This is a genomic window from Marinobacter sp. MA, assembly GCF_048298425.1.
In the GTDB taxonomy this organism is placed as follows: domain Bacteria; phylum Pseudomonadota; class Gammaproteobacteria; order Pseudomonadales; family Oleiphilaceae; genus Marinobacter; species Marinobacter salsuginis.
Map to the genome: position 1 here is coordinate 2,583,823 of NZ_CP103058.1, position 230,686 is coordinate 2,814,508.

General features: G+C 57.7%; 196 protein-coding genes, 6 tRNA genes and 4 pseudogenes (2 of these 206 running past the window's edge). 63 read left to right on the forward strand and 143 right to left on the reverse strand.

From position 1 onward, the window contains the following. Positions 1 to 946, reverse strand: partial view of a hypothetical protein gene (locus tag NUW46_RS12015; protein ID WP_418140198.1) — the 5' portion only. It extends 1,745 nt beyond the left edge of the window; 946 of the gene's 2,691 nt are visible here — the first part of the coding sequence; its start codon is at positions 944 to 946; the stop codon falls past the left edge of the window. Positions 947 to 1,116: 170 nt separating this feature from the next. Here NUW46_RS12015 and NUW46_RS12020 point away from each other — a divergent pair, with 170 nt between their 5' ends. Genes NUW46_RS12020 through NUW46_RS12030 form a run of 3 tightly spaced genes read left to right on the forward strand, consistent with a single transcriptional unit; the run spans position 1,117 to position 6,421 of the window. Beyond that, complete coding sequence (locus NUW46_RS12020) at positions 1,117 to 2,352, forward strand: hypothetical protein (protein ID WP_305967178.1); 1,236 nt, start codon at positions 1,117 to 1,119, stop codon at positions 2,350 to 2,352. 31 nt (positions 2,353 to 2,383) lie between these two features. Next, positions 2,384 to 4,849, forward strand: coding sequence for a LamG domain-containing protein (locus NUW46_RS12025; protein ID WP_305967177.1), 2,466 nt, complete (start codon positions 2,384 to 2,386; stop codon positions 4,847 to 4,849). Between the two features lie 12 nt (positions 4,850 to 4,861). Continuing rightward, a complete protein-coding gene (locus NUW46_RS12030) occupies positions 4,862 to 6,421 on the forward strand; it encodes a general secretion pathway protein GspF (protein WP_069183325.1) in 1,560 nt (519 codons plus the stop codon). 22 nt (positions 6,422 to 6,443) lie between these two features. Here the strand turns inward: NUW46_RS12030 and NUW46_RS12035 are convergent, their stop codons facing one another. After that, a complete protein-coding gene (locus tag NUW46_RS12035) occupies positions 6,444 to 7,457 on the reverse strand; it encodes an FAD:protein FMN transferase (RefSeq protein WP_305967176.1) in 1,014 nt (337 codons plus the stop codon). 217 nt (positions 7,458 to 7,674) lie between these two features. Here NUW46_RS12035 and NUW46_RS12040 point away from each other — a divergent pair, with 217 nt between their 5' ends. Continuing rightward, on the forward strand, positions 7,675 to 9,288 hold the full coding sequence (locus NUW46_RS12040; protein WP_209396982.1) for an alpha-glucosidase family protein: 1,614 nt from the start codon (positions 7,675 to 7,677) through the stop codon (positions 9,286 to 9,288). A gap of 31 nt (positions 9,289 to 9,319) precedes the next feature. Further along, positions 9,320 to 10,435: a maltose/maltodextrin ABC transporter ATP-binding protein MalK gene (gene malK / locus NUW46_RS12045; RefSeq protein ID WP_418140199.1), complete on the forward strand. Its 1,116-nt coding sequence runs from the start codon at positions 9,320 to 9,322 to the stop codon at positions 10,433 to 10,435. A gap of 194 nt (positions 10,436 to 10,629) precedes the next feature. Here the strand turns inward: malK and malG are convergent, their stop codons facing one another. From malG to malE, 3 genes and pseudogenes are all read right to left on the reverse strand, one after another. Next, the gene (gene malG / locus NUW46_RS12050; RefSeq protein ID WP_069183322.1) at positions 10,630 to 11,520 is read right to left on the reverse strand and encodes a maltose ABC transporter permease MalG; all 891 of its coding nucleotides are present in this window, start codon (positions 11,518 to 11,520) and stop codon (positions 10,630 to 10,632) included. Between the two features lie 10 nt (positions 11,521 to 11,530). Then, a pseudogene (gene malF / locus NUW46_RS12055) lies at positions 11,531 to 13,026 on the reverse strand (maltose ABC transporter permease MalF). 161 nt (positions 13,027 to 13,187) lie between these two features. Then, complete coding sequence (gene malE / locus NUW46_RS12060; protein ID WP_418140200.1) at positions 13,188 to 14,387, reverse strand: maltose/maltodextrin ABC transporter substrate-binding protein MalE; 1,200 nt, start codon at positions 14,385 to 14,387, stop codon at positions 13,188 to 13,190. Positions 14,388 to 14,648: 261 nt separating this feature from the next. Here malE and NUW46_RS12065 point away from each other — a divergent pair, with 261 nt between their 5' ends. The 3 genes from NUW46_RS12065 (at position 14,649) to NUW46_RS12075 (ending at position 18,786) form a co-directional block, all read left to right on the forward strand. Then, a complete protein-coding gene (locus NUW46_RS12065) occupies positions 14,649 to 16,472 on the forward strand; it encodes an alpha-amylase (RefSeq protein WP_418140201.1) in 1,824 nt (607 codons plus the stop codon). A 7-nt stretch (positions 16,473 to 16,479) separates the two neighbouring features. Further along, entirely contained in the window at positions 16,480 to 17,358 is an 879-nt protein-coding gene (locus NUW46_RS12070; protein WP_418140202.1) for an aldo/keto reductase, read from the forward strand. Between the two features lie 177 nt (positions 17,359 to 17,535). Continuing rightward, positions 17,536 to 18,786: a substrate-binding protein gene (locus NUW46_RS12075; protein ID WP_418140203.1), complete on the forward strand. Its 1,251-nt coding sequence runs from the start codon at positions 17,536 to 17,538 to the stop codon at positions 18,784 to 18,786. Positions 18,787 to 18,811: 25 nt separating this feature from the next. Here NUW46_RS12075 and NUW46_RS12080 read toward each other — a convergent pair whose 3' ends face one another. The 10 genes from NUW46_RS12080 to NUW46_RS12125 all read right to left on the reverse strand — a co-directional run bounded on the left by NUW46_RS12080 (position 18,812) and on the right by NUW46_RS12125 (position 31,106). Further along, a complete protein-coding gene (locus NUW46_RS12080) occupies positions 18,812 to 20,443 on the reverse strand; it encodes an NADP-dependent glyceraldehyde-3-phosphate dehydrogenase (protein ID WP_418142034.1) in 1,632 nt (543 codons plus the stop codon). A gap of 17 nt (positions 20,444 to 20,460) precedes the next feature. Next, complete coding sequence (gene tpiA, locus NUW46_RS12085; RefSeq protein WP_222464736.1) at positions 20,461 to 21,267, reverse strand: triose-phosphate isomerase; 807 nt, start codon at positions 21,265 to 21,267, stop codon at positions 20,461 to 20,463. Positions 21,268 to 21,290: 23 nt separating this feature from the next. After that, positions 21,291 to 22,592 (reverse strand): phosphopyruvate hydratase, encoded by a 1,302-nt coding sequence (eno, locus tag NUW46_RS12090; RefSeq protein WP_222464737.1) that lies wholly within the window; start codon positions 22,590 to 22,592, stop codon positions 21,291 to 21,293. A gap of 165 nt (positions 22,593 to 22,757) precedes the next feature. Next, positions 22,758 to 24,764 (reverse strand): methyl-accepting chemotaxis protein, encoded by a 2,007-nt coding sequence (locus NUW46_RS12095; RefSeq protein ID WP_418140204.1) that lies wholly within the window; start codon positions 24,762 to 24,764, stop codon positions 22,758 to 22,760. Positions 24,765 to 24,978: 214 nt separating this feature from the next. Continuing rightward, complete coding sequence (locus NUW46_RS12100; RefSeq protein WP_136632142.1) at positions 24,979 to 26,721, reverse strand: extracellular solute-binding protein; 1,743 nt, start codon at positions 26,719 to 26,721, stop codon at positions 24,979 to 24,981. A gap of 220 nt (positions 26,722 to 26,941) precedes the next feature. After that, positions 26,942 to 27,217 (reverse strand): DUF2160 domain-containing protein, encoded by a 276-nt coding sequence (locus NUW46_RS12105; RefSeq protein ID WP_053112336.1) that lies wholly within the window; start codon positions 27,215 to 27,217, stop codon positions 26,942 to 26,944. Positions 27,218 to 27,228: 11 nt separating this feature from the next. Further along, positions 27,229 to 28,035 (reverse strand): carbohydrate ABC transporter permease, encoded by an 807-nt coding sequence (locus NUW46_RS12110; RefSeq protein WP_053112339.1) that lies wholly within the window; start codon positions 28,033 to 28,035, stop codon positions 27,229 to 27,231. A gap of 10 nt (positions 28,036 to 28,045) precedes the next feature. Next, on the reverse strand, positions 28,046 to 28,912 hold the full coding sequence (locus NUW46_RS12115) for a carbohydrate ABC transporter permease (RefSeq protein ID WP_053112341.1): 867 nt from the start codon (positions 28,910 to 28,912) through the stop codon (positions 28,046 to 28,048). After that, on the reverse strand, positions 28,912 to 30,012 hold the full coding sequence (locus NUW46_RS12120) for an ABC transporter ATP-binding protein (protein WP_418140205.1): 1,101 nt from the start codon (positions 30,010 to 30,012) through the stop codon (positions 28,912 to 28,914). Before NUW46_RS12120 ends, NUW46_RS12115 begins: the two co-directional genes overlap by 1 nt. Continuing rightward, a complete protein-coding gene (locus NUW46_RS12125) occupies positions 30,012 to 31,106 on the reverse strand; it encodes an ABC transporter ATP-binding protein (protein ID WP_053112345.1) in 1,095 nt (364 codons plus the stop codon). Before NUW46_RS12125 ends, NUW46_RS12120 begins: the two co-directional genes overlap by 1 nt. 333 nt (positions 31,107 to 31,439) lie before the next feature. Here NUW46_RS12125 and NUW46_RS12130 point away from each other — a divergent pair, with 333 nt between their 5' ends. Further along, positions 31,440 to 33,320, forward strand: a complete 1,881-nt coding sequence (locus NUW46_RS12130) for a sigma-54-dependent Fis family transcriptional regulator (protein WP_418140206.1) — start codon at positions 31,440 to 31,442, stop codon at positions 33,318 to 33,320. A gap of 25 nt (positions 33,321 to 33,345) precedes the next feature. Here the strand turns inward: NUW46_RS12130 and glpK are convergent, their stop codons facing one another. Then, positions 33,346 to 34,818 carry a glycerol kinase GlpK gene (gene glpK / locus NUW46_RS12135; protein ID WP_418140207.1) on the reverse strand — a complete coding sequence of 491 codons (1,473 nt, stop codon included), beginning with the start codon at positions 34,816 to 34,818 and terminating at the stop codon, positions 33,346 to 33,348. Between the two features lie 203 nt (positions 34,819 to 35,021). On the opposite strand from glpK, the gene NUW46_RS12140 reads away from it, so the two are divergent. Together NUW46_RS12140 and glpD are read left to right on the forward strand one after the other, a co-directional pair. Further along, the gene (locus tag NUW46_RS12140; protein WP_053112348.1) at positions 35,022 to 35,780 is read left to right on the forward strand and encodes a DeoR/GlpR family transcriptional regulator; all 759 of its coding nucleotides are present in this window, start codon (positions 35,022 to 35,024) and stop codon (positions 35,778 to 35,780) included. 182 nt (positions 35,781 to 35,962) lie between these two features. Next, the gene (glpD, locus tag NUW46_RS12145) at positions 35,963 to 37,492 is read left to right on the forward strand and encodes a glycerol-3-phosphate dehydrogenase (protein WP_418140208.1); all 1,530 of its coding nucleotides are present in this window, start codon (positions 35,963 to 35,965) and stop codon (positions 37,490 to 37,492) included. Positions 37,493 to 37,653: 161 nt separating this feature from the next. Here the strand turns inward: glpD and NUW46_RS12150 are convergent, their stop codons facing one another. Continuing rightward, the gene (locus NUW46_RS12150; protein ID WP_222464742.1) at positions 37,654 to 38,781 is read right to left on the reverse strand and encodes a porin; all 1,128 of its coding nucleotides are present in this window, start codon (positions 38,779 to 38,781) and stop codon (positions 37,654 to 37,656) included. 369 nt (positions 38,782 to 39,150) lie between these two features. Between NUW46_RS12150 and NUW46_RS12155 the strand changes: the two genes are divergently transcribed. Then, complete coding sequence (locus tag NUW46_RS12155) at positions 39,151 to 40,902, forward strand: ABC transporter substrate-binding protein (RefSeq protein ID WP_418140209.1); 1,752 nt, start codon at positions 39,151 to 39,153, stop codon at positions 40,900 to 40,902. A gap of 6 nt (positions 40,903 to 40,908) precedes the next feature. On the opposite strand, the gene NUW46_RS12160 is transcribed toward NUW46_RS12155, so the two are convergent. Further along, complete coding sequence (locus NUW46_RS12160) at positions 40,909 to 41,517, reverse strand: uracil-DNA glycosylase family protein (protein WP_418140210.1); 609 nt, start codon at positions 41,515 to 41,517, stop codon at positions 40,909 to 40,911. A 92-nt stretch (positions 41,518 to 41,609) separates the two neighbouring features. Between NUW46_RS12160 and NUW46_RS12165 the strand changes: the two genes are divergently transcribed. After that, positions 41,610 to 42,350: a nitroreductase family protein gene (locus tag NUW46_RS12165; protein WP_418140211.1), complete on the forward strand. Its 741-nt coding sequence runs from the start codon at positions 41,610 to 41,612 to the stop codon at positions 42,348 to 42,350. A gap of 21 nt (positions 42,351 to 42,371) precedes the next feature. Here the strand turns inward: NUW46_RS12165 and NUW46_RS12170 are convergent, their stop codons facing one another. Continuing rightward, positions 42,372 to 43,337, reverse strand: coding sequence for a glucokinase (locus NUW46_RS12170; RefSeq protein ID WP_418140212.1), 966 nt, complete (start codon positions 43,335 to 43,337; stop codon positions 42,372 to 42,374). After that, complete coding sequence (gene edd / locus NUW46_RS12175; RefSeq protein WP_418140213.1) at positions 43,334 to 45,154, reverse strand: phosphogluconate dehydratase; 1,821 nt, start codon at positions 45,152 to 45,154, stop codon at positions 43,334 to 43,336. The genes NUW46_RS12170 and edd overlap by 4 nt, the downstream gene beginning before the upstream one ends. Positions 45,155 to 45,323: 169 nt before the next feature. Between edd and gap the strand changes: the two genes are divergently transcribed. Then, positions 45,324 to 46,328, forward strand: coding sequence for a type I glyceraldehyde-3-phosphate dehydrogenase (gene gap / locus NUW46_RS12180; protein ID WP_418140214.1), 1,005 nt, complete (start codon positions 45,324 to 45,326; stop codon positions 46,326 to 46,328). 68 nt (positions 46,329 to 46,396) lie between these two features. Beyond that, entirely contained in the window at positions 46,397 to 47,845 is a 1,449-nt protein-coding gene (pyk, locus tag NUW46_RS12185; RefSeq protein ID WP_418140215.1) for a pyruvate kinase, read from the forward strand. Positions 47,846 to 48,373: 528 nt separating this feature from the next. Here pyk and NUW46_RS12190 read toward each other — a convergent pair. From NUW46_RS12190 to zwf, 3 genes are read right to left on the reverse strand one after another with little or no spacing between them, the layout of a single operon-like run. After that, positions 48,374 to 49,021, reverse strand: coding sequence for a bifunctional 4-hydroxy-2-oxoglutarate aldolase/2-dehydro-3-deoxy-phosphogluconate aldolase (locus tag NUW46_RS12190; RefSeq protein ID WP_069183684.1), 648 nt, complete (start codon positions 49,019 to 49,021; stop codon positions 48,374 to 48,376). Between the two features lie 29 nt (positions 49,022 to 49,050). Beyond that, positions 49,051 to 49,764 (reverse strand): 6-phosphogluconolactonase, encoded by a 714-nt coding sequence (pgl, locus tag NUW46_RS12195; protein WP_418142035.1) that lies wholly within the window; start codon positions 49,762 to 49,764, stop codon positions 49,051 to 49,053. Further along, positions 49,757 to 51,232, reverse strand: a complete 1,476-nt coding sequence (zwf, locus tag NUW46_RS12200; protein ID WP_418140216.1) for a glucose-6-phosphate dehydrogenase — start codon at positions 51,230 to 51,232, stop codon at positions 49,757 to 49,759. The genes pgl and zwf overlap by 8 nt, the downstream gene beginning before the upstream one ends. A 211-nt stretch (positions 51,233 to 51,443) precedes the next feature. Between zwf and NUW46_RS12205 the strand changes: the two genes are divergently transcribed. The 4 genes from NUW46_RS12205 to NUW46_RS12220 all read left to right on the forward strand — a co-directional run bounded on the left by NUW46_RS12205 (position 51,444) and on the right by NUW46_RS12220 (position 57,803). Then, positions 51,444 to 52,316: a MurR/RpiR family transcriptional regulator gene (locus NUW46_RS12205; RefSeq protein ID WP_069183306.1), complete on the forward strand. Its 873-nt coding sequence runs from the start codon at positions 51,444 to 51,446 to the stop codon at positions 52,314 to 52,316. A 275-nt stretch (positions 52,317 to 52,591) separates the two neighbouring features. Beyond that, a complete protein-coding gene (locus tag NUW46_RS12210; protein WP_305967346.1) occupies positions 52,592 to 53,920 on the forward strand; it encodes a carbohydrate porin in 1,329 nt (442 codons plus the stop codon). A 217-nt stretch (positions 53,921 to 54,137) separates the two neighbouring features. Further along, positions 54,138 to 57,302: a pullulanase-type alpha-1,6-glucosidase gene (gene pulA, locus NUW46_RS12215; protein WP_418140217.1), complete on the forward strand. Its 3,165-nt coding sequence runs from the start codon at positions 54,138 to 54,140 to the stop codon at positions 57,300 to 57,302. Positions 57,303 to 57,374: 72 nt separating this feature from the next. Further along, positions 57,375 to 57,803 (forward strand): hypothetical protein, encoded by a 429-nt coding sequence (locus tag NUW46_RS12220; RefSeq protein ID WP_083231773.1) that lies wholly within the window; start codon positions 57,375 to 57,377, stop codon positions 57,801 to 57,803. Between the two features lie 78 nt (positions 57,804 to 57,881). On the opposite strand, the gene NUW46_RS12225 is transcribed toward NUW46_RS12220, so the two are convergent. From NUW46_RS12225 to NUW46_RS12270, 10 genes are all read right to left on the reverse strand, one after another. Continuing rightward, positions 57,882 to 59,726, reverse strand: a complete 1,845-nt coding sequence (locus NUW46_RS12225; RefSeq protein ID WP_305967344.1) for a SurA N-terminal domain-containing protein — start codon at positions 59,724 to 59,726, stop codon at positions 57,882 to 57,884. A gap of 156 nt (positions 59,727 to 59,882) precedes the next feature. Then, the gene (locus NUW46_RS12230; RefSeq protein WP_008174603.1) at positions 59,883 to 60,155 is read right to left on the reverse strand and encodes an HU family DNA-binding protein; all 273 of its coding nucleotides are present in this window, start codon (positions 60,153 to 60,155) and stop codon (positions 59,883 to 59,885) included. Between the two features lie 238 nt (positions 60,156 to 60,393). Beyond that, the gene (lon, locus tag NUW46_RS12235) at positions 60,394 to 62,811 is read right to left on the reverse strand and encodes an endopeptidase La (protein WP_418140218.1); all 2,418 of its coding nucleotides are present in this window, start codon (positions 62,809 to 62,811) and stop codon (positions 60,394 to 60,396) included. A gap of 161 nt (positions 62,812 to 62,972) precedes the next feature. Beyond that, a complete protein-coding gene (gene clpX, locus NUW46_RS12240; RefSeq protein WP_008174598.1) occupies positions 62,973 to 64,256 on the reverse strand; it encodes an ATP-dependent Clp protease ATP-binding subunit ClpX in 1,284 nt (427 codons plus the stop codon). A gap of 76 nt (positions 64,257 to 64,332) precedes the next feature. Further along, positions 64,333 to 64,968, reverse strand: coding sequence for an ATP-dependent Clp endopeptidase proteolytic subunit ClpP (gene clpP / locus NUW46_RS12245; protein ID WP_069183301.1), 636 nt, complete (start codon positions 64,966 to 64,968; stop codon positions 64,333 to 64,335). Positions 64,969 to 65,140: 172 nt separating this feature from the next. Next, positions 65,141 to 66,445: a trigger factor gene (gene tig, locus NUW46_RS12250; protein ID WP_209396949.1), complete on the reverse strand. Its 1,305-nt coding sequence runs from the start codon at positions 66,443 to 66,445 to the stop codon at positions 65,141 to 65,143. A 222-nt stretch (positions 66,446 to 66,667) separates the two neighbouring features. Next, a tRNA-Leu gene (locus NUW46_RS12255) sits at positions 66,668 to 66,752 on the reverse strand. Between the two features lie 79 nt (positions 66,753 to 66,831). Continuing rightward, positions 66,832 to 66,907: transfer RNA gene (locus tag NUW46_RS12260), tRNA-His, on the reverse strand. A gap of 76 nt (positions 66,908 to 66,983) precedes the next feature. Next, positions 66,984 to 67,060: transfer RNA gene (locus NUW46_RS12265), tRNA-Arg, on the reverse strand. 32 nt (positions 67,061 to 67,092) lie between these two features. After that, positions 67,093 to 67,169: transfer RNA gene (locus NUW46_RS12270), tRNA-Pro, on the reverse strand. A 233-nt stretch (positions 67,170 to 67,402) separates the two neighbouring features. Here NUW46_RS12270 and folD point away from each other — a divergent pair. Then, complete coding sequence (gene folD, locus NUW46_RS12275) at positions 67,403 to 68,260, forward strand: bifunctional methylenetetrahydrofolate dehydrogenase/methenyltetrahydrofolate cyclohydrolase FolD (RefSeq protein WP_069183299.1); 858 nt, start codon at positions 67,403 to 67,405, stop codon at positions 68,258 to 68,260. A gap of 83 nt (positions 68,261 to 68,343) precedes the next feature. Here folD and NUW46_RS12280 read toward each other — a convergent pair whose 3' ends face one another. The 3 genes from NUW46_RS12280 to NUW46_RS12290 form a co-directional block, all read right to left on the reverse strand. Next, the gene (locus NUW46_RS12280) at positions 68,344 to 70,524 is read right to left on the reverse strand and encodes a malate synthase G (protein ID WP_153637430.1); all 2,181 of its coding nucleotides are present in this window, start codon (positions 70,522 to 70,524) and stop codon (positions 68,344 to 68,346) included. A 150-nt stretch (positions 70,525 to 70,674) separates the two neighbouring features. After that, positions 70,675 to 72,063 carry a cysteine--tRNA ligase gene (gene cysS / locus NUW46_RS12285; RefSeq protein ID WP_418140219.1) on the reverse strand — a complete coding sequence of 463 codons (1,389 nt, stop codon included), beginning with the start codon at positions 72,061 to 72,063 and terminating at the stop codon, positions 70,675 to 70,677. Continuing rightward, positions 72,060 to 73,739 (reverse strand): glutamine--tRNA ligase/YqeY domain fusion protein, encoded by a 1,680-nt coding sequence (locus NUW46_RS12290; protein ID WP_136631965.1) that lies wholly within the window; start codon positions 73,737 to 73,739, stop codon positions 72,060 to 72,062. The genes cysS and NUW46_RS12290 overlap by 4 nt, the downstream gene beginning before the upstream one ends. 138 nt (positions 73,740 to 73,877) lie before the next feature. On the opposite strand from NUW46_RS12290, the gene NUW46_RS12295 reads away from it, so the two are divergent. Next, complete coding sequence (locus NUW46_RS12295) at positions 73,878 to 74,378, forward strand: peptidylprolyl isomerase (RefSeq protein WP_069183295.1); 501 nt, start codon at positions 73,878 to 73,880, stop codon at positions 74,376 to 74,378. After that, positions 74,375 to 75,100 carry a UDP-2,3-diacylglucosamine diphosphatase gene (locus NUW46_RS12300; RefSeq protein ID WP_418140220.1) on the forward strand — a complete coding sequence of 242 codons (726 nt, stop codon included), beginning with the start codon at positions 74,375 to 74,377 and terminating at the stop codon, positions 75,098 to 75,100. The genes NUW46_RS12295 and NUW46_RS12300 overlap by 4 nt, the downstream gene beginning before the upstream one ends. 39 nt (positions 75,101 to 75,139) lie before the next feature. On the opposite strand, the gene NUW46_RS12305 is transcribed toward NUW46_RS12300, so the two are convergent. The 5 genes and pseudogenes from NUW46_RS12305 to NUW46_RS12325 form a co-directional block, all read right to left on the reverse strand. Next, on the reverse strand, positions 75,140 to 75,850 hold the full coding sequence (locus tag NUW46_RS12305) for an amino acid ABC transporter ATP-binding protein (RefSeq protein WP_227514516.1): 711 nt from the start codon (positions 75,848 to 75,850) through the stop codon (positions 75,140 to 75,142). 98 nt (positions 75,851 to 75,948) lie between these two features. Beyond that, on the reverse strand, positions 75,949 to 77,034 hold the full coding sequence (locus tag NUW46_RS12310; RefSeq protein ID WP_069183293.1) for an amino acid ABC transporter permease: 1,086 nt from the start codon (positions 77,032 to 77,034) through the stop codon (positions 75,949 to 75,951). Then, positions 77,034 to 78,207 (reverse strand): annotated as a pseudogene (locus NUW46_RS12315) (amino acid ABC transporter permease). The gene NUW46_RS12310 and the pseudogene NUW46_RS12315 overlap by 1 nt, the downstream one beginning before the upstream one ends. Before the next feature lie 103 nt (positions 78,208 to 78,310). After that, positions 78,311 to 79,336 (reverse strand): amino acid ABC transporter substrate-binding protein, encoded by a 1,026-nt coding sequence (locus NUW46_RS12320; protein WP_291906986.1) that lies wholly within the window; start codon positions 79,334 to 79,336, stop codon positions 78,311 to 78,313. A gap of 261 nt (positions 79,337 to 79,597) precedes the next feature. Further along, entirely contained in the window at positions 79,598 to 80,461 is an 864-nt protein-coding gene (locus NUW46_RS12325) for a hypothetical protein (protein ID WP_418142036.1), read from the reverse strand. A 251-nt stretch (positions 80,462 to 80,712) separates the two neighbouring features. Here NUW46_RS12325 and NUW46_RS12330 point away from each other — a divergent pair, with 251 nt between their 5' ends. Further along, entirely contained in the window at positions 80,713 to 83,691 is a 2,979-nt protein-coding gene (locus NUW46_RS12330) for a hypothetical protein (protein ID WP_418140221.1), read from the forward strand. A gap of 84 nt (positions 83,692 to 83,775) precedes the next feature. Here NUW46_RS12330 and NUW46_RS12335 read toward each other — a convergent pair whose 3' ends face one another. From NUW46_RS12335 to NUW46_RS12350, 4 genes are all read right to left on the reverse strand, one after another. Further along, positions 83,776 to 84,432 carry an OmpW/AlkL family protein gene (locus NUW46_RS12335; RefSeq protein ID WP_418140222.1) on the reverse strand — a complete coding sequence of 219 codons (657 nt, stop codon included), beginning with the start codon at positions 84,430 to 84,432 and terminating at the stop codon, positions 83,776 to 83,778. A 158-nt stretch (positions 84,433 to 84,590) separates the two neighbouring features. Continuing rightward, positions 84,591 to 84,983: an acyl-CoA thioesterase gene (locus tag NUW46_RS12340; protein WP_305967337.1), complete on the reverse strand. Its 393-nt coding sequence runs from the start codon at positions 84,981 to 84,983 to the stop codon at positions 84,591 to 84,593. 68 nt (positions 84,984 to 85,051) lie between these two features. Next, complete coding sequence (locus tag NUW46_RS12345) at positions 85,052 to 86,632, reverse strand: PQQ-dependent sugar dehydrogenase (RefSeq protein WP_418140223.1); 1,581 nt, start codon at positions 86,630 to 86,632, stop codon at positions 85,052 to 85,054. Between the two features lie 111 nt (positions 86,633 to 86,743). Then, positions 86,744 to 87,514, reverse strand: coding sequence for a ferredoxin--NADP reductase (locus NUW46_RS12350; RefSeq protein WP_069183288.1), 771 nt, complete (start codon positions 87,512 to 87,514; stop codon positions 86,744 to 86,746). 145 nt (positions 87,515 to 87,659) lie between these two features. On the opposite strand from NUW46_RS12350, the gene NUW46_RS12355 reads away from it, so the two are divergent. Continuing rightward, positions 87,660 to 88,544, forward strand: a complete 885-nt coding sequence (locus NUW46_RS12355; RefSeq protein WP_136631971.1) for a LysR family transcriptional regulator — start codon at positions 87,660 to 87,662, stop codon at positions 88,542 to 88,544. Here NUW46_RS12355 and NUW46_RS12360 read toward each other — a convergent pair. Further along, entirely contained in the window at positions 88,536 to 89,144 is a 609-nt protein-coding gene (locus tag NUW46_RS12360) for a tRNA-(ms[2]io[6]A)-hydroxylase (protein ID WP_153633563.1), read from the reverse strand. The genes NUW46_RS12355 and NUW46_RS12360 overlap by 9 nt on opposite strands. 257 nt (positions 89,145 to 89,401) lie before the next feature. Here NUW46_RS12360 and NUW46_RS12365 point away from each other — a divergent pair, with 257 nt between their 5' ends. After that, positions 89,402 to 91,996: a bifunctional aconitate hydratase 2/2-methylisocitrate dehydratase gene (locus tag NUW46_RS12365; RefSeq protein WP_069183680.1), complete on the forward strand. Its 2,595-nt coding sequence runs from the start codon at positions 89,402 to 89,404 to the stop codon at positions 91,994 to 91,996. A gap of 90 nt (positions 91,997 to 92,086) precedes the next feature. On the opposite strand, the gene NUW46_RS12370 is transcribed toward NUW46_RS12365, so the two are convergent. The 13 genes from NUW46_RS12370 to NUW46_RS12430 all read right to left on the reverse strand — a co-directional run bounded on the left by NUW46_RS12370 (position 92,087) and on the right by NUW46_RS12430 (position 103,598). Further along, positions 92,087 to 92,833 carry a sulfite exporter TauE/SafE family protein gene (locus NUW46_RS12370; RefSeq protein ID WP_418140224.1) on the reverse strand — a complete coding sequence of 249 codons (747 nt, stop codon included), beginning with the start codon at positions 92,831 to 92,833 and terminating at the stop codon, positions 92,087 to 92,089. A 126-nt stretch (positions 92,834 to 92,959) separates the two neighbouring features. Continuing rightward, positions 92,960 to 94,450 carry a sodium/proline symporter PutP gene (gene putP, locus NUW46_RS12375; RefSeq protein ID WP_222464765.1) on the reverse strand — a complete coding sequence of 497 codons (1,491 nt, stop codon included), beginning with the start codon at positions 94,448 to 94,450 and terminating at the stop codon, positions 92,960 to 92,962. A gap of 291 nt (positions 94,451 to 94,741) precedes the next feature. Further along, on the reverse strand, positions 94,742 to 95,521 hold the full coding sequence (locus tag NUW46_RS12380; RefSeq protein ID WP_418140225.1) for an AraC family transcriptional regulator: 780 nt from the start codon (positions 95,519 to 95,521) through the stop codon (positions 94,742 to 94,744). Between the two features lie 113 nt (positions 95,522 to 95,634). Further along, positions 95,635 to 96,267 (reverse strand): dTMP kinase, encoded by a 633-nt coding sequence (gene tmk / locus NUW46_RS12385; protein ID WP_418140226.1) that lies wholly within the window; start codon positions 96,265 to 96,267, stop codon positions 95,635 to 95,637. Further along, positions 96,264 to 97,328 (reverse strand): endolytic transglycosylase MltG, encoded by a 1,065-nt coding sequence (gene mltG, locus NUW46_RS12390; RefSeq protein ID WP_305967330.1) that lies wholly within the window; start codon positions 97,326 to 97,328, stop codon positions 96,264 to 96,266. The genes tmk and mltG overlap by 4 nt, the downstream gene beginning before the upstream one ends. Before the next feature lie 5 nt (positions 97,329 to 97,333). Then, positions 97,334 to 98,152, reverse strand: a complete 819-nt coding sequence (pabC, locus tag NUW46_RS12395) for an aminodeoxychorismate lyase (protein WP_305967329.1) — start codon at positions 98,150 to 98,152, stop codon at positions 97,334 to 97,336. An 8-nt stretch (positions 98,153 to 98,160) separates the two neighbouring features. Next, a complete protein-coding gene (gene fabF, locus NUW46_RS12400; protein WP_418140227.1) occupies positions 98,161 to 99,408 on the reverse strand; it encodes a beta-ketoacyl-ACP synthase II in 1,248 nt (415 codons plus the stop codon). A 130-nt stretch (positions 99,409 to 99,538) separates the two neighbouring features. After that, positions 99,539 to 99,772 carry an acyl carrier protein gene (acpP, locus tag NUW46_RS12405; protein WP_008174976.1) on the reverse strand — a complete coding sequence of 78 codons (234 nt, stop codon included), beginning with the start codon at positions 99,770 to 99,772 and terminating at the stop codon, positions 99,539 to 99,541. 134 nt (positions 99,773 to 99,906) lie between these two features. Then, positions 99,907 to 100,650 carry a 3-oxoacyl-ACP reductase FabG gene (gene fabG, locus NUW46_RS12410; protein WP_069183278.1) on the reverse strand — a complete coding sequence of 248 codons (744 nt, stop codon included), beginning with the start codon at positions 100,648 to 100,650 and terminating at the stop codon, positions 99,907 to 99,909. An 18-nt stretch (positions 100,651 to 100,668) separates the two neighbouring features. Next, a complete protein-coding gene (gene fabD / locus NUW46_RS12415) occupies positions 100,669 to 101,607 on the reverse strand; it encodes an ACP S-malonyltransferase (protein ID WP_222464769.1) in 939 nt (312 codons plus the stop codon). A 112-nt stretch (positions 101,608 to 101,719) separates the two neighbouring features. Next, entirely contained in the window at positions 101,720 to 102,721 is a 1,002-nt protein-coding gene (plsX, locus tag NUW46_RS12420; protein WP_366673952.1) for a phosphate acyltransferase PlsX, read from the reverse strand. Between the two features lie 43 nt (positions 102,722 to 102,764). Next, positions 102,765 to 102,944, reverse strand: a complete 180-nt coding sequence (gene rpmF, locus NUW46_RS12425; RefSeq protein WP_008174968.1) for a 50S ribosomal protein L32 — start codon at positions 102,942 to 102,944, stop codon at positions 102,765 to 102,767. A 99-nt stretch (positions 102,945 to 103,043) separates the two neighbouring features. After that, positions 103,044 to 103,598: a YceD family protein gene (locus NUW46_RS12430; protein ID WP_136631979.1), complete on the reverse strand. Its 555-nt coding sequence runs from the start codon at positions 103,596 to 103,598 to the stop codon at positions 103,044 to 103,046. A 137-nt stretch (positions 103,599 to 103,735) separates the two neighbouring features. Between NUW46_RS12430 and NUW46_RS12435 the strand changes: the two genes are divergently transcribed. Further along, positions 103,736 to 104,353, forward strand: coding sequence for a Maf family protein (locus tag NUW46_RS12435; protein WP_222464771.1), 618 nt, complete (start codon positions 103,736 to 103,738; stop codon positions 104,351 to 104,353). Here the strand turns inward: NUW46_RS12435 and NUW46_RS12440 are convergent. From NUW46_RS12440 to rluC, 3 genes are read right to left on the reverse strand one after another with little or no spacing between them, the layout of a single operon-like run. Further along, positions 104,350 to 105,393, reverse strand: coding sequence for a S49 family peptidase (locus NUW46_RS12440; protein ID WP_222464772.1), 1,044 nt, complete (start codon positions 105,391 to 105,393; stop codon positions 104,350 to 104,352). The two genes, NUW46_RS12435 and NUW46_RS12440, sit on opposite strands and share 4 nt — an antisense overlap. A 46-nt stretch (positions 105,394 to 105,439) precedes the next feature. Continuing rightward, positions 105,440 to 106,087, reverse strand: a complete 648-nt coding sequence (locus NUW46_RS12445; protein WP_136631982.1) for an HAD family hydrolase — start codon at positions 106,085 to 106,087, stop codon at positions 105,440 to 105,442. Continuing rightward, complete coding sequence (gene rluC, locus NUW46_RS12450) at positions 106,084 to 107,142, reverse strand: 23S rRNA pseudouridine(955/2504/2580) synthase RluC (RefSeq protein WP_418140228.1); 1,059 nt, start codon at positions 107,140 to 107,142, stop codon at positions 106,084 to 106,086. Before rluC ends, NUW46_RS12445 begins: the two co-directional genes overlap by 4 nt. Before the next feature lie 595 nt (positions 107,143 to 107,737). Between rluC and rne the strand changes: the two genes are divergently transcribed. Both rne and NUW46_RS12460 read left to right on the forward strand, forming a co-directional pair. Further along, complete coding sequence (gene rne / locus NUW46_RS12455) at positions 107,738 to 110,881, forward strand: ribonuclease E (RefSeq protein WP_418140229.1); 3,144 nt, start codon at positions 107,738 to 107,740, stop codon at positions 110,879 to 110,881. 3 nt (positions 110,882 to 110,884) lie between these two features. Then, entirely contained in the window at positions 110,885 to 111,427 is a 543-nt protein-coding gene (locus tag NUW46_RS12460; protein WP_069183270.1) for a YecA family protein, read from the forward strand. On the opposite strand, the gene NUW46_RS12465 is transcribed toward NUW46_RS12460, so the two are convergent. Continuing rightward, entirely contained in the window at positions 111,424 to 112,302 is an 879-nt protein-coding gene (locus NUW46_RS12465; RefSeq protein WP_418140230.1) for a PHP domain-containing protein, read from the reverse strand. The two genes, NUW46_RS12460 and NUW46_RS12465, sit on opposite strands and share 4 nt — an antisense overlap. A 131-nt stretch (positions 112,303 to 112,433) precedes the next feature. Here NUW46_RS12465 and NUW46_RS12470 point away from each other — a divergent pair, with 131 nt between their 5' ends. The 3 genes from NUW46_RS12470 to NUW46_RS12480 all read left to right on the forward strand — a co-directional run bounded on the left by NUW46_RS12470 (position 112,434) and on the right by NUW46_RS12480 (position 113,826). Next, positions 112,434 to 112,733: a YciI family protein gene (locus NUW46_RS12470; RefSeq protein WP_222464776.1), complete on the forward strand. Its 300-nt coding sequence runs from the start codon at positions 112,434 to 112,436 to the stop codon at positions 112,731 to 112,733. A gap of 126 nt (positions 112,734 to 112,859) precedes the next feature. Continuing rightward, positions 112,860 to 113,531 carry a TIGR04211 family SH3 domain-containing protein gene (locus NUW46_RS12475; protein ID WP_069183267.1) on the forward strand — a complete coding sequence of 224 codons (672 nt, stop codon included), beginning with the start codon at positions 112,860 to 112,862 and terminating at the stop codon, positions 113,529 to 113,531. 4 nt (positions 113,532 to 113,535) lie between these two features. Next, complete coding sequence (locus NUW46_RS12480) at positions 113,536 to 113,826, forward strand: PilZ domain-containing protein (RefSeq protein WP_069183266.1); 291 nt, start codon at positions 113,536 to 113,538, stop codon at positions 113,824 to 113,826. Positions 113,827 to 113,877: 51 nt separating this feature from the next. Here the strand turns inward: NUW46_RS12480 and rraA are convergent, their stop codons facing one another. Beyond that, complete coding sequence (rraA, locus tag NUW46_RS12485; RefSeq protein ID WP_209396930.1) at positions 113,878 to 114,357, reverse strand: ribonuclease E activity regulator RraA; 480 nt, start codon at positions 114,355 to 114,357, stop codon at positions 113,878 to 113,880. A gap of 30 nt (positions 114,358 to 114,387) precedes the next feature. After that, a complete protein-coding gene (gene ppsA / locus NUW46_RS12490) occupies positions 114,388 to 116,724 on the reverse strand; it encodes a phosphoenolpyruvate synthase (RefSeq protein WP_370385340.1) in 2,337 nt (778 codons plus the stop codon). Positions 116,725 to 116,940: 216 nt separating this feature from the next. On the opposite strand from ppsA, the gene NUW46_RS12495 reads away from it, so the two are divergent. Further along, the gene (locus NUW46_RS12495; RefSeq protein ID WP_069183263.1) at positions 116,941 to 117,756 is read left to right on the forward strand and encodes a pyruvate, water dikinase regulatory protein; all 816 of its coding nucleotides are present in this window, start codon (positions 116,941 to 116,943) and stop codon (positions 117,754 to 117,756) included. Between the two features lie 118 nt (positions 117,757 to 117,874). Here the strand turns inward: NUW46_RS12495 and NUW46_RS12500 are convergent, their stop codons facing one another. Further along, positions 117,875 to 120,799, reverse strand: coding sequence for an insulinase family protein (locus tag NUW46_RS12500; protein WP_418140231.1), 2,925 nt, complete (start codon positions 120,797 to 120,799; stop codon positions 117,875 to 117,877). Positions 120,800 to 120,898: 99 nt separating this feature from the next. Here NUW46_RS12500 and NUW46_RS12505 point away from each other — a divergent pair, with 99 nt between their 5' ends. The 3 genes from NUW46_RS12505 to NUW46_RS12515 all read left to right on the forward strand — a co-directional run bounded on the left by NUW46_RS12505 (position 120,899) and on the right by NUW46_RS12515 (position 123,942). Further along, positions 120,899 to 121,360 carry a hypothetical protein gene (locus NUW46_RS12505; protein ID WP_069183261.1) on the forward strand — a complete coding sequence of 154 codons (462 nt, stop codon included), beginning with the start codon at positions 120,899 to 120,901 and terminating at the stop codon, positions 121,358 to 121,360. A gap of 115 nt (positions 121,361 to 121,475) precedes the next feature. After that, complete coding sequence (locus NUW46_RS12510; RefSeq protein ID WP_418140232.1) at positions 121,476 to 122,795, forward strand: PEGA domain-containing protein; 1,320 nt, start codon at positions 121,476 to 121,478, stop codon at positions 122,793 to 122,795. Between the two features lie 52 nt (positions 122,796 to 122,847). Beyond that, the gene (locus NUW46_RS12515) at positions 122,848 to 123,942 is read left to right on the forward strand and encodes a response regulator (RefSeq protein WP_418140233.1); all 1,095 of its coding nucleotides are present in this window, start codon (positions 122,848 to 122,850) and stop codon (positions 123,940 to 123,942) included. On the opposite strand, the gene NUW46_RS12520 is transcribed toward NUW46_RS12515, so the two are convergent. Next, positions 123,902 to 124,657, reverse strand: coding sequence for a nucleotidyltransferase family protein (locus tag NUW46_RS12520; RefSeq protein WP_227549576.1), 756 nt, complete (start codon positions 124,655 to 124,657; stop codon positions 123,902 to 123,904). The two genes, NUW46_RS12515 and NUW46_RS12520, sit on opposite strands and share 41 nt — an antisense overlap. Positions 124,658 to 124,678: 21 nt before the next feature. Here NUW46_RS12520 and NUW46_RS12525 point away from each other — a divergent pair, with 21 nt between their 5' ends. Continuing rightward, complete coding sequence (locus tag NUW46_RS12525) at positions 124,679 to 125,530, forward strand: 6-carboxytetrahydropterin synthase (RefSeq protein WP_069183258.1); 852 nt, start codon at positions 124,679 to 124,681, stop codon at positions 125,528 to 125,530. A gap of 123 nt (positions 125,531 to 125,653) precedes the next feature. Here NUW46_RS12525 and NUW46_RS12530 read toward each other — a convergent pair. The 3 genes from NUW46_RS12530 to gltX form a co-directional block, all read right to left on the reverse strand. Beyond that, positions 125,654 to 125,729: transfer RNA gene (locus NUW46_RS12530), tRNA-Glu, on the reverse strand. Between the two features lie 7 nt (positions 125,730 to 125,736). Then, positions 125,737 to 125,812 (reverse strand) — tRNA-Ala (locus NUW46_RS12535). Positions 125,813 to 125,925: 113 nt separating this feature from the next. After that, complete coding sequence (gltX, locus tag NUW46_RS12540; protein ID WP_418140234.1) at positions 125,926 to 127,410, reverse strand: glutamate--tRNA ligase; 1,485 nt, start codon at positions 127,408 to 127,410, stop codon at positions 125,926 to 125,928. 187 nt (positions 127,411 to 127,597) lie between these two features. Between gltX and NUW46_RS12545 the strand changes: the two genes are divergently transcribed. Then, a complete protein-coding gene (locus tag NUW46_RS12545; RefSeq protein ID WP_153637509.1) occupies positions 127,598 to 128,596 on the forward strand; it encodes a zinc ABC transporter substrate-binding protein in 999 nt (332 codons plus the stop codon). On the opposite strand, the gene NUW46_RS12550 is transcribed toward NUW46_RS12545, so the two are convergent. Both NUW46_RS12550 and NUW46_RS12555 read right to left on the reverse strand, forming a co-directional pair. Beyond that, the gene (locus NUW46_RS12550) at positions 128,573 to 129,487 is read right to left on the reverse strand and encodes an AEC family transporter (RefSeq protein WP_418140235.1); all 915 of its coding nucleotides are present in this window, start codon (positions 129,485 to 129,487) and stop codon (positions 128,573 to 128,575) included. The two genes, NUW46_RS12545 and NUW46_RS12550, sit on opposite strands and share 24 nt — an antisense overlap. Positions 129,488 to 129,489: 2 nt before the next feature. Then, positions 129,490 to 130,263, reverse strand: a complete 774-nt coding sequence (locus NUW46_RS12555) for an SDR family oxidoreductase (protein WP_418140236.1) — start codon at positions 130,261 to 130,263, stop codon at positions 129,490 to 129,492. 1,518 nt (positions 130,264 to 131,781) lie between these two features. Here NUW46_RS12555 and NUW46_RS12560 point away from each other — a divergent pair. The 7 genes from NUW46_RS12560 (at position 131,782) to NUW46_RS12590 (ending at position 137,400) form a co-directional block, all read left to right on the forward strand. After that, on the forward strand, positions 131,782 to 132,126 hold the full coding sequence (locus NUW46_RS12560; protein WP_418140237.1) for an STAS-like domain-containing protein: 345 nt from the start codon (positions 131,782 to 131,784) through the stop codon (positions 132,124 to 132,126). Further along, complete coding sequence (locus NUW46_RS12565; RefSeq protein ID WP_418140238.1) at positions 132,116 to 132,592, forward strand: hypothetical protein; 477 nt, start codon at positions 132,116 to 132,118, stop codon at positions 132,590 to 132,592. Before NUW46_RS12560 ends, NUW46_RS12565 begins: the two co-directional genes overlap by 11 nt. 330 nt (positions 132,593 to 132,922) lie before the next feature. Beyond that, positions 132,923 to 133,885, forward strand: coding sequence for a tRNA dihydrouridine(20/20a) synthase DusA (gene dusA, locus NUW46_RS12570; protein ID WP_418140239.1), 963 nt, complete (start codon positions 132,923 to 132,925; stop codon positions 133,883 to 133,885). Positions 133,886 to 134,012: 127 nt separating this feature from the next. Beyond that, positions 134,013 to 134,978 carry a transaldolase gene (gene tal / locus NUW46_RS12575; protein ID WP_222464826.1) on the forward strand — a complete coding sequence of 322 codons (966 nt, stop codon included), beginning with the start codon at positions 134,013 to 134,015 and terminating at the stop codon, positions 134,976 to 134,978. Between the two features lie 42 nt (positions 134,979 to 135,020). Further along, the gene (locus tag NUW46_RS12580) at positions 135,021 to 135,470 is read left to right on the forward strand and encodes a TerB family tellurite resistance protein (RefSeq protein WP_305967312.1); all 450 of its coding nucleotides are present in this window, start codon (positions 135,021 to 135,023) and stop codon (positions 135,468 to 135,470) included. 11 nt (positions 135,471 to 135,481) lie between these two features. Beyond that, positions 135,482 to 136,609: a 3-deoxy-7-phosphoheptulonate synthase gene (locus NUW46_RS12585; protein ID WP_418140240.1), complete on the forward strand. Its 1,128-nt coding sequence runs from the start codon at positions 135,482 to 135,484 to the stop codon at positions 136,607 to 136,609. Continuing rightward, a complete protein-coding gene (locus tag NUW46_RS12590) occupies positions 136,606 to 137,400 on the forward strand; it encodes a glycerophosphodiester phosphodiesterase (protein WP_136629788.1) in 795 nt (264 codons plus the stop codon). The genes NUW46_RS12585 and NUW46_RS12590 overlap by 4 nt, the downstream gene beginning before the upstream one ends. 71 nt (positions 137,401 to 137,471) lie before the next feature. Here the strand turns inward: NUW46_RS12590 and sthA are convergent, their stop codons facing one another. The 10 genes from sthA to NUW46_RS12640 all read right to left on the reverse strand — a co-directional run bounded on the left by sthA (position 137,472) and on the right by NUW46_RS12640 (position 147,861). Then, the gene (gene sthA, locus NUW46_RS12595; RefSeq protein WP_136629789.1) at positions 137,472 to 138,863 is read right to left on the reverse strand and encodes a Si-specific NAD(P)(+) transhydrogenase; all 1,392 of its coding nucleotides are present in this window, start codon (positions 138,861 to 138,863) and stop codon (positions 137,472 to 137,474) included. A 58-nt stretch (positions 138,864 to 138,921) separates the two neighbouring features. Continuing rightward, positions 138,922 to 139,170: a (Na+)-NQR maturation NqrM gene (gene nqrM, locus NUW46_RS12600; protein WP_153633576.1), complete on the reverse strand. Its 249-nt coding sequence runs from the start codon at positions 139,168 to 139,170 to the stop codon at positions 138,922 to 138,924. A gap of 12 nt (positions 139,171 to 139,182) precedes the next feature. After that, positions 139,183 to 140,232, reverse strand: coding sequence for an FAD:protein FMN transferase (locus NUW46_RS12605; RefSeq protein ID WP_418140241.1), 1,050 nt, complete (start codon positions 140,230 to 140,232; stop codon positions 139,183 to 139,185). Between the two features lie 9 nt (positions 140,233 to 140,241). Further along, complete coding sequence (gene nqrF, locus NUW46_RS12610; RefSeq protein ID WP_136629792.1) at positions 140,242 to 141,468, reverse strand: NADH:ubiquinone reductase (Na(+)-transporting) subunit F; 1,227 nt, start codon at positions 141,466 to 141,468, stop codon at positions 140,242 to 140,244. 37 nt (positions 141,469 to 141,505) lie between these two features. Further along, a complete protein-coding gene (gene nqrE / locus NUW46_RS12615) occupies positions 141,506 to 142,114 on the reverse strand; it encodes an NADH:ubiquinone reductase (Na(+)-transporting) subunit E (protein ID WP_104320397.1) in 609 nt (202 codons plus the stop codon). After that, positions 142,114 to 142,779 (reverse strand): NADH:ubiquinone reductase (Na(+)-transporting) subunit D, encoded by a 666-nt coding sequence (locus NUW46_RS12620; protein ID WP_153633578.1) that lies wholly within the window; start codon positions 142,777 to 142,779, stop codon positions 142,114 to 142,116. Before NUW46_RS12620 ends, nqrE begins: the two co-directional genes overlap by 1 nt. A gap of 2 nt (positions 142,780 to 142,781) precedes the next feature. Further along, complete coding sequence (locus NUW46_RS12625) at positions 142,782 to 143,585, reverse strand: Na(+)-translocating NADH-quinone reductase subunit C (protein ID WP_153633579.1); 804 nt, start codon at positions 143,583 to 143,585, stop codon at positions 142,782 to 142,784. Then, the gene (locus NUW46_RS12630) at positions 143,578 to 144,786 is read right to left on the reverse strand and encodes an NADH:ubiquinone reductase (Na(+)-transporting) subunit B (RefSeq protein ID WP_064228852.1); all 1,209 of its coding nucleotides are present in this window, start codon (positions 144,784 to 144,786) and stop codon (positions 143,578 to 143,580) included. The genes NUW46_RS12625 and NUW46_RS12630 overlap by 8 nt, the downstream gene beginning before the upstream one ends. Positions 144,787 to 144,790: 4 nt before the next feature. Then, positions 144,791 to 146,137 carry a Na(+)-translocating NADH-quinone reductase subunit A gene (locus NUW46_RS12635; RefSeq protein ID WP_222464830.1) on the reverse strand — a complete coding sequence of 449 codons (1,347 nt, stop codon included), beginning with the start codon at positions 146,135 to 146,137 and terminating at the stop codon, positions 144,791 to 144,793. Positions 146,138 to 146,406: 269 nt separating this feature from the next. Further along, entirely contained in the window at positions 146,407 to 147,861 is a 1,455-nt protein-coding gene (locus NUW46_RS12640) for a glyceraldehyde-3-phosphate dehydrogenase (RefSeq protein ID WP_418142037.1), read from the reverse strand. Between the two features lie 236 nt (positions 147,862 to 148,097). Between NUW46_RS12640 and mfd the strand changes: the two genes are divergently transcribed. Further along, positions 148,098 to 151,631 (forward strand): transcription-repair coupling factor, encoded by a 3,534-nt coding sequence (gene mfd, locus NUW46_RS12645; protein WP_291906851.1) that lies wholly within the window; start codon positions 148,098 to 148,100, stop codon positions 151,629 to 151,631. 29 nt (positions 151,632 to 151,660) lie between these two features. Further along, positions 151,661 to 152,488, forward strand: coding sequence for a CsiV family protein (locus tag NUW46_RS12650; RefSeq protein ID WP_291906847.1), 828 nt, complete (start codon positions 151,661 to 151,663; stop codon positions 152,486 to 152,488). On the opposite strand, the gene NUW46_RS12655 is transcribed toward NUW46_RS12650, so the two are convergent. Genes NUW46_RS12655 through NUW46_RS12675 form a run of 5 tightly spaced genes read right to left on the reverse strand, consistent with a single transcriptional unit; the run spans position 152,463 to position 156,676 of the window. Next, complete coding sequence (locus NUW46_RS12655; protein WP_418140242.1) at positions 152,463 to 153,251, reverse strand: S-methyl-5'-thioinosine phosphorylase; 789 nt, start codon at positions 153,249 to 153,251, stop codon at positions 152,463 to 152,465. The genes NUW46_RS12650 and NUW46_RS12655 overlap by 26 nt on opposite strands. Next, positions 153,248 to 154,471, reverse strand: coding sequence for a mechanosensitive ion channel family protein (locus NUW46_RS12660; protein ID WP_069183236.1), 1,224 nt, complete (start codon positions 154,469 to 154,471; stop codon positions 153,248 to 153,250). Before NUW46_RS12660 ends, NUW46_RS12655 begins: the two co-directional genes overlap by 4 nt. 24 nt (positions 154,472 to 154,495) lie before the next feature. Continuing rightward, positions 154,496 to 154,990 (reverse strand): L,D-transpeptidase family protein, encoded by a 495-nt coding sequence (locus NUW46_RS12665; RefSeq protein WP_418140243.1) that lies wholly within the window; start codon positions 154,988 to 154,990, stop codon positions 154,496 to 154,498. A gap of 54 nt (positions 154,991 to 155,044) precedes the next feature. Beyond that, the gene (locus NUW46_RS12670) at positions 155,045 to 155,722 is read right to left on the reverse strand and encodes a TetR/AcrR family transcriptional regulator (RefSeq protein WP_069183234.1); all 678 of its coding nucleotides are present in this window, start codon (positions 155,720 to 155,722) and stop codon (positions 155,045 to 155,047) included. A 60-nt stretch (positions 155,723 to 155,782) separates the two neighbouring features. After that, entirely contained in the window at positions 155,783 to 156,676 is an 894-nt protein-coding gene (locus tag NUW46_RS12675) for a hypothetical protein (protein ID WP_418140244.1), read from the reverse strand. A 157-nt stretch (positions 156,677 to 156,833) separates the two neighbouring features. On the opposite strand from NUW46_RS12675, the gene NUW46_RS12680 reads away from it, so the two are divergent. After that, positions 156,834 to 157,454: a riboflavin synthase subunit alpha gene (locus tag NUW46_RS12680; protein ID WP_291906837.1), complete on the forward strand. Its 621-nt coding sequence runs from the start codon at positions 156,834 to 156,836 to the stop codon at positions 157,452 to 157,454. A gap of 13 nt (positions 157,455 to 157,467) precedes the next feature. Here NUW46_RS12680 and NUW46_RS12685 read toward each other — a convergent pair whose 3' ends face one another. From NUW46_RS12685 to NUW46_RS12705, 5 genes are all read right to left on the reverse strand, one after another. Beyond that, positions 157,468 to 158,616, reverse strand: coding sequence for a class I SAM-dependent methyltransferase (locus NUW46_RS12685; RefSeq protein WP_418140245.1), 1,149 nt, complete (start codon positions 158,614 to 158,616; stop codon positions 157,468 to 157,470). Between the two features lie 165 nt (positions 158,617 to 158,781). Further along, positions 158,782 to 159,828 carry a methyltransferase gene (locus tag NUW46_RS12690; RefSeq protein ID WP_418140246.1) on the reverse strand — a complete coding sequence of 349 codons (1,047 nt, stop codon included), beginning with the start codon at positions 159,826 to 159,828 and terminating at the stop codon, positions 158,782 to 158,784. 124 nt (positions 159,829 to 159,952) lie between these two features. Further along, on the reverse strand, positions 159,953 to 160,126 hold the full coding sequence (locus NUW46_RS12695; RefSeq protein ID WP_167352692.1) for a hypothetical protein: 174 nt from the start codon (positions 160,124 to 160,126) through the stop codon (positions 159,953 to 159,955). A gap of 120 nt (positions 160,127 to 160,246) precedes the next feature. Continuing rightward, positions 160,247 to 160,930: a carbonate dehydratase gene (gene can / locus NUW46_RS12700; protein WP_418140247.1), complete on the reverse strand. Its 684-nt coding sequence runs from the start codon at positions 160,928 to 160,930 to the stop codon at positions 160,247 to 160,249. Positions 160,931 to 160,995: 65 nt separating this feature from the next. Next, on the reverse strand, positions 160,996 to 165,882 hold the full coding sequence (locus tag NUW46_RS12705; protein WP_153637157.1) for an NAD-glutamate dehydrogenase: 4,887 nt from the start codon (positions 165,880 to 165,882) through the stop codon (positions 160,996 to 160,998). 163 nt (positions 165,883 to 166,045) lie between these two features. Here NUW46_RS12705 and NUW46_RS12710 point away from each other — a divergent pair, with 163 nt between their 5' ends. Genes NUW46_RS12710 through NUW46_RS12735 form a run of 6 tightly spaced genes read left to right on the forward strand, consistent with a single transcriptional unit; the run spans position 166,046 to position 173,007 of the window. Then, positions 166,046 to 167,008, forward strand: a complete 963-nt coding sequence (locus tag NUW46_RS12710; RefSeq protein ID WP_349342915.1) for a MoxR family ATPase — start codon at positions 166,046 to 166,048, stop codon at positions 167,006 to 167,008. A 37-nt stretch (positions 167,009 to 167,045) separates the two neighbouring features. Further along, positions 167,046 to 167,987: a DUF58 domain-containing protein gene (locus NUW46_RS12715; RefSeq protein ID WP_136629802.1), complete on the forward strand. Its 942-nt coding sequence runs from the start codon at positions 167,046 to 167,048 to the stop codon at positions 167,985 to 167,987. After that, the gene (locus NUW46_RS12720; RefSeq protein WP_291906821.1) at positions 167,984 to 168,454 is read left to right on the forward strand and encodes a DUF4381 domain-containing protein; all 471 of its coding nucleotides are present in this window, start codon (positions 167,984 to 167,986) and stop codon (positions 168,452 to 168,454) included. Before NUW46_RS12715 ends, NUW46_RS12720 begins: the two co-directional genes overlap by 4 nt. Next, positions 168,448 to 169,479, forward strand: a complete 1,032-nt coding sequence (locus tag NUW46_RS12725; RefSeq protein WP_418140248.1) for a vWA domain-containing protein — start codon at positions 168,448 to 168,450, stop codon at positions 169,477 to 169,479. The genes NUW46_RS12720 and NUW46_RS12725 overlap by 7 nt, the downstream gene beginning before the upstream one ends. After that, entirely contained in the window at positions 169,469 to 171,277 is a 1,809-nt protein-coding gene (locus NUW46_RS12730) for a VWA domain-containing protein (RefSeq protein WP_418142038.1), read from the forward strand. The genes NUW46_RS12725 and NUW46_RS12730 overlap by 11 nt, the downstream gene beginning before the upstream one ends. Beyond that, positions 171,271 to 173,007: a BatD family protein gene (locus NUW46_RS12735; protein WP_418140249.1), complete on the forward strand. Its 1,737-nt coding sequence runs from the start codon at positions 171,271 to 171,273 to the stop codon at positions 173,005 to 173,007. Before NUW46_RS12730 ends, NUW46_RS12735 begins: the two co-directional genes overlap by 7 nt. Positions 173,008 to 173,010: 3 nt before the next feature. On the opposite strand, the gene ccmI is transcribed toward NUW46_RS12735, so the two are convergent. The 9 genes from ccmI to ccmA all read right to left on the reverse strand — a co-directional run bounded on the left by ccmI (position 173,011) and on the right by ccmA (position 180,245). Then, a complete protein-coding gene (gene ccmI / locus NUW46_RS12740; RefSeq protein ID WP_069183221.1) occupies positions 173,011 to 174,279 on the reverse strand; it encodes a c-type cytochrome biogenesis protein CcmI in 1,269 nt (422 codons plus the stop codon). A 68-nt stretch (positions 174,280 to 174,347) separates the two neighbouring features. Then, positions 174,348 to 174,821 (reverse strand): cytochrome c-type biogenesis protein, encoded by a 474-nt coding sequence (locus tag NUW46_RS12745; protein ID WP_209396889.1) that lies wholly within the window; start codon positions 174,819 to 174,821, stop codon positions 174,348 to 174,350. Next, positions 174,821 to 175,357 (reverse strand): DsbE family thiol:disulfide interchange protein, encoded by a 537-nt coding sequence (locus tag NUW46_RS12750; protein ID WP_069183219.1) that lies wholly within the window; start codon positions 175,355 to 175,357, stop codon positions 174,821 to 174,823. The genes NUW46_RS12745 and NUW46_RS12750 overlap by 1 nt, the downstream gene beginning before the upstream one ends. Beyond that, positions 175,354 to 177,360, reverse strand: a complete 2,007-nt coding sequence (locus tag NUW46_RS12755; protein WP_153633595.1) for a heme lyase CcmF/NrfE family subunit — start codon at positions 177,358 to 177,360, stop codon at positions 175,354 to 175,356. The genes NUW46_RS12750 and NUW46_RS12755 overlap by 4 nt, the downstream gene beginning before the upstream one ends. A 37-nt stretch (positions 177,361 to 177,397) precedes the next feature. After that, positions 177,398 to 177,868, reverse strand: coding sequence for a cytochrome c maturation protein CcmE (gene ccmE / locus NUW46_RS12760; protein ID WP_069183217.1), 471 nt, complete (start codon positions 177,866 to 177,868; stop codon positions 177,398 to 177,400). Between the two features lie 14 nt (positions 177,869 to 177,882). Beyond that, entirely contained in the window at positions 177,883 to 178,113 is a 231-nt protein-coding gene (ccmD, locus tag NUW46_RS12765) for a heme exporter protein CcmD (RefSeq protein WP_069183216.1), read from the reverse strand. Positions 178,114 to 178,116: 3 nt separating this feature from the next. Further along, positions 178,117 to 178,860, reverse strand: coding sequence for a heme ABC transporter permease CcmC (gene ccmC, locus NUW46_RS12770; RefSeq protein WP_069183215.1), 744 nt, complete (start codon positions 178,858 to 178,860; stop codon positions 178,117 to 178,119). A gap of 31 nt (positions 178,861 to 178,891) precedes the next feature. Then, complete coding sequence (ccmB, locus tag NUW46_RS12775) at positions 178,892 to 179,617, reverse strand: heme exporter protein CcmB (protein WP_418140250.1); 726 nt, start codon at positions 179,615 to 179,617, stop codon at positions 178,892 to 178,894. Further along, entirely contained in the window at positions 179,607 to 180,245 is a 639-nt protein-coding gene (gene ccmA, locus NUW46_RS12780) for a cytochrome c biogenesis heme-transporting ATPase CcmA (RefSeq protein WP_418140251.1), read from the reverse strand. Before ccmA ends, ccmB begins: the two co-directional genes overlap by 11 nt. Before the next feature lie 132 nt (positions 180,246 to 180,377). On the opposite strand from ccmA, the gene NUW46_RS12785 reads away from it, so the two are divergent. Continuing rightward, the gene (locus NUW46_RS12785; RefSeq protein ID WP_418140252.1) at positions 180,378 to 181,760 is read left to right on the forward strand and encodes a flagellar hook-length control protein FliK; all 1,383 of its coding nucleotides are present in this window, start codon (positions 180,378 to 180,380) and stop codon (positions 181,758 to 181,760) included. Next, positions 181,757 to 182,071, forward strand: coding sequence for an EscU/YscU/HrcU family type III secretion system export apparatus switch protein (locus NUW46_RS12790; protein ID WP_418140253.1), 315 nt, complete (start codon positions 181,757 to 181,759; stop codon positions 182,069 to 182,071). Before NUW46_RS12785 ends, NUW46_RS12790 begins: the two co-directional genes overlap by 4 nt. On the opposite strand, the gene NUW46_RS12795 is transcribed toward NUW46_RS12790, so the two are convergent. From NUW46_RS12795 to flhA, 16 genes and pseudogenes are all read right to left on the reverse strand, one after another. Next, positions 182,057 to 183,160, reverse strand: a complete 1,104-nt coding sequence (locus tag NUW46_RS12795; RefSeq protein WP_418140254.1) for an ATP-binding protein — start codon at positions 183,158 to 183,160, stop codon at positions 182,057 to 182,059. The genes NUW46_RS12790 and NUW46_RS12795 overlap by 15 nt on opposite strands. After that, positions 183,157 to 185,439 carry an ATPase, T2SS/T4P/T4SS family gene (locus tag NUW46_RS12800; RefSeq protein ID WP_418140255.1) on the reverse strand — a complete coding sequence of 761 codons (2,283 nt, stop codon included), beginning with the start codon at positions 185,437 to 185,439 and terminating at the stop codon, positions 183,157 to 183,159. Before NUW46_RS12800 ends, NUW46_RS12795 begins: the two co-directional genes overlap by 4 nt. A 26-nt stretch (positions 185,440 to 185,465) precedes the next feature. After that, on the reverse strand, positions 185,466 to 185,858 hold the full coding sequence (locus NUW46_RS12805; RefSeq protein WP_305966830.1) for a DUF2802 domain-containing protein: 393 nt from the start codon (positions 185,856 to 185,858) through the stop codon (positions 185,466 to 185,468). Between the two features lie 67 nt (positions 185,859 to 185,925). After that, on the reverse strand, positions 185,926 to 186,414 hold the full coding sequence (locus NUW46_RS12810; RefSeq protein ID WP_008173094.1) for a chemotaxis protein CheW: 489 nt from the start codon (positions 186,412 to 186,414) through the stop codon (positions 185,926 to 185,928). Positions 186,415 to 186,548: 134 nt separating this feature from the next. Next, positions 186,549 to 187,356: pseudogene (locus tag NUW46_RS12815) on the reverse strand (chemotaxis protein CheW). After that, entirely contained in the window at positions 187,349 to 188,146 is a 798-nt protein-coding gene (locus tag NUW46_RS12820; protein WP_418140256.1) for a ParA family protein, read from the reverse strand. The pseudogene NUW46_RS12815 and the gene NUW46_RS12820 overlap by 8 nt, the downstream one beginning before the upstream one ends. A 197-nt stretch (positions 188,147 to 188,343) precedes the next feature. Further along, complete coding sequence (gene motD / locus NUW46_RS12825) at positions 188,344 to 189,126, reverse strand: flagellar motor protein MotD (protein ID WP_418140257.1); 783 nt, start codon at positions 189,124 to 189,126, stop codon at positions 188,344 to 188,346. An 18-nt stretch (positions 189,127 to 189,144) separates the two neighbouring features. Beyond that, the gene (locus NUW46_RS12830) at positions 189,145 to 189,885 is read right to left on the reverse strand and encodes a flagellar motor protein (RefSeq protein WP_069183205.1); all 741 of its coding nucleotides are present in this window, start codon (positions 189,883 to 189,885) and stop codon (positions 189,145 to 189,147) included. Continuing rightward, complete coding sequence (locus NUW46_RS12835) at positions 189,885 to 191,036, reverse strand: protein-glutamate methylesterase/protein-glutamine glutaminase (RefSeq protein ID WP_418140258.1); 1,152 nt, start codon at positions 191,034 to 191,036, stop codon at positions 189,885 to 189,887. The genes NUW46_RS12830 and NUW46_RS12835 overlap by 1 nt, the downstream gene beginning before the upstream one ends. A gap of 65 nt (positions 191,037 to 191,101) precedes the next feature. Continuing rightward, positions 191,102 to 193,252 (reverse strand): chemotaxis protein CheW, encoded by a 2,151-nt coding sequence (locus tag NUW46_RS12840; RefSeq protein WP_418140259.1) that lies wholly within the window; start codon positions 193,250 to 193,252, stop codon positions 191,102 to 191,104. Between the two features lie 16 nt (positions 193,253 to 193,268). Beyond that, positions 193,269 to 193,969, reverse strand: a pseudogene (locus NUW46_RS12845) (protein phosphatase CheZ). Positions 193,970 to 193,989: 20 nt separating this feature from the next. After that, positions 193,990 to 194,373: a chemotaxis response regulator CheY gene (gene cheY / locus NUW46_RS12850; RefSeq protein ID WP_008173086.1), complete on the reverse strand. Its 384-nt coding sequence runs from the start codon at positions 194,371 to 194,373 to the stop codon at positions 193,990 to 193,992. A gap of 162 nt (positions 194,374 to 194,535) precedes the next feature. After that, positions 194,536 to 195,279 carry an RNA polymerase sigma factor FliA gene (locus tag NUW46_RS12855; RefSeq protein ID WP_069183202.1) on the reverse strand — a complete coding sequence of 248 codons (744 nt, stop codon included), beginning with the start codon at positions 195,277 to 195,279 and terminating at the stop codon, positions 194,536 to 194,538. A 31-nt stretch (positions 195,280 to 195,310) separates the two neighbouring features. Next, positions 195,311 to 196,123 (reverse strand): MinD/ParA family protein, encoded by an 813-nt coding sequence (locus NUW46_RS12860; RefSeq protein ID WP_069183201.1) that lies wholly within the window; start codon positions 196,121 to 196,123, stop codon positions 195,311 to 195,313. A 67-nt stretch (positions 196,124 to 196,190) separates the two neighbouring features. Next, positions 196,191 to 197,501 carry a flagellar biosynthesis protein FlhF gene (flhF, locus tag NUW46_RS12865; RefSeq protein ID WP_418140260.1) on the reverse strand — a complete coding sequence of 437 codons (1,311 nt, stop codon included), beginning with the start codon at positions 197,499 to 197,501 and terminating at the stop codon, positions 196,191 to 196,193. A 60-nt stretch (positions 197,502 to 197,561) separates the two neighbouring features. Further along, the gene (flhA, locus tag NUW46_RS12870; RefSeq protein ID WP_418140261.1) at positions 197,562 to 199,739 is read right to left on the reverse strand and encodes a flagellar biosynthesis protein FlhA; all 2,178 of its coding nucleotides are present in this window, start codon (positions 199,737 to 199,739) and stop codon (positions 197,562 to 197,564) included. Between the two features lie 218 nt (positions 199,740 to 199,957). On the opposite strand from flhA, the gene upp reads away from it, so the two are divergent. From upp to NUW46_RS12885, 3 genes are read left to right on the forward strand one after another with little or no spacing between them, the layout of a single operon-like run. Next, positions 199,958 to 200,596, forward strand: coding sequence for a uracil phosphoribosyltransferase (gene upp, locus NUW46_RS12875; protein WP_069183198.1), 639 nt, complete (start codon positions 199,958 to 199,960; stop codon positions 200,594 to 200,596). Positions 200,597 to 200,598: 2 nt separating this feature from the next. Further along, a complete protein-coding gene (locus NUW46_RS12880; protein WP_069183197.1) occupies positions 200,599 to 201,855 on the forward strand; it encodes a uracil-xanthine permease family protein in 1,257 nt (418 codons plus the stop codon). Next, on the forward strand, positions 201,836 to 202,690 hold the full coding sequence (locus tag NUW46_RS12885) for a class I SAM-dependent methyltransferase (protein ID WP_418140262.1): 855 nt from the start codon (positions 201,836 to 201,838) through the stop codon (positions 202,688 to 202,690). Before NUW46_RS12880 ends, NUW46_RS12885 begins: the two co-directional genes overlap by 20 nt. A gap of 393 nt (positions 202,691 to 203,083) precedes the next feature. Here the strand turns inward: NUW46_RS12885 and flhB are convergent, their stop codons facing one another. The 23 genes from flhB to NUW46_RS13000 all read right to left on the reverse strand — a co-directional run bounded on the left by flhB (position 203,084) and on the right by NUW46_RS13000 (position 224,866). Beyond that, positions 203,084 to 204,220, reverse strand: coding sequence for a flagellar biosynthesis protein FlhB (gene flhB / locus NUW46_RS12890; protein WP_418140263.1), 1,137 nt, complete (start codon positions 204,218 to 204,220; stop codon positions 203,084 to 203,086). A 6-nt stretch (positions 204,221 to 204,226) separates the two neighbouring features. Continuing rightward, entirely contained in the window at positions 204,227 to 205,012 is a 786-nt protein-coding gene (fliR, locus tag NUW46_RS12895; protein ID WP_069183194.1) for a flagellar biosynthetic protein FliR, read from the reverse strand. Positions 205,013 to 205,015: 3 nt separating this feature from the next. After that, positions 205,016 to 205,285: a flagellar biosynthesis protein FliQ gene (fliQ, locus tag NUW46_RS12900; protein ID WP_008173075.1), complete on the reverse strand. Its 270-nt coding sequence runs from the start codon at positions 205,283 to 205,285 to the stop codon at positions 205,016 to 205,018. Between the two features lie 8 nt (positions 205,286 to 205,293). Further along, positions 205,294 to 206,070, reverse strand: a complete 777-nt coding sequence (gene fliP / locus NUW46_RS12905) for a flagellar type III secretion system pore protein FliP (protein ID WP_136631518.1) — start codon at positions 206,068 to 206,070, stop codon at positions 205,294 to 205,296. Between the two features lie 4 nt (positions 206,071 to 206,074). Continuing rightward, positions 206,075 to 206,524, reverse strand: a complete 450-nt coding sequence (gene fliO, locus NUW46_RS12910) for a flagellar biosynthetic protein FliO (protein WP_069183192.1) — start codon at positions 206,522 to 206,524, stop codon at positions 206,075 to 206,077. 1 nt (position 206,525) lies between these two features. Beyond that, positions 206,526 to 207,017, reverse strand: a complete 492-nt coding sequence (gene fliN / locus NUW46_RS12915) for a flagellar motor switch protein FliN (RefSeq protein ID WP_069183191.1) — start codon at positions 207,015 to 207,017, stop codon at positions 206,526 to 206,528. Next, positions 207,010 to 208,008 carry a flagellar motor switch protein FliM gene (gene fliM / locus NUW46_RS12920; protein WP_069183190.1) on the reverse strand — a complete coding sequence of 333 codons (999 nt, stop codon included), beginning with the start codon at positions 208,006 to 208,008 and terminating at the stop codon, positions 207,010 to 207,012. Before fliM ends, fliN begins: the two co-directional genes overlap by 8 nt. Positions 208,009 to 208,044: 36 nt before the next feature. Continuing rightward, positions 208,045 to 208,554, reverse strand: coding sequence for a flagellar basal body-associated FliL family protein (locus tag NUW46_RS12925; RefSeq protein ID WP_418140264.1), 510 nt, complete (start codon positions 208,552 to 208,554; stop codon positions 208,045 to 208,047). Positions 208,555 to 208,718: 164 nt separating this feature from the next. Beyond that, positions 208,719 to 209,906 carry a flagellar hook-length control protein FliK gene (locus tag NUW46_RS12930; RefSeq protein WP_418140265.1) on the reverse strand — a complete coding sequence of 396 codons (1,188 nt, stop codon included), beginning with the start codon at positions 209,904 to 209,906 and terminating at the stop codon, positions 208,719 to 208,721. A gap of 154 nt (positions 209,907 to 210,060) precedes the next feature. Continuing rightward, positions 210,061 to 210,408 carry an Hpt domain-containing protein gene (locus NUW46_RS12935; protein ID WP_069183187.1) on the reverse strand — a complete coding sequence of 116 codons (348 nt, stop codon included), beginning with the start codon at positions 210,406 to 210,408 and terminating at the stop codon, positions 210,061 to 210,063. Further along, positions 210,401 to 212,158, reverse strand: a complete 1,758-nt coding sequence (locus NUW46_RS12940) for a PP2C family protein-serine/threonine phosphatase (RefSeq protein WP_418140266.1) — start codon at positions 212,156 to 212,158, stop codon at positions 210,401 to 210,403. The genes NUW46_RS12935 and NUW46_RS12940 overlap by 8 nt, the downstream gene beginning before the upstream one ends. A gap of 24 nt (positions 212,159 to 212,182) precedes the next feature. Then, complete coding sequence (locus NUW46_RS12945) at positions 212,183 to 212,488, reverse strand: STAS domain-containing protein (RefSeq protein ID WP_418140267.1); 306 nt, start codon at positions 212,486 to 212,488, stop codon at positions 212,183 to 212,185. 122 nt (positions 212,489 to 212,610) lie between these two features. Beyond that, positions 212,611 to 213,054, reverse strand: coding sequence for a flagellar export protein FliJ (fliJ, locus tag NUW46_RS12950; RefSeq protein WP_418140268.1), 444 nt, complete (start codon positions 213,052 to 213,054; stop codon positions 212,611 to 212,613). Continuing rightward, positions 213,054 to 214,445, reverse strand: coding sequence for a flagellar protein export ATPase FliI (gene fliI, locus NUW46_RS12955; protein WP_418142039.1), 1,392 nt, complete (start codon positions 214,443 to 214,445; stop codon positions 213,054 to 213,056). The genes fliJ and fliI overlap by 1 nt, the downstream gene beginning before the upstream one ends. Continuing rightward, positions 214,426 to 215,319 (reverse strand): flagellar assembly protein FliH, encoded by an 894-nt coding sequence (locus NUW46_RS12960; RefSeq protein ID WP_418140270.1) that lies wholly within the window; start codon positions 215,317 to 215,319, stop codon positions 214,426 to 214,428. The genes fliI and NUW46_RS12960 overlap by 20 nt, the downstream gene beginning before the upstream one ends. After that, entirely contained in the window at positions 215,319 to 216,362 is a 1,044-nt protein-coding gene (fliG, locus tag NUW46_RS12965) for a flagellar motor switch protein FliG (RefSeq protein ID WP_069183181.1), read from the reverse strand. Before fliG ends, NUW46_RS12960 begins: the two co-directional genes overlap by 1 nt. After that, complete coding sequence (gene fliF / locus NUW46_RS12970; RefSeq protein WP_418140271.1) at positions 216,355 to 218,058, reverse strand: flagellar basal-body MS-ring/collar protein FliF; 1,704 nt, start codon at positions 218,056 to 218,058, stop codon at positions 216,355 to 216,357. The genes fliG and fliF overlap by 8 nt, the downstream gene beginning before the upstream one ends. Before the next feature lie 15 nt (positions 218,059 to 218,073). Next, positions 218,074 to 218,442, reverse strand: a complete 369-nt coding sequence (gene fliE, locus NUW46_RS12975) for a flagellar hook-basal body complex protein FliE (protein WP_418140272.1) — start codon at positions 218,440 to 218,442, stop codon at positions 218,074 to 218,076. Positions 218,443 to 218,693: 251 nt separating this feature from the next. Continuing rightward, a complete protein-coding gene (locus tag NUW46_RS12980; protein ID WP_418140273.1) occupies positions 218,694 to 220,157 on the reverse strand; it encodes a sigma-54-dependent transcriptional regulator in 1,464 nt (487 codons plus the stop codon). A gap of 12 nt (positions 220,158 to 220,169) precedes the next feature. After that, the gene (locus tag NUW46_RS12985) at positions 220,170 to 221,408 is read right to left on the reverse strand and encodes a sensor histidine kinase (RefSeq protein WP_418140274.1); all 1,239 of its coding nucleotides are present in this window, start codon (positions 221,406 to 221,408) and stop codon (positions 220,170 to 220,172) included. Between the two features lie 230 nt (positions 221,409 to 221,638). Further along, positions 221,639 to 223,090, reverse strand: a complete 1,452-nt coding sequence (locus NUW46_RS12990) for a sigma-54 dependent transcriptional regulator (RefSeq protein WP_069183176.1) — start codon at positions 223,088 to 223,090, stop codon at positions 221,639 to 221,641. 70 nt (positions 223,091 to 223,160) lie between these two features. Further along, positions 223,161 to 223,490 carry an SOS cell division inhibitor gene (locus tag NUW46_RS12995; RefSeq protein WP_418140275.1) on the reverse strand — a complete coding sequence of 110 codons (330 nt, stop codon included), beginning with the start codon at positions 223,488 to 223,490 and terminating at the stop codon, positions 223,161 to 223,163. A gap of 17 nt (positions 223,491 to 223,507) precedes the next feature. Further along, positions 223,508 to 224,866 carry a DUF1329 domain-containing protein gene (locus NUW46_RS13000; RefSeq protein ID WP_305966818.1) on the reverse strand — a complete coding sequence of 453 codons (1,359 nt, stop codon included), beginning with the start codon at positions 224,864 to 224,866 and terminating at the stop codon, positions 223,508 to 223,510. 224 nt (positions 224,867 to 225,090) lie between these two features. On the opposite strand from NUW46_RS13000, the gene NUW46_RS13005 reads away from it, so the two are divergent. Beyond that, complete coding sequence (locus NUW46_RS13005; protein WP_136631535.1) at positions 225,091 to 225,603, forward strand: DUF6586 family protein; 513 nt, start codon at positions 225,091 to 225,093, stop codon at positions 225,601 to 225,603. A gap of 51 nt (positions 225,604 to 225,654) precedes the next feature. Further along, positions 225,655 to 225,915, forward strand: a complete 261-nt coding sequence (locus NUW46_RS13010; RefSeq protein ID WP_008177453.1) for a hypothetical protein — start codon at positions 225,655 to 225,657, stop codon at positions 225,913 to 225,915. Positions 225,916 to 225,919: 4 nt separating this feature from the next. Here the strand turns inward: NUW46_RS13010 and NUW46_RS13015 are convergent, their stop codons facing one another. Together NUW46_RS13015 and lexA are read right to left on the reverse strand one after the other, a co-directional pair. Next, a complete protein-coding gene (locus tag NUW46_RS13015) occupies positions 225,920 to 226,411 on the reverse strand; it encodes a cell division inhibitor SulA (RefSeq protein WP_069183172.1) in 492 nt (163 codons plus the stop codon). 42 nt (positions 226,412 to 226,453) lie between these two features. Beyond that, complete coding sequence (gene lexA / locus NUW46_RS13020; RefSeq protein WP_174805002.1) at positions 226,454 to 227,065, reverse strand: transcriptional repressor LexA; 612 nt, start codon at positions 227,063 to 227,065, stop codon at positions 226,454 to 226,456. A gap of 225 nt (positions 227,066 to 227,290) precedes the next feature. Between lexA and NUW46_RS13025 the strand changes: the two genes are divergently transcribed. From NUW46_RS13025 to NUW46_RS13035, 3 genes are read left to right on the forward strand one after another with little or no spacing between them, the layout of a single operon-like run. Continuing rightward, positions 227,291 to 228,292 (forward strand): amidoligase family protein, encoded by a 1,002-nt coding sequence (locus NUW46_RS13025; RefSeq protein WP_418140276.1) that lies wholly within the window; start codon positions 227,291 to 227,293, stop codon positions 228,290 to 228,292. Then, positions 228,285 to 229,019, forward strand: coding sequence for a gamma-glutamyl-gamma-aminobutyrate hydrolase family protein (locus NUW46_RS13030; protein WP_069183169.1), 735 nt, complete (start codon positions 228,285 to 228,287; stop codon positions 229,017 to 229,019). The genes NUW46_RS13025 and NUW46_RS13030 overlap by 8 nt, the downstream gene beginning before the upstream one ends. Before the next feature lie 31 nt (positions 229,020 to 229,050). Beyond that, on the forward strand, positions 229,051 to 229,755 hold the full coding sequence (locus NUW46_RS13035) for an SIMPL domain-containing protein (protein WP_418140277.1): 705 nt from the start codon (positions 229,051 to 229,053) through the stop codon (positions 229,753 to 229,755). Between the two features lie 2 nt (positions 229,756 to 229,757). Here the strand turns inward: NUW46_RS13035 and NUW46_RS13040 are convergent, their stop codons facing one another. Continuing rightward, positions 229,758 to 230,686 carry the 3' end of a translocation/assembly module TamB domain-containing protein gene (locus tag NUW46_RS13040; protein WP_418142040.1) on the reverse strand. 2,755 nt of this gene lie beyond the right edge of the window, so the window shows 929 of its 3,684 coding nt (coding positions 2,756–3,684); the start codon falls outside the window, past its right edge; its stop codon occupies positions 229,758 to 229,760.

Consider the following 230,686-nt stretch of genomic DNA (forward strand, 5'->3'; position numbering starts at 1 on the left):
ACTTCCGAGGCTGGAGATACTGAATGCCGTTCGCCTCAGGCACGGAATCGTGGGAATGACGACCGTAGAGATAGCTCAACCCGGTGCCATCGGGATTAACGCGATAGAGGTTTACACCGTTGTTTCGGGTCTGGCCGGCATTGTCCCAGCGACTGAACACAATGGTGCCGTCGTCAGCCACCATGGGATCGAGGTCGTGACTCTGGTTAAACGTAATCTGTTCGATGTTCTCGCCATCATCGTCCATCACATGCAGGACAAACGCAGGGCTGTCGCCCTCTTCGTCCAGGCCGGAGTATTGAGGCTTGCCTTCATCGAGCAATACCGCCTTGGAGATCCGCTGACGGGTAGAGGAGAAAACGATTCTGCCATCGGGCAGATAGGCGGGAGCAACATCCTGGCCTGCGCGTGCGGTAACGTCCGAGCCAATGATCCGACGCAGGGTGTCTGCACTAACGTCGTATTCCCAGATATTCCAGGTTGGCTGATCCTCGTCATCGGCGTCCTCGATTTCAGGAGCGCGCATGGCGAACAGCAATCTGGCGCCATCATGGGAGACATGGAGATCTTTAACGTCGTAACGCAACTGGCCGTTGTCATCGAGAAATTCCGGCCCGGCGAACGCTCTGGAAGCAATATCCCGTGTTTCAGCATCGGCCGTCGCACTGGCCTTCAGTAGCAGCCTGGCACCGGGACGGAAGGCCGTAGGGTCTGCGAGGTTGTCCTCCACCAGGGCGCCGGTGTTCTCATCAAAAAGCAGAGCTCGCTCGACATACGCCACCGGGTTCTCGACAACAACCGGATCCGCCTGCTGGCTATCGCTGCTCGAAAGGCAGCCAGAAAGCGCAGTAAACGAGCCAAGCGCGATAGCCAGACGAGCACTGCGACAGATGTTCAGATTGGGTGACTTAATTTCCAACGTGACAAACCCTGTTTCGGATGACATTCCATGACATAAATTAAGTCGGTTCCGATGGCAGGCTCCAAGGGTTTTACGTAACGCAATGTAATAACGTGGCCTACGACTCAAAACGAAGGATATAGCAAGCCGTATACTTTTAACAATTGTCAAAAAGCATTAATGTGCAGATGCTAATGAAAACCGAGGGAAAGGACATGACCGCCCGGAACAGGATCAGAAGCCGTCTCAGTAAGGCTTGCAGTACCGCAGTTCTCGTCGCACTGGTGTCTGGACAGGCAAGCCTTGCTCAGGCCGGCCCCAGAGAACAGGCCAAGCGAATTCACGACCGGATTGCCGGCGTGCCACCTTCCGCCGCTGTCCTCAATGCCATGGAAAGTGACATTGTTTCGGGCAACGCTATCGATGCAGCGTTCACTGCCATGGATGACAGCGCCTTCTATGATGTCACCCTGAAAAACTTTGCAGCTCCCTGGACGAACGAAGCAATGTCAAAGTTCGTACCCCTCAATGACTATATCGCCACGGTGATCGGCCTGGTTCGGGACGGGGAAGACTTCCGCAAAGTCCTTTATGACGATGTTCTGTACATCGGGGATCCTTCCCTGAACCTGCCAAATTACTCCACCACCAACAACAACCATTACGAATCCCTGGAGACCAGCGGAGCCAGCCTCAAGAACAATCTGATAAGCGTGAATCAGTCGACCTACACAGGCCTCCCCCCAGCTGCCACCGCAGGCGTTATTACGTCCAGAGCCTCAGCCCGGGCGTTCTTCAGCGCCGGTACCAACCGTGCCATGTTCCGTTTCACATTGATCAACCACATGTGCAACGACCTTGAGCAGGTAGCGGACGTTACTCTGCCGCCAGATCGCATTCGCCAGGACGTGTCCCGCAGCCCGGGAGGGGACAGCCGGGTATTCCTGAACAACTGCGTTGGCTGCCACAGCGGCATGGACCCGATGGCCCAGGCGTTTGCCTATTACGATTACGAATACGACGCCAATACCGATCCTGATGGCGAGCTGGGCCGCTTGGTCTACAACGCCATGGGCGAAACGGATCCGGAAACCGGCTCCCGGGTTCAGGCCAAGTACCACATCAATTCTGCAACTTTCGAGCAGGGCTATGTAACGCCTGACGACAGCTGGGATAACTACTGGCGCCAGGGCGCCAATCGCCGGCTGGGATGGGATCCCTCGTTGCCGGGTTCCGGCAGCGGTGCCAAGAGCCTGGGCAGGGAATTCGCCCATTCAGACGCCTTTGCAGAGTGCCAGGTCAAGAAGGTGTTCGAGAATGTCTGTCTCCGACCGCCATCAGACAGCGCGGACCGTTCACAGGTAAGCAGTATGGTTGCCAGCTTCGCAAGCCAGGGATATGACCTGAAGCAGGTATTCGCAGAATCCGCTGTGTATTGCATGGGGGAGTGAGGACGCTATGAACACATTTAAAGGAATTTCCATGAGCTCCCTCAAATCGGTCCTTGCTGTCACTGGCCTGGCGCTTCTGCTTTCAGCCTGTGGTGGCGAATCCACGGAGCAGTTGCCAAATACCTCCCAGAATTCCGGTACGGTTACCTACAACGGGCCTGCTCCTGCGACGGATGATGTAGCCAACTTCAAACGCACCGTCTGGGACAACCTGGTTACCCAGGATAAATGCGGCGCGTGCCATGGCTCCAGTGGTCAGGCACCTACGTTCGTCAACGAGCAGGACGTCAACCTTGCCTATGCCCAGGCAAACTCGATTGTTAATCTTTCAGATCCATCCCAGTCCATAATGGTGACCAAGGTGGCCGGTGGCCATAATTGCTGGCTGCAGAGCACTTCGGCGTGTGTGGACATTCTTACCACCTATATTTCCAACTGGGCCGGCGGCTCTGAAGGCTCTGCAAAAACTGTCGAACTCCGCGCTCCGGCCCTCAAAGAGCCGGGTGCCACGGTTGCCCTGCCCAGCGACCCTGGCCTGTTCTCCAGCACCGTATACCCGGTACTCACACAGTATTGCAGTGACTGCCACGGGGACGGAGGTCAGACCCCCTACATCGCCAGTGCCGATGTCACCACCGCCTACGATCAGGCGAAAAGCCGCATTGATCCGATGAACCCGGGCGCATCCCGCCTGGTTGAGCGCCTGCGCTATGACTTCCATAACTGCTGGGACGACAACTGCGAAGCCTCGGCCGATTTGATGGAGCTGAAGATTCTTGAAATGGTCCAGGACCTGAGCGCCCAGCCCGTGGACCCGGCGATGGTAGCGAGCAAGGCACTCAACCTCGAGGCAGACGGCCTGCTTGCCAACTCCGGAGGCCGCTTTGAGGACAACGTGATTGCCCTCTACGAATTCAAGTTTGGCGAAGGCCAGACAGCCTTTGACACCAGCGGCGTATCGCCGGCGCTGGACCTTACCCTCAGCGGAAATGTCGACTGGGTTGGCGGCTGGGGCATCGACCTTGGCCCGGCCGGCGAAAACGAACAGGGCTTTATGGTCCCGGCCGGTAAGGCCCAGGGCAGCACCACTGCGAGTCGCAAGCTCCACACTTTGCTGACCGCCTCTGGTGAATACAGCATCGAAGCTTGGGTCGCCCCGGGAAATATTACTCAGGAAGATGCCCGCATCGTGACCTACTCGGGTTCATCCACCACGCGCAACGTTACCCTGAGCCAGTCGCTCCAGCGTTACGAGGTACTGCACCGCAGCACCACCAGTGACGAAAATACGCCTTTCGCGACCCAGGACGCCGACATGCTTCTGCAGGCAACCCTGCAGCACGTTGTGGTGAACTACACCCCGGCGACCGGGCGTCAGATCTTCGTGAATGGCGTTCCAACCGGCGATGTTGATCCGGACGACGGTGGACTGTTGACAGAATGGGACGACAGCTTCGCCCTGGTGCTGGGCAACGAAACTGATGGCAATTCTCCCTGGCAGGGCGCTATCCGGATGGTTGCCATCCATAATCGTGCGCTGACACCGGAGCAGGTCCAGGCCAACTTCGAAGTCGGTGTGGGCCAGAAGTTCTACCTGTTGTTCGGCGTCTCTCACCTGATCGATGTGCCCGAGAGTTTCATTGTGTTCGAAGTCAGCCAGTTCGACAGTTACGCGTACCGGTTCACCAGTCCTTTCTTCATCAGCCTGGATGACACCGCCGAACCGTCAAACATCGCGCTACGAGGCATGCGACTGGGCATCAATGGCAAAGAAGCGACGGTGGGACAGGCCTGGGCCAACCTGGACGTTGTCCTGGATGCTGACAGTTACGAGCCCGGCACCGGGCAACCGCTCTCTTCTTTGGGCACCATCATTGCGCTGGAAAACGGGCCCGGAAATGACGAGTTTTTCCTGACCTTCGATCAACTGGGAGGTAACAGCTTTGCCCGGTCAGAGCCGTCCCTGCCTCCGCAGCCGGAGCCTGCAGATCTGGAACCGTCATCGGAGATCGGCCTGAAGACCTTTGACGAGATCAACGAGTCCATGTCGCGAATGACCGGTGTTCCCACGACCAATCAGGCCGTATTCAACACGTACACCACCGTAAAGCAGCAATTGCCCACGGTGGAGACTATCCAGGGCTTCCTGTCCTCTCATCAGATGGCGGTTACTCAGATGGCCATTCAGTATTGCGATGCCCTGGTCTCCAATGCGCAGCTTCGGGACCAGATGTTCCCCGGGTTCGATTTCTCCGCCCCGGCCAGCACGGCATTCGACCACGGCGGCAAGAGCCTCGTAACCGGGCCGCTGCTGTCCCGGTTCGTGGGCAGCAACCTGGCATCACAGCCTGGTGATAGCACAATCGAAACTGAGCTCAGTTCGCTCATGGATAGACTGACCAGCTGTGGCGCGGGTTGCGAGCCTGACCGCACAGAAACGGTCGTAAAGGCAAGCTGCGCAGCAGTGCTTGGCAGTGCCACCACCCTGGTTCAGTAGAGGAAGCCGATCATGTTTATACGCAAGTCACGTAAAAAGCCTTTGGCCAACGGCAGCCCACTGCTCCACGACGACCACGGCAAGCCAAGAACACGTCGCGAGTTTATCGCGCAGGGCCTTATGGCAGGCTCGGCAACCGTGTTTGGGGCGTCTTTGTTCAGCCTCTTCGGTAATCCCAGAATGGCGTCCGCAGCGCTCTCTTCCGACCTGGAAACCTTGAAGCAAAGCTGTGGCATAGCGGTTCAGGGGGCAGGCAAGATCCCGTTCATCTGTTTCGACCTGGCAGGCGGCGCCAATATTGCCGGTTCTAACGTGCTGATGGGCAAATCCGGGGGGCAAATGGACTTCCTGAGCACCGCAGGTTACAACAAACTCGGCCTTCCGGGAGACATGCTGCCCAACGATCCAGCATTCGTGAACACCGAGCTGGGCCTTGCTTTCCATTCGGACAGCGGCTTCCTGCGCGGCATCCTGCAGAGCACCAGTGCCGGAACCCGCGCAGCAACTGACGGCGCCATTATTGCGGCTCGCTCGGAAAACGACACTGGCAACAACCCCCACAACCCGATGTATGGTATCCATCGTGCAGGTGCCGACGGCTCCCTGCTCTCTCTGGTGGGTTCCCAAAGCTCTGAATCCGGCGGTAACTCGTTGGCGCCCATGAATCTGATTAATCCGGAGGTTCGCCCCACCAAGATTGACCGGCCGTCAGACGTCACTGGGCTGGTGGACGTGGGCGACCTGATCGGGATTCTGGATCAGCAAGATGCTGTTGCAGTCATGGAGTCTATCCAGCGGATCAGTGACGCCAAGATGAATCAGGTCAACACGAGTATCTCCACGGATGAAGTGGTCAAGGACCTGGTCCGCTGCGGTTACGTAAAGAGCGCCGATCTTGCCGACCGATTCGGCAACCCGGCGGACCTGGATCCGGAGCTGGATCTCGAAATCGTTGGCCCCACAGGCATCTTCAGCCGCGATGAGTTCAACAGCAACCGCGAATTCCGTAAAACTGCCTCTGTCATGAAGCTGGTTCTGAGCGGCTACGCCGGCGCCGGCACGATAACCATGGGCGGCTACGACTATCACACCGGTGAGCGCGGAACGGGCGAACGTCGTGACGAACAGGCCGGCCGGTGTATGGGCGCCTGCCTGGAATACGCTGCTCGGGTGGGCATGCCACTGATGCTTTATGTATTCAGTGACGGTTCGGTGTCGAGCAACGGTCGGATTGATGATTCCATGGACGGTCGTGGCAAGGGCGAATGGACCGGCGACAACCAGCAGACGGCCGCATCTTTCTTCCTCGTTTACAACCCTGCTGGCCGCCCCACTCCGATTCGCAGGCAGATCGGCTTCATGCGTTCTGATGCATCGGTGGAAACCGCTTCCAGCCCCGCGGCCAACAACGTCAACCAGTTGGTGCAGACCGTGTTGCTCAATTACATGGCACTACACGGGGAACAGGCTGACTTTGGCAGTCGTTTCAACGGCCACGGGCTGGGCAACGGCACCTCTCAGGACAGCCTGATAGCCTTCTCGAATGTCGTGAACGGTACAATCGGAAACTAACCGAAACCGCTCGTTCCACCCCCTAGTCGGATTGGGGTGGAACGAGCCCTTCTGACACGTGCATCATGCGCTGGTCATCGATAACAACCACATCGATACCCTTTAAACGCTCGATCATCTCCAGTCCCTTTTGGGGGCCGAGCACGAAGACTGCCGTGGAAAGGCCGTCGGTTGTCAACGCATCCTCGCCAATAATCGTCACGCTCTGGACCCCCTGAACGGATTTGCCGGTTTCGGGAGACAGAATGTGATGGACCCGATCTCCCGCTTCATCCATGAAAAACCGCTCGTAGTCGCCAGAGGTGGACACAGCCACGTCCTGCAGCGGCAGAACCACGGCATTGCGCCCCTCTGAGCGGGGATCCCGGATGCCCACGTACCAGGGGCGGCCCCGCTTGTCTCCGAGTAACCGCATATCGCCTCCGGCACTCAGCCGTGCATGGCGGATACCAGAGCTGACCAGGCGCTCGATCCCCAGATCAACGGCATAGCCCTTGGCAATGCCGCCCAGATCCACCAGGATCCCCTCCTGGCGAAATTCAACGGTTTGCGCACCCTGGTCAAGAATCACATCCCGGAAATTCACCCGGGGCAAGCCAGATTGTAGCTGCTCCTCCGTGGGCTTTTTGCCGGCTCTGAAGTCGTACAGGTAACCGACCGAACCAAAGGTGATGTCGAAGGCGCCATCACTGAGCACCGACACCTCCCGCGCTTTCTCAAGCACCGCGAACAAGTCGTCACTGACGGTTACGGGACCATTGGCGGCGTTGCGGTTCAGTCGGGAAACTTCCGAGTCCTCCCGGTAGCGACTCATCTGCTCATCAACCTGATGAAAAACCGCCAGCACCTCTTCCCCGACCTTCTCCGCCAGGTCCTCATCCTCTGCCCAGAATTCCAGTTCGATGGGCGTCGTCATGGCGGTGTCTGAGAACCGGTGCCATTCGGCGCCGGCCGCGCCCGCAAAGCTAATCAGCCAGAGACAGGATGCCACTGTCAGGACACGCCCTGACCACTCTCGGAATCCTGCACGCATCATTCTGGGTTTTCCATGTGTGTTATCCAATGTTCACCGCCATCGGTGGCTCCCCCTACTACTCCCCCCTCATCCCCCCGTCTACGCCAACAAAAAGTGGCGCAGGAGGATGAATGGAGCGCGAGCCAGCCGCAGTATGAATCAAGTCTATTTGGGTGGAATGCAATTACCACTTTCAACAATAACAACTTCTCACCGCCAGAAGTACAAGCGAGGCTACATGATCAAGAACCCGGACTGGTGGCGTGGCGCCGTCATTTATCAAGTTTATCCGCGAAGTTTCTACGACTCCAACGGCGATGGTATCGGCGACCTGCCGGGGGTAACCGCCAAGCTGGACTATATTGCCAGCCTGAACGTGGACGCTATCTGGCTGTCTCCGTTTTTTACCTCCCCGATGAAAGACTTTGGCTATGATGTCTCGGACTATCGCAATGTGGACCCAATTTTCGGCACGCTTGAGGATTTTGACGAGCTGATCGCCGAGGCCCACAAGCGGGACCTGAAGATCATGATCGATCAGGTACTGAGCCATTCCTCGGACCAGCACCCCTGGTTCGTTGAGAGTCGTGCCAACCGTGACAACCCAAAGGCTGATTGGTACGTATGGGCCGATCCGAAATCCGATGGTACGCCTCCGAACAACTGGTTGTCGGTCTTTGGTGGCTCGGCGTGGGCCTGGGACAGTCGCCGAAAGCAGTATTACCTGCACAACTTCCTGACCAGCCAGCCGGACCTGAACTTCCACAATCCGGAGGTTCAGAAGCAGGTTCTGTCGGACGTTAAATTCTGGCTCGACCGCGGTGTCGACGGGTTCCGCCTGGATGCCATCAACTTCTGCTTCCACGACCCCAAGCTGCGAGACAACCCTGCCAGCAAGGCTGTTGCTGAAGGCTCTATCGGCGTGCGCAAGGAAAACCCCTACGCCTACCAGTTCCACAAGTTCGACAAGACCCAACCGGAAAACATCGATTTCCTGAAGCGTCTTCGTGCGCTGCTGGACCAGTACCCGGGAACTACCACGGTCGGCGAGATCGGCGACGACAATTCCCTTCAGACCATGGCTGATTACACCAGCGGTGGCGACAAACTGCACATGGCCTATTCCTTCGATCTGCTGACAGAGCAGCACGGTGCGGATTTCTTCCACAAGACCGTGAACACCATTGAGGGCAAATTGACCGACGGCTGGCCCTGCTGGGCCATCGGCAACCACGATGTCGCCCGAGTGGCCACTCGCTGGAACGCAACCTCGGAGCAGCAGCTCAAGGCCTACATGGCCATGTTGCTGACCCTGCGCGGCAGTGTCTGTATCTATCAGGGGGAGGAACTGGGTCTGACCGAAGCAGAATTGCGATACGAAGACCTTGTCGACCCGTACGGCATTACCTTCTGGCCGGAATACAAGGGCCGGGATGGTTGCCGCACGCCCATGGTATGGCACCACGAGGAGTCCCACGCGGGATTCTCCGATGCGCGTCCATGGCTGCCGGTTTATGATGATCATTACAACGCAGCTGTCGCTGTCCAGCATGCTGAGGACAATTCCGTACTCGCCGCTTACCGGGCGTTCCTGGGCTGGAGAAAAGACCAACCCATCCTGCTCAAAGGGGATATCGAGTTCAGCAAGAGCCCGAAAAATACCCTGGTTTACACCCGCAGTCTGGGTGATGAAACCGTGATGGTGGCACTGAACCTGAGCGAGACCGCCGTCACCATTCCAATGCCCGGAGCCGGAACGCCCGAACCGGAAACCCCGGATTTCGTGGGCGGCCAGTGGCATGGCAAGGATCTGACACTCGGGCCCTGGGGCATCGACATTGCCCGGCTCTGACATTCAATGACCTAACAAGAAGACAAGAGATATGGCCAGCGTCACTTTACGCAATATCTGCAAGAGCTATGACGAAGTCCAGGTTACCCGAGACGTAAACCTGGACATCAAGGACGGAGAATTCGTGGTCTTTGTCGGGCCTTCGGGCTGCGGCAAGTCCACCCTGCTCCGCATGATCGCAGGTCTGGAGGACATTACCTCCGGCGACATGTACATCGGTAACGACAGGGTCAACAGCCTGCCTCCCAAGGAGCGGGAAGTGGGCATGGTGTTCCAGTCCTATGCCCTGTACCCCCACATGGACGTGGCAGAGAACATGGCATTTGGCCTGAAACTGGCCAAAACCAACAAGACCGAAATCAACCGTCGCGTCCAGGATGCCGCCAATCTGCTGCAACTGAACAAACTCCTTGAGCGCAAGCCCAAGGACCTCTCCGGCGGCCAGCGCCAGCGCGTGGCCATCGGCCGGACCATTGTCCGGGAACCGGAGGTATTCCTGTTTGACGAACCCCTGTCAAACCTTGACGCCTCCCTGCGGGTCCAGATGCGCATCGAAATCTCCCGCCTTCACAAACGCCTGGGCGCCACCATGGTTTACGTGACCCATGACCAGGTAGAGGCCATGACCATGGCAGACAAGATTGTCGCCCTGGACAACGGTTCCATCGCGCAGGTGGGCAAACCCATGGAGCTTTACCACTACCCGGCTACCCGTTTTGTCGCCGGCTTTATCGGCTCACCGAAGATGAACTTCATTGACTGCGCCGTTGCTTCCGCGAGCAGCCAGTCCGTCACCATCGTCATGCCGGGTGACCACCGCCTGGACCTGCCGGTAAACGGTGCCGAGCTCTCCGAGGGCGAATCCGTCACCCTTGGCATTCGCCCGGAACATCTGAGCGAAGATCAGGAAGCCGACATGTATCTGCAAGGTGAAGTGCACGTGGTTGAGCGCCTGGGCTACCAGACCCTGGTGCATCTGGACGTCAATAACGTCGATGGCGTTATCACCATGCGCACCGACGGCTCCAACCCGATTCAGGAAGGCGCCCGAATGACCCTGGGCATGAACGCCAACAAATGCCACCTGTTCCGCCAGGACGGCACCGCCTGCCCCCGTCTCTACCGAGAGCCCTGCATCGACTTCTAACCCACTCTTTGGGGCCACCCGGCCCCTTTCTGTTTCGATCTGTCGTCACCCCTAACGGGGCTACTCTCTGGCCGGTTCCGTCACGTACCGGCCCTTTTTTGTGACAAAAAAGCCCGGTCAGCAGGGGGAATTAACCTGACCGGGTCGCGAAAGCTAACGCTGGAAGACGCTGGGATCGCGTAAAGAGAAGTCGCCTACCCTTTCACACCACCGGCGGTGAGGCCGCCGACAATCCACTTCTGGCAGTACAGGAAGATCACGGTAATCGGCAGACCGGAGAGAACCGCCGCTGCCGCGAAATCGCCCCACAGGTAGTTCTGCTCGTACAGATATTGCTGGGCACCTACCGCCAGGGTCAGCTTATCGGTGTCCACCAGAAGCACCGACGCCATGGGGTACTCCATGATGGTCATGATGAACGCCAGGATGAACACCACCACCAGAATCGGCACCGAAAGTGGCAGCAGGATGTAGCGGAAGGCCTGCCAGGTGGTGGCGCCATCCACGATAGCGGCCTCCTCCAGGGAGCGGTCAATGGAGTCGAAGTAGCCCTTGATGGTCCAGATATGCAACGCCATGCCACCCAGGGAGGCCACGATGACCGCACCGTGGGTATTCAACCCGAGCCAGCTCACGTGATTGCCGATCTGATCGAACAGAGCGTACAAAGCCACCAGGGAAAGCACCGGCGGGAACATCTGGAAAATCAGCATCGATTTCAGGACAAATCCCTTGCCGGCGAAACGCATGCGCGCAAAGGCGTAAGCACTGGTTGTAGAAAGTGCGAGGATCAGCACCGCCGAAACAACAGCGATCTTGATCGAGTTCCACAACCACAGAAGCACCGGAAACGGCGGCTGCGTAGTCACACCATCTTCGCCGGTGTAGGGAATACCAAGCGCCAGATACCAGTGCTCGAGCGAGGGGTTCTCCGGCAGCAGGCTGCCGGATGCAAAGTTACCGCTGCGGAACGAGATGGATATAACCATCAACAGCGGGAACAGAATGATCGCGATGAACGCCAGCATCCCCAGGTGGGATGCCAGCACGCGGTATTTGGTGGAGCGGGGTTCAACCATGGCCATAAGAAGCTCCTTACACCTTGATCTTGGACAGTTTGAGATTGATCAGGGACAACGCGCCCACCACCAGGAAAATTGCAGTGGCAATAGCGGCGGCCAGACCAAAGTTCTGCCCGGAGTCCTGAAACGCAATGCGGTAGGTGTAGCTCACCAGAAGATCGGTGGTACCTGCCGGCGTGCTCGCGCCGATGATGTCCGGGGCGCCCCCGGTCAGCAGTGCAATCAGGACAAAGTTGTTGAAGTTGAATGCGAAGCTGGCAATCAGCAGCGGCATCAGCGGCTTGATGATCAACGGCAGGGTGATATTGAACAGATTGTTCACCGGCCCTGCTCCGTCCATGGCCGAGGCTTCATACAGGTCCCGGGGGATAGCCTGCAGAAGCCCCATGCACAGCAGCATCATATAGGGATAGCCAAGCCAGGTATTCACGATCAGAATCATGGTTCTGGCCAGCGCCGGGTCACTGAACCAGTCCGGACGAATACCGAAAACAGGCCCTCGAGAACCAGGTTGATCTCACCGAAGTTCTGATTGAACAAGCCTTTGAACACCAGAATCGAGATAAAGGCCGGCACCGCATAAGGCAGGATCAGCATGGTGCGGTAAAAGCCCTTGCCCCGAATCTGGTCCCACTGCAGGAGGTTGGCCAGCAGCAGCCCCAGCGCCAGGGTAAAGACAACCGTGGCAACTGCGAACGAAAGCGTCCAGACGAAGATCTCAAAGAATGGCCCGCGTATGGAAGGATCGGTGACCACCTTGAGATAGTTATCCCAGCCGATATTGACCGTCCAGCCAGGCGACAAGGCATTGCCATCGGCGTCCCGGTAGAAGCCGGTTTCCTGGTCCGGGAAATAAGTGACGCCGGTCTGGTTATTGGTCAGGCTCCCATTGTCATGCAGCGTAAACTGGGGATGGATCGCCGCGAATGAACGCAGGCTGGCCTGGCTCAGCTCGCGCCCGTCTTCGGTGATCAGGGTCAGTTCCGAAAGCTCACCCCTGAGCTGGATGATCTCGCGAATGGACAAAGGTTCACCTTGCGGCTTGCCCGACACCGGCAACACGGGTGCCGAGCGCTCGCCCTCATCCAGGTTTACCGGTGTTGAAGTCAGGTTCTGGTGTTCTCCCTCAAGCCAGAACACATAGCCTTCGTCGGTTTTGTATAGCTGGTAGTCGTAGCGAACCGCTTCTGACTGATAGGTCCGGCTCAGGAGGTTTTCCTGCACCTGCTCGAAACTCAGCAGATTGCTGGCACTGTAATTGGTAAAGCCGATACCAACGGTATACATCAGGGGGAAAATGACGAATAGCCCCATGCCGGCGATGGCCGGAAAAATGTAACGGTGCGCGTACAGCTTTTTGCTCACGAACACCGCAACAGCCGACGCGGTGAGCACCAGAAACAGCATAGCGAAGACAAACTCACGCTGGGCGTAGAGTGCCAGAATGAGGTAGAGCGCGGCACCGACCAACGCCGCCAGCGCGCCCCATTTTAGAAATACTCGGGTCATGGAGTGTCTGCTTTCAATACCGGGAGAGGACAGGGTTTCCGTTATCATTGTAGTCAGCCCGTTGATTACCGTCGCACGTCGGCAACGGCGAATGTTCATGCACGTCCAGGCGGCCCGGTGTCGGAGGGAGGAACCCCCTCCGACACCGGTTTACCCTTTGGTTACCGGGTAATTCGCTGTGCTGCCGCGTTCAGGGCATCTTCAACGGACTGGCGCCCTGACGTGATGTTCTGCAGGGCAGGCCCCATGGACGACCAGAAGGCACCCATAGCCGGTACGTTCGGCATGGGTTCACCCAGCTGGGCATTCTCGAAGGTCGCCTTGATATTGGGATCGGAGGAGAGTTCATCCATGAATTCCTTGTTGGCCACAGCACCCAGGGGAACGTCGTTGTTCACCATTTTCAGGCCCTTGACGGAGAGCGCGTAGTTCTCCAGGAATTCAACCGCCAGATCCTTGTTGGGACTGGCAGAGTTCAGGGTCGCGGCCATAACACCCACCATCGGTTTGCTGGGCTGGCCATCCACTGTCGGGATGGTGGTTACACCGAAGTTGATGCCGCTTTTCTCAAGGTTGCCCCAGGCCCAGGGTCCGTTGATCATCATGGCCGTCTCGCCCTTGTTGAAGCTGGACTCCATGGCGCTGTAGTCGGCTCCGCGGGGCATCACGCCCTCCTCGATCAGCCGGGTCAATGCTTTGGCACCTTTGATGGCCCCCTCGGTGTTCACGCCGGTGTCCTTCACATCCACGGAACCATCGGCGTTTTCACCAAAAATGTATCCGCCAGCTGCCGCCAGGATCGGCCAGGTAAAGTAGGTGTTGTTATAGTCCCACAGAATGGCGCGCTTACCGTCTTCCGCCAGCTTTTCGTGAACGGCAGGAATGTCCTCGAAGGCGCTGGGAGGCTCTGCCAACAGATCCTTGTTGTAGATCAGGCCTATAGACTCGACCGCCATCGGGTAGCCGTACATCTTGCCGCCCACCGTGACCGCATCCCAGGTAAAGTCATAGTTGGCGTCAATCACACTCTGGGACGGTTTAATCTCGGAAATGATGCCGCTCTGGGCCCATTCGCCGAAACGGTCGTGGGCCCAGATGAAGATATCCGGGCCATTGCCGGTTGCGGCAGATTGCTGGAACTTGTCGGTGGCGCTGTCCGGGTGGGCGACTTCAACCGGGATACCGGTTTCTTGAGTGAACCAGTCCCCCACTTCCTGCAGGCCGTCATAGCCCTTGTCACCGTTGATCCAGACCAAAAGCTTGCCCTCTTCGATCTCAGCATGGGCCGGCGCGGAGACGCCGAAGGTAGCGGCAACAATGGAGGCTGCGAGAGTGCTGCGGATAAAAGTTCGACGATTCATCAGGTGATTCCTCTGTATGTTCTTGCCTTATTCTTGTTTTCCGGCCATTCACGAGGTTGTCGGGCCGGACTGAACGCAAACTTTCTTTTGCGAGTATTGGCACTGTGTGGCAATTCCCGGTAATAGGCATCACCCCTTATTTCATTCCCCGAGGCGTAGTAGAGGGGAGTAGACGGGCGTAGAAAATTCCTTCTACCACCCCGGGGTGGACTCTGGTTTGATGGCATCCACAAGAATGAAAACCGTAACGGAGTATTTGCCATGAGCCCTCGCGCCAGACACCTGAAACTCTCAGCTTGTATCGCCTCAGCCCTGATGACGGCCGGTTGTGCCTCCGGCCCCGGAAAGCCGGCGGTTGTGGCCGGGCCACCCTCAGCCAATGATACCAATGTCTTTTGCGAAGCCGCGTCAGCCGAAATGACGATTCCAGTCGGTTCCGCATTTCCGGATGGCACTCTCGTCCGGGATTTCTACACTGGCAACACTGCCCGGGTTATCGACGGTGAGGTAACCATGGCGCCCGGTGCCAACGCTGAGGGTCTGGTATTACTGGAATCGGCAGACGCAGAGACGGGCCAGTTCAGCTGGGCGGGTGCAACTGTCTATTTCGCCGTTACAGACCGATTCGCCAACGGCACGACTTCCAATGATCTCAACTACGGCCGTCAACCGGACGGCAAGGACGAAATCGGCACCTTCCATGGCGGAGATTTTGTCGGCCTGACCCGAAAACTGGATTACCTGTCGGAGCTGGGTGTCAGCGCGCTATGGATTACCCCTCCGTTCGAACAGATGCACGGCTGGGTCGGCGGTGGCGACCGGGGCGATTTCCAGCACTACGGCTACCATGGCTATTACGCCCTGGACTTCACCGTCCCGGATGCGAACTTCGGTACCCGGGAGGAATTCCGTACCCTGGTTCAGGAAGCCCATAAGCGAGGCATCCGGGTGGTCATGGATGTGGTCATGAACCATCCGGGCTACAGTACCCTGCAGGATATGCAAACCTTCCGGTTCGGTTCGCTGTTCGAGGGATTCGAAAAGCATCTGCCCGAGCGCTGGGGCAACTGGCAGCCGGAATCCTGGGAAAACTTCCACGCCTACCATGCCCTCATTGATTACGACCATCCGGATTGGCGCAACTGGTGGGGCAAAGACTGGGTCCGGGCTGGAATCGCCGACTATGACACGCCACCGAATGCCTCCGTGGATGCCCAGCGTGGCTCTCTCGCGTTTCTGCCGGATTTCAAGACCGAGGCCGACCAGCCTGTGGATCTTCCGGTTTTTCTGAGGAACAAAGCCAGCTCCAGAAGCCAGCAACTGGACAATGCCTCGGTAAGGGATTACCTGATCACCTGGTTAACCGACTGGGTCCGGGAATTCGGCGTGGACGGCTTCCGGGTGGATACCGCCAAGCATGTAGAGCCGGAGGCCTGGCTGGCGCTCAAACAGGAGGCCCAGGCCGCCCTGGATGATTACCGCAGCCGCAATCCCGACGCCGACCTGCCGGCCGAGGAGTTCTGGATGGTTGCCGAGGTATTCCCCCATTCGGTTCGCAGGACCGCCTATTTTGATGCCGGCTTCGATGCGGTGATCAACTTCGACCTGCAGGAAGAAGCCCGGGCCGGCGCGCAATGCCTGCCCGCCATGGAACCCATCTACAGTGATTACGCCAGCAAACTGCACGGCGATGAAAACTTCAATGTGATGAGCTACATCTCATCCCATGACACCAAACTCTTCAGCCAGATTGCCGGCAATGATCCCGCGCTACAGAGGCGCGCTGCGGCGGCTCTCATGCTTACGCCTGGCGCAGTTCAAGTGTTCTACGGTGATGAGTCCGGCCGTCCATTTGGTGCAACCGGATCGGATCCGCATCAGGGCACCCGCTCAGACATGAACTGGACTGCCATTGAGAATGGCGAGGTGTCCGATATCCTTGAGCACTGGCAGAAGCTGGGGCAGTTCCGCGAGCGTCATCCCGCGATCGGCGCAGGCGAGCACCGTTTGATCAGCCAGCAACCCTATGTATTCTCAAGAACCAACGGCGATGACCGGGTGGTGATTGCGTTCGGGAAAAAGTGACCTGACCATGAGTTATTCGAGATTTCTGGAAGACACCCCTCTTGTTCCCGGCATGATGCGTCTGCTCGACCATGCCGATCTGTGCCAGCCGGCACGGCTGGCAGACTGGATCCAGGGGAGGCTGGATGAAGGACTGACTGTCTTCGATCATGCCGACATCTACGGCGATGGCGAGTGTGAGCGTATTTTCGGCGAGGCACTGATGGCCTCGCCGGAACTGCGTCAGAAAGTACAGGTTATTTCCAAAGCCGGCATTGTGCCTGCCCATCAGGACACCAGCCAGTGGACCACTAAACACTATCGGGCCGAAGCAGACTATTTTTCCGGGGCTATCGACAGGTCTCTCAGCCGGCTGCGGGTTGAGCAAATCCACACGTTCCTGATTCACCGGCCGGATCCGCTGCTGGACGGGGAAACCCTGGCGAGAACCCTGGAGCAGGCCGTCAGCGCCGGCAAGATTCGGCACATTGGGGTATCCAATTTCCTGCCGGAGCAGTGGCGCTGGCTTCAGAAAAATACCCGCCTGCCCCTGGTGTGTAATCAGAGCGAGCTGTCACTCAACCATGCATCACCGTTGTTCGATGGCACCTATGAGGCCCACCTTAGCGATGGCCTGCGCTGGCTTGCCTGGTCACCACTGGCTGGTGGTGCCCTGCCCGGCTCGGTTCCAGAAAGCCTGCTGCAAACCGCCAAAGAAGAAACCGGACTGTGCGCGACGGGGCTGGCCATCGCGTGGTTGCGGCAGCTTCCGGGTGCCCCGATTCCGGTTCTTGGCTCCATGCGTGAGGCGAGAATTGAGGCAGCGCTCAAGGGCGCCCGCACAACTCTCCCCAGACCGCTCTGGTTCGCCCTGCTGGAGGCAATGCGTCAAACCGCGGTGCCCTGAGGGGCATCGTAAAGTTGATAGAAGTCACTGACCTACAATTTGTTACCGAAAATTCCACTTTAGTCCCATTGTTGACTCCATAATCAGCGCTGACACTAGCTCTGCTTAACAAATAATCAAAAAAAGATTCGCAGCCCTCTCCCTCCATTGGCGCTGCAACTCCGGAGGCCAACCTGAATGAAGATCAGAAAAGTACTCTTTTCTGCTTGCCTGCTGTTGCTGGTGAGCTCCACTGTCTATGCCGAAACCCTGAAAATCGGCCTGAACTATCCGCAAACCGGTCGCTACAAGGATCAGGGCCTGCAACAGCGCCTGGGCGCCTTCCTGGCCGTTGACGAAATCAACAAGGCCGGCGGTGTCATGGGTCGCCAGCTGGAGCTGGTGATCAGAAATACCCGTGGCGAACCTGCGCAGGGCGCAAAAAACACCGCAGAGCTTATCGACCGTGAAGGCGTCCAGATGGTGTTCGGCGGCGTGTCCAGCGCCGTTGCCATTGCCTCTGGCAAAGCCGCCCGGGATCGCGACCGGATTTACTTCGGTACCCTCACCTACTCGAACGCCACCACCGGGGCCGAGGGTCACTCACACATGTTCCGGGAGCCCTACAACGCCTGGATGACGGCCAAGGCGCTTAGCCAATACCTCATCACCAATCACGCCAACGACGACTACTTCTACATCACCGCTGACTACACCTGGGGCTGGTCCGTGGAAGAGTCGGTACGCAAATTTTCGGGAACCGAGGACACCCAGCGCCACCAGGGCGTGAAAACGCCTTTCCCCCGAGCACTGATTACCGACTTCCGTGAAGCGCTGGAGCAGGCGGAAGCGAGCGATGCCAAGGTTCTGATGATGGTTCTTTTCGGTGACGACATGGTGCGAGCCCTGAATGTCGCCTATGAAATGGGCCTCACCAAAAAGATGCAGATCGTTGTACCCAATCTCACCCTCGGAATGGCGCGCCAGGTGGGCCCCACCATTATGGAAGGCGTTATCGGCGGCTCGCCCTGGGTATGGAACGCACCCTACGAGCTGAACTACCCGCGAGGCAAGGAATTTGTAGAGGCCTTCTCAGCGCGATATGAAATGCGGCCATCCACCGCTGCGGCCTCTGCCTACAGCATCGTTTACCAATACAAGGATGCTGTGGAGCGTACCGGAACCACCAATACCGCCCGCCTCATACGGGCCCTCGAGGGACACAGATACACGTTCCTGAAGGACGAGCAGTACTGGCGGGACTTCGATCACCAGAATATCCAGACTGTGTACGTGGTGAAAGTGAAACCACGCAACACCATCATCGCTGACGAATACAGTTCCGATTATTTCAGCATCATCGATTCGATGCCCGGCGATCAGGCAGCCCAGACCCGGGAAGAATGGGAAGAGCGGCGCCGGGAGGCTGGTAAGCCCCTCCGGCTCTGAGAGTCCGCGAAGTAAGATCCGGCGATCAGAACAGGTAATCGGTCGTAAGGATCTTCGATTGTCGCCCACGCACGATGCTGGTCACCAGGTCCCTGTTGCTGTCACTGGACTTGGTGGCCACCGTTGTGCGTATCGAGAATACCCTCAGGGCATCCGATACCGACAGCGTGCCCTCCGCAGAATCCTTTCTGCCATTGAATGGCAGGGTGTCCGGCCCCCTCTGGCACTGGGCATTGAGATTGATCCGGCCTACCTGATTGGCAAGCAGATCGATCAACCGTCCCACCATATCGGAATCCGTACCGAAGATACTGAGCTGCTGGCCGTAGCTGGAATCCCGGACATGGTCGATCACTTCCTGTTCATCCGAGAAAGCAACAACAGGAATGACCGGCCCGAACTGCTCCTCATGATAGATGCGCATGTCAGAGGTTACCGGGTATAGCACGGCAGGGTGAAAATACGTGCCGTTCACTTCGCCGCCACCGGGATTGACCACCGATGCGCCTTTGGCGATGGCATCATCCACCAGCTCCCTGAGAAACCCGATCTTGCCCGGCTCGGGCAATGGCGTCAGCGATACGCCCTGCTCCCAGGGCATTCCCGCAGCCAGTTCATTGACACCTTCCGACAGATGGCTGACAAACCGATCTGCAAGGGAATCATGGACAAAAAGCAGTTTCAGGGCGGTACAGCGCTGACCGTTGAAAGACAGCGCGCCGGTGACGCACTCGCTGACGGCGAGCTCGAGATCCGCATCCGGCAACACAATGGCCGGATTGTTGGCGTCAAGGCCCAGCACAGCCTTCAACCGGTGCGGTTTTGGATGCATCTGTTTCAGTGCGGACGCACCCCGGTGAGTGCCAATAAAGGCGAACATGTCCACCTTACCGCTTTTCATCAACGGCCCGACGGTGTCCCTGCCCCTCCCGAAGATGATGTTGATGACTCCAGGCGGAAACGACTTCCGGAATGCGTCGATCAGAGGACCAATCAGGAGCACACCGTATTTGGCGGGTTTGAACACCACGGTGTTGCCCATGATCAACGCCGGAATCAGCGTTGTGAAGGTCTCGTTAAGCGGGTAATTGAACGGCCCCATGCACAGGGCAACGCCCACCGGTAAGCGACGGGTCTGCGCCACAACGCCACCTACGATCTCGAATCTCGATGAACGTCGGTCGAGCACCTTCAGCTCATGGATCGTATCGTTGATGTAGTCACAGGTTCGGTCAAATTCCTTGCAGGCATCTTTACGGGTTTTCCCGATTTCCCACATCAAGAGCTCTACCACGGCCTCCCGATGATTTCGCATCTCCGCGAGGAACTGTTCGACGTGTTCGATTCTGTTGGCTACTGACATGCTGGGCCACTCTCCGTTGCCCTGACCATAGGCCTGCACTGCCGCATCCAGAGCTTCCAGGGCAGCGGTCTCATCCATCAGCGGCGTCCGGCCGATCACCAGAGGCTGAGGTTCGCTCTCGCCATGCCCGATAATGCAGATAGGGCTGCGAACGTCTGCGTAGGGACCGTCCCAACAGCGGAGTTCGCCCCCGACCAGTGTCTCGGCCAATTCCACACCGCCCCCGCGAAATTTTTCAGGTACGTCGCTGTCTTTTGGGAAAAACGTCGTTTGCATCCAGCGTTTTGACTGCATGTGCATGTCCATCTCCATCAATTGGTTTCGCATTCGCCGGCCAGAACGCCGGAAGCCTCGGCCAGGGCACCGGCAATCATTCCGAATTCGTCGGCGTGCAGCGAGGCACCGCCAATCAGGCCGCCATCAACGTCGGCAAGACTGAAAAGCTCGAAGGCGTTAGCCGCCTTGACGCTGCCGCCGTAGATCACGCGAAGATCCTGGCTGATGTCTTCGGATGCCTCAGGTGCGCTCTTCCCAATGAATTGACGGATCTGCTGATGCACCCGGGAAACCTGCTCTGGCGTGGCCGTTTTGCCTGTGCCAATAGCCCACACCGGCTCATAGGCAATAACTCCATTCGCCATGGCGGCAAGGCCAACTTCGTCAATCACCGCCTGAAGCTGCTGTTCAATGATCAGATTGGTGCGTCCAGACTCCCTGTCGTCCAGTGTTTCGCCAACGCACAATACCGGCGTGAGCCCGGCTCCAAGAACCGACCGGTAACGGGCAGCCACCTCCTGATTGCTTTCGCCAAACAGTAACCGGCGCTCAGAGTGCCCCACCAGCACATAGCGACACCCCATCTCCTGCAGCATGGTGGCACTGACTTCGCCGGTGTAGGCGCCGGAGACAAATCCAGACGCATTCTGGGCACCCAGCATAATGCCGGTGTAACCCAGCAGATCCCGCACCTGAAACAGATACGGGTGCGGCGGACACACGGCCAGATCAATGGACTTTCGGAACATCCTCAGCCGGGGCAACACACGAACCATCAGGGCCTGGTTTGCCTGAAGGCTGCCGTTCATCTTCCAGTTTCCAATCAGAATGGGTTTTCTCATGATGTTTCTCCCGAAAAGCAGTCTCAGGTGTCCAGGGCACAACGGATTGCGCCGACACCGGGGTAAAACGCGTGGGCGCCAAGATCCTGCTCAATGCGCAGCAGGCGGTTGTACTTGGCGACCCGGTCGGATCGGCAGAGAGAGCCAGTTTTGATCTGGCCCGACCGTGTGGCCACCGCCAGATCGGATATGAAGGTATCTTCGGTCTCGCCGCTGCGGTGGGAAATCACTGTGGTATAGCCGGCATCCTGGGCCATTCCGATAGCATCCAGAGTTTCTGTAAGAGTCCCGATCTGGTTGAACTTGATCAGTACCGAGTTGGCAATGCCCCTACGGATGCCCTCTGTGATGATTGCGCTGTTGGTCACGAAAAGGTCGTCACCCACCAGTTGCACACGTTCGCCCAATTTCTCGGTCAGCAGTTTCCAGCCGTCCCAGTCGTTTTCGTCCATGCCGTCTTCAATTGAAGCGATGGGATACTTCATGGCCAGGTTGAGCAGGTAATCCGAGAACTCCTCAGAGGTATACTCTTTACCGGCACCCTTGAGGTTGTAACGGCCGTCTTCATAGAATTCAGAAGCGGCACAATCAAGGGCAAGGACCACATCGGATCCAGGCCGGTAACCTGCCTTTTCAACGGCGGACAGAATGAGGTCCAGTGCCTCCTCGCTGGAACGCAGGTTCGGTGCGAAGCCACCTTCATCGCCCACCGCCGTGGACAGCCTGTTTTTCCGTAGAAGCGACCGGAGGGCATGGAAGGTTTCCACCCCCATCCTCAGCGCCTCGCTGTAGCTGGGCGCCCCGACCGGTTGGATCATGAACTCCTGGATATCAACGTTGTTGTCAGCGTGAGCGCCACCATTGATGATGTTCATCATGGGCACTGGCAAGATACTGGGGCCGTTACAGCCATAGAGCTCGGCAAGATACCGGTACAGGGGCTGTTGCCGGTAATTGGCGCCGGCGTTGGCTGTGGCCAGGGACACGGCCAGAATCGCATTGGCACCCAATTCCGCCTTGTTGGGCGTGCCATCCATCTCGCACATGAGGCGATCCATCACGAGCTGATCAAATACCACACGCCCCTCGAGCGCCGGAGCAATCCGTTCGTTAACACACCGAACCGCCTGCAGGACGCCCTTGCCGTTATAGCGGCTGTCATCGCCATCCCGCTTTTCCAGCGCCTCCCGGGTTCCTGTGGACGCGCCGGATGGCACCCGGCCCTGCCCGACCACGCCATTCCGGAGTTCGACGTCCACTTCCACTGTGGGAAATCCGCGGGAATCCAGAATTTCCCGGGCCGTGACTGATTTAATCTGTTCCATAGCGTTGTTCCTGTTCAATCATTTTTGTTTGCGAACTATATTTTTTTGATACCGAACATTAAAACCCATACTAATATTCGTAAACGAACATCATCAAGCGAAAAAGCTCGATCAATCAGACAAATTTGTTATATGGAAACGAAAATTAGTTGGTCCGTGATGGGCTCAGAGGATGCGAAATCTAGCCATCAGTGATTCAATACTGGTCACCGAATCCTCGAGGCGGTCACAGGTCGTGACCAATTCGTCAATACGCTCAAGGCTTTCAGCTACCGAGGCACTGATTTCACTGACCTGGCGCGCCACCGACTGACTGACATTCTCCTGCTCATCCATACCGTGACGAATATGCTCGGCGCCCTGATGGATCCGTCCCACCGCTGAACCAATTCTGCCCGCGCCCTCCGAGACACTGGCCATCAAATCACGCACAGATCCCAGCTGTTCAAAACTGGAGTTCATGGAGATGACTGATTCCGAGGCTTCCTGCTGCAGACCTTCTACGAGATCCCGTATGGTATCGGTGCTCTCAGTGGTTTTCCGGGCCAGCCCACGAACCTCATCTGCAACCACCGCAAAGCCGCGACCAGCATCACCGGCGCGCGCCGATTCGATCGCGGCATTCAGCGCCAACAGATTGGTCTGATTGGCAATATCATCAATGGCTTCGGTAATCCTGCCTATGTCAAAAGATGCCTGCTCAAGTTGCTTCAGTTTTTTTGCAGTCTGCTCCGCCTGGCGGCCCAGGCTTTCAACACAGTCCATGCCGCGCTCGGCTGCAGACAGATTGTCTTCAACCTGCCGGTTTACCTCACCAACGAGGGTATGGGTATCCCGAACCGAACCCGCTACCTCCCTGGCAGACGCCTCCATTTGAGTCATCGCAGCAGCAATAGAACCAAGCTCGTCGGACTCGGTTCGAATCCGTTCGTTAAAATCCCTGGTAAACCTGGCGTTACCCGATGCGATCACGGATATGTCCGATCCAGCCTGTTGCAGGCTTCCAAGAACCGTTGCCATGGCTTCGGACAACCGGTTAACGGAACGCTTCAGGTCGATAAACTCGCCACGCGCCGGAAACTCGAGCGCTCGAGAGTAGTCACCCCCGGCCATTGCAGCCAGATGTTCCTGAGTCGCCTGTAGCGGCCGGCTGATCATCCGCCCAAGCCTGACGGAAGTTGCCAGCGCAATCAGAACCACCAGGGGAAGCAGCCAGTAAACCAGCTGTTCCGAATTCAGCGCAGTTTCATCCAGCGCGAATACCGACGCGCTTGCCCTGTCGGCAACGATTTTTCGCGCTTCATCCAGCTCCGATGCCATTGCCGAAAGCGAAAGGTCTATCTTCCTGGCCAATAAATCCAGTTCAAGCCGGCTCTGGCGGTAGTCTGAATACTGGCTGATGATTCCGGCGTCATCGTTCACCGCGGCAAGAAACCTTTCAACCAATGATGGCAAGCCCTCCAGGCGAGGCACCTCGTTCACCAGGGCGGACATGTCCTGCTCAAACGTGCTGGTATTGAACCGAAGGTTCTCGACGATGGCGTTTAGCTCACTCGGGTTTTCAGTACTCACCATCTGCATGATTAGCAACTCGATGTTTGCGAGGTTTTCCATCACCGTCGTGAACAGGTCGCGAATATAGATATCCTGTCCCGCCGGCTCTGTACCCTCCCTGACCAGGGTTCTTTTCATCTCCCCGTTGTTGGCAAGGAAATCACTTAGCCCGGAATTTACCGAATCCGACACCGAGAGCAGTTGCCTTTTTATGCCCAGGATCGCTTTGACCGAGCGCTGCAACTCAGCCAGCCGGGCATTCGCGGACTCGTTGACCTCAGCCAGCTCCGGGAACATGGCCGTGCTGTCGGAGGCAGCGACGGCATCCAGGCTGTCGGCAAGCTTGCTGAGTGCACCGGAAAGTCTGTCAGACTGGGAGTTCAAAACCTTTTGATCGCCTGCAGCCACCACTTCCACTGAGTATCTTGCGGTTTCTGATCGATGGGCTTCGATTTCCTGAATCGATCCACTGAGTGGAAATACATCCGATGTCAGCCTGTCCGTTGCGCCAGAGAAGGACGACATAATGCTTATGTTGAATGTTCCCCAGCAAACGATAATCAGGCAAAGCAGGCCGAAACCTGCGTACAAACGATGAATTACGGAGATTCTGTTCATTAGATACACCCTTCCCGCCAGATTCTCGCAAAGACGGGCCAAACGGCAGAAAAAGGGCCGGCAGGGTTGACCCCGGGAGGGGCTACCTTGAAATGCTTGAAAGGGGGGGAACTAAAAGCAACCGGCCAAAACCCACCGTGACAACGGTGCTCTGCCTGCCGCAACCAAAGGGTCCTGTTGCGACAGGCATTGCTCTTGAGGGAATCAGCTCGTCTTAGCGGGCTTCTTCCCAGGTTTTCAGCAGCTCATCGTAGGCAACGGTCTTGCCCTGGGGCTTCTCGTTATCCAACTTCGGCTTGGGTGCGCCGGGTTGATCCAGCCAGTATTGCGGATCCCGGGGCTCGTTCAGCTTCGGACCACAAGTGGGTTGAACATTGGCGCGCTCAAGGCGTTCCATAACCCGATCCTGGGCCTGAGCCAGCCCGTCCAGTGCCTCCTGCGGAGTGGCTTCTCCACTGGCAGCCTGGGCAATGTACTGCCACCACAGCTGTGCCAGCTTCGGATAATCCGGCACGTTGGTACCAGTCGGCGACCACTGCACACGGGCGGGGCTGCGGTAGAATTCCACCAGACCGCCGAGTTTCGGTGCCATTTCGGTCATCACCTCGGACTCGATATCAGACTCGCGAATTGGCGTCAGGCCTGCAATGGTTTTCTCCAGGGACACAGTCTTGGAAACGGTAAACTGGGCGTACAGCCATGCCGCCAGACGACGCTTTTCAGGGGTAGAATCCAGGAACGTCCAGGAGCCCACGTCCTGATAGCCAAGCTTCATGCCTTCTTCCCAGTAGGGACCACGTGGTGACGGCGCCATCCGCCATTTGGGCGTGCCATCCTCGTTCACAACTGGCAGACCATCCTTGATCATGCTTGCGGTAAAGGCGGTATACCAGAAGATCTGCTGGGCAACGTTGCCCTGGGCAGGCACCGGGCCGGCCTCGGAGAAAGTCATACCCTGGGCTTCGGGGGGCGCGTACTCACGCAGCCAATCCACGTATTTCTCGGTGGCATACACGGCAGCGGGACCATTGGTTGCACCGCCACGGCTGACACTGGAGCCGACAGGATGACACTCTTCAACCCGGATACCCCATTCGTCTACGGGCAAACCGTTCGGAAGGCCTTTGTCGCCAGCACCGGCCATGGAGAACCACGCATCGGTAAAACGCCAGCCCAGGGACGGGTCCTTCTTGCCGTAGTCCATGTGACCGTACACGCGCTCACCGTCAATTTCCTTCACGTGCACCGAGAAGAACTCGGCAATATCTTCATAGGCAGACCAGTTGACGGGCACACCCAGGTCATAACCGTAGATCTCTTTGAACTGCTTTTGCAGATCTTCACGTTCGAACCAGTCCGCACGGAACCAGTAGAGGTTGGCGAACTGCTGGGAAGGCAACTGGTAGAGCTTGCCGTCAGGCCCGGTGGTAAAATCGAGCCCTATAAAATCGTCAAGATCCAGGGTGGGCAGGGTAAGATCCTTGCCAGCACCATTCATGATGTCTTCAACGGCCACTACCTTGCCATACCGGAAGTGGGTACCGATCAGATCTGAATCGTTCACGTAGCCATCGTAGATGTTCCGTCCCGACTGCATCTGGGTCTGGAGTTTTTCGATGACATCGCCTTCCTGAATCAGCGTATGGGTCAGGTTGATACCGGTAATTTCCGAAAACGCCTTGGCCAGAACATTGGACTCATATTCGTGAGTCGCGATGGTTTCGGAAACCACGTTGATGTCCATGCCGCGGAACTGCTCAGCCGCTTTGGTGAACCACTCCATTTCCTTGAGCTGTTCTTCCTTGGTCAAAGTGGAGTTCTTGAACGCTTCATTCACCCACTTTTCAGCCGCCTCACTGTACTGATCGGCGCTGACATGCAGGCTTAACCCCATGCTGGCAACACCGACGGCGGCGCTCAGCAACAGGGTCCTCGGATATTTATTGTTGTTGAACATATCCAACCTCGTTCGTCTTTTTATGAATGGAACGAAACAGCCGGGTTTCGTTTCCGCACTTATAGCGCTCTGGTCGCTATCCTTTTGCCGGAATCGCCCATGATCGATTCCGATCATTGAAATAAAAATAGTTCGTTTACGAAATCATTACAAGTGTTTTTAGAGAATTTCTAGAGCCGGATGTTCGCAAAAACAACATAACGAACATCCGGTCTCAGACTCATCCCCAGCGCAGCAGCACCAATAGCCAGGCCACCGAAACCGCAAGCGCAACCCATAGCGTGATATCGCTTACAGCCAGGAAAGCCAGGTGTATATACGCTGCCGAGAGCAATCCGATAAACAACCTGTCACCCCGGGTCGTGGCTATCGGCAGAAAGCCCTTCCTTTCGGTACACGGGGAAACAATCTCGTAAACCGTCATCACCGCCAGAATCCCCGCAATCACTGCAAAGAAGATGGCGACAGTCGGTGTCCAGTTCATCCAGGCAATCATAAAACCTCTCCTTACACGCGTCCGAGGGCGAAGCCTTTGGCAACGTGGTTGCGAACGAACCAGATCACCAGCAGGCCGGGAATGATAGTGAGTGAACCGGCAGCCGCCAGAACGCCCCAGTCGATACCGCTCGCCCCTATGGTTCGGGTCATGATCGCCCCGATCGGTTGGGCATCCACGGACGTCAAGGTTCGGGCAAGGAGCAACTCCACCCAGGAGAACATGAAGGCGAAGAATGCCGTGACCCCGATACCGGAACGAATCATCGGCAGGAAGACCTTCACGAAGAATTTGGGAAAGCTGTAGCCATCAATATAGGCCATTTCATCGTATTCGCGCGGCACGCCGGACATGAATCCTTCCAGAATCCACACCGCCAGCGGCACGTTGAACAGGCAGTGCGCCAGGGCCACGGCTATGTGGGTATCGAACAGCCCGATGGACGAATACAACTGGAAGAACGGCAACAGGAAAACCGCTGGCGGTGCCATCCGGTTACTGAGCAGCCAGAAGAACAGGTGCTTGTCCCCGAGGAACTTGTAACGGCTGAAAGCGTAGGCGGCCGGCAGGGCCACCACCAGCGTGATCACCACGTTGATCGAAACATAAATCATCGAGTTGATGTAGCCGCTGTACCAGCTCGGGTCGGTAAAAATTACCGCATAATTGTCCAGGGTGAAATTCTGGGGCCAGAGTGTCAGACCGCCCAGAATTTCCTGGTTGGTCTTGAACGACATGTTCAGCAACCAGTAGATCGGCGTCAGCAGCAGCAGGATAAACAGGGTTATCCCAAAATTTTTCGAACGTGTCTGTCTCATCACATTCTCCTTATTTTTCTTTGTCGGCGTGCGTGATGGCGGTAAAGAAGAGCCAGGAAATCAGCAGCACAATGAGGAAGTAGATCAGCGAGAATGCCGCCGCACGCCCCAGGTCAAACTGCCCTATCGCCATGGTGGTCAGCGTCTGACTGAGGAAGGTCGTCGAACTGCCAGGCCCGCCGCCAGTCAACACGAACGGCTCGATATAGATCATGAAGCTGTCCATGAAGCGCAGCAGCACGGCAATAATCAGCACGCTCTTGAGGCGGGGCAACTGTATGTAGCGGAACACAGCCCACTTCGAAGCCCGATCGATTTCGGCAGCCTGATAGAACGCCTCGGGAATCGCCCGCAGCCCGGAATAGCAGAGGAGCGCCACCAGAGGTGTCCAGTGCCATACGTCCATGAGCAGCACCGTCAACCAGGCATCAAGGGTGTCACCGGTGTAGTTGTAATCGATACCAAGTTGGTTGATGCCCCAACCGAACAGGCCAATGTCACCGCGCGCGAAAATCTGCCAGATAGTGCCGACCACGTTCCAGGGAATCAGCAGGGGAATGGCCAACAGAATCAGACACAGCGATCCCTTGATACCGGATTTGGGCATCATCAAAGCCACCCCGATCCCGAGGGGAATCTGTATCAGCAGGACCGCACCGGAGAAGATGAACTGACGGATCAGGGAGTCCTGCAGACGCTCATCCGTCAATACCTCCTTGAACCATTCGGTGCCCACGAAGAAGGCCTGGCCGGGTCCGAAAATGTCCTGGACCGAATAATTCACCACGGTCATCAGGGGAATCAGTGCCGAGAAGGCAACGAGCAGGAATACTGGCAGCACCAGCCACCAGGCTTTGTTGTTCTGTACCTTTTGCATCACTGTTGCTCCTGTACCAGGAATTCGTCCACATAAAGCTTCAACCATTGCTTCGGGAACGACAGATGAACCCGGCTACCTATCGATGCTGCGAAGTCCTCGCTCTGCCGAACTTTCATATTTTCGCGGTCAAGCTGCACGGTAACGATCTTGTAGGTACCGAGGTCCTCGACATCCAGGACCTCGGCCTCGAAGGTATCGTCTGAAGCCACGGAGGACACCTCCACGAACTCAGGACGTATTCCGATCTTGATGTTGGTGGACCTGGTCCGCTGCAGGACATCAACCTGCCAGGGCTCAAGTGCCACAACCGTGCTTCCGAAACACACGCCACGGTGGCATCTCTGTACCTCGATGAGGTTCATCCCCGGGCTTCCGATAAAGAAACCCACGAACGTGTGGTTGGGCTGCTCGAAGAGCTCGGTAGGGGTGCCAAACTGAACAATCTGTCCGCCGTACATCACGGCAATCTTGTCGGCAAAGGTGGAGGCTTCGAGCTGGTCGTGGGTGACATACACCATGGTAATATCGAACTGCTCGTGAATCTGTTTGAGCTTGCGGCGCAGCTTCCACTTAAGCTGCGGATCAATCACGGTCAGGGGCTCATCAAACAGAATTGCCGACACGTCTTCCCTCACCAGGCCACGGCCCATGGACACCTTCTGCTTCTCGTCCGCGGTCAGGTTCTTTGCCTTCTTGTAGAGCTTGTCCTCGATCTCCAGGACTTCCGCAATCTCATGAACACGGGCCTTGATCTTGGAGGCCGGAACCTTGTTGTTCTTAAGCGGAAACGCCAGGTTGTCGTAAACGGTCATTGAGTCGTAGATGACCGGAAACTGGAAAACCTGGGCAATATTCCTGTCTCGCGGGGAAAGCTCGTTGACACGCTTTCCATCAAACAGGACATCCCCCTCGGAGGGCTGAACAAGCCCGGAGATGATGTTCAGCATGGTGCTTTTTCCGCAACCGGACGGACCCAGCAGTGCGTACGCCCCACCCTTGTGCCAGACATGGTCGAGCTGACGAATGGCATAATCGTCTGGGCCCTGGGGCATATCACTGTAACTGTGGGCGAGTGATTTCAATTGAATTTCGGCCATCAGACAGACCCTCCTGAAACCTGAGACGGTGTGTGCACCAGTTGTTCGTTGTTATCGAACACGAACAGTTTATTGATGGGCAGGTACACCTTTATTGGTGAGCCTGTGTGGTACTGATGCACCCCCATCAACTGCAACACCATTTCGAAATGACTGTTCTCCACATGCATGAAGGTTTCAGAACCACTGATTTCGCTGAGTTCCACCTCCATGGACATTTCCAGATCATCGTCGCTCGTCGGCACAAGACCGATATGGCTGGGTCGGATCCCGAACCAGTAGTCTCCCGGTTGCAGCTTGGCCAGCTCCTGGGTCAGCGCGTGGTGCGAATACTCGTCGAAGGTCACCTCGGTTTCGGATACACGTCCGCGAATCATGTTCATCGGAGGTTCACTGAACAACTGTGCAGCGAGGGTGTTCACGGGCGCGCGGTACACATCCATCACCGGGCCCGTCTGAACAACCTGCCCTTCGTGTAACAATGTGGTTGTGCCACCGAGCGCCAGTGCCTCGTTGGCCTCTGTGGTGGCGTAAACCGCGATACACTGACGCTCGCGGAACAGGTCCCGCAATTCCGCCCTGAGCTCTTCGCGCAGCTTGTAATCGAGGTTGACCAGGGGCTCATCGAACAGCACCAGGGTGGCATCCTTCACCAGCGCCCGGGCCATGGCAGTTCGTTGCTGCTGGCCTCCGGACAGCTCCAGCGGGTAACGCTTGAGCAACGGGTCGATCCGAAGCATCGACGCGGTTTCTTTCACCCTCCGATCAATCTCGGACTCAACCATCTTTGCAAGCCGCAGGGGCGAAGCAATGTTTTCGTAGACAGTCAGGTTGGGGTAGTTGATGAACTGCTGATAGATCATCGAAATATTTCGGCTCTGCACGCTCTGCCCTGTAACGTCCTCACCGTTGTAGATCAGACGGCCGCTATCAGGCTTGTCCAGCCCTGCCATCAGTCGCATCAGTGAGGTCTTGCCGGCCAGTGTCCGGCCGAGCAGAACGTTAAAGGAACCTGCCTCAAAGGTGAGGTTGGCATCCCGGATATAGTCGACACCGTCGACCTCACGGGAGAGATTCTCCAGTGTTAAGGACATAGGCTTTCCTTTTTGTTCTTGTGGAAACGCACTCCTGACCGGTTTGCATCGGCCACGGAAATTCGATTTCGAATCTCCTTACGCAAAGGCTATACCAGCTTGCACTTCTGAGTAGGTAATCTTACTTACTCCATTGTTTTATATACCCTTTTATTTTGCGTGAAATTTCTCAAACGAAAATATAAATGTTCGTTTAGCAATACTTTGTTCAAATTGAACATTGACGTGAACAGGATTTGCACAGATGATTGAGCAGCACGTTTGACGAAGTTGCCCACGTTAGCTGCTCAAGTCGTCTGCCAGAACAACAAACGAACACCTGAGTGACGCCTGATGAGAAAAAACGAATATTCGGATTACCGGAGCGTTATTGCCGATTCCTGGGACCGCTGCATTGCCTGGGGCCTTGATCACGACCATGAGCCAACGCCTCTGGTTCCAGAGTCTGCCAGGCTGGAAGAAATAAACCGCAAATACAGCGAATTGCTCTCGGTAACCGAGGCTGAGGTTCTGCCCTACTACCGGAACGTACTTTCCAACAGCCGCTGCCTCATTCTGCTCGCCGATCAGCACGCCACGGTATTGAACAGCTGGGGCGATGAACGCATTACAGAGACCCGACTGAAACCCTGGTTCCAGACTGGGGCAAACTGGCAGGAGCAGAACTGCGGTACCAACGCCATCGGCACCTCTATTGCTGTCGGTGCCCCCGTTCAGATTCAGCGAAACGAACATTTCCTCAAAACGAACCGGAGCATCATTGGTTCTGCGGCACCAATTTTCGATGCCCACAGGCAGATTGCCGGTGTTCTCAGCGTGTTCAGCGATGCCTACCTGCCCCAGGCCCACACCCTGGGCATGGTCCGCCTGCTTTCCCAATCCGTGGAAAACCGACTCATCAACCGCCAGTTCGGTCCCGATCATTTCCAGATCACCCTGAACACCACGGCGGATAACTTCGACAGCCCCTGGTCCGGGATTCTATTGTGCGATGATTCCGGACGGGTCATCGCCAGTAACCAGCGGGCGGACCAGTTGCTGGGGATCAATACCGTGGGGGCCCGTCTGGAGGAACTTTTCACCGGCCGTCGGAATCACATTCTTGGCCATCCGGAAACCGAAAACCTGCAACTGACCACCCGTAGCAAGGTGCGACTGAGCGCCCGGATCAAGCGCCCTACCCGGGTTGTCGACAACAACGCCGAAAATGGTCCATTACCACTCTCGGACGAGGGCAGGCATTCCGATGAATTTCTGGGTATCGACAAACTCGAGTACGGGGATTCAGCCGTGAAGCGATGTGCGGCACAGAGTCTCAAGGTGCTGCAGCGGGGGCTACCGGTTCTGATCACGGGTGAGACCGGGGTCGGCAAGGAAGTTCTGGTCAAGGCGCTTCATCGGGCATCGCCGCGCAAGGATCAACCGCTGGTGGCGGTTAACTGCGCGGCCATTCCCCCGGAACTGGTCGAATCTGAACTGTTCGGTTACGAAGCAGGCGCCTTCACAGGCGCGCGGGCGCAAGGCTCACTGGGTTTTATCCGAAAGGCCCACAAAGGCATTCTGTTTCTGGACGAAATCGGCGAAATGCCCCTTTCTGCCCAATCAAGGCTGCTACGGGTACTCCAGGAACGGTTGGTTACTCCGGTCGGCTCTACCGACAGCGTCCCTGTTGATATTCTGCTGGTCACGGCGACCAACCGACCACTGGGCTCACGGATCGAAAGCGGTCATTTCAGGGCAGACCTCTATTACCGGATCAACGGGCTATGCGTGGAACTCCCTGCGCTTCGGGACCGCGCCGACAGATTGCTGCTGATACAGACACTCTATTCCCGTTACCGTGATCCGGGGCAATCAGAACAGCTGTCGCCCAAGGTACTCTCGGCCCTGGAAAACCACCCGTGGCCGGGTAACATCCGCCAACTGGTGAACGTGCTGCGGGTGGCTATCGCCATTGCCGACGGGGAGGACGTGCAGGTGTGGCATTTGCCGGAAGACTTCCTTGCTGAATTCGAGACCAGCTCGGGCGGGGAATCCGATCAGAATATCCCGCAGCCATCTGTTCCGGGCATTGAAGCGGAACCTGAAGATACACTCGCCAGAACTCTCAGGGTCTATCAAAAGTGCACAGGCAATGTATCTCAGGCCGCCAGAGAACTGGCAATAAGCCGTAACACGCTATATAAGCGTCTGCGGGAACTTGGGGTTCGATGAAACCCATACCCGCAGAAGCCTGGTGTCATAGCTTTTGAACCGCTTGGAACCAGCCATCATACAGCGCGTCCCGCTTCTCTTTCGTCATGACGGGTTCAAAACTCCGGTCACATCGCCATAGTTCGGAAAGCTCCTCGAGAGAGCCATAGACACCGGCCTTCAGGCCAGCCAGATAGGCAGCGCCCAATGCCGTGGTTTCAACCAGCGACGGACGATCCACGCGGGCACCGAGAATGTCGGCCAGAAACTGAAGTACCCAGTTATTGGCCACCATGCCACCATCAACCCTCAGGTTGACCGGCCGAATCCCGTCTTTTTCCATAGCCTTTTGCAGGTCCTTGGTTTGATAGCAAACAGATTGCAGGCCTGCCGTGACAATCTCCTTGATCCCGGTATCGCGGGTAAGACCGAAGATGGCGCCCCGTGCATTGGGGTCCCAGTACGGCGCACCCAACCCGGTAAAAGCCGGCACCAGATAAACACCGTGGTCGACGGGCGTCCCCTCCGCCAGCGGTTCTGTTTCACAGGCGTCACGAATAAGCTGAAGGCCGTCCCGCAGCCATTGAATGGTGGCCCCGGCGATAAAAATACTGCCTTCGAGGGCGTAGGTAGGCTTGCCATTCACTCTGTATGCCACCGTGGTAAGCAAGCGGTGCTCAGATTGCAGAGCCTTGTCACCGGTATTGAGCATCAGGAAACAACCAGTGCCATAGGTGCTCTTGGCCATGCCAATTCCAAAGCAGGTCTGGCCAAACAAGGCCGCTTGCTGATCGCCGGCCACACCCAGCACAGAGGCACCGTTGAGAGCCCCACCCTCGGTGATCTGCCCGAACTGATCGGCGGAGTCCATTACCTCAGGAAGCAGCGATTCGGGAATATCAAAGAGTTCCAGAAGCTCAGGATCCCATTTCTGGTTGTGGATGTTGAACAGCATCGTACGGCTGGCATTGGTGGCGTCCGTTCTATGCTCGCGACCACCAGTCAACTGCCACAACAAAAAGCTGTCGACGGTACCGAATGCGAGCTCCCCGCGTTCCGCCCGCTCCCTTACTCCGGAGACATTTTCCAGAATCCAGCGAATCTTGGTGGCCGAAAAATAGGGATCAATCAGCAAACCGGTCTTGCTGTTGACCCAGGGTTCGAGGCCCTCGCTTTTCAGGGACTCGCAATAGGAGGCCGTTCGCCGATCCTGCCAGACAATGGCGTTGTAGACGGGCTCTCCGGTTTTGCGATCCCAGACCACTGTGGTCTCGCGTTGGTTGGTGATGCCTACAGCAACCACTTCACCACGATCACCACACTCTTCGGCCATGACGGCGTTGCAAGTTTGCTGAACCGATGACCACAGGTCTTCCGGATTGTGCTCAACCCAGCCACTGGCGGGGAAATGTTGCGGAAACTCTTGCTGGCGGGTGGCGTGTATGTTGCCCTGCAGGTCAAAGAGTATGGCGCGGGAACTGGTAGTCCCCTGATCGATGGAAAGTATGTATTGGCTCATAATGTTCGACCTCGGTTTCTTATTTTTTCGCATTTTTACTTTTTTGAACATAAATGCCAAGCAATTTTCACCTCAAGCGCGCATATCACTAGCCAAACCTTTGAAAAAAGCTGCATAACCCGCTGAAAACTACTAAACTTTGAGACTGTTTTCGGACGCACAGCATTTCGCATGAGAAAAATGACAAAGCGGAGGAGATTTTAATGGCACAGCGTCGCCGACAGGATCTGATTATGGAGCTGATCCAGCAGAACGGATTCGTCACCACAGAACAGCTGGTAGACCAGTTCAAGGTAACGCCCCAGACCATCCGCCGCGATCTGAACGAACTCGCCAAACAGAAAAAGCTCCGCAGGCACCACGGCGGAGCAGGGATTGATTCGAGCACGGTTAATACCGCTTATCAGGCCCGCAAGATCATGGATCTGGAAGCCAAGGAAAGAATCGCCGAGGCGCTGGTAGAGTTGATTCCGGACAATTCCTCCATGTTCATCAATATCGGCACCACCACCGAGACCATCGCCAAGGCCCTGCTGGAAAAAAACAACCTGCAGATCGTTACCAACAACCTCCATGTCGCGTCCATTCTCTCGGCCAAGGAAGATTTCCACGTAATCATTGCGGGCGGCGAGGTCCGCAACCGGGATGGCGGGATTGTCGGCGAAGCCACCCGGGATTTCATCAACCAGTTCAAGATGGACTTCGGCATCATCGGCATAAGCGGCATTCATAACGACGGCTCTCTCCTGGATTTTGATTACCGCGAAGTCCGAGTGGCCCAGGCAATTATTGCCAACTCCAACCAGGTTCTTCTGGCAGCCGACCATTCCAAGTTCGGACGCAATGCCATGGTCCGTCTGGGAAGCATTTCCCAGGCTGATCACGTCTTCACCGACCAGCAACCCCCCGTGGAAATCCGCCAGCTGCTGACCGAACACAACGTACAGCTTCATATCGTCTGATTGTTTTTCGCTTCCCTCCCTATCCGAAAACGTGATCGTCTCCTCCTTTTCGTTTTTTTTCTATTTTTTCCTTTACGAATATAAAAGCCTTTCGCATAATAGTGTCATATCGCATGTTGAACATTGAAAAGTGCGCATGACAACAAAGCGTCTTTTCCATTGGCGTCAGGAGATGACCAACAATGACTTTGGAGCACGAACAGTTTGACGTTATTGTCGTTGGCGGCGGAGTCAACGGCACCGGCATTGCCATGGACGCAGCCGGGAGAGGCCTGAAAGTCCTCCTATGCGAAATGAATGACCTGGCGTCAGCGACGTCATCCAGCAGCAGCAAGCTTATACACGGCGGTCTGCGCTACCTGGAACACTATGAATTCCGACTGGTCCGGGAGGCATTGGCGGAGCGCGAATCGCTACTTCGCAATTCGCCACACATCATGTGGCCAATGCGTTTTCGGTTACCGCACCGACCGCACCTGCGCCCAGCCTGGATGATTCGCACTGGTCTGTTTCTTTACGATCACCTGGCGAAACGGGAAATCCTTCCGGGCTCACGCTCCATCAAGTTCGGTGAGAACGATCCGCTGAAACCGGATATCACCAAGGGATTCGAGTACTCGGACGGCTGGGTCGACGATGCTCGCCTGGTGGTTCTGACTGCGAAAAAAGCACAGCAGTTTGGCGCGAAGATTTGCACCCGCACCAAATGTGTCAAGGCCGAACAGGGCACCCATGAGTGGAAAGTCACCCTGCGTGACATGACCGATGAAACTGAAAGGATGGTATCAGCCAAGGCCATTGTGAATGCTTCTGGCCCCTGGGTAAGCAAGTTATTCGGTGAAACCCTGTCAATGCCAGCGCCGAAAATGATTCGCATGGTCAAAGGTAGCCATATTGTGGTTCCCAGACTTAACAAGGGTACCGAGGCCTACATCCTTCAGAACGAAGACGAGCGGATCGTGTTTGTTATTCCCTACGAGGATGAATTCTCGCTGGTGGGCACCACGGATGTAGATTACGAGGGTGACCCCAAGAAAGCGAAAATTTCGCCAGAAGAAACCGACTATCTGCTGAACATCGTGAACTCACATTTCAAGCGACAGCTTGACCCCTCGGATGTGATCTGGTCTTACTCCGGTGTGCGCCCTCTTATGGACGACGAGCAGGAAAATGCCCAGAAGGCATCTCGGGATTACTCCTTCGAGGTCAATAGTGAGAAAGGCAAGGCGCCACTGATTTCGGTATTCGGTGGCAAGATCACCACCTACCGAAAGCTGGCCGAAGCCGCCACTGACAAACTGTGCCAGTTCTTCCCTGAGGCCGGCGGGCGCTGGACCAAAACCGGAATTCTCCCTGGCGGTGACTTTGCCAACCACGAGGCTCTTGAAGAAAAACTCAGGCGGGACTTTCCCTGGCTCTCCGAGAAGGTGATCAGCCGCTACGTGCGTACCTATGGCACCACCAGCTATGACATTCTCCGGGACTGCCATTCGATGGACGACCTCGGCATTCATTTCGCCGGAACTCTCTACGAGCGGGAAGTCGAGCACCTGATCAAGAACGAATGGGCCATGACGTCGGAGGACATTCTCTGGCGCCGGACCAAACAGGGACTTTACGCCAGCGACTCGGATGTTGAAGGCCTGGAACGTTTTCTGATGAAAGCTGTCCCTACTGATAATCGCAAGACTGCTCTCCACCACAGCGCCTGAAGCTCTCTCAGGCATCTTTGCTCCGGCCGGATAAGCTCCGCCCGGAGCTTTTTTGTTGCGTCCCTTACATTTCCGGAATCTCCTACAACAAAAAAGGTTGAGGAACCAACCTCAACCTTTTGCACCCCTCTTTCGAGGGTACGTTTCACTGCCTATAACAATCAGAACGTCAGCTGCGAACCAAAGATGATCGCATCGTATTCGCCCTGACCATTGCCAGTGCCCAGTGTTGTGTATTCCGCCATCAGGGTCAGGTGGTCTGTCGCCGCATAGCGAGCGAAGAGCATGGTCAGGTCGGTATCATCACCATCGCCGGCGATGAAGTCGTCCTCACCTTCGCCATAACTGACCCCCAGCGTGGTTCTGTTGATCTGGTAAGTAGTTTCAACATACCACTGACTGGCATCTTCTTCGTTCGGATCCAGACGGGCGGCAAACACCCCGTTGCCTGTACCCTGGGTCATGCCGTAGTTGCCGCGAACAGACAGGCCACCAAAAGACACGGAACCGCCGAAGTCGATACCAGACATGGTGTAGTCATCAAAGGTACCGGTCTTGGAGTCCACGTCCTGCGTGAAACCACTGGACCAGATGGAGAAATTGTTGCCCGAATAGACCACGTTCGCTTCGATGCGCGGCATGGTGTACTCGGCATCGGCAATGCCATCCACCTTTGAGGGGCTGAACAAACCGACCTTGAACTGCAGGCCGCCCAGGCTGTTGGAGGTATACATCACACGGGGGGTGAAGTTGGCGTAGAAGTAGCCGTTTCCGATACGCCCGGCCGTTGCTGCTACCTGGTCCGGGCCACCGATCAGGCCGACGCCCAAAGCGCTGCCGTTATCGCCAATGGCAGGAACCCCATAAATACCAAAGCCCTTACCAATGTTCACCTTGCCGAAATCGCCGGCCACGGCAATCTCGGAGACCCGGCTGCGAAAATCGGCGTTGGCATCACCCGGCGCAATATTGGCGTTCATCTGGAAATGGCCGGACACTTCCAGACCATTTTGGGTCGGTGCATAAATGTTGGTTTGCAGTGTTGCCGGGTTGAAACCGGTCGTGATGGTAAACGAATCTTCATCCGTTGGTTGGTCATAATTGCCGAACACCGCAAAGATCGGAATGTGACCATTAAAGCCCGCCTTCCAACCGTTATCAGATTCAAAGGACACCTCCGCCAGAGCTGGCGAGCAGACCCCTGCCGCCAGCAGCAGGGAGGCTGCCAATGGGGCCTTCCGGAAAGAACGGTTGTTGGACGACACAGAGACATTGTTATTTTCGATCATGTTAGCTTCCTGTTTTTGTTAGCGCTGAACTGTCGAAGCCACCTGAAACGCTTTGCCCATGGACATAGCCGCGGCGAAACGCCTGGCGACTGACTTCGTTAACGAACCGCCTGGCTTTCGCATTGCGCCATACCGGTTCGAAACAGAACAAATTTAGCGCTGAAAATTGCAAATGAAAAGTTTATGATCGAAAAAATTTTCGTTTAGAACGCCTTAAGAAGGGTTACGAAAGAAGTTAAAACGTTTAACTTCATGTTTTTATTGTTTTTAAACCACAATTCTCCCAAAATAAAATTTTTCGTTGACGAACTTTCAAGCGAACCATATGATCGTAAATTGTACGAAAAGCAACAAAAACAAGAGGCGATCATGAACAAATACCCGTTACTAGTCGGCCTGATACTACTGGTGAGCCAGCAGGTAATCGCGGGCCCCCTCTTCGACTCACTTCCCAATGAGAAGCGATCGCTTATCCGCACATTGATCCAGGACCACTTCCCGGATTCGACCCTGCCGGAAGACGAACAGGCTGAAGAACTCGCCTGGTTTACCCACGCCGCCGCGGAACTCCAGGGAACATCGATATCGGTTCTCTCCGAACAATTGCCGACCCATGACTACGAGGCAGAGGTACTGGCACCGGCGTTTTCAATGCTGACAGGGATTCCGGTAGTCCAAGACAGGAAGCCCGAAGGCGAGGTGATTCGCCAGATCAACCTTCAGCGCATCATGGCGGCCAAGGGGCGGTACGACGCATTTGTAAATGACTCCGACATGATTGGCACCCATTCCCGCAGCGGCTGGGCTCTGGCGCTGAGCGATTATATGGAAGGTGTAGGGAAGGCATTTACACTGCCGACCCTGGCATTGGAGGATTTCATTGGCCTGGAGTTCGTCACTGGCCCCGACGGCAAGATCTACCAGCTACCCGATCAGCAGTTCGCCAACCTGTACTGGTTCCGTCACGACTGGTTCCAGCGCCCGGAACTGAGGGCCCAATTCAGGGAGCGCTACGGCTATGAGCTTGGCGTGCCCGTCAACTGGTCCGCATATGAAGACATCGCAGAATTTTTCACGGTTCACGTGCAGGAGATTGATGGCGAACGCGTCTACGGGCACATGGACTACGGCAAGCGGGACCCATCTCTGGGATGGCGCTTCACCGATGCCTGGTTCTCCATGGCGGGTGCAGGCGACCAGGGCATTCCCAACGGATTACCGGTCGATGAATGGGGCATTCGTATGGAGGGCTGCCATCCTGTTGGCTCGTCCGTCAGTCGTGGCGGTGCCACTAACAGCCCGGCAGCGGTCTACGCACTGGAAAAATACATCGACTGGTTGCAGCGGTTCGCTCCTCCCGAAGCTGAAGACATGACGTTCTCTGAAGCCGGACCCGTGCCGGCCAGAGGACGGGTTGCCCAGCAGATCTTCTGGTACACGGCCTTCACGTCCGATATGACAAAAGAGGGTTTACCCGTAGTTAACGATGACGGCACCCCGAAATGGCGAATGGCGCCCTCCCCTCGCGGCGCCTACTGGCAGGCGGGTATGAAGCTCGGATATCAGGGCGTGGGCGCCTGGACCATCCCGCGAGCGATGGGGGCGGACCAGCAGAAAGCAGCGTGGCTTTATGCCCAATTCACCGTCTCGCGCACCGTGTCACTCCAGAAGACCCTTTACGGCCTGACACCCATCCGGCTTTCAGACCTGGAATCGTCACAGATGCAGGCAAAAGCGCCAACACTGGGAGGCCTTGTCGAGTTCTACCGGAGCCCAGCGAGAACCGCCTGGTCGCCCACCGGAGTGAACGTGCCAGACTACCCCCGGCTGGCCAAGCTCTGGTGGCCAAACATCGCCGATGCGGTAACGGGGAAAATGACCCCGCAGCAGGCGCTCGATAACCTGGCGGCAGCACAGGACAGAACCTTGTCTATTATCGAACGTAACTTCCTGGCCGGTGATTGTGGTCCTAAAATGGCGGATGAAGAAAAGCTGAAGGGCGAAGAATGGTGGCTCGCCCAACCTGGTGCGCCCAAGCCTCGCCTGAACAATGAGAAACCCCAGGGCAAAACCATCCGTTACGAGGACCTGCTCAGGCAGTGGAACATCGCGGGCAGCTGAGCAGGCTCATCGGGGCTCGGGCTCAAGCAGCTGTGCGACGCGCTTCTGCAGTTCTGGCACCACTTCGCTTTCGAACCAGGGATTTCTGCGCAACCAAAGGTTATTTCTTGGGCTGGGATGAGGCATGGGCAGAATCTCTGGCCAATACTCCTGCCAATGCTCCACATTGGCCGTGACGGATTTGCGGCTGTTGTCCAGATGCCATGCATGGGCGTACTGACCAATAACCAGAGTCAGCCCGATGTGAGGCAGACGATCCAGCAACAGGTTGCGCCAGGCCGGTGCGCACTCCGGCCGCGGCGGAAGATCCCCGGATTTCCCGGTTCCCGGATAGCAAAATCCCATGGGCAGGATGGCGAGCTTTTGCTCGTCGTAAAAGGTATCCCGGGTTATCCCCATCCACTGTCGAAGCCGATCGCCGCTGGGATCGTTGAAGGGCAACCCGGTTTCATGCACCCGCCTGCCCGGCGCCTGCCCGACCACCAGAATGCGGGCACTTTCCGATATCTGGATGACCGGCCTTGGTCCCCGTGGAAGAACGTCCGCACAAATCGTACACGCCCGCACGCGCCGAACCAGTTCGTCGAAGGGAAGCCGGGAAAGATCTTCAGTCATGAGTGTTCCGTCATAAGGGCGATTGCATATACGGGCATTTCCCGTAACGATAGAGGCACAATCACGACACAACAAGTCTCGAAGGACACACCATGAATGCCAAAGCAGGCCCTCTTCCTCTGCCGGAAATTGATGTCGAGGAGTTCCGAAAAGTCGTTCGCACCCGCCGCTCCATCAGGCGCTTCACCGATGAGCCTATTCCGGAGAAGGTGCTTGAGGATTGCCTCGAGCTGGCAACACTTGCCCCAAACTCCAGCAACCTTCAGCCCTGGGAATTTTTCGTGGTTCGTACTCCGGAGCTGAAGGCAAAACTTGCCCACGCCTGTCTTGGCCAGAATGCCGCGAAAACCGCCGCCGCGCTGGTCGTGGTGGTGGCCCGACCGGATAGCTGGCGGGCTCATGCACAACAAGCCCTCACAGACTGGCCGGAAGAAACGCTGCCGCCGATCGTTGAAAAGTACTACCGAAAAATCGCCCCCATCCACTACAACCAGGGCCCCTTCGGGATTCTGGGATTAGCGAAGAAAGCGGCAGGACTTGCCGTGGGAATCACCCGGCCCGTGCCCCGGGGCCCCTACTCAAGCTGCGAGATGAAAATCTGGGCCACCAAATCCACCGCCCTGGCGGCCCAGAACCTGATGCTCGCGCTCCGGGCCCATGGCTATGATTCCTGCCCCATGGAGGGTTTCGACGAGCATAGGGTGAAGAAGTTGCTCAACCTGCCCGGAAAAGGACTGGTGACCATGGTACTGGCCGCCGGCCGCCGGGCGGAAAACGGTGTGTATAACCGCCAGTACCGTTTCGATCAGAGCCAGCTGGTCCACTACCTCTGACCCAGCAAAGGCACTCGGGCATCACACCTCCGGATTGCCCAGTGCCTCGGCCGCTCCCAACAGCCCGGTGTAGGGCTCTGTGACCACATAGACCGGCGTGAACTCCAGCAACGGGCGCATTCTGCCTTTATCCTCAAAGCCGTTCCGGAAGGGACTTTCCAGAAAGAAATCGAGGAAACGGGGCAGGATTCCACCGCAGAGATAAACACCACCGATGCTACCCAGGGTCAGAACCCCATTGCCGGCTACCCGACCGAGGATTTCACAGAAGTGGCGGAGCGTGTGTCGCGCCAGGCTGTCGGTGTTTTCCACCGCAGCCGCGGTGATTTTTTCCGGCGCATCCAGTGGGGCGGCCACGCCCTGGATCTCGGCATGGGCCTGATACAGATTCAGCAGGCCCTGACCACAAAGAATACGCTCTACCGACACCCGCCCAAATCGGGCCTTGAGAATCCGCAGCACCGCCATTTCGGTATCATCGGTGGGGGCGAAATCCACGTGGCCGCCTTCTGTCATCAACGGTACCCAGCCATGCTCAATGGGCACCAGGCCCGAAACACCGAGCCCGGTTCCAGGCCCCATAACCAGTCGGGGGCGACGGCTGTCACCCGGCCCACCACACACAGGCACAAGGTGTTCGTCCGGAACATGGGGAACGCCGAGCGCCATGGCGGTAAAGTCATTGATCACCTTGAACCTGGACCAGCCGAACTGCGCCCGGACCTCTTCGATATCAAAGCGCCAGTGATTGTTGGTCATGCGAACCTGGGTGCCCCGAACCGGTGAGGCAACGGCCAGACAGGCTCCATCCACCTCTGAAACTCCGACCCGGGCCAGGTAATCCCGCACGGCGTCATCGAGATTGGTGTATTCCCCGCAGGGCAGAATCTCGATAGCCCCGGGCTGCACACTGCCCTTCTCTACCAGTGCGAAACGCGCATTGGTGCCGCCGATGTCACCGACCAGTGAGTAATGTGTTGCTGTCATGCCTCATGATTCCAGAAAAAGCTGGCGCCTTCCTCGGGATTGCTGGCCGCACGTCGCATCCAGCCAAACAACTCCCGACCATAGCCGTGATGATACCCGGTCAGGTCCGCCTTTTCAGAGTCCCGGCCGGCGAACTCCTGCTCATCCACGCGGATGGCAAGCACACCGCTTTCGGCATCAAGGCAGACCGTATCGCCATTCTTGACCTTGGCCAGCGGCCCACCGTCCAGCGCCTCCGGATAGACATGGATCGCCGCGGGCACCTTGCCGGACGCACCGGACATACGGCCATCGGTCACCAGGCCCACCTTGAATCCTCGATCCTGCAACACGCCCAGGTAAGGGGTAAGCTTGTGCAGCTCTGGCATGCCATTGCTCTTGGGTCCCTGGAACCGCACGATCACAATGCAATCCCGATCCAGGTCGCCGGCCTCGAAAGCTGCCTTTAGTTCGTTCTGGTCGTTGAACACCACGGCCGGCGCTTCAACTATCCGGTGTTCCGGAGCAACGGCAGAAACCTTGATCACGCCTCGTCCCAGGTTGCCATCAAGCACCCGTAGCCCACCATCGGGTGCAAACGGCTCCGCAACCGGGCTCAGCACATCCGGGCGAAGGCTTTTTTCCGGCGCCGGCTTCCACACCAGCCTCTCATCCTCCAGCTCCGGCATCTCGGTATAGCGCTCAAGGCCATAGCCCACGACCGTGTTCACGTCATTGTTCAGGTACCCGCCGCTCAGCAGCTCCCGGATCAGGAACGGGGTACCTCCCGCCTCGTGAAACGCGTTCACGTCTTCCTGGCCATTGGGGTAGATGCGGGTCATGGAGGGGACTACGGAAGAAAGCTCGGCGTAGTCGTTCCAGTCGATGATGATACCGGCAGCCCGGGCAATGGCGATCCAGTGAATGGTGTGATTGGTGGAGCCACCGGTAACCAGCAGCGCTACCAGCGCATTGACGATGCTCTTCTCATCCACCATATCGCCAAGACCAAGCTCGCCTCCGTGAGGCTTAGACAATTTGATCACCTGCTCGGTTGCGGCACGGGTGAGTTCTTCGCGCAGCGGGGTATTGGGATTTACAAAAGCCGATCCCGGCAAATGCAGCCCCATGACTTCGACCAACAGCTGGTTGCTGTTGGCGGTGCCGTAAAAGGTGCAGGTGCCGGGGCTGTGATAGGACTTGCTCTCGGCCTCCAGCAATTCTTCCTTGCCAACCTTACCCTCGGCGTAAAGCTGTCGAATCCGCTGTTTTTCCTTGTTCGGCAGCCCTGAAGGCATCGGGCCTGCCGGAACCAGAATGGTAGGGAGATAGCCGAAGCTCAGCGAGCCGATCAGCAGGCCTGGAACAATCTTGTCGCAGATGCCCAATAGCATCGTGGCATCAAACATGTTGTGGCTCAGGGCCACGGCCGTACTCATGGCGATGGTGTCCCGGGAAAACAGGCTCAGCTCCATACCCGGCTGGCCCTGGGTTACGCCATCACACATGGCAGGCGTGCCTCCGGCCACCTGGGCTACGGACCCCATCCCCCGGGCCGCCTCCCGAATAACATCGGGGAACTTTTCGTAGGGTTGGTGGGCCGAAAGCATATCGTTATAGGCCGTTACCATGGCCACATTGGCCTTGTTCATGAACTTCAGGGTGTCTTTGTCGCCCTGACTACAGGCCGCAAAACCGTGGGCCAGATTGCCGCAGGACAGAGAACTCCGGTGCGGGGATTGGGCTTTGAGAGCGTTCATGCGGTTCAGGTAATCCTGCCGCGTTGAGCGACTGCGCTCAATAATTCTCTGGGTAACCTTGTCTACGGTCGGGTGCATGGTGGGCTCCATTGCATAATTTATTAGAGTGGTCGTTTTTAGACGTAATTTTACTTTCTTTTTTTAGCATTTCCACCGTTGAATCGTTCATTTATTCTTTTTTTGTTGTTATATTTACTACATTGCCGAGGTTAAACGAACAAAAAACGACCACCCAAGGAGTCAGACGATGACAATCCGTATCGCAATCAACGGTTTTGGCCGCATCGGTCGCAATGTTCTCAGAGCATTGTATGAAAATAACTACCGGAGCCAGCTCCAGGTTGTTGCCATCAACGACCTTGGCGACGCCGAAACCAACGCTCATTTGCTCAAGTATGACAGCGTTCATGGCCGATTTAACGCCGACGTCAGTCACGACGCAGAATCCCTGACCGTTAAAGGGGACCGGATTGCCATTACCGCTCTCCGCAACCCCGAAGAACTGCCCTGGAAAGACCACCGTGTTGATGTCGTTTTCGAGTGTACCGGCCTCTTCACCAAACGCGACAAGGCGGCTGCACACCTGACGGCCGGCGCCCGCAAGGTTATCATCTCGGCACCCAGCCCTGATGCGGATGCCATGGTGGTATACGGCGTGAACCACGAAACACTGACCGCCGACCACGACATCATCTCCAATGCGTCCTGCACCACAAACTGCCTGGCTCCGGTGGTTGAAGCCCTGCACAAGACCATTGGTATCGAGAGTGGCCTGATGACCACCATCCACTCCTACACTAACGATCAGAAGCTGAGCGACGTCTACCATTCCGACCTCTATCGGGCACGCTCAGCCACCCAGTCAATGATCCCAACCAAGACCGGCGCCGCTGCCGCCATTGGCAAGGTCATTCCGGAGTTGGACGGCAAACTCGATGGCCTGGCCGTTCGCGTTCCCACCATCAATGTGTCACTGGTGGATTTCGGCTTCATTGCCAGCCGGGAGACTACCGCAGAGGAAGTCAACGAAGCGGTTAAAGCGGCCGCCGAGCAGAGCCCGGTTCTTGGCTATAATATCGAGAAGCTGGTCAGCGTGGACTTCAATCACAACGCGCTCTCCAGCATCTTTGACGCCAACCACACCCGCGTTCTGGGCCGTCACGTAAAAGTCATGGCCTGGTACGATAATGAATGGGGGTTCTCGAACCGCATGCTGGATAATGCACTCGCCCTGATCAAGGCCGGCCAGTAAAACTGGCCGGCCCAGCTGATTCCGCTACCCTGTTCGAGACCATTTTGAAGAACCAAAGGACACAAACCATGCTCAGGCGTACCAAGATCGTCGCCACCCTCGGCCCCGCCACTGACTCGCCGGAATCCCTCGCAGCTATAATTGCCGCCGGAGTAGACGTTACCCGACTGAACTTTTCCCACGGCAGCGCCGAGGAGCACATCGGGCGAGCCCGCCGTGTCCGCGAAGCGGCTGCAGCCCAGGGCCGGTTCGTCGCGCTGCTCGCCGATCTGCAGGGCCCCAAGCTTCGCATCGCCCGCTTTGCGGAGAACAAGGTCACCCTTCAGGCCGGCCAGACGTTTATCCTCGATGCTGCCATGGACAAGGAGGCCGGTACCGAAGAAAGAGTCGGGATCGATTACGAGCAACTGATCGAAGATGTGGAACCGGGCGACATCCTGGTTCTCGATGACGGTCGCATAGAGATGGAAGTTCAGTCGGTGTGCGACCATAGCATCACCTCGACGGTTCTGATTGGCGGCCCGCTCTCCAATAACAAGGGCCTGAACAAGCGTGGCGGCGGCCTGTCCGCTGAAGCACTGACAGAAAAGGACAAGCAGGACATCGTCACAGCCGCCAAACTCGGTGCCGATTACGTGGCGGTCTCTTTTGTTCGCACCGCCGAGGATATGCACATCGCCCGGCGGCTGCTGAAGGAAGCCGGCTCTGACGCCGGGCTGGTCGCGAAAATCGAACGGGCAGAGCTTGCCGACGATGTGGAAGCCCTGGACGCGGTCATCGAAGCCTCCGATGCCGTGATGGTTGCCCGCGGCGACTTGGCCGTGGAAATCGGAGACGCACAGCTGGTTGGCGTCCAGAAGCACATCATCTCCCGCGCCCGGGTTCTTAACCGCGCGGTGATCACGGCCACGCAGATGATGGAGTCGATGATCACCAGCCCGATGCCAACACGAGCCGAAGTCTCAGACGTTGCCAACGCGGTGATGGACTACACCGACGCGGTGATGCTCTCTGCCGAGACCGCGGTGGGTGATTATCCGAAGGAAGCCGTGGAAGCCATGGTGCGCATCTGCCTGGGTGCCGAGAAGCATCCATCGATGCATCAGTCCAAGCACCGGATTCACGAGAGCATGGAAGCGGTGGACGAGGCCATCGCGCTTTCAGCCATGTACGCCGCCAACCACCTTGAGGGTGTCTCGGCCATCATCTGCATGACCGAAACCGGTGCCACGCCTAGGTTGATGTCCCGCATAAAGTCGAGCCTGCCAATCTTTGCGTTTTCGCGCCATCACTCCACGCAGCATCGGGTCGTTTTGTTCCGGGGCGTTCAGACGGTGCCTTTCGATTCTGCCAAGATCCCGAACGAGCGGACGAATGCGTTGGCCGTGTCGGAGCTGGTAAATCGCGGGGCAGTCAAGGATGGTGATCTGGTGGTGATTACCAAGGGTGATTATGTGAATGCTCAGGGTGGGACCAATACCATGAAGATTGTCCGGGTTGGTTCTGACATTCGCTGATTTTTACTTCCTGATTAGCCCGCTGTCGTCGGTGCACGACCTTGTAGCCTGAGAGTCTTGTGCCGGCGGCAGTGGGGCTCCCCTTTCCAAAAAACGCTACGAGCACATCCATGTGCGCTTGGCTGTGGCCATCCTTGGCCACAGACATTTTTGGAAAGGGGAGCCCCACTCCCTCCTTCAAAGCTTTCAGTTATCTCTGCGTGACAGTTTTTCGATTGCTACGAATGTCATTGTAGTCATGTAGGTCGGATTAGCCGTGGGCGTAATCCGACAAACAGTCTTTAAACCGGGAAACCCACGACGAGTCCGTCGGATTACGCCTGCGGCTAATCCGACCTACGAAATCACGGTGACTAATGGCGTTATCGGAAAGTTTGACAAGCGCTTTGGGGCAGGGCTTCCGGGAATGTCGCTGGCCAGGGACGGCCAGCGCCAAGCGCACATGGATGTGCTCGTAGCGTTTCCCGGAAGCCCTGCCCCAAAATGCGCCCACTCCAAAACTTCCAGTCTGGGAAACCAAGTCGGAAATTAGAGATCAGCAAGACTCCCACGCGCAATCTCGGTAATCTGTGCCCAGTCCTTGGCCGCCACCACATCCGCAGGGGTCAACCAGGTGCCGCCAACGGCCTGGACGTTGCCGAGGGCCAGGTAGTCGGCTGCGGTGTTTCGGCGGATGCCGCCTGTAGGGCAAAAGGTGACATCCGGGAAGGGGCCGCTGAAGGCTTTGAGGGCCGGGATGCCGCCGGCGACTTCGGCGGGGAAGAATTTGAATTCGCGATAGCCGAGGTTATAGCCGACCATCATTTCCGAGATGGTGGCAATGCCCGGCAACAGAGGCGCTTCAGAGGTCACGCCGAATTCCAGGATGGCCTCGGTTACCCCCGGGGTGATCACGAACTGGGCGCCAGCGGCTTCCACCTGCCGATACTGCGCAATGCTGGTCACGGTACCGGCGCCCACCCAGGCGTCCGGGATGGCTTTGCGGACTTCTTCGATGGCTTTGAGGCCGTGTTCGGTGCGCAGGGTGATTTCCAGGACGTTGATGCCGCCATCAACCAGTGCCTGACAAAGCGGCACGGCGTCTTCGAGCTCTTGGATAGCGATAACTGGCACCAGGGGTGAGGATTGCAGTACTGCCCTGACGCGCTCGCGATGGTAGTCGGAAAGTTGATTCATGGTTTTCTCCATAACAAAGGTCGGGCGTTTCAGGGGCTCCAGAACAGCTGGAGGCCAGGCTTGAGGAAAGCTCTGATGGGCATTTCGAGAACCTCGTCCGGTTCTGACAGGGCACGCTCCAGTGTCTGCAGCTTGTCCTCGCCCTTCAGATGCAATGCCTTGAAGCGGGCATCTCTCAGGGGCGGCCAGGTAAGGGTGATGCGCTTTTGGGGTTGCGACGCGGGCGTAGCAGCAGCAACGATGTCCTGACACTCGGTATCCATGGCACCCTTCAGCTCCGGTGCATCCGGGAACAGCGATGCCGTGTGGCCGTCGTTGCCCATGCCGAGAATCAGCACGTCGATGGGCAGGGCCAGATCCGCCAGCTCGGCCTTGACCCGTTCCAGGCTTTCGGCAGGTGTGGCACCGGGCTGTTTGAGCGACAGGAATCGGGCCGACGCCGCCTGGTTCTGCAGCAGATTCTCCCGAACAAGACGGGTGTTGCTGGCGTCATCGCTTTCGTCCACCCAACGCTCATCCGCCAGCAAGACGTCTACCCTGCCCCATTCCAGATTCTTGCTGGAAAGCGCCTTGAAAAATGGCAGCGGCGTGGAGCCGCCGGATACCACCAGGCTCGCCCTGGGCGCTTCTCTCAGGCGGGCAGCCAGAAACTCTGCAACCGCATCCGCAAGATTCAGGGCCACAGCCTCAGGCGTTTCACCTGAACAGTCGCGAACACCCTGGGGCAAGCGCAGATCAGACATCTTCATACCAGCTCCTCCCATCCCGGGTGATCATGGCGATGGAGGCAACCGGCCCCCAGGTTCCAGCGGCATAACGCTTGGGCGGTTCGCCGCTGTCTTTCCAGTTCTGGATAACCTGGTCTACCCAGCGCCAGGCGAACTCCACCTCGTCACGGCGGACAAACAGGTACTGGTTGCCTTTCATCACCTCCCACAGCAGACGCTCGTAGGCGTCCGGAATACGGTCGGTGGCAAAGGTCTCCGAGAATGTCAGCTCCAGCGGGCCCTGGCGCAGGCGCATGCCTTTGTCCAGACCCTGGTCTTTGGTGAGGATCTTCAGAGCCATACCCTCATCGGGCTGCAGTCGGATGATCAGCTTGTTGTTGGCCAGGTGTTTCTGGTCGGGATCAAAGATGTAGTGCGGGGCCGGTTTGAAGTGGATGATTATCTGAGACAGCTTCTCCGGCAGGCGCTTGCCCGTGCGAATGTAAAAAGGCACGCCGGACCAGCGCCAGTTATCGATTTCAGCTTTCAGGGCCACAAAGGTTTCAGTAGCACTGCCCTTGTTCGCACCTTCCTCTTCCAGATAGCCGGGCACCGGTTTGCCATTGCTGGTGCCGGCGGTGTATTGCCCGCGCACCACATAGCTGTCCATCATGTTCGGCGTTATCTGCTTCAACGCCTTGAGCACTTTCACCTTTTCATCCCGGATACTGTCCGCGGACAGATCGGAAGGCGGATCCATGGCAATCAGACACAGCAGCTGCAACAGGTGATTCTGGATCATGTCCCGTATCTGGCCGGCTTTGTCAAAATAGCCCCACCGACCCTCGATGCCCACGCTCTCGGCCACCGTGATTTCCACATGGGATATATGATTCTGGTCCCATTGCGAGGCAAACAGATTGTTGGCAAATCTCAGGGCGATCAGGTTCTGGACGGTTTCCTTGCCCAGGTAATGATCAATCCGGAACAGCTGATTCTCGTTATAGACCTCGCCCAGCTCATCGTTGATCACCTTTGAGGACTCCAGGTCGTGGCCGATCGGCTTCTCTACCACCACCCTGGTCTTCTCGGTACAGCAACTGGCGGAGCGCAAGTTTCGGGCTATAACACCGTACATGGACGGCGGGGTGGCCATGTATACGATGAGCTCATTGTTGGCGTCATCCCGCCAATCGTTGAGCACACCAAAGGCCTCCGGTTCGTTAAAATCCAGAATCTGGTAATCAACCCGTTTCAGAAAGGACTTGGCCGTTTCACCGTCGAACTCTTCCGGCTTTACATGCTGCTTCAGCTTGTCGAACAACTGCTGGCGCACGGTCTCGGTATCCGCCTCCGTGCGGGCAATGGCCAGCACCCGGCTACCGTCGGCCAGGAGGTTGGCTCGCTCCAGCTGGTAAAGCGCCGGAAACAGTTTTCGCTGGGCGAGGTCCCCCAACGCTCCGAATAGCATGAGGTCACAACGGGTATTGATCTTGTTGACCATTGGTTCCTTCTCTCTGGTGGGCAGTCCGTCGCAAAAACTCGACGACCGGACTCAATGTAGTAATTTTAAACAAATAATGACATTCAAAAATCAATATTCCAAGAAAAAACTGCTTTTCGTGATACTTTTACTACCCCAAAACCAGTAAAAAAGCGGTATAATCACCGCGTTTTCAAGACACCGACCGCCCATGATTCAGGGAGTACCATTGATGGCCGCGAACCAGGCGCACCGTGACGACAATCTGCTTGAGGACATCCAGTCCAGGCTGGACAGCCTTAACAAATCCGAGCGCAAAGTGGCCGAGGCCATTCTCCGCGACCCCAGCGCGGCCACCCGTTACAGCATAGCTGCACTGGCCAGAGCCGCCGATGTAAGCGAGCCAACGGTCAACCGCTTCTGCCGGGGTTTCTCTGCCACGGGCTTCCCGGATTTCAAGATCCGCCTCGCCCAGAGCATTGCCACCGGCACCCCTTACATCGGCCAGAATGTGGAGCCGGATGACACCGTTGCCGAATTCGCCGACAAGATCATGCTCAGTACCATTGCCAGCCTGGACAAAGCCCGGCAGGCGCTCGACCCGAAAGCCCTGGCCACCGCGATCGATTACCTGATCCAGGCCAAGCAGATCAATTTCTTTGGCATGGGCGGATCTGCGGCTGTGGCCATGGACGCTCAGCACAAGTTTTTCCGCTTCAATATCCCGGTCATGTCCTACGACGACGCCTTGATGCAACGTATGGTTGCGGCCGGCGCCAACGTCGGTGACGTAATCGTCCTTATTTCCTACACGGGCCGCACCCGGGAAACTGTTGATATCGCGCAACTGGCGCGGGCAAACGGCGCCACTGTGATTGGCATCACCAACCCCGACTCACCCCTGGCGGAAAGCTGCACGGTGGTACTGGGCGTGACCGCTCCGGAGGACACCGAGGTCTACATGCCAATGTCTTCACGCATCATTCACCTCAGCGTTATCGACATCCTGGCAACCGGTGTAACCCTCAAACGCGGCGCGGATTTCCTCGGGCACCTCAAGAAGATCAAGGAAAGCCTCAAACCAACACGCTTTCCGCCGAGCTGAATACAACCAAAAGAAAGATAGCAAAGCGAACAACAGAGGGGCTCCTCCTCCTACGCCCCTCCTCCCCCTGAAAACTCCCCCCCCAAATTCTTCGGGGCGGATGATGTACTACCCCCTAGGTTACAACACTATGAAATCCGGTTTCCCAATGTCTGATTGGCAGAAGCTGCAATCGCGGGAACCGGAAGCCTGATCCGGCCATTGCCAATCCAATCTCGGCATCCGGAGATTCCGCTTCCCTGACATTTAAAAAAGATAAAAAGCACAGGACACAGATGATGCAAAACAAAAAGCGCTTTACCGCAAACAAGCTTCCCCTTGCTGCCGCAATCACCGCCGCAGTCCTGGCAACGCCAGCCGTTGCTGTCGATTTCCACGGCTATGCCCGGGCCGGCGTGTCCACCAATATTGGCAGCGGTGGCGAGCAAACCTGTTTCGGCAGCGGTTCCACCGGCCACTACGTTGGACGTCTGGCCGATGAATGCGACACCTACTCTGAGCTGGCACTGGGTGATGAACTCTTCAGCCAGGACGGCAAAACCTTCCGTTTTGATTCCATGCTGGCCTACAGTGCCAACCGCCAGGGCAACGATTACCAGGCCCTGAACGGTTTCAACAACATCAACAACGTGGATTTTGGCAACCAGGAAACCACGTCGAACAGTTCAGACCCCTACGGCGGTGGTGACATTGCGCTTCGCCAACTCTATGTCTCCGCCAATAACGTGATCGAATCACTGCCCGGCGCCACCCTCTGGGCCGGTAAGCGCTTCTACAAGCGGAAGGATATCCATCAGCTGGACCTGTTCTATGTCAGTAACGCCGGCTACGGTGCCGGTGTCGAAAACATCACTGCAGGCCCCGGCCAGCTCTCACTGGCCTACACCAATTCCGATACCAGCGACGGTGACAATTTTGTTCAGAACAACAAGGTCGACGTGCGCTATTCCTTCCCTCTGGCAGGCGGCAATAACCTGGAGCTGATCGGCATCTACGCCATGGCCGACCTGACAGACGCCCAGAAAGACGCCGGTATTAATGATGAGAACGGCTATTTCTTCACCGCCGAGTTCTCTTCCGGCGTGATGGGCGGTTTCAACAAGTTCGCGGTTCAGTACGGCGCCGATTCCATGGGCTTTGCGCTGGCCGAGAATGCCAGTGGTGGCCGGGTGGACAACGGCAACGTGGCCGGCTACTTCGAATCCAGCTGGCGCGTACTCAACCATGGTGTAATCAAGCTTGGCAAAGGCTGGGATCTGGGCCATTCCGTGGTCTACGAGCAGGCCGAATCGCATGATCCTGCCGCCAAAGACGGCGAGCGTCTGAGCATTGTTGCCCGTCCGATCTACAACTGGTCGCCGGTGATGAGCACCGCAATCGAAGTGGGCTACAGCGACACCGACCGCCCCTGGTTCACCGAATCCCAGGACCTCGGTAAATTCGCCATCGCCCAGCAGTGGCAAGCTGGCCCCGGATACTGGGCGCGCCCGGTAATCCGTGCCTACGCCGCAACCTTCTTTGGTGACGAAGCCGAAGCAGCGCGCGGTGGTGAAGGTGTCGATGGAGATATCCAGATCGGCGCCCAGATCGAAGCCTGGTGGTAAGGCTCTAAAACCCACACTCTCGTTGGACCTCCTCTGGGCCGGCTTTTGCCGGCCCCTTTTTTTGTGTGCTGCCCCCTTTCTACTACCCCGGCACTATTCCATCTACGCCCCGAAAAAATGCCCGCCGAAGGATGTCCTTCCGGCTTTATCAGGCAACTATGAACTTGGCCCAAAAGGGTTCAAAGCCAAACAAAAACAATGGAAAAGAGGATTTCCCATGCCTGAGCAAAGATTGGTTGCGGGCAGCCTTGCACTGGCGTTTTCGCTGGTCCTGGCCGGCTGCAATTCCGGAAGCGACAACCCTGCGCCGGACGACGGCACCGGTAGTGGCAGCCAGACCGATGCCCTCCTGAAGCCGGGCGAAAACGAAGCATTGCTCTACTACAAACGACCTGACGACAACTACAGCGGCTGGGGCCTGCATCTCTGGAACAACCCCGCAGACGGCTGCGACGGCCTTGCCGAAGGCGTTCCCACAGAATGGAGCAGTCCCCGGTTACCGGATGGTGTCAGCGACACCTACGGAGCCTGGTACCTGATCCCGATGCGCGAAGCCGGAGAGTGCATGAACTTCATCATGCACAAAGGTGATGAAAAAGACCTGGGCGGCCTCGACCACCGCTGGCACTTTGGCGCCCTTGGCGATCGCATCTTTACCCTGAGCGGCAGCCAGGAGTTGTCCCAAACCCCGATAGAGGCAGAGGCTGTTACCATCGCCGGAGCCAAGGCTCACTGGCTTGATGAAACCACGGTAGTGATCAAGGACGCAGGCAGCCTGGCCCGGGTTGAACTGAGGCATGACCAGAATGCGCAAATCACCGTTACCGAAAACGAAACGCTTGACGGCGGACAGCCCCTGGCACTCTCGGCAACCTCTCTTGCCCCTGCTCTTGCGGAGAAATTCCCGCACCTGAGTGAATGGCCGGCCTTTGAGGTTCAGGCAGGCAACTCTGACATCAAAGCGGCTCTGAAAGGCCAACTGGTCGCCGCAGGCTTTAACAGCAGCGACGATCTGGTTATGGCCACCGGCGTCCAGATCCCGGGGGTGCTGGACGATCTGTTTGCCTATAACGGAGAGCTGGGTGCCGTGATAAACGGCGCAGACGTGGACTTCGCCGTCTGGGCGCCCACCGCACAGTCATTGCGCCTGCATGTTTTCGACAATTCAGGCACGCTGCTTCCGGGCTATCCCGTCAGCGTGTCTGAGGCCGATGGCGTCTGGACCCACAGCGGCAGTTTTGCGGAACTGGATCGGCAATTCTACCAGTACGAGGTGACTGTCTACCACCCCAGAACGGGCGCCATCGAGACCACGATGGTTTCAGATCCCTACGCGCTCAGCCTCTCAACCAACGGCCAGTATGCCCAGGTTGTGGACCTCGCGAGCAACCACAAACCGGCCGGCTGGGATTCGCTGTCAACGCCAGCCATGCTGGCTCCGGAGGACGTCGTTGTTTATGAGACTCACATTCGTGATTTCAGTGCCACCGATGAAACCCTCGATCCGGCACTGAGAGGCAAATACCGTGCATTCACCGCGCCAGCAGACGGCAGCGTCGACAGTGTCGCGCACCTGAAATCCCTGGCCGATGCCGGCGTCACCCATCTGCATCTGCTCCCAGCTTTCGACATTGCCACCGTCAACGAAGATCCCACCGGGGTTGTCGACATCAACGATGATTTCAGCCGCCTGTGCGATCTGTCCGACGAGGCTGCCAGCGCCTATCAGGCATACTGCGCCAGTGGCAAAACGATTCGTCAGGTGCTGAGTGAATTCGATCCGCTGACTGGGGACGCCCAGGCCCTCTACAACACCTTCCGCGATCTGGACAGCTTCAACTGGGGATACGACCCGGTACATTTCACCGTTCCGGAGGGCAGTTATGCCTCCGATGCAGACGGCACCCAGCGCATTCTGGAGTTTAGGGAAATGGTGCAGGCAGCTACTGCGCTTGGCCTGAACGTGGTCATGGACGTGGTGTACAACCACACCAACTCATCCGGGCTTGCCGAAAATTCTGTCCTGGACAAGCTGGTTCCCGGTTATTACCACCGCCAGAATCCGGAAACCGGAGCGGTCGAACAATCCACCTGCTGTGAGAATACCGCCAGCGAGCACGCCATGATGGAAAAGCTCATGGTGGACTCACTGGTAACCTGGGCCGACCATTACAAGATCTCCGGTTTCCGCTTCGACCTCATGGGCCACCATATGCTCAGTAATATGGAAAAAGCCCTCGCAGCGGTAAAGGCGGTCGATCCTGACACTTACTTTTACGGAGAGGCCTGGAACTTCGGCGAAGTGGCCAACAATGCCCGGGGGCAAAATGCCATCCAGGCGAATATGGCAGGCACCGGCATCGGGTCTTTCAACGACCGGCTTCGGGATGCCGTCCGTGGTGGTGGCCCGTTTGACGGCGGCGATGCCATCCGCGCTAACCAGGGCTTCGGCAACGGCCTCTTCACTTTTCCAAACGACCGCAACACTGGCAGCGACGACGAGAAAAACCGCCTGCTCCAGGTCAGTGACTGGGTGCGCATCGGTATCGCCGGCAGCCTGAAGGATTTCAGCTTTGAAACTGGCAACGGAGAAATCCTGAGCGGCGGCCAGATCGACTACAACGGGCAGAATGCCGGCTACACCGACGATCCCCAGGAAATCATCAACTACGTCTCCAAGCACGACAACCAGACCCTGTGGGACAACAACCAGTACAAGGCGGATTACGCAGCCACGACCATGGAGCGGGCACAAATGCAGGTGGTCAGCCTGGCCGTGCCCATCCTCAGCCAGGGCATCCCCTTCCTGCACATGGGTTCGGAGTTGCTGCGCTCAAAATCCATGGAACGGGACAGCTACGACTCCGGCGACTGGTACAACGAAGTGGACTTCAGTTACCAGAGCTCTGCCTGGAACCGGGGTCTGCCTCGTCAGGACAAGGACGGCTCAAACTGGGATCTGATCACCGAAGTGATTCAGTCAGCAGGCGCGGGTGCGGCGCCTACACCTGAAGCGATTGCCTACACCAACGAACAGGTCCGCGAGCTTCTGACCGTCCGCAGGGACTGCCCGCTGTTCCGCCTACAAACGGCCGAGGCCATCCAGAACCGGTTGCGGTTTCTGAATACCGGCACAGGCCAGATTCCGGGAGTGATCGGTTACAGCCTGCTGGATGACACTAGTAACGGCCTGCCCGACCTCGATGCCGCCAACGATGAGATTGTCGTCGTTATCAACGCTAGTAATAGCACCCAGACCCTGAGCACGGGGCTGAGCGGAACCTTTGCTGTTATGGCGGACACATCACCAACAGAGACTGCGAGCGCATCGGGCGGCGATTTCTCCGTTCCGGCGCTTTCCGTTGGCGTCTTTACCCGCTAAACAGCGGCTGCTCAGACAACGATATGGCCACCGGTTGGCCCGGTGGCTTCTACAAAAAGAAGGAGAATACCCATGAACATGAAACGCCATACTCTCGCGCTCGCTTCCGTCCTGGCCGTCACTGGTTGTGCGACCACCGGAGGTGAGCGGGATTACAGCGAATCCCTCTATCTCAGAGGCCAGTTTGCCTGGTGGGATGCACTGCCCGAATACAAGGTAAAGAAGGTCGACAGCGGACTGTACCGGACTGAAGTGGAACTGAAAGCGGATGGCCAGCCTTACGAGTTCAAGTTTGGCGATGCCAACTGGAGCAGCGGCACAAACTGCGGCTATCTCTCGGAGGCCGACGACAAGGTGGTGGAGCTCGACACGCCGGTAAACGCGAACTGTTCCGCCGTGTTCGAGAACTTCCGCTTTACCCCGCCGGAGTCGGCGGTCTACGGTTTTTTCTTTGACACCTCCGGTGAGGTGCCTCAGGTCTACATCAAGAAGGCCGAATAACAGAAAAGCCCGGGCATAGGCACCGGGCTTTTCGCTTTCTCTGGGCGCCATTAGGCGCCCTCTTTCATGGAGCGGACATCAGGGTCTCTCGACCTCTGCCCGATTCCTCAGGAACTGCTGGTAAGCGGCGTATTCACGCTGGCCTTCAAGCGACGCCAGGAACTCACGGAGCTGGTTCAGCTCGGTGCTTTCTTCGGCCACCTGACCGTCGGTAACCTCGTCCAAAGCGATCACTGCGGCTGAATTCGGCGTCACAGCCTTGCCGTAACGGGCATCGTCGGCAGGACGGGGCAGAGAGAAAACCTGTTGCATGATGGCAGGCCCAACATCCGAGGCGTTCCTGGCAAGACCCTCATAGCTCGCCCACTCTCCAATACCCTCGGGGGTATTGCCAGCTTCAAGCTCAGCGATAATCGTATCGGCCCTTTCGGAGAGCGCTTCACGGGTCTTGCGTTGCTCAAGCGTGGCACGGATCTGATCACGAACCTCGTCCAGCGGCAACTGCTCGGCCTCATGGTACTCACGAACCCGCGCGACAACGGAGACGTTGTCACCCACATCAATCAGCTCGGTATTGTAGCCAGCCTCCAGGACATCCTCGGAGAACAGCTGTCGCACCAGACCGGCATGATCAAACGGGGCCTGGCCACCGTCACGGGTGATGCCCGTGGCCTCTCGCACTTCCAGACCCAGTTCTTCCGCAGGGCCGGCCAGGTCATCGGCTGCATAGGCAGAGTCGGCAAGTTCGGCACGGACTTCCGCAAAACGCTCCCTGGCCTGTTCGCGAGCCAGTTCACGACGGAGTTGCTCTTCCATTTCAGCCAGAGACGGCACCTCGGACTCTCTAACATCTTCCAGACGGATCAGATGGACACCGAAGGACGTACGAACCGGCTCCGAAATCTCCCCTTCCTCAAGGGCAAACAACGCCTCCTCAAAGGCCTCGGCGTAAATACCGCGGCCAGCGTAACCCAGATCGCCGCCGTCCTCCGCAGAGACGGTGTCAATCGAATACTCCCGGGCCAGATCGGCGAAGGATTCACCGGCCGCCAGGCGCTCCTGGATCGTCGCCATGGTTTCGTCTGCTTCACTGCCGTCTTCGATCAGGATGTGCGACGCACGACGCTCCTCGCTCGCCAGATCAGCCGACCGCCGCTCGTAATAGGCCTGAAGCTCCGCATCGTCAATTTCGATGCTCTCGGCGAGGGCACCCTGGGACAAGGTAATATAAGCGGCATCGACCCGCTCCGGCTTCTGGAACGCCCCTGAATTCTCTTCATAGAAGGTTTCGATGTCGGCGTCCGTAACCGAGATGCTATCCGCCACGGAACTGGCGGGAATATCCAGTACCCGGAAGCTCCGGGTCTGATTCTGGATCTGGAGCAGTTGCTCGGCGTTTTCATCGGCAACAAGGCCACTCTGGACGATGCCGGCACGGATCTGGTTAACCACGTACTGCTTGCGCATGGCTTCGCGGAACTCGCCGACACCCATACCCATGTTGCGCACCGTGGAAACGAAACGGTCACGGTTGAACTGTCCATCCACCTGGAACTGAGGCATCTGGGTGATCAAGGCATCGATATCCGCATCATTGAGTTCCAGACCCTGGGCGTTGGCGTCCTGGATCAGGACCTGCTCCTGGATCAGGGAATCCAGTACATCCGTGCGGATCTGATCTTCGTTGAGCATGGAAGGATCGGGGGTTTCCATTCTGGATAGCCGACGCTGACTCTCCATCTGCACCACGCGGAGAAACTCCCGCTCGGTAATATCCTCGCCGTTGACCGTTGCCACCTCTGGCTCGCCAGAGAAGCCGCCAACAATGGCGTCCATTCCCCAGATGGATAGCGACACAATCAGAAGACCAATGATGATCTTGGCAATCGTGCCCTGGGCATTTTCCCGAATATCTTGAAGCATGTTTCTCCCGGATCCCTGTTCAAGGTCGTGCAGTGTTATTCGTTTCAGCGCGCTGTTACGGGCGGACCTAACGTAAAAAGGCGCACCCTGAGTGGAATGCGCCTTGAATTCTTCTTGGGTGGCCCCCTGTGACAGGAGCCACCGGAGAAAGAACCGTTACTTAACGGCGTCTTTCAGGGCCTTGCCTGCTTTGAACCCAGGCACTTTGGAGGCCGGAATCTTGATCTCGGCACCAGTCTGCGGGTTACGACCGGTACGAGCAGCACGCTCTTTAACGGAGAAGGTACCAAAACCGATCAGAGTTACCTGATCGCCTTTTTTCAGGGCACCGGTGATGGAGTTGGTCATTGCATCCAGAGCACGGCCAGCGGCGGCTTTGGAGATATCTGCGGACTCTGCAATTGCATCGATAAGTTCGGACTTGTTCACACTAAACCCCTTCGATTTCAGGTTGAAGATGTTATAGGTTGGTTTGTTTTTTCTCGGACGTTCTCGACTATCGCATAAGCGGTCAGAGAATTCCATTCTTCAGTTTTCTTATTCCTTTCGGCTTTATACCGGCATTCGGAATAGGCACTAACTGCGCGGGAGCCCTTGGTATTGGCTGCTTCACGGCGAAACAGTTATACCAATGGGCTCTCTGGCATGTCAACAACTCATCAAGGCTTTAATGTGTATTTATGCGTTCTGACGCGTCGCCTTCCTCATCACGCGGCTTGCCGGACCCGGTTTCCGGGGAGGAATCCTCAACCCTTGGCTCGGGCGGATACGCCAGCGCAATGTCGAGCACTTCGTCTATCCACTTCACCGGCCGTATCTCCAGTGACTCCTTGATGTTCTCCGGTATCTCTTTGAGATCCCGAACATTTTCATCAGGGATAATCACCGTCTTGATGCCACCCCGGTGTGCTGCAAGAAGCTTTTCCTTCAAGCCGCCGATGGCCAATACACGCCCTCGCAGGGTAATCTCACCGGTCATTGCCACGTCAGCGCGAACCGGAATCTTGGTCAATGAAGAAACCAGGGCTGTGCACATGCCGATACCCGCACTCGGGCCGTCTTTCGGCGTGGCACCTTCCGGCACATGGACGTGCAGATCGTGTTTCTCGTGGAAATCATCGGCAATTCCGAGACCGGGTGCGCGGCTGCGAACCACCGTCAAGGCCGTCTGGATGGACTCCTGCATCACATCGCCCAAAGAACCGGTCTTGACCACCCGGCCCTTGCCCGGTGTGAGCGCACATTCAATGTGCAGCAGTTCGCCGCCCACCTGGGTCCAGGCCAACCCTGTCACCTGACCAATTTCATTCTTTTCTTCGGCCAGGCCGTACTTGAATTTCTTGACCCCGGAGTAGTCTTCAAGCATGTCCTTCGTGAGAGTCACAGACGCCTTATCGCCACTCTCCACGTGGTCACGCACCACCTTGCGGCAGATTTTCGCGATCTCGCGCTCCAGGCCACGCACACCGGCTTCGCGGGTGTAGTAGCGGATCAGGTCGCGCAGGGTATCCTCAGGCAGCTTCAACTCGTCCTTGCGCAGCCCGTTTGCCTTGATCTGCTTGGGCAACAGATACCGCAGCGCAATGTTGACCTTCTCGTCCTCGGTGTATCCGGGGATACGGATGATTTCCATCCGGTCCAGCAGCGCCGGCGGAATGTCCATGGAGTTGGAGGTGCAAACGAACATCACATCGGAGAGGTCGTAATCAACTTCCAGATAGTGATCGTTGAACGTGTGATTCTGCTCCGGATCCAGAACCTCAAGCAGCGCTGATGCCGGGTCACCACGGTGATCCATGCCCATCTTGTCGATTTCATCGAACAGGAACAGCGGGTTTTTCACCCCCACCTTGGACAACTTCTGCAGAAGCTTGCCCGGCAGCGCACCGATGTAGGTTTTCCGGTGACCACGGATTTCAGCTTCATCCCGAACGCCGCCCAGGGCCATGCGGGTGTATTTCCGATTGGTAGCGCGGGCGATGGACTGCCCGAGTGAGGTCTTACCAACACCAGGAGGTCCCACCAGACAGAGCACCGGGCCTTTGACCTTCTTCACACGACTCTGAACCGCCAGGTATTCCAGAATACGCTTCTTGACCTCATCCAGGCCGTAGTGGTCTTTATCGAGGATCTCCCGGGCTTTTTCGATGTCGTGACGGACACGGCTCCGCTTCTTCCAGGGAATGGCCAGCATCCAGTCGATATAACCCCGAACGACGGTTGCCTCCGCAGACATCGGCGACATCATCTTGAGCTTGTTCAGTTCGGTTTCGGTTTTCTTGCGGGCTTCTTCCGGAAGGCCGGCTTCCTCGAGCTTCTGTTCCAGTTCTTCGAAGTCGTTATTGCCTTCGCCCAGGTTACCCATTTCCTTCTGGATAGCCTTCATTTGCTCGTTCAGATAGTACTCGCGCTGGCTGCGCTCCATCTGCTTCTTGACGCGGCCACGGATGCGTTTCTCGACCTCGATCAGATCGATTTCGCCGTCGAGCTTGCCCAGCAGAAGGTCCACACGCTTGCGGATATCCAGCGCTTCCAGGAGCTCCTGTTTTTCAGGAATACGCATTTCCAGATGCGCGGCCATGGTGTCGGCCAGTCGCTCCAGCTCTTCAATACCGGTAAGCGCATTGGAGACTTCGGAGGGCACCTTTTTGGAGAGTTTTACGTACTTTTCAAACTCATCCATCAAAGTCTTTACCAGAACCTCCTGCTCGCGCTCGGGCAAGCCTTCTTCATCCATAAGGACTGCGCCACCGGACAGGAATTCGCCCTCGGTGATGTCGCTGATGGTGGCTCGGGCGTTGCCCTCTACAAGCACTTTGACTGTGCCATCGGGCAGACGGAGCATTTGCAGGACCGTGGCCAGGGTGCCCATCTCGAACACATCCTTGGGGCCAGGTTCATCGGTGGAAGCGTCTTTCTGGGCAACCAGGAGGATTTCCTTGCTTCCTTCCATTGCGGCTTCCAGAGCCTGAATGGATTTTTCTCGGCCCACAAACAGCGGGACCACCATGTGCGGAAACACCACTACGTCACGCAGCGGAAGCAGCGGGTACTCTTGCACGGCATTTTCGGGTATACGGGTCATTGGGAATCCTCTGACGGTATTTCTTTCAGCATATCACCCTTCATTGGGGCGCCCGCAAAAATTGCAATCTTTTTACCAAACGAAACAGGGCAGGAAACTCGGGATACAAAACGCGAAAAGGGGCGTCACCGCCCCTTTTCATTTGAACCACTGAACAACGCTCAGTCTTCAGGCACAGCCTTGGCGTGATCACTGCTCGCGTAGATCTTGAAGGGCTCGGAATCCCCGCTGATTACGCTCTCGTCGATCACCACCTTGGTGACGTCATGCTCCGAGGGAATCTGGTACATGGTATCCAGCAGCGTCGCTTCCATAATGGAACGTAGACCACGGGCACCCGTCTTGCGCTCCATAGCCTTACGGGCAACGGCCCGCAACGCGTCTTCGCGGAAATCGAGCTCGACCCCTTCCATATCAAACAGCTTCTGGTACTGCTTGGTCAGGGAGTTCTTGGGCTCGGTCAGGATCTGCACCAGCGCTTCCTCGTCCAGTTCGTTGAGGGTTGCCACGACCGGCAAACGACCCACGAACTCGGGAATCAGACCGTATTTCACCAGATCCTCAGTTTCCACGTCCTTGATGACGTCGCCCGTGTTCTTGGCATCATCCTGACTGGCGACCGATGCAGAGAAACCAATACTGTTCTTTTCAGTACGCTCGCGAATCACCTTGTCGAGGCCCGCGAAAGCGCCACCGCAGATAAACAGCATGTTGCCAGTATCAACCTGCAGGAATTCCTGCTGCGGATGTTTACGACCACCCTGTGGCGGAACCGACGCAACGGTGCCTTCGATCAGCTTCAGAAGTGCCTGCTGAACACCCTCACCGGAAACATCCCGGGTAATAGACGGGTTGTCTGACTTGCGGGAAATCTTGTCAATCTCATCGATGTAGACAATACCCCGCTGGGCCTTGTCGACATCGTAATCGCACTTCTGCAGCAGCTTCTGGATGATGTTCTCGACATCCTCACCCACGTAACCGGCTTCCGTCAGCGTGGTGGCGTCGGCAATGGTAAAGGGAACATTCAGCATCCGAGCCAGGGTCTCTGCAAGCAGAGTCTTACCACTGCCGGTCGGGCCGATCAGCAGGATGTTGCTCTTGCCGAGCTCTACATCACCCTTGCCCTCGCCGTAACGAAGACGTTTGTAGTGGTTATAGACCGCAACAGACAACACCACCTTGGCCCGGTCCTGACCGATGACGTACTCATCAAGGGTATTGCGGATCTCGGCCGGTGTAGGAAGGCGATCGCTCGGCTCTTCCTGCGCGTTCTCCTGGATCTCTTCCCGGATAATGTCGTTGCACAGGTCGACGCACTCGTCGCAGATGAACACCGAGGGCCCTGCAATGAGCTTTCGGACTTCATGCTGGCTCTTTCCACAAAACGAGCAGTAAAGCAACTTGCCGTTATCGTCGCCCCTGCCGTTTCTTTCATCTGCCATTGAAATACCTCTGATCTCGTTTTGCCGGCGTCACTGCCTGATACGCCGGCCAAGTATGATGCGATTACTTCCAGTATTATTTATTCGGTACGCGCTTATCAAGTATTGAATCAATCAGCCCATACTCTTTTGCCTGGCCCGGATCCATGAAGTTGTCACGGTCGGTATCCTTGGCGATCGTCTCCAGATCCTGCCCGGTATGGTGGGCCAGGATGGAGTTCAGGGTATGCCGGATCTTCAGGATTTCCCGGGTGTGAATCTCGATGTCCGTTGCCTGCCCCTGGTAACCACCCAGCGGCTGATGAATCATCACGCGGGAGTTGGGCAAACAGGCCCGCTTTCCGGCCGCACCGCCGGCGAGCAGGAATGCACCCATGCTCGCAGCCTGACCTACACACAGGGTCGCGACGTCCGGCTTGATGAACTGCATGGTGTCGTAGATGGACATACCCGCAGTGACCGAACCGCCCGGGCTGTTGATATAAAGATGAATGTCCTTGTCCGGATTCTCAGACTCGAGGAACAGGAGCTGGGCCACGATCAGGTTCGCCATGTGGTCCTCTACCGGGCCCACCATGAAGATTACCCGCTCCTTGAGCAAGCGGGAGTAAATGTCGAACGACCGCTCGCCGCGAGCTGTCTGCTCGATAACAATCGGCACCAGTCCTGAATTGGTAACCATTGCGGGACCATCGATTGGTTTCTGCGTCATGATGCGCCTGAACTCCTTATGGACAATGGGTCGTGGACTCGCTCCACGGCAGTTTCAAAAGTATTGCACCCTATACTTTGCCAGCAGCGGCCCCAGATGAAAACAGCCGGACATGCCGGCTGTTCTCTGGGTCGGCCATCGGGACCGGCTTTTGATCCGATCCCGGGCAAAATCAGCGCTGGGGCTGACCGGCCTGAACGGCCTCTTCGTACTTGACCTTCTTCTCTTTGACCTTCGCCTGCTCCAGCACGTGGTCAACAACCGCATCCTCCAGAACGGAAGACTCGATCTGGCTCTTCTGCTCCGGGTTGCTGTTGAAGTGAGCAACAACCTCTTCAGGCTGTTCATACGTAGACGCGATTTCCTGGATCTTTTCGTCTACTTTTGCCGGATCGGCTTTCAGGTCGTTCTTCTTGACCACTTCCTGGAACAGCAGGCCGGTCTTCACGCGACGCTCCGCCTGCTCCTGGAAAATTTCCTTCGGCAGCTGCTGAAAATCAACCTGGCCGCCAAAGCGCTGAACAGCGTCCTGGCGGAGGCGATCGATTTCCTGGTCAACCAGAGCAGACGGAATATCCAGCTCGGTGGTTTCCAGCAGTCCGTCAACCACGTCGTTCTTGACCTTGTTGGAAACCGCCTGCTTGAGCTCACGCTCCATGTTCTTTTTGACTTCTTCGCGGAAGGTCGCTTCGTCTTCAGCATCGATACCGAACTTCTTGAAGAATTCGGTGTCGAGTTCGGGCAACTGCGGCTCTTCGACCTTGTGAATCTTGATCTCGAACTTGGCCGGCTTACCTGCCAGCTCTTCGTTGTGGTAATCCTCCGGGAAGGTCACCTCGATTTCCATGTCTTCGCCGGCCTTTCCACCAACGATGGCTTTCTCAAAGCCCGGAATCATCTGGCCGGAGCCCAGAGTCAGGCGATGGCCTTCAGCGGCGCCGCCTTCAAACTCTTCACCATCGATGAAACCTTTGAAGTCAATGGTCAACACGTCCTTGTTCTTGGACTTGCGCTTGACTTCTTTCATGGTGGCCTGCTGACGACGCAGGTTGTCGATCATGTTGTCGACGTCTTTGTCGGTGATCTCGGAAGTGAGCTTTTCAACGGAGATCTTGCTCAGATCGCCCAGTTCGATTTCGGGCAGCACTTCGAAGATGGCAACGAATTCCAGATCCTTGCCCTCTTCCATCGTCTTGGGCTCAAACTTTGGCCAGCCCGCCGGGTTGATATCCTGCTCCTGCAGTGCCTTGATGTAGTTGTCGCGCATAACCTCGCCAACGATTTCCTGGCGGACGCTGTCACCGAAACGACGCTTGACGACGCTCATGGGCACCTTGCCCGGGCGGAAACCGTTCAGGCGCACGGTACGCGCGGTTTCCTGCAGGCGTTTCTGGACCGCCTGGTCGATTTCCTGGGCGGGCACACCAATCGTCATGCGACGCTCGATGTTGGAGGTCGTTTCAACAGACACTTGCATGGAAGATCCTCAAATTACAGGTTCGGTATGTGAATGAAATTAAACCTAAAAGTCCGATTTCGGGGCGATTCCCAAGAAAGGACCGAAAATTAAAAGCCGGTAGTTTATCATGCTTTGCACCGCCGAGAGAATCACCCTGCAAAGCAGTTTGATGCTGCCCAATCACGGAACCGGCCGAATCTTGAAGACATAAATGGGGACGAACGAAAAAAAAGAAAGGGGTGGTGCGCGAGGAGAGACTCGAACTCTCACGGGTTGCCCCACTGGAACCTAAATCCAGCGCGTCTACCAGTTCCGCCACTCGCGCACAACAGAATGAAGAATGCCCGATGGCCAGACTGCCATCAACCTATTCAACAAACGCGGAATCAACTCTGAAAGAAAAGTGGGGTGGACGAAGGGGTTCGAACCCTCGACCGCAGGAGTCACAATCCTGAGCTCTACCAACTGAGCTACGTCCACCACATCGGGACATGCCTTTTACTTTTCAACTTTGCTGGTTACGGTCGCTCCGGCGCGGACCAAGCCGACGACTTGATGGCGCGCCCGGCAGGACTCGAACCTGCGACCATCCGCTTAGAAGGCGGATGCTCTATCCAGCTGAGCTACGGGCGCTTGACCGTTCGCCCACCTGAACATTCAGAAAATGGTCGGGGTAGAGAGATTCGAACTCCCGACATCCTGCTCCCAAAGCAGGCGCGCTACCAGACTGCGCTATACCCCGTTTGAACTGAACAACAAGTGCCTCAGCAAAGTTGGCGCGCATATTACCGGCGCCGGAGGGTTCCGTCAACACGGATTTCCAAATTCCCCGAAACAACAGTCTCTTCACTGACAAAGTGCGGTGCCGAAAGTTCCTTCGAGCCCGGTCAGGCGCCCGTTCAATTGGAGTTCGCCTGGAAGCATGAGACAATGCCCCACCTCCAATTTACCGATGCCCAACCGACAAGACGAGACATGACCGCCAAACTGATCAACGGAAAAGAGATTGCCGCCGAAGTAAGACAGCAAGTCGCCGCAGGGGTGGAAGCACGAACCCAGCAAGGCCTGAGAGCCCCCGGGCTGGCCGTGGTACTGGTCGGCAACGATCCCGCATCCCATGTATACGTGGGCAACAAACGCAAGGCGTGCGACCAGGCCGGAATTCTCTCCCTCTCATACGATCTGCCGGAAGACACTTCCCAGGAAGCACTTGAGGCGCTGATTGATGAGCTGAATGAAAACCCGACCGTAGATGGAATCCTGGTACAGCTTCCATTGCCGGCTCATCTGGATGCAGACCCGATTCTGGTCAAGATCCGCCCGGACAAAGACGTCGACGGCTTTCACCCGTATAACATCGGCCGCCTGATGCAGCGCAAGCCTACCCTGCGCCCATGCACACCGGCTGGCATTATCACCCTGCTCGACAGCATTGATACGCCTTACAAGGGCCAGCATGCCGTGATTGTCGGCGCTTCCAATATTGTCGGTCGTCCCATGAGCATGGAACTACTGCTAAAGGGTGCCACGACAACGGTTTGTCACCGCTTCACTCCAGATCTTGAGAAGTTTGTCCGGGAAGCCGACATCCTGGTCGCTGCAGTCGGCAAGCCCGGCCTGATCAAGGGCGACTGGGTAAAGCCGGGAGCGACGGTGATTGATGTGGGCATCAACCGGATGGAAGACGGAAAGCTGCATGGCGATGTAGATTTCGCAGCGGCTTCAGAGCGCGCCGCCTACATCACACCGGTTCCCGGTGGCGTCGGGCCGATGACCATTGCCACCCTGCTACAGAATACACTGTATGCCGCGGACGTCCTGCACAAGGACTGAGCCGAGGTGTTGGATTACGGCTCCGCCTAATCCAGCAAGCCACAAAAAACCCCGCCGAGGCGGGGTTTTTTTATGCGTAGCGCTTACTGTCCGTACTTGGCTTTCGCCTTCAGACGGTAGGCGTGCAGCAGCGGCTCGGTGTAGCCGTTGGGCTGCTCGCGGCCCTTGAGAACCAGATCCAGCGCTGCCTGGAAGGCGACACTGTCATCAAAGTTCCCGGCCATCGGGCGGTAGGCCGAATCACCGGCGTTCTGCTTGTCGACCACCGCAGCCATGCGCTTCATGGTTTCCATGATCTGCTCTTCGGAGCAGATACCATGATGCAGCCAGTTGGCCAGCAACTGGGAAGCGATACGCAGCGTGGCGCGGTCTTCCATCAGGCCCACATCATTGATGTCAGGTACCTTGGAGCAGCCAACGCCCTGATCGATCCAGCGAACAACGTAACCGAGGATACCCTGGGCATTGTTGTCCAGTTCCTGCTGGATATCTTCGGCACTCAGGGAGGCCGGATCATCCATTACAGGCACTGTCAGGATGTCCTCCAGTGCTGCACGAGTGCGGCTTTCCAGCTGCTTCTGGACATCAGCCACGTTCACCTGGTGGTAGTGAGTAGCATGCAGCGTGGCCGCCGTGGGAGACGGAACCCAGGCTGTGTTCGCGCCGGCCTTCGGATGGCCGATTTTTGCTTCCAGCATGCCGGCCATCAGGTCAGGCATGGCCCACATGCCCTTACCAATCTGGGCAACACCACGGAAACCGGTTTCCAGGCCAATGTCCACGTTCCACTGCTCGTAGGCGTTGATCCAGGTTGCCTGCTTCATCGGGCCCTTGCGGATAAACGGACCCAATTCCATGGAGGTATGGATCTCGTCACCGGTGCGGTCCAGGAAGCCGGTATTAATGAATACGGCGCGCTCTTTGGCGGCATGGATACAGGCTTTCAGGTTAACCGTGGTACGACGCTCCTCGTCCATAATGCCGACCTTCAGGGTGAAGCGCGGCAGACCAAGCGCATCTTCAACACGGCCGAAGAATTCGTTGGTGAACGCCACCTCTTCCGGTCCGTGCATCTTCGGCTTCACGATGTACATGGAGCCTTTGGTGCTGTTCTGGAACTTGCCATTGCCCTTCATGTCGTGAATGGCGATCAGCGACGTGATCAGACCGTCCATCAGGCCTTCCGGCACTTCGTTGCCGTCCTTCAGCAAGATGGCGGGGTTGGTCATCAGGTGGCCGACGTTACGGATAAACATCAGGCTGCGGCCTTTCAGGCTCAGCTCACTGCCGTCGGCTGCCGTGTAGGTGCGGTCAGCGTTCATCTTGCGGGTCAGCTGCTCGCCGCCTTTCTCGAACGTTTCCTGCAGATCGCCCTTCATCAGGCCCAGCCAGTTGCGGTAAGCCAGTGCCTTGTCGTCAGCGTCCACGGCCGCTACCGAGTCTTCGCAATCCATGATGGTGGTCAGTGCAGACTCCATCAGAACGTCTTTGACGTTGGCGCCGTCGTCTTTGCCAATCGGGTGGCTGGCGTCGATCTGGATTTCGAAGTGCATGCCGTTCTTGACCAGCAGCACGCCGGTGGGCGCGTCGGCAGCACCGGTGTAGCCAACAAAGCCGGCTTCGTCTTTCAGACCGGTGGTCTCACCGTTCTGCAGCTTGACGACCAGCTTGCCACCTTCAACCAGATACTTGGCAGCATCTTTATGGCTGCCTGAGGCCAGCGGCGCGGAGCTGTCGAGCAGGTTACGGGCCCACTCGATAACTTTGGCCCCGCGAACCGGGTTGTAACCACGGCCTTTGTCGGCGCCGCCTTCTTCGGAGATCGCATCGGTACCGTAAAGGGCATCGTACAGGCTACCCCAGCGCGCGTTCGCCGCGTTGAGCGCAAACCGGGCGTTCATGATCGGAACCACCAGCTGCGGGCCGGCCATGGTGGCCACTTCCGGATCCACATTGGAGGTGGAGATCTTGAATTCGGAAGGCTCGTCAACGAGATAACCGATGTCTTTCAGGAAGGACTTGTACTCGGCCATGTCCAGCTTCTGACCCTTGTGATCACGGTTCCAGCTGTCCATTTTTTCCTGGATCGCATCACGCTTGGCCAGCAGCTCGCGGTTGCGTGGCGCCAGCTCGTTCACGATCTTGTCGAATTCTGCCCAGAATTTATCGGCATCGACCCCTGTGCCCGGGATCGCTTCATTGTTCACGAAATCATACAGATTCTTTGCGACCTGAATGCCGCCGATTTGTACGCGTTCTGTCATCGTTGTCTGCCTCAGTGGGTTACGTTTCCCGACTCCCCCTTCATCTTGAGAGGGCATTCTAATTTGAGCGCCGCATTGTAAGGGAAAATCCTTACAAGATCATGCCTGCACGCGCAAAACTGGTCTGACCAACCAGCATCTCCCGGAAATTCAGGCTTTACGCCAGCTCGTCCCCTCTCGGGAATCGTCCAGAATAATACCCTTCTCGAGTAGCTCGTCGCGGATCCGGTCGGCCTCGGCAAAATTCTTCGCCTTTCGGGCATCGGCCCGGGCCTGGATCATCGCTTCAATGTCTGCGGCGCTGAGCTCACCACCGGTGTCCGCCTGGAAAAACGCCTCGGGGTCCTGTTGCAACAGCCCCAGGACACCGCCGAGCCTCACCAGAATCGCCGCACTACGTTTGGCATCCTCTTCGCGACCATCGCGACGGTGCTGGTTGATTTCGTTGGCAACCGCGTGGAGGACAGCAATGGCGCCCGCAGTATTGAAATCATCGTCCATCGCCTCGGCAAACCGCTCATCATGCTCGGATTCCGGCACATCGGCGGCCTTGGCGGGCACGATGCCTCTAAGGGCATGATACAGCCGAGTGAGCGTGCGGCCGGCCTCGGCCAGATTTTCCTCGGAGTAGTCCACCTGGCTGCGGTAATGGCTGGACACCAGGAAGTAACGGACCACTTCCGCCGGGTACTTCTCCATGATCTCGCGGATGGTGAAGAAGTTGCCCAAAGACTTGGACATCTTTTCCTTGTTCACCCGGATGGCGCCCGCGTGCATCCAGGTGTTCACAAAGGTGTGGCCAGTGGCACACTCGGATTGGGCAATCTCGTTCTCGTGGTGCGGGAACAACAGGTCCGGCCCGCCGCCGTGAATGTCAAACGTATCCCCCAGGCAGCATGTGGACATCGCCGAGCACTCAATGTGCCAGCCGGGACGACCATCGCCCCAGGGCGAGGGCCAGCTGACCTCCCCTGCCTTGGCCGCTTTCCACAACGCGAAATCCGCCGGACTGCGTTTGGCTTCCTGCACGTCAACTCGCGCGCCCGCCAGCAGATCCTCCAGTTTTTTCTTGCTGAGCTTGCCGTATTCCTCGAAGGAATCAACGGCAAAATAGACATCACCGTTATCCGCCGCATAGGCGTGGCCACTGGCAATCAGCTTATGGATCATCGCGATGATTTCGTCAATGTACGCAGTCGCCCGGGGCTCTTCGTCCGGAGACAGCACACCAAGACGGGCTTCATCTTCGTGCATCGCCCTGATCATCCGGTCGGTAAGCTCGTTATAGGGCTCACCGTTCTCATCCGCACGGCGCAAGATCTTGTCGTCAATATCGGTGATGTTGCGAACGTAGTTTACGTCATAGCCGCGATGGCGCAGGTAACGGGTAATCACGTCAAAGGCCACCAGCACCCGTGCATGGCCCAGGTGGCAGTAGTCGTAGACGGTCATCCCGCAGACATACATCCGCACCTTGCCCGGCTCAATCGGCCGGAACTCTTCCTTTTGCTGGGTCAGCGTGTTGTAGATGCGGATCACTTGCCCCCCTTACCCCAGGAATCCCTGAGCGTAACCGTGCGGTTGAACACCGGCCGACCGGCAGCCTCGGTATGGGCCTGATCGCAGAAGAAATAGCCTTCCCGCTCGAACTGGTACGGAAGATCCGTACGGGGTGCAGCAAGACTCTTCTCTACCCGTGCACCCTTCAGGACCACCAGTGATTCCGGGTTCAGGTGATCCATCAAATCACCTTCCTTGTCACTGTCCGGGGACTCATGGTTGAACAGGCGGTCGTACAGATTAATGTCCGCCTCCACGCTATCGGTGGCAGACACCCAATGAATCACGCCATTGGGTTTGTAGCCTTCGGGATTGACACCCAAGGTGTTGGGATCGTACTCGCATTTCAGCTCCACGATCTCACCGTTGTCATCACGAACCACTTCGCGGCAGGTCATCACGTAACCGCCCCGCAGACGCACCGCCTGATCCGGCGCCAGCCGCTTCCATTTGCGCGGCGGCTCCATTTCAAAATCTTCCCGATCGATAAAAAGCGTCTGGGTCCAGGGCACTTCCCGCTCGCCCATATCGGGGTCCTGCGGATGAACCGGCAGGATCAGGGTTTCACTCTTGTCGGCCGGGTAATTGGTCAGTGTGACTTTCAGCGGGCGCATGACACACATCGCCCGCGGCGCACGAGTGTTCAGATCTTCGCGAATAGCGTGCTCCAGCATGCCCACATCCACGGTACCGCCAGCCTTATTCACGCCAATCATGTCGCAGAAGGTGCGGATGGACTCCGGCGTATAACCGCGCCGGCGCATGCCCGAAATGGTTGGCATCCGGGGATCGTTCCAGCCATCAACCACGCCCTCATCCACCAGTCGCTTGAGCTTGCGCTTCGAGGTGATGGTGTAATTCAGGTTCAGACGGGCAAACTCGATCTGGCGTGGGTGACAGGGGCCGGAGATGTTATCCAGAACCCAGTCATACAGCGGCCGGTGATCCTCGAATTCCAGGGTGCACAGGGAATGGGTAATCCCCTCCATGGCGTCTGAAATCGGATGCGTGAAGTCATACATCGGGTAGATGCACCATTTGTTACCGGTCTGATGGTGCTCTGCGTAACGGATACGATAAAGAATCGGATCCCGCATGTTGATGTTCGGCGAGGCCATATCGATCTTGGCCCGCAGCACCAGCTCACCGTTCTGGTACTTGCCATCCCGCATGTCGCGGAACATCTGCAGACTCTCTTCCACCGGGCGGTCCCGGTAGGGGCTGTTTCTGCCAGGCTCTTTCAGGCTTCCGCGGTACTCAGCCATTTCGTCGGCTGTCAGGGCGCACACATAGGCCTTGTCCCGGGTAATCAGTTCCTCGGCAAATTCATAGAGAGCATCAAAGTAATCCGAGGCATAACGAACGTCCCCGGCCCACTCGTAGCCAAGCCACTCCACATCCTGTTTGATGGCGTCGATGTATTCCTGGTTTTCCTTTTCCGGGTTGGTGTCGTCAAACCGCAGGTTGCAGTCGCCGGAAAAGGTCTCGGCGATGCCAAAATTCAGGCAGATCGATTTGGCATGACCAATATGCAGGTAACCGTTGGGCTCCGGCGGGAATCGGGTGACCACCTTGCCGGTATGCTCTCCGCTGGCGATGGCGTCTTCGATCAGGCTCTGGATAAAGTTGTGGGCTTTCTTCGACTCGGCGCTCATACAATCTCTGTTAAAAGGGGAGTGAATCTTAAACCGCGTATTATACTCACAAATCCTTGCCGGACTCATGCATAGCAGGAAACTCTTGAGTACAATGGGTCCTGTAACGTACCTAACCTTTCTGAACAGGAAAACCTGATGATTCTGCTGACAACCAACTACGGTGACATCAAGCTGGAACTGGACTATGACAAGGCACCGGAAACCGCCAAGAATTTTGAACAGTACGTTCGCGACGGTTTTTACGATGGCCTTATTTTTCACCGTGTGATCAGCAATTTCATGATTCAGGGCGGAGGCTTCGAGCCCGGCATGACGCCGCGCAAAACCCGCGATTCCATCCAGAACGAAGCCGATAACGGCCTGAGCAACATGCAGGGCACCATCGCCATGGCACGTACCATGGACCCGCATTCCGCTACCGCCCAGTTCTTTATCAACGTTGAGAATAACGGCTTCCTCGACCACACCGCCAAAAACGCGGAAGGCTGGGGCTACTGCGTGTTCGGCAAGGTTGTCGAGGGCATGGACACGGTCAACGCAATCCGCGCGGTCCGCACCACCATGCGAGCGGGCCACCAGGACGTGCCTGCCGATGACGTGGTTATCGAAAAGGCTGAGGTTCTGGAGGACGCGTGACCACGCTGTTTATTTCAGACCTTCACCTTGAGGAATCCCGCCCGGATATTACTGAGGCATTTCTGGGGTTTCTCGACGGGACAGCCAGCGGCGTTGATCAGCTCTATATCCTCGGTGATTTCTTCGAGGCCTGGATCGGCGATGACGAACGCACGCCGCTCCAGGAACAGATTGCTGCTGCCCTGCGCAAACTGAGGGATAGCGGCACCGACATCTTCCTGATGCACGGCAATCGGGATTTTCTGATTGGTGAGGATTTCTGCAAGCGGGCCGGCGCAAGCCTTCTGGACGACCCCACGGTAATCGATCTGCACGGCACCCCTACCCTCCTCATGCATGGCGACAGCCTGTGCACGGCCGATGTGGAGTACCAGAAGTTCCGGGCCAACATGCGCAACCCTCAGTGGCAACAGATGATACTCCAGCGTCCTCTTGAGGACCGCCAGCAGATGGCCCGCCAGCTGCGGGAAATCAGCATGGCGAAAAATCAGGGCAAGGAAGAGTTCATCATGGACGTAACGCCGGAGGAAGTGATCAAGGATATGGAAGCCCACGGTGTCCAGCACATGATTCATGGCCACACCCACCGCCCCGCCGTGCATGAGCTCATTGCCAACGGCTTGCCGGCAAAGCGGATTGTCCTGGGCGACTGGGACAAGAACGTCTGGTGGCTCGAGGCGGAACCTGGCAAAGAGCCAGAGCTGAAGAAACAACCGTTATAAAAAAACCGGGCAAATGCCCGGTTTTTTTTGCCCTTTGCTTCAGTGCGCCAGTATCTGCTGGAGAAACTTCTGGGTCCGAGCTTCCTGCGGGTTTGTAAAAAACTCGTGCGGTGGTGCTTCCTCCACAATCTCACCACCATCCATGAAGATGACCCTGTCGGCCACGGTTTTGGCAAAGCCCATCTCATGGGTTACACAAAGCATCGTCATGCCGCTGCCGGCTAGCTCAATCATGACATCGAGCACTTCCTTGATCATTTCGGGATCCAGCGCCGACGTTGGCTCATCGAACAGCATGATTTTCGGCTTCATGCACAGGGCTCGGGCAATCGCAACCCGCTGTTGCTGGCCGCCGGACAACTGTCCGGGATATTTGAGAGCCTGGTCGGGGATCTTTACCCTCTCCAGATACTCCATGGCCGTCGCTTCCGCCTCTTTACGAGGAATCTTGCGGACCCAAATCGGTGAAAGGCAACAGTTCTCGAGCACGGTCAGGTGAGGGAACAGGTTGAAATGCTGGAATACCATGCCGACTTCCCGGCGAACCGTATCGATCTGGCGCACATCATCCGTCAGCTCAACGTCGTCGACGATGATTTTGCCTTGTTGATGCTCTTCCAGCCGGTTAATGCATCGAATGAATGTCGATTTACCGGAGCCGGACGGCCCGCAGATAACAATTCGTTCGCCCTGGGCCACTGTCAGGTTCAGGTCCTTCAATACGTGAAAATCCCCGTACCACTTGTGCATCCCTTCCACGCGGATGATATCGGGTTTCTTGTCGGTGTCGCCCTGCCCGGAGGACGTCACGTTGGATGTCTGGGTTTGTTCTGTCATTGGATTACCCATCAGGTTTTATGACCGGTGTCGAGTTTGCGTTCAAGGTTCTGACTGTAGCGGGATATGCCGAAGCAAAAGACCCAGAAACAGAAAGCGACAAAGACATAGCCTTCGATCGCAACGTTTTGCCACGCGGGGTCAGTCACAGTGGACTGGACCGTACCAAGCACATCGAAGAGGCCGATAATCAGAACCAGCGTGGTGTCCTTGAACAGTGAAATGAAGGTATTCACGATTCCCGGAATCACCATTTTCAGCGCCTGGGGAAGAATAACGAGCCCCATCTTCCGCCAGTAGCCGAGCCCGAGGGCATCAGCTGCCTCATACTGGCCGCGAGGAATGGCCTGCAGACCGCCCCGGATGACCTCCGCCATGTAAGCAGACTGCCAGAGCGTGATACCAATCAGGGCCCGCGCCAGCTTTTCGAAGTTGACGCCTTCAGGCAGGAATAGCGGCAGCATCACCGAGGCCATGAACAGCACTGTGATCAGGGGCACCGCCCGCCAGACCTCGATGAACACCACGCTCAGACCACGAATGATCGGCATCTCCGAGCGCCGTCCAAGGGCCAGTAGAATGCCAATAGGCAGAGAGGCGAGGATGCCGATGTAGGCGAGAATCAGGGTCAGCATCAGGCCGCCCCATTTTGTGCTCTCGACAACCTCAAGGCCGAACGTGCCGCCAGGTATCAGGAAATACCCGATGATGGGCAAGCCAGTCATGCCGAAAATCCCGAGCCATTTGCGGCCAGGGAACCGCTCGATGAACTGGGGTACAAACGCAATGGCCAGCAGCAAGAACATGGCGTCCACACGCCACTGAAGCTCATCGGGGTAGAACCCGTAAATGAAGAAATTCAGACGCTGACTTATAAACAGCCAACAGGCGCCCGCGCCAGTACAGTCACTCGCATCCTGGCCCTGGAAGTTCGCTTCGAACAGCAACCAGTTCAGCAGGGGGCCGACACTGGTCACCAGCAAATAGCCAACGGCAAGGGTCAGCAAGGCGTTGTACCAGGTTGAGAACAGGTGCTCTCGCATCCACTTGATCGGACTGAGCGCCTTCTTGGGTGGTTTCATGGTTGACTCAGTCATCATCGCTCCTTAATCGCCACAGCCCGGTTGTAGATATTCATGAACAGCGAGATCGAGAGGCTGATCGTGAGATAAACCGCCATGGTGATAGCTACAACCTCGACCGCTTGCCCGGTCTGGTTAAGGGTGGTGCCCATGAAGACTGCAACGAGATCCGGATAGCCGATGGCCGTCGCAAGGGATGAGTTCTTCGCCAGGTTCAGGTACTGACTGGTTAATGGCGGGATGATGACGCGCATGGCCTGCGGTATCACAACCAGGCGCAACGTAAGTCCGTTAGGGAGTCCCAGCGCTTTGGCCGCTTCCGTCTGGCCCTTGCTCACTGACAGGATACCGGACCGGACTATCTCTGCGATAAAACTGGCCGTGTACAGCGACAATGCCACCCACAGGGCGGCAAGCTCAGGAATGATGGTAATACCACCACCAAAATTGAAGCCCCTTAGTGCGGGTACTTCCCATTCGAGCGGGCTGCCTGCGGCGAAGTAGGCAATTGCCGGCAACAGGACCAGTAGTGCAACACCAACCTTGAAGGTGGGAAAGATCTGGCCAGTAGCCAGCTGCCGCTTTTTGGCCCAGATTCGAATGCCAACAACGGCGGCAATGGCGATTGCCAGAGCCCCCCCAGACCAGCCCAAAACCGTCCTGTGCCAGGGGTTCCGGGACATAAAGCCCGCGGTTGTTGAGAAACATGGTACCGCCCACATCGATACTCTGGCGCGGCGAAGGCAAGGCGCCCAGAACGGCGAAATACCAGAAAAAGATCTGCAGCAGTAACGGGATATTCCGGATGACCTCGATGTAAACGAGGGACACCTTGGCAACCAGCCAGTTACTGGACAGACGGGCCACGCCGATGATGAATCCGAGAATCGTTGCAGCAACGATGCCCATTGCGGAGACCAGGAGGGTATTGGTCAGGCCAACCCAGAAGGTTCGGCCATAGGTCATGGTGGCATCGTAAGGGATCAGGCTCATGATGATGCCGAAACCTGCAGTCTCATCAAGAAAGCCGAAACCGGTGCTGATGCCCCGGCTCTCCATGTTGGCGAGCGTGTTTTCTACCAGTGTCCAGCCAGCCCAGAAAACGAGGGCTATGGCGACAACCTGGAAAAAGAGTGAACGTACCCGGGGGTCATACCAGGGCTTGGGCCCCGCAGGTCTTGAATCAATTGTTTGTTTTTTCATGCAATGTTCCGAAAGGCTTCCCTGCAGCTGACTTCATCAGAGATCACCGGAGCGCCGCTTGCGAGGCGCCCCGGTGTGCTTTCAGGTGTTACCGGACTGGCGGGGCATACATGATGCCGCCATCGGTCCACAGGGCGTTGATACCCCGATCCAGACCGAGCGGTGTGTCCGGACCCACATTGCGGTCGTACATTTCGCCATAATTACCGACCAGTTTCACAACCTTGTGACCGAAGTCGTCAGGCAGGCCAAGCTTGGCGCCCATGTCGCCATCCGTACCCAGCAGGCGCTGAATGTTCGGATTATCAGACTTCAGCATGTCGTCAGCATTGGCGCTTGTTACGCCCAGTTCTTCAGCGTTGATCTGCACTGAAAGCACCCACTTGACGATGTTGAACCACTGATCATCGCCCTGACGGACAACGGGGCCAAGAGGCTCTTTGGAGATGGTGTTAGGCAGGATTTTTGCGGCGCTCGGATCCTGAAGCTTGGAGCGCAAAGCTGCCAGCTGGGAACGGTCGGAAGTCAACACGTCACAGCGTCCGGCAGAGAAGCCCTGCACAGTCTGCTCGGAGGTGTCGAATACGATGGGTTTGAATTCCATCCCCTTGGCACGGAAATAATCGGAGAGATTCAGTTCGGTGGTTGTACCGGCCTGGATACAAATCGAAGCTCCGTCGAGCTGGAGCGCATCGTCTACCCCGATATCCTTGTTGATCAGGAAACCCTGGCCGTCGTAGTAGTTAACCCCGGCAAAATTGAGGCCCAGCGAGGCGTCACGGGTCAACGTCCAGGTGGTGTTCCGGGAGAGCATGTCGATTTCACCGGACTGCAGTGCGGTAAAACGCTCTTTGGCAGTGAGCGGCGTAAACTCGACCGCGCTGGCATCCCCGAAGATCGCTGCAGCTACGGCGCGGCAGGTATCAACATCGATACCGGTCCAGTTGCCCTTTTCGTCAGGCTGGGAGAATCCCGGAAGACCTGTGGTAACACCACACTGCAGGTGCCCCTTCTCCTTGACGTTCTCCAGAGTGGTGGCTGCCATGGCCCCAGTAGCCGAGAAGGTACCTACGGCCAGAGCAATCCCCAGGGCAATCGATTTCGTCTTTCTCATTGTCTTTTCTCCGAACATCAGTTGGTTTTTCGAGACGCATGGCCTCAGCAATTTGCGAGCCACACATCTTAAACCCATGATTTGTATTGTTTTTATCCGCCACCAGAGCGTTACAGACAGATCTGGAACCGGGTGGCGCTGTTTTATGCACTGATACAGTGCCCTCACTGCGGCCCCATGCGCCGAAAAAAGGCAGCTTTGAGGGCCGTGCCCCTTAAAAGTAGAACAAGGTTCGGTAAATGAACTAGTTTTTCTGCAAAATTATTCGGATATTTTCAAGACGGGGGGCTCTTTGTAGGTCTCGAGGCGCCTCAGCCACCCTGGCAACCAGCGTTCCCTTTCAATCGGGTCCTCTGCATTTTCAGCACGTCGTGTGAGGACCGTGGCGGCCGCTTCCCGAAATTGCTCAAGGGCACTTCGGTCAGATGGGCCAGACATTTCCAATAGCACCTGTAGCAGGCCCCAGCCCTGGTTGTTATAGCGTTCCGTCAGTGATAGCCCCTCACCCTTGAAATTTACATAATCAATAATGGCGTAGACGCCACCCGGGGTCTGAGCAAGAGCGTCCAGTCGTGCCGCCACGTCTGACTGTTGATCTGCCGGCGTTGCCTCAACGATCTGCCCGAGCGACTTTCTGGCCCGACGGAATATAAATTCAGCCTGGATCCCCTGGGTGCCGGCCAGAAACTCCCGCAGTTCCGCCAGCCGGGGCGAGTCGTCGACAGCCAGAAAATCGTCCTTGTCGTCCCAGGGTGCATCGAAAGGCTCGAGAGTTCGCAACCATTCGGGAATGTTGACTTGCCGCTGTTCCATGTATTCCACCAGGGCTGGAAAGCTTTCTACAAACCGCCCCTCTACGCCCTTCGGATACCAGATAAAGTGGCCAATACCCAGCGACGGGAACGCCTCACCATCGTTCCAGTGCACCAGGCACTGGAAACGGCCTGCACACTCGTTCCGGAAAATCTGTTGACCGACCCATTCCAACTGGGCGGAGGTCAGCGCCAGAGATATATCCCCGATTTGTATGCCTGCACTCGTGGTATCCACTCTGCCGGAATCGATTGCTGCCAATTTTTTGTCAGAGTCGCATCCAGCCAGACCCAAAAGGCCGGCCAAAGTTATTGCTGAAAGGGTTTTGAAAACCAATGAATTGCTCCTGATAGCCGATTCGTTCCCACAATCGTCTCCAAACGACCGCACACCCTGGATACGGAAACTTGAGGTACGTCAATACACAACACTCTACATGAGTTCTAAATTGCAGGTGCCGATAGTGCATTTTTTGGCCAGATGATCGAACCATCAACGCATCTGCCAACAATATGGATCAAGGCTCGGCTACATCGCCAAAGAGAGCCAGGGAGGTTTTGATTATGGGTTGTAAGTTTTTTCGGTCCGCAATGCCAGGCCTGCTGACAGCGGGTTTGGCCATCACACTGACAGGCTGCGGCAGCAGTGACAACGACGCATCACTTGGAACTCCCGAGGGGCAGGCCATTATTGAAGCATTCCTGACGGAGAAAGCCGTTCAGATCGGTGGCGCGACGACTGCCGTAGCCCGCGCGGATATGGGCGAGACTGATTACGCCGTTTACAACATGGCGAACCGGCTGGCGATCACCCCGATTCAGACCACCGCTGGTGCGGTGCATGAAATCGAGCTGGCAAACTTCATTCAGGATATTCTCGTTCTGCCCTATGAGGGCCGAACCTATGCATTGGCGGCAGTACGTGAGTCCGGCATTGCAGTGGTAGACATCACCGATCCTGCTGCGATGCAGGTATTGCATACCACGCCGGTAAATTATTACCAGGAAGGGATCACATTCGCCGAAGGAGGTGGAGACCTGGTCACCGATGTAGTCATTGAGGGCCATGGTTTTATCAAATCGCTGGAAGCTGATGACACCAATCTCTGGATTGCGGACGAGAGTTACGGGATCCATCGAACGGCTCTCGCCAATGTTATCAGCGCGACACCGACACTGGAGGATGATGGAACTCTTCTTATCGATGAAGAGGTCTACACGCTCCAGTATTCAGGGGAACACCCCTGGGGTGCACCGGCCGATTTACAACTGCATGCTGACGGCAACCTGTATGCAGCCATTGGCTTTCTGGGCCTTGGCGTTTACGACCCGGCCACCCTGGACCGGGTCGGCTACTACAACCTTTACACGGATACCGGTGTCACGGAAGACTGGTTCCTCAACATGGACGTAGCCACCGAGGTTTTCGATCCGGTCACCCACATAGATCCGGACACCGGCATGCCGAACTTCAACCAGGCATCCTTCGAAATCAAGGAGGTCTGGCATGGTGATGTAGACGCACCAACGCCTTGGGCGGATTTCGACCGCTATGGCAAGTACTACTACAAGGCCAACAAGCTGGACGTCGAAACCTACCAGGGTAGTGGCGAGACCATCGTCTATCTGGCCTACGGCCTGGGCGGGCTGGTGGCGGTCGATGCGACTGATCTGGCCAACATTACCTACCAGGGCTATGCCCCGGCTGTTCCGGCCCACGGCCCAGATGAACCTACCGGCGAGCAGTCACAGAGTCTGTTCCCCTATTTCGGGGTGGGCATGCTGAAGGAAGCCGGTGTGATCGACGTGGAAGTCGATACCGTCAATAACCGGGTCTTTTACGCAGATCACTTCGCTGGACTGGTCGCCCTCGAAAGCGCCGATGCGCCAGCCGGAAACTGGCAACAGGCGGGCGCTCCCTATGATAACGACCTCTTCCCTGACCGGCTTCACTGGCCTGACTACGAGTTCGTAACCTCCTATGACATGGGCGCCTGGGATCCGGACGACAATGAATCCCTGCCAATCTGGATGTATCAGTCGCCCAGCCTGCTGGTGACCGGGGAAGTCAGCGGCCACGGCAACGCTTTGTTCCTGATGCCCTCAGTGAGCGACACATCCGGCGCCGTTGATGTGGTGCAGGCCACTGGCGCCGGTGGACTCAACTTCATGGATCTGGGCGACCTGACAACCGGCGCCACAGACATGAGCACCAAGTTCACTGTGCCGGCGTATTTCGCCAGTACCAGCGAAACCAATGCCGCTGCGGATGGTTCACCAACCGCACCCCTGGCAGTCGGTCACACCCAGGGCGTCGCAACTTCCGCCCAATACCTGTATATGGCGGATGGCCCCCATGGCATGAGCGTATGGCAGATTGCTGATGCCAACGGTGTGGCCATCGACACGCCCCATGTGGTTGCCAACACAGTGGTCGATGAATATCAGGTCGACAACCCCGATGGATCAACCGTTTACCCGACCCCCCATGCCTATAACGTGATTCTTGGCGACACCGACCTGGCTTACGTCATGTCCCAGAGCCTGGGCTTGCGTCGCGTCGATGTCAGCGCCGCCGAATCCGGCCAGGGTGTCGAGGGTGCACCGATGCTGCTGACACCGCAGCCCTCGGACTTCTACGAGCATAATCTGGCCAGCGGCTCCTACGGCGACATCAGCCGGCAGGACCACGCTTACGATGTCGATTTTCACGACAGCTATGCCGTGGTGGCCGATGGCAGCAACGGGCTCACAGTCTATGACATGACCATGAACCCGTCTGACGGCACGGGCAACCACGTGGTCGCCAACCTGGGCTCAGCCACCGGTAATCCGTTACTCGGACGTACTTCTGGCGTCGAGCTCTGGACCAACCCCGAAGACGGCAAGATCTATGCCTTCGTCGCGGCCGGCCACTCCGGTATCGCGGTGGTTGATATGACAGCCCTCCTGGTGGACGGAGTAGCCCCGGGGATGGAACTGGTCAAGATCTTCCAGCCAATCAAGATTGAGGAAGAACTGGACGGCACCGTACATATTGGCAAGGCCGATAGTCGCAGCGTGGATGTCGATGTCGTAGGGGACCACGCCTACTTCAGCTACGGCGGCTTTGGCCTGCTGGCATACAGTATCCAGGATCTTCTGGCACCTCTGCCCGATGGTGTTGAACCCGACAAGATCTGGACCATGGGAAGCGGCGGCTATGACTATCGCCCCGAAGCGGTCGCTCAATACCGCCTGCAGGCCGAACCGGGACTGGAAGAATCAGATCCTGAGGCCCTGTACATGACGCCCCAGTATTTCCCTGCAAACGAGCTGTTAATTGACAGCGAAGGCCACTGGTATACCCTGGACGAGCCTCGACTGCTGTTCTACGTGGCCTATGGCGAAGCCGGCGTTGCCAAGCTCGACTGGAGTGATCCGGCCAATCCGGTCCTGATGGAACATCAGCATACCGTGGGTGAAGCCACCGGGACCGCGATCGCAAATGGCCGGGTCTACGTGGCAGATGGCGGCGGTGGCCTGGTGATCTTCCGTCAATAAAGCGGATAAAGCACAACAAAGAAGGCCGGGAACTCCCGGCCTTCTTTTATTTCCGTTACGTGTATTTCAGTCACTTGCTTCGGCCTAGAACCGATAGCCTACACCCAGAGAGAATACGACCGGATCAATCTCCATCTCCACAGTTTCATCAATGGCTCCGGAGAATGCGGCATCTGCATCCAGCAAGGTATAGCGGGCATCAAAATTGACCGACACCGGGACACCAAAATCCATCTCAACCCCCGCCAGAAAGGTCGGAGTGAAGGTGCTGTCGAGATTCACATCCAGGCCAGGGGGGTTGGCGTTCTCATCATAAAACTTGTTGAACGCAACGCCGGCACCCAGGTAAGGCGTGACAGCGGATGTATTGTCAATAAACAGGTTCACTGTGAGATAGGTCGGGACATATTTAACGTCACCGATGGCTCCAATGCCCAGATCCTTCAACTGCCTGTTGCCCTCAAGGTCAGACGAGTATGGCAGTGACGAACTGAGTTCAAGGGCCAGGGCGTCTGTAAAAAACCAGCCCACCGACCCGCCGAGAGTGACATCGCTGTCCAGGCGGACCCCGCTTCGGGGTATGGACGAAAAGCTCCCACTTCCGGTATCCGGGTCCATTGCGCTCATGCCCGCACGTATGTAGAAGTCACCTGTCTCGGCAAGAACGGGACCAGCCAGAGACATTCCCAACACTGACACAAACGCCGCACTTGCCATACGTGGAACAGAAAATCCCTTCATGATGATTCCCTCCCCGGAACGAGTTTCGATGGGATGGCCTGCTGCTATTGTTGCTATTTCGATCTGTTTCAGCCTAGCGACAATTCGGTCTGGCAGTATTGACCGACATCATGATCCGTGATTCTGACAGGAGGTAGGGGTCCCGACCATTTGCAACGTCAGTCTACGAGGTGCTCGGAGAGCTTGGCTCTGATGTCGTCAGGAATCGGCAGGGCTTTCTCGGTCTCGTAATCAAAATGAATCAACACGGCGACGCCCCGCGCTATCTGCTTATCGCCCTGCCAGGCTTCCTGAACCACATGGAACGAGGAATTGCCGATCTTGCCGATACCCGTTTTGATCTTGACCGGAATATGCCAGTAGCTCTGGGCCAACAGGTCGATTTCCAGGCGCGCAATGATCAGCGGCCAGGTCTCCGCCTCAAGGGTGGGATGGAAAATCCGGAAAACCGGCGTTCTGGCCTGCTCGAACCAGACTGGCAGACTGGTATTGCTGATATGCCCAAGGGCATCGGTATCGCTGAAACGTGGTTCCAGTTCCAGATGAAACATGGTGGCTTCCCCTTTTCTGAAAACCGCCTACTATACACCGGCCACACGCAAACAACCCAGATCTCCGACTAAGGCACGATACGCAGAAGCTGCCCGTCGGCGCTGTCGGTAAGCAGATACACTGCGCCCTCAGGTCCGGTGGCAACATCCCGAATCCTCTCGCCACGCTTATGGAGCATCGTTTCTACGTCGCTTGCTTGCTGTCCGGAGAGCCTCACCCTGTGCAGACTTTTCTCGGCCAGCGCTCCGACTAGCAGGTCACCCTGCCAGCCCGGAAACAGTTCGCCCCGGTAGCGGGTCATCCCTGAGGGCGCGATAGAAGGCGTCCAGTGCAGCAAGGGTTGCTCCATACCCTCCCGTTCAACAAAGGGCGTGATCATTGCTCCGGTGTAGTCTATGCCGTGAGTGATCACCGGCCAGCCATAGTTTTTTCCCGGCTCTATCAGGTTAATCTCATCCCCACCGCGCGGGCCGTGTTCATGGGCGATCAGCAGGCCCTCAACGTCGTCGTAGACCAACCCCTGAACATTTCGGTGCCCGTAACTGTAGATTTCTGGTAGAGCGCCTTCCTGGCCGACGAAGGGATTATCCGCGGGGGCGGAGCCATCCGCATGAAGGCGGACAATTTTGCCCAGATGACTGGAGAGGTTCTGCGCCTGCTCACGGTAGTCGAAACCGTCGCCCAGAGTCACAATCAACGTACCATCGGGAAGCCAGGCCATACGGCCGCCATAGTGCGCACTTCCCTGTTTGGCGGGTTGAGCCCGGAATATCTCGACAACATCCGTCAGCGCGGATCCCTGCAACCGACCCCGGGCAACGCAAAGGTGATTCGCAGAGGCGGTGCCGCAGGCATAGGCGAGAAAAACCTCCCGGTTAATCTCGAAGTCTGGCGACAGCAGGACATCAAAAAGGCCAGCCTGGGCATCATTGTAAACCGGCGGCACTCCCGTAATCGGCTGCTCGCTCAAGGCCCAATTAGCGGCGATTCGCCGCAGTCGCCCTGCCCGCTCTGTTACCAGGGCGCCACCGTCTGGGAGAAATGCCAGGGACCAGGGATGTTCAAGGCCCGACACCAGGGTTTCAACGGAATAGCCGTCGGCAGACTCGGCCTCAACCGGCCCCGACTGCCAACCAAGGCCAACGGTCAGAAAGCAGACCGCGACAACGGGAACTGAGAAGCCGCCGGTCGCTGCTCTGCGAGGTTCCGTCAAACGGGCAAAGAGCCAACCGGCGAATGCCGCTGTCAGCAGCATTGCGAACAGTCCACCGGTGGTTCGGGTTGCCGCAACGAGCGTCGGCATTGGCAAGAGTGCGTTGACAGTTGCAAACGCAACCCACAAACCGGCGCCTCCCGCCAACACAAAAAGCGGAGATCGCGAACCCGGCCCCACCAGACGGGCAAGGCCTGCCGCAGTCATCTGGGAAACCAGGAAACTCACTCCAAAGAGAATCCCGTAGACAGGCGCGAAGGATCCCAGGTCATGAATCGTGGCGGAGAGTCGTGCCTTGGCGTCGATCTGAACCCCCAATTCCTGAAGCGCCAGCAGGTTGAACTGAGTCTGCACCAGGGTCCCGATAACGACACCGACGACGAGCGCAATGACAAAGCTCACCAGGTTTCTTTTGTTTTTGTGTGTGCCAGCCATCCTGTCGCCTCCGGAGTTTTACCCTTTATACGAACCATTCTGTCAGATACAAACACAAAAAAGCCGGAGCATCACGCTCCGGCTTTTTGGCGGCAGGTTCACCCTGCACATTTACTGCTCCACAAAGGCCCGTTCAATCACGTAATGCCCCATGTCGCCGCCCCGGGCTTCCTTGAAACCCATGTTGTTCAGGATGGCGCAGGTGTCCTTGAGCATGCTCGGGCTGCCGCAGATCATGAACCGATCGTTTTCCGGATCGAAGTCCGGCAAGTCCAGATCGCGGGTAATCTTCCCGGTTTCCATGGCATCGGTCAGCCGGCCCCGGTTGCGGAACTCTTCGCGAGTGACGGTGGGATAGTAAACCAGCTTGCCCTTGACCATTTCGCCGAAGTATTCGTTCTCCGGCAATTCCTCAATCTCCTTCTGATAGGCCAGCTCGGACACGTAACGAACGCCATGGGTCAGGATCACCTTATCGAAGGCCTCGTAGACCTCTGGATCCTTGATGATGCTCATGAAGGGGGCAAGCCCGGTACCGGTGCTGATCAGCCAGAGGTTCTTGCCCGGCAGCAGGTTATCCAGAATCAGGGTACCCGTTGGTTTGCGGCTTACCAGAATTTCGTCGCCCACCTGAATCTTCTGTAGACGGGATGTAAGTGGGCCGTCCTGCACCTTGATCGAGAAGAACTCAAGCTCTTCCTCGTAGTTCGCACTGGCAATACTGTAGGCGCGCATCAGCGGCTTGCCCTCGGTCTCCAGACCGATCATGACGAAATGACCGTTTTTGAAACGAAAGCCCGGATCACGGCTTGTGGTGAAGCTGAACAGGGTATCGTTCCAGTGATGGACGCTGGTAACTTTCTCTTTGATCAGGTTGCTCATGTAAACCTCTTGCCTGTTCGATACGCTGTTTTACGGCGAATGATTTAACTTTGGATTGCGCTCAGTCTAACCCGGCACTAACCTATCGGGAAAATGGGATATTCTCATAACCTTATTCGAGTGAGCCGATTAAGAGCGAAAAGTTATGAAATACAGTTTCCGACAGCTGGAGGTTTTCCTTGCAGCGGCACACTTCCAGAACATTACCCGGGCCGCCGAATCGCTGGCCATGTCGCAGTCAGCAGCCAGTAGTGCACTTAAAGAACTGGAGAATCAGTTCGATATCCAGCTCTTCGATCGCGTTGGCAAACGGCTTCAGTTAAACGAACTCGGGCGACTTTACCGCCCCAAGGTGGAAGCCGTCCTGGCCCAGGCGAACGAACTGGAACAGGCCTTCAGCAAGCACACGGAAGTGGGTGCGCTCAAAGTAGGTGCCACGCTTACTATCGGAAACTATCTGGCCGTGGGTGTCATGGCCCAATACATGAATACCCCTACACACCCCAGAGTCTCTCTGGAAGTGGCCAACACAAGCACCATTGCCAGACGAGTCAAGGACTTTGAGTTGGACATCGGGTTGATTGAAGGCGAATTACAGTCACCTGAACTGGATGTGTTGCCCTGGCGAGGTGATGAGCTGGTGGTTTTCTGCTCTCCGAGCCATCCTCTTGCCGGCAAGAAGTCTCTCTCCGACGAGGACCTGCGCAGCGCCACCTGGATCATGCGGGAGCCAGGGTCAGGAACCCGTCAGAGCTTTGAGCGAGGCATGCACGGGCTGCTGCCGGATCTGAACGTGCTGCTGGAACTGGAACACACTGAAGCCATCAAGCGCGCCGTAGAGGCGGACCTGGGCATTGGCTGCCTGTCTGAAGTGGTGCTGGCAGACGCGTTCAAGCGGGGCAGCCTGGTGCCGCTGACGGTCCCGGAACACCGACGATTTGATCGCCAGTTCTATTTTATCCTGCACAAGCAGAAATACCGCAGCGCCGGCATTGATGCCTGGATAGAGCTGTGCCGGCAGCTACGCTGAGACCGGCCCGCTGTGGAACCGGAACTCCGTATCCGGCTCTTCGACCAGCGCTTTCTCAAGCGCCAGAAATTCTGCCACTCGCGCCTCGATAGGCTCACCGGCAGCCTGCTCGGCCAAAGACAGATAATCCTGATAATGTCGGGCTTCGGATTTCAGCAGGCTGGTGTAGAAGTCCGCCAGCTTCTCATCCAGAAATGGCGCCAGGGCAGCAAAACGTTCGCAGGAGCGCGCTTCGATAATAGCGCCCACGATCAACACATCCACCAGACGTCCGGGATCTTCGGTGCGAACTGCCTGTCTCAAACCGGCAGCGTAGCGGGCCGGCGTCAGGTGACAATACTCCACGCCCCGCTTTTTCATGATCGCCAGCACCTGCTCGAAATGCCTCAGCTCCTCACGGGCCAGCCGGGACATCTTGTTCAACAGGTCGGTGTTGTCGACATAACGGTACATCAAACTCAGCGCTGTGGAGGCGGCCTTTTTCTCGCAGTGGGCGTGATCAATCAGCATCAGATCCTGATTCGCCAGGGCGTTGTCGATCCATTGTTGCGGGGTCCGGCACGGCAGGAAGTTGTGAATCTCTTGCAGGGCGTCGTTCATGGCTAAGCACATTGGTTAATTGGCGGCGGGCGAGTATAGCGCACTTAACAGATTCCTCCGACCTCTGTCCAACTTAACTTTATAAGGGGTTTCCTATAGAATGCAGCGCCAGATTGAGGAGTCTCTGAATAAACCCTGAAACCCCATCGGTGATTTGAGGCATTATTCAGAGGCTCCTGCGGCCTTTCCGCCAAAAACCGCCCGCCAAGGCATGAAGCCAACGGCGCGGGACATTCCAACTGATGAGGGTCCATATCGTGTTAGAAGCCTATCGTGAACACGTTGCTGAACGTGAAGCCCTGGGTATTCCTCCCAAGCCCCTGAACGCCGAGCAAACCGCTGCTCTGGTCGATCTGCTGAAAAACCCGCCGGCCGGCGAGGAAGATACCCTGGTGTATCTCCTGGAAAACCGTGTGCCGCCAGGTGTGGATGAAGCCGCCTACGTGAAGGCCGCTTTCCTGACCGCCATTGTGAAAGGCGAAGCGTCTTCTCCGCTGCTGGACAAGCAGACAGCGGTCAAGCTGCTGGGCATGATGCAGGGTGGCTATAACATCGCGACTCTGGTCGACCTTCTGGATGACTCCGAACTGGCCGAACTGGCCGGTGAACAGCTCAAGCGTACCCTGCTGATGTTCGACGCCTTCAACGACGTGAAGGAAAAGATGGACGCAGGCAACCCCGTTGCCAAGGCAGTCATTGAATCCTGGGCCAACGGCGAGTGGTTCACCAACAAGAAGAAGGTACCCGAGAGCACCAAGATGGTGGTGTTCAAGGTTACTGGCGAAACCAACACCGACGATCTGTCACCGGCTCCGGATGCCTGGTCCCGCCCGGACATCCCTCTGCACGCCCGCGCTGCCTACAAAATGGAGCGCGACGGCCTGAAGCCGGAAGAGCCCGGCGTTACCGGCCCCATGAGCCAGATCGACGAAATCAAGTCCAAGGGCCTGCCCGTTGCCTTTGTTGGTGATGTTGTCGGTACCGGTTCTTCCCGTAAGTCCGCCACCAACTCTGTTCTGTGGTTCTTCGGTGAAGACATCCCGGGCGTGCCCAACAAGCGTGCCGGTGGTGTCTGTATCGGTAACAAGGTTGCTCCGATCTTCTTCAACACCATGGAAGATGCCGGCGCCCTGGTTTTCGAGGCTCCCGTTGACAACATGAACATGGGCGACGTGATCGAGATCCGTCCGTACGAAGGCAAGATCCTGAACGAAGCCGGTGAAACCATCTCCGAGTTCAAGTTCAAGTCTGATGTGATCCTGGACGAAGTTCAGGCCGGCGGCCGTATCCCCCTGATCATTGGCCGTGGCCTGACTGCCAAGGCTCGTACAGCACTGGGCATGGGCGCGACCGACCTGTTCCGCCTGCCGAAAGATCCCGAAGCCGGCACCAAGGGCTTCACCCTGGCCCAGAAGATGGTCGGTAAGGCCTGTGGCCTGGAAGAAGGCAAAGGCGTTCGTCCGAACACCTACTGCGAGCCGCACATGACCACCGTAGGTTCCCAGGACACCACCGGCCCGATGACCCGGGACGAGCTGAAAGATCTGGCATGTCTGGGCTTCCAGGCTGATCTGGTTATGCAGTCCTTCTGTCACACCGCTGCCTACCCGAAGCCGGTTGACGTGGAAATGCAGCACACCATGCCGGACTTCATCCGCACCCGTGGCGGTGTTTCCCTGCGCCCGGGCGACGGCATCATCCACTCCTGGCTGAACCGCATGCTGCTGCCGGACACCGTCGGCACCGGTGGTGACTCCCACACCCGTTTCCCGATGGGCATCTCCTTCCCGGCCGGTTCCGGCCTGGTTGCGTTTGCCGCTGCCACCGGCGTAATGCCGCTGGATATGCCGGAGTCTGTTCTGGTTCGCTTCAAGGGCGAAATGCAGCCCGGCATCACCCTGCGCGACCTGGTACACGCCATTCCGCTGTACGGCATCAAGCAGGGCATGCTGACCGTTGAGAAGAAAGGCAAGATCAACGAGTTCTCCGGTCGCATCCTGGAAATCGAAGGCCTTGAGCACCTGACCGTTGAGCAGGCGTTCGAACTGTCTGATGCCTCTGCCGAGCGCTCCGCAGCCGGTTGTACCATCAACCTGTCTGAAGACTCCGTAGCCGAGTACCTGCGCTCCAACATCACCATGCTGCGCTGGATGATTGCCGAAGGTTACGGCGACCCGCGTACCCTGGAGCGTCGCGCCCAGCAGATGGAAGAGTGGCTGGCTGATCCGAAGCTGATGCGTGCCGACAAAGATGCCGAGTACGCCCACGTTATCGAGATCGACCTGGCTGACATCAAAGAGCCGATCGTATGCTGCCCGAACGACCCGGACGACGCCAAGTTCCTGTCCGAAGTGGCAGGCGACAAGGTGGACGAAGTCTTCATCGGTTCCTGCATGACCAACATCGGTCACTTCCGTGCCGCTGGTAAGCTACTTGAACAGCACAAGGGTCCGCTGAGCACCCGCCTGTGGATGTCTCCGCCGACCAAGATGGATCAGGCCCAGCTGATGGAAGAAGGCTACTTCAACACCTACGGCACTGCCGGTGTTCGCACCGAAATGCCGGGCTGCTCCCTTTGCATGGGTAACCAGGCGCGTGTAGCACCGAAGTCGACGGTTCTGTCCACGTCCACCCGTAACTTCCCGAACCGCCTCGGTGATGGTGCCAACGTGTACCTGACCTCTGCGGAACTGGCAGCTGTGGGTGCGGTTCTGGGCAAACTCCCCTCCCCTGCGGAGTACATGGAGTACGCCAAGGACCTGAACAGCATGTCGAAAGAGATCTACAAGTATCTCAACTTCGACCAGATGGAGAACTACACCAAGAAGGCTGCCGAGGCGAACGTTGCCTAAGCGCTGACCTTCAGGTCTAGCTCCACAAAAACGCCAGCCCTCGGGCTGGCGTTTTTTATGCCTGCTTACATACCCGGGACGCCCACATACTCAGTCGATAATAAGCCTCACCAGAATCGCAGCCACCATAACGAGGGTAATCCCCTTGATCCAACGTGCGCCGCGTTTGCTCATATTGACCCGGGTAGCGATAAACGCACCGGTAACGTTGCCCAGTGCCAGGGTCAGGCCCACGCCCCAGCGCACCTGATCGTTAAGGGCGAACACTACCAGTGCTGCAAAAGTAAATGGCAGCACGATCGAGACCTTGAGAACGTTCACCTGGCGCAGGTCGATCTTGAGCATGTGGTAAAGCACCACAAGGAAAAGCACTCCGACACCAACCTGAATGAATCCGCCGTACATGCCAACCACGAACATCGCCAGGTAGACAGCCGGACCCAGGCGCTCAGGCGTCAACGGACGGGTATTGAGAACGGGCTGCGGCAACAGCATGAAGACAGAGGCGCAAATCATGGCCGCCACGAGCACCCATTCGAACACCTTATCGGAAACCCAGGTAGCGACCCAGGCACCCACAAGAGAACCCAGAACCGCTGGAATCGCCAGGTGCAGGCTGACAACAAGGTTGCCATGCCCCATGCGGTAGAAGCTGCCTACCGCAGTGACACTCTGCAAGGTTATCGCCACCCGGTTCGTGCCGTTGGCCACCTGGGGCGGCAGACCGAGAAACATCAACAGGGGCAGGGTCAGCATGGAACCGCCGGCTGAGAGAACATTAATAAAACCGGCAATGCCGCCGATCGTCAGCAAAGCCCCGATTTCCAGAACAGTCACTCAGCGCGCTCCATCCAAGCTTGGGGGATACGACAGTAGACCCCTCGATAAGGAATCATTATGACTAAAAAAAGGACTCCCGAAGGAGCCCTTTTCACTTCTGATAACGCTTTTCAAGCGTTTTTTTTACCGTTCGATGTGCTGGTACTCACCGGCATCGGCGGTTACCGAGCTCACTACCAGGATTGCGATGAACGCCGCAATGAAGCCCGGAATAATTTCATAGACACCCGGGCCACCCATGAACGAGCCGTTCCAGCCCAGGGAGATCCAGATAATGACCGTAGCGGCTCCGACAACCATACCCGCAATCGCGCCTGCACCATTGGTGCGCGGCCACATCAGTGACAGGATGATCAGAGGGCCGAAAGCAGCACCAAAGCCTGCCCAGGCGTTGGCAACCAGCGCAAGGACCTGAGAGTCCGGATCGGAGGCGATGAAGGCTGCGACCAGACCGACGAGGACAACGCACACCCGGCCGATATTCACGCATTCCTTATCAGTTGCTTCCTTACGCAGGAACAGACGATAGAAGTCTTCTGTCAGCGAGGAGGAAGACACCAGCAGCTGACTGGAAATTGTACTCATAACCGCCGCCAACAAGGCTGCATACAGGAAGCCAGTAATTAGGGGATGGAACAGCATATCGGACAGAATGATAAAGATGGTCTCAGGATCCTGGATGTCCATACCATTGCGAATGGCGTAGGCGCGACCAAAGACACCCAGTGAGATCGCACCGATCAGGGAGATCAGCATCCAGCTCATGCCGATGTTCCGGGCAACCGGTACATCCTTCAGGGTACGGATGGCCATAAAACGCACGATGATATGGGGCTGACCAAAGTAACCCAAACCCCAGGTAACCGCAGACAGCCAACCTATGAAGGTCAGGCCTTCCGTCCAGGACAGCAGCGTCGGATCAACTTCATTCAAAGTTTGTGACGCCTGGGCAAAACCACCGCCACCTTCGCCAAACAGCACAACGGCCGGCATAATCACCAGCGCCAGCATCATGATGCAGCCCTGCACAAAGTCCGTCATGCTCACGGCCAGGAAACCACCGACCACGGTATAGGCCAGAACCACGCCCAGGGTAATGACGATACCAACCGCGTAATCACTCAAGCCACCGAAATTGAAGATCCCGGAGAAAGCGCTTTCGAACAGCTTGCCACCGGCAACCAGACCTGACGCCGTGTACACTGCGAAAAAGATAACAATGACGATCGCAGATACTGTTCTGAGGGAAAGTGCCTGCGTCGGGAAGCGATTCGCCAGGAACGAGGGAATGGTAATGGCATTTCCGTAGTGAACGGTCTGCTCACGAAGCCGTGGCGCAACCAGCGTCCAGTTAAAGAATGCCCCCACGAGCAGGCCAATACCGATCCAGGCCGATCCGAGACCGGAAGCAAACAGCGCCCCTGGCAGACCCAGAAGCAACCAGCCACTCATATCAGAAGCGCCGGCTGAAAGCGCAGCCACCTTCGGACTGAGGGCTCGACCGCCCAACATGTAGTCCTCGGATGAAGAAGTAGCTCTGCGCATGGCATAAACGCCAATGGCGATCATGAGCGCAAAGTAAGCAAATAGACTGATCCAAACACCAATAGCCATAAGGGCTCCTCCGGTTTAATGAGTCGGAATAGATCCGCTCGCAAAGCACATGGCTGACCTTCTGCCAACTCGCTGCACTATTCTTCTTTTGTTCCCGAATTCCATCTCAATTGAAGCAGGGATTTTTCCTTGTGGTAATTCCCTGAACCTGAGTGCGCAAAGGGCATTTGCGACTCTCACCCCGCACCGGGCTTCAGTCGCTATAAGTTAGTATTAGTGCGGATTTCAGGCTTACGAAATCCTACGATTCTTTTGCACAATCCTACGGGACTAATGAACTGAGGGGCCAAATCAGGCCACACGCTCGCCAACCTGTAATCGTGACGGCGTGGTCCCCTTGTATTTCCGCAAGGCATTTGTCAGCGCGCTTTGCGACGAGAAACCGGTTCGGTAACTGATTTCAGACACCGTAAGGGTCGTTGTTGCGAGAAGGTGCGCCGCCTGATCCAGGCGCGTCTGTAACAGAAACTGGTGCGGCGTTATGCCTGCAAGATCCCTGAACACCTCATGGAACCGGCTGACACTGAGGCAAACCTCTCCAGCCATGTCTTCAACGGTGATCTTCTTATGGAGATTTCTGAGGATGAAGCGGTGGATTGCATCAGGACTGATCGCATTCCGGTTTGAGGTGAAGGACTGGCCATCCGTGATCCGGTCAGCCATGCAATAAAGAATGCTGGAAGCCAGGTGCTGCTGGAGCGTTACATGATTGGGCGCGCGATCAAACTCGCCAGCGGCGAACTGGACGAGACCGTGCAGGCGACTATCCATTTGCAAGGTTCGCGGCTTTTCAAAGACCCGCATCATGCGCTCATAGTCGGCGTGAGCCGGAGAATTAACGGCGGGTGCAAGCGGATCCAGATTGATGACCAGAACATGGTTCTTGTCATTACCACGATAATCGTGTCGGGCCTCCGTAGGCACCAGATAAGCCCGCCAGGTGTCCAGGTAGGCCCCTGCTCCATCAACGCTCAACTCGGCTTCTCCACACACCCCGATAACAATCTGGTGGTGCTCATGCCAGTGCTGATGCGCGGCCGTGGGAAGCTTCAGAAGTTTCGCGTTAACCATTAAAACTGCCAGCGTTTAACTGAGAATGTTCCTCAATTAAAGCAGAACATTACAGAAAGTGCACGAATGGAACAAAAACGGCGGCAAAACCAGAGCATTTGTCGGACTTGAAACTATTGACCATTGACCCACCGGTTCAAAAGGCCCGACACCTGATCAGACACCTCTGAGAGCGGACGAGCGGCATCAATCACGTGATACCTGGCGGGCTGTGCCGTCGCCCTGGCAAGATAGGCATCCCTGATTCGCTGGAAAAAATCCAGATCTTCCTGTTCAAAGCGATCCAGTTCACCCCGCTTGCGAGCTCGGGCCATGCCTGTGTCCACGGGGGCATCCAGAACGATAACGTGGTCCGGACGAATGTCACCCTGAACAAGGGTTTCAAGCAAGGCGATTCGTTCTTCGGGAACGCCCCGACCACCACCCTGATAGGCAAAGGTCGCATCGGTAAAACGGTCGCACAGGACCCACTGGCCTCGCTCCAGTGCTGGAAGGATCCGCGTGTGGAGATGCTGCGCTCTGGCCGCGAACATCAGCAGCAGCTCGGTAATTTCATTCACCGGCTCGTCCCGGGGTGCCAGCAGGAGCTCGCGGATGGCCTCAGCCATGGGCGTACCTCCCGGCTCACGGGTAACAATATAATCAACACCCATCTGATCGAGTGTGCTGGCGGCGTTGGTCAACTGGGTCGACTTGCCAACGCCCTCGGTGCCCTCGAATGTTATGAACTGTCCCCGCGACTTCATCCGGCATCCTCATCAGAATCGGCATCCTGTGGCGCCGGCGAGGAACGGTAATCCTCACGTCGGTTTAGCTGAAACTCTCGCACCGCCTTCTGGTGCTCCGAGAGTGTGCGAGAGAACTTGTGGGTGCCATCACCCCGGGCGACGAAGTAAAGTGCATCGCCTTTGTCCGGGTGTAGCGCTGCATGAATGGATTCACGCCCCGGGAGGGCTATGGGCGTGGGAGGTAATCCATTGATTCGGTATGTGTTGTAAGGCGTATAGGTACGCAGATCCTTACGGCCAATCCTGCCCTGATAGCTGTCACCCATGCCGTAAATGACCGTGGGATCGGTTTGCAGCCGCATCCCCCTCTGAAGACGACGAACAAATACGCCCGCAACCTGATCCCGCTCATGGGGCGCTCCGGTTTCGCGTTCCACGATCGAGGCCATGATCAAAGCTTCATAGGGAGTGTCGTAAGGGAGCCCTTCTTCCCGCGCTGCCCACTCTTCGGCCAATACGGTTTCCATCCGGTTGAAGGCCCGCTTCAGAAGATCAAGATCCGATTCGCTACTGGTGAAAGCGTAGGTATCGGGAAAGAACCGACCCTCGGGATGCTCGCCTTCGGCGCCAACAGCCGCCATAATCTGCTCAGTGGTCCACTGGCCGGTCACTTTCTCCAGCCGCTCGGCGCGGGCCAGGGCTGCTCGCATATCCTTGAATGTCCAGCCCTCGATAAACTGCACATACCAGTGCTTGGTATCGCCGGACACCATGGCACCGATCATGTCCCTGGGGCTCATGCCGTCGACAAATTCGTACTCGCCAGCCTTGATCCTGGTTTGTCCAGGCTCAAGCCGACCATAGAGCCTGAGCCACAACCGGTCTGAAACCAGTCCTTGAGACTCAAGTCGGCCAACTACTTCAATAAAAGAACTGCCCTGGGGAACGTTAAAAAGCAGCGGCTCTTCGAGCATCACCGGCTTGTTCAGGCCTTGCAGACCCTGCCACACCCAGAGACCGGTTCCTGCCGAGGCGAGGACGGCGACACAAACGCACGCAAGCAATAACTTCTTGAGCAAACGATTTATTCCAGTGTTTCGAGAGGATTGAAGATTGTCGCAAGTCCGCCATCGACAGGCAAATCATGACCGGCGATAGTGCGAACCGGAACAATACCCAGCACGCTGTTGAGCAGAAACAGTCCCTGGCAATCTGGACCAAGCACATCGTCTACTGTGACTGGACGCTCTGTCACCGTATCCCCTCTTTGCCTGAGACGCTCCAGAAGCCACTGTCTGAGCACACCGGCAACCGCCAGGCTTGATGCCGGCGGTGTCAGCCAGCAATCGCCCCGGCGAAGCAGAAGATTGGTGCGGGTGCCTTCGACCAGATTGCCGTCGCGGTCCGCCATGATCACCTCGAATAGAGAAGGCCCGAGATCAGAGGCCGCCAGGACCTGTTCTATCCGGTTCAGAGACTTGATCCCCGCCAGCAATGGATTAACGGTCAGCGGCACTTTGGAGACATCAACCGCAACACCGGCTGGATCAGGCACAGGTGGCAAAGGTGAGGCAGAAACCATCAGGTTAGGCTCCATACCAGGGTCCGGGCGATACCCTCGCCCGCCACTGCCGCGGGTCAGCGTCAGTTTCAGAACCCAGTCCTCCGAATTGAAACGATCAGCGAAACGTTGCGCCGCCTCGACGCAAACGTTGGCGAGTTCCTTCCGGGAAACCTCGATTCCAAGGCGCGCGGCGTCACGAACCATTCGCTCCAGGTGGCGGGATAAAAGTACACCCCTGTGCCCGGACATCCGGATGGTTTCGAACAGCCCGTCACCATAGGCCAGACCACGATCACCGGCAGGCAGGCCGCCCTCATCTGCCCAGTAAAGACGAAACACGACGAGTGTCAGCCTTCGTAGCGACGGAAAATCAGGGTTCCGTTGGTACCACCGAATCCGAACGAGTTGGACAACGCCACTCGAACATCGGCCTGACGACTCTTGTGGGCCACAAGATCCAGCTCGCATCCTTCATCAGGATTATCCAGATTGATGGTGGGCGGCAGCACGCCATCGCGTATGGCCAGTACCGAGAAGATCGCCTCAACGGCACCGGCTGCGCCCAGAAGGTGCCCGGTCATTGATTTGGTACTGCTCATGGCCAGCTTTTCAGCATGTGCGCCGAATACTCTCCGAACAGCAGCCACTTCGGCGACGTCTCCGACCTGGGTAGAGGTGCCGTGGGCGTTGATATAGTCAATCTCGTCGGCGTCGAGGCCAGCGTCACGCACGGCATTGGCCATGGAACGGGCCGCGCCCTCGCCATCCTCCGGCGGCGCGGTGATGTGGTGGGCATCATCGCTCATGCCAAAGCCGACCACCTCGCCGTAGATCTTGGCGCCCCGCTGTTTCGCGTGCTCAAGTTCCTCAAGAACCACCACGCCGGCACCGTCACTGAGTACGAAGCCGTCCCGATCTTTATCCCACGGTCGACTGGCCTTTTCCGGTTCATCGTTTCGCGTGGACAGAGCACGCGCGGCGGAGAAGGCAGCCATACCGGTTCGCGTGGTCGCCATTTCAGACCCACCAGCCAGCATGACTTCGGCGTCACCGTAAGCAATCGTACGGGCAGCGTAGCCAATGTTGTGGGTGCCGGTGGTGCAGGCGGTGACAATCGCAATGTTCGGACCGCGATAGCCGAAGCGGATGGCAGCATTACCGGAGATCATGTTGATAACAGAGGCCGGCACGAAAAACGGGGAAACCTTTCGAGGACCGGACTTGTCCATGGTAAGAACGCTTTTCTCGATGTACTCGAGGCCACCGATGCCAGAGCCAATGGCAATACCGACGCGCTCGCGGTCAAGCCTGTCAAAAGATTCGAGGCCACTGTCGTCCACCGCCTGTTGGGCGGCAATCAGGCCGTAATGGATAAAGGCGTCGAGTTTCCGTGCATCCTTGGGGGACAGGTAGGGCTCCATATCCAGATCCCGGATGGCCCCTCCAATCCGTGTGTTGTACGCCGATGCGTCGAAGCGGTCGATCATACCAATCCCGCTACGTCCGGCCTGGATGGCTTGCCAGGACGACTCCACGCTATTGCCGACCGGAGACAGCATGCCCATGCCTGTGATGACAACTCGCCGTTTAGTCATAACCTGTTACACCTGATCTTGTCCGAATGAATCTGAACGCAGATTGAACCTGATTTTCAGCCAATAAAAAAGCCGTCCCTCGCTGTTTCACAAGGACGGCTTTTTGCCTGGCTTTCTTAAATGCAGAGTATCAGGTGTGCGCGACGATGTAGTCGATCGCGTCCTGAACACTTGTCAGCTTCTCGGCTTCCTCGTCAGGGATCTCGGTTTCGAATTCCTCTTCCAGTGCCATAACCAGCTCAACGGTGTCCAGTGAGTCAGCGCCAAGATCCTCTACAAAAGAAGATGAGTTCTGAACTTCGGACTCTTTAACGCCCAACTGTTCACAAACGATCTTCTTCACGCGCTCTTCAACTGTACTCATAATGTCCTCACTTTGTGTGTCAACCAAGCAACTCAAGTGCTGCCAGTTTAGTTTAAACCCTACCTGCAAACAAGCAGGGATTCTGATAAACATGTTGTGCGACAAGGAGTTGCGCACAGACCCCCACAGGGGGTCTATCCCATGTACATTCCGCCGTTCACGTTGATGGTTTCACCCGTCACGTAACCGGCTGCATCGGATGCCAGGAAGGCGACCACGGCGGCCACTTCTTCCGGCTCACCCAGACGACCCGCGGGTATGATTTCCAGCATAGCCTCGCGCTGCTTGTCGTCCAGTTTTTTTGTCATATCAGTGTCAATAAATCCCGGCGCCACGCAATTCGCGGTGATACCCCGGTTCGACATTTCTTTGGCCAGACTCCGGGTGAACCCTTCAACGCCGGCCTTGGCGGCGCAATAATTGCCCTGCCCCGGATTGCCCATGCCGGCAACTACGGAACTGATGTTAATGATCCGGCCCCATTTCGCCTTGGCCATGCCGCGCAGAACAGCCTTGCTGGTACGGTAGACGCTGGACAGGTTGGTTTCCAGAACCGACGCCCAGTCCTCGTCTTTCAAACGCATCAGCAGGTTGTCGCGGGTAATACCGGCATTGTTGACCAGGATCAGAGGCGCACCTGACTTCTCCGTCAACGCCTTGAGGCCTGATTCAATGCTGGCTGGATCTGCAACGTTCATGACCATGCCGTAGCCTTTGAAACCGGCCGACTGGAGGTCTTTGGTGATGGACTCGGCACCGGCCTCGCTGGTCGCGGTGCCAACGACTTCAGCGCCCTGCTCGGCCAGCGCACGGGCAATCGCCTGGCCAATGCCGCGGGTCGCACCGGTTACCAGTGCAGTTTTACCTTCCAGAGACATGAATAACTCCCTTTCGTTTCAGGACTGACCGAAGGCGTCCAGCGCCTTCGTCAGCGAGTCCGGATCTTCGATACCGTGAACGGCCAAAGTCCGGTCGATGCGTTTGGCAAGCCCCGCCAAGACTTTGCCGGTGCCGCATTCAACGGCGACCTCAACACCGTTGGCAACAAGAGCACGCACGGAATCCGTCCACAGTACCGGTGAATAAAGCTGCTTGAGCAGATTGGACTTCAGTGTAGCGGATTCGGTCTCGGCGGCAGCGTTAACATTTTGTATGACCGGGATGACAGCATCATTAAAGCGCACATCTTCCAGGGCTTTGGCCAACTCTTCAGCAGCGCCTTTCATCAAGGCGCAGTGGGAAGGCACGCTGACCGGCAATGGCATGGCCTTGCGGGCGCCTTTTTCCTTGCAGGCCTCAATAGCGCGATCAACCGCGGCTGCCGAGCCAGCAATGACGACCTGGCCGGGAGCATTGAAGTTAACCGCAGAAACCACATCACCCTGTGCCGCTGCTTCACAGGCGGCAACGACGTCGTCGTCCTCAAGACCGAGGATGGCAGCCATTTTGCCTTGCCCTGCCGGTACGGCGTCTTGCATGAGCTCACCACGCAGGCGAACCAGCTTTACCGCCTCAACAAAGTCGAGGCTTTCGGCGGCAACCAGGGCGCTGTACTCCCCCAGACTGTGACCAGCAAGGAAGTGCGGCGCAACACCGCCCGCAACAAACCACTGCCGCCAAAGGGCAACACTGGCCGTCAGCAGTGCAGGCTGGGTAACCATGGTTTTATTGAGTTCCTCGGCCGGGCCATTCTGGCAGAGCGCCCAGAGGTCGTAACCAAGCACGTTGGAGGCTTCAGCGAAGGTTCTGTCGATAATGGGCCAGGCTTCAGCGGCAGCTGAAAGCATACCCACCGATTGCGACCCTTGTCCTGGAAAAATAAAGGCTGATTTCATAAGCGGAATCTTATCGTCATTGGGTGGTTACGTGAGATTAGCCAATAGTACAAGTTAGGCAAATTATCGGCGAACGCGTGGTCAAACGGGGACAGACTTTAGTCTCAGGCACTCAAAGCATGAGATCGTCGAGACGCTCATTGATACGGCGGGGCACTTCCAGCTCAACTTCCCTGACAGCCTGACGAATGGCCGACAGCATGGCGCGCTCATTGGCGTTACCATGGCTTTTGATCACCACACCCTGAAGGCCGAGCAGGCTGGCACCATTGTGGCGGGAAGGATCCATCAATTGCAGAAGCCGACCAACAATCGGCCGGGCCAGCAGGCCGACCAGCCTGCCGTAGAGGTTCCGGGTGAACGCCTGTTCCATCAATTCGATCAGCAGACCTGCAACGCCTTCCCCGGTCTTCAGGGCGATGTTGCCAACGAAGCCGTCGCAGACAACCACATCGGCCACATCGCGAAACAGATCACTGCCTTCCACATAACCAATGTAGTTAATGCTGTCGCACTGGGCCAGCATATGAGAGGCCAGACGGACCTGTTCATTACCCTTGATCTCTTCTTCGCCAACGTTCAGCAGTGCAACCCGCGGCTCTGCCTGGCTGCAGATCGCAGAAGCCATCAGTGATCCCATCAGCGCGTACTGATAAAGATTTTCGGCAGTGGAGTCGACGTTGGCACCAAGATCCAGGACGTGACAACGTCCACGAAGCGAAGGAATCAGTTTGGCAATGGCCGGGCGTTCGATACCCGGATACATTCGGATAATGGTGCGACCAAAGGCCATCAGCGCGCCGGTGTTACCGGCGCTGACACAGCCCTGCGCCTCGCCATCCCGGACAAGACCCAGCGCAATGGCCATGGAGGAATTCTTCTTGTGGCGAAGGGCGTGGGAGGGGCGCTCGTTCATTCTGACCACATCCGCCGCTTCGACAATGCGGATTCTGGCATGCCCTTCACGCAACAAAGCCTCAAGCTCGCTCCGGATTCCCACCAGAACGATGCTCAAGGCTTCGTTTTCACGCACCGCCTGCAATGACGCGGCAACCACAACGGCTGCGCCGCGGTCGCCACTCATGGCGTCAATCGCGATGGTGACCGGCTTCACCGTTCTGCCATCCGATTCCTGGCGATGCATAGCGGCAACGAGATTACTCGTCGCGTGCTTCGATCACCTGCTTGCCACGGTAAAAGCCGTCCGGAGACACGTGGTGACGACGATGTACTTCACCTGTGGTCGCATCAGTGCTCAGAGCAGCGGCGCTCAGGGCGTCGTGTGAACGGCGCATGCCACGCTTGGAACGGGTCTTACGGTTTTGCTGTACAGCCATGATTATGCTCCTGACCTGTTAACGTAAACTTTGTCTTGCTGAACAAGTAACGTCTGTTCGTTAAATGTGCGCCGGCTTCCCAAGGGAGACCGCGCCCGGTTAATGCTTTGTCTTTTTGAGTTCCGCCAGAACACTGAACGGATTCTCGCCCGATTTTCTTACCGGCTCTGCCTCGGAGCCATCAGGCTCAAATGCTTCCAGATCTTCCCGAGCAGGGCATTCATCCCGTTCGTGAAGCGGAAATGGTGGCAACACCAGCAACAACTCGTCTTCCACCATGGACCAGAGATCCGCGGTGAAGTCATCGGTCAAAAACGGCTCAAGCTCTTTCGGTAGCTGTTGGGCCTGCTCGTCACTGGTGACCAGCCCCAGGGTGAACCCGGACTCCAGAGTCACACTCATAGGACCCATACACCGCTGACATTCCAGATCCACGGGAGCGGTCAGCTCACCCGACACCACGCGACGCCGTTCACCATCCATAAAGAAAGACAGTTTTACCCGGCACGCGGCACCTTCCGAGAACCCGAGAACCGCTTCGCGAAAACGGCCTAGCCCGCTGATAGGAATCTCTCCCTCCAGTGTGCTGTTCTGTTCCGCTAACCGGTAAGGATCAACAGATTTGGGCAACTCGGCGTTGGACGCGTTTGACATAGGCGCGCAATTTTAGGGGCGCAGCCCTCTGGTGTCAAAGACTTCGTTGCTTTTTCACGGGGGTTCCCGTGCAGATAGGTGTAATTTACGATAACCGCATCTCAATTACCGGGGCCAGGCACTCAAAGGACCTATCGATGACCCGAAAACCGCTTTTACTCGCGTCTTCTTCACCCTATCGGAAAACGCTTCTGGAACGGCTGGGCCTGCCGTTCACCTGCGCTAGCCCAGACGTCGACGAATCGCCAGAACCAGACGAATCCGGAGAATCCCTGGCCACGCGCCTGGCCGTAAACAAGGCCCGTGCACTGGCGGACCGCTTTCCCGGGCACTGGATCATCGGTTCAGACCAGGTGGCCTGCCTACCGGACGGTTCGGTGCTGAGCAAACCCGGCGGCCATGAACAGGCAGCGCACCAATTGCGTCAGAGCAGTGGCCACAGAGTCTTGTTTCTGACAGGCCTGGCACTGCTCGACGCCGACTCCGGAAAGCTCGAAAGTCTCTGCGAACCTTACAATGTCCGGTTCCGTGAACTGACTGACGCGGAGATAGAAGCCTACCTGCAGCAAGAAAAACCCTACGACTGCGCCGGCAGCTTCAAGATGGAAGGCCTGGGCATCACACTGTTCGAAGCGCTTGAAGGCCGGGACCCTAACAGCCTGGTAGGGCTGCCGCTGATCGCCCTGAACGACATGCTTCGGCGCTGGGGCCGGAATCCCCTGCTGGAAAACCGGCCTGAGCCCGAAAAAACTTAACGAAGCTCGAGACGGGACTCGACCAACTGACTGGCGACCCCCTCGCCAAAGGCGACACCAAGCTGATCGACAATATCCTGGAATGGCGACTTGCGACGACTGTAGTCCACAAGCTTTTCCTGCCCGATGATCTGCCGAGCCACGTGTGAAGCACTGCCTAACCCATCGGCCAGCCCAAGCTCAACGGCTTGCTCGCCACTCCACACCAGACCACTGAACAGTCTTTCGTCATCTGACAGGCGATCACCACGCCCCTGCTTTACGGCTGCAATAAACTGTTGATGGGTGTTTTCCAGCACGCTCTGCCAGAACGCCACCTCCTCTTGCTCCTCCGGAGAGAACGGATCCAGGAAAGCCTTGTTCTCGCCGGCGGTATAAAGACGGCGATCCACACCGATTTTTTCCATAACCCCGGTAAACCCGAAACCGCCAGCCACAACGCCAATGGAGCCAACGAGGCTGGCACGGTTGGCGTAAATTTCATCCGCTGCGGCCGCGATATAATAGGCTCCGGAGGCACCAATATCGGAGATCACGGCGTAAACCTTTTTCGCGGGGTATTCCTCCCGCAAACGCTTGATCTCGTCGTAAACATAACCCGCCTGGACCGGACTGCCGCCCGGACTGTTGATGCGCAGAATCACGGCCACAGAGTTCGGCTCCTCGAAGGCCGTTCGAAGGGAACCAACGATGTTATCAGCGCTTGCCAGCTCGTCAGCGGCGATCGGACCATTTATTTCTACCAGAGCAGTATGTTCCCCTGCCACACCTTCCAGAGAGTCGCCGATGGGAAACTTGAACATGAACAGCAGAGCGATCAGATAACCGAAGGTCAGAAATTTGAAAAAGATGCCCCAGCGCCGACTTCTTCGCTGCTCGGCCTGAAGCGACATCACCAGCTTTTCAATCAGCTTCCAGTCACGGCCGGATTCCGGCGGAAGTTTCGGCGATTTACGCCCGAACAGCGGCTTACCCTCCTTCTCTGGCTCTACCGGCTTATCCCCCCAATCGGCAGGCTTGTCAGATTCCCAGTCACTCATGCACGCATCCTGTCAGCAAATTCGATGAATTCGGTCTGTCTACAACCTACAACCCCAGCACCCGACGAAGGTCAGGCACCGAATCAACAATGGCGTGCGGCGAGTAATCGCCCAGCACGTCCCGCTTGTGGACACCCCACTCAACCCCGATGGAAGGCATGCCAATACGCCGGGCCATTTCCAGGTCATATCGGGTATCACCAATCATCACCGCCTCTTCCGGCTCAATGCGGTAGAACCGAAGGATCTCCTCAAGCATCGCCGGATCAGGTTTTGAGCGGGTTTCATCGGCGCATCGGGTAATTTCGAAGTGGTCACCCAGGCCACTGGAGACCAGAGCAAAATCCAGCCCGCGCCGGCTCTTGCCAGTAGCAACGGAACAACTTCGCCCGGATCCACGAAGATCTGCTACCACCTCGGCCATCCCTTCAAACACATTCTGGGGTGTTGTCACCTTGCTGAAGAAATAACGCGCGTAACCTTCCCGGATATTATTCATTTCCTCACGACTGATGCCCGGGTAGAGTTTTTCCAGCGCCTCGACCATGCCAAGGCCGATAATATCCCGGTAGGCCTCTCGCTCCAGGGCCGGATAGCCCAACTCGGTCGCAGCTTGGTGCAGACTGTCGGCAATGTGCTCAACTGAGTCCACCAGGGTCCCGTCCCAGTCAAAAATAACCACTCTGACGTTCATTGATCGGATCCTTTAAGACGCCCAGAAAGCTTCCTGAGTACGTCGTTGAATGCATCGTCGTAAGGCGCCTCCAGGCGCATCGACTCACCGGTGACCGGCAAGGTGAACTCCAGGGCGCGGGCATGCAGCATTAATCTCTGCCCGCCAATGGAGCGGAATGCTTTGAGGCTGACATCATCCATATACTTGTCGTCACCCGCAATCGGATGACCGGCCCAGGCACTGTGAACCCGGATCTGGTGTGTCCGCCCGGTAATCGGCGAGGCCTCCACCAGACTGTAGCCGGCAAAGCGTTCCAGGCAGCGAAAGGTCGTCAGGGACGCTTTCCCAGAGTCATCAACCCGAACCCGGCGCTCTCCGTTTGGCATTTCATAGCGCAGCAGGGGCACATCGACCCGGTCGATACTGGCTGGCCAGTCGCCGGCAACCAGCGCATGATAGTGCTTGCGAATGCGCTTCTGTCGCAGCTCATCCTGCAAGAAACGCAGTGCCGATCGCTTCTTGGCTACCATGACCAGGCCGGATGTATCGCGATCCAGACGATGAACAAGCTCCAGGAATTTTGCTGACGGACGAGCCGAACGAAGCACCTCAATTAACCCGAAGCTCAGCCCGCTGCCGCCGTGAACCGCAATACCGGAGGGCTTGTTGACCACCAGCATCTGGTCGTTCTCGAACACAACGGCCGCCTCCATGACGCCCTGAACCCGGGAACCTGGCGCCACCTGCTCCGGTTTTTCCTTGCGGGTAATCGGCGGTATGCGCACCTGATCACCGGTATTCACGCGGGTATCCGGCTTCACACGCCCCTTGTTCACCCGAACCTCGCCCTTGCGGATTATTCGATAAATAATGCTCTTGGGCACACCACGCAGCTGGGCAAGAAGAAAGTTATCCACCCTCTGACCGTCGTTATCCTCATCCACGGTAACCCGCTGAACGCCCAGACGAACTTCGCCTCGGGCAGCAGCATTCCCACCGCCAACCTCACTTGTCCTGACCGGCTTATCGGGCCTGGTCCGGGGTGGCTTTTTGCTGGCTGACTTTCGGGACATGAAGTTCCTTGGATGATGGAGTAGCTACAGGATTGAACGGGTGCATGAATACTGTTATATTCCGGCGTGCTCTGCCGTTTGTCTACGGCCTGACCAACTCAAGTCAGAAGCCGGAGCGGCAGAAGTATACCGACACTATTCGAGAGTTTGAACGCCGTGCGCCCAATCACTACCGGGAACGGCGAGAGAAATGCTCCCGGAGGACCAGGACAGATCTTCACAAGACTGCATCCTGTACCCGGGAGAAAGAAAAACCGCGCAGAAAACCGCGGGCGACATCGCGAAGAATCATTGCCACCCAGGGCCGGGCCGTCCAGCATACGAATACGACGTGAGACCCAGGCACCTGAGTGAACCTGAAAACGGATAACATGCGTCAACAGACACGAACCTTACACGACCTCTCCCTGCCTACAGGCAGACGGATCGTCGGCGTTGGTCTCAGACCGACAGGATCACATCCCCGAAGGGTCTGATTCGTCTGGCCGCCGGTCCGCCCTTGATGTAACAGGGCCCGCGGCACGCACATCCTGCTTCGCTGATGCGATCCCCTCTGGTTTTCTGTCAAATTAAACGACAGGAACTCTTTCTTTCCATGAAAAGAATGCTCATTAATGCAACTCATCCTGAAGAGTTGCGCGTCGCCCTCGTTGACAGCCAGCGTCTGTTTGATCTTGATATCGAATCCAGCTCCCGCGAGCAGAAAAAGGCGAACATCTATAAAGGCCGCATTACCCGCGTTGAGCCCAGCCTTGAAGCCGCCTTTGTCGATTTCGGTGCCGAGCGCCACGGTTTTCTTCCGCTCAAGGAAATTTCCAAGGAATACTTCAAGAAATCTCCCGGCCAGATCGAAGGCAAGATCAACATCAAGGACGTAGTGTCCGAAGGCCAGGAAGTAATCGTTCAGGTGGACAAGGAAGAGCGTGGCAACAAGGGCGCGGCCCTGACCACCTTCATCTCCCTCGCCGGCCGCTATCTGGTGCTGATGCCCAACAACCCCCGTGCCGGCGGTATTTCACGCCGCATTGAGGGCGATGAGCGGGCCCAACTCAAAGAAGCCATGAACGATGTCCAGGTACCCAAGTCCATGGGCATCATCGTCCGCACCGCCGGTATCGGCCGCAGCACCGAAGAACTTCAGTGGGATCTGGACTATCTGGTGCAGTTCTGGGAAGCCATCACCCAGGCCGCTGGTGAGCGCAAGGCGCCCTTCCTGATTCATCAGGAAAGCAACGTTATCATTCGCGCCGTTCGCGACTACCTACGCCAGGATATCGGCGAGGTGCTGATTGACGCCAACGGGGTTTACGAGGACGTCCTGAATTTCGTCCGCGCCGTCATGCCCACGTTCGAAAACAAGATCAAGCTGTACAAGGATGAAATCCCCCTGTTCAGTCGCTACCAGATTGAAGGCCAGATCGAGACGGCGTTCCAGCGGGAAGTAAAACTGCCCTCCGGCGGCTCCATCGTGATTGACCCGACAGAGGCCCTGGTTTCCATCGACATCAACTCCTCCCGGGCCACCAAAGGCCAGGATATCGAGGAAACCGCACTCCAGACCAACCTGGAGGCGGCCGAGGAAATCGCCCGCCAGCTGCGACTGCGTGACATGGGTGGCCTGATTGTCATCGACTTCATCGACATGACGCCGGCCAAGCACCAGCGGGAAGTGGAACAGAAGATGCGGGAGGCCCTGGAAATCGACCGGGCCCGGGTTCAGGTCGGCAAGATCTCCCGTTTCGGACTGCTGGAAATGTCCCGTCAGCGCCTGCGCCCCTCCCTGGGTGAGACCCGCAGCGAAGTCTGCCCCCGGTGCGAAGGCCAGGGCACTATTCGCGGTATCGAGTCCCTCGCCCTCAGCATCATGCGGCTGATCTACGAGGAATCCTCGAAGGACAAGACCGGCGAAGTACGGGCCGTTGTGCCGGTTTCCGTTGCCACTTTCCTGCTGAACGAAAAGCGCAAGCAACTGGCGGACATTGAAGCCCGCCAAGAAGTCAGTGTTGTTGTGGTGCCAGTACCACACATGGAAACGCCACACTTTGAAATCATCCGGATGCGTCAGGATGAGACCACGCCCGAGCATATCTCCAGCCACCAGGTGGCCCAGGAATACAGCGAGCGCGAAGAGGAAATCTTTGAGGCTCCCGCCCCTGAAAAGCCGGTTCGAGAGCAGGCCGCTGTGAAGGCCATCCGGCCCAGCGCGCCCGCGCCCACTCCGGCAGCACCGAAAGCAGAAGAAGCAGCCGATCAGGAAGAAGGCCTGTTCCGCCGGCTCGGTCGTAAGATCTCCGCCTTCTTCAGCGGCGAAGAAGAGCAAAAGACCGAAATTCTCGACCAGGGCAAGAGCCAGCGCGAAGACCGCCGAAACCAGGGACGGCAGGACCGTCGCAAGTCCCGGGTAGCCCGCGGTGACGAACAGCGCTCCGGTGGCAACCGCAGTGGTAACGACCGGCGCCAGGGCGGCCAACAAAGCCGTGGTGACGACAACCGCGGGCGCGGACGCAACCGCAGTGATGACCAGAACCGCGGCAACCAGAACCGTCAGGGGACTGACAACAAAGGCTCGGACAATCGCGGAGGCGATAACAAGGGCGGAGACAACAAAGGCTCTGATAATCGCCGTGATAACCGTCGCGATAACCAGGGCCGTGGCCGCAACAGGCCGCAGCGGGACCAGAAGGACAACCGCGACCAGAAGGACCAGAAGGATCAGGGCCCGCAGGATAACGCCACCAAGTCCGGCCCGGCTGACAAGTCCGGCTCTGACGAAAAGCGTCGCAAGCCACGTCGCCAGCGTAATCGTGACGGATCGCCCGCTGAGACACCGGCCTCCTCACCGGCGGACCGTAAAGCAGCCCGCAGCGAGAAGCACCAGAAGGACACCCAACCTGAAAAAGGTCGGGACGAGAGCAAGGCGGAAGTAAAAGCCGAGCAACCGATGGAGTCTTCAAACAAGGCGCCCGCAAAGTCTGAGAAGTCCGAATCCCGGACTGATACAGCTTCAGCGGCCAATGAAGCGCCGAAACCAGCTGCAGCCCAGGAACAGCCCACTAAAGAGCCGAAGCCTGAGCCGACGCCTTCAGCCAAGGCACCCTCTGACAGCAAACCGCAGGCCCAGTCAGAAGAGACGGCAAAGGCCAGTGGCAAGCCAGTTGATAAGCCTGAAGCTGATCAGTTGAACGCTGAAAAGGCCGAAAAGGGTGGGGCCGCCAAAACGGAAAAGAGCTCCGAACCTCGCCCGAAGCCGCAACAGGCTGGCGCAAAGGCTGCCGAGCAGGCTCAGCAAACAGACACCAAGCCAGAGCCGGAACCCAACACCGCAGCCGGAAGCGAGCAGGCGCTCGAAGCCAAAAAGCAGCCTGCTGAATCAAAAGAGGCAGCGGCGCCCAAGGCCAAACCCGAGCCCGCGGCAAAATCAGAGGCGGCAGCAGAGCCCGGAAAAGCTGAGGAGCCGGCGGAGGTGAAGGCGGCAGCCGGAGTCCAGGCCCCGGAAACCCAGCCGGAACCGAAGCAACCGGCACCGGCAAAAGCCGAGGAAAAGAAGGCCGAGCCTGAAAAGGCAGAAGCTGAAAAAGTCGAAAAGCCCTCTGCTCCGGAGCCTGCAGCGAAGGACACGCCCACCGAGACTCCGACAGTCGACGTTCCGGTGACACCGGGTCGCGCCTACAACGACCCCAGAGAGGTCCGCAAGCGTCAGAAAGCTGCGGAAGAGGCCAAGAAGGCCGGGAGTAACTAACTGATGCTATCGAACTCCGACATTGAAGCGCTGGAAGACATCCTCTTCGCGGAACCCTGGGGGGAGGATGCCCTGGACTTCTTCGGCTTCCACGGGGTGGTCTGCGCCAGCGTCGTCGGCCCGGCCGAACTGAGTGCGGAAGACATCTTCCGCCTCGCCACTGGCGCCGATCAGTTGCCCGACACCGGGATTCCCGAGGTGTTCAGGCGCTGCTCCGCCCAGTTGGCAAATGACATGGCCCATGCCCTGGATATGGGGCAGGCCCTGGAATTGCCGGAGCCGGAGGACGGCGACCCGATGAACGCTCTGGAAAACTGGTGCGCCGGGTTTGTGGACACTTTCCTTGAACATGAAGAGGAATGGCTGGAGGCATCCAGCGAGGAAGAGACCGCCGATCTGATGGTGCCTATGCTGACCCTATCGGGACTGTTCGACGACGAGGACTTCCAGAAAGTTCGCAACAGTGAGAAGTTGTCCCGGCAAATGGCCGATGCCATTCCGGACTCACTGACCGACCTGTACCTTCTGTTCCACGCGCCGGATTAACCCGTCGCAGACCTCAAAATGGGTTGCCTGAAGGAATGCCAGACCGGCTCAAGCCCGTCTGGCATTTTCATGATGCGGCCAAGCTCACACCAGGGCGCACCCGGAAAGTGAAAATCACTGCCCTGGGACGCCAGTAACTTCTCTTTCCTGCACAGCTCTGCCAGAAAGCCCAGGTCGCCACTGGACTGCCCGGAGGTGGACACCTCGATGGCTTGCCCCCCTGCCCTTCGGAAATCCGAGGTCAGCTCCCTCAGTTTGGTTGCCGTCAGCTGATATTTCCGGGGATGGGCAAGAACCGCAACGCCGCCCGCCTCGGTAATCCAGCGAACGACCTCCGAAAGCTCCGGCCAGAACGCCTTTACATCACCCGGCTTACCGGCGCCCAGATACCGTTTGAATGCCTGCCCGGTATTATTGACCACCCCAGCCTCTGTCAGAACCTGAGCGAAGTGCGGGCGCCCCGGCACGTCCCCGCCGGCGGCCTCCGATGCCCTGGCCAGCAGATCATCAATACCAAGCTTGCCCAGGCGCTCGGCGATCATTCGCGCACGCGCCCAGCGATTCTCGTTCTGCTGCTCCAGCGCCTGCCGAAAACCTTCGGCAGTGGGATCAAAATCCAGGCCCACGATGTGGATCGTGCGGCTTTTCCAGAGGCAGGAGAGTTCAACGCCGGGGATCAGCTCGATGCCCTGTACCTGTGCAGCAGTTTGCGCTTCGGCAAGGCCGGCGATCGTGTCATGGTCGGTCAGGGAAAGATGGGTGACGCCGCGACCGGCAGCCCGCTCAACCAGCGCGGCCGGTGATAGCGCGCCATCGGAAGCCGTGCTGTGGCAATGTAGATCAATGCACAAATGCGGGTCTTGCGGTATAGTCACAAAATATCCTGAATCATCAGATAACTGGCGGCGTGCCGCGGGCTTACAGTGTACCAGCCAACCCTTGCGCGACACGACCGCTGATTGTCTGGCTGTTCACCCCGGTTATGAGTGTCATTACGGAGAGCTGAATGTACTACGCGATTATCAGTGAAGACGTCGAGAACAGCCTGCCGTTGCGTCAGGCCGCGCGACCTGCTCACATCGAGCGGCTGCAGGCATTGAAAGCCGAAGGCCGGTTACTTGTTGCCGGTCCTCACCCGGCACTCGACACACCAGAGCCTGGCGATGCCGGTTTTACCGGCAGCCTGGTGGTCGCGGAGTTCGACTCCCTTGAAGCAGCCCAGGCGTGGGCAGATGCCGACCCTTATGTGGATGCAGGCGTTTACCAGAAGGTGGTGGTGAAGCCCTTCAAGGCTGTTTTGCCGTAAGCGACGCCATGGGGCTCTATGAGTTTATTGTAATGATGGCCCGCTTGCACGGCGGGGCATCTGTGACAAAATTGCGCTTTTAATCACGCTCAGATTTCAATCGCAGAACTTCAGGGAACGTAACCAGTGACGCTTTTTCGTCTCGCCATCAGTGTCTTGTTCGCAGTGTCGTCCATTGCCGTTGCCCAGGCCAAAACTGTCTGGGTGGACGACCAGTTGTATCTTCCGGTGAGATCCGGCGCGGGCTCCCAGTTCCGGATCATCGAGAACGCGGTTCCCAGCGGCACACCGCTGGAAGTGATTGAGGCGTCCGATTCCGGGTATACCCTTGTTCGCACGCCCAAGGGCACTGAGGGCTGGGTTTCCAGCCAGTACCTGAGCGAAACGCCTATCGCGGCAGACCGCCTTCGGACAGCCAATCGCCAGCTGGAAGAAACCCGCGCTGAGTTGGCCCAGGTAAAGGAGCAGTTGTCCAACGTCGTCAATGAACGTAACGCCCTGGAAAGCTCTGAAGCCTCTCTTTCTGACCGCTCCCAGGAGCTCCAGGAAGAGCTCCAGCGGATCAAGAGTATCGCCGCAGATTCCATTAACCTGGAACGTCGCAATCGCGAGCTCCGTGAAGAAAACCAGAAGATTCGCAACGACCTTGAGGTACTGACGGCCGAAAACGAACGTCTTGAAGCCAGCAAGGAATACGACTTCATGTTGCTGGGCGCCGGCCTGGTTCTTGGTGGTGTGCTGCTGGCACTGATCATCCCCATGCTCAAACCGACAAGAAAAACCGACAACTGGGCCTGATGCCATGAAAGACTATTCGGAAAAACGCGACTTCCACCGTATGCAGGTAAACTCTGAGATTGAGATTACCGATAGCCAGGGCAATAGCTTCAAAGGGGTGTGTCGCGACCTGAGCGCCACCGGCATGCAGCTTTACGTCGATCGGGAAGTAGCCGTGGGAGAGGAGCTCCAGACGGTTCTTCACCCCAGCAGTGATCAATTCCCGCCGCTTGAGGCGGTTTGCGAAGTGATTCGCTGCGAGGCCGAAGGCGACGGATTCCTGCTGGGAACCAACATCAGCGAAGTTACTCGCTAAACGAAAAACGGCGGCCATTGGCCGCCGCTTTTGTCTGTGCCCGCAGAAGCCTCAAATCAGAGGCTTTTCCGAGACGATAATGCCGTTGTTGTCGGCATAGACATAGTGCCCGGGGTGGAAGGTAACGCCGTGGAAAGTGACCGGAACATTCAGGTCTCCCAGGCCACGCTTCTCACTTTTTCTGGGATGAGTGCCAAGGGCCTGTACACCCAGGGCGGTGTTGCCAATCTCATCCACGTCGCGCACGCAACCATAGATAATAAGACCGGCCCACCCGTTGCTCGCCGCTTTTTCTGCCAGCATGTCACCCAGCAGTGCGTGACGCTTTGAAGCGCCACCGTCCACCACCATCACACGACCGTTTCCAGGTTGGCCAACCTGCTCTTTCACCACGGAGTTATCTTCGAAGCACTTCACGGTGACAATCTCACCGCCAAAGGCCTTGTTGCCGCCGTAGTTGTTGAAACCGGGCTCTACCACCTGCACTTCCGGAAATTCGTCGCACAGGTCCGGGGTAATTATTGTCGTCACGTTGCCGCTCTCCTTATCCTGGAAATAAACTCAGTCGATTTTTTCGTCGGCCAGGAAGAACCAGGTATCCAGCACCGAATCCGGGTTCAGTGACACCGTATCAATGCCCTGATCCATCAACCATTTGGCAAGATCCGGATGATCCGATGGTCCCTGCCCGCAGATACCAATATACTTGCCGGCTTTCTTACAGGCCTGAATCGCGTTGGACAACAGGGCCTTGACGGCATCGTTACGCTCATCAAACAGGTGCGCGATGATGCCCGAGTCCCTGTCCAGGCCCAGTGTCAGCTGGGTCAGGTCATTGGAGCCGATGGAGAAGCCGTCAAAGTGCTCAAGGAACTGATCCGCCAACAGCGCGTTGGCCGGCAGCTCGCACATCATGATCACTCGCAGGCCGTTGTCACCACGCTTGAGTCCGTTCTCCGCCAGCAGATTCACAACCTGCTCTGCTTCACCCACCGTACGAACAAACGGAACCATGACTTCCACGTTGGTCAGGCCCATCTCGTTGCGCACTTTCTTCAGGGCGCGGCATTCCAGCTCGAAGCAGTCCCGGAAAGTGTCAGAGATATACCGGGAGGCGCCCCGGAACCCGAGCATCGGGTTTTCTTCGTCCGGCTCGTAGAGGGTACCGCCGATCAGGTTGGCGTATTCGTTGGATTTGAAATCCGACAACCGCACGATCACTTTCTTGGGTGCAAACGCAGCCGCCAGAGTGGAGATGCCCTCAACCAGCTTGTCGACATAGAAATCCACCGGCGAGCTGTAGCCGGAGATGCGCTTCTCGACCGTCTGCTTGATATCCCGCGGCAGCCCGTCGAAGTTCAGCAGTGCCTTGGGGTGAACGCCGATCATACGGTTGATGATGAACTCCAGCCGTGCCAGGCCGACGCCCTCGTTCGGCAGCGCCTGGAAATCAAAGGCCCGGTCCGGGTTGCCCACGTTCATCATGATCTTGAACGGTATGTTGGGCATGGAGTCCACGGTGTTTTCCCGCAGCTCGAAGTCCAGAGCACCCTCATAGATCATACCGGTATCACCTTCGGCGCAGGAAACAGTGACTTCCTGGCCATCGGTCAGCAACTCGGTGGCATCGCCGCAACCGACCACGGCCGGAATGCCAAGCTCGCGGGCAATGATCGCCGCGTGGCAGGTACGACCACCACGATCAGTCACGATGGCGGAGGCCCGTTTCATGACCGGCTCCCAATCCGGGTCGGTCATGTCGGTGACCAGCACATCGCCGGCCTGAACACGATCCATTTCCTTGATGCTGGTAATGATCTTCACGGGACCGCTACCAATCTTGTGGCCGATACTCCGGCCTTCCACCAGTACCTTGCCGGTTTCTTTGAGGAGATAACGCTCCATTACATTGGCGGAAGCACGACTTTTCACCGTCTCAGGGCGAGCCTGAACGATATAGATTTTGCCGTCGTCCCCATCTTTGGCCCACTCGATGTCCATCGGACGCTGGTAGTGCTTCTCGATGATCATCGCCTGGCGCGCCAGGTCTTCCACCTCGGCATCGGTGATGCAGAAGCGGTTGCGCTCTTCCTGTTCCACCTTGACGGTTTCAACGAATTCTCCCTCGCCGGGCTTGGTGTGGTAGACCATCTTGATGGCTTTGCTGCCCAGATTGCGGCGAAGCACAGCCGGACGGTCCGCTTCCAGAGTCGGCTTGTGTACGTAGAATTCATCCGGGTTCACAGCGCCCTGAACGACCGTCTCACCCAGGCCGTAGGAAGCGGTCACGAACACCACGTCGCGGAAGCCGGATTCGGTGTCGAGGGTAAACATAACGCCGCTGGCCGCTGTTTCACTGCGCACCATTTTCTGGATGCCAGCTGAAAGCGCGACCATTTTGTGGTCAAAACCGTGATGTACGCGGTAGGAAATAGCGCGGTCATTGAACAACGAGGCAAACACTTCCTTCACAGAAGTGCGAACCTGCTCAAGGCCCACCACGTTCAGGAAGGTTTCCTGCTGACCGGCGAATGACGCGTCCGGCAGGTCTTCCGCGGTGGCAGAGGAGCGCACCGCAACCGCCATGTGTTCATTGCCATCCTGCAGGGCGGCGAACGATTCCTTCAGGGCATTTTCCAGAACGTCCGGGAATGGTGTCTCGATGATCCACTGGCGAATCTGCGCACCTACCCGGGCCAGCTCGTTTACGTCGTTGATATCCAGAGCGTCCAGAGCATTGTCGATGCGCTCCTTCAATCCGTCCGTGGCGAGAAATTCGCGATAGGCGTGCGCTGTAGTGGCAAAACCACCCGGAACGGTAACACCTGCGTTGGCGAGATTACTGATCATTTCGCCGAGTGAGGCGTTCTTGCCGCCTACCCGATCGACATCGGACATTCCCAGGTGATCAAACCAGATAATGTAATCTTCCAAAGCATGTCTCCCTTGAGTCTGTGAAGCTAAGAGCAAAATCGGGCCAGCGGTATCAAGCGGCAAAAGCAGGCAATATCCACTGCGGAGTCTCGAACTTGGCGTGTATGATACTGTAACCTGCGGAAATTACCTAGGCCACCAGGCCAGGAATCAAGGAACCATGGAACCGGACGATACAGCATGAAACGCACTGCTTTTTTCATTTCTGATGGCACCGGCCTGACAGCCGAAGCACTGGGGCACAGCCTTCTGGCCCAATTCGAAAAGATCGAATTCGAACGGGTCACCGTTCCCTATATTGCGGACGAAGAAAAAGCCCGGGAAATGGTCAAACGGATCAACAAGGCGGCCGAGACCGATGGCGCACGCCCGCTGGTGTTCGACACCATTGTAAATAGCGATATCCGGGAAATCATCGCCACCGCCGAAGGCTTCATGGTGGATATTTTCGGGACCTTTCTCAAACCCATGGAGGAAGAGTTGCAGTCCTCTTCCTCATATACCGTGGGTAAATCCCATGCCATCAATAACGAAGGGAGCTACGAGCGCAGGATCAATGCGGTCAACTTTGCTCTGGATAATGACGATGGCGCACGCACGCGGCATTACGATGAAGCCGATCTGATCCTCGTGGGTGCCTCTCGTAGCGGGAAAACACCCACCTGCCTCTATCTGGCCCTGCAATATGGCGTGAAGGCGGCCAACTATCCGATTACGGAAGAAGACCTGGCAGACCAACAGATCCCCAAAGCACTCAAACCTCATAAAGAGAAGATCTTTGGGCTGACCATTGATCCGGAACGCCTAGCGACCATACGCAACGAGCGCCGGCCAAACTCCCGCTACTCCTCCATCAAGCAGTGCATGCACGAAATCGAGGAAATCGAGTTGATGTACAAGCGTGAGCGGATTCCCTACTTGAACACCACGGCCTATTCCGTAGAGGAAATCTCCACCCGAATCATGGTAACAACCGGGCTGAAAAGACACCGCTGAACATCGCAGGGCGCCAGGGAAATGACCGGGTAACTGAAAAGGGGTCAGATGTGAAAAGGGGTCAGATGAACATTTCATCTGACCCCTTTTTCATAGCGCCTTTTTGTGAAGCCGTTCTCTAGAGTTCTTCGATAGCCAACCCAAGTTTCTCGGCCCTGGCCCGATTCTCCGGGCTGGTTACCACTGCGGTACTGGCTTTCTCGGGCACCAGCCAGGTTCTGGCCACGCGCTTCAGGTCATCCAGTGTGACCGACAGCACTCGCTCCCGGAACCTCGCCCGCTGTTCCAGGGTGCGGCCAAACAGCTTGTTGTGGAAAGCATGCCGAGCCGCACCGGCCGGGGACCGGGGCCTGTCGAGTTGGCCAATCACACCAAGAATCGACTCTTCAAGCTCCTGATAATCATGGTCGTTGTCCTGCAACCACGCCAGGGCCGCATCGAAATCGTCCAACGTTTCCTCCAGGCGCGGATCCCGGTAGGAGAAGAATCGGAAGGTACCATTCACGCTGTCCTGGCCAGCGCCACCACCGTAAGCACCGCCCTTTTCACGGATGGCACGGTGTAAATAACCGTTGCGCAGGAAGCCACCAAGCACGGTCAGTGCCGCCGCATCCGGATGGTCCACCGCTACCGTGCTGTAGGCTTTGGAACAGAAGTTGACCTGGGTAGAGGTCAGCCACGCCTCGCGGGTTGTGTAATTGACCGACTCCATTTTCCAGTCAGAAACGGCTGCTTCGGAAGCATCGCGCCAGCAGGACTTCAGATCATCAACCATCGCCGGGAGCTGTTCATCCTCGCCGATCACCAGGAACTCACGCCCCTGATTGCGAATTTTCTCATGCAACGCAGACAGTCTGTCACACAGAGCCGCCAGCTCCTCCGGATCCTTCAAGGCCTGATCCAGCTGCTTGGTACCGCGAATACCGGCAAGACCACCGAGCCGGAAAGACAGCCAGGCTCCCGGGCTCATGCCCTGAGACGCCGCGCCCATGGCCAGCGCATGACCACTGCCGGTCACCGCCTGCTCTCGACGAGCCCGAATCTGGGCAATAATTTCCCGGATCCGTTCTTTCTCGTCAAAGCGGGCGCTGGTGTAGACATCCCGCAGAAGACGGGTCAACTCACTGCGGTTACGGGCCAGCGCCTTGCCATTGAAGATGATGTATCCGGACAAATCCTGAACATCATCAATACGGCCTTTGGCGCTGAACGCCGCCCCGATACCACCGGATTCCGCAGAAATACGATCCTGCATCTGCAGGTAGTCCAGATCACCACAGCCCACTTCGGAAATCAGGGTGGTGTAATAAGGCACCAGCAGAAGCTCTTCTTCTGTCAGAGCCGGAACCGGGACAATAATCTGTTCGTATACCAGACCGTTGGTGCCACGAGCATAAACAGTCGCCGAAATATCGCCGTCATAACGGCCTTCCGGCTCAGGCATCTGCAGGGGCACGTCGGACAGATCCACTTTTGGCAGGATGGAATCGTCATCCTTGTGCATCTGGCGCTCTTCCAGAGCCTTGGCCCGATCCACAATCATCCGGACTTCTTCGTCGGTCAGCTCGGCCTTGCGACGGGCCAGGGCTTCACGGATAGCCTCCTGCCGGCGGGACTCGAGCTTTTCGTCCGGTCGCAGGGTCAAAGTGACCCGGTGTGGGTTCTCCAGCAGCTTGCGGCGGATCAGGTTTGGCACATACTGCGGATCCCGGATTTTCTCCCGGAGCGTTGCCAGCACCGGCTCCAGGTCGAGCAGTTCAACAGGATCACCACCGTGCACCATGGGTGCAATGGCGCTCATGATCAGTTGCAGACCGTACGGGAACTGGTCTCCAGCGATTTCCCGCTGGTGCAGTTCGAGCTGATGCAGGATGGCCTCGAGACGTTCCTCGCTGACGCCTTCCTCCACCACCTTCAGAAGCGTGGATTCGAGCAGCGCTTCCAGATCCTTGTGCTTGTCGGGTTCGCTTCCTTCGATGCCGCAGACAAAGGTCATCTCACGGTTGGAATCCTCCAGCCCGCACATGGGCGACGGTGCATGCCCAAGATCTGTGGTTTCCAGGGCCCGCATCAGCGGCGAGGCACTGTTTTCAAGCAGAACGGCGGACAACAGCTGCCCCTCCAGGTTCTCCTGAAGATCAAAGCTGTGGCCCAGAAGCCACCCCACCACGATGTGGGTCTTGTTGTCGGTATCCTCACCCTCGTTCACGGCGTAGCCCTGCTCCACACGAACGGGCGCAAACATGCGCTTCTCGTCGCGGACCGGCAGATCAATATCCAGTCGGTCAAAACGTTTCAGTGCCAGCTCTTCAAACTTTTCATGATGCTCCCGAGCCGGGATATTGCCGTACGTGGCGAATATCGCATTGCTGGGGTGGTAATGATGGCGATAGAACTGAAGCAGGTCGTCGTAACTGAGGTCAACGATGTGGTCCGGCTCACCACCACTGTTGTAGTGATAGGTCGTGGTCGGGAACAGATGGCTGCTCAGGTTCTGCCACAGCTGGGAGGTCGGCGAACTCATCGCGCCTTTCATCTCGTTGTAGACAACGCCCCGATAGACCAGATCGGTCGAGGGATCTTCGGGTTTGTCGAATTCAAGGCGGTGGCCCTCCTGGGCAAAATCCAGTGGGTCAAGCTTGGAGAAAAACACGCAATCCAGGTAGACCGACAGCAGATTGTCGAAGTCTTTCCGGTTCATGCTGGCGAACGGATAGGCAGTCCAGTCGCTGCTGGTAAAGGCATTCATGAAGGTGTTCAGCGACCGCCGGATCATCATGAAGAATGGGTCGCGAACCGGAAAACGCTCACTGCCGCAAAGCGCGGTATGCTCGAGAATGTGAGCAACGCCGGTGGAATCCATCGGGAAGGTTCGAAGCGCCACGAAAAACACGTTCTCGTCGTTATCTGCGGCCAGGTGCAGGTGCCGGGCGCCGGTTTTCCTGTGACGATACTCCTCAACCTCAAGGTTGAGCGTGTCGATCCGGTGACTGCGAAGCTTCTCAAAGGCCGGATGGGTTGCGTTGTCGATCACTGCAGCCATTCAAACTATCCTGTCTTTAAACAATTGGAGAATTGTAGGGTAACACGTAGTATCGCTTATCATGCATCACTCCAGTAGCTAAAGGGTACCTCGCCGTCCATGACAACTCCCGCTCCTCAGACTAAGGCAGTTGACGCTCCGGAAGTCGCCGCTTATTGGGCAGAACGACGAAATTACCTTGACCGAATCCGGAAGGTACCGGAAATCAGACAGCGCTTCTGGCGGGAAGTTGCCATATACCTGCTGCGTAGACTGCTCTGGTCTTTCGGATTTTTCCCGGTTTTTATCGCTTTCTGGGTTCCATTTGTGATGGCCAGCTTCAATCCTGTTGTGCTGGCTTCAGATCTGATCCCACTGTTGCAGGATTTCGTTGATTCCAATCCGGAGGTGCAAGCGACCACCATCAGTACACTGGTCATCGCCTGGGCCTCCATCGGGTTCTTCTTCCTGGTATTTGACTTCGTGCTGACCCCCTTCAAATCACCTTATGAATACGAAGCCGACGTGTACATGAGATCATGGGAACAACTCAACCATGATCAGCTTCCGGATAAAGTGTGATTTGGCCTGCATTCTCGGTAACTGCCGGACACTTTCTGTTACATAGTGTTGCAGTCACTGGGTAAGATGAAGCGGTAGACAGAATTCCAAGAATGCAGGATCACGAGGTTCCGTCATGGTCGATTTCAGACCGCTTCTGTTCATAAACGCCCTGGCACTTATGCTGTTGGTTACCGCCGGGTTCGCATCCGTGCGGGATGACCTTCGAATGACGGAAACCTTCGAGCCACCTGCCGTCGAGCAGGTGATCACATCCCGCCCTGATGAATCGGAGATCAGCGCGCTGCCTGAACCTTCTGCCATTGCGCCCCCCCTACCGGAGCCAGCTCCCCAGCAATCCAACACGCCTGTGGTCGACGCCACCCCTTTCACCATTCCGCCCATGCCTGAGAATCCGGAGGTTCTGGCGGTGGCTGAACCGCCGGCAGCCATGGCAACCCGGACTGACACAGCCAAGGCAACCCGGGAAAAACCGGCAAAACAACAGCAGCCAGAGCGACCAACGCAGGCTCTGCTGGTGCTCCGCTCCAATGTGGTCGGCGATCAGGTGACGATAAACGGAAAGCAATACGGCGCCACTCGCCTGGACCTGGAGCTGGATCCGGGCCGGTATGAGGTCACTATCAGCAAGCCCGGCTTCAAGCCCTGGAATCGCACGGTGGCCCTTGAAGCCGGCAACGAGATGACCCTGGTAGGCGAACTGGAAGCCTTTACCACGGTAAATTTCCGGGACGGGACCTGGGTCGGCGGCGTGAAAACCGGTGACGGCACCTATCAGGATGCGGACGGCCTGCGCTACGAAGGCCACTTTGTGGACGGTGAATTCCACGGCCAGGGCACTGCCTGGTATCCAGACGGCAGCCGCTACGAGGGAGACTGGGCTGCCGGACAACGCGAGGGCGAAGGCGAATGGCGCAGCGCTGACGGGTCCAAGTACTCCGGCGAATTCCGGACCGACCAGTTCAATGGCAAAGGCACCCTGACACTGGCAAACGGAGACATACTGACCGGACACTGGCAGGACGGGCAACTCAATGGCCACGGTTCCCTGACCACTGCGGACGGCATGCTCTATGTGGGCGGATTCCGGAACAACGAATTTCATGGCAGTGGCACACTGACCTACCCTGATGGAAGGCACTACGAAGGCGAATTTTCCAACGGCGCTTTCCACGGCACAGGAACCGAGGTCTTCGCCAGTGGCAAGAAATACGAAGGTCAGTACATCGAAGGGAAGTTTCATGGCAGGGGTTTGCTGAAAAACCCCAACGGCAGTTCAATCGAAGCCACTTTCCGTCATGGCGAGCCTTACGGACAGGTGCGCCTGACCACGGCGGCAGGGGAGATTTTCACTGCCCGAACCACTGAACCCGGTGTCTGTTATCGGGACAAGAGCTACCGGGCCACAGAGTGCCCGAAACTGGAAGGCTGGTAATCCCGGCAGCCCGATAACAAACGCGTTTGCAGTAAACGATTGAGGTAGTGACATGGCGATCAAAAACGCTCTGCTGGTAGATGACTCCAAGGTGGCACGATTTGCCCTGAGCAAACTGCTGGAGAGTCGCGATATGGAAGTCAACATGGCTGGCTCGGCCGAAGAGGCCCTGGATTTCCTCAACAGCCATGGCCGCCCGGATGTCATCTTCATGGACCATCTGATGCCCGGAATGAATGGCGTTGAGGCCACCAAGGCCATCAAGGGCAATCCGGAGACCGCCAGCATTCCCATCATCATGTGCACATCCAAGAAATCGTCCTCGTTTATGGAAGAGGCGCGAAACTTTGGTGTCTACAACATCCTGACCAAGCCGCCACAAACCGAGGGACTCAAAGAAGTTCTGGACCAGCTGGCCAGCGATGTCACAGAGGGAACCCTGCCAGAACCGCCCACTGAATCAGCGTCCGCCCACGTCGACGAGGATGAATTACTGAACGTCCCGGCGGATGCTTCGGTGGAACTGTCTCCCAAAACAGGCGATTCCGCCGGTCGTGGTAACCCTCAGGCCAACGTGGTTCCCCTGACCAGCGAGCTTATCGAGCAGATTGCCCGTTCTGCGGTCAAAACTCACATCAACAATCGCCTGCATGAACTGCTCAGCTCGCTCTTTGATGAACAGTTCGACCACCTGAAGCGCGCGCTGGACGAGTCTCGCAGCAAGCAGGACGCGGCTATCGAGGAGCGCCTGAACGCAGTGACTGAAATGGTCGAGGAGCGAACCAGTAACCTGCGCGACGACGTCGCCGCCGAGGTCAATCTCAACCTCGGCAGCGAGCTGGCAGTTCTCAAGAAGGAGCTGAAGAAGAATTCCGGCTTTACCAGCGATCATATGGCCGAGCTGAAAGATCACATCACCAGCGTTCAGACGATCGATACCGAGTTCTGGCAGACCCTTCAATCCGAGGCCATTCAGCAGGCCCACGAAATTTCCCGGGAAACCGCTGAAGACATCGCCCAACGGACAATCGATCTGTTCGTTGCCCAACAGCGTTCTGCAGCCTCTCGAGTCTACACCATTGGTCTTGCCGTAAGCCTCGGGATCTTCAGCGTCGGGATTGCCTGGCTGTCGGGCCTTTTCGGCTAAGCAGCGCCCGGATTCTGCGCCAGTCTGCCGGGGTGTCCACATCGTCGTGGACCCCCGGAATATCGACCCGGGTGGCCCGCATCTCTGCCAGCAGCTGCCCGGCGCCCTTATCCCCCTCCAGATCAAGCACCAGAGGCCAGAGCCAGCGTGGAAGGTAGGCAGGCACGCCCGGCCGCCCCCCATAATCTGCGGCAATCGGCTGATCCGGCACATAGCGCGCGGCCTTGCCAAAAGCCTCAAGGGCGTTCAGATCCAATAACGGTTGGTCCCCCACCAGAACGAAAGCCCCTTTCGCAGCGGGCCCCAGGCTTCGAAGCCCTGCAGACAGCGACGCTGAAATCCCATGCTGCCAATCCGGCGTTCTCAGCCATAACGATGGTTGGCGTCGGCAACGAAAGCGGATCAAGGGGTACCAGGCACCGCACACAACCCGGACGTCCGGGCTCAATACTCGGCCCTGGCCAATGGCTGCATCCAGCAGAATACGGTTGCGGGAATCGGTTACCTCCGGATCCCGGGGGCCCAGAGGCAACAGGGCTTTGGGCCGGCCAAGGCGGCTGGAGGCACCGGCAGCCAGTACCAGTACCGGGAATTGCTGATCGTTGAGCTTGTCGAAGTTTAAGATGATAAAACCCGTACAGTAAGAAATGGAGCCCGGGGAATCCGCCAGACTGCTGTATTCGATGATTTTTGCTAGAATTCCGCCATCAATCAATCATACCCGCCTGGAAATTTGATGAACCATCTGTTTGTAGACAACCTGACCGTTATCGATTTCGCTTACCTCGACCCGACCCGGGGGTTGGTGGGTGAAAGCTGGATTGCGGATGTGGTGCTTGGCGGGGAGCTGGACGAACAGGGTATGGTGTTCGACTTCAGCAACGTAAAACGCACCATCAAGCGGGTCATTGATGAGCGAGTGGACCATCGCCTGGTCATTCCCCGAGGTTACCACGGATTGTCATGGAACGAGGAAGAGCCAGACACCTTCAACTGGTCGCTGACCGATGGCAGCCAGATCACTCACCGGTCGCCGGACGAAGCCATCGTCTGGCTGTCCGCCGACCGGGTTGTGCCATCAGCCGTTGCCTCGCTGCTGGAACAGGAAATCAAGGCGGTGCTTCCCGCCAATGTCATTTCCGTGGAGATCAACCTCCGGGAAGAAGAAATCGACGGCGCCTACTATCACTACGTACACGGCCTGAAGAAACACCTGGGCAACTGCCAGCGCATCGCCCACGGTCACCGTTCGCCGATCCGTATCGACCGTAACGGGCATCGCGATTACGACCTGGAACGCCGCTGGGCGAAACTCTGGCGCGACATCTACGTGGGTTCCGAAGAAGATGTGGTGCGTCGGCATGTGGGTGAAGACGGCGTTCGCTATGTGACCTTCGAATACGAAGCCAACCAGGGCGAGTTTGCGCTGACCCTGCCAGAGGAGCGCGTGTACATGCTGGATACCGACACGACGGTAGAGCTGATTGCCGCCCACATGGCTGACAAGCTCAAGGTGGAGTTTGCGACAGACACCATCCGGGTGAAGGCCTATGAAGGTGTTGGCAAAGGGGCCATTGCGGAGCGTTGATTGAAGTCCTGAAAACGGGATCAGAAGAACTTTTCTACTGATCCCTGGTTTACAGGCACAAAAAAACCGCCCGAAGGCGGTTTTTTTGATGGCTTTCCGGTGGACTAAACCGAAAAGCCTAATTGGCGTCCCCTAGGGGGTTCGAACCCCTGTTGCCGCCGTGAAAGGGCGGAGTCCTAGGCCACTAGACGAAGGGGACTAGAAATTGGTGGAGCCAGGCGGGATCGAACCGCCGACCTCAACACTGCCAGTGTTGCGCTCTCCCAGCTGAGCTATGGCCCCTCAACGGCTGCGTATATTAAGGATCCGCCCTATGGGCGTCAACCTCTGAATCACACTTTTTTTCAGTTTTCTGAACATCCCTGTTCGAGCCGTTTATTAATTCACCAAAGCGGTCAATGAATACCCAGAGCCGCGTATTCCTTTTCCACTTTCTTTGTTTCTTTCTTGGAAAAGCCACCCATAACTTCCAGCGCATGCCGAAGCCTTGAACGGGTCATGTCCGGGCCCAGAAGCGCCATGGAATCCATCACGGACCAGGAGTTCGGCGTACCAGCCACCGCCACAAAGATAGAGAACATGAAATCACCCATCTTCAGCTCCATGGCCTTGGCCAGGGCCTTGATGTCCGCGAAGATGGTTTCCTTGCTCCAATGGCGCTGGGCTTCAAGCTTCCACAATGTAAACTGCAGAACCCGCTTGATCTGAGCTTCCTCCAGTTTGTTGTGGGCAAAGTCTTCCGGCTTCAGGTTGAGCATACCGGAGAACATGAACTGAGCCATGGGCGCCACATCCGAAAACACCTCTGCCCTGCCCTTGATGTGGGGCACCAGAGCACGCAGGGCATCCTCGTTGAACCACCACTGGCGCATGCGCTCCATGAACTGCTCTTCGGTCAGCTCTTCACGCAGCCACTGGCCGTTCAGCCAGCGAAGTTTCTCCACATCGAACACCGGGCCACCAAGGGAAACACGCTGGATGTCGAAATTCTCGATCATCTCGTCCAGGGTGAACTTTTCCCGCTCGTCCGGCATTGACCAGCCCATACGCCCCAGGTAATTGGTCACAGCCTCCGGCAGAAAACCCATGCGCTCATAGAAGTTGATGCTGGTGGGGTTCTTGCGTTTGGACAGCTTGCTCTTGTCCGGATTACGCAGCAGCGGCAGGTGACAGAGCACCGGCATCTCCCAGCCAAAATACTGATACAGCAGCTTGTGCTTCGGCGCAGAGTTGATCCACTCCTCGCCCCGCAAAACATGGGTGATTTCCATCAGGTGATCATCAACCACATTCGCCAGGTGATAGGTGGGCATGCCATCGGACTTGAGCAGAATCTGGCAGTCCACCTGAGCCCAGTCGATCTCAATGGTGCCCCGAAGCATGTCGTCGATCTCGCAGACGCCCTCATCGGGCACTTTCATGCGAATCACATATGGCTCGCCTGCATCAAGGCGGCGCTTCACTTCATCCTCAGGCAACTCCAGATCGCCCTTGATGCCCGGATTCAGCCCCTGGGCCTTGCGCTCTTCCCGAATGGCTTCAAGCTCTTCCGGTGTGCGGAAGCAGTAAAACGCGTGCCCGGCCGTGACCAGGTCCTCGGCATACCGGCGGTAGGAGTGCTTGCGCTCGGACTGGCGATAGGGGCCGTGAGGACCACCGACATCGGGGCCTTCGTCCCAGTTCAGACCAAGCCAGCGAAGCGCCTTTAGAATGTCCTGCTCGGACTCCGCAGTACTGCGGGCCTGGTCAGTATCTTCGATACGCAGGATGAACTGCCCGCCGTGCTGACGGGCAAAACACAGGTTGAACAGGGCCACGTAGGCGGTACCAACGTGAGGGTCACCAGTGGGTGACGGAGCAATTCGGGTACGTACAGTCATGAAACCTTCCTGAAAAATCGGTGGCCGTTTTGTAAGGCGGGCATTATACCGGCCATCGTCGGGTTTCGCATGATCAGCAAGTTAACAGGCGCACCCTGGACTGCCAGTAGAAAGTTTCTTTTGCCGACCCCACACCAATTTGTTACATTATAACATTACACAATGGCATTGCAGGATCTCATCTATCATGCGCGTTCCCGGAAAAGCACTTTCTCTGGCACTCGGTGCCGGCACCCTTTTGATCAGCGGCGCACTTCAAGCCGAGACCCGTATCGTTACCTCCATCAAACCGGTTGAACTGATTGTCAGCGCCATCGCAACGGACGACATGCAGACGACCACCCTGGTTCCACCTGGCTCCAGCCCCCACAACTACACCATGAAGCCATCCCAGCGTCGGGCACTGGAAAACGCCGACGTGATTTTCTGGGTCGGGCCCGACATGGAAACCTTCCTTAATCGCCTCCTGGCCGGGCAGGAATTCAGTGGTCGAACGGTCGCGCTCATGGATGCCGAAGACGAACCCGCAGAAGTTACCCACGATGAACACGCCCACGACGACCACGCGGACGATCACCATGGCCATGCTCATGAAGAGCAGACCAGGGAGGAAGAGCACCACAACGAGGGACATGGACTCGGCCATGATCACGGAGACGGCGAAGACCCGCACATCTGGCTGGATCCCGAACTGGCCATCGAAATGGCCGGGACGGTCCGCGATGCTCTCTCAAAACTGGAAGGTGTTGACGCTGGCGCGTTAAACGAGAATTTCGAGCTGTTCAAAGCCAGCGTTCGAGAAACCGATGCCAATATTCGCGACCGCCTTGCACCGGCCCACGACATCAGCCTGTTCGCCTATCACGACGCCTTTACCCGGTTTGCCGAACACTATGAACTAAAACTCGAGGGCGTTCTGACCCTGAACCCGGAGCTGTCGCCGGGGGCACGGCATATCGCGGAGGTGCAGGAAAAACTACGCAACGCCAACCACCCATGCCTGCTGACCGAACCGCAGTTCAACCGGCAGTGGTGGCGTTCGATCACGGAGAATTTGAACGTCACCTTCAGCACCTGGGACCCCCTTGCAACCGATATCGAGGCAACGGCCCAGGGCTACAACAACTTCCAGCACAGCATTGTCGACGCGGTACTCAACTGCCTACCAGAGGATACTGAGCATTAACGGAATGGTGACGATGGCCAGCAAGGTCTGGCCACTGATGATGCCCGCCATCAAGGGGGCATCACCACCCAGTTGCCGCGCCAGGATGTAGGCAGAGGTGGCCGTGGGGAGCGCTGCCAACAGAACCGCCACCTGCACCAGCATTCCTTCGAGCCCCAGCAACATTGCCAGTCCGGCGGTCATCATCGGAAACCCGATCAGCTTCAACGTAGACGCGACAATAAATGGCAGGGACGCACCTCGCAGGGCTTTCAATTGAAGCCCGGCACCGACCGTCATCAGCCCCATCGGCAACGCCAGGTTACTGAGCGGCTCGAGAATGCCGCCGATCAGCGGATGGAATCCGATTTCGAAAAAACTCCAGACCACGCCAATCACCGAGCCTACGATCAGAGGATTGGTCACAATCGCCTTGAACACCGGCACCAGCCTCACCGGCCCTTCCGTGGCCACCAGCGAGAACATCAGTATGCAGAGCAGGTTGAGCAACGGCACCATGATGGCCACGGCAATTGCCGTCAGCGACAGCCCTTGATCCCCCAGCAGCATGCCACCCGCGGCCAGACCCACGTAGGAATTGAACCGGATTGCCCCCTGGTAAACCGACGAGAAGACCGGACCGGACCAGCGCCAGAACCATTGGGCAAATGCCAGAACCAACGTCATCGCGATCAGCATGGCCCCGATCAGCAAGGCAATATCGCCATAGGCGGAAGCCGGCAACCGCGCCTGCCCCAGCTTGAAAACAAGCATGGCCGGGAACAGCACGTAGTAGGTAAAGCGCTCCGCCTGCGGCCAGAAATCGCCACCGGGAAAATCAATACGCCGGAACACATGCCCGAGCATGATCAGGACAAATACGGGCAGCAGGGCCTGCACCATCAGAGGCATATCTATGAGCTCCGCCGCAGTTTTTTCATCACAGCACGGGTCACTGCCGTGGGTGCCGAGCGGGCAATTGGCCATAGGATCTTGAACTGACCGGAAACCGCCCTGTGAAGTTGAGGCGAAGCGACCTGCTTCCAGACCTCGGCGGCAACTTCAGACGGCGCCAGATTAACGCCCAGGCTATCAAACAAACGCGACCCTCCGACGTTGGCCTGAACCATCGCCGTGTTCACAAAGGGGGGCATCAGATCGCAGACGCGAATGCCATGAGCTTGCCATTCGATATCGAGGGCCTCGGTCATGGCTCTCACCGCGTGCTTGCTGGCGGAATAGGAGGCGAAATCCGGTGTACCATAAGCCGCTGAAGCAGAACTCATGTTCACAACCACTGCACCGGAGGCAGCCTTGAGGTAGGGAAAAGCTGCGTACAGAACATTCATCAGGCCAATCACATTGATTTCAACGATCGCGCGATGGTCTTGAATGGCGATGCTTTCAAACGGACCTACTCTCAAAATGCCGGCGTTGTTGTGCAGCGCGTCAATGGTCCCCCCGGTTAATTCTGCGAATTCTGACAGGGCCTCAGCGACCGCCTTTTCGTCGGTCACATCGACGACATGAGTGGAGCACACTTCCTCACCCAGTTCGGCCTGCAGACGCTGGAGTGCTCTCTGATCACAGTCTGCTGCACCGACAATCCAGCCTTTTGAAGCGAACAGGCGTGCTGTTTCCAGGCCAATACCGGCACCTGCGCCGGTGATGAAAATGGATTTGGTCAAGGTTTCTTTCCTTTATCTTTTCATTGCCGAACAAAGGATTGGCAGTTTCCCATGGGTTATATGGTCTGTTCCACGACAAGATGTAATAGCTATTGAATATATGAGCCCAACGCGCAACGTTTTTAGAGACCTCAATCGCCACTCTCGCCGGCTTATCCTTTGAGGCATGGGGTAACTTGGGCATTTCGCCAAAGCCCTACGGAAATCTGCTGGGCAACCCTGTTAAACTAGGGCCCAAACAGCAACGTAATGATTAGCTGCACCAGCCAATCAGTCGATCAGGTAACCGCAATGCCAGCAATACCATCACAAGCCGCCGCAATGACCGAACCGGGCCTCTCCCGCCGCTTCTGCGTGGCCTCGATGATGGATAGAATCCACAAAGAACGTCAGGTCAGGTAGGACAAGGGTTAGACGGGAGGCGAAGCGTGGATGGTACACTAATGGTACAGCGTGAAATTACCCTTTGATCTAGTTCGTTGTAGTATGTTCAAGCTCTTACCAGTCTCGAACAAGTGTTAACATGAGCTTAAAACAATGAGGGGTAGTTATCGGCTTCCTACCAACCCATATATTCCTCTAGAGTTCCAGACATTCCACAAACAGCAATCCAAGGAGTAGGGTTGGCACGATCTCAACGACACGTGATCACTGCACCTCAGAACCTCTGTATATACAGCGATCTTTACTCAAATGATTTCGTTGTGTTTACGTCCGAGTTGGCTGCGCAGACAATCGTGCAAGGCAAGCGCGTCAAAGTGGACCTAGCCAGAGTCAGCAATATAACTGCGGCAGCCTGTGTGATGCTTTTTGCGGAAACCACTCGGGCACAACTGGTCACCAAGGATCCGGGTATAATCGAGTTTAGCCTTCCACAAGAGCCAGAAACACGAAAAACTTTAATTCGGTCGGGCTTGTGGGCGGCGATCAGGCCTGGTTCCGTCGGAAAATTGGACAATCTTTGGGAAAGAAGATCTCCTTTCGCATCTGGAACAGAGCCCCAAAAACATTTGGAGTCAACGCTGGAGACAGTCAGGGCCCTCTACCCTACAGGTCTACCTCAGCGCTTTGACAGCGCGATCTCTGAAGCAATGTTGAACGTATATCATCATGCCTACGAGGGCCTGTCCCCCGAGGGTGCCGAATCGGGGATAGGAAGGAGGTGGTGGCAGTACACCAACTTGAGACCCCAAAGAGCCAGCTTTATCATCTACGACTTAGGACTGGGCATTCCGCGCACCTGCAGGATTAATGGTTTACGTCACTTTCACGACGGAGAGCTTATTAAGGAAGCAATGCAGGAGGGTTTCTCAACACGCAAAGCAAAAGGAGGGCGTGGGATGGGCTGCTTGGATCTCCAAAGACCTGTAACCTCCAATGCTGTCGAACAACTTGCCATCTTCAGCAACCAAGGCATATATTGGTTCAAGGAGGGTGGCGAAGTCGAATTGCAGCATAGAAGCGCTAGCATACCGGGCACCATCCTAGAGTGGAGCATCAGGCTCCCGGAGGACACAAATGACAGCTAGTAAACAAGCCACTGTGGTAATTAATATCGGCAGAGATTACTCCCCCATTCCCTTTGGGAGATATCGCAGTGATGGGAAATATAGTGCAGAGAAATTTCGCGATGACATTTTGATTCCTGCGATGCGAAACAACAAGCTTGTTATCATCGAACTTGATGACGTGCGCATGAGTTATGGATCCTCTTTTCTAGAGGAAACATTTGGCGGACTCATCAGGAGGGGCTTCTCATCGAGAGAGATTCTAGAAAAGATCGAAATTAGAACTGAACTGTCGGACTATCGCACAGAGATTCAGAACTATATATCTCGCGCGGAGCAAGCAGTTGCCCACTGAAATTACTCCAACCGATTTCACATGGACCCCACACATTTTCTCCGCCTTGATGATCATATTAGGGTGGAGCGTAATATATAGAAATGCTAAGAAAATTTCTTCACGCAACGAAACCTTCACTATCATAAATCGCGTTGCAGACCATCTGAGGTCGATCGAAGAAAAAACCGTAGAATTTTACAGTCACGGGCATGAAAAACAGCATCCCGCCCTTTGGTACTCTGATATTGCGCTTCACATTGAATCAATCAGAGAACACATAACCCTTCTGAAGAGTAGGAAAATCGATCCTGGATTAAATCATTTAGCCAACCTTCGCGAACATACCTCTCTGCGATGTGAAGAGGCGGGAACAATGGATCAAGAGAGTAAAATTCTCATGTTTCAGGATCTAAAGGCTGCAAGCTCCCGTTTACTCGATACCCTGCACAAGAAATTTGAGCAAAGACATCCGTTCCTGAACTAGGAATTAGATTCAGTGACAATTTATTCAGCCCACCCCGGACTTGCACAACTCAGATTCCTGTCGGAGCTGTTTGTTCGGGAAACCCCGATGTGTTAACGAACTAAGTACTGTAAGATTTCACTTAGATTCTGATTGCCTTTGGGCGTTGAACCAGACTGATTGACACGGAATAGTTGTTATACCACTGGTGCATTTTTGGTGCAATCTCGAGAAGAGCAGTAAAAAAACTCTCTACATCAAACAGTTACGCCCGACGACTAAGCAACCAATTAAGCCTTCGGCATTTTTAACCAGTTGATTTTTATGCAAAAAAAGTTCTGTGTCGCCCCAATGATGGATTGGACCACCAGCCACTACCGTTATCTGGCGCGCCAGCTCAGCAGACACACTCTACTCTACACTGAGATGGTCACCACCGGAGCGCTGATCCACGGCGACACCGCACGTTTTCTGCGCCACGATGAGGCCGAATACCCATTGGCCCTTCAGCTTGGCGGCAGTGATGCCGGCGAACTGGCGCACTGCGCCAGGCTGGCCCAGCAATACGGGTTTGATGAGGTTAACCTGAACGTCGGTTGCCCCAGCGATCGGGTGCAGAACAACATGATTGGCGCCTGTCTGATGGGCCACCCCGACAAGGTGGCGGAGGGCGTTCGGGCCATGATTGAGGCAACCGACCTGCCGGTCACTGTGAAGCATCGGATCGGTATTGATGGCCGGGAGTCCTGGGACGATCTCTGCGAGTTCGTGGAAAAAGTGTCTGATGCGGGTTGCCGGACGTTTATCGTGCATGCCCGAATCGCGATCCTTGAAGGCCTGAGCCCCAAGGAAAACCGTGAAGTCCCACCGCTCAAATACGATTGGGTATATCGGCTGAAAGCGAAATACCCGCACCTGGAGATCATCATCAACGGCGGTATAAAGACCTTCGATGAATGCCACGAGCACCTGCGGCATACCGACGGCGTGATGCTGGGCCGGGAGGCCTACCACAACCCCTGGCTGCTGGCAGGTGTCGATCCGGAGTTTTTCGGGGAGGCAGCGCCGGTGGAAACCCGGCATCAGGCGCTTCGGGCCATGCTTCCGTTCATCCAGAGCGAACTCGAGCGTGGCGTATACCTCACCCACATGTCCCGACACCTGCTGGGCCTGTTCCACGGCCAGCCCGGTGGCCGGCAGTTCCGTCGCTACATCAGTGAGAACGCCCATAAAACCGGCGCAGGCCTGGAAGTTATCGAGACCGCGCTGGAAAAGGTGCGTGAACCGTCAATGCCGGAGATTGCCGAAGCTTAACCGCAGGCAATTGCCCACATACCTTTTGTTGTCTTGTTCCTGTCAGAGCAGCCCGTTATTGTAGGCGTATAGCCAGCGCCCGGGATTCGGGCGCACCAATAACAGATCAACCGGGACGACAGGACGAATGACCAGCAAGCTCGACCAACTGAAAACCATGACCACGGTAGTGGCGGATACCGGCGATATCGAAGCCATTGCAAAGTGGCGGCCGGAAGATGCCACCACCAACCCATCCCTGCTCCTCAAGGCGGCCGCTTCCGATGCTTATCGTCCCATGTTGGACAAGGCTGTGACGGAAGCCCGCCGGCATGGCGGCTCAGACGCCGAGCAGTTAACCATGGCCACCGATATGCTGGCCGTGCTCGCTGGCCGGGAAATCCTGAACCTGATTCCCGGTGTGGTATCCACCGAGGTCGACGCCCGGTTGTCCTTCGATACCGCCGGCACGCTGGAGCGAGCCCGCCGCCTGGTTGAGCTGTACGACAAACAGGGCGTCGATACCAGCCGCGTGCTGATCAAGATTGCTTCCACCTGGGAAGGTATCCGGGCTGCCGAGCAACTGGAGAAGGAAGGCATTCGCTGCAACCTGACACTCCTGTTTTCCTTCATCCAGGCGGCCGCCTGCGCCCAGGCCGGTGCCTTCCTGATCTCTCCGTTCGTTGGTCGTATTCTGGACTGGCATCTGGCCAACACGGGCCGCGACAGCTACCCGGCGGCGGAAGACCCCGGGGTGCTGTCCGTCTCTCGCATCTACAATTACTACAAAGCCAACGGCTTCAAGACGGTGGTGATGGGCGCGAGCTTCAGAAATACCGGCGAAATCGAGATGCTGGCCGGTTGCGACCGCCTTACCATCAGCCCGGCCCTGCTGCAGGAGTTGCAGGACGACCAGGGCGACCTGCCTCGTCGTCTGGTGGCTGATACCGCCAGCTCACCGGATCAGTTTGGCACCATTGACGAAAGGCTGTTCCGTTGGGAGTCCAACGAGGACGCCATGGCGACCGAAAAGCTGGCCGATGGCATTCGCCGGTTCACAGCCGACCAGATAGAGCTGGAAAACCGGGTTCGGCAGCTCGCCAGGGCCGCCTGAAACCGGGCCTGAAATCAAACACAGAAGTGGGACTGTCCGATCATGATCGAGAGCCTGAAAAAACTCTTTGCGGCACCGGAAGCTGAGAGCGAGAAACCGGATTCTCACCAACTGGCCGTGGCTGCGACCGCTTTGATGGTTCAGGTTTCACGGATCGACCAGCACGAGGACGAACGCGAGCTACAGGCCATTGTCGATGGGGCTGTGAAAGCGCACCAGGTCACCCGGGCTGAAGCAGAGGAAATTCTGCAGGATGCCCTGAGCCACGCAGACGATGCCACATCACTCTATGAATTTACCGGCCAGATCAACGAGCACCTCGACCAGGAAGGCAAGCAGGCCCTGCTTGAAAGTATCTGGCGCGTGGCCTTTGCCGACGGTCGGATCGACAAATACGAAGAACATCTTATTCGCCGCATGGCAGACCTGCTGCATCTTAATCACCGGGAGTTCATGCAGGCGCGGCACCGGGCGCAAGACGCCGGTTCTTGAAAGGAGACAGCATGCTAGCGATTCTTCATCCCAATACCTCCCTGGACAGCGAGGAATACAGGCAGACCATGCACTACCTCGAGAATCTCCCGAACGTCACGGTTCGGGTTCACGAGGTCCAGGGTGCCACCCAGAGGTTGACCGAAATCTATCTGCTTGGGGATACCAAACCCCTGAACAAAGAAGAGATTGAGGCCTTGCCAGCGGTTGAACGGGCGATTCGTATCTCGGAAGACTACCGTATTCTGGGCCGTCACCGGGATGATCGCCGGCAAAGCGGTTTCACCTACAACGGTGTCGAGTTCAACCAGTCCAATCTGAACATTTTTGCCGGCCTTTGCGCGGTCGATGTGCCCGAGCACGTCGAAATGATGATGCAGGCCCTTGAGGACAACGGCGAAGTCTGCACCCGGATGGGCGCCTACAAGCCGCGCACCAACCCCTACTCGTTCCAGGGGCACGGCAAGGGCTGCCTGCCCTGGGTGTTCGAGAAGGCTGGCAAGAACGGTATCAAGGTGATCGCCATGGAGATCACCCACGAGAGCCACATCGAGGAAATCGACACCTGCCTGGAGAAACTGGGCAGACCCACCGGCGTCATGCTGCAGGTCGGTACCCGAAACACCCAGAACTTCGAACTGCTGAAGGCAATCGGCCGCCAGAGCACCTATCCGGTACTCCTCAAGCGCGGCTTCGGGATTACCCTGAACGAATCCCTCAACGCCGCGGAGTACCTCGCCAGCGAGGGCAACGCGAATGTTATTTTCTGCCTGAGAGGCATGAAAACCGAAGCTGGGCAGCCGCATCGGAACATGGTGGATTTTGCCCATGTGCCTGCGGTAAAACGGCTCACCCGTATGCCGGTGTGCGTAGACCCGTCCCACTCGGTTGGCAGTCGCGAACAGTCTCCAGACGGAATTCTGGATGTCATGCACGCCACCGCACAGGGCGTGATAGCGGGCGCCAACATGGTGCTGGTGGACTTCCACCCCAAACCGGAAAAGGCGCTTGTAGATGGGCCCCAGGCGCTTCTCATGCAAGAATTGCCGGCCTACCTGGAAGATATTCGCCTTTGCCATGATACCTGGAAGAAGCGCCAGGCCATTTATCAACGCCTGAAGGATGACGCAGCGGAATGATTGTCTACGGACACAGAGGCGCAAAGGGAGAAGCCCCGGAAAACACCCTCCCGGGATTTGTTCATGCTCATCGGCACGGCATCCGGCATTTCGAGCTGGATCTGGTGCTTTCAAAGGACGGCAAGCCGGTTCTTGTGCATGACCTTTCGGTAGACCGCACCACCAGTCAGAAAGGCAGCATCAGCCAGTACACAGCGGCCGAACTTGCAGCCATGGACGCTCGTCGTAACACCAGCTCCTGGCCAAAACCTACAGGGATCCCCGCCCTGGAAGACCTTCTCGACCAGTTCGACGACATCGAACACCTGCAACTGGAGGTCAAGAAGGATACGCGTCAGCGGCTCAACATCCTGAGCAATCGGCTGACCGAGGTGATCCAGCGTCGCAACCTTTACCAGACGGTGGCGATAACCTCGTCAGATACCTGGTTCCTGAAACAGATCCGGAGGCGGAACACCAACATCCGCATCGGCCTCGTAGCGGAACGAAAGTTTCCACGGCCACTGAGCATGGCAAACCGGCTTGGCTGTGACTACCTCTGCATCAATTGGAAGCTGTGCTCTAAAATGCTGGTTGAACAGGCCCACCGCAGGGGTATGCATGTGTCCACCTGGACAGTGAACCGGATTCACGACATGTTGCAACTGGAAGCGATGGGGGTGGACAGCATCATCACCGATTATCCAACAAGCACGCGCATGTTTTTCGATAATCGCGCCAGATCGGCGCTGTCGCTCCCCCAGAGTCAGGACGGAGTTACCCCGAACCAGGAGGCCGTCTCGGCGGGTTGAGAGCAAAAATTGAATCAAAAGAAAACGGGGTCGGAGGAATGCTTTCCCCGGACCCCGTTTTCTATAGCAGCCTAGAAAATTCGATTCAGGCCATTCAATGCGGCAACCCGGTAGGCTTCCGCCATGGTCGGGTAATTGAACGTGGTATTGATGAAGTAGTTCAGAGAGTTGGCCTCTCCTTCCTGATTCATGATCGCCTGGCCGATGTGAACGATTTCTGCGGCCTGGTCACCGAAACAGTGGATACCCAGAATCTGGCGGGTCTCCCGGTGGAACAGGATTTTCAGCATGCCTACCGCTTCTCCGGTAATCTGCGCGCGGGCCAGATCCTTGAAGAACGCCTGTCCAACCTCGTAAGGCACCTTGGCTTCAGTCAGTTCACGCTCGGTTTTCCCCACGGAACTGATTTCCGGAATGGTGTAGATCCCGGTCGGCACATCGGACACAAAGCGGAAGTACTCGTCATCAACAATGTCTGAAGACGCCGAACGGCCCTGGTCATAAGCCGCGCTTGCCAGACTCGGCCAGCCGATCACATCACCCGCCGCGTAGATATTCTCCACCTCGGTGCGGTAGTGCTCATCAACCGCCAGTTGACCCCGACCGTTGGGCACCAGGCCGATGTTCTCCAGCCCAAGCTTCTCGGTGTTGCCACTGCGCCCGTTGCACCAGAGGAATGCATCCGCACGGATTTTCTTGCCGGACTGCAGCGACAGCACTACGCCGTGGTCATCACCCACAACCGACTCGTACTGCTCGTTGTGGCGCACCAGAACGCCGTTATTGCGCAGGTGGTAACTCAGGGCGTCGGAAATTTCGTCATCCAGGAACGACAACAGCCGGCTACCCGGGTTGATCAGGTCCACCTTCACGCCCAACCCTGCAAAAATCGACGCATATTCTGAGCCGATAACGCCAGCGCCATAGATAATCAGGGTTCTGGGGGTATGGGACAGGTTCAGGATGGTGTCCGAGTTGTAGATACGGTGGTGACGGAAATCCACATCTGGCGGCAGATAGGGCCTGGACCCTGTGGCGATAATCGCCTGCTTGAAGTGAAGGGTCTCGGAGGACTTGCTGCCACGGACCTCAATACGGTTCTGGTCGATGAAAAAAGCCCGCCCGTTGATCAGATCCACCCGGTTGCGGGAATAGAACTGGGTTCGGAGCTTGACCTGCTTGCCAATGACCTTCTGGGCGTTCTGAAGTACCCGGGGGAAGGAGAACCAGCGGGGCTCCCCGATATCCCGGAACATCTGATTGGTGTTGAAGGTGATGATCTGTTTGACGGAGTGGCGCAGCGCCTTGGAAGGGATGGTGCCCCAGTGAGTGCAGTTCCCGCCGACGGTAGGCTTGTCCTCGATGATCGCGACACGTTTGCCATGTTTCGTCGCATTCATCGCCGCGCCTTCGCCGGACGGGCCGGCGCCGATAACGACGACGTCGTAATGATGTTCTGCCATGCGCGCAGTGACTCCTTATCTACGTCGTGAAAAGTTGATTGTAATTATCAGAAACAGATCAGTGCTTGCTGGTATTGCTGGCGTCGTAAGCCAAAGCCTCGGGCTCTTTGCCCTCGTTGGCCAATCGCTCATTTTCTTCTTCGCATTTCTGGGTGTTGCCGCCGCAAATATCACAGGACTGGCTGATACCGAGCGCGCCAATCCCGCCGCAGGTTCCACTGATGGGCTTGCGGCCCAGAATTACGCCGATGGACATGGCTGCAACCAGCAGCACTACAATAAACAGAACCAAAAGAAAGGTACCCATATTGCCCTCCCCTCATTGAGTCACGTAGGACGAAAAAGCCGGCGTCTGGTGTGTCTCGAAGCCCTCTTCCGTCCTGACAATAAAATAGGCCGGGATGTTTTCCCTCACCGCAAGCTCATTGGCCTGCTCATAGCCCATCACGTTAAAGCCGGTCGCAAGGGCGTCCGCTGTCATACAGTCGTCTGCGATAACGGTTACCGACGCCAGCCTGTGCGCAATCGGTTTACCGGTTTCAGGGTCTATTGTATGGGAATAGCGACGCCCTTCCGATTCGTAATAGTTACGATAGTCACCCGATGTTGCCATAGCACGCGATTCCAGCGCCACAACCCGGTTCACCTCGCGCCCCTCAGACACCGGTTGCTCGATGGCCAGTCGCCAGGTGCTGCCATCCGGTTTGCGGCCGTTTACCCGAACCTCGCCGCCAATTTCCACCAGATAAGCCTCGATACCCTCGTTTTCCAGGAAACGGGCTACCGCATCCACTCCGTAGCCCTTGGCAATCGCCGAAAGATCCACGTATTGCGGTGGTGTCGCGCGCACAGCGGGCGGATCTGCCCGCAGTTCAAGTTTTTCGTAGCCAGTGGCGGCAAGAGCCATGGCAAGCGACTCTTCCGACGGCACCTGCTCCGGCCTTGCCTGGGGCCCGAAACCCCATAGATTCACAACCGGACCGATGGTTACGTCAAAAGCGCCGCCAGTCATTGAGGAGATCTCCCGGGCTTTCTGGAGCACCTCAAACAACCCGGCTGAAACGGGAACCCATTCGGATTGATCGTTCCGTTGGTTGAAAAGGGACAGCTCAGAATCATCGCGCCAGGTCGACATTGATGCATCGACGTCTTCAAGCACCTCATCGATGCCACTGGCCAGAGTTTCGAGCTTCTCCGGATCCTCGGTCAATACGACATTGATGTGGTAGCTGGTGCCGAACACGGGGCCGGAGATTTCCCAGATTTTTTCTTCTGGCTGAAACGAACAACCCGCCAGAACGGCAAAGACCAGCGCTGTGAAAGCGCTGGCCAGGGCCACCCTGGCGGGTCGTACCATGCGGGATGTCATCAGGACTGCTTAGCCTCCAAAGTCATCCAGCATGATGTTTTCATCCTCAACACCAAGATCCTTGAGCATCTTGATGCAGGAAGCGTTCATGATTGGGGGCCCACACATGTAGTACTCACAGTCTTCCGGAGCCGGGTGGTCCTTCAGATAGTTTTCGTACAACACGTTATGGATAAAGCCAGTCGGCCCTTCCCAGTTGTCCTCGGGCAGCGCATCGGACAGCGCAACGTGCCACTCGAAGTTTTCGTTCTCTTCCTGCAGACCGTCGAAATCTTCCACGTAGAACATCTCGCGGACGCTCCGAGCGCCATACCAGAAGCTGATCTTGCGCTTGGAGTTCAGGCGTTTGAGCTGATCGAAGATATGAGAACGCATGGGCGCCATACCGGCACCGCCGCCGATGAACACCATTTCAGCATCGGTCTTCTTGGCGAAGAACTCACCGAACGGCCCCATCACGGTTACCTTGTCACCCGGCTTCAGGTTGAAGACGTAGCTGGACATAATGCCCGGCGGGTGATCGGTGCCCGGAGGCGGCGTGGCGATACGAATGTTGAACTTGAGAACACCCTTCTCTTCCGGGTAGTTCGCCATGGAATAGGCCCGGATGGTCTCTTCCTTGTTAATCGCCTTGTAACGCCAGATGTTGTGCTTGTCCCAGTCTTCGTGGAACTCTTCCTCGATATCGAAATCCTTGAAGTCGATCTCGTAGGGAGGGCACTCGAGCTGAACATAACCGCCGGCCCGGAAGTCCACTTCCTCGCCTTCGGGCAGCTTGAGCACCAGCTCCTTGATGAAGGTGGCCACGTTGTGGTTGGAGATAACCTCGCATTCCCACTTCTTGACGCCGAAGAACTCTTCCGGCACTTCCACCTTCATGTCCTGTTTCACAGGAACCTGGCAGGACAAACGCCAGCCTTCTTTCTCTTCACGGTTGGTGAAGTGGGTCTTCTCCGTTGGCAGCATGGCACCGCCGCCTTCCAGCACCTTGCATTTGCACTGTGCGCAGGTACCACCGCCGCCACAGGCAGAGGACAGGAAAATACCGCTGTTTGCCAGGGTACCGAGCAGCTTGCCGCCGGCTTCGGTCTTCAGCGTGTGTTCAGGATCATCGTTGATCTCAATGGTCACGTCACCGGTGCTTACCAGCCTGGACCGGGCCGCAAGAATCACTGCGACCAGGGCCAGAACGATAACGGTGAACATGACCACGCCGAGAATAATTTCTGTATTCATGGTCTCGCCTTTTCGTTAAACCGAATCACCGGGTGAATTACAGTGAGATACCGGAGAAGGACATGAAGCCCAGGGACATCAAACCGACAGTAATGAAGGTGATACCCAGGCCACGGAGGCCTTCCGGAACGTCACTGTACTTGAGCTTCTCGCGAATACCCGCCAGGGCAATGATGGCCAGAGCCCAGCCGAGGCCGGCGCCGAAGCCATACACCACACTCTCGCCAAAGGTGTAGTCACGCTCCACCATGAACAGCGAGGCACCCAGAATGGCGCAGTTCACCGTGATCAGTGGCAGGAACACACCCAGAGCGGCGTAGAGCGCCGGGATATACTTGTCCAGAACCATTTCCATGATCTGAACAATCGCCGCGATTACACCGATATACGTCAGCAAGCCGAGAAAGCTCAGGTCTACGTTGGGCAGGCCTGCCCAGTCCAGGGCCCCTTCCCGCAGAATGCTGTTGTACAGCAGGTTGTTCACCGGCACGGTTACGGTCAGTACCACCACCACGGCAATACCGAGACCCGTCGCCGCCTCGATCTTCTTGGAGATAGCCAGGAAGGTACACATCCCCAGGAAGAAGGCCAGCGCCATATTCTCAACGAAAATAGCCTTCAGAATCAGGCTGATATAATGTTCCATCAGAAAGCCTCCTTGGCGACATGGCGGGACATTTTATAGTCCGGCTCTTCAACCTGCTCCGGCTTCCAGGTCCGCAGACCCCAGATGGCCAGGCCGATAATGAAGAACGCACTCGGCGGCAGCAGCAACAGACCGTTCGGAATGTACCAGCCGCCTTCGTTGACCACCGGCATCAGGGATACGCCGAACAGGGAGCCGGCACCCAGAAGTTCGCGGAAGAAGGCAACGAAGATCAGGAGTACGGAGTAGCCGAGGCCATTACCAACGCCATCCAGGAAGCTCAGCCAGGGGCCGTTCTTCATGGCGAAACCTTCCGCGCGGCCCATGACAATGCAGTTGGTGATGATCAGGCCAACGAATACCGAAAGCTGCTTGGAGATCTCATAGGCATAGGCCTTGAGCACCTGGTCAACCACGATTACCAGGGAGGCGATGATGGTCATTTGCACGATGATCCGGATGCTGCCCGGGATCTGTGTGCGTACCAGAGACACGGCCAGGTTGGAAAATGCGGTAACGGCGATAACCGCCATACACATAACCAGAGTGACGTTCATGCTGGTGGTTACCGCCAGCGCTGAACAGATGCCCAGAATCTGCAGGGCAATCGGGTTATTGCTGAAGATCGGTTCGAAGAGAACCTGTTTGGCTGATGCATCTGCCATGATCAGACCTCCCCTTCACGAAGTTTTTGCAGGAACGGCGCGTACCCGCGGTCGCCCATCCAGTAGTTGACCAATTGTTCAACGCCACGGCTTGTCAGGGTCGCACCAGACAGAGCATCAACCTTGTGCTCCTTATCCTGGGCATCGGCGCTGACGCCGCCCTTGACCAGGCGCACCTGGGGTTCGGAACGGTCTTCGTTGTAGACCTCTTTACCAACCCACTGGCGCTTCCAGCGCGGGTTGTCCACCTCACCGCCAAGACCCGGGGTTTCCGCGTGCGCATAGAAGCCCAGACCTTCGATGGTGTTCAGATCGCCCTCGAGGGAAATGAAGCCGTAAAGGGTGGACCAGAGACCGTAGCCGTGGATCGGAAGAACCACGCGATTGATCTGGCCGTTCTCACTCATGGTGTAGACCTTGGCAACATTCGGACGGCGCTTTATACCGGCCTTGTCTTCGGAAGACGGAATGTTGGTGGACATCTGAGGGTCCGAGGCGGCCTTGTACATGTCGTACTTCATGGGGTCCTGGACACCCACGTCGGAAGGCTCGACGAATTCACCTGTATCCAGATCGACCAGCCGGACGTCAAAACGCGCAAACGCCTCTTCGATCTGCTCGGCGCTGGAGCCAGACTCCAGCATGCCAGCGGCAGACAGAATGTTGGTCTTGATATCCAGGTTCTGGTTCTGGATCTGGGCCGGGCGAAGCAGAACCGCCGCCGTGGAGACCACGACGGAGAATACAATACTCAGCACCAGCGCAACGATCAGCGTACGGGAGACAGTTTCTTTAGCTTTAGCCACGAGCAAGCCTCCGTTTGATGTTGGCCTGAACCACATAATGGTCCATCAGCGGCGCGAACAGGTTAGCGAACAGGATGGCCAGCATGATGCCTTCCGGGAAGGCCGGGTTGATCACGCGGATCAGAACCGTCATCACGCCCACCAGAATACCGAAGCACCAGCGGCCGGTGTTGGTCATTGCCGCAGAAACCGGATCCGTTGCCATAAACATCATGCCGAAGGCGAATCCGCCCATGACCAGATGCCAGTGCGCCGGAATGGCGAACATCGGATTGGTTTCAGAACCGATAATGTTCAGCAACAGGGACATACCTATCATGCCGATCAGCACACCGCCAACAATCCGGTAGCTGGCGATTTTCATGGCCAGCAGGATCAGACCGCCGATCAGTACCGCAAGCGTTGAGGTCTCACCCATGGAGCCCTGAATGGTGCCCATGAAGGCGCTCATCCAGCCAATTTGCGCTTCCAGGGCTTCCAGGCCGCCACTTGCAGCCCAGCTCAGCGCGGTGGCACCACTGAAACCATCAACCGCGGTCCAGACGGTGTCACCGGAGATCTGCGCCGGGTAGGCAAAGTACAGGAACGCACGGCCGGTCAGGGCCGGGTTCAGGAAGTTCTTGCCAGTACCGCCGAACACTTCTTTGCCGATGACGACACCGAAGGTGATACCCAGGGCCACCTGCCAGAGCGGAATGGTGGGCGGGCAGATCAGTGCAAAGAGTACAGATGTAACGAAGAAGCCTTCGTTCACTTCGTGACGACGCACAGTGGCAAACAGGACTTCCCAGAAACCGCCGACCACGAAGGTCACGAAGTAAATGGGCACGAAGTAAGCCATGCCGTACACGAAATTATCCCATACGCCGGCACCGGCGCCGGTAATGGCAAGCGCCTGGATAAAGGCAGTACGCAGGCCGCCGTCAGCGACCATGGCATCCGGGTTAGATGCCAGGAAACTGTTGGCCTGATAGCCGATGTTCCACATACCGAAGAACATCGCCGGGAAAGTACACAGCCACACCGTGATCATGATGCGCTTGAGGTCAACGCCGTCACGCACATGGGCAGTGGTTGAGGTTACCTTGCCGGGAGTGTAGAAAATGGTATCCACGGCCTCATACAGCGCATACCAGCGCTCGTACTTGCCACCCTTTTCAAAGTGATGCTCGATTCCATCGAGAAACTGTCTGATAGCCATCGTATTAGCCCTCGATCTCGATTCGGGTCAGGTTCTCGCGGAGAATCGGACCATATTCATATTTGCCCGGGCACACGAATGTGCACAGCGCCAGATCTTCTTCATCCAGCTCCAGCGCACCAAGCTTCTGTGCCATCTCTGTGTCACCGACAATCAGTGAACGCAGCAGCTGCGTCGGCAGGATATCCAGAGGCATGATTTGCTCGTAAGCGCCAACCGGGACCATCGCCCGCTCACTACCGTTGGTCGTGGTGGTGAAGTTGAAAAGCTTGCCACTGGCGAGCTTGGACAGATATATGTTCAGCACCGAGAAGCGGTTCGGGCCCGGAGACAACCAGCCCATGAACTCACGCTTGTTGCCTTCTTCAAGCACGGATACCTGATTGGCAAAGCGGCCAAGGTAGGCGCAGGGGCCGTCGCCACGGCGACCACCGAACACGGAACCCGAAATCGCGCGGACCTCGCAATCCGTGGCAACTTCGCCCTCCAGAAGCTCCTCGAGGCTGGCACCCAGGCGGGTACGCACCAGGCGCGGCTTCAAAGCCTTGGGGCCACCGATCGCGACAATACGTTCTACCGGCACTTCGCCGGATTCAAACAATTTGGCGATGTCGATGACGTCCTGGTAATTGATGCTCCAGACGGTCTTGCTGCCGGATACCGGGTCCAGATGATGGATGTGGGTACCAACATTACCCGCAGGATGCTTGCCATCGAACTGGTGGACTTCAACGGCGTCGGTCTTGGGAACCGCCACGTTGGATCCTGGCTTGCCGGTAACAAAGACTTTGCCTGCGGTCAGCTTGGTAAGCAGTTTGAGGCCGGTTTCAAATGCCTGACTGTTCTCGCCAATGATGACCGTCGGGTCCGCTGCCAGCGGATTGGTGTCCATGACCGACACGAAAATGGAGTTGGGCGCGGAGTCAATCGCGGGAACCTTGCTGTAAGGCCGCGTCTTGAACGCCGTCCAAAGCCCGGATTCCACGAGATTGTCTACCACCTGCTGGCGCTCCAGGCCGGCAAGATCCGCGTCGCTGTAGCGCGCAAAGGTCTCAGCCTCATCGCCATCGATTTCGATAACGATCGACTGGAACACACGACGCTCACCACGGTTAATCTCTTTCACCACGCCGGCGGCGGGTGAGGTATAACGAACGCCTTCGGTCTTCTTGTCCGTGAACAGCAGCGTACCGCGCTTAACACGGTCTCCCTCTTTCACAGCCATCGTCGGCTTCATGCCGATGTAGTCAAAACCGATCAACGCCACGTGGCGAACGGGTTTGCCGTCTGTAATGGTCTGTTCGGGAGCGCCGCTGATGGGAAGATCCAGGCCTTTTTTGATCTTGATCATTAGCCTCATCCAATCATCAGAAACTTTTCAATGGATTCGTAACGCCCGACACCTGCGGCCCAGAAAAACCATGAGAAACGGAGTGCCAGACGTACCCAAAATCGCGCCAATTATAGAGATTAAGGAATCCTATTTCCACCAGAACTCGGAACAGGTTAAGCGTCGACATCGAAATACCCCGACGACATTGCCTGTAAAAACAAAAACCCCGACAGCACTCGCCATCGGGGTTTTCAGGACCTTCACTTCACCAGATCGGCGCGATCGACTCAGTCTCTCGCACGTTTGGGGAAGATCGGGTAACTTACGCCGGCCATCTGGTTGACCACGCGGATAACCTGAGCGCTATAGCCAAACTCGTTGTCGTACCAGACGTACAGGATCAGACGCTTGCCGCTGGCGATGGTTGCCTGCGCGTCAACGATACCGGCATGACGGGAACCGACGAAATCGGTGGAAACCACTTCCGGAGAGTTCACGAAGTCGATCTGCTTCTGGAGCTCTGAATGCAGCGCCATATCCCGCAGATAGTCGTTCACACCTTCCGCATGGACCTCTTTCTTGAGGTTGAGATTCAGAATCGCCATGGAAACGTTCGGCGTCGGAACGCGAATCGCATTGCCCGTCAACTTGCCTTTGAGCACCGGCAGCGCCTTGGCAACGGCCTTGGCGGCACCTGTCTCGGTAATTACCATGTTCAGGGCAGCGCTGCGTCCGCGACGACTTCCCTTGTGGTAATTGTCGATCAGGTTCTGGTCATTGGTGTAGGAATGCACTGTCTCGACGTGACCGTCTTCAATGCCGTACTCATCTTCAATCGCTTTCAGCACGGGGGTGATGGCATTGGTGGTACAGGAAGCCGCCGACAGGATCTTGTCTTCGTTGGTGATCCAGTCGTTGTTGATACCATAGACGATGTTTTTGATGTCACCCTTGCCCGGTGCAGTCAGGATAACGCGACTGACGCCCTTGGACTTCAGGTGCAGACCAAGCCCGGCCTCGTCACGCCACTTACCGGTGTTGTCGATCACAATGGCGTTGTTGATGCCGTATTCGGTGTAATCCACCTTGTCCGGACCATCAGAGTAGATCACCTTGATGTAGTTGCCGTTGGCAATCAGGGCTGATTCTTTTTCATCGACGGTAATGGTACCATCGAACGGTCCGTGTACGGAATCGCGGCGAAGCAGGCTCGCACGCTTCTCAAGATCGTTCTCCGCACCGCCCTGACGTACAACAATCGCGCGCAGGCGCAGGTTGTTACCACCACCGGCTTTCTCGATCAGGATACGCGCCAGCAGACGGCCGATACGGCCAAAGCCGTACAGAACCACATCCTTGGTATCGTTGTGGGCGTCTTCTTCGGACTGAGCCGCGTATTGGCCAACCACCGGACCGATTTCACGCTTGAGGAACTCTGTCAGGTCACCGCCTTCCTCTTTGAACTTGACCGCCAACTTGCCGATATCGATGTGAGCGCGGCCCAGATCAAGTTTGTCCATCGCCTGCAGGATCGGCAGGGTGTCGTGAACAGAAAGCTCGCTGTCTTCAACCTGGCGCACGAAACGGTGAGCGCGGATGATATCAATGACCGACTGGTTGATGATGGCGCGGCCATAGACAGAAGTAACCACATTGTTTTTGCGGTAGAGGCGGCCGATCAGCGGAATCATGGCTTCCGCGGTGGATTCTCTTTCTGTCCAGTTGGACAGGTGCTGATTGATCTGTTCGTGACTCACGCTTGAACCTCTGCAGTTGGCACTTGGAAAATGGGGCGCATATTATCCAACTTAATCCGGCTGACCGCAAATACGCCAGACCATGACCTTCGTATAGAACCCGCCCGTCGATTAAGTAAGTGTCAGCCACGGCTTCAGCGCCATGACAGTGCCAGTCGCGAGCGTTAGAATACGCGCCACACCGCCGCCCGGACACCCAAACCAGGAGAATCAGACCGCCCATGAGCCAAGGTGCCAGCACACGCCCGTCACTCCGATCCATGATTGCCCCGGAATTCCCTTCCCGAGCGGCTGATCACAGGACATGGGGCCAATTGCATGGCAGCAGTGATGCGCTGGCCATCTGTGAAAGCGCCCGCGCCCACAAAGGCCTGACTCTGGTGATAACCCGGAGCACCGCCGATGCCATCCGGCTTGAACAGGCGATGCGGTTCTTTCTCGGGCTGCCTCCTGAAGAGGATGGCCCCGCCATCAGCGAAGACGGATTGGAGCTGCTCTCCCTGCCGGACTGGGAAACCCTGCCCTACGATCTGTTCTCTCCCCATCAGGACATCATCTCCCGGCGAATCCGGACGCTGCACCGCTTGCCCTCGACCAGCCATGGGGTTCTGGTGGTTCCTGCAAGAACCCTGATGCACAGGTTGCCGCCGGTTAACTACCTCCAGGGCAATACTCTGCTTCTGGAAGTCGGGCAGTCCCTGGATATAGAAAACTGGCGCATGCAGCTGGAGGCGGCAGGCTACCGGCACGCCGAGAACGTCTACGAGCACGGTGAATACGCTGTTCGCGGCGCGATACTGGACATTTTTCCCATGGGAGCCAGCCTCCCCTACCGGATTGACCTGTTCGATGATGAAATCGAAACTCTCCGGACCTTCGATCCCGAAACCCAGCGTTCGATTGACCGGATAGATCGGATCGAACTGCTGCCTGCTTTCGAATTTCCGTGGCACAAGGAGGCACGGTCGGGCTTCCGTAGCCGCTGGTTCGAGCAGTTCCCGGACGCTGACAAGGACACGCCCATATACCAGGACGTGACCCAGGGCATCACGCCACCGGGGATCGAGTACTACCTGCCCCTGTTCTTCGACGAGACGGCAACCCTGTTCGATTATCTGCCTGGGGCGACCCATGTCTTTACCGCCGACGGGCTGAACGACGCGGTCAGCCATTTTGACAGCGAAACCCGTAACCGTTACGAAGACCGTCGCCACGATCGACTGCGGCCGATACTGCCACCCACCCGGCTGTTTCTGCAGCAGGAGGAGCTGTTCAGACACCTGAAAGCCTTTCCCAGGGTAACCATCTCCTCCGATTCCCAGGAGGCCACAGGATCGGTCAATTGCCCGACAAGAACCCTGCCGGATATCGCCATGGATGGTCGTGCCGCTGATCCTGCCGGCCGTCTCAAGCGGTTTCTCGGTGACTTTGACGGCCACGTACTGATCTGCGCAGAGTCATCCGGCCGGCGGGAAGCCCTGCTGGAGAATCTTGGCGAACAGGGCCTTGAGCTGAAAACCCTGGCCGGCTGGCAGGCTTTTCTGGACGATCACGAAACCCCGCTGGCCATTACCATTGCCCCGATGGAGCAAGGCCTGGTACTACCCGAGCATTCCATCGCCCTTATTACAGAAACGGCTTTATTTGGCGAGCGGGTATTGCAGCGACGTCGCCGGGAGAAGCCCACAGAAACCGACGATGCAGGTTTTCGGGACCTGTCGGAATTGCGGATCGGTGCACCGGTGGTTCACATCGACCATGGGGTGGGCCGCTATCTGGGCCTCGAAACCATAACCGTTGAGGGCGAGGCCAGCGAGTTTCTGATGCTGGAGTACGCCGGTGGCTCCAAACTCTATGTGCCGGTGTCCAGCCTGCATCTGATTTCCCGTTATGCCGGCAATGACACCGAGCACGCGCCACTGCATAAGCTGGGCACGGATCGCTGGAGCACAGCGAAACAGAAAGCCCTTGAGAAAATCCGCGATACCGCCGCAGAGCTTCTGGACGTCTACGCCCGCCGGGAGGCGCGCAAGGGTTTCAGCTTCGAGGATCCGAAGGAGGCGTACCGAGCGTTTGCGGCCGGCTTCCCCTTCGAGGAGACGCCCGACCAGCAGGTGGCCATTCAGTCGGTATTCGAGGACATGACCAGTGAGCGACCGATGGACCGCCTGGTCTGTGGTGATGTCGGCTTCGGGAAAACTGAGGTCGCCATGCGCGCCGCCTTCCTGGCCACATGGTCCGGCAAACAGGTGGCGGTTCTTGTGCCCACCACCCTGCTCGCCCAACAGCACTACGAGTCCTTCCGGGACCGCTTCTCAGACACCCCCGTGCAGGTCGAACTGCTCAGCCGATTCCGTACCGCCGGCCAGACCAGCAAAGCCCTCGAGGCGGTGGAGAATGGCAAGGCCGACATCGTGATCGGCACCCACAAACTGCTTCAGGGTGACATCAAATTCAAGAATCTCGGCCTGGTCATCATTGATGAAGAACACCGGTTTGGCGTCCAGCAAAAGGAAAGATTGAAAGCGCTGCGGGCCGAAGTGGACATGCTCAACCTCACCGCGACTCCGATCCCGCGGACCCTGAACATGGCCATGGGGCATCTGAGAGATCTCTCGATTATCGCAACACCTCCGGCCCGGCGACTCTCGGTGAAAACCTTCGTGCGCCAGAAAGACAATGCCATGGTCAAGGAAGCCATCTTGCGGGAAATTCTCCGCGGCGGTCAGGTGTACTTCCTGCACAATGATGTGGCAACAATCGAGAAAACCGCCGAGGATCTGCGGGCACTGATTCCCGAAGCCCGCGTGGGCGTCGCCCACGGCCAGATGCGGGAGCGGGATCTCGAGAAGATCATGTCGGACTTCTACCACAAGCGCTTCAACGTGCTGGTGTGCACAACCATCATTGAGACCGGCATCGACGTTCCCAGCGCCAACACCATTATTATCGAACGGGCAGACAAGTTCGGCCTGGCCCAGCTGCACCAGCTTCGGGGTCGCGTTGGCCGGTCACACCACCAGGCCTATGCGTATCTGCTGACGCCACCGCCGAAATCGATTACGACCGACGCCAAAAAACGGCTGGACGCCATCTCGGAGGCGCAGGACCTCGGCGCTGGCTTTATGCTGGCCACCCATGACCTGGAAATCCGCGGCGCCGGTGAGCTGCTGGGCGAGGAACAGAGCGGGCAGATCGAAAGCATCGGCTTTACCCTCTACATGCAGCTGCTGGACGAGGCCGTCAAGGCTATCCGGGAGGGCCGGACACCCAACGCCGACCTGCCCCTGAGCCACGGCACCGAGATGAACCTTAGAATTCCGGCATTGATTCCAGAAGATTACCTGCCGGATGTTCATAACCGCCTGATGCTCTACAAGCGAATCGCCAGCGTCGACAGCCCGGATGCATTAAAAGAACTTCAGGTTGAAATGATTGACCGGTTCGGATTGTTACCGGATCCGGCCAAGAATCTAATCCGCCAGACCGAGCTTCGGCTCCGGGCAGAAGGCCTGGGTATCGTGAAAGTTGACGCTGGCAAGGAATGGGCGCGCCTCGAGTTTGGCAGCTCGACGCCGGTGGACCCTCTGGTTCTGGTTAAAAAAGTGCAATCTGCACCGGACCAATACCGGCTCGAAGGTGCCAACAGCTTCCGTTTTCGGCTGAAGGATGCCACAACCGGTGGTAAACTCGACGGCATTTCCCGGATGCTTGGCGAGCTGGAGCCTGCGAAAAGTCACGCATCCGGCTCATGAACGGCCGACCAACATGTGGAGTACGACCCTTGCAGACTGACGGAATTCGCTGGTGCCGATACCCGACCCGGGCCTTTCTGGCCGCCCTCCTGCTGAGCTTCGCGGCCACAGGGGCTGCCCAACAGCCAGACCGGGCAACACTGCCCCTGGAGCCCGGCACCCCCATTCCCGACGATTACTACCGGGCCGAGTTCGTGATTCTTGAGCGGATTATAGAGCCCGAGGCCGTGAATGAGCGTATGTCTGGCCGCACGGTAGAGGAGCCGATAGAAACGGAGGAGGTTCTCTGGTCTGCGCTGGAGGATGGCACCACGGAAACCACCCTGGAACTGGCGCCCCGGGAAGACCTTCACCTTGCCAGCGCGGCGGCGCGACTTGAGCGCAGTGGACGGTACCGTGTGCTCCTGGCTGCCGGTTGGTATGAGGCGTTCCCGCCGGATTACGAGGGCACGCCCCTGCAGGTGGAAATTGGTGATTGGATTGACAACGCCCGTACCAGGGAGGTTGAAGGCCACATTACCATCGACCGGCAACGCTACCTGCACGTGAACGTTCACCTCAACCACTGGCAGCTGGCGGAAGATGCTCAAGCCCTGCCTGAAGACGAGACGACCGAGTTGTCACAGGAGACGCCCCCGCCTGCAGGGGCGACCGGCGCTGAAGACACCGCACCCTCTTCAACGACACTCGACGAATCTGCCGCTCAGCCACTTGCTGCAATGGCTGAGCCCGCCCCGCTGGAGTTATTGACCTGGATCCGGGAAACCCGGCGTATGCGCAGTGAGGAAATCCACTTCCTGGACTCCCCCACGATCGGCGTACTGGTGTTCTTCAAGAAGATTGAGGCAACGGAGTAAGCACTCCAAGGCCGGCCATCGACACTGCGAGAATCCGTTTAACACCGGACATTCCCTGCTCGATGGCCGCCTCGATCTCTTCCATCGTGATGATGTGATCGGATTTGCCAGCCGCCCAATTGACCACCAGCCCCAGACAGACATAACGCATCCCCAGTTCCGCTGCCAGCGCGGCCTCCGGCATGCCGGTCATGCCCACCAGGTCGCATCCGTCCCGTTCCATCCGGATGATCTCGGCTGAAGTTTCCAACCTTGGCCCCTGGGTTACGCCATACACCCCGAAACCGGAAAACGGCACGCCCTCTGCGCCTGCAGCATCAATCAGGATCTGACGGGCACTCTCGTCATAGGGCCAGGTGAAATCTATATGGGTCACCGACTCCAGGTCACCCTCGAAAAAGGTGCTGGCACGCCCCCAGGTGTAATCAATAATCTGATCGGGAATAACGACGTGGGCAGGCCCCATATCCGGGTGGATACCACCGACGGCGTTGACACCCACTACCGTCCGGACACCGGCATCGTAAAGGGCCTTCAGATTCGCCCGATAGTTCACCTGATGGGGTGGAATACGGTGCGGATTACCATGTCGCGACAGGAAGATAGCGGGCTGATCGCCAAGCCGCCCTTCCACCAGCGGCGCCGATGGACTGCCCCATGGCGTGCCAACCTGCTTTTCACCGGTGATTTCCAGGCCCGAAAGGGTGGTCAGGCCGGTGCCGCCAATAATGCCAACAGGGTGCATTTTCTCCGGTGACGTCATTCTGCCTCTCCTGAATCTTCTACATCTCCAGTGGTCTGGCGATTCTGCGACTTGCCGGAGCTCTTGCCGGATGAATCCGCCGCGCCCTTGTCTGAGGAACCCTCGGACTGTGATCCGGACAGCCTCACGCCCTCCGGAAGATGCAATGTGCGGGTCGGGAAAGCCACCTCGGCACCGTAACCCTCAATGATGTCACTGATTTTCAGCAGCACATCCTGCTTCACCTCGTGGAACCGGACCCACTGGGTTGTCTTGGTAAAGGTGTACACCATGATATCCAGCGAGGAGGCATTGAACGCGAGGAAGTTCACGATCAGGGTCTCATCGCTGTCAATCTCTTCATGCTCTTGAAGCATGGCCTTGATGTCATCAACGATGGACGCCATCTGCCCGACATCGGCATACCGAATGCCGATGGTTTCGTAGATCCGGCGATTGGTCATGCGCGATGGGTTCTCCACCGCGATGGTGGTGAACGCGGCATTGGGCACATAAAGCGGCCGTTTATCGAAGGTTCGGATGGTGGTGAGGCGCCAGCCGATGTGCTCCACCGTACCCTCGATATTGCGATCCGGTGAACGTACCCAGTCCCCTACCTTGAACGGCCGGTCCAGATGGATAATAAAGCCGCCGAAAAAGTTGGCCAGCAGGTCCTTGGCAGCAAAGCCAACGGCAATACCGCCCACGCCGCCGAACGCCAGGACACCGGAAATGCTGTAGCCCATGGACTGCATCGCAATAAGCACTGCAGTAATGATGACCACCGCCCGGGACAATTTGCTCACCGCGTTGACGGTGGTGTAGTCCATGGGCTGCTTCATTTTCAGAGGCGATACCAGTATCCCCTCAGCTTCCTTGATCAGCCTAAGAACGGCCCACACCAGAACAAAGATGAAACCGATCTGAAGGACGGACTCGTTCGCCTTGAATATCTCTGCTTCCGAGTATTTATGAGCCACTTCCGCAGCCCAGTAGACCCCTTGCAGCCAGACAAACGCTACAACCGGTTTGCGGGCCGCGTGCAATAACGCGTCGTCAAACAGGTTCTTGGTCTGACTGAATTTACGCTCCAGGGCAGCGATGATATGGCTGGCGATATACGCCACCGTGGCTGTCCCGAAAACCAGCGCAAACACGACAATTCCGACGCGCCAGGCTTCAGACAGCAGCCCGAAATTCTCGATCCAGCCATTCACCATGGCCATAACATCTCCGATCATCGGATCCCTCTGGTCTCGAAAGGTTTATCGAATGGAAACGGCCGTTCCCGGCGCGACGCGATCAAACAGATCAATAATGTCTTCATTGCGCATCCGCACACAGCCGTGGGACAGCGGCACTCCCATCGGCTCACTGTCCGGCGTGCCGTGAATGTATATGAAGCGACGGAAAGTATCGACACCCGGCCCCCGGTTTTCGCCCCACTGGCGGCCGCACAACCAGAGAATCCGGCTCAGGATCCAGTCGCGGTCAGGGTGCTGACGGGCAAGTTCGGAGCTGTAGATTTCTCCGGTGGGGCGCCGTGCCCGGAATACGGTTCCAACGGGAAGTCCTGCCCCGATACAGGCCCGGACATAGTGCTCTCCCCGGGGCGTACAGCCACTGCCATCGCTCTCTCCCGGCCCGTTCAACGCGGTGGAAACCGGATAGGAAGCAACAAGCTCTCCGCCTGCGGTTTCAAGCCGCAGGCGCTGGAGGCTCAGATCTATTTCAATGCGGACTGATGCAGGATGCGTCAAAACCGGCCAGGCTCCCTTGGGGTAAAGGAAGAAGCCTAACCGAGAGAGTGGAACTCAGGCAACCGAGACCTTGCTGCCAACCGGTGGAACCAGCATGGCGTCTTCCGCCTGCATGCCGGCGGCCAGGAAGGGGACCAATCGCGCGGCAATTTCCTGAACTGTGGTTTCCACACCCAACTTGTTCTGAAGGATGTCTCTCAATGCATCGCTGCTGGACATGGTGAAGGCTGTTGCTCCCAACATGAACTGGATGCGCCAGTATCTATCCACCGACGACAGCTGGGGAGTCGCTTCCTTGAGCAACCGCATGAAACGGCTGAAGGGCTCGCTGTATTCCTGTTCCAGGAACTTGCGCAAATGCCCCTGGGACTGGGTGTAGGCAAGCCCAAGCAAGCGCATGAAGATCGAGATGCCCTTCTCGTTGCGTTGAGGCATGCGCACCGCACTTTCGGTAAGCGCCCAGAGCGTCTGATTCAGCGTTGGCGGTTTGCCGTCACAGCGTTCCTCAAGCTCATCAAAGGCGTTCTCCAGGGTTGCAGAAAACGGCGTCAGAAAGCGTGCGAAAACGGCGTGAATCAGGGCGTTCTTTGAACCAAAGTGGTAATTGACAGCGGCCAGATTTACTTTAGCCTTACTGGTAATCATTCGGAGCGAGGTTTCCGAAAAACCCCGGTCGGCGAACAGCTCTTCGGCTGCATCGAGAATCCGGTCAACGGTATCAGACTGCGCCATTTTGTTATCAATGCCTCTAGCAAACGTCTGTTTGAAACATACGTTTGAAGCGCATCCGTGTCAAGTTCTGGGCTCAGGCTCTGCGGCCACTTCCTCCCAACCCCGGTCAATTGCTTCCTGGTTACCCTCGAAAAAGGCCTTCTGGACGCGGCTGTACGCCTTCTCTGCTTCCAGCAGGTAGATCAGGTACAGACGCACATGCTCCCTGCGCGTCAACTGTCGGGACAGAACCCGGCTCTCGGACAACTTCAGGAGATGACTGAACCGGGTATTCTTCAGCGCAGGATTAAAATCTGCCATCCGGGCGCATTGCCAGATCAGGCCGTCCGAGCCTTCAAGGTGGGCAACGTGCTGCCGCGCTTCACGGATCATCCTCTGGCGGGTCATGATCAGGTCAAGATAGGAAGGTTTGGTGGTATAGATTCTGCGTACCGCCGGTATTCCCAGCAACAGAATGATCACGAAGGCGCCGAAGCCGCCGCCTGCAATCCAGGCAGGGACAAACCCGGTCAGCCCACTCAGAAAAATGGCTGCGGCAATCAGGGCGCTGAACAACCACAGATCCCGCCCGCGACGGGCCTCAGCCAACGTAAAGTTATCCGGCCAACCGTTCATGGCCAGAAGATCAAAATCCATCAGCAGAACCCGATCACATTGCCGCAGCATCAGCCGGAGCTTGCGTTGCCGGGATTCTGCCATCACTCTCTCGGCCCCGCTGCTACCTGCCTCCCGGGATTCCTGACCAGCTGACGCGTTATCGGGCTCTGAACCGGTGTCCGGGCCCTGCTCGGACGGTGCACCTTTGTCAGCCTGACTGTCGGATACTGGAGCCGAAGGCTGGGCATCCGCCGATCTGGGGGCCGGCACAGGATCGGCCGCCCGCCCCGGCCTCAACACCGGCGCCTGCACCGGCTCATTCGCCTCGGTGGCAGCCTTACTCTGATTTTCAGCCATGGCAGATTGTCCGGATTAAAGGGTTTAAACAGGTATCGACCGTCACATCGGATACTTGAATTCCCTGCCCCGATCTTGGCATTCGCCAGTCCGGTCGCTATCCTTGGCGCACCTGCCAGAAAGGCATCCGAACACCACACTTTACGAGGTCAGGATTATGTTCACAGGCATTGTCCAGGGCATTGCAACCATCGACGACGTCAAGGCCGAGCCCGGACTGAGCACGTTTGCTATCCGGCTGCCCGCAGACAAGGCTAGCGGCGTGTCGATTGGCGCATCGGTCGCAATCAACGGCACCTGCCTGACCGTGACACGCCAGGAAGACAGCGTGCTTTACTTCGATGCCATGCAGGAAACCCTGAGACTGACTACCCTGGGGGATCTGAAAACCGGAGACGAGGTGAATTTCGAACGGGCCGCCCGTATCGGCGATGAGATTGGCGGTCACCTGCTGTCAGGACATATTCATACAACCGCCCGGATTGTCGAAATCCTGAGACCGGAAAACAACGTCACCCTGTGGTTCGAAGTTCCCGACGAGTGGACACGCTACATCTTTCCCAAAGGCTACATTGCCATCAATGGCGCCAGCCTGACCATCGGTGAAGTGCGGGGCAACCGGTTCAACATCCACCTGATTCCGGAAACTCTGAGGGCCACAACCTTCGGCACCTGTGAAGAGGGTCAACGGGTTAACATCGAAATAGACAGCCAGACCCAGACCATCGTGGACACCCTGGCCCGACTGGGATACGACCGCCCGGCCCCGACGCTCTGACTCATATGGCATTTCAGCGGTTGCCGGCCCGGAACACCACGAATTTGGGGCTGGCATCCAGCTGTTCTACCCGCGAAAAATACCGCCGCAGGCTTCGGTGATAACCCAGGTGGCGATTACCAACCATGAGCAAGTGCCCTCCTGGCTTCAGGTGCTTCGAGGCCTGCTCAAACAACCGCAGGGCAATATGATCACCGACCACGCCGCCCTCGTGGAACGGTGGATTCAGAAGGATCAGCTCGAAAGCGCCCGCACCGACATCAATGCCATCGCAGTGCGAAAAGAACGCGCTGGCCTCCGGGAAAGCCTGTTCGACATTACGTCGGGCACTAAGCACAGCGTGGCTTGAAACGTCACTGAAATCCAACTGCACATCCCCTCTTTCCGCGAGCGCCGTCAAGCCCAGCACGCCGTTGCCACAGGCCAGATCCATCACAGAGCTCCCAGCCTGCAAGGAGGATACCTCTCTCGCCACGTGAGGAAGGAGCAAGCGGCTACCGATATCCAGCTTTTCCCTCGCGAACACCGCGGGCAATGCCTGGACTGCCAGCTCACCGTTCCTGCCGGATAGTGCATACCCCTTCCAGAATCCCGGCCAGCCCGCCAGACTCTCAGTACCTTTCCGACATCGAATAACCCGAGCCTTTTTTCGTGCGGGAAGCACCTGTTCCGTCTGCACCGCTTCGCCAAATACCTCGACACTTTTGGCCGGCAAATGCTTGATCATCCCGCCTGCCAGCAACACACTGGAATCAGTTATCACGCCATTGAGCCAGCGCAGCAACCAGGCCAGATAGTCGCCCTGGCGCGGCATCCGCAACACCACCAGATCGAATGGGCCCGCAGGCGGATCGATCCAGCTATGCACCTGCTCTGCTGAAGAAAACGCGGAATTCAATGCAGCGTTGCTTGCCAGTGCGGCGGGCAGCACAGCACTATCGGCAACAACGATGGGCGACAGTCGCGAAAGCCCCAACGCAAGGGCCCCGAACTGATCGTCCACCACCAGGACCCGGGGCTCTTCTATACCCGCCGCAACGTCAAGAGCCTGTTCCAGCAAAAGCTCGTCAGCAGCATCCCACGCTCTCAGCGTCGGATCATCGGTCCCCGGGCGGCCCAGAATCAGCCTGCCTTCGGAAAAAACGAGTTCTGCAGTTGTCATTTCAGGCATCCTGGAGGCTTTTTGTCACAAAAGCGCCATTCTAGGCTGTTTATTCTAGAAATTAATCCTAACGTTGGAGGTGTTCACGCTGAACATCCCTTTTCCGGTTGGCTCCGTTGTTCTGGACGCAAACCTTTTGCCCCTCACCCCAGGGGCTTTTTTCGTTCAGGAACGCCGAAAAGCGCGATAAACCGAAAACCTGCGGTCTTCTCTCAGGCGCTCAACCGGGCCGATGCAGCGCTTCATCAATGGCTCATAGGGCAGAAAGCTGTTCGCGACCAGACGCACCTCACCACCCGGCGCCAGATGTCGCCCAACTTCCCGGAGAAAGCGCTCGGTCATCGACATGTCCGTTCTGACACCGGTATGAAAGGGGGGATTACTCAGAATAACGGGCCAGGTGCCCTCAACTGCGGAGAGACCATCCGAGGCCAGGATGCGTCCGGAAACGCCATTGCGCTCATAGGTAGCCCGGGCACAGATGACTGCCTGGGACTGAACGTCGATTCCGTCGACTGTGACCCGAGGTTGGTTCTGCTGCTCGTGCCAGCGGTGCAACCAGGCGCCAAGGACTCCGGCGCCACAGGCAAAATCCAGCATAGGGCCAGACCGCAATGGATTTTCCTCCAGCGTCTCCAGCAGCATGCGAGTACCCTCGTCCAGCTCGCCGAGGCTGAAAATGCCCGGCAGTCCCGCGACTTCCAGATGCACTGCTTTGCACTCAATGCCGGTCCAGCTCATCCATTGCTCAAGCGAGAATTCAGGCAGTGGTTCGATCTGATCAGCACACCAGACCTGGCAGTGTCTTGCGCTATCGACCTTAGTAGCCCCAGGGGCCACAGCCTTGAGCTGTTTGACGGCGCCGGCAATCCCTTCTTTTTTTTCACCTACAAGCACCAGCCGCGCGCCCGCCGTCGCCAGCCAGCGCGCCAGGGCAAGACGTAGATCAAGTTCGGCCCGGGCCTTGGGCAGAAATACAACCAGGGTGTCGAAAGCGCCGGCTGCCAGTGCCGGATCATCGTAGCCGAAACAGATCTGCCAGCCCGCTTGCCCGGCGAGCGAGGCACAGACACCGGCATGCTCGCTCATGGCCATGCCACCGGCAGGCAGGTCGGCCAGCAGCCCGGTGGCGGCTACGCCTAACAGGGCGACCCGCCCCTGCAACAGTTGGCGGTTTCGCAATAAGGCTTCATGGGAATTGGGCAATGACATTGATTAGCTGGTCCCGCGTGGTTGGTTCGCAAGCGGGATACTCTAACCGGAATGAGCCCTCGCGTCTCCCCTGCAAGGCAGAGGCTGGAGGGCTTTCAGAGGGTAACTACCACGGCAAACTCGGTCACTTGTAACGGGCAACGGTGCCAACCCGCAAGGCATCTTCAGGGGACATACCCCAGTCTTCGGACTGGCTGGCATCAGAAGGTTTCCGCCCCCGACCCTGTTGCTCCGCGCCGGCCGAGATGTCTTTACGCTGGCTCAGTACTGTCAGGGCTTTTTGCATCAGTTCTTTCATGGTCTACCTCCTCGCTTACTGCAGGATCCACTTTAGCAAAGCGGGAGGTGACCAACTGTGATGACGCCGAGGGTCAGGAAGTGACGCTCATCACGAATTTTTGACGCAATTTTACATTCTTTATTGGACGACTTTCTGACGCCCCGACCTTACCGGCCTTTGCACCAATTCGTCGATACTGTTCTGCCGGACCCGTTCACGATCCTCCTCGCTGGCGACCGATAGTCCCATATCCCGGAGAATCCCGTCGGCAACGTCATAAACAAAACCATGGACCGTTAGTGGCTGGCCCCGCCTCCAGGCTTCCTGAACAATGTTGTTCTGGCACACATGCCCTACCTGCTCAACGACGTTGAGCTCGCAAAGCCGATCCACCCGGTCCTGCACGTTAGGCAGATCATCCAGCACCTGCTGATGACGGTCACGGACATCCTGAACATGACGAAGCCAGTTGCTGATCAGCCCGAACCCTTCATTGAGCAAGGCCGCTCTTACACCGCCACAACCGTAGTGCCCAACCACCAGAATGTGCTTCACCTTCAACACTTCGATAGCGAATTGCAGCACCGACAGACAGTTAAAATCCGTATGGACAACCACGTTGGCCACATTTCGGTGTACAAACAGTTCCCCCGGCAGAAGGTCGACGATCTGGTTGGCCGGCACGCGACTGTCCGCACAGCCTATCCACAGGTATTCCGGTGCCTGCTGGTTCGACAGGCGGTGAAAAAACTGGGGATCCTGGGCCTTGATGCCATCCGCCCAGGCCCGGTTTTTTTCAAGAAGATGGTCAAGCTGACCCATTATCCCACTCCATTTGATGGTTCCCGATCAGCGATTGAACGGGAATGCGGGTTTCAACGCAATACTCAGTTGGTCTCAACCTCTGCCTCAGCGTGCGGCTGATGCATTGTGCTCTGGGCCAGATCCAGCAATTCTCGCAATGCCACCGAGAACATGGCGTATTCCGGCTCTCGCACACCCTTGAGTTCGGACAGCATGGACTTCCAGCGCTCAATCATCTGCTGATGACGCGAGAGCCAGTTCTCAACAGAGGCAGGGACGTCCTCCGGCTTTTCCGCGAGCTTCAGAACACCGGTGGTCAGCGCGCGCTGCTGCCAGTCGAGGTCCTCACGGAAACTCTCCCTGGCCAGTGCCTGCCAGTGGGAAGCCGGTTTGAGCGCAGCAATGGCGTTGGCAAACCAGTTCAGGTCCAGACGATCACCCAGCTCATAATAGAGGTTGGCAACGGTTTTCAGCGGCATGCCAGAGGCTTCGTGGGCCTCAATAATGCCCAGGGACGAATACAGGTGCCCTGTGCCCGAGACCACGGATGCCAGCTCCGAAGGCAGACCGGCATCCACGAGAGCCTGATGCCGTTTCTCCCAGTTGGTCCTGGCCTGATCACCCAGGTATTCAGGCAGCCCCGCAGTAATCGCCCAGACGCTGTCGGCAAAACGCTCCATATGGTGCTGGATGCTGAGCTCCGCTCGACGGTTGCGCAGCAGCCACCGCACCGAACGACGCATCAGACGCATCAGGTCCTGCATCAGTTCCATCTGCAGCTGGGCCGGCACATGAAAATCCAGGGCCTCAATCCTGTCCCACCAGTTATCAATGCGGAACACATCCCGGGCGATGATCCAGGCCAGGGCAATGGAAGCCGCATCGGCGCCGGTAGACTGATTCAGACGCTCCACAAAGGTAATCCCCATGTGGTTGACCATGTCGTTGGCAATCTGGGTCGCGATGATTTCACGGCGCAGTTGATGCTCTCCCAGCTCCTTCGAGAATTTCTGGGTCAGATCCCTCGGGAACACCTTGTACATCTCGCCAGCCAGCAGCGGATCGTCAGGCAGAGTGCTGTCGATCAGGGTCTGCTTCAGATCGCCTTTCACGTAGGAAATCAGAACCGACAGTTCCGGCCGGGTCAGACCCTTCTTGTCGAGCTTGCGCTCGGACAGGGTTTCATCATCCGGCAGGAATTCCAGGGTGCGGTTCAGTTTGCCCTCACCCTCAAAGGTGTTCATCAGCCGGCGATATTCCTCCAGCCGCGTCGCGGCATCCTCACTGGCAATACTGATCGCCTGGGTCTGCCGGTAGTTGTTCTTCAGCACCAGCTCTGCGACATCGTCGGTCATCTCCTCAAGCATGACGTTGCGCTGCTTGTTGGTGAGATCGCCCATGGCCACGGCCCGGTTGAGCAGGATCTTCATGTTGACCTCATGGTCAGAACAATCCACACCCCCGGAATTATCGATGAAGTCGGTGTTCAGACGCCCGCCCCGCAGGGCAAATTCAATCCGGCCAAGCTGTGTCAGGCCCAGGTTGCCGCCCTCGCCGACCACCTTGCAGCGCAGCTCCGAACCATTGATCCGCAGCCCGTCGTTGGCCTTGTCACCCACATCGCCGTGAGACTCACTGGCGCCTTTCACATAGGTGCCGATACCACCCACCCAGAGCAGGTCGACCTGGGCCTTGAGGATGTGCGAGATCAGCATGTTTGGTGGCACCCGATCCGATTTGATACCCAGCAGTTTCTTCATTTCCGGACTGACGGGGATCGATTTCGAATTCCGGCTGAATACCCCGCCGCCCTTCGATATCAGCTTGCTGTCGTAATCGGTCCAGGCCGATCGCGGAAGCCCGAACAGGCGCTTGCGCTCCTTGAAACTTTTCTCCGGATCCGGCGAGGGATCAATGAAAATATGCACGTGGTTGAAGGCCGCAACCAGCTTGGTCTTCTCCGAGCACAGCATGCCGTTGCCGAACACGTCGCCGCCCATATCACCAATGCCGATGGCGGTAAATTCATCGAGCGCAGGGTTGATGCCCATCTCCCGGAAGTGGCGCTCTACCGATACCCACGCGCCCCGGGCGGTAATGCCCATTTTCTTGTGATCGTAACCATTGCTGCCACCGGAGGCGAAGGCATCGCCCATCCAGAAGCCGTATTCCGCGGCCAGTCCGTTGGCAATATCCGAGAAGGTGGCGGTGCCTTTGTCAGCGGCCACAACCAGATAATGGTCATCTTCGTCGTGGCGAATAACCCGTTCAGGGGCCACGATTCCCGAATCCACCAGGTTGTCGGTAATATCGAGCAACCCCCGAATGAACGTTTTGTAGGCCTCGATGCCCTCAGCCTGGAACGCTTCCCGGTCTGACGGGTCCGGCAGGCGCTTGGCCACAAAACCTCCCTTGGCACCAACCGGCACGATGACGGCATTCTTGACCTGCTGGGCTTTGACCAGGCCCAGAATCTCGGTGCGGTAGTCCTCGAACCGGTCTGACCAGCGCAGGCCGCCCCGGGCGACCTTGCCACCCCGCAGGTGCACACCCTCAACACGCGGCGAATACACGAAGATCTCGAACATCGGCATGGGCAGAGGCATGTCCGGAATGCGGGACGGATCGAACTTCACACTGATGTAGGGTTTGGGGCCACCTGCCTCGTCCAACTGGTAGTAGTTGGTGCGCAGGGTGGCCTGCATCAGCTCCAGGTAGAGCCGAAGCACCCGGTCCTCACTGAGATTCTCAACGTTCTCGAGACCGGCATTGAATTCGATTTCCAGTTTCTGCTGGGCCGCCTGGCTCTTGCCGGGACTCTGGTAGCGCTCCGGGTTGAAGCGGATCTCGAAAAACTCCAGCAACAGACGGGTCAACTCAACATGGTTGACCAGCGTGTTGGAAATAAACGTCTGACTGTTGGAGAACCGGATCTGACGCATGTAGCGGGCATAGGTCCTCAGCAGCGCAATTTCCCGCCAGCTCATATAGGAGGAAAGCAGCATCCTGTTGAAGGCGTCGTTCTCCGCTTCGCCGTGCCAGACCCGACGGAACAGCTCCTCAAATATTGGCCGGATGCGATGGATGTCGACAACACTGCCGGTGTGGGCCTGGAGGGTGAAATCGTGGATCCAGACGGTTTTGTTGTGCCTGTCGGTCACCTCGAAGGGGTGCTCACCAATTACCCGGAAGCCCAGGTTGTCGAATATCGGCATCACATCCGACAGGGGCAGCGGCTCATCTGGATAGAAGAGTTTGAAATGCAGCGTGCTTTCGTCCTCCTCCAGGGCCCGGTAGAAGCTCATGGCCAGATCGTGATTGTTGGCCGATGCCGCAATGTGGTCCAGATCGATGGCCGCCCGCCTGGGCGAGAACATGTCGGTATAACTGGCCGGGAATCCACCCGCCCAAAGCCGGTACAGCTCATTACCCTGCTCTTCGCCATAAGCCTCGCTCAGGGCTTCGGAAAGTCCGTCGCGCCAGGACTGCGCAAGCTCAATGACCTTCTCGCGAATCTCGGCTGTGGGCAGTTGGCGGTTTTCAACCTGGGGGACCCGGATGGTGAACTGGACCCGTGCCAGTACCGACTCGGAAAAGTGCGTTACGAACTCCACGTCCTCGGCTTCCAGCCGGTCTACCAGCACCTGCTCTACCTTGAGTCGCAACTCGGTGTTGTAGATGTCCCGTGGGAAGAACGCCAGGCAGGTAACAAACTGGCCGTACACATCCTCCCGCATGAACAGCTCGATCCGGCGGCGCTCCTGAATATACAGAATGCTTTTCGCCACCTTGAGAAGTTCTTCCGGTTCAATCTGGAACAGCTCGTCGCGGGGATACACCGTGAGGATCTGCTCGAGTTCCTTGCCGGCGTAATCATCGCGAAGGAATCCGGACCGCTTCATGACACTCTGGAACTTGCGACGCAGCAGGGGAATCTCGTCGGGCCGCTCGTTGTAGACCCGGGCGGTGTAAAGGCCGAGAAAACGGCGTTCACCGACCACCTCGCCCTTGTTGTTGAATTTCTTGACGGCAATGTAGTCCGGGTACGCAGGCCGGTGGACCCGCGAACGCTGGGCCGACTTGGCGAAGATAAAAATATCGTCGCTTCGGGTCATTTCATGGCGGGTGCGCTGGGGCAGTTCGTTCAGGCGGACCCGGTCCGGGCGCTCGTTATTGACGCGGAGAATGCCCAGTTCCGAGTTCTCGACCCGGCGAACAACCATTCCGCTTTTGTCCTTGGCGAAGTCGTACTCGTCATAACCAAGGAAGGTAAAATGATCCCGGGCCAGCCATTCCAGAAATGCCCGGGCTTCCTCTTTCTGTTCGTCATTGATGCCCGCCGTGGTGCTGTCCAGCTCGCCCAGGATCTCGTTTACCTTTTCGGTAACGACCGGGAAGTCGCTGACGGCAATCCGAACCTCATGGAGGACATTCTGGAGCGTGTCCTCCAGGTCCCGGAGATCTTCCGGATCACTGTGTCTGTCGATCTCGAGGACAATGAACGCTTCGTAGTCCGAACCGGAGGCCTTCTTCTTGGTGGTGTGCAGTTTCTTCAGCTTCCCATCGCTCTGTCTTTCCACTTGCAAAATCGAGTGCTGGATAGAGTGGGTACCAATCTCCCGCTGGTTAATGGCGATACGAAGGGAATCGATCAGAAACGGGATGTTCGGGTGCAGAATAAAAACAACGGTGTGCGTCGACTGCCAGCCATCACTCTCCAGATCAGGATTGAATACGGCAACCGGCGTTTCTTCGGCAGACCGCTTCTGCAGAAACTGCCATGCGGCAAGAACTGCCCCATAGGTGTCGCCGAATCGTCGACTGACCAGTTCTTCAAGTGGGATATGCGCATAATGCTGCTTGGCAAATTCGCTGATTTTCCTGGCTTCGGTTTTTGAAATCTTCTTCGCGAAAGCGTCAGCCAACTGTTCAAAGAATTGATCCTTGCTGGCCACTGTCAGCGCATTCATGGTCGACCTCAGTTAGTGTGAAATAAACGTAATCGGCGTATCGTCACATAAGCATAGTCAAACCCTTGATTTTTGCCGGCCAGACGCCAAAACTTCGGCAACTACCTACGCACGATACGGGTTTCTCCGGAAAATCTTCAGATACAGAGAGCAGTCATTTCCAATGTCGCTACAGCATACGTTCGGTGAGTTACGGGAACAGTTAGCCAAACGGATAATCGGACAGGAAAAACTGGTGGATCGTCTGCTGATCGCGCTGCTTGCCGACGGCCATCTGCTGGTCGAAGGCGCACCGGGTCTGGCCAAAACCACCGCCATCAAAGCCCTTGCCGACCACCTGGACGGTGATTTCCACAGAATCCAGTTTACCCCGGACCTGCTGCCTTCCGACGTCACTGGCAGCGAGATTTACCGCCCGGAAACAGGGCAATTCGAATTCCAGCGCGGTCCCATATTCCATAACCTCGTGCTTGCCGATGAAATCAACCGGGCACCCGCCAAGGTCCAGTCCGCGCTTCTGGAAGCCATGGGCGAGCGACAGATCAGCGTAGGCATGCGCACCTTTCCGTTGGACCGGCTGTTTCTGGTCATGGCCACCCAGAACCCCATCGAACAGGAAGGCACCTACCCGCTGCCCGAAGCCCAACTGGACCGGTTCCTGATGCATGTGGTCATCCATTACCCGTCGGCGGAGGCTGAAAAGGCCATTCTGCAACTGGCAAGGAACGATTATCGGCATGGCCTGCCCAAGACAGATCTGCGCCTGACGGCAGATCAGGTGTTCGAAGCCCGGGCGGACGTCGCCAACATCTACATGGCAGAGCCTGTTGAGCAATACCTGCTGGCGCTGGTGCTGGCCACCCGTGATCCGGCCGCCCTGGACCCGGAACTGGCCCGCTGGACCGCCTTTGGCGCCAGCCCCCGCGGCACCATTGCCCTGGATCGTTGTGCCCGGGCACTGGCCTGGCTTGACGGCCGCGACTACGTCACCCCGGATGATGTACGTGCCATGGCCTTCGACGTGCTCCGACACCGCATCCTGCTGACGTTTGAGGCAGAGGCCGAAGGCATGACCGCTGATACCGTCATCGAGCGGCTGATCGAACGTGTTCCGGTGAGCGCCTGAAGCCATCGACGGAAGTAATACACGGGAGCCGTCAGGCATGGGCCACAGCGAAGCCATTACCCACATCAGCCTACCGGACCTGATCCGCTTGCAGGCGGACGCCCGGGCATTGAAACTGCCCTCCGCCCGTCCAGTGCGCTCACGCCAGGCTGGTTTGCAACGCTCGCCCCAGCGCGGCCGCGGCATGGCGTTTGCGGAAGTCCGGCTGTACCAGCCCGGAGATGACATCCGCAGCATCGACTGGCGGGTCACCGCCCGCCGCCAGGAGCCACACACAAAGCTCTATGAGGAGGAGCGGGAAAGGCCCGTGCTGCTCCTGTGCGATCTCGGCCCCAGCCTTTTTTTTGCCAGCACCGGCGCCTTTAAACAGGTCCGCTGTGCCCAGATCGCTGCCATTCTGGCCTGGCTTGCGCTGTGGTCGGGAGACCAGGTGGGAGGCATCGTATTCAATGATGAGACCCTGAGTGTTCTTCGCCCTGCCCGTCGTAAAAAATCGGTGCTGCGGTTGCTGGACACGCTGGACGAACAGCAACGACGGGACAACCAAGCGCCGGCACAGGACGAGCAACCCGCCCAGTGCAGGCTGGACATGGCACTTACCGAGGCCCGCCGGGTCGCCCACACCGGCAGCCGGATTTTCGTGATCAGTGATTTTCTGGATATTTCTGCAGAAACAGGCACGCTGCTCGGGGCCCTGGCCCGCCACAATTCAGTCAGCGCCCTGAGAATCGTCGACCCACTCGAAAAGGAGCTGCCAAAAAGTGGACGCTTCGCGGTTGCCGGCCCGGACGGTCCCGTGTGGTTCGACGCCGGAAACCCCCGGTTCCAGCGCGCCTGGCATGAGAAAGTCACCAACCACGAACACCGGTTGGAAGACTGTTTCCGAACCTCCGGGGTCACCATGGCAGAGGTGTCCACGGCGGAAGATCCGGCGGCGACCCTGAAACTACTGCTTGGGCCGGGAGGGCGCATCGGATGAACCCGCAGGATCCGCTCAGCCAGCTCCGGGACATACACCTGCCCGAGACTGGTGGTTTCTGGCCACCCGCTCCTGGCTGGTGGATGCTGGCCGTCCTGGTGATTGCGGCACTTGCAGCGCTGATCTGGCTAATCCTGAAGCGACGGAAACGAAACCGGTGGCTGCGATCCGCCCGCGCCCAGCTGGCGAGACTGGAAGGTTCAGCCAGCTCCGACCCCGCGTGGTTTGCGCAATTGAATACCCTGCTCAAACAAGCCGCCCGGGAGCGCTACCCTGACCAGCATCCGGAAGCGCTGACTGGTGATGCCTGGGTGAACTTCCTTCTGTCTACCGCCCCAAGGGACCGGGTTGCCTCCAGGCCGGTTGCAGAGGCACTGGTGCAGAGTGCCTGGCGGCCGACGGTTTCGGCGGAACCCGCGGAGGTACTGGCGTTCGCCCGGTTGTGGCTGGGAGGTCAGAAATGCTGACGCTTGCCTGGCCCTGGCTACTGCTTCTCGTACTGTTACCGCTGATCGTCAAATGGCGGAAGCCTGGGGGGCAGTCGGTGGCTGCGCCGGTGCTGCCGGTCGGTCACTGGCTGTCGGACTTGCCCGGTGTCAGTCGTCGCGGCAATGCCGTTCCACTGTGGCAGCAGCTGTTACTATTCCTAATGTGGACGCTTCTGGTGATTGCCCTGGCACGCCCCCAACACGTGGGCGAGCAGGTGCAAATGCCGGTTTCCGGCCGGGATCTGATGCTGGTTGTCGACATCTCCCCCAGCATGGACGAGCAGGATATGGTCCTTCAGGGCCGGAGCATCAATCGCCTGCAGGCGGTCAAGCGGGTGCTTGATGACTTCATTTCCCGCCGCCAGGGCGACCGGCTCGGTCTGATCCTGTTCGGCACTGAGCCCTATGTTCAGGCCCCACTGACCTTCGATCTTGAAACCGTCAGGACCCTGATGCGGGAGGCGGGTCTTGGCATGGCCGGGCGCGCCACTGCCATTGGCGACGCGGTGGGTCTGGCGACCAAGCGACTGAGAGACAGGCCCCAGGACCAGCGCGTTGTAGTCCTGCTGACCGATGGCGCCAACACGGCCGGGGAAATCACTCCGGACAAGGCCACCGAAATCGCCGCCGCTGCCAGTATTCGGCTTTACACCATCGGCATTGGGGCCGAATCCATGGTTCAGCGGGGCTTGCTGGGCTCACGGAGGGTGAACCCGTCCAGGGACCTGGATGAAAACCTGCTGACCCGGATGGCCCAGCGAACCGGCGGAGAGTATTTCCGCGCGCGAAGCCTTCCGGAGCTGGAACTGATTTATGAGAGCATCGACCAACTGGAACCGATCGAGCTGGAGGGAAAGTTCTATCGGCCTGTGACCGAGCTTTATGTCTGGCCCGCCGGCCTGGCGGTCCTGCTGTGGCTGGCCCTGTTCCTTGTTCGCCACGGGCATGAGTTGTTTGCTGACTCCCGGCGCAACAGGAAGGAGGATGAAGCGAATGTGGGCTGACTTTCACTTTCTGCGGCCGTTCTGGCTCTTGCTGCTTCTGCTGCTGTCGATCCTGTACCTGGCGTTCCGGCAAATGCGCCTGGGCGACAGCGGCTGGTCCCGGCTTATTCCGGCCCGCTTGCTGTCGCCGCTGATTCGTCACAACGGCAGCTCGGGGAAAACGGCAAAGTCGCCTCTTGCCCCGGCCACCGCTGCCCTTGTCATCCTGTCCCTGGCTCTGGCCGGCCCCGCCTGGCGGGAGGCACCCACCCCGCTGAAACAGCCGGGCGACAGCCTTGTGATTGCTCTGGACCTTTCCCTGTCCATGCTGGCCACAGACGTTGAACCTGATCGCCTGACGCGGGCCAAACGGAAAATCCGGGATATCCTTGCGCTGCGGGAAGGCAGCCTGACCGGTCTGCTTGTCTTTTCCGGCGACGCCCACGTGGTCACACCGCTCACCGATGATGGCCGCACGATTGAGGGCATGCTCAATGTGCTGGACCCGGTCATCATGCCGGCCACAGGCAACCGGGCCGACCTGGCGGTTGCCCGGGCAAAAGAGTTGTTGCAGCAGGGGGCCCCGGGCGAGGGCCGGATCCTGCTGATCACTGACAACATCAGCGATCGCTATACCGGGACGATCCGGGACACGCTTTCCGGGATCGGTTACGCCCTCAACACTCTCGTTGTCGGCACCGAGGAAGGTGGCCCAATTCCCCTGGCCCGGCGGGGATTTATCCGTGAAAACGACGACATCGTGATCAGTCGGGCCACTCCGCAAGCACTATCGCAACTCGCGGACAGCACCGGCGGCCGAAGCCACGAGCTGACCCTGGACGATACCGATATTCACTCCCTGAACCTGAGCCCGAAGGATAGTGACGACTGGCAGGAATCAGAGGAGGGCCTGACGGTCAGTCGCTGGCAGGACGACGGCTACTGGCTGCTCTGGCTAGCCCTTCCCCTGGTTCTGCTTGGCTGGCGCCGCGGAGCATTCAGTGCCCTCGCACTGATCCTCCTGCCGGTCTGGCCACAGCCCGCTGCTGCCATAAGCTGGGATGAGCTCTGGCAACGGGAGGATCAGAGAGCTCCCGAACTGATCGAGAAAAGTCCTGAGGCGGCTGCCCGGCAGATGGAAGACCCGGAATGGCGTGGGTCTGCACTGTATCGTTCCGGGCAATTCGAGGGCGCCGCCCAGGCATTCGCCCGGTCGCAGGGCCCACGTGCCAGTTACAATCGTGGCAACGCACTGGCCCGTGCCGGCAAACTACAGGAGGCTTTGGCCGCCTACGATGCCGCCCTGGAGCAAGCACCCGACATGGAGGATGCCCGACACAATCGCAAGATTGTCGAAGAGCTGCTGAATCAACAGCAGCAGGATCAGGAAGGCGGCCAGCAGGGCTCGTCTGACTCCTCCAGCAGCGAGGAAAATCAGGGCAATCAGCAACAGAGCCGCCAGAACCAGGAAGGCAACGGTGAAAGCGAATCTTCCAGCGGTTCGGGAAACAATCAGCAGGATCCCCGGAACAGCCAGACCGCGTCCGGCAACGAGGATTCAGCAAACAATCAGGGCGATGAGCAGAATCAGCAAGAGCCAGGTGAGCAAGGCAATCCCGAGCAGGCATCCGGCGAGGGGGAATCTCCCGCAGGCCAGGCACAGGCGCCCGCCCCTATTTCCGAAACGCCGCTGACCCAGAGCCAGGAACAATGGCTCAGACGGGTACCTGATAACCCGGGCGGCTTGCTGCAGCGCAAATTCCTGCAGCAGTATCAACAACGCCAGACTCCATCCGATGAGGGCGATACACCATGGTAAAACGGCTGATTACACCCGCCGTCTGTCAATTTCTTTTAGCCATGCTTCTGACGGCAATCTGGCTGCCGGCCCAGGCACAGTCACAGCAGCTGACGGTCGAACCCGACCGTACTCGCCTCTACGAAGGCGAGGTGCTGACATTGACTGTGAAGGGTAGCATGGAGATCGATATCAACCTGGGCAACCTGTTTGACTTTGACATGTCCAGCCTGCCCAAACCGGATATCGAGAAAGTGGAGCCGGATTTTGAAATCCTGGCCCAGAACCAGCAATACAGCATCCGCACCGTGAACAGTCAGATGGTGGGCGAGATTACCTGGACCTACCAGCTTGCACCGAAGAGCACCGGCGAGCTGACTATCCCGGCGCTCACCTTTAAAGAGGCAGTATCAGCGCCGGTTACCATAGAGGTGGTGGATGGCTCACCACCGGATCAGGCCAGTCCCGGTCGGGACAGCTTTATCGAATTGTCTGCCGACAAAGATGAAGTGTATGTCCAGGAGCAGTTGATCCTGACGGTCCGGCTTTTCTTCCGGGGTAACCTGATTCGCGGAGAGCTCTCCGAGCCCACCCATCCCCATGTCATTATCGAATCCCTGGGCAGGCAACAGGAATTCTCCCGCTATCGTGACGGAGTCCGATACCGTGTTGTAGAACGCCGGTATGCGATCTTCCCTCAGCGTGCGGGTACCCTGAAACTGCCGGCGATCCGTTTCGAGGGCCAGGCCAGGGACGCTTCCGGCAACCTTCGTTTTCTGCGGGACAGCGAGGAGCTGTTTGAAGTTCCGGTGAAGGATGTGCCTGCACAATTCAGTGGCGAAACGTGGCTGCCGGCAACCGGCGTGGCGCTTGAGGAGTCCGGGCTTCCGCCATCGCTGGAGGTGGCCACCGGTGAAAACATGACCCGCGAAATCAAGCTGACGGCAGCGGGCCTTCCCGGGGAGGCACTACCACCGCTGCCCGATGCGGTACCGAACGGATTAAGAAGTTACCCCGAAGAGCCGGAGCGACAGACCGAGACCACACCCGCTGGCCTCACATCCTCACTGACCCAGTCTGTGGCCCTGGTACCCGTGGAGCCCGGCCAGATGACCCTGCCAGCCATACGCATTGTCTGGTGGGACACGGAAGCCGATCAGGAGCGGGTAGCCACGATTCCACAGAAAACACTGACGGTGAAAGACCCGTCTACCGCTGCCGCGACTCCATCCCCGCAAAACGATCAGGGCAATGCTGGCCCGGAACCGGATGTCAGCAGCACGGAATCCACGGCTAGCCCGGCATCCGACCGAACCCGACTGTGGCAGTGGCTCGCCCTGCTGCTGGGAATACTCTGGGCAGGCACGCTAGTGGCATGGTGGTGGTCAGGACAAAACCGGAAAAGCACGCCAGCACAAACTGACAACCGGGACGAAGATGCCGCGTTCGACCGTCTGATCACGGCCGCAAGGGACGGCGCCGCGGTAACACCGGAACTGGTCGTGGAATGGGCCAATCTCCACGTGCCCGGCCACGGCTTCCGCTCGGCGTCTGAGGTTGTCAATCATTTCGACGACGAGACGCTGGCAGCAGAGCTCAGAAGGCTTCAGGCGCGGCTTTTTGCGCCCGGTCACGAGAACGACAGCTGGGACGGCCAACCACTGGCGCGGGCCCTTGAACAGGCCCGGAGGCACCGGCGGATGGAAACCAGCGCCGATCTGCCTCCGCTCTACCCCAAAGGCCTGTCCTGAGGATCAGTCGATAAGCTGCTGATCAATCACAACGGCGACCGGCGCGTCCTGACCTTCATTGACCGCGATGGGCAGGTCGGTGCTGCCCTGCCAGTCACCCGCCTGGGCGCTGACACTGCCGGAACGACTGAGACGGGCCGTCACAACAACCTCATCAACACTGGAAATGGTAGCCTGGGGTGACATCGCATAGCGGTCGTCCAGACGGATTTCCACCGGCAGTTGCTCGGCCGTAAGCCGCGCCACGGCGAGTGGCGGACCCTGCCGGACATTGGCCTCGCGGGCGAACAGGAATAGCGTCGTGTCAGCGGGCACCTGATCGCGCAGATCCTCGGCAAGCGTCACACGAACGGTGACTCCGGCTCCGGATGCTTCGGCTTCCGCCACCGATGCCGGAGGCTCCTCCCCGAGACGCGTGTAAGCTTCGCGAATCCCCTCGCGAATGGAGCCAATCTGCGGGTGATCCGGAGCAACCGTTTCGATTCGCTCCCAGTATTCGATGGCTTCACGGTAGTTCTGCTGGCTGAAAGCGTTGATGCCCAGCAACCCCAGGGCGTTCACTTCATCCGGATTCAGCTGGCGGGCCTGTTCAATAGCTGCGGTTACCTCCTGTGTCATGGCACCCTGGCTACCGAAGAACAACGCCTGCGCAGACAGACCATAGGCGACGGCTTCTGCCCTGTCATCGTCATTCACGCTGTCCGCCAGCTGGCGGAATGCCCAGGCCGCATCGTCGTATTGTTCCAGGCGCATGTAGGTGCGACCCAGCATTGCCCAGCCCTCCGGATTATCCGGGCTGGCTTCCAGCCGTTCCCGAAGCTGGCCTGAAAGTTCAATCATCTGGGCCTGTCTCGATCCGTCAGTAGCACCCATTTCCTGCATGGTGATGAACTGCTCGACCCGGTCCATCGCGCCCCAACGCTCATACAGGTATACGGTAGCCGCAGGGATCAGGAGAATCGACACCAGTGCCACTGCCATGGCACTCCTGCGACCACTGATCACCGGCCTAACCTGTTCCTGCTCCGGCACATCGTCCAGCATGCTTCCAGCGAGCTCTTCCTTGAGCTGGCGATAATTCTCGTCGTCCAGAATACCGGCCTCGTATTCGCTATCGAGCTCCTTCATCCTGGAGCGATAGGCCATCAGATTCTGGTTTTTCAGGTCCGTCTGCTTTCTCGCGCCCAGCCGGTGAAAAAAGACCGGGTACAACACAAACGAAAGGGCAAGAATGATCAGTACCGTTGCGGCAATCCAGAAAGTGTCAGTCATGGAGTTTCAGTCACAGGTTCAGAATTTAGAATGAGGTAGCAACCACGGCATCCCGGGCAGGGCCAGGTTCAGGACGGTTTGTCCTGGTCTGCCAGCATTTTGTTGACCCGGGCCTGCTCTTCGGCACTCAACGCCGGGCTTTCCGGCCCTGCCCGCCGGGAGCGGATGACCACACCGGCCACCACCAGAAGCCCACCCAAGACCGCAATGGCTGGTGTCGCCCAGAGCAGAAAGGTCCGGCTGTCCAGCTCTGGTTTGTAGCGAACGAACTCACCGAACCTGCCAACCAGGGATTCAACAATCTCCTCGTTACTGGCACCGTCTTTCATCATCCGGTAGACCGCATCCCGCATATCCTTGGAGATCGGCGCGTTGGAATCGGCGATGTTCTGGTTCTGGCATTTCGGGCAGCGCAGTTCTTCGATCAGGTTCTGGTAGCGTTGCTCCTGGGCCCGATCCGAAAAATCGTAAACATCGGCTACCTCGGCCGCAGCGCCTCCGGAAAGCAAGAGCACCAACAGGAAATTAACGATCCGTAGCATCAGCCGTTCCCCTGAACATCGTTGATCACGGGCAGCAACGTCTGTTCCCAGACCGTCTCATTGACCACACCCACGTGGCGATAGCGAACCACGCCACCGGCATCAATTACGAAGGTTTCCGGCGCACCGTACACACCCAGATCAAATCCGAGGGTGCCGCGGGGGTCATAGATGATTTTCCGGTACGGGTCGCCCAGACGGTCGAGCCAAACCAGGGCATCGTCGCGGTTGTCCTTGTAGTTCAGGCCGATGATGTTGACGCCTTTCTCCTCGGCCAGCCACATCAGGTCGTCGTGCTCATCCTTGCAGGCCGGGCACCAGGTACCCCAGACATTCAACAGCGAAACCTGGCCCCGGAACAGGCTCTGGTCCAGCATCGCATCCGGGTTATGCAGATCCCGCAGGCTGAACTCAGGAACCGGTTTGCCGACCAGGGCCGACTCAAGCTTGGTTGGATCCTTGCCGATGCCCGCGAACAACACTACGCCGACAACAAGGGCGACCAGTAACGGCAGAAAAAGCAGGAACCGCTTCATGAGGTCGCTCCGGCGGACGTCGCAGGGCCGGGCTCAGGAGAGGCTGTACCGGCCTGCGCCTTTTTGTCAGCTCCCTCCCGGATTCGATAGCGGCGATCGGCAATCGCCAGGAAGCCGCCAGCCGCCATGAAGAGCGAGCCCAGCCAGAGCCAGCGAACCAGTGGTTTGTACTGCAGCCGGATGGCCCAGGCCTCGTCGGTGATGCGTTCACCAATGGCCACGAAGATATCCCGGAACAAACCGGCGTCGATGTCCGCCTCGGTCATGACGCTCATACCAACGGAGTACTGGCGTTTCTCGGGATGAAGCACGGATACACGCTCACCATCCAACATGACATCGAAAGTGCCATATTGAGCCGTAAAATTGGGACCCTGGCGGGCACCGATATCCCTGAACACAAATTGATAATCGCCGACGGTCGCGACATCGCCGGGTACCATACGTACGTCACGCTCGATGCCGTAGTTGGAAACCACCGTAGCCCCCGCCATGGTAATTGCCAGACCCAGATGCCCGAGCACCATGCCATAATAGCTGCGGGACTGCCGCTTGAGGCCGTGAAGGCGACCTTTCCGGGAAGAAGACTTGTCCCACAGATCCCAGAACGTGGCAACGGTTACCCACAGGGCGGAGAAAATGCCCAGGAACGCCCAGGGCTTGAAGCCCCCGTAGCCAATCAGAACCGCCGTGGTACCCACAATGCTGATTGCCAGGGGCCACAGAAGCTTTCGCGCCAGCCAGCCGCCATCGGTTTTCTTCCAGCGAGAGAAGATACCGGCGCCCAATAACAGGCCTGTTGCCACCGCCAGGGGGCTGAACGTCAGGTTGAAGAAGGGCTCGCCAATCGACAGTTTGCCCAGTTCCAGGTAATCAAGCACCAACGGATACAGCGTGCCGACTGCCACCAGAAGCGTAGCGGATACCAGCAACACGTTGTTGAGCAGCAGGAACACTTCCCGAGACAAAGAGCCATACCGGGAGCGGACATGCACCACCGGTGCCCGGAACGCATACAGTGCCAGACTGGCGATCACTGTGACCGCCAACAGGCCCAACAGGAAAGTGCCCCGCTCCGGATCAGATGCAAAGGCGTGGACCGATGTCAGTACGCCAGACCGGACCAGGAAGGTACCCAGCAGGCTGAGTGCAAAGGTGACAATGGCCAGCAGCACGGTCCAGCTCTTGAACACACCGCGCTTCTCGGTGACCGCCAGCGAATGCATCAGGGCCGTCCCGGAAAGCCAGGGTAACAATGAGGCATTCTCGACCGGATCCCAGAACCACCAGCCACCCCAGCCAAGTTCGTAGTAGGCCCACCAGCTTCCCAGGGCGATACCAAGGGAGAGAAACGCCCAGGCAACTGTGGTCCAGGGCCGCGACCAACGTGCCCAGGCGGCATCGAGACGACCGTTAATGAGAGCGGCAATGGCAAAGGCAAAGGCCACGGCAAACCCGACGTAGCCCATGTAGAGCATGGGCGGATGAACGATCAGCCCGAAATCCTGGAGCAAGGGGTTCAGATCCGTGCCATCGGCGGGCACATTGGGCAGCAGACGGTCAAAGGGATTGGAGGTGATAACGATAAACAGCAGAAAGCCGACGCAGACCATGCCCAGCACCGAGAGCACCTGGGAAATCATCACCGCCGGCAGGCGACGGCTGAAGATAGCGACCGCCAGTGTCCAGCCCGCCAGCATCAAAATCCAGAGCAGCAGTGAGCCCTCGTGCCCGCCCCATACAGCGCTGAACTTGTAATACCAGGGCAACAGGCTGTTGCTGTTATTGGCCACATAGGCCACTGAAAAGTCATCAGTCACAAACGCATGGGTCAGGACGGCAAAGGCAAGCCCCACAAACACAAACATGCCGGATGCCAGGGGCCTGGCAAAGGCCTGAAGATTGTCCCTGCCGGTCAGGGAACCGGCCAGGGGGACTACGGAAAGGAGCACTGCCAACAACAGCGCGAGAATCAGTGCAAGCTGTCCGAGTTCGGGATACATCAAAGGCCTCCAGAAACCAGGCTGTCAGATAAATTGGTTAGTAGGACACGGTTTCCGCACTACCACTGGCTTTGTGCTGGCCCTTGGAGGCCTTCTCCAGTGCGTCGGCGACTTCCGGCGGCATATAGTTTTCATCGTGCTTGGCTAGCACCTGATCGGCCACAAAGCGACCGTTTTCATCCAGCCGGCCCATGGCAACCACGCCCTGACCCTCGGCAAACAGATCCGGAAGGATACCGGTGTACTGGACCGGCACAGATGCGTTGAAGTCGGTCACCTTGAACTCAACCTTCAGGCTGTCCGGATCACGCAGAACCGACCCCTCCTCGACCATGCCACCGGCCCGGATTCTGACATCGACCGGAGCTTCACCGGCAGAAATCTGAGTGGGGTCGTAAAACAGGTTGATATTCTGTCGCAGCGCGTAGGTGGTCAAACCCACGGCAATGCCCAGTCCCACCAACAGGAACAGGACAATGGTCAGCCGCTTTTTTCGGATTGGATGCATCAGTCATCTGCCTTTCAGTCTTGGGAAACCTTGACGCGGGTGAAGGACGCTGCCGAAGCCGATGCATCCTGCCGGCCTGCCTGAAACTCATAACCCCGACGGCAGGCCTCAATGGCAGCTTTGCGGCGGCGCAGGGACCACACCATGAGGCCAATCATCAGCAGGAAGAAGGCAGCGTAACAGGACCAGACGTAGGGCCCATGACCTTCCATCACCATAAATGCCGAAAAGGAATCAAATGCCATACTTCAGCCCCTCCCGGCCAACACGTAATCTTTAACCCAGCGCGTTCTCTGTTCGCGTAAGAGGATCTCGGTCTGCATGCGCAAACACGCCAGCCAGCCGAAGAGCAGGTACAACCCGAGGACAGACAACAGCAACGGGACCCACATCTCTGCCGGCATGGACGGCTTTTCCGTCAGCTTGAACGTCGACGGCTGGTGTAACGTATTCCACCACTCAACGGAGTACTGGATAATCGGTATATTCACCACCCCGACCAGCACCAGCACCGCTACCGCCCGAGCAGCAGATTTTTCGTCGTTAATCGCCCTGTCCAGCGCAATCACGCCCCCGTACAGGAACAGCAGGATCAGCATCGAGGTCAGTCGGGCGTCCCACACCCACCAGGTGCCCCAGGTGGGCTTGCCCCAGACAGCACCGGTGAACAGGGAAAGAAAAGTCAGCACCAGGCCCACCGGAGCGACCGACTTCACGAACACATCGGCCAGTTTCATACGCCAGACCAGAGTGACAACGGCTGCCACAGCCATCATTACGTAGACAGATTGGGCGAGAAAGGCCGTCGGCACGTGAATGAAAATAATCCGGTAGCTGTTGCCCTGCAGGTAATCCTTGGGCGCAAAGGCCAGCCCCCAGACAATGCCCGCCATCAACAGCAGGATCCCACCCGCCAGCAGCCAGGGCATCAGCCGGGTTGCAATCCCGAAGAACCATTTGGGAGAACCCAGCTTGTGAAAAAATTGCCACATCAGATGGTCACCGTCCTACCGTTACCTTGTTTTACCCGTTAGACAGGCTGATACGCAGCGCCGCTGCCGATGCGAAGGGCGCCAGAGTCAGCGCGAGCACCAGAAATGCGCCCATCAAAGCGAGATAGGCGCCCACGGGAGCGCCCTCCGCGGCCGAAGCCGCTGTTCCCGTGCCAAAGATCAGGACGGGAATGTACAGCGGAATGATCAGCAGGGACAAGAGTACCCCTGCCGACCGTAATCCAAGTGTCAGTGCCGCGCCGATTGCCCCTATCAGGCTCAACACCGGTGTACCGATCAGCAGCGTTAGACACAAAACTCCGATGGAGTTCCCGTCGAGATGAACCATTACGCCCAAAACCGGCGTGAGCACCACCAGTGGCAAGCCTGTCAGCACCCAGTGCGCCGCCGTTTTGGCCAATACCAGCAGAAACAGGGGCTGGGGCTGAAGCACGAGCTGCTCAAGCGTGCCATCATCGAAATCATGGCGAAACAAATGGTCCAGCGACAACAGCACCGATAGCAATGCCGCCACCCACAGGATACCGGCTCCGGACTCGCGCAAAAATGCCACTTCCGGACTGACCCCGAGGGGAAAAAGACTTACAACCATCACGAAAAACAGGAGCGGATTGAGCAGATCCTGGCGCTGCCGGAAGGCCACCTTCATATCCCGGGCAAACACAGCCTTCATCGCTGCCAGTGCACCGACGCTGTCCTGTTGCAAACTCAGTACCGGCCGGCAATCAGCATTCATTGGCCGCACCTCCACCCAGAACAATGCGCTGCATACCGGGCAAATTAAGATCGTGGTGCGTCGTCACAACCACTGCACCTCCCTCGGAGGCGCGCTGTTGAAGCAGGTTCTCAATGGCGCTGACACCGGCCGAATCAATGGCGGTAAAGACCTCATCGAGTAACCAGAGAGGCTCATCGGCAATCAACAGGCGCGCCAGGGCCACCCGCCGTTGCTGACCGGCAGAGAGATTCCGGCAGGGCACATCCTGAAACCCCGCCAGCCCGGTACCTTCAAGCGCCTGACGCAAAACGGGGTCCGGCAGCGGACGCCGCCCCGCCGTCAGTGCCCGGAGATTTTCCAGGGGTGTCAGTAATGGCTTGATGCCTGGACGATGGCCAAGGTACAGGGTATTCCGGAGAAACTCCTCCCACTGAGCTGACCTGGGAAGGCCGCACCAGAAGAGATTGCCGGACCAGGCATCGTTCAGACCGGCCAGCATCCGCAGCAACGTGGTCTTTCCAGAGCCGTTCGGCCCCTCGACACGGGTGACCGTACCGGGCAGTATGGAGAACGACAGGTCACGAAACAGGATCCGTTCATCCCGTTCGCACTGCAGTTCGACAGCCTGTAATAACGGCTCAGACATCAGGTCCCCGTAACCAGGACGATGCACGTGAAGACGGCATCGGGTGCATTCGTGACATCGACGGCCAAGAGCATTGTTCGCGCATGACCTGCCGGCGCGGCGTATTATAACGAAAGCGCCGGCGGATTACTCTTGCTCAACATCAAATCAGTGACCATGAAACTACCCAGCGGACAACAGCCCCCGACACCCCCGGCCCAGCCAGCAACGCAGACTTCCCGGCCGTCGGTCACAACCGAATCGGCCCGGGAGCCCCTGCCGGCCTCGGCCAGGCAGCTGCTCGACCAACTACAACTGAAAAACCGGGAAACAACCCTGGCCCGGGTCGCAGAGAGCATCAACCGTCAGGGCGGCAACAGCGCAGACCTTTTGCTGGACATTCGCGGCAAGTCACTTCTTGTCCAGGCCGCTGTTGGCAAGACCGAGCTGGCGACCGGTGACTGGGTGAAAGTAATGCGGGCGGGCAATGAGCTGCAGCTGATGGGCAAACTGGCGCCCGCGCCGGAGGCCGGGATCGCCCGGGCCCTGGCCCAGCGGCTGCCCTGGCAACAAACCCTGGACGCAGGCCTGGCAAGGCTGTTGGGCACACTGACACAGGGAGTCCGTCAGGAACCACTGCCAGGCCAACTGCCGTCATCCCAAAGCCCCCAACCTCTTCCGTCGGCCGCCAGGCAGGCTATTGAACAAATAGTGGCAAGGCTGCCATCGGGGAACAGCCTGACCCCCGGTGCCGGCAACCAGGAAACGACACCGCAGCAGGTCCGTCAATGGCTTTCTGAGAGCGGCCTTTTCGCCGAGTCCCGTCTGGCCCAGGCACCGTCTGCGCAGTTACCCGATCTGAAACTGGCACTTGGCAGGGTGATTTCCGCCTTGCTTGCCCACCAGGGCAGCACACCGGAACACTTCAACCGGCTGACCCCTATCTCAACGCCGGAACTCATGCAGGCACCCTTGCAGTTTCCCCAACCCCTCGCCACACCCCATCCCCCCGGTAGTGGTGATGCGCCGACCGTGGGCCAGATGCTCCGCCTGCTGGCCGGGATGCTTAACCGGATCACCGTCAACCAATTGCACAGCCAGGTACTCACGGCCCGTGGTGGCGGCGAGGCGCCGGGGCCGGCACCTGCTTCCACCCTGGTACTCGATCTGCCCTGGCTGACACCCCAGAACGAGCCAAGACTCGCTCAGGTTCGGATCGAACAGTACCCTGAAGACAGGGAATCAGAGGGCAGATCCGGGAAAACCACCACGGCCGAGTGGCGTCTGTCGCTGACCATGGATCTGGATGAGGCCGGCCCCCTGCATTTCGATGTTGCCCTTCGACAACAGGCAGTGAGCGCGCGGGTATGGGCAGAAAAACAGACGACCCTGCGCCAGGTGAACCAGGAGCTTCCCGCGTTGCGACAGAGCCTGACCGACCTGGGCCTCGAAGTGACTGACCTGGACTGCCGCCGTGGCACGCCTCAGAACAGCGTTACCCGACTCGAACACAGACTGGTGGATACACGGGCATGACATCACAGACCGAACAGCAAAGAAGGGCCGCCGTCGCCCTCAAGTACGATGGCGAGAAAGCGCCCACCATCAGCGCCACCGGCACCCATGAGCTGGCCGAGGAGATTATCCGCATCGCCCGGGAGCACAAGGTTCCCCTTTACGAAAACGCGGAGCTGGCCAGCATTCTGGCCCGCCTGTCACTGAATGAAGAGATTCCGGAATCGCTCTACCGGGTGATTGCGGAGATCCTGGCGTTTGCCTTCCACATTCGCGGGCTCACGCCTGATGATCGCAAACCTGGCGCTGCGGATAATTCAGTGAATCAGTGAGCGCAGCGCCCAGGCCTGCTGCCAGTTATCACCACGCCTTGGCGCCACCGTGGTTTCAAAGTAATGGCGCAACCGACGCCGGTCCTCCGGCTGGTCCTTCAGGGCCGAACCGATGATGTGGTGCATCAGCTGCTCAACCGTGATACTTCCGCCACCGTAATACCAGGCGTTCAGGCTGGCCGCGTGGGCGACCGACACGGCTTCTGCCGTGGACAGCGCCGAACCGGCGAGACGATCGGTACTTCGTCCGTCGAGAGTCTGGCCATTGCGCAGCTCGTGGAACATGGTCACCAGAATCTCGACCACCGGTTCCTCAAGCGCCACCTCGATGCCAGCCCGGCTGTTGGCCCTGCGGACCTCGCGGAGCACGACGTCCATCTCGTCGGCCAGGTGGCGGATCGGCCGGATCTCCTCAAAGTCCATGCGTCGCTTGAGAGCAGCGCTCATCCGGTGCACACCTTCGTCAATACTGTTGGACGTGGCGATGACGTTGAAGCCTTCCCGCGCGAGCACCACGCCGTCGTCACCCGACAACTCGGGAATCACCACCACCCTGTCGGACAGCACAGACAGCAATGCATCCTGCAGCGCCTGGGGACAGCGGGCAATCTCTTCAAACCGGACCATTCGACCTTCCATCATGCCCCGCAGCAAGGGGCTGGGCACCAGCGCCTTCAGGCAGGGACCCTCGGCATGCAGAACCGCTTCGTTCCAGCTGTATAGCAGTTGCCCTACACTGTTCACCGCACCGCCCTGAAGGGTCAGCGTTGAACTGCCCGAAATGGCAGCCGCCAGCAATTCCGACAACCAGGATTTGGCCGTTCCGGGCTCGCCCACCAGAAGGCAGCCGCGGCTGGTACACAGGGAAATGATGATCCGGACCACCATGGCCCGTTCGGCAACGAATTTCCGTTCAATACCGAGTTTCTCATCCCCCATCACGAACTTTTCCACCGCCCGGGGTGACATCAACCAGCCGGGTGGCACCGGGCCATGGTCCATACTCCTGAGCTTGTCCAGCTCCGCCGCGTGGACTACCTCCACGGGGTCCCGCTGGGCCGCCTTGTTAACCGATTGCTTATTGCTCATTCCTGACTCCTGCGGCCGCCCCGAACTTCCGGCGCCATGCGCTCCCTCGGGAGAATACGGGGCAGTTCGGACAGCGGGATAATGCCTTCGATCACATGATCCAGAGCACTGTCTCGCATGGTTACCAGACCGGCATCAAGGGCGCGCCAGCGCAGCTCCCCAATGGGCGGTTGACTGGAAATGGCGTTCCGGATGTCCGAATCGACTTCCATATACTCAACAATCGCCACCCGGCCCTGGGTTCCGCGACCATTGCATTTATCGCAGCCGGCGCCTTCAAAGCAGCCAAAATCCGCAGGCGGGCCATCCGGAAACGCCTCGGACAGGATCACCGGGTCCGGCTTGGCAGGCTGACGACAGTGTTTACAGATACGCTTGGCCAGCCGCTGGGCAATAACGGCCAACAGCTCACCGGCGATGGAATTGGGATGGATACCCAGATCATAGAGACGTTGCAGTGAGTCCACCGCATCGTTGCAGTGTAGCGTAGACAGAACCACGTGCCCGGTCTGGGAGGCCCGGATTGCTTCCAGGGCGGTTTCCTGATCCCGGATCTCGCCCACCAGAATCACGTCAGGATCTTCGCGGACAAACGCTCTCATGGCGTCAGCAAAACCAAAGCCGATTTCCGACCGAACCCGGGTCTGCTGGATGTTGTCGATGGAGTACTCGATGGGGTCTTCCACCGTAATCACTTTCCGGCGGCCATCATCGGCCAGGGTCTGCAGGCCGGCATACAGTGTGGTGGACTTGCCGGAGCCGGTCGGCCCCACCACCAGCACCAACCCCGACGGGTTATCCAGCAGCCGCTGATAGCGGGCCCCGATCATGGATGACATGCCGAGCTCGGCGATGGTCATGGCACGCCCGGTCTGGGGTAGCAGGCGTATGATCGCATTTTCGCCATGGAGGGAGGGCTGGGTCTGGATGCGCAGGTCGTAGGCCATATCGCCAAGCTGAAGCCGGGATCGCCCGCCCTGGGGTAATCGGTGCTCGGCGATGTTCAGTTCCGCCCGCAGCTTTATCACGTTAATCACCCCTTTGATCTCCCGGGGCGACAACTGGTACTGGGGCAGATCATGGAGATCACCATCCACCCGCAGGCGGATCCGAATCCGGTCACCATACTGTTCGATGTGAATATCGCTGGCTTTTTCGCTCACGGCATCCAACAGGATGGCCTCGTAGACAGACACCAGATAGGGGCTGACGTGCTTGTTTTTAGGATCGTTGCCCAACAACTGATCAGTGCTGCCGTTTGCATGGTCTGACTGTTCCGGGCCCGGCCCATGATCCGCCACGAAATTGCGGCCCTTCGCGGTCAGATCGAGTGCTGACCAGAGACGGCGGAAGTCTGTGGGAGTCACCAGCAGGCAATCAACCACCTGGTTGGGGCTCAGGCGCTCAAGCTGATCGGTGCGGGCATCCGGATCATCGGTCACAACGGTGATCCGGCCATCTTCCTCGGCGATGGGGATCAGTCGCGACAGGTCCAGAAACGTCCGGGAAAACCGGCGGAACAGCGCCGGGTGGAGCTCAGGCAGAATCTCGTCGGCATCGGTGAACGTCATGCCACGCTGGCGGGCAAGAGATCGATAGAGATCCATCTCTTCAAGATTCAGTTTGCGCCGGAGAACTTCAAGCAGGCGGCAATTCTGCTTGGCCGCCTCCGCCTTCGCTTCGGCCAGGATCTTGTCATCCACAAGGCCCTGATCGATGAGAATCTGCTCAACATTGCGATTGAAATCGACCCACCCCAGTGTCCTCACCCGCTCCAGTCCCGCCTCACGGCGCACAAACATGGCGAGGCTCGGAACAGGTCCGGCGCGCCCCTCCAGGCAAACCAGGTGCCCTCCTTGCCGCACCAACCGGGCCAGAACGTGGCGCTCGGTGATAAACGTTGTGCACAAAACGAGATCGCAAAGGGGATCCGGTTCCGATGCGTCTTCCGCACTGGCCACCAGAACATCCACATTATGCATACCGAGCCGGAAGAATCGCTCCCTGGCGGCCTCGGCGACAACGGCGTTTTTTTCCAGATAGATTACCCGATGGGCCAGGCCTGATAGCACAGCGGCGAGATATCCGGAGCCACCACCCACGTGCATCACCACCTGATCCGGTTCGATCTCTGGCAACAGGGAGAGAATGTGGCTGACGGTTTCTTCGCGGGGGATGGAATGGCCGGTTATCGATGGAACCAGATCAGAACCGGAAACAAAATCATGGCGGGATACAGATCGGAGGGCCTCAAGGGCCCTCGGATAAACTCTCTTCATTCAACAGCGTCCGTAACGGCATGGTATCAGGCCGCCTGACGTTTTCTGAGTGCTGACACCAGCTCGGCCTCGGGACGGGAAATTCCGCACGTGTTCATAAGATCGTCGATATCGGCGCCGAGATCAACCAGTCGAGAGGCTTCATCATAGGAGATTCGCAGCGGATCGTTCTGGCGCATTTCATCGAGTGTGGTCCGCAGCTCGTGCAGCTGGCGTTCACAGGCGACGAGCCGCTGCCCTACACCCATGCTGCCGCTGGTGGTCGCATGCAGTTCCCTGCCAAGGGTATCGCACCGCTCTTTCAGGTTCGCTTTGAGGCTACGCACCTGGCGCCCAAGCACGAGGCCCTGCACGAATACCATCGACAAGGCGGCAACAGTCAACGCCCAGGGAAGATACGAAGGAATTTCTGCAAACATGACGGATGTCTCCCGTTAATTGCCACGGAAGGCATCCATCTTCAGGCCTGCAACGGGTTGCCCCGGATTACAGTGCCGCGATTTCAGCCCACTCGTGGTCTGACAGCATCTTGTCGAACTCGACCAGAATGATCAGTTCGCCATCCTTGTTGCACACGCCCTGGATAAACTTGGCACTTTCCTCGTTACCCACGTTCGGTGCGGTCTCAATTTCGCTGGCTTTCAGGTACACCACCTCGGCCACGGAATCCACCAGAATGCCCATGACCTGGTTGGCCGATTCCATCACCACAATCCGGGTGGCATCGGTGACTTCAGCATCCGCCAGGCCAAAACGCCGGCGGGTGTCGATGACCGTAACCACGTTACCCCGGAGGTTGATGATGCCGAGCACGTAATCCGGAGCTCCCGGAACCGGAGCAATCTCCGTGTATCTCAGCACTTCCTGGATCTGCATGACATTCAGACCGTAGGTCTCATCATCCAGCCGGAAGGTAACGTACTGCAGTACCTGATCGTCCTGGGCCTGATTGGTTTGTCCGCTCGGGGATGCCATTGCGATGTTTCTCCTCTTGGGCTGCCCGGCGGGCAACCTGATCGTCAAAAAAATATCATCAGTGCCCAATACTATAGTTAAGGGCACAAACCGTGCCAGCACGGCTCGGTTTCATTCAGTAACCGTTGTTTGCGTCAACTAAGATCCAGATGGTGCTCTCTTTCCGCCCGCTCCAGCAAGTCTGCCATGGTGCGCACATCAATCAGTGCGCACATATGGTCAATCACCGTACCGGCTAGCCAGGGCCGTTTGCTGCGGGCGCTGCGCCAGCGCACTTCGTCGGGCCGGAGGGTGAAAGACTGGGCCACGTCGTCACAGGCCAGCCCCCACTCACTGTTATCAAGCCGGATCACGAAGCGATAGTTATCACGGGCGCCAGGGGGTACCCGCCCCGCCATGATCCATTCAGCGGAATCCACAACCCGCAGGTTCTGGTCCCGATCCGGGCGAATACCCATGTACCAGCGTGGACTGCCCGGGATCGGCCGGATCTCTTCCTCAATACGATGGATGGCGCCCAGAAGAATCAAAGGCACCGCCAGTTGCAGCCCGGCAACCGTGAATATCAGGCACTCGAAGGGCTGCTCCGACCACTCGGGGCGCGATGGTGGCGCAGCCGGCTCCGGCTCGGGCCGAACCTCCTCTCTGCTTTGGCACAGGCACTTCCGGAGCCTGGCGTACCACTGGCCTCGCTGGCTCTGCCGGCTTTTCGGGCGCCGGGCGCCGCGGCTCGGGTCTCGCCGCCGGTTTTTCGACGGTTGGTGCCGGAGCTGGACTCGGTCGGGTTGCTACCCGGGGCTCTTCACGCACCGGTTTCACGGGCGCCGGCGTCTCGGTTTCCTCCCGAAGTGCGGTGTCAGTGGCCGTATGCAGCAGTTCGTCAAGGTAACTGGCAATGGCGGTTTCCGGATCCGCCAGCCTTGTCAATTTATCGTCAGCCATGCTGACGCTCCTTGACCGTGCCCACCCGACTTATGAGGTCGTCCAGCAGGTGACTGTACGCCCGGACACCGTGGGTTTCCGCATCCAGTGCAGAGGGCGTGATACCGCCCTGGCTGGCATCCCGGAACTTGGTGTCCACTGGAATGGCAAATTGCCACAGGGAGTCACGGTAGGTTTTTCGGAGCAGATTAAGGCTCTTCACCGACGCCTGGGTACGGCGGTCAAACAGGGTTGGCACAATGGTGTAGGGCAGCTCGTTTTTCTGGGAACGCATGATCATCTTCAGAGTATGCAGCATGCGCTCCAGGCCCTTGATGGCCAGAAACTCGGTTTGCACGGGAATAATCAGATGCTGCGCCGCCGCAAGGGCGTTGACCATCAGAACCCCGAGCGAGGGGGTATTGTCCAGCAAGACATAGTCGAAATCGTCCCAGAGCTGGGCCAGGGCCCTGGAGATAATCAGCCCCATGCCCTCAACCCCGATCATCCTGCGCTCAAGGGTAGCCAGAGCCGCACTTGCCGGTAGCAGGGACAGCGCCTTGCAGCTGGTTTCGGTAATCAGCTGGGCCGGAAGACCCTCGGGCACCTTACCCTGATGCTGGAACAGATCGAAAACGCTGTGGGCGATGGTATCCGGGTCATACCCGAACCAGCTGGTGAGCGAGCCGTGTGGGTCCAGGTCTACAACGAGAACACGCTTGCCTCGCTCGGCAAGCAAGCCGCCCAGCGCGACAACACTCGTGGTTTTACCGACACCACCTTTTTGATTCGCTACTGCCCAGATTCGCACGCTTCGATTCTCCAGAGAACACGTCGGTGTGGCCGAACTTTAACGATATCCACAGCCCGGTTATCGGCCACTCCCCGGGCAACTTGAACGAATTGCATTCGGGAGTGCCGGCAAGCTCTTGCCGGCGCCTTTTTGTTAACGGGGATTAATACAGGAACCGTGCCAATGGCTCTATACGCATCTGCCGACGATGCCATTCAGCGCATAGCGCCGCGGATACTGGCGTCACGGGAAATCAGCAATACCACCCGCCGATTTCTGCGCCGTCCCTCTTCCGTGTCATTCCGGGCAACCGGCTGATACTGGCCATAGCCCACAGCCGCCAGACGCTCCGGCTCGATGCCCTCCATCACCAACATCCTTACCATCGAGGCGGCCCGGGCGGCAGACAATTCCCAGTTGGAGGGGTAGCGCGAGGTACTGATCGGCTGGTTATCAGTGAAGCCTTCCACTTTAACCGCGTTGTCCCGGTTATTCAGGACGGTGGCAATCTTCTCGACAACATCGAACGCGTCGTAATGGGGCTCGGCGTCACCGCTGCCAAACAACAAACTGTTGGGCAGATTCAACTCCAGCCACTCGTCACTGGTCTCGAGTGACACGACCCCCTGGTTGATCAGTTCATCGAATTCCATGGACAGCTGGTCGGCCATGGCCCGGAGCGCTTCCGTTCGGGCCTGGGCGTCCATTTCCGGATTACGGGTGGCTTCGGTCACTGCTGGCGGAATGACGTTTTCCGCAGGGGCGTTCAATGATCGTTGGGGCTGATCGCCAATCTCGATGGGCTGAAAGGACCTCTGGGGCGCGTTAAACACACCGGTCAGGGTTTCCGACAGGACTTTGTACTTGCCTTCGTTAACAGATGATACCGAGTACATCACCACGAAAAAGGCAAACAGCAGCGTGATGAAATCCGCATAGGAAATCAGCCACCGCTCCTTGTTGTGCAGATCATCCTGGGGTTGCCTACGGCGCCGCATAAGTTGGCCTGCGCATGCTTACTGCAGGAAGCCCCGCAGCCGCAATTCGATGGATTTCGGGTTTTCGCCTTCAGCGATGGCAATGAGACCGTCGATCATCATGTCCTCATATCGGGTCCGTTCCCGCACGATGCCACGCATCTTGTTGGCAACTGGAAAAAACAGGAGGTTGGCCAGGGCCACACCGTAAATAGTGGCGACAAAGGCGGTCGCGATCCCGCTGCCCAGAGACTGTGGATCCTCGAGGTTGGTCATTACCTGGATCAGCCCCATCACCGCGCCGATGATGCCGATGGTCGGCGAGTAACCGCCCATGGCCTCGAACACTTTGGCGGATTCCAGATCACGCTGCTCCCGGGACTCGAGATCCACCTCCATGATGCCCCTGATGGTTTCCGTTTCCGCTCCGTCCACCAGCAGTTGCAGCCCCTTGCGAGCGAAGGGTTCAGGTTCCCGCTCAGCAAGCCCTTCAAGACCCAGCAATCCCTGCTTTCGCGCTTTGACACTCCAGTCGATGACCTTGCCAATGCCATCTTCGAGATTGATAAACGGCGGGACGAACACCCAGCGCACCTGTACAAAGGCCCGTTTGAGCATGGGCCAGGAGGTCTGCAGGATAGTGGCCGCCAGGGTACCCCCAATGACGATGATGGCTGCCGGCCCATTAAACAGGGAGCTTACTGCACCGCCTTCAAGCAGATTGCCTCCAAGTATCGCGGCAAAGGCCAGTATGACCCCCAGCAAACTCAGGATATCCATCAGCAGACACCTTCGACCAGACGCGGACCGATTTCGTCCAGGGACAGCACGTCGTCAGTCAGTCCTGCCTTGGCAACGGCCATGGGCATGCCATAGATAACCGATGACTTTTCATCCTGGGACCAGATGTCCGACCCGCTCTGCTTCATCATCCGGCACCCTTCCTTGCCGTCCGAGCCCATGCCGGTAAGAATGACGCCGAGCGTCTTGCCCGGGAAACTGCGGGCCAGGGAACCGAAGGTTACGTCGACACAGGGCTTGTAGTTGAGCCGCTCGTCGCCGGGTAGGATGCGGATCCTGGCCTGCCCACCCCGGTTCTCAACCATCATCTGCTTGCCACCCGGTGCCAGCAGAGCAAGTCCCGGCCGCAACACATCGCCATCCGCGGCCTGCCGGACTTCAATCCGACAGAGCTTGTTCAGGCGTTCAGCGAAAGCCGGCGTGAAGCTGGCAGGCATGTGCTGTACCAACACGATGGGAGCCGGAAAGGTTGCGGGCAACGCCGTCAGCACCCGTTGCAGGGCAACAGGTCCACCGGTGGAGGTGCCGATGCCAACCACAGCGTAATGCTTCGCCGGGCCTCGACGGGTAGGACGCCTCGGCGCCTCGGGTTCAGTCGCAGCCGCAGGGCTGTGGGCGCCTGGCCGCTGGCGCGGCGTGACTTCCGCACGAGGACGGGTCGGCGTGGCCGGAGCGCGGGAGGCAGGCGCCGACGGTTCGGGGCGGGCCGGCGCAGCAGGGCGGTTGCCGGGGCGGCTGCGGGCCACGTCCAGAATCCGCTCAATCAGGATTTTCTGGAGCTGACTGTTGTCCCGGGCAATTTCTTCAAAGTTCTTGGGCAGGAAATCGACGGCACCCGCCTCGAGGGCATCGAGTGTGACCCGGGCGCCCTCGTAGGTGAGAGAAGAAAACATGAGTACCGGTATCGGATGTTTGCGCATGATTTCGCGCACGGCGGAGATGCCATCCATCACCGGCATTTCGTAATCCATGGTGATTACATCGGGACGCAGCTTTTCGGCCAGCTCCACTCCTTCCCGGCCGTTGGTTGCAGCCCCAACCACCTTGATCTGGCCGGAGCTGGTCAGGATTTCCGTCAGCCGTTTGCGAAAAAACCCTGAATCGTCAACGACCAGGACAGAAACTGTCATCCACTTCTCCTACCCAATCCAACGTTCTGCGGCCTTCTATGGCCGCAGTCACCTGAAAGCCCGGCTTAGCCGTAGTGTTGCAACAGGCTTGGCACATCAATGATCAGCGCGATCCTGCCGTCGCCGGTAATGGTGGCGCCGGCCATTCCCGGCGTACCCTGGAGGGCTCGACCGAGGGGCTTGATCACCACCTCTTCCTGCCCCACCAACTGGTCGACCACAAAACCGACCTGTTTGGTCCCCATGGCCACGATGACCACATGGGCGTTTTCCGGCACTTCCTGGGAAGTACCATCACGCACCAGCCATCGTTTGATGTGAAACAGCGGGAACACCTTTTCCCGGACCACAATACACTCTCGTCCGTCGACGATATTGGTCTTGGTCAGGTCCAGGTGGAAGATCTCGACCACATTCACCAACGGCAGCGCGAACGATTGGTCACCCAACATGATCATGAGTGTGGGCATGATGGCCAGGGTCAACGGAACCTTGATGACAATCCGGGAACCCTTGCCCAGTTGCGATTCAATGCTCAACTGGCCATTGAGTTGCCCTATCTTGGTTTTGACCACATCCATGCCGACGCCACGACCGGAGACGTCCGAGATCTGCTCCTTCGTGGAAAAACCGGCTGCGAAAATCAGGTTAAAGCACTCGGAATCGGTCAGACGATCCGCGGCATCCTGATCGTAAATCCCCTTCTCGACGGCCTTGCGACGGAGCACTTCCGGATCCATACCGGCGCCATCATCCTCGATGAACAGCAGGATATGATCCCCCTCCTGTTCGGCAGACAGGGTTACCGTACCCTGGCGTGGCTTACCTGCTTTCTCGCGCACTTCCGGGGCTTCGATCCCGTGATCGACCGAGTTTCGCACCAGGTGAACCAGCGGATCAGACAGCGCTTCGACCAGATTCTTGTCCAGATCGGTGTCTTCACCGTGCATCACCAGGTTGACCTCTTTCTTGAGGTTCCGGGCCAGGTCACGCACAACCCGGGGGAACCGGCCGAACACCTTCTTGATCGGCTGCATACGGGTCTGCATGACGGCAGACTGGAGGTCGGTGGTGACCACATCCAGGTTGGACACGGCTTTGTGCATGTGTTCGTCTTCGCTTTCCGCGCCCAGACGCTGCAAGCGGTTACGCACCAGCACCAGTTCACCCACCATGTTCATGATGTCGTCGAGACGCTTGGTGTCAACACGCACCGTTGTTTCAGCCGAGGGCGCGTGTTCGCGGGCGGGCATCGCAGGGGTGGCAGCGCCTTTGGTCTCCGGCTTCCCGGGCTTCGGTGCCTCTGCTTTTGGCTTGGCTGGCTCTTTGGGCGCTGAGGGCTCTTTCGGCGCTGACGGCTCTTTCGGCGCTGAAGGCTCCTTCGCACCCGCGGGCTTTTTCGGAGTGGAGGACTCTCCGCCGGCAGTCGGGCTTCCACCCTTGCCATGGAGATCGTCCAGCAGTTTTTCGAATTCGTCGTCGGTGATCAGATCGTCGCTGCCACCGCCTTCTGCCTTGGCCGCCGGCTTTTCTTCTTTGCTGACAGCATCGTCCTCGCCCGCAGGTGCGCCGGCAAACTGCCCTTTTCCGTGCAGCTGGTCGAGCAGCGCCTCGAACTCGTCGTCGGTTATCTCGTCATCTCCGGAACCCTCCCGGTCACCGGAAGACGCTCCGGAGTCTGAAGCCGGTGCCTGTTCTTCGCTCTTTTCGTCCTGCAAGGCATCCAGAAGCCGTTCGAATTCGTCGTCGGTGATGTCGCCGCCATCCTCCGACGGTTCATTCTCTTCGTGTTCCGGCTGAGGGTCGGCGACAGGCGCTCCCTCACCCTCTGGCAGGGCCAGGGCATCGAGGCGGGCAATCAGTTCGTCCGGAGCCGGTGTTGGTTCCTCGTGATTGCGAACCTCTTCAAACATGGCATTAACGTTATCCAGGGCCTCCAGAACCACGTCCATCAGTTCGGAGTCCACCTTACGCTTGTGATTGCGCAGGGTATCGAAAACGTTCTCGGCGGAGTGGCAGCAATTTACCAGCGCTTCAAGCTGAAGGAAGCCCGCGCCGCCTTTAACGGTGTGAAAGCCACGGAAAATGGCGTTGAGCAGATCACTGTCGTCAGGATGTTGCTCAAGATCTACCAACTGCTCTGACAGCTTTTCGAGAATTTCACCGGCTTCTACCAGGAAGTCCTGCAAAATCTCTTCATCAGCATCAAACGCCATGCGTTACCCTCTTTGTTCAGAAACCGAGACTGGACAACAGGTCGTCAACGTCATCCTGTCCCGAAACTACATCTTCACGCTCATCGGCCTTGATCTGGGCCCGGTCTGACTTCCCTCTCAATCGCAGAGCTGCTCCTCATCACCAGGGCGGTGCTTAAGGGCGGTGTCAAATCCCTGATAATCCTGAGCAAGCAGAATTTCCGAAAGATTGTTGTACATGGTGTCAGCGTCGCTGGCTGTGCTGACAAAAAAGCGATCAATACGGCCGTACAGTTCCCGGAACTCCGCCGGCTGCATCTCCCGACGACGCAGACGTTGCCATTCGTCCCGCAAGGAGGCCGCTTCTTCACGAAACGCGTTGGCCACCGGCATGGTTTCCTCAACCAGGTCCATGGTGCGGTTGGCCGCTTCGCCGGTCATCTGCACAACGTATTCGAGGCGATCGGAGGCGTCTGTCATCTTCGACAGCGCTTCCTGCTGTTCCGCGTTCCGGGGGTCAATCTGGAAGTTCCGGATGGCTTCGTGCAGGCTCCGGGTCAATCGCCCTACCTCGCGGTACAGACTTTGATCCCTGACCTCGCTGAGTTCATTGATCAGGGTCATGGCTTTGGCATAATCACCGGCATCAACACTCTCTGCCAGCTCTGCTGCCTGCCGCTGGAGCTTTTCGGTCACCTCCGGCTCAAGGCCCCGATGGTTCTTTTTGCTATCGCTCATGAGAGCCATCCGACCTCTGGTTACTGGATTCTTTCAAAGATTTTCTCAATCTTTTCCTTGAGCACAGCGGCAGTGAACGGTTTGACAACGTAGCCGTTCACGCCCGCCTGAGCCGCGGCAACAATCTGGTCGCGCTTCGCCTCAGCCGTTACCATCAATACCGGCAGGGTTTTCAGATTCTCGTCAGCCCGGACAGCCTTCAGAAGATCGAACCCGGACATGCCCGGCATGTTCCAGTCGGTGACCAGAAAGTCGTATTTGCCGCTCTTCAGCATCGGCAAGGCTGTGTTGCCATCGTCTGCTTCATCGGTGTTGGTGAAGCCCAGATCACGCAGCAGGTTTTTGATGATCCGTCGCATTGTGGAGAAATCATCCACAATGAGGATTTTCATGTTTTTGTCCAATGGGACCTCCAGTTAGTAACACCCGGAATTCGTTTGACCTTCGCGTTCAAAGTCTAGCAGGCCGCTGTTTAAACCGCTTATTGTCAGACCTTTGCTTCCGTTGTAAAGCATCGGTTACCAAAAACTACAGACTGCCCCTTCGCAGACACAGACTGAACGCAATCAGCTGTCCGGTTCCTGGCGCCAATCCGACAACCGCCCCCGAAGGCGCAAGGCAGCCTGGCTGTGAATCTGGCTGACCCTGCTCTCGCTGACGCCCAGCACGGCGCCTATTTCCTTGAGGTTCAGCTCTTCCTGGTAATAAAGGCTCAGAACCAGTTTTTCCCGCTCCGGCAGGTCTTCAATGGCCTCAGCCAGGCTCCGCCGGAAGGCATCGGAGGACAACCCCTCCAGAGGGTTATCCTGCGTCTCTGTCTGTTCTATCGGCAGCTCTCCGGATTCATTGAGCTCATCGAGGCTAAAAAGTCGGCCACTGTTGGAATCGGAAAGATAGGAATGATACTCCGCAAGCTCCATGCCCAGCTCCTCGGCCACTTCCTGATCCTGGGCTTCCCGGCCAAGCCGGTCTTCCACAGCCTTGATGGCCTGGGAAATGCGACGGGCGTTTCGATGCACGGAGCGGGGAACCCAGTCGCCCTTGCGGATTTCATCGACCATCGCCCCACGAATCCGGATACCGGCGTAGGTCTCGAAGGTGGCTCCTTTGGTGGAACTGTATCGCTGGGCAGCCTCAAGCAGGCCAATCATGCCGGCCTGCATAAGATCTTCAAGCTGAACGGAAGCCGGCAGGCGGGCCATCAAATGGAGGGCGATTTTCTTGACCAGCGGCGCGTGTTGCTCAACAAGCTGAGATGCTTTCTGCGCACCGGACTGGTTATAGATTCCGAGGTTTTTCGCCAATGTCATGTATCCGGTTTCTTGTTTGACTGGATCCGATTCAGACTTCGACGAGCCGCTCCACAAAGAATTCCAGATGTCCACGGGGTGAGGACGGCAACGGCCAGCTGTCTACCTTGTCGGCCAGAGACTTGATGGCCAGGGAGGCTTTCGCTCTGGGATAGGCATCCAGCACTGCCCTCTGTCTCTGGACTGCTTTCTTCACTGCCTCATCGTAGGGGACTATACCGACATATTGTAGTGCCACATCGAGGAAGCGCTCGGTGACCCGAGTCAGTTTTTCGAACAGATGCCGGCCTTCCTGCTCATTCCGCACCTGGTTGGCAAGAATGCGGAAACGATTGGTTCCATAATCCCGGTTCATCAGCTTGATCAGGGCGTAGGCATCGGTGATGGACGTGGGTTCGTCACACACAACCAACAGTAACTCCTGGGACGCCCTGAGAAAGCTGACCACCGATTCGGAGATACCGGCGGCGGTGTCGACGATCAGGACATCGATCTGATCCCCCAGCTCGCTGAACGCATTAATAAGCCCGGCATGCTCCATGGGACTGAGCTGGGTCATCCGCTGGGTACCTGACGAGGCAGGAACGATCTTTATGCCGCCGGGACCATTTACCAGAACGTCCTTGAGGTCACAGTCGCCTGCCAGAACATCCTGAAGGTTACGGTTGGCGGTGATGCCCAGCAATACGTCGATGTTGGCGAGCCCAAGATCGGCGTCGAGCAGCACCACTCTCCGGCCTTTCTGCGCCAGGGCAATTCCGAGGTTGACCGACACGTTACTCTTGCCGACTCCACCTTTACCGCCGGAAACTGCAATCACCTGTACCGGATGTGCTCTGCTCATACTGTTTTTTGTCTCTTGCCACGTTTCGCCGGTGCGTTTCCGACGCCTGCTGTCAATCTGTCCGGTCTCAGGCGTGCTCTTTCAGGCCCTCTGCGACCGCCTGCTGTTGCTGGAGTGTTTTAAGCCGATCCACGGCCAGCCGCACCAGCGGAACAGCTTCTGCGTGGTGCAGATCTTCAGGAATCTTCTGCCCGTCTGTGTAGTAGGCTACCGGCAGACCGGTTTCCATGACAAAACCGAGGGACTCACCCAATGTGAGGGCCTCATCGATCTTGGTCATCACACAGCCCGCAAGATTTGCCATCTTATAGCAATGCCAGACGGATTTCATGATGCGCGGCTGACTGGTTGCCGAGACGACCAGATGCGTTTTGACATTGTGATGGCTGCGAGCCAGTTCGGCCAGCTGTTCCTGATAACCTTTATCCGAACTTGTCAGCCCGGCAGTATCAATCAGAACCAGGTGACGGTCTGACAGCTCGTCCAGAATATCGTCCAGGCTGTGAGTCTCATCCACCACCCGAACCGGCACATTCAGGATACGACCGAACACGAACAACTGCTCGTGCGCCGCCACCCGGTATCGATCGGTGGTGACCAGAGCCAGGGAGTCGGAGCCATGCTTGAGCACATACCGCGCCGCCAGCTTTCCAATCGTGGTGGTCTTGCCGGAACCGGTAGGACCCACCAGCGCATAGGCGCCCCCCTCATCAAGCCACTCCATGCGAGAGGTCCGGACGCCGGTGCACAGCATTTTCAGGGACTGCTTCCAACCATCTTCCAGTCGCCCTGCCTTATGGCGACGGGAAATTGACCCTGCCAGCTCGCTGCCCAGGCCGAATTCCTGCAGGCGCTCGGCCAGCCTTTGCTGAACAGCCGTGTTTGTCGAAACCACAGAGTCCGGCTGCGAGCGACCACCCTGCATCATATCCCTGAGGGAGCTGATCTCGGCACGCATCTGTGCGAGTTCATCAGAATAGACATCCTTCGGCGCCTGGGGCTCAGCCACACTATCACCGAAATCGCCGCCGACCGTTTCCTGAACAGCAACAAACGACGGACCTGAGTAGCCGGCTCCCTGGGAGGCACGCTTTTCCCTGACTTCACGGATGCGGTCACGGGATCGGCTCAATTCATCCTCGAGACGACGATGCTGGTCAGCCTGCATTTCTGCCAGGCGGGATCCGTTGGTGGCTTCTTCGGCCTGGTTGCCCAGGCGCTGGCGCGCCATGTTTTCGTCATAGTCCAGCGCCGTCACGATTTCGACACCACCGTCGACCCGACGGTTGGAAAGAATCACGGCATCCGGCCCCATCTGTTCACTGACCTGTTTCAGCGCCTCTGCCATGGTCTGAGCAAAAAACCGTTTTACTTTCATGATGCCTCTTCCTCCACCGGCAACGCCGTGCCGGCGCTGTCCGCTCTGTCATCCGCGCCGTTACTGGCCAACGGACGCCACGATCGTAATCTGTTTGTTATCCGGAATTTCCTGGTACGAGAGCACGTGCAGTCGCTCTACCCCATAGCTGGCAAACTTCGCCAGGACCGGCCGCAGTGGCCCGGACACCAGCAGAATGGCCGGTTTGCCAAGCATTTCCTGGCGCTGGACGCTCTCCTGAAGCGATCGCTGGAGCTTCTCAACCATATTCGGCTCCAGAACCAGGCCAATGTCTTCCTGACCGCCGGATTGTTGACTCTGCTGAACAGACTTCAGCAATAACTGTTCCAAGTCCGGATCCAGGGTGATCACCGGTATCTCTGATTCGTTGCCGCAGATGCTCTGGACAATCATCCGGCGCAGGGACTGCCGGGCTACCGTGGTCAGCAGCTTGGGATCCTGACTCTTCGGATGAACATTCACGATGGCCTCGGCAATGGACCGCATATCCCGGATCGGCACTTCCTCCTTCAGCAGGTTCTGCAAGACCTTCAGGAGCAGGCTGATGGAAACGGTGGTGGGTACCAGCTCTTCGGCCAGCTTCGGAGAAATCTTCTCAAGCTGATCCAGCCACTTCTGGACTTCCTCGTGGCCCAGCAGTTCGTGGGCGTGTTTCTGCAACACCTGGTTCAGATGGGTGGCAACCACGGTACTGGCATCGACCACGGTATAACCAAGGGTCTGTGCCTGGTCTTTCTTATCGGGCTCGATCCAACAGGCATCAAGACCGAACGCCGGATCCTTTCCTTCAATCCCTTCAACCTTTCCAAATACCTGGCCGGGGTCGATGGCCAGCTCCCGGTCCGGGTGAATCTCCGCCTCGGCGATGGTTACGCCCATCAGGGTGATGCGATAGACGTTGGGCATCAGGTCCAGATTGTCGCGAATATGAACCGAAGGCATCAGGAAACCCAGATCCTGGGACAGTTTTTTGCGAACGCCCTTGATGCGACTGAGCAACTGACCGCCCTGGGATTTATCGACCAGCGGAATCAGCCGGTACCCGACTTCCAGACCGACGATATCGACGGTGGACACATCGTCCCAACCCAGCTCTTTGGTCTCTCCGGGTGCCGGCAGCTGACGTGCCTGATCGCCACCCGCGTCTCCGCCCGGCGGCAGATCCCGCCCCGCCGGTCGTGGTGCCGCGCCGCCAGCGCCCCTGGCCGGGAAGGCGCCCTCCTCGACAGTCTGCCTCTGGTGTTTCCAGATATACCAGGCAGCGCCGCCCGCCAGCGCACCCAGACCGAGGAAGGCCACGTGAGGCATGCCGGGAATCAGGCCGAGGATAATCAGGATTCCAGCGGCAATGGACAGTGCCTTCGGTGCACTGAACATCTGCTGCAGGATCTGGCCGCCCATGTCCTGGCTGGAAGTAACCCGCGTTACCATGATCGCCGCAGACGTGGACAGCAGCAGCGAGGGAATCTGTGCCACCAGGTCGTCACCAATGGTCAATAGCGCATAGCGCTCCATGGCCAGCCCGAAATCCAGGCCATGCTGGAGCATACCGATGGCGATCCCGCCGACGATGTTAATGGCAAGAATGAGCAAGCCGGCAATGGCATCGCCTTTAACGAACTTGGACGCACCGTCCATGGAACCATAGAAATCCGCCTCCTGGGCAATCTCGGCCCGGCGATGCTTGGCTTCGTCCTGATTGATCAGGCCGGCGTTGAGATCCGCATCAATGGCCATCTGTTTGCCGGGCATGGCATCCAGGGTGAAACGGGCACTCACTTCGGAGACCCGGCCGGCGCCCTTGGTGACCACCAGGAAGTTAATGATCATCAGGATCGCAAAGACCACCAGACCCACGGCGTAGTTGCCTCCGATGAGTACCGCACCGAAGGATTCGATCACCTTACCGGCCGCGTCGCCGCCCTCGTGGCCGTTCAACAGAACGATCCGGGTGGACGCCACGTTCAGGGCCAGACGCAGCAGCGTGGCCACCAGCAGTACCGTGGGGAAAGAGGCAAACTCCATGGGCCGAAGGGCGTAGACACAGACCAGCAGAATGACAATCGACAGGGTGATGTTGAACGTGAAGAACACGTCCAGCAAAAACGCCGGCATGGGCAGAATCATCATACCGAGCAAGCCCATCAGCATGATGGGAATGCCCAGATTTCCCCGCGTCAGGGTTTTGACGTTATTGAGGACTAAAGCTCTGTCCATGCCGGATACTTCTCCGATTGGCCGTGCCTGCAGGCGTTTCAAAGGTCGAAAATCTGACGCGGCGGCGTCGTTTGGAAGAGTTATCGCAAGATCCGTACCAGCCCTTAGTGGATTTCCGCGAACCGGCCATTTGCGGCCTGACTCGCCTTGCCAGATGCGGTATCCTTGCGCCATTTAATTGCGACGCTAAAACCCCAACCAGACACACAGGTGACCCCATGCCAATCCACGAGGTAAAACACCCTCTGATCCGCCACAAGCTCGGCATCATGCGCCGTGCGGATATCAGCACCAAGAATTTCCGGGAGCTGGCACAGGAAGTTGGTGCACTTCTGACCTACGAGGCCACCAAGGACTTTAACCTGCAGGAAAAAACCATCGAAGGCTGGGCCGGCCCAGTGAATGTGGAACAGATTCACGGCAAGAAAGTCACCATCGTTCCGATCCTCCGGGCCGGGCTTGGCATGCTCGACGGTGTTCTGAGCCTCATTCCTGTTGCCCGGGTCAGTGTTGTCGGCCAGATCCGCAACGAGGAAACACTCGAGGCCAGCACCTACCTGGAAAAACTGGTGGGTGAGCTGGATCAGCGAATGGCCATGATCGTCGATCCCATGCTCGCTACCGGCGGCTCCATGATTTCCACCATCGACCTGCTCAAGAAAGCCGGCAGCACCGAGATCAGGGCCCTGGTTCTGGTAGCCGCGCCCGAGGGCGTCAAGAAAGTCCTCGAGGCCCATCCGGACGTGTCGATCTACACGGCCTCCGTTGATGAACGCCTGAACGAGAAAGGTTATATCCTTCCGGGTCTCGGCGATGCCGGCGACAAGATCTTCGGCACCAAGCAGAAGGACGTTTAAGCATGCAGGATCATACCAACGACCCGGTCTGGAAACAGGCCATTGCCGGCTCACAAATGCTGCTGGTGGCCTTCGGTGCCCTGGTGCTGATGCCATTGATAACCGGCCTGGATCCCAACGTGGCCCTGTTCACCGCCGGTCTGGGCACCCTGATATTTCACGTGGTGACCGGCGGGCAGATCCCGATTTTCCTGGCGTCCTCCTTCGCCTTTATTGCTCCCGTAATCGCCTCCAAAGGCCGGTTTGGCATGGAAGAAACCCTGGGCGGCCTGATGGCCGCAGGTATTCTCTACATCTTCCTGAGTGGCCTGGTTCGGATGCGGGGCACCGGCTTTGTCCGCCGCCTGCTGCCACCAGTGGTCATCGGCCCCGTGATCATGACCATCGGTCTCGGCCTGGCACCGGTTGCAGTTCACATGGCCTCCGGCCGTACGGGTGACGGCGCCAACCAGCTGATCCCCTACGACACCGCTATCTGGATCGCGATGATTTCCCTGGCCGTAACCATCATCATGTCGGTCTGGGCCAAAGGCATCTTCCGACTGATTCCCATCATGTTCGGCGTGATCACCGGCTACATCCTCTCCGCGTTTGCAGGCATCGTAGATACTACGCCCATCAAAGAAGCCGCCTGGTTTGCCGTTCCCAACTTCGTTGCGCCCGAGTTCAGCTGGGGCGCCGTGCTGTTCATGATTCCGGTGGCCATCGCCCCGGCCATCGAACACATTGGCGACGTGCTGGCCATCGGCAACGTGACCCGCAAGAACTATCTGGAAAAGCCGGGCCTCCACCGCACCCTCCTGGGTGACGGCCTGGCCACCAGTGCTGCTTCCATGCTCGGTGGACCACCCAACACCACCTACTCTGAAGTCACCGGCGCGGTCATGCTGACCAAGAACTTCAACCCGAAAGTCATGTGGTGGGCGGCCGGCGTAGCCATCGTTCTGGCCTTTGTTGGCAAGTTCGGCGCGGCGCTGCAGACCATCCCGGTCCCCGTTATGGGCGGCATTCTGTGCCTGCTGTTCGGCTCCATTGCCGTGGTTGGCCTTAACACGCTGATCCGTCACCAGGTGGACCTGTCACAGTCTCGCAATCTGGTGATCGTCGGGGTCACCCTGGTATTCGGTATCGGCGGGATGGTGCTGGGGCACCTGGAAGGCATCGCGCTTTGTGCGGTAGCGGCCATCATCCTGAACCTGATCCTCCCAGGCAGCCGCGAGGCATGGGGCAAAGCCGTCTATGAGCAGAAAGCCGACTGACAGCTCCGGCATCAGCTTCACTGCCCTCTATACCGGTGCCGTCTGGCACCGGTACGGGCTTTCTGACGATACCCTGGCAACGGAAAAAGGCCGCTGGCTATACCGCCTGATGACACCCTTCGAGGCAGCCAGCAAGGCGGCCATCGGTGGCAACCTCCGCACCTTCCTCCTGCAACGCCATCTGATCATCGACCACCTGATCGACCAGGCCATCAAAGAAAAGGGCATCACCCAGGTCCTGGAAATCGCCTGTGGCATGTCTCCCCGGGGCATCCGGTTACGCCAGAAACATCCCCTGCTCCACATGGTCGAAGCCGACCTGCCCGACATGGCCGCCCGCAAGGCGCTCCGCCTGATGGCCACGGGCCGCCTCGGCGACCATCACCAGGTCACGCCCATCGATATCCTCGCGGATCACGGCGAGTATCAACTGGAAAAAGTAATCGACCGGGTATTCGAGAACAACGAGCCGGTAATCATCGTCACCGAAGGCCTGACCAGCTATTTTTCCCTGGAAACCATCACCTTGTTCTGGCGCAGACTCGCCGCCGCCATGGCCAAACGCCCGGGTTCGGTTTACCTTTCCGAAAGCTACTACCAGCCGAGCCAGCCTGTACTGAACACCACTCTCAAATTACTCGGCGGCGTTCTCGGGGCCGTTACCCGCAGCGAGGTTTCGTTCCACTTCAAGACCGACGATCAGGCCCGGGAGTATTTTCTGTCCTGCGGGTTTGCCTCCGCAACAGTGCACGATCCGCGATCCTGGTATGGGACGCTGCCGATTCCTGAAAGTCGTGGGGAGCCGATGGTTCGGGTTATTGAGGCTGGTTGTTGAATCGAACTCTCTGGGATTTTGTAGCCTGCCAATTTTGACGGAGCGTGGTGGTGGAAGGCCTTTCCAGGACACGCTACGAGCACATCCATGTGCGCTTGGCTGTGGCCATCCATGGCCACAGACAGTCCTGGAAAGGCCTTCCACCACCACTTGTCTAACGAATCAGATAACGCCACAAAAAAACTCTTCAGAGTAGAATTACGATTCTGGCTTTAAATGCGATATCGAATGGCTCAGAAGCGGGTTGTCGGGTGGGCCTCCCAAAAATGTCGGCGGCCAGGGATGGCCGACGCCAAGCGCACATGGATGTGCTCGTAGCGGTTTTTGGGAGGCCCACCCGACAAACCGCCAGCACAGAAACTCGCAGGCTACTTACCGAAATCGAACTCCAATCTAGGCGTCCCGCCGCAAATCAGAGGGAATCGGGAAATCAGGCATACCGGGCTTGGGCCCACGCCCCTTGCGGAACTGTCGGAGCTGGAACACATAGGCGAGCACCTGGGCGATCGCCATGTAGAGGCCATCGGGAATTTCCTCGCCGATATCCGTGTTGTGGTAAACCGCTCGGGTCAGCGGCGGTGTTCTCAGAATCTCGACTTTGTTCTCGCGGGCAATTTCCATGATCTTGAAGGCCACCTCATCGGCCCCCTTGGCCACTACAATCGGCGCAGCCATCGCCTTCTGATCGTACTTCAGCGCCACGGCATAGTGAGTCGGGTTGGTGATTACCACGTCTGCGGTCGGCACATCCTGCATCATGCGGCGCTGGGCCATTTCCCGCTGGAGTTGCCGGATTTTACCTTTCACCTCCGGTTTACCCTCGGTGTCCTTGTACTCGTCCTTCACTTCCTGCTTGGTCATCCGCAGTTTTTTCTGGTGATCGTAGATCTGGAAGGGTACGTCGATGGTCGCGATGACGATGGTGGCGCAAGCCAGGAGGAAGAAGCTCCAGGCGATGGTCCAGAGTACGTGTTCCATGGCCGGCACCACCGGCTCCTCCGCGATGGACAACAGGTCTTCGGTGCGCAGGTCCAGGATAAGGATGGCCAAAGCCATGACAAGGCCGACTTTTGCAATGGCCTTGACCAGCTCGATCAGAGAGCGCATTGAGAACATGCGCCCCAGGCCCTTGATGGGGTCCATACGATTGAGTTTCGGGGCCACGGCCTTGCCGCTGATCAGCAGACCGCCAATTCCGATTGAGCCGAAGATGGCGGCAATAAGAAGTAGTACCAGAATCGGCGAGAGGGCCCAAGCGGCTTCCTTGGAAGATTCGATGAGCTGGACGCTCATGTGCCGCATGTCAAAGATGGCGGACCGCTCGATCACGAAGCTGTCGCGCATGATGGCTTCCAGCGAGGCCCCCAGGCTGGCGCCAAAAATGAGCATGCCGCCGGCGCCGGCAAGGAGCACGGCCATGGTGGCCAGCTCTTTGGAACGCGCAGTCTGGCCCTCCTCCTTGGCTTTTTCGAGCCGTCGGGGGGTGGCCTCTTCCGTTTTTTCCTGACTGTTATCGTCTTCTTCGGCCATACGTCTCTACGGCTGCCCTTGCAGTCCCCGCATGAATTCAAAGGTCTCCCGGGTGTACTGATCAAAGTGCGGCAGAAAATTGGCGTGCAGCACCCATATGGCAAACAATCCAAAAATCAGGCCAATCGGAAAACCGAGAGCAAAGATGTTCATCTGGGGAGCAGCGCGGGTCATGACGCCGAAGGAGATGTTGACGATCAGCACGGCGGTAACCGCCGGCAGCGCCAGGAGCATGGCGGAGGCGAACATCCAGCTGATCCGATGGGCCAGTTCCCAGACGCCTGTCTGGCCCAACCCTTCCATGCCGATGGGCAGGGTCCGGAAGCTTTCGATAAAGACTTCGAAAGCCACCAGATGTCCATTCATGGCCAGGAACAACAGGGTGATAGTAATGGTATAGATCTGGGACAGGACGGGCACGTTCACGCCGTTGGCCGGATCCACCATGGAAGCGAAGCCCAGGCCCATCTGCATGGCGATCATCTGGCCGGCGATGACGAAGAGTTGCCAGAGCGCCGTGAGCGCGAAGCCCATGCCGACGCCGATCAGGATCTGCTGAAGGGTAATGACCACAGCATCGGCGCTGAGTGCTTCCACCTGCGGAACGGGCGGAATCATGGGTGCGATCAGGATGGTCATCAAAAGCGCCAGCCCGAGGCGTACACGCGCGGGTACCAGCTGGGTACCGAAGATGGGGATCACCATCAGGAAGCTGGCCAGGCGGAACAGTGGCCAGATGTGCTGGCCGACCCATTGGCCGATAACGTCCGCGCTGATTTCCGCCGGTATCATCCGTCAGCCGATCAGGTAGGGAATGTTACCGAACAGCCGGTTGGCGTGGTCCAGCAGCTGCGTCAGCATCCAGGGGCCCCACACGATGATAACGATCAGCGTGACCAGCAGGCGGGGCAGGAAGCTCAGGGTCTGTTCGTTGATCTGCGTTGCCGCCTGAAAGGTACTGACCACAAGGCCAATCACCAGACCCGGTCCGATGATGATCGAAGCAAGGAGAACAATCATCCAGAGGGCTTCGCGCAGGATGTCGATAACGGTTTCCGGAGTCATGGCGCCTCCTATATTCCGTAGCTGGCGGCGAGGGTGCCCATGATCAGGGCCCAACCGTCCACCAACACAAACAGCATGATCTTGAACGGCAGGGAGATGATGATCGGCGACAGCATCATCATACCCATGGCCATGAGAACACTGGCCACCACCATGTCGATAATCAGGAACGGGATAAACAGGATAAACCCGATCTGGAACGCGGTTTTGAGCTCACTGGTCACGAATGCCGGCATCAGTATCCAGAAGGACACGTCCTCGGGGGTATCGTATTGTACGTCCGAGATTCGCATGAACAGGGCCAGGTCACTCTCCCGGGTCTGCTCCAGCATGAATTTCCGGAACGGCTGGCTGGCCAGTTCCACTGCCTCCAGGGACGTCACCTCTTCCTGCATATAGGGTTGTAATGCCACCCGATTGGCCTCTTCCAGCACCGGTTTCATGATGAAGATGCTGAGGAACAGGGCCAGTCCCAGGAGAATCTGGTTCGAGGGCGTGGACTGCAGGCCGATGGCCTGGCGCAGGATGGCAAACACAACGATGATGCGGGTAAACGAAGTCATCATCATGAGCATGGCCGGCAGGAACGTCAGCGCGGTCATCAGCGCAAGGATCTGCAGGGTGACCGAGTATTCCTGCGCGCCCTCGCCTTCTCCCGGGGTCACGGTAAACGCCGGTATACCGGGGATGCCGGAGGGTTCCTGGGCGAACGCCAGAGGTGCCCAGAAAAAGCCTGCCAATAAAATCAGGGAAGGCAGCAGTCGCTTGATGGTTGCGGCAAGCATGGGGCTAATCGTTCCTTGTCGGGGAGGTCCAGGATTTGCCGATCATGCCCTGCAGGCGGCGGGCAAAATCGCTGGAACCGGCGCTGCCGGCCTCGACAACCGGCTCATCAAACACATGGAGGGTTCGGATTGCCGATGGCGTAATGCCCAACAGGATCTGCTGGCCGCCCACTTCAATCAGGGCAATACGCTCCCGGGCCCCTATAGCCATCACCGAAACCACCTTGATGGCGTTGTTGTTCATGCCGGTCATGCCGTTCATCCGCCGGATGATCCAGGCGCAGCCATAGATGACTGCCACAACGGCCACCAGACCCAGCCCGAGGCTGACGATGGTACCGAGCGTATCCGGGGCTCGCACCGGAGAGTCGGGCGCGGCCGTCTTTGCCGTTTCCTGGGCAACAACCGGATGGATTACCAGCAGCGCCAGTGCCGCAGTCAGTCTGGCCCACATGTTATTTCTGCAACCGCTTGATGCGTTCGCCCGGGCTGATCACATCGGTGAGACGGATGCCGAACTTTTCATTCACCATGACCACCTCGCCGTGGGCAATCAGCGTACCGTTGACCAATACGTCCAGAGGTTCACCCGCCAGCCGGTCCAGCTCGATAACCGACCCCTGGTTCAGCTGTAGCAGGTTCCGTATCGGGATCTGGGTGTTGCCGACTTCCATGGAGATAGTGACCGGTATGTCGAGGATAACGTCGATATCCGGAGCCGGGCCACCACCCTGAGCAGGTTCGCTTCCGGCATCAAATTCTTCCATGGGCGCAGTCTGAACGTCGTCTTCGTCGCCACCGGTCTCGCCGGCCTCGGCCATGGCAGCGGCCCACTCGTCCTCACGTTCGCCTTCGTCACCGGACTCTTCCATGGCGGCTTCCCACTCGGCAGCCAGCTTTTCGTCTTCGCTGAGTTCCTGCTCGTCTTTCTTGTCGTCGTCAGCCATTGCGTCCCACCTTCAGTTGTTTCTTTACCTTGGGCACAGATGCCCGTTCGTGAATTCGAAGCGCCAGTTTCCCGTCACGGGTTCCCAGAGTCGCCTTGTAGACCGGGATTCCGTTGGCGGTGACCGTCAAATGCTCGGGGATCTCAACCGGGATGATGTCGCCGGCTTTCATCTTGGCAATGTCCCGCAACGAGATCCGACGGCGACAGACCGTGGTGTTGATCGGTACGTTTACCTCTTTGATGTCTTCCTGAAGCGCATTCACCCAGCGCTCATCCACATCGTCGATATCACTCTGGACCCCGGCATCCAGCACATCACGAATGGGCTCGATCATGGAATAGGGCAAGGCAAAGTGCAGCTCACCACCGCCGCCATCGAGCTCAATATGGAACGTGCTGACGACAACCACCTCACTGGGGCTGACGATGTTGGCCATGGCCGGGTTGACCTCGGAGCTCAGGTACTCGAAGTCCACCTTGAGGACCGCATGCCAGGCTTCCTTCATGTCATGAAACACCTGGTCCAGAACCATCTGGACAATGCGGGTCTCGGTCGGGGTGAACTCGCGACCCTCGATCTTGGCGTGGCGCCCTTCCCCACCGAAGAAATTGTCCACCAGTTTGAAGACCAGCTTGGCATCCAGCACGAAGAGCGACGTGCCGCGCAACGGGCGTACCTTGCACAGGTTGAGACTGGTGGGCACGTAGAGGGTGTGGATGTATTCGCCAAACTTCATGATCTGAACGCCGCCAGTCGAGACATCGGCGTTACGACGCATCAAGTTGAAGAGGCTGATCCGGGTATAGCGGGCAAAGCGCTCGTTGATCATTTCCAGGGTCGGCATCCGGCCCCGGACAATGCGGTCCTGACTGGCAAGGTCGTAGGACTTTATGCCGGTATCGTCAGTCTCTTCATAGGTGTCAATGTCACCGTCGTCCACCCCGTGGAGGAGGGCATCGATTTCATCCTGTGACAACAAGTCCTGCATACGTAGTCCTGCCCCTGAAGTACCTTGGCCCGTGCGCTATTGCACGACGAAATTTCTGAATAACACCCGTTTGATCGCGGGCTCGCCTTCCTGCTCCAGCACCTGATTCACCGTAGTCAGCATCCGGTCGGCCAGGCTGCTCCGCCCCTCGGGCGTCTGCAATTCATTGAAGTCGCTGCTTCCAAGAACCGTGACCAACTGGCTTCGAATCAAGGGCATATGCAATTTGGCAGCTTCCAGCGCCTGCTGATCTGTTGACTCGAGCGCCAGATAAACCTGGGCGTAGCGCTGGCGACCCTCCGCCTGAACCGTGGTAACGATGGCTTTGTCGATCTGGTGATAGCTACTGGGAATGAAGGTTTCCTCTGCAACCTCTTCCGACTCACCGTCGTCGCCACCCATACCCGGCAAGCCATCACCGAGAAACCAGAGGGTGCCCACCACGGACAGTACAATCGCCAGAATGACCACCACAACCAGCATGATGATCAGCTTCAGTTTTCCTTTCTTGGCGGGCGCCGCTTCAGATTCGTTATTTTCAGCCATAGTCTTCGATTTGCCAGAAATCCGTCAGACGGAGCGTTTTCCGTGACTTTTCAGGATAAGATGCAAAGGACGGGCCAGAACACCCAACCTTCCCGTTCAGAACAGCAGTTTAGCGTTGCCGGGAAGGATGGGCAAAAGAGATTGGGGGGGAATTTTCAGGAGTGTCAGGCGAAGATGTCCACTTCGCCTTTCCAGCTCAGATCAAGGCTACCGGTATTGGCATTGTCATCTTCATGATCGCCAGCGACGAGGGACGTCGAATCTGCCTCGGAGCCGTCACCGCCTCCGGTTCCCTGTTCGCCGGTCTGCTGCCTGGGCGAGTCAGACACATCAAAGCCTGCCAGTGACAACCCCTGCTCACCCAGCATGTCTCGGAGCCGATGGGAGTGAAGTTCCAACTGATCCCGGACCACCGGATTCGCAGAATGGACAGTAATGTTCGCCTGCTCGTTCTGCACCCTAACCTTGACCTCCATGGGCCCCATGTCCGGCGGAGTCAGGTGGATTTCAGCAACCGACATATTGCGGGCGGTCAACCAGCTGAGCTTGCCGACCAGTTTGTCGCCCCATTCAGCGTGGCCGACCGGCACGTCGATCGACGTGGCATAACCTCGCAGGGGCGCAGCGTTCTCGCCTGCCAGCTTGGCTGCGCCATTCGCGTTATTGGCCACCTGCTGGGAGACAAGATCCATGGCTGACTGGAATCGGCCAGACCCCATCAGCGAGCCCGAATCCGGATTCCGACCCGAATCGGTGAGTACCGACGCTTTCATAACATCTGTCAATGTGGCATCGCCAGTGACGGCACCGGCCGAGGTCTGCCCCTTCTGACCGGACACGGACGAGAGAACGCCATTAAACATGCCGGCAACCGCAGTTGCCTGCCCCGTCCCGCCAGCCGACACACTGGCGCCGGTTCCAGCGCCGCTCACCGAAACGACGGCTTCACCGGAACGGCCAGCCTGCGGCCCCAGTAATGACTGTAACTCGGCAAAGGTCAGTGGCAGTGCGGTGGGCTCTGCTCCGGCTTCATCGCTGGCAACGGGCACGTCACTGGATTCCCGGGAGTCGCTACCGGAGGCCGCATCAGGCTTCTCGCCAGACTTTGCGCTGGCATTGGCATCGGGTTTTGTATCCGACGCATCGTCACGGGCAGACCGGGTTTCATCAGCAGACTTTGCATCGGCGTTGCGATCCGCTCTCTGGCGGTCCAAACGCTTCTGCTCTGCCTGGGAGACAGATTCAAAATCGTTTTTTCTGTCAGCCGGATCCCGGCTGGCTCCGGATTTCGACGGGCCGGAATCCTTTTGAGTCCCGGGCGAGGGAGTTTGGGGGAGAACCATCTGGGCCATGGCAACCTCTTGCCGCTTTTATCGCATCGTCGCCCTCACCTTGCCGGACTTCGCCGGTGTTTGGGCGGTTAATCAACTCTATGCGAAAGACTTAGCAATTGTGATGCCAGAGCACATGGGCGCTTTATGGGGGAAGACCTCCTGTTGACGAAAATTACCGGGCCATCAATCCATCAAGGCCATGAATCACCTGCGCGAATTCCTGATCGATATCATTCAATAGATCCGGCGCATCGCCCAGCCTGGACTCTTTTCCAGCCATCTCGGCCTTGAGACAAATTTCGCCAAGCCTGGGTGCACCGATATTGATGCAACTGCCCTTGAAACTGTGGGCTGTCTTCGCGAAGGCGTCGCTATCCTCTGCCTCGAGCGCTTCCCGCAGCGCCCGGATTCTGTCCCGGGAATCTGCCAGATAGGTCTGTATCAGGACTTCGAATTCATCCTCCATGACGTCCCGAAGTTCAGCCAGCGCCTCCTCGTCCAGGTGTGGTTTATCAGTCATCTCGATCCTCCGCTGTACGGGCGAACTGCCAATCATAAACAATTTCAACATGATTGCCCTGTTCATGAAACCTGATGGTTTCAGCCAGACGTTTCAACAGCAGCAGGCCCCGCCCTGCATAACGCCCGCCTTTCGCCGGGGAGATACCGGAAGCCACACTGGGGTGATTCCGGAAATCAAACCCCTGACCACTGTCCTCGCAAACAACACGAAGCCTGCCGCCATCCGGTTTCAAGGAATGATGCAGCGTAAACCGGATGTAGTGACCCTCTACGTTGGCCAGCCTCCGGTTGCGCTCGGCATAGTAACGGCCAAACCCCTCGGGCGAGTGCTTCCAGTCTGAGGGCAGCTCCAGAACGCCGTGTTCCAGTGCATTGTTGTAAAGTTCCGCCAGCAGGGTGTAGATTTCGCCGCTTTTCCGCCGAAGGCCAGGCACTTCCATGCAGATATGAAGCAACAGAGGCAAGGGACTGAATTCTCCGAGGGTCCTTTCCCGGATTTCATAGGTGCAGCGCCACTCCGCCGGCCCTGCAAGCGCGGACGGTGCGGCACGATCTGGCAGGGGCGCTAGCCCTGCCTCGTCCATCATTTCCAGAGAGCACAGCGTCAGATCGTCGCCATCCTCAAAGTTGCCGGTAAACCTGTGAACCGCCGCCATCATGGCGTCGAACGGGTGATCACCCGCTTCCAACTGATCAAGTGTTCCAGTCACACCCTGCTCGCCAAAAACGTTGCCCTCGCTGTCGGCGGACTCCAGAAACCCGTCGGTCATCATCAACACCCGGTCACCCGGTGCAGCTCCGACCCTCTCGAACTCGGCATTGAACTGATCCGGCGACAGGATACCGAGGGGCAAATGTCGTGATGGTAATGCCAGGTGCTCTCCTGAGGGCCGGATTAGCCAGCCATCCGGGAGCCCACCGTTCCAGATCTGAACCTGATTGAGCTTGAAGTCCGCCTCTATCATGGCGCCACAACAGAACATCCCGGTGGGCAGAATTCGTTTGAGCTTCTGGTTAATCTCGCGCAGTACGTCCTCACCATTAAAGCCCTTGTTGGTCATGCCGTAGAAGATCTCGGCAACCGGCATGGCCCCAATCGCCGCCGGCAGACCGTGGCCGGTGAAATCCCCCATAAAAATCAACATTCCGCCCGCGGGCCGGGGCGAAGCAAACAGCACATCGCCGTTGAAGATGGACTGAGGGGAAGCGTGATAGCGAATGCTGGCGGCGTCGAGGCAACCCGAGTGGGCCACATTATCGAACACCCGCTTGGCGATCTCCTGTTCCTCGGTGAGCTGGCGATTGCGCTCACGGATCAGATCGCGCTGGTCCGACAGGGTCTGGTGCATCAGCCGCATCCGATTGAACGCCTTGATCTTGGCTTCGATGATAATCCGGTTGTAGGGCTTGCCCAGAAAGTCATCACCACCGGCCTCCAGGCAACGGGCCAGGGCGCCCGCTTCAGACAGGGAAGTCAGAAAGATCAGAGGGACCAGCCGTTCACCGGCCAGAATCTTGATCTGACGGGCAGCCTCCATGCCATCCATGATCGGCATAAGGGCATCAAGCAGAACAAGATCCGGTGCCTCCCGCTGAAATACCGAGACGGCATCCAGTCCATTGGCGACGTCCAGAACCTCGTGCCCGAGCCGTTTCAGGAGTGTTTTCAGGATGAGGCGGTCGCTGTCCGAATCGTCAGCAATGAGTATTCTCAGAGGACTGCTATGTTCTGCAACGGAAGCATCCATGACTACTCCGGCAGTCCGCGAGCATCAGCGGATGTTGAACAATTGCTCGAAATTGGAGATGGAGAGAATACGCCGTACATCGTTGTTACAGTTCTCAATGACGATGCGGGCACTGTCGCCCCCGGCATAATCCCTGAGCAGCAACAACATCCCAAGGGCCGAGCTGTCCAGATAGGTGGTGTCCGACAGGTCCACAATGTAGTTTCGGACATCCGGGTCACCGTGCTCATAGGCATCCCGGAACGCCTGGTGGGTGCTGAAATCAAACCGGCCCTCGATACTGATAACAAGGGTCTGACCGTTATCATCACGGCGGGTCTGAATCGGCATTCCTCAACCTCCCAGGGTATCAAGAGCAGCGTTTAATCGGCGGTTTTCACCGATCCTTCTTCGGGTAAGGATAGCTGAGTGGACTGACTTTGCATCCGTTTTTGCTTGATGTGGAGCAAGATTCAGCGTCGACGGCGAGAAAAGGCCCGCCCGGCCGCCTCATCCGAGAGCTTTTGTTCGCGAAGATCCTGCTCTCTCTGCTCCTGTTGCCGACAGGTTTCTATGTATTTTTCCATGCCGCGACGCCGCTCCCAGGCCTGCTGCCATTCCTGTTTGCGTGTCTCAAAAACCTGTTCGGCCTGCTCCAGCTGCTTCTGCTGCTGCCGTATCACCTGGTCCAGCTGCGCAATAAAGGCCTGCCAGGCCTGTAGACGGGACACCTGCACCACGCCCTGCTGGCTGTTGCGGATCTGGTCCCGGTACTCCTGCTGGTAACGGTTCAGGTTCTGCACCTGTTCGCGCTGCTGTTCGGCCAGCTTACGGGCCTCACCCATTCTCTCCAGCGCTTCCTGTTCCTTGCGTTCTTCCAGGGAAAGAACCACCTCCAGCCGCCGGGATCGCAGCATCAGGCATCACCGCCGCCGGCAGAGGGATTGGGAACTGCCGACTTGCGCCGCTCGGGGGAACGACGTTCCGGCACCACCGCCAGCAACTGTTCAATGCTGTCTTTCAAGGGAGCGCTTTCGTTAAGCCCCTGCTGCAAAAACTGGCGCATATTGCCAATGTGGGTGATGGCAAAATCGGTCTCCGGGTCGGAGCCCTTCACGTAGGCGCCCACGGAAATCAGGTCCCGTGCCTGCTGATAACGGGAGTAAACCTGCTTGAAGCGCTGGGCCCTGGAGAAATGCTCGGTCTCGGTAACCTGGGGCATCACCCGACTGATGGACGCCTCCACATCGATGGCCGGGTAGTGACCCTCTTCGGCGAGCCGACGGGACAGTACGATGTGGCCGTCCAGAATCGCGCGGGCGGCATCGGCGATCGGGTCCTGCTGGTCGTCACCCTCGGTAAGCACGGTATAGAAGGCGGTAATCGAACCGCCCCCGGGGCGACCGTTGCCGGTTCGTTCCACCAACTGGGGCAGCTTGGCAAACACTGACGGTGGGTAGCCTTTGGTCGCCGGCGGCTCGCCCACAGCAAGCGCGATCTCCCGCTGGGCCTGGGCGTAACGGGTCAGGGAATCCATGAGCAGGAGCACTCGCTTGCCCTGGTCCCGGTAATATTCGGCAATCCGGGTGGTAAGCATGGCGGCGCGCAGCCGCATCAGGGGGGAGTCATCGGCGGGCGCGGCCACCACCACCGAGCGTGAAAGCCCCTCCTCGCCCAGAATATCCTCGATAAATTCCTTAACCTCGCGGCCCCGTTCACCAATCAGGCCCACGACCGTAATGTCGGCATCGGTAAAGCGGGTCATCATGCCCAGGAGCATACTCTTGCCCACGCCGCTGCCGGCGAACAGACCCAGGCGCTGACCCTGGCCGACGGTCATCAACGCGTTAATCGCCCGAATACCAACATCCATCGATTGGCGCACCGGCGCACGATTCAGGGGGTTGATGATATCGCCGGTGAGCGCAACGCGGGCTTCGGCCTGCAAGGGCCCTTTTCCGTCCAGGGGCTCGCCGCTGCCATCTACCACTCGACCGAGCAACTGGGGCCCGACCGGAACTCGGCTGGCGGCGGAGAGCGGCACGACTCTGGCGCCGGGCTTGAGCCCTTCAATGGCAGTGAGCGGCATCAGGTAAACCCGGTCATCCTCGAAACCCACCACCTCTGCTTCAACATTGCCGGTGTTCTGGCCGAAGATCACGCAGCGGTCACCGACAACCATGGGGCAGCCTACACATTCCAGTGTCAGACCGACCATTCGGGTCAACCGGCCCGAGAGTTCCGGTTCTGGTTCGTTGCCCAGAAAGCCCTGAAAGCGGTTCAGACGGTCAGCGAGGTTCGAGGTCATCACCGTCACCTTGATCTTGCGCCGGCTTTGCGTCGCCTGGGGAATCCCCGGCATCCTGAGAATCCAACACGTCCCGATGGAAACCGGTCAGGTCTTCCATCATCGAATCGAGCTCTTCGGTTTCTCCGCCCTCGCTGTCGTTCATTTGCTGGTCCAGCATGCTCTGAACCGCCCGCTGGAAGCGTTTTTCGACGGTGAAATCCACAAGGCTGTGACGGGTCTCTACCTTGCAACCACCAGGCAGAATGCTGGCGTCTTCAATGACCGAAGCGGAGGCATCCAGGCGCGCGGTCACCTCGCGAACCATCTCACAGTCTTCGGGATTTATATGGATCCGGATATTCTCGGCAGTGGAGGGCAAGGCTTCCATGGCACGGCGAACCACATGCCGGATCTGCGAGGAGTCGATGGTCAGTTCGCGGTAGACCACTGCCCTTGCCAGAACCGTAGTCAGGTTCACCAGAGAGGTTTCCAGCTCGTCCTCGTGCCGTTTGATTGGCTGCAGCAGCTCACCCAGCAAGTGCTCGAGCCGGTCGAGCTTGGCGTCGATCTCCTTGCGGGTGTCATTGTACCCCTGGGTTTGGCCCTGTTCCCTACCCTCTGCCAGGCCGGTTTCCAGTCCTTCCCGGTGCCCTTCTTCCTTCCCGGCCTTCAGACCGTCCTCGTAACCCTGATCCCGCCCCTCTTTAAAACCGTCTTCACGGGCGGCCTGACGAATCTCGTCGATGTCCGCTGCCGTCAGGGGTTTGACCTCGCGCTCCTCCTCCCGGGGCACTTCATTGCCACGGGCATCGAGTAAGGGCAACTCCCAGCGCTCATAGGCGGTCAGCTGCTCCTTGGGAATACGATTGACGTCTCGGCTGGAATCTTTCATTACATCATTTCTTCGCCGGCGCCGCCGAGGGAGATTTCACCGGCCTCGGCCATACGGCGGGCAATGGTAATAATGTCCTTCTGGGCCGACTCAACTTCGCTGACCTTGACCGGCCCCTTGGCCTCAAGATCATCCTGCAGCAATTCTGCCGCACGCTTGGACATGTTCTTGAAGATCTTTTCCTGAACCTCGTCGTCGGCACCCTTGAGGGCCACCACCAGGACTTCCGACGACACTTCCCGCAACAATGCCTGAATACCGCGATCGTCCACTTCCTTGAGGTTATCGAACACGAACATCAGATCTTCAATGGTGCTGGCAAGATCCGGATCCATATCCTTGATGGAATCCATCAGATTGCCTTCAATGCTGCGATCCATGAAGTTCATGATGTCGGCTGCGCGTTTGACACCACCAATACGGCTGGTCTGGGAGGCGGCACCGCCGGAGAACTGTTTCTCGAGAATATCGTTGAGCTCCTGCAACGCCTGGGGCTGGATACTCTCGAGAGAGGCCACCCGCATCATGACGTCAAGGCGCACTTTTTCGTCGAGGGTACCAAGAATTTCGGCTGCCTGATCCGGATCCAGGTAGGAAATGACAATGGCCTGAATCTGAGGGTGCTCGTAGCGGATGATGTCACCCACTGCACGGGGCTCCATCCATTTGAGGGTATCAAGGCCCGTGGTGTTACCACCAATGAGGATGCGATCGATCAGGCTCGATGCCTTATCGTCTCCCAGCGCCTGGGTCAGCATCGTGCGGATGTACTCATCATTGCCAACACCCAGACCGGTCTGGCCGCCCACGGCGTCAACGAACTGATTCATCACATAGGTGACTTCGTCCTTGCTGACGTCCTTCATCTGGGCCATGGCAACGCCCACACGCTGAACTTCCTTAGGCCCCATGTGCTTGAGGATCTCGGCCGCATCCGCCTCGCCCAATGACATCAGCAGAATTGCTGCCTGCTCCACACGCGGGATCTTGCGCTGAGGCTTCTGCGGCTCACCGCCACCCTGTTGATTGGCTTGCTCAGTCATCGACATTCACCCACTGGCGCATTACCTGTGCGACCCGCGCCGGATCCTCGGCAATCAGCCCTTTCAATGCGTTCAGTTGCCTATCATAACCGTCTGTGGCACCCGGCAAAAGCAGATCATCCTGAGCAGACATAGCCTTGCGCAACTCATCTCCGCCCTCGATATCGTCAAGACCACCGTAACCGCCACCGCTGCCAGAATCCAGACCGCGCTCCCGCTGGCCACCGCCCGACAGGCTCTTGAGTGTGGGGCGCAACAACCCAAGCACCAGCACCAGAATGACCAGACCTGCCAGCACCTGCTTCATCAGGTCCCAGAACCAGGGCTGCTCCCAGAAAGCCGGAGCCTCAAATTCAACCGCCTCTTCCGGTGCAAACGCGGTATTCATCACCGTAACACTGTCTCCCCGGGCGGCGGAGTATCCCACCGCATCCCGCACCAGCATGCTCAGACGCTGCAGTTCCTGCTCCGGCCAGGGTTCGTAGCTGACTTCGCCGGTCTGGGGATCAACAATTTTCATATCATCCACCGCAAGAGCAACAGTGACGCGCTTCACTCGCCCCAGTTCCTGGCGTCTGTAGCTGACAGTGCGATCCATCTCGTAGTTCCGCGTTGACTCACGACGCACGTTCACCGGTTGGGGCGCAGCCTCTTCACCATCAGCACCGGCGGCCTGTTCCGGAACAGTGGCATCGGCCGGGGGCTGATTCGCCAGCGCTCCGGGGATGCCGCCCTGGGCACCAGCTGCACGCTGTTCGGTGAGTTCCCGCTCGCTGCGCACCGCTTGCTGTTCGGGGTTGAACAGTTCTTCCGCCTGCTCCACCGAGGAAAAGTCCAGATCTGCCGAAACTTCCGCGCGATAACGGCCATCACCCACAATCGGTGCAATCAATGAAGCCACCCGGCGGGTCAGACGCTCCTCGACCTTCGCGGTGTATTCATATTGATCCGCCATCTGGTCAGCGGTGCTCTGACTCTCCTTGCCGGTCAGCAGATTTCCGTTCTGGTCGACGACGGTGACATGTTCCTTGCTCATCATGGGAACGCTGCCGGCAACCAGATTCACAATGGCGTTGATCTGCTCCTGTTCCGGCCGGCGGCCGGCAAACACTTCGAGGAATACCGAGGCCGACGGATCACGGGCATCACGAACAAAGACCGAGCGCTCCGGAATTGCCAGGTGTACCCGGGCATTCCGGACGCCACGCATACTGGCGACTGTACGGGCCAGCTCCCCCTCAAGCCCACGGCGGTATGAAATGGTTTCCATAAACTGGGAGGTGCCAAGACCGCGTTCCTGATCCAGCAACTCGTAGCCCATGGTTTGACGATCGGTAACACCCTCCGCCGCCAGTTTCAGGCGCGCGTCGTAAACCTGCTCGGACGGTACCAGCAATGCGCCGGTGCGCGGATCCATTTTGTAGTCGATACCGCTGCTGTCGAGGATGCTGGTCACGTCCTGAGGGTTGTAGGAGGAAAGATCGCCAACCACCGGCTGATAGTTCGGTTCCTGGGCCCAGAGCACGACCGCCAATCCCAGCGCTACGCTGGCGGCAAGCCCCACCATCAAACCGATCTGACGCAGCAGATTGAGCCGGTTGAAACCCATGAACAGGTCGCTGCGGCTCTCTGGTGCGTCGCCTTCGCGAGCTGCCGGCATGTTGGAGGCGTTGGATTCTGCAGGTACGCTGGCCATGACTCTGCTCCGTTATCAGATCGGCATGTTCATAATGTCTTCGTAGGCCCGAACCACCCGGTTACGTACCTGGGTCAGCGCTTCGAAGGAGACAGAGGATTTCTGGGCGGCAATCATCACGCGGGTGATATCGACATTCGGATCGCCCATATCGTACGCGGTTCTTAGATCCCCCGCAGTTTTCTGGAGTTCGTTCACGGTGTTCACGGCATTGCTCAGCATGTCGTTAAAGCTGGGCGTTTCCTGGGTTTCCTGAACCTGGCGGGGACCGTCTATGCGGCCACGAACCGATTGATCCTGTTCGATTCGCTGATTCTGCATCATCTGGGAACGCAGGGACCGGATATCGGACAAAACACTGTTAATGTCGGCACGCTGAACCATAACTCTCTCCTGGCTCCGCCCTCCCCGGGACGGATTTGCTCTTGGGGTGCTGTTAGCCCCGATAAAGCAATTGGCAGGCCAACTGGGATTTAATTATATACATCAGGAATTTATAGGATCCCCATTCATTCCAGTTGAAATCAATGACGGACTTTTGACGACAGGCGGGAGGCTTGTAAAAGCATTGACAACAGGAGGTAAAAAAACGGCACCCCGAGGGGTGCCAATGAAGGAGTTCGTTTTGCAGGGGGTCAAACCAAGGCCATTTCAGCATCCAGATCGATACCGGCGTCGCGCATCTGGGCCAGCTTGTACCTGAGCGTACGAGGACTAATCCCCAATTGCTCTGCTGCCCGATTGCGACGCCCGCGCTCTTTCCTGAGTGTCTGAATGATGATACGGAATTCCTGCTGTCGCAGATCATCTCCCAGAGATACCGCGCCCTCCGGCTCTTCGACCTGCCCGTGAGGCGGCTGATCGACAGCGGACATACTGGGCTCTGAACTCTCCGTCTCGCCCGCTGGGTTGGCAATGGGTTCGGCACGCGAAACCGGCTCCAGGCTGCGAAGGTCCGGTCGCCCGGTAATGCCCAGCTCCAGACACAGGTCCCCGGCGTGAATAACATTGCCCTGGTGCAGCACCAGGGCTCGCTGGATTGCGTTGTCCAGCTCCCGGACATTCCCAGGCCACTGATGATTCATAAGCGCGCTCTTTGCGTCCTGGGCGAAGGCAATTCCTGTCAGCTTCATTTTTCGGCAGTGCTTTTTAAGCAGTGACGTGGCGAGCGGCATGATGTCCAGCGGACGCTCCCTGAGCGGCTGCCAGTGCATCGGGAAAACCGTCAGGCGGTAATAGAGATCCTCCCGGAACTTGCCTTCGCGCACGTAATCTGCGAGATCGCGGTTGGTGGTCGCCACCACCCGGACATCGAGACTGATGGTCTTGCGACCTCCAACCCGCTCCACTTCGCGCTCCTGCAGAACCCGCAACAGCTTGGACTGAAGCCCAAGATCCATCTCAGAAATTTCGTCCAGAAGGATAGTGCCACCGTTGGCCTGCTCGAATTTACCGGGCGACGAGGCAACAGCCCCGGTAAAGGCACCTTTCTCGTGACCAAACAGAATGGCTTCCAGCATGTTCTCGGGGATGGCGGCACAGTTTATGGCCACGAAGGGCTGATCCGCCCGTGGGGACTGCTGATGGATATACCGGGCGAGCACTTCCTTGCCAGTTCCACTTTCCCCGGAGATCATGACGGTCGAGTCGCTGCCGGCCACTTTGGTCGCCAGCTGGAACATGCGCTTGCTGATCGGATCCTCGGCCACCGGCTCATCGCTGGCTTTTTCGCGGCCGCCACCCACAATTTTACTGACAGCGTCGACCAGGAACCGTGGCTCGAAGGGCTTCACAAGGTAATCGATAGCGCCGGCTTGCATGGCCGAGACCGCATCGCTGATCTGGCCATAGGCCGTGATCAGCATCATTGGCAAGCCCGGATACAGCCGCTGGACCTCGGACAGCAACTCATGCCCAGACAGGCCCGGCATATTGACATCGCTGACCACCATATCAACCGGGGACTCTGCCAGTCGCTGAAGTGCCTCGTTGGCATTTGACGCTTCCCGCACCCGGAATTTTGCCAGTTCAAGGGTGGTTACCAGCGCTTCCCGCAGGTCATGGTCGTCCTCAACAATCAGAATCTGGGCCTTTGCCATGGTTGCCTCCGATCAGTTTCTGTTACGTAATTGCGGCAGGCGCAAGGTAGCGATGGCGCCACCCTGCTCTGGCGATTCAATGGAAAACCGCCCCTGATGCGCCTTGATGACGGCTTGCACCACCGCAAGGCCGAGCCCCGTACCATGGGACTTGGTTGTGTAAAAGGCTTCGGTTAACCGGGCCGCGTCCGAGTGCTCGAACCCCGGCCCGTTGTCCACAACGCGAATAACCAGCTCGCTGTTCTCCTCGGTTACCCGAACTGCAACCTGGGTCGCTCCGGCCTCAAGACTGTTATTCACAAGATTGGTGCAGGCGCCGACAAGGGCGTCCCGGTTACACATGAGACGGCAGTCGCCGGAAATTTCGTTCTCGAGAGTCACCTCTGCGCCGGGAGCCGGCTTGAGCCCCTCCATTGCGGACGCCAGAGCCGAGACCAGCTTGCCGGCAGACAGCTCCTCTGCCAGCCGGGTTTCGCCCCGGGCGAATATGAGCATATCCCGCACCTGCTGCTCCAGGTGAGTCAGTCGAGACATCAGACGCGAAGCGCAGCGTTGACGCATTTCTTCATCGAGGTCGTCCTGGCTCAGGTGGCCACCATAGAGAATTGCCGCAGACAGAGGCGTACGGATCTGGTGTGCAAGGGATGCCACCATCTTGCCCATGGCAGACAGCCGCTGGGCGTGCGCAAGCTGCGCCTGAAGATGTCGGGTTTCAGTGAGGTCGGTCAGAAGGATCAGCTGGCCAGGCTGGTTTTCCATGGTCCGGATTTCAATGCTGACCCTGCGGCCATCTTTCAGGGATACTTCGTGGCCATCGTCCCGCCGGGGCGCAAAACAGCGATGGATGACATCCACCCACCGGGCGCCGTCCAGGGGTTCCCCGAGAAGCGCAATGGCGGCGGGATTGGTCTGCGTCACCACGCCCTGGCTGTCCAGCACCACCACGCCCGCAGGCAGTGCGTTCAACAAGGTCGACAGACGGTCTGCCAATCGCTCTTTCTCCTCCAACTCCTGCTGACGCTGGAGCGATTCCTGGTTCAACTCGCCGGAAAGCTGGTTCACCCGGGACTCAAGGGTTCGGTAGGAGTCGGTAATCTGTCGCGACATACGGTTGAACAGCTCGAGGGCGGAATCCACCGCCGCGTCGTCCTGCTCCGGGAACAGGGCCGTAACCTTGTCGTTTACATCCGCCGCCGCGTTGGCTTTCGCGCTGCCTGCGCCGGACTGAAGAACAAACTGTGCCTGACTCATAACCTGACTCCCCGATCGGTCCGTCGGATCGGACCTCCTGATTCGGATACTTCGTTTACAGGTCACTAAGCCAGCACCGTGCCAACTTAATTTTTCCTTTATATATCAGCAGGAAAGAGAATCCAGAAAGAGGCGAATGACAATTTTACGTCGGTCAAAAACAGAAACGGCGCCTCAGGTTACGAACCTTTGACGCCGTCTCAAAAACTCGAAAATGCGAACTATCCAGTTCACGAATCCTCGGATTCCTCTTCTCTCAGCCCGTACTTACGCACCTTCTCTACCAGTGTGGTTCGACGAATACGCAGCTTTTCGGCAGCCCTGGCCACGACACCGCCAGCCTCGTCGAGCGCCTGCTGGATCAACTGCTTCTCGAGGTTCGAGAGGTAATCCTTCAGATCGATGCCGTTCACCGGCAGCAACGCAGGGGCATCCAGCCCGACCAGTCCCGGAATACCGGAAGGCATGCCGGTGTCCTCGACCGGACGGTTCTCATCGTAGTCATCCACGTAGCGGAACTTCTTGGGCAACTCCTGTACGCCGATCACACCGTACGGGTGCATGATCGAGAGGCGTTCGACGAGATTGGCCAGTTCACGCACGTTGCCAGGCCAGTCGTGGCGGCAAAGACTCATGATTGCGGCCGAATTCATCCTCAGCGAGCCGCGCTTCTCTTTTTCCATCCGGGAAATAAGCTCGTTGATCAGCAAGGGAATGTCTTCCACCCGATCACGCAAAGCAGGCATCTCAATGGGAAATACATTCAGGCGGTAATAGAGATCTTCCCGGAAATCCCCGGACTCAATCATGTCTTCCAGATGCTTGTGGGTTGCAGCAATCACACGGACATCGGCCGATTGGGTCCGGTTACTACCCACCCGTTCGAAGGTACGCTCCTGCAGAACCCGAAGAATTTTTACCTGCATATTGAGAGGCATGTCGCCTATTTCATCCAGAAACAGGGTACCGCCCTCAGCCATTTCGAAGCGCCCTACCCGGGCTGTGATAGCACCGGTAAAGGCGCCCTTCTCATGGCCAAAAAGTTCGCTTTCCAGCAGTTCGGCGGGGATGGCGCCACAATTTACAGGCACAAACGGCTTATCCCGTCGGGAAGAGTGATAGTGCAGGTTTCGGGCAACCACTTCCTTGCCAGTACCGGATTCGCCGGTGATCAGAACGCTGACGTCCTTATCGGCTACCTGTTCCATCAACTGACGGACCTGCTGGACCTTGCGACTGGTCCCCACGAGACTACGGAAGAGTTGAAGACCGCGCTGCTGGCCTCGCTCCCGGGATCGACTGAACTGATCGCGGAAGACCTGGGCACGGTAGAGCGAATCAACAAACTTGGTGTAATTCAGCGGCCACTCCATGCGGGCAATAATGCGAGCGCCGGCATCTTCGGAAAGGCCTGAGAGTTCGGGGTGTCCAACCAGCAGTAACGGAACGCCCTTAACCGCATTGCAGACTGTGGTAATGGTCTCGGTGACTCCGGCATCTTCGCCGTTTACCACCGCGACCGCGATGTCCGAAAGGCTTTCCTCGTCGCCACTGCTCAAAAGTGCCCTGGCTTCATCGCCGGCAAGGATCTGTTCCTCGCCGATGAACTCAAGAATGGTGACCATGTCCCGCAGTCTTGAATCATCCTCGCTCAGCACCAGCACTTTGTTATTTTTAGACATTCAACCGAATCTCTTGGGGGATTTGTGCGGTATTTAAGACTGTAAGGGCGGCAGAGTCAATTTTATGACGCTATTTCGGTCGATTTGAAGAAACGTTCTGATAGGCCTTCGCTGCGCTGCGATTACGGTTAACACCTTTGAGGCCGTCCTCCGCTTCCTTGCGGGCAATACGCGCGGATTCGTCCGCGGCGTCAATAAACTGCTGCAATTCCTGCAAGCGGAGCCGCACCGGCTCCGCCTCGATCTCACCCGCTTCCAGGGCAACCATCAACGGCTCGACTGCCGGCTTCACCTTCTCATTAAGATTGGCCATCGCTTCCCAGTCTTTATCTGCCAAAGCGCGACCAAGCCTGGCCATCAACTGGTCGAGATGATCAAGGTGCGCTTGCGGGTCTGCCATATCGGCCTCCTTGGTGATCAGCGGCGAGCGGCTCTACGGGCAGCGGAAGCAGTAAATTCATTACCCCGGAACCCCGGGCTGAAATCGTACGCCGGGAAGCCATCATCCAGCCCATCAATGTAGTAACGCTCCGCCTTCAGGTCGTAGGTCATCTCCATGGTAGTCCAGAATACGGGCTCACTGTAATAGCTGATATTGTGGGCCTCCGACACTCGCCACAGGTTGCCTTCCGCATCGTACTCCTCGGATGCCAGAATCTGCCAGCTGTCTTCGTCCACGTAGAACACGCGGCGATCGTAGATGTGGCTGATCCCGGTCCTGCGTTTCGCCTCAACCACCCAAACCCGGTGCAGCTCATAACGGGTCAGTGCCTGATTGATGTGGCCCGGACGAATCACATCATCGGCCTCCACCTGCGGCCCGTGTAGCTTGTAGGCATTGTAGGGTACGAACAGCTCCCGCTTGCCTTTCAATTCCCAGTCGTACTGATTGGGTGCGCCGTTGTACATATCTTTCTGGTCAACCGAACGCAGTGACGATGAGTTCGGCAAGTCCGTCTCATAGGCCAGGTTTGGGGACCTGCGAAGCCGGCGCGAGCCGGAATCATACCGCCAGGCCAGCCTCGGCGAGCGCACCTGATCCAGGGTTTCGTGGACCAGTGTGATGGTGCCGGCCAGCGAAGAGGGTGCAATGGTGTCAGTCTTCAGGTAGAAAATCTTGTTATCGATTTCTGCCAGTTCCGCCCCTTTCTGACTATAGGCAAAGAAATAGTCGTAATCGTTTACCACCGGATTGTACGAACCGTCCCTTTGGGGCGTTGCGGACGCACTACGCAGGGAAATCTCTTCGCCCCGGTAGCGAAGAATGTGGTTCCAGATGACCTCCAGACCGTCTTTGGGGATCGGGAATGGGCTGGTCATAATGGTGTCACGAACACCGTTACCGTTGTCCAGCAACTGAGCTGTCAGGGCATTTTCACGAAACTTGTCGTAAACGTGCTCGGGAAACGCTGCCGTTCGGCGAGTCTGATAGACCGGCATGAAAAAGTCCGGCCCGTACTTGTCCAGCATGGCGATATGGCCATCGGAAAGCTTGTCGCGGTAGAGATGGACATTATCGGCGGTTATGACGAAGAGGGCCTCGTCTTCGGGAAAGGGATCAATTTCAACCTGCCCCTCGCGCCAGCCGTCAGGGGGCGTTGCAAGACCACCGGTCCACTCGGGTATGCTGCCTGACCTGTTGCCGGCCCGTTCGGCTCCAACCGGAGTGAGATCATCACCCAGCCGCTGCGCTTCGGCAGTCGTGACTTTGGACAGAGCCTGTCCGGAAAAACCGAGAAAAACCAGGGCGACACCTGCAACGATGTGGCTTCGCATCCCTTACACCTCCAGAAGTTCATGCTGTTGGGCAGCCGCAACGATCAGAACTCGCACAGCCGGGCGCCTTTTTGCCAAATTCAAACGGTCGTTTCAAGTGAATGTTTGTATTTTATTGTGAAACCTCCCCTGGCAGACAGTTGAAGAAATTTGCCGCCAAAAATGGTATGCTGTCGCATTAATTTTCCGGGGTTGCACCCGCGCTGGGGGATTGAAGGTATTCCATGGCCTCGCAATGGCACTCGCAGGTTTCGCAAAAACTCTTTCTCGCCCGCACTCTGCTGGGGCAACTGGATCGACCAACAGTCGAGGGCGTAGGCCATCCCCCCAATGAAGCTGAACAGGCTTTGCGCCGGGAAGCCGCGATCCAGGGGGCGATCGAGTTACTTCTCAGATCCCGGAAATTATTGCTGGTGATGATTGCCAGGTTGTACCAGAAAAAATCAGAAGAGCCTGACACTCTGGATGAACTGGCCTCGCTGATCGGACCGGAACCGAATGAAATAAGTCGGCTCAGAGACCTGGAACAGCGCTCAGGCAGCTGGTGGAACCATCTGGAACAACTGGAACGCTCTCAGAGCCGACCGCCAGCAACCAAAAAAACCGTGAGCGCGGAGAACATTATTGCGGTAGCCGCCGACACCGGCCCGGATCGCTCCGCGGCGGCCTTGCTGAAAACACTGAATGCCGTCAAACACTTTGCCGACGATCTGGAAGACCAGCACAGCGAGTGGTGAACCGCTCCAATTGCCGGTTACACTGATCTGATTAACTTGAAGGTTTACTGAATGTCACCATCGTTTTTTGAAATTGTGCAACTGACCAACGGCGATTACGCCCTGCGCCGCATTGACGATGACAGTGCGCCACTGGTGAAGATCTCATTCTCGGAGGAAGCCCGGGAAATGATGGAAGACCGTGATATGTCTGTTGCTAAAGCAATGATCGCCGCAGGTATCGAGGCGGTCGGAAATGTTGCCCACGATATCGACTGGGAAGACGACGAACTGGACGCTTCAGACGCCCAGCCCTCCTACACTCTCCACTGAGTCATTAACGCTGCCTGAGAACGACCCCATGGCTGTTGCCTTCGGCAGAGGCTTTTTGCAGGGACTCAAAGGCAGCGCGGCCCAGTTTACGGGTCCACATGACCACAGCATGGCAGGTGCCTGCACTGAGGGCTCGCTCGGCCAGTTCCTGCGCGGAATAATCCGACGTTGAACGAAGCACTAGCAACTCACCAGCCACGATCCCATGCATTTTCTGCCACTTGCTGACCAATGCCTGAGGCGGATCAATCCAGGCCAGCCAGCGCTTTTCCTGGTTCAGCTGCGTCAGCATGGGCAACAGCAACTGAAAGTTTTCCACCTGGCCTTCCGGCAAGATGATTTCCGTCACATTGCCAGAGACCTTGGTCTCGTTGGATTCCGGAGAACGTCGGGCACGAATGACAGAGCGTCGCTCGCGGGCGGCGGTTGCCGGCACTGAACAGGACAGAGCATTGGGATTGTAAGCCAGATTCTGATTAAAGCTCATTTGTTCCATAATTCACCCGTTTTCCAATCTATCTGAGGTTATCCGTACTGATCAGTGCAGATCAGAGCGTCGGATAACACCCACACCCAGGCCTTCGATGAACAATTCCTGCTCGGTAAGGTCTACTTCAATGGGTGCGAATTCTTCGTTCTCGGCAATCAGGTAGACTTTCGAGCCTTCCTTGCGGAAACGCTTTACCGTAACCTCATCGCCGACCCGGGCAACGACCACCTGGCCGTTGTGAACATCCTGGGTGCTGTGCACTGCCAGCAAATCGCCATCAAGAATGCCGATATCTTTCATACTCATGCCCCGGACCCGCAGTAGATAATCTGCCGAGGGCGAGAAGAACTCGGGCTGGAGCGTGCAGTGATCCTCAACGTGCTCCTGGGCCAGGATCGGACTACCAGCGGCAACCTGCCCGATCACCGGCAGCCCAAGATCCTCCTCTGCCTCTGGCAGCCGGATACCGCGGCTGGCCCCTGGCACCATCTCAATGGCCCCCTTCCGAGCCAGCGCACGAAGATGCTCCTCTGCAGCATTGGCCGAACGAAAACCCAGTTCAGCTGCGATTTCAGCACGAGTTGGCGGATAGCCGGTCTCATCGACGTAGCGGCGTATGATATCCAGTACCTGTGACTGCCTTGCTGTGAGTTTCATCAAGCTACTCCGTTGTATCGGGGTCGGTGCCAGTATCCGCAGTCCGGGAATGCCTGCTCCGGATAGCCTGCTTCAGGCGCCCTGTTTTTTTATACAGTAAACTGACTATATACAGTGTTTTATCCAGTGTAAAGTCAGGCCCGTGATTTTCTTGCATTGGGTTAACCATGATGATCAGCAGCGGTGTGATATGGTTAGTGTTCAAGCCCTCACAAGTCAGGAAGTAGCATGACGCAAGCCAGTAGTTGCAGGATGCCTGATATCCTAGAGACAAACGAAGGCCGGGAACGCCGCGTGGGTGTCGAGATCGAATTGTCTGGTCTGGGCTACGATGAACTGGTCACCCTGGCAGCAAGGCTTCTTGAAGGGACGCCGGTGCTCCAGTCACGCTACGTGACCAAGCTGGAGACCGCACTCGGCGAATTCACAGTGGAACTGGATTCCGACCCGATCAAGGACCTTGATCTGGCCGATGAACGCCTGCCTCAGTCGATCCGGGAACTGGGCGGCCAGGCGATGGATGTGATTGATGCTGCCGCAGAACGGGTTGTGCCCCTGGAAATCATCAGCCCACCCCTGCCTTTCTCCAGCCTGGAGACTATCGAATCTCTCGTTGAAGACCTCAGGAAAGCAGGCGCTCTGGGCAGCCGGGATGCCATCTATTTTGCCTTCGGCCTCCAGTTGAACCCGGAACTGCCCGATCTCAGCCCGGAAACAATGGTTCGATACTTCCAGGCGTTCGCGGCGCTTTACGACTGGCTCAAAGACCGGCATCAACTGGATGTCAGCCGCAAATTCACCACCTATATCGAACCCTGGCATGGGCGCTATACCGAGCTTTTGATGGAAGACAACTACCGGCCCAACCTCGGTGAGCTGATGGAGGACTACCTGGAGTTCAACCCAACCAGGAACCGGGCGCTTGACCTGCTGCCTCTGTTTGCTCACCTGGACAGTGAGCGTCTTGAGCGTCATGTTCACGATCCGCGGATCAAGAGCCGGCCAACCCTGCACTACCGGCTGCCGGATTGCGACATCGATAATCCGGATTGGCATTTTTCTACCGTGTGGAACGATTGGGTGGTACTGGAGCAATTGGCCAACAATCCGGACGACCTGGCGGACATGCGGCGGCTGTTCCGGGAGCGACGGAAGCTCAACCTGCATAACCTGACCCACAGCTGGCAGGAAACCACCGACGACTGGTTGGCCAAGAACGGGTATGTCTGAGCCGTTTCCCGAACAGGAACTTGAGGTTCCCGGCCTGACCATTGGCATAAGTGGTCCTGCTCGCAAAAGCCTGGCCCATCGCCTGATCAGCCTTGGATTGCGTCTTCACGGCGCTCGTACCCACTACATTCGTCCCGGGTCGCGGGTGGCCGTAGCAATGCTTGATGGCCTGGTGCTCTCCGGCGGCACCCATGTCCATCCTGAGCGATATGGCCAGGAACCCCAGGTTACCGCAAACTATGATCGCAAACGGGATGCGACCGATCAGTCGCTGCTGGAGCAGGCCGAGGCCATTGGCATTCCCGTGCTGGGGATTTGCCGCGGCGCGCAATTCATTAACGTTTTTCATGGCGGATCGTTGTGCCAGAACGTGACCCCGCTGAGGGTCAACACCCGGCATCGGCCTCTGCTGTTGCCCCTGCAAACGGTGCGACTGGTAACGCAAAGCCGGCTTGAACAAGCCATGCGCTCGCCTGTGATCGGCGCCAACCGCATTCACAGCCAGGCGATCAAACGCCTGGGCCAAAATCTGCGTGTAACCGCCGTGGATAATGATCTTTTTGTGCAGGCCATTGAAAGCACGCAAGGTCAGTGGCTGACGGGCATCCAGTGGCATCCTGAATATCTGCTTTACCACGGTGGGCACCGGCGCATTTTTGGCCAGTTCGTGGATGCCGCCCGCCGATTCAAACTGGCGCGCCTGGAACCGGATTCCGGCGAAGCCTGATCCATCAACGGTTGCCAAAGGAGGCAATGTCATGAACGGAAGGAACCCCAAGCTCCGTTTTAACCTGAAATCCCGTTTCCTTATTGCCCTGGCTCTCACAGTGCCAACCCTGGCGATGGCGGGCGAGGTGACGCTCACCGGTGAAGGCAGTGTCCGATACGAGCCGGACAGCGTCAGGCTTCAGTTTACGGCCAGTGCCGAGCACGAATTGCCGCAGAAGGCTACTGAACGTGTAGCTGCGCTGATGGAGCAATGGCGGGAGGGGATTGGCAAATACCGTGACCAACTCAACGACTATTCAGACGCCACCGTGAACCTGTATACCCGAACCTTGCCTGCACCCGAGCGGGATGAGGAGCCTCGTAAACAGGCCGTGGCTTCACAAACCATCAGCTTCAGCATAAGCGACCTTAACCTGCTCAACCCCCTCCTCCAGCAAGCCCAGTCTCTGGGCCTGGATTACCATCTGGGCCCACACCAGTTCTTCCACTCGGATGAGACCGGGATGGAGCAGGAAGCACTTGCCAGGGCAATCGCAGACGCGAAGGCCCGGTGCCAATTCGTGGCCAATCAGCTCGACCAGACCTGCGGCGATGTTGTCACCATCAGCATCAATGGCGGGCACCGCCCGGTTCCGATGATGATGGCCGAGGCCAAATCCATGTCGGATACAGTCGCAAGCGTGGGGGAGCGGGAAATCCGCGCTTCGGTGAGCGCGACCTTCGAACTCGACTGAGTTCAGAAATCCCGTGTGTAGAAAATATCCAGGGAGGCCGCCAGACCACTGGCCGCCTCCAGGTAGAAGTATCTGCCCAAGTCGTAACGCAGTGCAACGGTCGTGATCGGCTCGAAAATGCCGACACCATAGCGAACACTCAGCTCATCCGTCAGGTAGCCGCTGGCCACCACTGAAGTCTGATCGCCCGAGCCCTCTGCCTCAAGTGTCAGTTGGCGGATACCGAACTCCTCACCAATCTGCCCGGTTACCTTGCTGGCCTGGGTCAGCCCCAGCGAAAGCGCAGCCCGGCTCATCTGGCCTTCGTCGCCCTGGCTTTGGGGGGGCCTGCCAAGAATCACGTAGGACAAAGCTTCAGTCTGCGGCATATCGGGATTGGAGAACACCTCAGTCTCGGGTGATTGCACCGGCCCCGTCAGACGGATACCGGCAACCACGGTATCAACCCGCCGCACGGCTTCGATATCCAGATAGGGTTGAGCAAGATTGCCAACGAACAGGAGCCTGGCACGCCTGAGTTCGAGTTCCTGACCGTAGGCCTCATACTGGCCATTAACCAGCTGGAGTGTTCCCCGGGTATCCATATCATTGCTGATCCTGAGGGACCCTTCGAGATCGCCTGTGACGCCGAAGGCCGAAAACGTCACCTGATCCTCACCCACCACGACTTTCACATCCATGTTAAGTGAGCGAACTACGGGTTCCTCCGTCTCAACACCTACGATGACTTCGTCTTCAGAAACCGAGACGGCCTGCTCAGGTAGCCCCTTTATCTCGATGTCCCCTCTTGGGACTGCAACCTGTCCGGCGATTTCCAGAGTGCCTTCACGGAAAACCAGGGTCAGGTCCGGCTCCACCTCAACCTGGGCATAGGGCTCCACACTGAACGGTACGCGCTCCCCGGAAATCGTGATTTTCCCCCGCGGCGCCT

What these genes read in the sequence shown, in the direction of transcription:
- NUW46_RS12020 (WP_305967178.1), top strand. Translation starts at nt 1,117, where the DNA reads ATGACCGCCCGGAACAGGATCAGAAGCCGTCTCAGTAAGGCTTGCAGT.
- NUW46_RS12025 (WP_305967177.1), top strand. Translation starts at nt 2,384, where the DNA reads ATGAGCTCCCTCAAATCGGTCCTTGCTGTCACTGGCCTGGCGCTTCTG.
- NUW46_RS12030 (WP_069183325.1), top strand. Translation starts at nt 4,862, where the DNA reads ATGTTTATACGCAAGTCACGTAAAAAGCCTTTGGCCAACGGCAGCCCA.
- NUW46_RS12035 (WP_305967176.1), bottom strand. Translation starts at nt 7,457, where the DNA reads ATGATGCGTGCAGGATTCCGAGAGTGGTCAGGGCGTGTCCTGACAGTG.
- NUW46_RS12040 (WP_209396982.1), top strand. Translation starts at nt 7,675, where the DNA reads ATGATCAAGAACCCGGACTGGTGGCGTGGCGCCGTCATTTATCAAGTT.
- malK (WP_418140199.1), top strand. Translation starts at nt 9,320, where the DNA reads ATGGCCAGCGTCACTTTACGCAATATCTGCAAGAGCTATGACGAAGTC.
- malG (WP_069183322.1), bottom strand. Translation starts at nt 11,520, where the DNA reads ATGGCCATGGTTGAACCCCGCTCCACCAAATACCGCGTGCTGGCATCC.
- malE (WP_418140200.1), bottom strand. Translation starts at nt 14,387, where the DNA reads ATGAATCGTCGAACTTTTATCCGCAGCACTCTCGCAGCCTCCATTGTT.
- NUW46_RS12065 (WP_418140201.1), top strand. Translation starts at nt 14,649, where the DNA reads ATGAGCCCTCGCGCCAGACACCTGAAACTCTCAGCTTGTATCGCCTCA.
- NUW46_RS12070 (WP_418140202.1), top strand. Translation starts at nt 16,480, where the DNA reads ATGAGTTATTCGAGATTTCTGGAAGACACCCCTCTTGTTCCCGGCATG.
- NUW46_RS12075 (WP_418140203.1), top strand. Translation starts at nt 17,536, where the DNA reads ATGAAGATCAGAAAAGTACTCTTTTCTGCTTGCCTGCTGTTGCTGGTG.
- NUW46_RS12080 (WP_418142034.1), bottom strand. Translation starts at nt 20,443, where the DNA reads ATGCAGTCAAAACGCTGGATGCAAACGACGTTTTTCCCAAAAGACAGC.
- tpiA (WP_222464736.1), bottom strand. Translation starts at nt 21,267, where the DNA reads ATGAGAAAACCCATTCTGATTGGAAACTGGAAGATGAACGGCAGCCTT.
- eno (WP_222464737.1), bottom strand. Translation starts at nt 22,592, where the DNA reads ATGGAACAGATTAAATCAGTCACGGCCCGGGAAATTCTGGATTCCCGC.
- NUW46_RS12095 (WP_418140204.1), bottom strand. Translation starts at nt 24,764, where the DNA reads ATGAACAGAATCTCCGTAATTCATCGTTTGTACGCAGGTTTCGGCCTG.
- NUW46_RS12100 (WP_136632142.1), bottom strand. Translation starts at nt 26,721, where the DNA reads ATGTTCAACAACAATAAATATCCGAGGACCCTGTTGCTGAGCGCCGCC.
- NUW46_RS12105 (WP_053112336.1), bottom strand. Translation starts at nt 27,217, where the DNA reads ATGATTGCCTGGATGAACTGGACACCGACTGTCGCCATCTTCTTTGCA.
- NUW46_RS12110 (WP_053112339.1), bottom strand. Translation starts at nt 28,035, where the DNA reads ATGAGACAGACACGTTCGAAAAATTTTGGGATAACCCTGTTTATCCTG.
- NUW46_RS12115 (WP_053112341.1), bottom strand. Translation starts at nt 28,912, where the DNA reads ATGCAAAAGGTACAGAACAACAAAGCCTGGTGGCTGGTGCTGCCAGTA.
- NUW46_RS12120 (WP_418140205.1), bottom strand. Translation starts at nt 30,012, where the DNA reads ATGGCCGAAATTCAATTGAAATCACTCGCCCACAGTTACAGTGATATG.
- NUW46_RS12125 (WP_053112345.1), bottom strand. Translation starts at nt 31,106, where the DNA reads ATGTCCTTAACACTGGAGAATCTCTCCCGTGAGGTCGACGGTGTCGAC.
- NUW46_RS12130 (WP_418140206.1), top strand. Translation starts at nt 31,440, where the DNA reads ATGAGAAAAAACGAATATTCGGATTACCGGAGCGTTATTGCCGATTCC.
- glpK (WP_418140207.1), bottom strand. Translation starts at nt 34,818, where the DNA reads ATGAGCCAATACATACTTTCCATCGATCAGGGGACTACCAGTTCCCGC.
- NUW46_RS12140 (WP_053112348.1), top strand. Translation starts at nt 35,022, where the DNA reads ATGGCACAGCGTCGCCGACAGGATCTGATTATGGAGCTGATCCAGCAG.
- glpD (WP_418140208.1), top strand. Translation starts at nt 35,963, where the DNA reads ATGACTTTGGAGCACGAACAGTTTGACGTTATTGTCGTTGGCGGCGGA.
- NUW46_RS12150 (WP_222464742.1), bottom strand. Translation starts at nt 38,781, where the DNA reads ATGATCGAAAATAACAATGTCTCTGTGTCGTCCAACAACCGTTCTTTC.
- NUW46_RS12155 (WP_418140209.1), top strand. Translation starts at nt 39,151, where the DNA reads ATGAACAAATACCCGTTACTAGTCGGCCTGATACTACTGGTGAGCCAG.
- NUW46_RS12160 (WP_418140210.1), bottom strand. Translation starts at nt 41,517, where the DNA reads ATGACTGAAGATCTTTCCCGGCTTCCCTTCGACGAACTGGTTCGGCGC.
- NUW46_RS12165 (WP_418140211.1), top strand. Translation starts at nt 41,610, where the DNA reads ATGAATGCCAAAGCAGGCCCTCTTCCTCTGCCGGAAATTGATGTCGAG.
- NUW46_RS12170 (WP_418140212.1), bottom strand. Translation starts at nt 43,337, where the DNA reads ATGACAGCAACACATTACTCACTGGTCGGTGACATCGGCGGCACCAAT.
- edd (WP_418140213.1), bottom strand. Translation starts at nt 45,154, where the DNA reads ATGCACCCGACCGTAGACAAGGTTACCCAGAGAATTATTGAGCGCAGT.
- gap (WP_418140214.1), top strand. Translation starts at nt 45,324, where the DNA reads ATGACAATCCGTATCGCAATCAACGGTTTTGGCCGCATCGGTCGCAAT.
- pyk (WP_418140215.1), top strand. Translation starts at nt 46,397, where the DNA reads ATGCTCAGGCGTACCAAGATCGTCGCCACCCTCGGCCCCGCCACTGAC.
- NUW46_RS12190 (WP_069183684.1), bottom strand. Translation starts at nt 49,021, where the DNA reads ATGAATCAACTTTCCGACTACCATCGCGAGCGCGTCAGGGCAGTACTG.
- pgl (WP_418142035.1), bottom strand. Translation starts at nt 49,764, where the DNA reads ATGTCTGATCTGCGCTTGCCCCAGGGTGTTCGCGACTGTTCAGGTGAA.
- zwf (WP_418140216.1), bottom strand. Translation starts at nt 51,232, where the DNA reads ATGGTCAACAAGATCAATACCCGTTGTGACCTCATGCTATTCGGAGCG.
- NUW46_RS12205 (WP_069183306.1), top strand. Translation starts at nt 51,444, where the DNA reads ATGGCCGCGAACCAGGCGCACCGTGACGACAATCTGCTTGAGGACATC.
- NUW46_RS12210 (WP_305967346.1), top strand. Translation starts at nt 52,592, where the DNA reads ATGATGCAAAACAAAAAGCGCTTTACCGCAAACAAGCTTCCCCTTGCT.
- pulA (WP_418140217.1), top strand. Translation starts at nt 54,138, where the DNA reads ATGCCTGAGCAAAGATTGGTTGCGGGCAGCCTTGCACTGGCGTTTTCG.
- NUW46_RS12220 (WP_083231773.1), top strand. Translation starts at nt 57,375, where the DNA reads ATGAACATGAAACGCCATACTCTCGCGCTCGCTTCCGTCCTGGCCGTC.
- NUW46_RS12225 (WP_305967344.1), bottom strand. Translation starts at nt 59,726, where the DNA reads ATGCTTCAAGATATTCGGGAAAATGCCCAGGGCACGATTGCCAAGATC.
- lon (WP_418140218.1), bottom strand. Translation starts at nt 62,811, where the DNA reads ATGACCCGTATACCCGAAAATGCCGTGCAAGAGTACCCGCTGCTTCCG.
- clpX (WP_008174598.1), bottom strand. Translation starts at nt 64,256, where the DNA reads ATGGCAGATGAAAGAAACGGCAGGGGCGACGATAACGGCAAGTTGCTT.
- clpP (WP_069183301.1), bottom strand. Translation starts at nt 64,968, where the DNA reads ATGACGCAGAAACCAATCGATGGTCCCGCAATGGTTACCAATTCAGGA.
- tig (WP_209396949.1), bottom strand. Translation starts at nt 66,445, where the DNA reads ATGCAAGTGTCTGTTGAAACGACCTCCAACATCGAGCGTCGCATGACG.
- folD (WP_069183299.1), top strand. Translation starts at nt 67,403, where the DNA reads ATGACCGCCAAACTGATCAACGGAAAAGAGATTGCCGCCGAAGTAAGA.
- NUW46_RS12280 (WP_153637430.1), bottom strand. Translation starts at nt 70,524, where the DNA reads ATGACAGAACGCGTACAAATCGGCGGCATTCAGGTCGCAAAGAATCTG.
- NUW46_RS12290 (WP_136631965.1), bottom strand. Translation starts at nt 73,739, where the DNA reads ATGAGCGCCGAGTCGAAGAAAGCCCACAACTTTATCCAGAGCCTGATC.
- NUW46_RS12295 (WP_069183295.1), top strand. Translation starts at nt 73,878, where the DNA reads ATGATTCTGCTGACAACCAACTACGGTGACATCAAGCTGGAACTGGAC.
- NUW46_RS12305 (WP_227514516.1), bottom strand. Translation starts at nt 75,850, where the DNA reads ATGCACAAGTGGTACGGGGATTTTCACGTATTGAAGGACCTGAACCTG.
- NUW46_RS12310 (WP_069183293.1), bottom strand. Translation starts at nt 77,034, where the DNA reads ATGACTGAGTCAACCATGAAACCACCCAAGAAGGCGCTCAGTCCGATC.
- NUW46_RS12320 (WP_291906986.1), bottom strand. Translation starts at nt 79,336, where the DNA reads ATGAGAAAGACGAAATCGATTGCCCTGGGGATTGCTCTGGCCGTAGGT.
- NUW46_RS12330 (WP_418140221.1), top strand. Translation starts at nt 80,713, where the DNA reads ATGGGTTGTAAGTTTTTTCGGTCCGCAATGCCAGGCCTGCTGACAGCG.
- NUW46_RS12335 (WP_418140222.1), bottom strand. Translation starts at nt 84,432, where the DNA reads ATGAAGGGATTTTCTGTTCCACGTATGGCAAGTGCGGCGTTTGTGTCA.
- NUW46_RS12340 (WP_305967337.1), bottom strand. Translation starts at nt 84,983, where the DNA reads ATGTTTCATCTGGAACTGGAACCACGTTTCAGCGATACCGATGCCCTT.
- NUW46_RS12345 (WP_418140223.1), bottom strand. Translation starts at nt 86,632, where the DNA reads ATGGCTGGCACACACAAAAACAAAAGAAACCTGGTGAGCTTTGTCATT.
- NUW46_RS12350 (WP_069183288.1), bottom strand. Translation starts at nt 87,514, where the DNA reads ATGAGCAACCTGATCAAAGAGAAAGTTACCAGCGTCCATCACTGGAAC.
- NUW46_RS12355 (WP_136631971.1), top strand. Translation starts at nt 87,660, where the DNA reads ATGAAATACAGTTTCCGACAGCTGGAGGTTTTCCTTGCAGCGGCACAC.
- NUW46_RS12360 (WP_153633563.1), bottom strand. Translation starts at nt 89,144, where the DNA reads ATGAACGACGCCCTGCAAGAGATTCACAACTTCCTGCCGTGCCGGACC.
- putP (WP_222464765.1), bottom strand. Translation starts at nt 94,450, where the DNA reads ATGGCTATTGGTGTTTGGATCAGTCTATTTGCTTACTTTGCGCTCATG.
- NUW46_RS12380 (WP_418140225.1), bottom strand. Translation starts at nt 95,521, where the DNA reads ATGGTTAACGCGAAACTTCTGAAGCTTCCCACGGCCGCGCATCAGCAC.
- tmk (WP_418140226.1), bottom strand. Translation starts at nt 96,267, where the DNA reads ATGAAGTCGCGGGGACAGTTCATAACATTCGAGGGCACCGAGGGCGTT.
- fabF (WP_418140227.1), bottom strand. Translation starts at nt 99,408, where the DNA reads ATGACTAAACGGCGAGTTGTCATCACAGGCATGGGCATGCTGTCTCCG.
- acpP (WP_008174976.1), bottom strand. Translation starts at nt 99,772, where the DNA reads ATGAGTACAGTTGAAGAGCGCGTGAAGAAGATCGTTTGTGAACAGTTG.
- fabG (WP_069183278.1), bottom strand. Translation starts at nt 100,650, where the DNA reads ATGTCTCTGGAAGGTAAAACTGCACTGGTAACCGGTGCGACCCGCGGC.
- fabD (WP_222464769.1), bottom strand. Translation starts at nt 101,607, where the DNA reads ATGAAATCAGCCTTTATTTTTCCAGGACAAGGGTCGCAATCGGTGGGT.
- rpmF (WP_008174968.1), bottom strand. Translation starts at nt 102,944, where the DNA reads ATGGCTGTACAGCAAAACCGTAAGACCCGTTCCAAGCGTGGCATGCGC.
- NUW46_RS12430 (WP_136631979.1), bottom strand. Translation starts at nt 103,598, where the DNA reads ATGTCAAACGCGTCCAACGCCGAGTTGCCCAAATCTGTTGATCCTTAC.
- NUW46_RS12435 (WP_222464771.1), top strand. Translation starts at nt 103,736, where the DNA reads ATGACCCGAAAACCGCTTTTACTCGCGTCTTCTTCACCCTATCGGAAA.
- NUW46_RS12440 (WP_222464772.1), bottom strand. Translation starts at nt 105,393, where the DNA reads ATGAGTGACTGGGAATCTGACAAGCCTGCCGATTGGGGGGATAAGCCG.
- NUW46_RS12445 (WP_136631982.1), bottom strand. Translation starts at nt 106,087, where the DNA reads ATGAACGTCAGAGTGGTTATTTTTGACTGGGACGGGACCCTGGTGGAC.
- rluC (WP_418140228.1), bottom strand. Translation starts at nt 107,142, where the DNA reads ATGTCCCGAAAGTCAGCCAGCAAAAAGCCACCCCGGACCAGGCCCGAT.
- rne (WP_418140229.1), top strand. Translation starts at nt 107,738, where the DNA reads ATGAAAAGAATGCTCATTAATGCAACTCATCCTGAAGAGTTGCGCGTC.
- NUW46_RS12460 (WP_069183270.1), top strand. Translation starts at nt 110,885, where the DNA reads ATGCTATCGAACTCCGACATTGAAGCGCTGGAAGACATCCTCTTCGCG.
- NUW46_RS12470 (WP_222464776.1), top strand. Translation starts at nt 112,434, where the DNA reads ATGTACTACGCGATTATCAGTGAAGACGTCGAGAACAGCCTGCCGTTG.
- NUW46_RS12480 (WP_069183266.1), top strand. Translation starts at nt 113,536, where the DNA reads ATGAAAGACTATTCGGAAAAACGCGACTTCCACCGTATGCAGGTAAAC.
- ppsA (WP_370385340.1), bottom strand. Translation starts at nt 116,724, where the DNA reads ATGTCCGATGTCGATCGGGTAGGCGGCAAGAACGCCTCACTCGGCGAA.
- NUW46_RS12495 (WP_069183263.1), top strand. Translation starts at nt 116,941, where the DNA reads ATGAAACGCACTGCTTTTTTCATTTCTGATGGCACCGGCCTGACAGCC.
- NUW46_RS12500 (WP_418140231.1), bottom strand. Translation starts at nt 120,799, where the DNA reads ATGGCTGCAGTGATCGACAACGCAACCCATCCGGCCTTTGAGAAGCTT.
- NUW46_RS12505 (WP_069183261.1), top strand. Translation starts at nt 120,899, where the DNA reads ATGACAACTCCCGCTCCTCAGACTAAGGCAGTTGACGCTCCGGAAGTC.
- NUW46_RS12510 (WP_418140232.1), top strand. Translation starts at nt 121,476, where the DNA reads ATGGTCGATTTCAGACCGCTTCTGTTCATAAACGCCCTGGCACTTATG.
- NUW46_RS12515 (WP_418140233.1), top strand. Translation starts at nt 122,848, where the DNA reads ATGGCGATCAAAAACGCTCTGCTGGTAGATGACTCCAAGGTGGCACGA.
- NUW46_RS12525 (WP_069183258.1), top strand. Translation starts at nt 124,679, where the DNA reads ATGAACCATCTGTTTGTAGACAACCTGACCGTTATCGATTTCGCTTAC.
- gltX (WP_418140234.1), bottom strand. Translation starts at nt 127,410, where the DNA reads ATGACTGTACGTACCCGAATTGCTCCGTCACCCACTGGTGACCCTCAC.
- NUW46_RS12545 (WP_153637509.1), top strand. Translation starts at nt 127,598, where the DNA reads ATGCGCGTTCCCGGAAAAGCACTTTCTCTGGCACTCGGTGCCGGCACC.
- NUW46_RS12550 (WP_418140235.1), bottom strand. Translation starts at nt 129,487, where the DNA reads ATGCCTCTGATGGTGCAGGCCCTGCTGCCCGTATTTGTCCTGATCATG.
- NUW46_RS12560 (WP_418140237.1), top strand. Translation starts at nt 131,782, where the DNA reads ATGACAGCTAGTAAACAAGCCACTGTGGTAATTAATATCGGCAGAGAT.
- dusA (WP_418140239.1), top strand. Translation starts at nt 132,923, where the DNA reads ATGATGGATTGGACCACCAGCCACTACCGTTATCTGGCGCGCCAGCTC.
- tal (WP_222464826.1), top strand. Translation starts at nt 134,013, where the DNA reads ATGACCAGCAAGCTCGACCAACTGAAAACCATGACCACGGTAGTGGCG.
- NUW46_RS12580 (WP_305967312.1), top strand. Translation starts at nt 135,021, where the DNA reads ATGATCGAGAGCCTGAAAAAACTCTTTGCGGCACCGGAAGCTGAGAGC.
- NUW46_RS12585 (WP_418140240.1), top strand. Translation starts at nt 135,482, where the DNA reads ATGCTAGCGATTCTTCATCCCAATACCTCCCTGGACAGCGAGGAATAC.
- NUW46_RS12590 (WP_136629788.1), top strand. Translation starts at nt 136,606, where the DNA reads ATGATTGTCTACGGACACAGAGGCGCAAAGGGAGAAGCCCCGGAAAAC.
- sthA (WP_136629789.1), bottom strand. Translation starts at nt 138,863, where the DNA reads ATGGCAGAACATCATTACGACGTCGTCGTTATCGGCGCCGGCCCGTCC.
- nqrM (WP_153633576.1), bottom strand. Translation starts at nt 139,170, where the DNA reads ATGGGTACCTTTCTTTTGGTTCTGTTTATTGTAGTGCTGCTGGTTGCA.
- NUW46_RS12605 (WP_418140241.1), bottom strand. Translation starts at nt 140,232, where the DNA reads ATGACATCCCGCATGGTACGACCCGCCAGGGTGGCCCTGGCCAGCGCT.
- nqrF (WP_136629792.1), bottom strand. Translation starts at nt 141,468, where the DNA reads ATGAATACAGAAATTATTCTCGGCGTGGTCATGTTCACCGTTATCGTT.
- nqrE (WP_104320397.1), bottom strand. Translation starts at nt 142,114, where the DNA reads ATGGAACATTATATCAGCCTGATTCTGAAGGCTATTTTCGTTGAGAAT.
- NUW46_RS12620 (WP_153633578.1), bottom strand. Translation starts at nt 142,779, where the DNA reads ATGGCAGATGCATCAGCCAAACAGGTTCTCTTCGAACCGATCTTCAGC.
- NUW46_RS12630 (WP_064228852.1), bottom strand. Translation starts at nt 144,786, where the DNA reads ATGGCTATCAGACAGTTTCTCGATGGAATCGAGCATCACTTTGAAAAG.
- NUW46_RS12635 (WP_222464830.1), bottom strand. Translation starts at nt 146,137, where the DNA reads ATGATCAAGATCAAAAAAGGCCTGGATCTTCCCATCAGCGGCGCTCCC.
- mfd (WP_291906851.1), top strand. Translation starts at nt 148,098, where the DNA reads ATGAGCCAAGGTGCCAGCACACGCCCGTCACTCCGATCCATGATTGCC.
- NUW46_RS12655 (WP_418140242.1), bottom strand. Translation starts at nt 153,251, where the DNA reads ATGACGTCACCGGAGAAAATGCACCCTGTTGGCATTATTGGCGGCACC.
- NUW46_RS12660 (WP_069183236.1), bottom strand. Translation starts at nt 154,471, where the DNA reads ATGATCGGAGATGTTATGGCCATGGTGAATGGCTGGATCGAGAATTTC.
- NUW46_RS12670 (WP_069183234.1), bottom strand. Translation starts at nt 155,722, where the DNA reads ATGGCGCAGTCTGATACCGTTGACCGGATTCTCGATGCAGCCGAAGAG.
- NUW46_RS12675 (WP_418140244.1), bottom strand. Translation starts at nt 156,676, where the DNA reads ATGGCTGAAAATCAGAGTAAGGCTGCCACCGAGGCGAATGAGCCGGTG.
- NUW46_RS12680 (WP_291906837.1), top strand. Translation starts at nt 156,834, where the DNA reads ATGTTCACAGGCATTGTCCAGGGCATTGCAACCATCGACGACGTCAAG.
- NUW46_RS12685 (WP_418140245.1), bottom strand. Translation starts at nt 158,616, where the DNA reads ATGACAACTGCAGAACTCGTTTTTTCCGAAGGCAGGCTGATTCTGGGC.
- NUW46_RS12690 (WP_418140246.1), bottom strand. Translation starts at nt 159,828, where the DNA reads ATGTCATTGCCCAATTCCCATGAAGCCTTATTGCGAAACCGCCAACTG.
- NUW46_RS12695 (WP_167352692.1), bottom strand. Translation starts at nt 160,126, where the DNA reads ATGAAAGAACTGATGCAAAAAGCCCTGACAGTACTGAGCCAGCGTAAA.
- can (WP_418140247.1), bottom strand. Translation starts at nt 160,930, where the DNA reads ATGGGTCAGCTTGACCATCTTCTTGAAAAAAACCGGGCCTGGGCGGAT.
- NUW46_RS12705 (WP_153637157.1), bottom strand. Translation starts at nt 165,882, where the DNA reads ATGAATGCGCTGACAGTGGCCAGCAAGGATCAATTCTTTGAACAGTTG.
- NUW46_RS12710 (WP_349342915.1), top strand. Translation starts at nt 166,046, where the DNA reads ATGTCGCTACAGCATACGTTCGGTGAGTTACGGGAACAGTTAGCCAAA.
- NUW46_RS12715 (WP_136629802.1), top strand. Translation starts at nt 167,046, where the DNA reads ATGGGCCACAGCGAAGCCATTACCCACATCAGCCTACCGGACCTGATC.
- NUW46_RS12720 (WP_291906821.1), top strand. Translation starts at nt 167,984, where the DNA reads ATGAACCCGCAGGATCCGCTCAGCCAGCTCCGGGACATACACCTGCCC.
- NUW46_RS12725 (WP_418140248.1), top strand. Translation starts at nt 168,448, where the DNA reads ATGCTGACGCTTGCCTGGCCCTGGCTACTGCTTCTCGTACTGTTACCG.
- NUW46_RS12730 (WP_418142038.1), top strand. Translation starts at nt 169,469, where the DNA reads ATGTGGGCTGACTTTCACTTTCTGCGGCCGTTCTGGCTCTTGCTGCTT.
- NUW46_RS12735 (WP_418140249.1), top strand. Translation starts at nt 171,271, where the DNA reads ATGGTAAAACGGCTGATTACACCCGCCGTCTGTCAATTTCTTTTAGCC.
- ccmI (WP_069183221.1), bottom strand. Translation starts at nt 174,279, where the DNA reads ATGACTGACACTTTCTGGATTGCCGCAACGGTACTGATCATTCTTGCC.
- NUW46_RS12745 (WP_209396889.1), bottom strand. Translation starts at nt 174,821, where the DNA reads ATGCTACGGATCGTTAATTTCCTGTTGGTGCTCTTGCTTTCCGGAGGC.
- NUW46_RS12750 (WP_069183219.1), bottom strand. Translation starts at nt 175,357, where the DNA reads ATGAAGCGGTTCCTGCTTTTTCTGCCGTTACTGGTCGCCCTTGTTGTC.
- NUW46_RS12755 (WP_153633595.1), bottom strand. Translation starts at nt 177,360, where the DNA reads ATGTATCCCGAACTCGGACAGCTTGCACTGATTCTCGCGCTGTTGTTG.
- ccmE (WP_069183217.1), bottom strand. Translation starts at nt 177,868, where the DNA reads ATGCATCCAATCCGAAAAAAGCGGCTGACCATTGTCCTGTTCCTGTTG.
- ccmD (WP_069183216.1), bottom strand. Translation starts at nt 178,113, where the DNA reads ATGGCATTTGATTCCTTTTCGGCATTTATGGTGATGGAAGGTCATGGG.
- ccmC (WP_069183215.1), bottom strand. Translation starts at nt 178,860, where the DNA reads ATGTGGCAATTTTTTCACAAGCTGGGTTCTCCCAAATGGTTCTTCGGG.
- ccmB (WP_418140250.1), bottom strand. Translation starts at nt 179,617, where the DNA reads ATGAATGCTGATTGCCGGCCGGTACTGAGTTTGCAACAGGACAGCGTC.
- ccmA (WP_418140251.1), bottom strand. Translation starts at nt 180,245, where the DNA reads ATGTCTGAGCCGTTATTACAGGCTGTCGAACTGCAGTGCGAACGGGAT.
- NUW46_RS12790 (WP_418140253.1), top strand. Translation starts at nt 181,757, where the DNA reads ATGACATCACAGACCGAACAGCAAAGAAGGGCCGCCGTCGCCCTCAAG.
- NUW46_RS12795 (WP_418140254.1), bottom strand. Translation starts at nt 183,160, where the DNA reads ATGAGCAATAAGCAATCGGTTAACAAGGCGGCCCAGCGGGACCCCGTG.
- NUW46_RS12800 (WP_418140255.1), bottom strand. Translation starts at nt 185,439, where the DNA reads ATGAAGAGAGTTTATCCGAGGGCCCTTGAGGCCCTCCGATCTGTATCC.
- NUW46_RS12805 (WP_305966830.1), bottom strand. Translation starts at nt 185,858, where the DNA reads ATGTTTGCAGAAATTCCTTCGTATCTTCCCTGGGCGTTGACTGTTGCC.
- NUW46_RS12810 (WP_008173094.1), bottom strand. Translation starts at nt 186,414, where the DNA reads ATGGCATCCCCGAGCGGACAAACCAATCAGGCCCAGGACGATCAGGTA.
- motD (WP_418140257.1), bottom strand. Translation starts at nt 189,126, where the DNA reads ATGCGGCGCCGTAGGCAACCCCAGGATGATCTGCACAACAAGGAGCGG.
- NUW46_RS12830 (WP_069183205.1), bottom strand. Translation starts at nt 189,885, where the DNA reads ATGGATATCCTGAGTTTGCTGGGGGTCATACTGGCCTTTGCCGCGATA.
- NUW46_RS12835 (WP_418140258.1), bottom strand. Translation starts at nt 191,036, where the DNA reads ATGACAGTTTCTGTCCTGGTCGTTGACGATTCAGGGTTTTTTCGCAAA.
- NUW46_RS12840 (WP_418140259.1), bottom strand. Translation starts at nt 193,252, where the DNA reads ATGGCGTTTGATGCTGATGAAGAGATTTTGCAGGACTTCCTGGTAGAA.
- NUW46_RS12855 (WP_069183202.1), bottom strand. Translation starts at nt 195,279, where the DNA reads ATGACATTGGCGAAAAACCTCGGAATCTATAACCAGTCCGGTGCGCAG.
- NUW46_RS12860 (WP_069183201.1), bottom strand. Translation starts at nt 196,123, where the DNA reads ATGAGCAGAGCACATCCGGTACAGGTGATTGCAGTTTCCGGCGGTAAA.
- flhF (WP_418140260.1), bottom strand. Translation starts at nt 197,501, where the DNA reads ATGAAAGTAAAACGGTTTTTTGCTCAGACCATGGCAGAGGCGCTGAAA.
- flhA (WP_418140261.1), bottom strand. Translation starts at nt 199,739, where the DNA reads ATGGACAGAGCTTTAGTCCTCAATAACGTCAAAACCCTGACGCGGGGA.
- upp (WP_069183198.1), top strand. Translation starts at nt 199,958, where the DNA reads ATGCCAATCCACGAGGTAAAACACCCTCTGATCCGCCACAAGCTCGGC.
- NUW46_RS12880 (WP_069183197.1), top strand. Translation starts at nt 200,599, where the DNA reads ATGCAGGATCATACCAACGACCCGGTCTGGAAACAGGCCATTGCCGGC.
- NUW46_RS12885 (WP_418140262.1), top strand. Translation starts at nt 201,836, where the DNA reads ATGAGCAGAAAGCCGACTGACAGCTCCGGCATCAGCTTCACTGCCCTC.
- flhB (WP_418140263.1), bottom strand. Translation starts at nt 204,220, where the DNA reads ATGGCCGAAGAAGACGATAACAGTCAGGAAAAAACGGAAGAGGCCACC.
- fliR (WP_069183194.1), bottom strand. Translation starts at nt 205,012, where the DNA reads ATGATACCGGCGGAAATCAGCGCGGACGTTATCGGCCAATGGGTCGGC.
- fliQ (WP_008173075.1), bottom strand. Translation starts at nt 205,285, where the DNA reads ATGACTCCGGAAACCGTTATCGACATCCTGCGCGAAGCCCTCTGGATG.
- fliP (WP_136631518.1), bottom strand. Translation starts at nt 206,070, where the DNA reads ATGCTTGCCGCAACCATCAAGCGACTGCTGCCTTCCCTGATTTTATTG.
- fliO (WP_069183192.1), bottom strand. Translation starts at nt 206,524, where the DNA reads ATGTGGGCCAGACTGACTGCGGCACTGGCGCTGCTGGTAATCCATCCG.
- fliN (WP_069183191.1), bottom strand. Translation starts at nt 207,017, where the DNA reads ATGGCTGACGACGACAAGAAAGACGAGCAGGAACTCAGCGAAGACGAA.
- fliM (WP_069183190.1), bottom strand. Translation starts at nt 208,008, where the DNA reads ATGCAGGACTTGTTGTCACAGGATGAAATCGATGCCCTCCTCCACGGG.
- NUW46_RS12925 (WP_418140264.1), bottom strand. Translation starts at nt 208,554, where the DNA reads ATGGCTGAAAATAACGAATCTGAAGCGGCGCCCGCCAAGAAAGGAAAA.
- NUW46_RS12930 (WP_418140265.1), bottom strand. Translation starts at nt 209,906, where the DNA reads ATGGCCCAGATGGTTCTCCCCCAAACTCCCTCGCCCGGGACTCAAAAG.
- NUW46_RS12935 (WP_069183187.1), bottom strand. Translation starts at nt 210,408, where the DNA reads ATGACTGATAAACCACACCTGGACGAGGAGGCGCTGGCTGAACTTCGG.
- NUW46_RS12940 (WP_418140266.1), bottom strand. Translation starts at nt 212,158, where the DNA reads ATGGATGCTTCCGTTGCAGAACATAGCAGTCCTCTGAGAATACTCATT.
- NUW46_RS12945 (WP_418140267.1), bottom strand. Translation starts at nt 212,488, where the DNA reads ATGCCGATTCAGACCCGCCGTGATGATAACGGTCAGACCCTTGTTATC.
- fliJ (WP_418140268.1), bottom strand. Translation starts at nt 213,054, where the DNA reads ATGCTGCGATCCCGGCGGCTGGAGGTGGTTCTTTCCCTGGAAGAACGC.
- fliI (WP_418142039.1), bottom strand. Translation starts at nt 214,445, where the DNA reads ATGACCTCGAACCTCGCTGACCGTCTGAACCGCTTTCAGGGCTTTCTG.
- NUW46_RS12960 (WP_418140270.1), bottom strand. Translation starts at nt 215,319, where the DNA reads ATGAAAGATTCCAGCCGAGACGTCAATCGTATTCCCAAGGAGCAGCTG.
- fliG (WP_069183181.1), bottom strand. Translation starts at nt 216,362, where the DNA reads ATGACTGAGCAAGCCAATCAACAGGGTGGCGGTGAGCCGCAGAAGCCT.
- fliF (WP_418140271.1), bottom strand. Translation starts at nt 218,058, where the DNA reads ATGGCCAGCGTACCTGCAGAATCCAACGCCTCCAACATGCCGGCAGCT.
- fliE (WP_418140272.1), bottom strand. Translation starts at nt 218,442, where the DNA reads ATGGTTCAGCGTGCCGACATTAACAGTGTTTTGTCCGATATCCGGTCC.
- NUW46_RS12980 (WP_418140273.1), bottom strand. Translation starts at nt 220,157, where the DNA reads ATGGCAAAGGCCCAGATTCTGATTGTTGAGGACGACCATGACCTGCGG.
- NUW46_RS12985 (WP_418140274.1), bottom strand. Translation starts at nt 221,408, where the DNA reads ATGAGTCAGGCACAGTTTGTTCTTCAGTCCGGCGCAGGCAGCGCGAAA.
- NUW46_RS12990 (WP_069183176.1), bottom strand. Translation starts at nt 223,090, where the DNA reads ATGTCTAAAAATAACAAAGTGCTGGTGCTGAGCGAGGATGATTCAAGA.
- NUW46_RS12995 (WP_418140275.1), bottom strand. Translation starts at nt 223,490, where the DNA reads ATGGCAGACCCGCAAGCGCACCTTGATCATCTCGACCAGTTGATGGCC.
- NUW46_RS13000 (WP_305966818.1), bottom strand. Translation starts at nt 224,866, where the DNA reads ATGCGAAGCCACATCGTTGCAGGTGTCGCCCTGGTTTTTCTCGGTTTT.
- NUW46_RS13005 (WP_136631535.1), top strand. Translation starts at nt 225,091, where the DNA reads ATGGCCTCGCAATGGCACTCGCAGGTTTCGCAAAAACTCTTTCTCGCC.
- NUW46_RS13010 (WP_008177453.1), top strand. Translation starts at nt 225,655, where the DNA reads ATGTCACCATCGTTTTTTGAAATTGTGCAACTGACCAACGGCGATTAC.
- NUW46_RS13015 (WP_069183172.1), bottom strand. Translation starts at nt 226,411, where the DNA reads ATGGAACAAATGAGCTTTAATCAGAATCTGGCTTACAATCCCAATGCT.
- NUW46_RS13025 (WP_418140276.1), top strand. Translation starts at nt 227,291, where the DNA reads ATGACGCAAGCCAGTAGTTGCAGGATGCCTGATATCCTAGAGACAAAC.
- NUW46_RS13030 (WP_069183169.1), top strand. Translation starts at nt 228,285, where the DNA reads ATGTCTGAGCCGTTTCCCGAACAGGAACTTGAGGTTCCCGGCCTGACC.
- NUW46_RS13035 (WP_418140277.1), top strand. Translation starts at nt 229,051, where the DNA reads ATGAACGGAAGGAACCCCAAGCTCCGTTTTAACCTGAAATCCCGTTTC.